Raw genomic sequence first — 230,686 nt, 5'->3', positions numbered from 1 at the left:
AGGATATCATTCTGGATCTTCATACTGTGGTTCAAATCAAAATGGATTTAAAAGAAGTCCTGAAATGGAAAGAGCAAGACTTGTTATGGATGAAAAAAGATTAGAAATCAGAAAAGAACTTGTTAAAGATAAACCAGACTGGAATAAAGTTGAAAAACTAAACACTGAGATCGCTAATGAGCAAGGAAGAATAAGAACTACAATGATGAAATCAAGAGTTGAATACAATCAAAATCTTGCAAACAAACCACAATAATTAATTAAAAATAACTTGCAATTATATAATCAAGGGATTCAAAAAATATTTTTGAATCTCTTTTTTATTTTCTTTAAGTAATTGTTCTCTTTACTTTCACTATCATAATAAGGTAAAATATAATTAAAATATTTTTAAAAAAACAATCAGATATGGAACAGGAGGAAACAAAAAATGAAATTAGTTGTATCAGATTTAGATGGAACTCTATTGGATACCAAAAGTCAGATCAGTGATTATACAAAAGCAGCTGTAAAAAAATTAGTTGATAATGGAATTGAATTTGCTATAGCTACTGGAAGAGGACGAGCTTCTGCTGTGAGACTAAAAAAAGATATAGGATTAGATATCTATCTTATTTGCAACAATGGTGCTAATATATATGATAAAAAAGAAAAAAGTATCTTTGAAAAAATTATTGATAAAAAAACATCTCAAGAAATAATAAAACTTTTAAGAGATAGAAAAGTAGCGTATAATGGATTTATAGATGATGATTTTTACAGAGATGAATATGATAAAACTGATTATAGCAGAAGAATTGATTTTATAGAACATATTCTAATAAATATTGAAGATTGTCCTGCCCTCCATAAAATAATAATAGTAGAAGATGCAGATATAATCCTTAAAATAAATAAGGAACTGCGAGAAAAATTTTCTGATGTAGTAGAGATAACTATTTCCGATCCTGAATGTATTGATATAGTTCCTAAAGAATGCAGTAAAGGAAATGCACTTAAAGTTATAGCTCAGCAATTAGGAATAGATATGAAAAGAATCATGGCTTTTGGTGATGGAGAAAATGATCTTGATATGCTTAGAAAAGTTGGCCATCCAGTGGCTATGGAAAATGCTCAGGAAATAGTAAAAAAAGAGATAAACAATACTGCACCTAAAAATATTGAAAATGGTGTAGCTCTGTATATAGAGAAATTCTTTAAACTTTAAAATAAAAAATATCAGGGGGAAAAATGCTGGGAAATATTGTAAATACAGCCACTGTCATCCTTGGAAGCCTACTTGGTATATGGCTGAAAAAAGGTATTCCTGACAGAATAAAAGATATAATAATGACTTCTATGGGGCTTTCTATATTAGCTTTAGGAATTAAGGATGGAATAAACTTCAATAATGGAATGCTTATAATATTATTTATGGTTATTGGAGGAATTATTGGAGAACTTTTAAGAATAGATGAAAGGCTTACTCTCCTCGGAATTTATTTAGAAAAGAAATTTTCTAAAAATGAAAGTAATGATATAGTTAAAGGTTTTGTTACTACAAGTATAATGTTTAATGTAGGAGCAATGGCTATTGTTGGTTCTATAAAAAGTGGTCTTTCTGGAAATAATGAAATTCTGTTTATCAAAGCGCTCTTAGATGGTGTAGCCTCTCTTATTTTTTCATCAAAATATGGAATAGGAGTACTATTTTCAGCAGTTACAGTATTCATTTATCAAGGTTCTATATTTCTCTTTGCTTTTTTTATAAAAAGCGGACTTGATGATGCTGTTATCAATCAAATATCTGTTGTTGGTGGTCTTATGATGATAGGATTAGGAATAAATCTTTTATTTAATAAAAACATAAAAATAGGAAATCTTATGCCTGCATTATTTATTCCTATTATATATAAAGTTATTGTATCATTTTTTTAGCACTATAATAAAAAAATATTGACACATATAAAAAAAAGTAGTAATATTAATACCATAAACAAAATTCAATTAAAACAAGGAGATATTTATGTTAAGCAATACTTTAAAAACAGTCATAATATATATACCTATACTACTCATATCATGATTTAAAGGATTGATTTTTTACATAAATTTTTATGTTAGTCAAGCCTGTTTTCAGTATACAAAATACAAAAGGCTTGGGATTGAAAAGAGGTTAAAGCTTAGGCCTATTCTATATTTATAGATCTAAGCTTTTTTTATTAAAATTTTTTAAGGGGGAGAACATGAAAAAAATATTTTTTATTTTTCTTGTTATGTTAGGACTCATAGGATGTTCTGATAAAGCAGAAAAAACAGCAGGAGCTGAAAAACCGAAGAAGGAACAAATTTTAAGAGTTGGATTAAATGGAAAACCAAAAGGTGTTGATCCACACATGTATTCAGAAGTAATTGGGGGAATAATGTCTCAACAGATTTTTAATAGTCTGGTAGAGATAGATGAAAATGGAAACATAGTTCCTGAATTGGCTGAAAGCTGGGAATTTAAAGATCCTACTACGCTTATATTCAAATTGCAAAAAGGGGTTAAATTTCACAATGGTGATGAATTAAAATCTTCAGATGTAGTATTCAGTGTTAACAGAATGAAAAATAAACCAGCAAGTATGGTTATGGTTGATCCTATTTCAGGAGTTGAAGCACTTGATGACTACACTGTAAAAATTACTCTGTCAAAACCTTTCTCATCAATATTATATAATCTTGCTCACCCAAGAACTTCTATATTGAATGAAAGAAGTGTAAAAAAACAAAATGATGATCTTTCTATAGCTGGTGTTGGAACTGGATCTTTCAAGCTTATTGAATGGGGAACTGGTGAACAGATTACTTTAGAATCTTTCAAAGATCATTTCCAAGGAGCACCTAAATTTGACAAGCTTGTAGTTAAAACTATAACAGAAAATACTTCTAGAGCTATGGCACTAGAGGCAAAAGATGTAGACATTGCTTATACAGTTGCACCTATTGATTTAGAAAATCTTAAAAATAATCCTGATTTAGTAATTATAAGCAAACCAGTAGTTCTTACTGAAGCAATTACATTTAACTTTGATAAAGAAAAATTCCATAACAAGGCTCTTAGAGAAGCTATTGCTATGGCTATAGATAAAAAAGGTATTATAGATGCCATCTACAATGGTCTTGCTATTGAAGCAAACTCACCAGTCAGTAATGTGGCTTTTGGATATTCAGATAAAGTAACTGGACTTCCTAGAGATATGGAAAAAGCTAAACAGATAGTTGAAGAAAATGGTTTAACTGGAAGTAAATTAAAAATAATAACTAATGATAATCCATCAAGAGTACAAGTAGCACAAATTATTCAATCAAATCTTAAAGAGATAGGGCTAGAACTTGAAATAGAAGTTGTAGCATGGGCTACTTATCTTCAAGATCTTGCTAATGCAAACTTTGAGATGAAACTTGGAGGATGGAGTGGAGGAACTGGAGATTCTGATAATATCCTTTTCCCACTATATCACAGCAGTTCAGCTGGAGCAGCTGGTAACCATGGAAGATATAAGAATCCTGAACTTGATAAATATATAGAAGCTGGAAGAGCGACTTCTGATCCAGCAGAAAGAAAACATAACTATGAAATAGCTCAGCAAATGATTCAAGATGATATTGCTTGTGTGCCACTTTATTATTCAATGGATAATATGGTTATGAGAAAAAATATCAAAAACTTTAAATTTAGATCTACATATTTCCATGTTATAAAAGACATTGAATTTTAATTAAATAAAAAACGCGATTAAGGGGGAAAATTTATGACGAACGCAGGTTACATGTTTTTATTTTTATTTTTAACGGTACTATTCTTTGCAATAGGTGATTTTTTAGGAGTTTTTACAAAAGCTAAGCTTTCATCAGTTTTTGTTGCAATGTTTTTATTCTTAGTTGGATTTATGACTAAAATGATACCAGCTGATATGATTCAAAAAGCAGGATTATCTCAATCAGCTGCTTGGAGTGCTCCTTTGCTTATTTTTCACATGGGAACTATGATTAACATTAAAGAACTTATTGATGAATGGAGAACTGTTGTTATGGCAATTATTTCCATGATAGTAGGAATAATTGCTGTCTTTGCTGTTATTCCCCTAGTTGGAAAAGAAGCAGCTGTTGTTTCTATTCCTATTATTAATGGTGGAATTATTGCTACTCAAATAATGACTGGTGCTGCTATGGAAAAAGGATTCCAAACTGTTGCTGCACTTGGTACTCTTGTGTATGCTATTCAGAAATTTGTTGGAACTCCTCCTGCTTCATACTTTGGTATGAGAGAAGGAAGAAAAGTATTAGAACAATTCAGAGCTGGAAAAATTCAAGCTGTTACTGATGATAAAAAAGCTCCAGTTAAAGAAACTAAAATAACTTTTGCTAAAAAGAATGAAAAATATTTTACATCTTTTACTTGTATGGCTATTGCTGCTGCTGCAGCTTTCATTTCAAGAATAGTTCAGGAAAAAACTGGACTTAATGCTAGTATTACAGCACTTTTACTGGGAACTATTCTTTCATATACTGGAGCTGTTCCTAATGCTATACTTGATAAAGCAAAAGTTTCTGGATTCCTTTCATTTGCAGTTTTTGCAAGTTTGATTCCATCTCTTGCTAAAATTTCTTTTGGAGATCTTACTACTTTGGGATTCCAACTGCTTATAATATTTGCTGCATTTGTAATAGGAACTTATCTTTTAATTTATCTTCTTCCTACATGGAAAATAGTTGGATCAAGAGATCTGGCAATGGGTATAGCTATGGCACAGCTTCTTGGATTCCCAGCTACATATCTTATTGCTAATGAAATAGCTACTGCTCTTACAGATGACGAAGAGGAAAAAAATGCTATACTTAAAAGAATAATTCCAGCATATGTTGTTGCAGGACTTGCTTCAGTAACCACTATCTCTATCATTATCGCAGGAATATTTGTTGAGCTTCTTTAATAAAAACATATCTTCATATAAATTTTAAATTAATCTCTAGGAGGAATAAGATGTTAAAATTTGATTCTACTATTTATCCGTATCCATCAAGAAGAAATGTGATGTATGCTAAAAATGGAATGGTAGCAACTGGATCTCCACTTGCTGCACAAGCTGGACTTGAAATACTTAAAAAAGGAGGAAATGCAATAGATGCTGCTATTGCCACTGCTGCTGCTCTTACTGTTGTAGAGCCTACTGGTAATGGAATAGGAGGAGATGGGTTTGCTATCCTCAGTGTAAATAATAAAATGTATGGACTTAATGCCAGTGGTCCCTCACCAAAGCTTCTTGAAGCTCAAGATCTTTTAAATAAAGGATTAAAGGAGATGCCTAAATATGGATTCATTCCTGTAAATGTACCAGGAATACCTAAAGCTTGGGCAGAATTAAGCAAGAAATTCGGTAAACTTCCTTTAAGTGAAGTTGTAGCTCCAGCTGTAAAATTAGCAAGAGAAGGGTATGCTGTACCTGTAAATGTTGCTAAACTTTGGAAGAAAGCTGCTGTTAACTTTGGTAAAGAAGAAGGAGAAGAATTTAAATACTGGTTTGAAACTTTTACAGAAAATGGAAAATGCCCAGAGATAGGAGATGTAGTAAGACTTCCAGATCATGCAGATACTTTGGAAATGATAGGAGATACTTATGCAGATGCTTTCTATAAAGGAGAGCTTGCAGATAAAATAGATGCATTCTCTAAAAAATATAATGGATATCTTAGAAAAGATGACTTAGAAGAGTTTGAAGCAGAATGGGTGGAACCTATTTCTGTAAAATATCATGGGTATGATGTTTATGAACTTCCACCTAATGGGCATGGAATAAGTGCTCTTATGGCGCTTAATATCTTAGATAGATTCCAGTTTGAAGCGAGAGAAACAGTAAGATCATATCATACAATGATAGAAGCAATGAAGCTTGCATTTGTAGATGTGCAAAAATATGTAGCAGACCCTAGATTTATGAAAGTAACAGTTGAACAATTACTATCTAAAGCATATGCAGAGGATAGAGCAAAACTGATAGGAAGTACAGCTATAATGCCAGAAGCAGGAGATCCATATTGTGGAGGAACTGTATATCTGGCAGCAGCAGATAATGAAGGAAATATGATATCGTATATTCAAAGTAATTATATGGGATTTGGTTCTGGAATGGTAGTGCCTGGAACAGGAATAGCTCTTCATAACAGAGGTAATAACTTTAACCTTGATCTTGAAAGTGCAAACTGTGTAGGACCAGGAAAGAAACCATATCATACAATAATACCAGGATTTTTAGGAAAAGATGGAAAAGCTGTAGGACCATTTGGAGTAATGGGAGGATTTATGCAGCCACAGGGACATGTACAGGTGGTAACTAATACAGTGGATTTCCTAATGAATCCACAGGCAGCCTTAGATGCTCCAAGATGGCAGTGGGTAGGAAAGAAAAATATAGAATTGGAATATGGAGTTCCAGAACATATAGCATATGAATTAGCAGCAATGGGTCATGATATAAAAGTTCTGTATGATCCACTAATGATGGGAAGAGGAGAGATCATCTGGAGAATGGAAAATGGAGTTCTAGTAGGTGGAACTGAACCTAGAACAGATGGACATATTGCTTTATATTAAAATAAAATTTTAATAAGAAAATGGTGACTTGTTAATTTATCTTTTTTGTCACCATTTTTTATATTATAAATATTATTACTTTAACTATTAAACTCTTTCTTGACTTTTTATATACTCTTTTTCTTCTTTAGTACGAAGTAAACCAAATTGAATTGTGATAATTACTGCTAAAATTAAGAAATAACAATAAAAATTATATTTAACTACTTCAAGAGGATTTAATGCTGCATAAAAACCAGAAAGTGTCAACATACCCCCTGCATGTGGAGCAAGTCCATGAACAGCACAGGCAAAAATATCCATTAAACTTGCATTTCTTTTAGGAGAAATATGATGTTCTTCTGCAATATCTTTTGCTATAGGTGCTGTTATCATTATAGCAATCGTATTATTAATAAGTGCAAAATCTAATAACCCTGACATAGCCCCTATGCAATATTCTGCTCCTTTACGAGTTTTAACATTTCTGCGAAGTACTTTTATAAGCCATTCAATTCCACCAAATTCCTCAATCAATCCAATAAGACCTCTTAAAAGCATTGCTACTATTGCTGTAGACATCATTCCAGACATTCCAGTTCCAATTGATTGAACAAATGTTATCATTGTCATAGTTCCAGCAAACATTCCAACAATTCCTGCAAGGAATGTTCCAGACACAAGAACTATAAATACATCTATTCCTTTTACTGCTGCTACTATTACATAAATATAAGGTAAAATAAGCAATATATTGTATGGAAGTGTTTCTGAACTGATAGTTATATGACTTCCTGTTATATAATAAAGTATTGCTGAAACTATTGCTGCTGGCAGAGCAATCTTAAAATTCATTTTAAACTTATCTTTCATTTCACAACCAGCACCTTTAGTTGCTGCTATAGTTGTGTCTGAAATAATAGATAAATTATCACCAAATAGAGCTCCACTATAGACAGCTCCAAAAAACATAGGAATACTTGTTCCTGTAGTTTCAGCTATTGCAAGAGCAATCGGAGCAATAGCTACAAGAGTTCCTGAAGAAGTACCAATAGCAGTTGCAACAAGTGAAGATATTATAAAAATTCCTGGTAATACAAAACTTGTTGGAATAAAAGAAAGTCCTAAATTTACAACACTGGCTACTCCCCCCATTTGTTTCGCTACTCCTGCAAAAGCCCCTGCGACTAAGAAAATCATACACATCATTACTACTCCATCATTTCCTGCTGCAATACAAAACTTCTTAATTTTTGTTTCAAAAGGCATCTGTCTATACATAAGACATGCCACTATGATTCCAATAAATATTGCAGCATGGCGCGGAAATAAGTTCCATGCATTACTTACACCTGTTATTGTAAAATAGCATCCACTGCCCAAATAAAGAATAAGAAAAACTAACATAGGAATAAACGCAGATCCACCTAATTTTTTTTCTTTCATAACCCCTCTCCTTTATATGTTTTTATGATACCCCCATTTTAAAAAATTGAACATAACTTATATATTTACCTCTGCACTATATATAAGCAACTTTTGTGCCATAAATATAATAACTTACAATTAAAGAATATATTAAAATTTCTATTAAAAATAATTTTATAATTTTCTATTAAAAATGCAATTATATTCCCAAAAATATCTACTATAAAAACATAAATTGGTGAAATAAGGATAAAAATAGGATAAAATAAAATTAAAACAGGATATTTAACCTATATATTAAAATAATCTTGACATCTTATTTTTTCCCTCTTATAATACAAGTGAACATAAACTTAAATATTTGCCTTATTATTTTTTTAAAAGGCGGATGATTTTAATGAAAATAGAAAATTTGAAAAAAGCTAATGTTGGTTATACTAATACTCCACTTGAATTTATGAAAATACTTTCTCAAAAACTTGGTAAAGGAAATTTATATATTAAGCGAGATGATATGTCTGGATTAGCTTTAGGTGGTAATAAAACAAGAAAACTTGAATACTTGATTCAATATGCTATTGATAATGGCTACACTGCACTTATGACATTTGGTGGTGTACAGACAAATCATGGTAGATTGACAGTTGCTGCTGCCATAAAATATGGACTGAAACCTATTCTGATTTTGAAAGGGAAAAAACCTGATTATCTATCAGGAAATCTTCTCCTTGATAGATTGATGGGAGCTGATATTTATTTTGTTGATTATTCATCAGTTAAAAATTTATCAAAATCTGAACGTCAAATTGCTGAAAAAAAATTCTTAAAAGAATGTACAGATAATATTCTAAAAAAATATGAAGCTCAGGGAGAAAAAGTATTGAGTATTCCTGTTGGAGGACAGGGAGTTATTGGTTCCGCTGGATATGCAATGTTTGTCCCTGAAATTATAAAACAAATGCAGGAACAAAATATCAATGCTAAATATCTTATATGTGGTTATGGTTCAACAGGTACATTTGCTGGTTTATGGGCTGGTGCAAAATATTTTAATGCTCCTTTTGAAATTATTGGTATTCCAATAGAACCAGATTATTGTCCTATTGAAGAAACTGTAAAATCAATAAATGAAATAAGTGAATATTTTGATATGGGATTTACATGTCAGAAAGAGGATATCCATCTTGAAATTGGTAATGAACCAATTCCTTATGGAGGTACAGATTATAATGAACCTGATTTAGAAACTCAAAAAAGTATAGAGCTAATGGCTTCTTCAGAAGCAATTATACTTGATCCCTGCTATACTGGAAAAGTTTTTAGAGGGTTTGTGGATTTAATAAAAAAAGAAATAATTCCAGCAAATGAAAATGCAATATTACTTCACTCTGGTGGTGCTCCTGGTTTATTTGGAAAAGAACATTGTGATTCTTTACAAAGTTTATTATGGTCAGATGAAGAAAATGATCATGTAACAGTTATGAAATTATAAGGAGTGGCAATATGTATATACTAATTAAAAATGGCTTGATTTATGATGGAACACTAGAAAACAAACCATTTATTGGGGATATTCTTATTAAAAATAATATTATTGAAAAGATAGATAAATGTATTACCTTTAAAGCTGCAAAAATTATAGATGCTGAAAATAAACTTGTAACTCCTGGATTCATTGATATTCATAGACATTGTGATCTTGCAGTTTTTAAAAAAAATTTCGGAGAACTTGAATTAGCTCAAGGAATTACTACTATAGGAACTGGAGTTTGTGGTTTTTCATTTGCTCCTTATACACAAAACTCAAAAAATCTATATGACTATTCTGTTCCAACACATGGTTATCCTGTAAATGATATTAAATATCCAAAATTAAGTGATTATATTGCTGATTTAAAAACTATAAATAAAGCTGTCAATATCTCAACATTGCAAGGTACTGGTTCTATCAGAGTTGCTGTAAAAGGATATAAACCTTCTGCCTTTACTGAATCAGAAATGAAAGAAGCCCAAAAATATATCAATGAAGCTATTTCTTGTGGAGTAAAAGGATTTTCATCTGGTTTAGTATATCTCCCTGAAGTATATAATACTGCAGAAGAAATGAAAAAATTATTTGCTCCATGTAAAGGAAAACAGTTGATTTATATGCCACATATGCGTGATGAAGCTTCAAGACTTGTAGAAGCAGTTAAGGAAAGTATTGAGATTGCTGAAGAAAATGAAATGTCTCTCCATATAAGTCATTTAAAAGCATTGGGTCCAGACAACTGGGGAAAAACTCTTGATAAAGCAATTAAGTTAATAGAGGAAGCCCAAGAAAAAAAAGGAATGGATATTACAGTAGATTTTTATCCTTATCATGGAACTGCTACTACTTTAGCTGCAATTCTTCCAGTTTCTTTTTTAGACAGACCTTTTACTGATATATTAAAAGAAATTACTTCTCATGAAAATATAGAAAAAATACGTTATTGCTATTATAATCCAGGGCCAAATGATGAAAATATTGATCCTGATTTTCGTTGGTCTCATTCTATGATCAACAGTCTTTCAAAAATAGAAAATAAAAAATATATAGGAAAAACCATTCACCATTGCACTGTTGAATATGGTTATAAAGATGAAATAGAATTTATTGCTCATTTACTTAAAAATGAAGATGGAAAAGTTGGAATTGTTGGTTTTAATATTTCTCCAGATGATATTATAAAAATTGCACAATTACCTTATTCAATTGTAATTTCTGATGCTCTATATGATGAAAGTGATACACCACATCCTAGAAAAATGGCTGCTTTTACACATTTTCTTAAATATTATGTCAGAGATTTAAAAATTATTTCATTACAAGAAGGAATTCATAAAATTACACAAATGCCTGCCAAAAGATTGCATTTTCAAAGACGAGGAGTTTTAAAAGAAGGATATTTTGCTGATATACTTATTTTTGATATTGATAAACTTGGAGATAACTCTACTTTTGATAACTCTAATAATCTTTCTACAGGAATGGATTATGTGCTGGTCAATGGGAAAATTGCATGGAAAAATGAAAAGTTAATTGGGAAATATGGAGAAGTTCTTCATTAAAAGCTGTTTTTAAACAGCTTTTTTTGCATATACTTATAAAAGGGGGAATACTAATGAAAAAATCAATAGGCATAATTTCTAAAGCCAGTTCTATTGCTAATTTTTATAAAGATATATTATCTCAGGTTTTCACTGATAATATTGATATTTATACTTACAGTATTGAAGAAAAAACTATAAAACTTCTTCATAACTGTGATTTATATCTTTTATCAGCTACAAGTGATGATATAAAAAAATATAAATGGGCAGAAGATTTTTTACCCCCAGAATCTAAAACTGTTAAGGCTGATATTGTTTTTTCTAAAAAAGCAATTGATATTTTAAAAAAATATCCTGTTGGCACAAAAGCATTAATAGTAAATCAAAATAAGCATATGACAATGGAGAGTTTATCTCAATTAACTCACTTAGGAATATCTAATATTGAATTCTTTTTATATTATCCAAAAATGAAAAAAGTTCCCTCAGTTGATCTTGCTTTTGCAACTGGAGAAAAAGAACTTATTCCCTCTAAAATATCTAATTGCATTGATTTAGGATGTAGAAAATTATCTGTTAATACCATTTATGAAATAGCTCTGAAACTGGATCTCACTTTTGTATTAAAAGAGAAGGAATTTGAAAATTATATTAATTCTTTAGCTGTAAAAAATTATTCTCTTCAAAAAATATCATACAATAACCTTACTACTGAATTAAAATTGGAAGCTATATTAAATTCTCTTGATTCAGGAGTTATTATTATGGATGAACAAAATAATATTACTATGATAAATGATGTAGCAAAAAATCTACTTCAATTAAAATTTAATATCCTAGGTAAATCAATAAAAGAAGTTTTCCCATGGCTTTCAATTACTCCATTGCCTATTTTTACAAATGAAAATTCAAAACTTATTAAAATAGAAAATAATGAAATCAGTGTATCAATAATGCCTCTGCTTTTAAAGAATAAATTTTTAGGTAATTTTGCTTTATTAGAAAAATTCGATTTATCTGAAAAAAAGCAAAATGCACTACGTATACAAAAAATCAAAAAAAAATCCTACGCTAAATTTACATTTGAAGATATCATAGGAACAAGTTCTGCAATTCAATCAGTAAAAGATATAGCCATACGAATGGCTGCAAATAACTGTTCTATAATTCTTGAAGGAGACAGTGGAGCAGGTAAGGAAATGTTTGCTCAAGCTATCCATAATGCTTCTCCCAGAAGAGATTCAGCTTTTGTAGCAATAAATTGTGCTGCTCTTCCTGAAACACTTCTTGAAAGTGAACTTTTTGGATATACTGAAGGTTCTTTTACTGGTGCAAAAAAAGGTGGTAAAATTGGTCTTTTTGAATTTGCAAATGGAGGAACACTTTTTTTAGATGAAATTGAATCAATGAGTCCAATGATGCAAGTAAAATTATTAAGAGTTTTACAAGAAAAAGAAATAGTTAAAATAGGAGCAACAGAACCTATTGGTATAGATGTAAGAATAATTTCATCTACAAATGAAAATATTCTTGAAAAAATTTCTCAATCTAAATTTAGAAAAGATTTATATTATAGACTAAATGTAATTCCTATTAGAATTCCTTCATTAAAAGAAAGAAAAGAAGATATCTTTTCTCTTATTAAATATTTTCAAAATGAATTAAATACAAATTTTGAATTAACTGATACAGTAAAATCAATATTTTTAAATTATCCATGGCTGGGAAATGTCCGAGAATTAAGAAATCTAATTGAATATTTTTCATGTTTGGATATATCTAAAATTGATTATATTCATTTGCCAGAACCATTTCAAAATAGTTTAATTCAAAATCATATAAAAGTAAATTTTAAAAAATCATCAGTTAACAATAGTTCACATTTAAAATTTTTACCTCAAGAAGTTGCTGTTTTACAAGTTTTAGAAAATCGTTACTCCTATGGAAAAGGATTTGGAAGAAATGGAATTATAAAAGCCTGTGAAGATATGGGCTGCCTTATAACTGAGCATGAAGTTAGAGAAATATTGAAAAAATTTCAAAAAGAAAAGTATGTTAGAGTAAATAAAGGAAGAAGTGGTACTTATTTAACTGAAAAAGGAAATAATATTATAAAAAAATTAAAAAATTTGAGTTGATTCAATTGAAAAAATGTTATTATTAATTGGTTTTTCCACAAGTATAAAATATTAGAAATTTGAAAAAATTTTTAATATTTTATACTTTTTTCTATTTTAAAAAAAGCTTTGGAGTTATTTAAAGGTGATTCTAATTATAAAAATAAAGCTGTTAACATGCTTGGTATAGGTATTGCTACATCATAGATAAATATAATATAACTCATTTATAAAATTGTGTTTATAATATTAAATATAATTTCAGTAATTATGGCAGTTCAAATTTTAAACTGTTTAATTACTGAAAATTTTTTATTTACACAATATTATTTTCTATATTTTTTTATTAATACATTTACTGCAATATATCTTCTAAATTTTTTTATTATTTAATTATAATATTTTCTGAATTAAAATTACTATAAAATCTACCACTTTCAGCAGTAAACTTTAATACACAATAATCTGGATCAGTAACTCCTTTTGAATAATACAGTTCATCTCCATCTTTCCATATCATTTTTTTACTTAAATTATCTTCAAGTATTTCTATCTTCCCCTTCAACATAATACCTCTAAAAAAACGTCTGTCACAAAAATAAATACATGCTTTAGAATTTATTTTATATTGTCTAACACGCATAGAAGAAGTGTTTGTTGTAAAGTAAAAAACTTTAATTCCTTCTTTTTTTCTTGGTGGAAGCATTGCCTTAGTATTTGGAAATCCTTCTTCATCTATTGAACTTATGTATACTACTCCTTGTTTTTCTATGAGATTTCTCAATGTTTTTTCTACATCTTTCATATCAATCCCCCCTCTTATATTTTAGTATACTATATTTTCTATCATTATGATATTAGAATTATTATTATAATTTTTTTTAAATACTTGAAATATTGTATTAAAAATCACTTTTTCTTTAGAGAATTAAATATTATTAAAAAATTTTGATTCTAGCACAGAAATTGCTTAATATATAATTAAAATAAATATATATTAAGGAGTAATTTATGCTTTTGATAAAAAATGGAAATGTTCTCATAGAAAATATTAAAGCTATACTTGAAGCTGCTGGATATACTTTTAAAGATGTAGTAAGAGCTGGTGTATTCATTAAAGATATGAATGATTTCATAGCTGTAAATGAAGTTTATGCTGAATATCTTGGAGAGGTAAAACCTGCAAGAGTATGTGTTGAAGTAGCTAGACTTCCAAAAGATGTAAAAGTTGAAATAGAAGTTATTGCTGTAAAATAGTAATATATAATTAAAAATGGGGAGAAATTCAACAGTTGAATTCCTCTCCATTTTTTTATTTTAATTATATATTTCCATCATATTTTTTATCATCTCTATCAATTTTTCTCTTACTTCTATTGGTTCCAAACACTCACATTTATTTCCAAAACTAAGAAGCTCTTCATAATCAAAATCATCATCTACAAATGGGAAATTAACAATCATTTTATCTTTTCCACAATATGTTATATTCTCTTCTTCACATCTTTCAAGTATTCTTTCTTTTAGAGAAATATCAGCAAGGAGTTTTATATTTATTATTCTTTTTTCTATCCAGTTCATTTCCAAATCTTTTATATCAAATTTCCTTAAAGAAAAAGTTTCATCAAGTACTTTTAATTGGGAAATTCTTGCCAACTTAAAAAGACGAAAGTCATTTCTTAAAGTACAATAACTATTCATATACCATTTTTCCTCTTTCCACAAAAGTTGATAAGGTTCTACCTTTCTTTTTGAACTCTTTCCACTTCCATCCAGATAATGAAATATAAGACATTTTCTTTCATTTAAAGATTCTTTTATCTTATTGAGATTACTTTGAAGTTTTTTATTTCCACTCCATGTAGTCAAATCAATTATTATCTGCCCTGATTTCAGCTTTATCTCCTGAATATGCTCTTCTGGAATAAGGCTTTGCAATTTTGTAAGAACTTTATTCAATTCACCATTGGAAACTGATGAAGATATACTTCCTAATCCTGTCATAAGAGTAGTTATATCTTCCTTAGTAAAAAATTTTTTATCTATTTTATATTTTTCTAAAATACTAATACCTCCGTTGATACCAGTATAAGTAACAATGGGTATCCCTGCTGCCTGTATTGCTTCTATATCTCTGTAAATAGTCCTCGGAGTCACTTCAAACATTTCAGCTAATTTAGACGCACTTATTTTATTCTGTTCAAGAAGGGCTATAACAATAGAAAGAAGTCTATCAATTTTCAAATTTTATCACATCCTGAATTTTTATTTTTAAACTATGACATACTGATGTCAGCTTTTTAATGTTATACTTAAGTAACAATAGATCTATTGAAACAAATATTTATGGAGGTAAAAAATGGATTTGCTTAAAGAGTTTTATGAAATAATGGAGAAACAAAGTGATATTGCTTTAGCTACAAGTGTAAATGACATACCAAATGTAAGAATAGTCAGTTTTTATTTCTGGCCAGATAAAAATATTCTATATTTTAGCAGTTTTAAAGACGAAGTCAAAACAAAAGAATTTGAAAAAAATAATAAAGTATCTTTTACAACTATTCCAAGAGAGAATATAAAATATGCACGTACAAATTCTGGAATAGTTAAAAAGAGTGATTTACCTATGTCTGACTTCAAACAGGTCGTTTGTGAAAAAGTCCCTGATTATAAAGAAATAATAGATAATTTTGAGGACAAACTTATCATATATGAAATATCTTTTAAAGAAGCTACTATTACAATAAATTATGATGAACACAAAATAACTCTATAAAATAAAAAAGAGAAGATTTAAAATATTTATTAAATTTTTTATCTTCTCTTCAATATTTTTTAAAAAGATAATTTCTATAATAAAAATTATTTATTTATCTGGCTGTCTTTTTTTAATTGTTCTATATCCACTTCTTTTATAAAAGTAACTATATCTTTCCACATTGAATGATATCCATATCCTCCATTTAACATTTCAGACAGAGCTTCTTCTCTTTCCCAATTTTGATATACCATCCGATACAAAGCAACCATCATTCCTGTTCGATCTGCTCCATGATAGCAATGTATTAATATTGGTTTTTCATTTGTAGATAAATTATCTGGATTTAAAAACTGCATAACTTTTACTGCATCTTCATATCTAGGATTCCATGCTCTCATACTTACATGTATAAGCTTTAAATCAGTATTTTCAGCTAATTCTATATCTTTCTGTTTAGAACGTAAAGATATTACTGTTCCAATCCCTAATTCTTCTGCTTTTTTCATCCCCTCTCTTGTAGGCTGAGCTGAACGAAAAAGATTTTCTGAAACTTTATGAAAATTATCCAGTCCTTCTACTTCCAAAGGGATCCCCCACTGTTGAGGTTTTTCTATTTTATTTATTTCTTGAGATGAACAGTTACTCAAAATAAATAAACTAAAAAATAATGTAACAATCAGAGAAATCCTTTTTACTTTATAAGATTTTTTTAAAATATTAATTTTCATTTATCTTTCCTTTCCATAATTAGTATATAGACATTTCTTATTTACTTTTAATATAGCAGATTTTCCTCTTTTTTCAAATCTTTATCTTTCAACTATAAAGAGGATGGAATACAAAACAGATATTAAATTCTGCTTTTCTCCATCCTCTTTTATTTTAATATTTTTTATTTATAACAGATATGTTTATTTTTTACTACCTGTTTTCCATTTTTATAAACATCTTTTACATGATTTATCTGTATCAAATATTACAAAATCAGCTTTTTTTCCTACTTCAAGACTTCCTATATTATTTTCTCTTTTCACAGCTCTTGCTCCATTTAGAGTTACTGCCTTAAATATTTCAGCTGGGGTCATTCGCAGCTGCGAAGAGCATATCTGCATTACCAACTGCATATTTTCAGTAGGACATGAACCTGGATTATAATCAGTAGATATAGCAATGTCTACTCCTTCATTTATCATTTTTCTCACAGGTGCATAAGATTTCCCAAGATTAAATGAAGTAGCTGGCAGGATATCAGCTATTACTCCATTTTCTTTTAGACTTTTAATTCCTTCATCGCTTACTGCCATAAGATGTTCTGAAGACACTGCTCCTACTTCCCCTGCAAGTTCACCACCCCCAAGAGATACTATTTCATCAGCATGTATCTTCAACATATATCCATATTTCTTAGCTTCATTTAATATTTTTCTGCTCTCTTTTACTGAAAAAACCTCATCTTCACAAAATATATCACAAAATTCTGCAAGTTTTTTTTCTTTTATTATAGGAAGCATTTTTATTATTTCTTCAATATAACCTTTTGAGTTTCCTTTAAATTCCTCTGGTATAGCATGAGCCCCCATAAATGTAGAAACTATATCAATAGGATGTTTTTCATCCAATCTCTTATTTACTTCCAGCTGTTTTATTTCATTTTCTAAATCAAGTCCATACCCACTTTTAGATTCTACTGTAGTTACTCCAAAACAAAGCATTCTATCTAATACTTCATATGCTTTATCAAAAAGCTCATATCTTGTAGCTTTTCTTGTAGCTCTTACTGTACTAAGTATTCCTCCACCATTTCTAAGTATTTCAAGATAAGGCACTCCCTTTAATTTTAAGGAAAGTTCATTTTCTCTAGAGCCATAATGCACAAGATGTGTGTGTGAATCTATAATTCCAGGAGTAACTACTTTTTTTTCCACATCCACAAACTTTGTCCATTCTGATTTTAAACTTTCAGGTATATTTCCAGTTCCAATCTGAAGTATTTTTCCATCTGCTACAGCTAGATAAGCATTTTTTAATATCTCTATATTTTCCATTCCATTATCAAAATTTACCCTATCTAATTCTTTGGAAGTTACTAATATTCCAATATTATATAATATTAAGTCTGCTGTCATCTGCTCCTCCACCATGTATAATTTTTATTTATTTTATTTTTTCAGCAACAAGTTTTTTAATCAAGTCATCATCAGCAATGTAAGGAAGTGTAATATGATCTGTTCCTTTATTATCATTATTATATTCAATAACTGTTTCTATTGAATGAGGATTTCTAGCCCATGCTCTTCTGGCTACTCCCCCCATTACATCCCAAGGCATAGCCTGCATTAGTATTTCATCAACTCTGTGGCTTCCATCAAGAACCATTCCAAATCCACCATTAATAGATTTTCCTATTCCTACCCCTCCTCCATTGTGAAGAGCTATCATAGTCATTCCTCTTGCTGCATTACCAGCAAAACATTGAGTTGCCATATCTGCCATTATGTTGCTTCCATCTTTTATATTTGAAGTTTCTCTAAATGGTGAATCTGTTCCAGATACATCATGATGATCTCTTCCAAGCATTACTGGCCCTATCTCACCATTTCTCACCATCTCATTAAATTTTAAAGCTACTCTTGTTCTGCTCATTGCATCCTGATAAAATATTCTGGCCTGTGTTCCCACTACAAGTCCATTTTTATCAGCATCTTTTATCCACATATAATTATCTCTGTCCTGATATCTTCTCTCTGGGTCAACAAGTTCAAGTGCTGCATGATCAGTTTTTAATAAATCTTCTTTTTTACCAGACAAACACACCCATCTAAAAGGTCCATATCCATAATCAAATAGTTCTGGCCCTAAAATATCCTCTACATATGAAGGAAATATAAAGCCACCTTTATCATTTCTTCCATTTTTAGATATTTCTTTAATTCCTATATCATAAATAGATTTAAGGAAACTATTTCCATAATCAAAAAAATATACTCCTTTAGATGTTAGTTTTTTTATAACTTCATAATGTCTTCTTAATGTTTCATCTATAAGTTTATTAAAAGTTTCTCTATCTTCTGCCAGCAATCTTGTTCTTTCTTCAAAAGTTATTCCTGCTGGACAGTATCCTCCATCATATACAGCATGACATGATGTCTGATCTGAAAGAAGGTCTATATGTTTATTATTTTTATCAGCATATTCTAAAAGGTCTACAATATTTCCATGAAAAGCTATTGCATATGGAACTTTAGCTTCTTGTTTCTCTTTTGCAATAGAAAATGCCTCTTCTGGAGTCCAAGCTATTTTATCTATCCATCCCTGTTCAATCCTTGTATGAATTCTTGAAATATCTACTTCTGCTACTATTCCTACCCCTTTAGCTATTACAGTAGCTTTTCCTTGAGCTCCACTCATTCCTCCTAACCCAGAAGTAACAAATATCTTTCCTGCAAGATCTCCATCTTTTGCTACTCCACAAAAAAGTCTTGCTGCATTAAGTATTGTGGAATAAGTCCCATGTACTATTCCTTGTGGTCCTATGTACATCCAGCCACCAGCTGTCATTTGCCCATAATTAGCTACTCCAATAGCTGCTGCTCTTGCCCAGTTATCATAGTCATCAAATGCTCCCACCATAAGTGCATTAGTTATTATCGCTCTTGGTGCATATGGATTTGATCTGAATAATCCTGTAGGATGTCCTGAGGCTACTACTAAAGTCTGATCTTGAGTAAGGTTTTCAAGATATTTTTTTATAAGCAGATACTGCATCCAGTTTTGACATATTTGTCCCGTTTCCCCATAAGTAACTAACTCATAAGGGTAAAGAGCTATTTCAAAATCAAGATTATTATCTATCATTACCTGCATAGCTTTAGCCTCTCCACATTTTCCTCTGTATTCATCAATAGGCTTCCCATATATTCTTCCTTCTGGTCTGAATCTATACCCATATATTCTTCCGTGCTCCATTAATTCATTTAAAAATTCTGGTGCCAGTTTTTCATGATATTCTTCTGGTATATATCTTAAAGCATTTTTTAGAGCTAATTCAATTTCATCTTTTTCCAGATACACTACCCTCTTTGGTGCCCTTCTTATTTTTGGATCCATTTCAGGCATTTTTTCTGGTATATCTTGAGCTGCCAGTTTTATTGTCATTGCATTAAATATGTCTTTGTTTATCATTTTATATCCCCCTATATTTTTAATTCTCCAATAACTTTTTCTACATTTTCAACTATACTGTTTTTTTCTATTAATGCTTCTACAGTGTTGATATCAATATTCATAACCCTGTCTTTATCATAATATGATACTACTTCTCTTACTGCTGTATATGCTTTTTCAGTTCCAAGTCCAAGATTTTTATTTATTTTTTTAAGGTCTATTCCCTGACAAGCTGACAAAATTTCCATAGCTATTACTTTTCTTGCATTTTTTAATATCTCTCCTGCTTTTCTGGCTGCTATAGTTCCCATAGATACATGATCTTCTTGATTTGCTGAAGATGGTATAGAATCTACTGAAGCAGGATGAGCTAAAACTTTATTTTCTGATACAAGAGAAGCTGCACTATATTGAACTATCATAAATCCAGAATTAACTCCTCCATTTTCAACTAAAAATGCTGGAAGCCCACAATTTAAGCTTGGATTTACAAGTCTTTCTATTCTTCTTTCAGAAACATTTGCCATTTCTGATATTGCTATTCCTAAAAAATCAAATGGAAGTGCCATAGGCTGTCCATGAAAATTTCCTCCTGAAATAACATCATCTGTATCACAGAAAATTATTGGATTATCAGTTACTGCATCCATTTCTATTTCAACTTTCTCTCTTATAAATTCAAGTGCATCCTTACTTGCTCCATGTATTTGCGGAATGCATCTCAATGTATATGGATCCTGTGTTCTCATTTCTCCCTGTCTAGTTGTACATTTACTTTCTTTAAGGATATTTCTGAAATTTTCAGCTGTTTTTATCTGACCTTGATGCCCTCTCACTTCATGAACTCTAGGATCAAATGCACAAGTTATTCCATTTAAAGCTTCCATTGTAAGAGCTCCTGCAATATCCAGATGTTTCATAAGATTAATTGCATCATATGTTACATGAGCTCCAATTGATGTCATTACTTGTGTTCCATTAATAAGTGCTAATCCTTCTTTAGAAGAAAGTTCATCAAGAATAGATACTCCAGCTTTTTTCATGGCTTCTGCCCCATTCAAAAGCTCTCCATTTACATAAGCTTTTCCCATCCCTAACATTACCAATACCATATGTGATAAAGGGGCTAAATCTCCTGAAGCTCCTAATGATCCTTTTTCTGGAATAAATGGAGTTACATCCTTATTAAGCATATCTACCAATGTATCTAAAATTATTTTTCTTACTCCTGAATGCCCTTTGGATAAATTTACTACTCTAAGAAGCATTATTCCCTTTGCCATATCTACTGGAAGCGGGTTTCCTACACCACATGAATGACTCATTATAAGATTTTTTTGAAGCAATCCTGTTTCTTCTTCTGAAATAACTGTATCTGAAAATTTTCCAAATCCTGTAGTAATTCCATAGGATACCTTTTTTTCTTTTACATATCTATCTACAAGCGCTCTGGCTTCTGCTACTCTTTTATATGCTTCTTCTGATATTACTACCTCATAACCTTTTCTTGTAACATTAATCAGATCTTCTAATGTAAGTCTTCTGTCCCCTATTCTCAATCTCATTAAAAATCGCCTCCTAAGTTATTTTATATCTATTTTTTAAAATATTAAACTTCCTATAAATCCTGCTATAAATAATGGTATACAGAAATGTATAAACGTTGCTATACAAGTATTTTTTATATGTTCATGCTGCCCATCTGCATTTAATCCTGATGTTGGTCCCAATGTTGAATCTGAAGCTGGTGATCCTGCATCGCCTATTATGGAAGCTGCTGTAATCAGAACTATCATTGCAGCTGGAGAATATCCCATTTCTATTGTAAGAGGAACATAAATAGTTGCAAGTATAGGTACAGTTCCAAAAGATGTCCCAATTCCCATTGTAATAAAAAGACCTACTATAAGCATTGCTAAAGAGGCAATTATTTTACTTCCTCCACATATTCCAACTACTCCTGTCACAAGAGTTTCTATAGCTCCTGTTTCTCTAATTACTCTTCCATATCCTGCTGCTACAAGCATAATAAATGCTATCAATCCCATTATAAGCAAGCCATCATTTAAAACATTATCTAATTCATTCCATTTTATTACTTTAAAAATTATCATTATTCCAAGGGCTGCTAAAGCTCCTAATGGAAGAGAGCCGCTATATAACTGTATCCCAAAAGCTGTTAATGCTGCAATCAATGTTATCCAGTGTTTCTTTTCCATCTTTTCACTCTCTACTTCTTCCATACCTTTTAAAGGAAGATCTTTGTATTCTCTATCTTTTCTATAAGTGATAAATATTGCTGTAAGTACTCCTATAAACATAGCCAATCCTAATATCCAAGTGGATTTCCATACTTCACTGAGTTCTATATTATAACCATTGGCTGATATTTGATCTTTTACTATTGTATGAAATATCAATCCAAATCCTACTGGTAAAACTACATATGGAGTTTTTAGTCCAAATGTCAATGAACATGCCATTGCTCTTCTATCTAGCTTTAACTTGTTCATTAACTTTAATAATGGTGGAATCAATATAGGAATAAATGCTATATGGACTGGTATAAGATTTTGTGAAAAACAAGCCAATCCTGCTATTAATAAAAGGAGAATCTGTTTTCTTCCACCTACTATTCCTGCTATTTTTTTAGATATTATACTTGCTACTCCTGTACTGTTTATAGCTACTGCTAATGTTCCAAGCAAGAGATAACTGAGTGCAGTTTCAGAGTTTCCTCCCATTCCACTTATTAAAATCTTCATAGTTCCAGGCATCCCAATCCCAGAAGTTATTCCTGCTATTAAAGCTGCAATAAGTATAGAAAAAATTACATTTAATTTGAATAAACAAAGAATTATCATAGTCAAAACTGATAATATTACTGGATTAAGCAGCATAAAAAAACCTCCTAAGTTATAAAATTTTATTTTACATGTTAGAATAATCTTGATGAAATATCAATTTTTCCTGTTATTTTATGATATCGCGACATAAAATAAAACTTAAACCTAGGTTTTTGGTAAAAATTTTTTCTCTATTGTTAAAATCATTTTAATAATAAACTAAAATAAAAAAATAATTCTTTTTTATTTTTTTTGACAATTATTAAAAACATTTTAATAATATTTTATATAACAACAGATTAGCATATTAATTTATTAAAAGTCTAATATAATAAATATATAATTTAATATACATTTTTTATAATATGTTTTATTTCTATTTTTTAATTTCTTTATTAGTACATTAAATTTTATTTTTATTCATAATAATAAAATAATTATAGAAAATATTAGTAAAAATTCTGTAATATAAATATGGATAGAGACTTATCTCTATCCATATTTCATTACTTATTTTATTATTGGATTATTCACTGGCCAACTTGGTTTTTCATTTGACAAAACTTTTATAATTTCTGAAGCTGCCTGTACTGCCATGAGTATCATACATTCTTCTGTGTTAGATGCCATATGAGGGGTTACAATTACATTATCCATTGAAAGCAATGGATTATTATTTTCAGGAGGTTCCTGTTCAAATACATCTATAAATGCTCCAGCAATTAATTTTTCATTCAATGCTAAGATAAGTTCTTTTTCATTTATTACTTCACCACGAGCACAGTTTATAAGATAAGCAGATTCCTTCATATTACTAAATTCTTTTATCCCAATACAACCTATATTTTCTTTCATAAGCGGCATGTGTAAAGATATGATATCAGCTTCTTCAAATATGTTTTCCCAATTACAAATAGTTACATAATCAGGACAATCTTCTTTTTTCAAATAAGGATCATATGTAAGAATTTCCATTTCCAATCCATAAAAAGATTTTTGGGCTACCCTTCTCCCTATACGTCCAAAACCTACTATTCCCAATTTTTTTCCAATTAAATCCATTCCTTTATGAGTATTTTTATAGAAAAAATCTCCTTCTTTGATTTTTCTATTCATTAAAAATATTCTTTTAGAAATTGCTAGAATAGCCCCCAATACAAACTCTGCCACTGTATTAGTAGTAGAATCTGGGGCATTAGTTACCCATATCCCAAATCTAGCTGCTGCTTCTAAATCAACATTATTATAACCAGCACCATGTCTTGCTACAATTTTTAATTTTTTACCAGCTTTCAGTACTGCTTCTGTACAAGGAGCTGTTCTTAATAAAATTGCATCACAATCTACCACATCTTTTATCAAATCTTCCTCTTTTGCTCCTGAGCCATTTTTTATTTCAAATCCATAACTTTTTAATAATTCAATTCCTTCTTTTGCCACTGCTTGTGGTATCAATATTTTATATGACATCTATTTCTCCCTCATTATAACTCTTTTTAGATTTTATTATTTGAAGAATATATATTGCTCCTAAACAGATAAGTCCAAATATATCCGATTTTACTCCTGGCATCATTGTAGAAATGCTCCCCAAAAGAACAATTATTGTTTTTGGCCAAGATAAATTTCCTTTAAAATATCTTTGAACTGCTGTTGCCAAACCATAAGCACCTATTAAAGCACTTATTATAGCAAGAAGAATTTCTCCATTTGTTCCTTTTCCAAGTAATGCTGGATTCATGCAAAACATAAAAGGCATTAAAAAACCAGCTAAACTGAGACGCCATGCTACAAATCCTGTTTTCATAGCGTCACCTTTAGCAATCCCTGCTGCTGTATAAGCTGCTACTGCTACTGGCGGAGTGACATTCGCCATAATACCAAAGTAAAATACAAAGAAATGAGCAGCAATTTTAGCTATTCCAAGATTTTCCAAAGCAGGTACAATCAAAGTTGCCAATAAAACATAAGCTGCTGATGTAGGCATTCCCATTCCTAATATTACAGAAGTCAACATAGTAAGAATAAGTAATAACATAACATTCCCTTGAGATAAACTTATAAGAAGAGAAGACAATTTATATCCTATTCCTGTTAGCATAAGCATTCCAACTATTATCCCTGCTGTACCTGTTGTAAGAGCAACACTAATCATTCCTTTTGATGAACTGGCAATAAGATGTAATATTTCGGATATAGATCTTTTCTTTCCTGGATACACCAGCATTATTATAATTAAAAAGATTATAGAAAAGAAAGCTGATTTCTGTGCTGAATATCTTACTCCAACTAATAAAAATACTAACAGAACTAATGGCATAAGTAAAAGCCACCCCTTTTTTAATTCTTCCATAAAATTAGGCAATTCTTCTTTTTTTTGTCCCCTCAAATCTTTTTTTAATGCTTCTAAATCAATCATTATGAATAATGCTACATAAAATAATATTGCTGGAATTATAGCAGCTGTTAATACTTCTTGATAAGAACCAATATAATCAGCCATAATAAAGGCTGCTGCTCCCATAACTGGTGGCATAAGCTGTCCTCCACTGGAAGCGGCAGTTTCTACAGCACCTGAAAATTCTGAATCAAATCCACTTTTTTTCATCAATGGAATAGTAAAAGATCCTGTCCCTACAACATTCGCTACAGCACTTCCTGAAATTGTTCCAAATAAGCTGCTGGCAACTACAGCAACTTTTGCTGGTCCACCTCTAAATCCACCAAGAAGTGCTTGAGTTAATCTTATAAATATATCTCCTGCTCCAGAAGCCTCAAGAATCCCAGCAAATATTACAAAGATAGATACATATATAGACGAAACTCCTAAAGGAGTACTAAATATTCCATTTGTTCCTTTAAATAAAACCTCTGTAATTCTCATCCATGTATATCCTCTGTGAGCAATACTTCTAGGAAGATTAGGTCCAAACAATGCATATAAAACGCATAAAATAGCTATTATAGGCATTGCTGCTCCAACTGTTTTCCATGTAAAGAAAAGTAACAGAGCTAAAAGAACTGTTGCTAAAATAATTTCTAAACTAGACATAGTTCCACTTGATTTCCACATAATATCTGCTATAGAATATGAATATAATCCTATAATTGATACTATAGTAATTATTCCAACAGAAAATATATTTTTTATTTTTTCATTCTTCATATTAAAAAAGTTATAACACAATGGTACTAACATCATACTAAGTGCTAGATGCACCACTCTATGCTGATATGATGGTAATGCTCCAAAATATGAAGTATATATATGAAATAATGCTAATGCCAACCCTATTATAAAAAATATATTTTTACTAAGTTGATTATTTTTACTTTTCCCCTCCATTTTACACTCCTTTTATCTTAATTCATAACCCCTTTTTCTTTTAAGTATCTTATAACTCCTGGATGCATTTCTATTAATCCTTCTAACCCTCTAGTAGCATTTTCAATATTCCATTCATTACATTGAGGATAAGCAGCTACTAATAAATCATTATTTTCAAAAAGAGCCTTTGCCATATTATAAATATCTTCTTCCGGCATATCTTTATAAGTTATTAAAACACTTGCACTTCCAAAAGTATATTCTACTTCTTCACTTTGCCCATTGTATACATTAGCATTTATTTTAGCAGGAATATAATATGGACATTCTGCCATTATTTTATCAAAATATTCTTTTTCTAGTCCTAACAAACGAATAGGTTTTGAGGCTGATGCTGTTGTAACTGGAGAAGCAGGTAAAGTACTCATTATACATACTGCATCTACATTTCCATCAGTTAAGGCTTCCGCTCCATCACTATGAGATAAATATTCTGGTTTCCAGTCTTTGTTTATCTCATATCCATAAACATCCATTATTGTTTTCATTGCATCTCCAGCTACACTTCCTGCAGGTCCCACAGCTACTTTTTTTCCTTTTAGATCTTTAATGCTTTTTATTTTCCCATCTCTTAATGTATATACTTGTAATGTTGTCATATGTCCACCCATTACACCTCTTAAATCATCTTTTTCTATTTTTTTACCTTCAAAACTTCCTTTTCCTTCTAATGCAAGAGCTAATACATCTGATGCAGTCATAGCCAATTCTACATTCTTATTTCTAGCCAGCAAAATATTTTCTGAAGAACCTCCAGTTATTTCTATATTCGCAGAAATATTTGGATCATTTTTATTTATAATATCAGACATTGCTGTTCCTATGATAGAAAAAGCTCCCCCTGCGCTTGAAGTTGCAATAGAAATATATTTTACTCCAGCTGCATATGTAGAAATTCCTAATAATAATAACAAGATAAAGCTACCAATAACCTTTGAAATTTTAAAGTTCTTCATAAAATACCTCCATTTTTTATTTTTGTAATATAACTGTTATAACACTTGTGATAAAACAAAAGAAAATAACTATTATATTTATTTAACAATTTTTTATAAATTTGCTATTATTAAATCTAATGAATCATTTACATGCATTCTCATTAGTTTTTCTGATTCATCAGGATTTCCTTTTGCAATAGTATCTATTAAATATCTATGCCAATATCTCGGATAAATAGCTTTGGGGGCATTTGTTCCTATTGCTTTACATAAAATCCAAAACATATTTATTTTTTTTAAAGTATTTATCAATAAACTATTTCCTGTAAATTCTGTAAGTTTTGCATGAAATAATATATGTGAATTTCTGCTGTCAAAAACTGTTTCTTCTGTATAAGGTATTGTATCTAATTCAGTAGCAATCAACATGAGTTGCTCATACTGTTCTTTAGTCATAGTTTTAGATAATATTCTTGCTGATTGGCACTCTATTGCTTCTCTCAATTGGTAATTTTCTATAATCTTTTCTTTAGTGGGGATAATTACATAAGAACCCCACTGAGGTTTTGATTCAACTAAATAATTTTCTTCTAATTTTTTTAAAGCTTCAATTACTGGTATTACACTAACTCCAGCTGTTTCAGCCATTTTTCTTCTTGATAATTTCATTCCAGGAAAAAACTCACCATCCAGAATTTTTTGCGAAATTATTCTATAAGCTATATCAGATGCGGTTTGAAAATTCTCTTCTCCCACTATTATCACTCCTTTAAATATTTTGAAATTACTGTTATAACATAATTTTTATATAATTTTATCTATAATCAGTACAAGTTTACTTATTGTAAAACGATATTAACTATTTTAGCAAATTGTACCATAATTTAAATTTTATAAATATATTCCTTATACTAAAATTATAAATTAAAATATATTATATATAACAAAAAATTTAAATCATTCCTTAATTAAATATAGCTTTATAAAAAATCAATATTTTCTTTTAAAATCAAGAAAAATATTTTTATATTTAATTCTATTTAACTATATTTCTAATTATTTTACTTTCAACAAAAAAAGAAAGAGCCTTTAGGAAAGACTCCTTCTTTTTTGCTATTTTATTTTTTTATAACTTCTTTTATTTCTTTTAATTTTTCTTTACCTTCTTCTACTTTATCTTTCACAGCATTTTTTACTTTTTCAGTTTTTTCTTTCACATCTTCTTTTATTTCTTCAGCAGTATTTTTTACATCTTCTTTGAAACGCTCACTTCCTCCTTTCACATCTTCTTTCTTTTCAGAAATTTTTTCTTTTGTTGCTTCTTTTAAATCATCTTTAGTCTCTTTTACTGAATTTTTTACTTCTTTTAAATCATCATCTACTTTTCTCATAATTCATACCTCCATGTTTTTGATTACTAATTTATTTCTAAATCCAATTCATCTTTCCTTTTTTTATATTTATTTCTTAGATATAAAAAGAGAGAACTTTATAACAATTCTAAGTTCTCTCTTTATTTAAAACTTAATTTATTCTATTTTATTTAAAAAATCTTCTGCCAATTGTGAAAAGGATTTTGTACTTATCTTTAAATATTTTTTATTTCATATCTTTTTTAAGATGTCCATCTCCCTCTTTCACATCTTTTTTAAGATGTCCGTCTCCTTCTTTCATATCTTTACCTTTTTCTTTTGTTGTTTCTTTTGTTGTTTCTTTTAAGTCATCTTTAGTCTCTTTTACTGGTTTTTTTACTTCTTTTAAATTATCTTCTGCTTTTTTCATAATTTTCACCTCCTTGTATTTGGTTATTAATATATTTCTAAATCCAACTCTTCTTCCCCTTTTTTATATTCATTTCTTAGATATAAAAAAGAGGATTTTATAATAATTCTAAGTTCTCTCTTTATTTTCAGTTTAATTTATTCTATTTTATTTAAAAAATCTGCTACTAATTGTGAAGGGATTTTAATATTTATCTTTAAATATTTTTTATTTTACACCTTTTTTAAGATGTCCGTCTCCTTCTTTCATATCTTTTTTCTTTTCAGAACCTTTTTCTTTTGTTGTTTCTTTTAAATCATCTTTAGTTTCTTTTACTGGTTTTTTTACTTCTTTTAAATTATCATCTACTTTTTTCATAATTTTCACCTCCTTGTATTTGATTATTAATATATTTCTAAATCCAACTTATCTTTCCTTTTTTTTATATTTATTTCTTAGATATAAAAAAGAGGATTTTATAATAACTCTAAGTTATCTTTTTATTTACAATTTAATATATTTTATCTTATTTAAAAAATCTGCTGTCAGTTGTGAAAGGATTTTAATATTTATCTTTAAATATTTTTATTTTACACCTTTTTTAAGATGTCCTTCTCCTTCTTTTATATCTTTACCTTTTTCTTTTGTTGTTTCTTTTAAATCATTTTTAGTTTCTTTTACTGGTTTTTTTACTTCTTTTAAATTATCATCTACTTTTTTCATAATTTTCACCTCCATTTCTTTGATTATTAGTATTTTTCTAAATCCAACCCATTTTTCCTTTTTTTATATTTATTTCTTAACTATAAAAAAAGAGAACCACACACAATTTCAGGTTCTCTTCATTTATATCTTAATTTGTTCTATTTATTCAAAAAATCTACTGCCAGTTGTGAAAGAGCTTTTGCACTTATCTTTAAATCTTTTTCATTCCATAATAATTTGGGATGATGAAGCATAGATTCAATATCTTCTTGAGTATCTCTTACTCCTACTAGAAAAAAATTAGAAGGAACTTTTTTCCCAAAATATGAAAAATCTTCTGATCCCATAAGAGGTTCTTCCATTACTATTACATTTTTTTCTCCTACAACTTTTTCTAATGTTGCTTTTGAAAATTCAAACATCTCGTGATTATTTTTTACTGCAGGATACATTCTATTTACATCAAATATATAAGAGGCTCCATAAGAGTTTGTAATACCTTTTATAATACACTCCATTCTCTCTACAATCTCATTTGTCAACTCTTCATCAAATGTCCTTATAGTTCCTTTTATAGTCAGCTTATCTGGAATTACATTATATGTTTCTCCTGCCTTTATACTGCAGCATGATAAAACAGCAGGTTTAAGTGTAGATATATTTCTGCTTATTATATTTTGAAAATTTGTTACTATCTGACTTCCTATTATAATTGGATCTACAGTTTTTTCTGGCTGCGATCCATGTCCTCCTACACCTTGTATCATTATATCAAAAGATGTTGTATGTGACATCATATCTCCATCTTTCACTAATATCTGCCCAGTTTTATATGCTGGCCATATATGGCATCCAAATGCTGCATCTACTTTTGGATTTTCAAGTATTCCAGCTTTAATCATAGGATCAGCTCCTCCTGGTCCTTCCTCTGCTGGCTGAAATACAAGTTTTATATTACCTGCTATTTCATCTTTCAACTCATTTAAAATCATTGCTGCTCCCAAAAGCCCTGCTGCATGTCCATCATGACCACAGGCATGCATATTCCCTTCTATTTCAGATTTAAATTCACATCTGCTTTCCTCATCAATAGGCAATGCATCTATATCTGCTCTCAACAGAACTGTTTTTCCCTCTTTTTTTCCTTTTATAAGACCTACTATACCTGTTACAGCTATTTCACTCTCATATGGAATCCCTATTCTGTCTAATTCCTTTTTTATTATCTCTGCTGTTTTAAACTCTTTAAATCCCAACTCTGGAAACCTATGAAGTTCTCTTCTTACTTCCATTATTCTTTCTAAATGTTTTTCTGCCAGTTGTTCAATTTTTTCTTTCATAATATTTCCTCCTGATATTTTATATTACAATCCAAATGGAAGCCCACAAGTAAAAAACACTGTAAGAAGAAGAATACTTGCTATGAGTGTTATTAGTGAATAAGGAATCATATTTGCAATTAGAGTTCCTATACCAAAATTTTTGTCATATTTTCTCGCCACTGCTAATACTAATGGAAGATATGGAAACAATGGAGAAAGCATATTTGTAGAGGCATCTCCTATTCTATATGCCATCTGTGTTAATGAAGGATCATAACCTAACAACATGAACATTGGAACAAACACTGGAGAAAGAATAGCCCATTTAGCTGATGCACTTCCTATAAATATATTTATAAAGGCAACTAAAAAAATATATGCTACTAATAATGGCATTCCTTCAAGTCCTAATCCTCTTATTCCATCAGCTCCTTTTATTGCCATAATTATTCCTAGATTACTTTTAGAAAAAAGACTTAAAAATTGAGCCGAAACAAAAACTATAAATATATATCCCCCCATTTCTCCCAAAGTCTGTGATATCATTTTTACAACATCTTTATCATTTTTAATTTTTCCAGTAATTTTTCCAAAAACAAGACCAGGTATAAAAAATGCAAGTGCCATTATAGGAATAAGTCCAGCCATCAATGGAGATTTAGTTGATACAAGAGAACCTGCATCATCTTTCAAAAAAGCTCCTTTTCCAACTGCTAAAAATATAATCAATACCATATATATTAAGAAAGAAATTCCTGCATACCTAAGTCCTTTTCTTTCAACTTCCAGCATTTCTTTCCCTTCGCTTTCTCCTGATTTTTTCTCAGGAGCAGGAAATCTTGGTTCTACAAATTTAACTGTTACCCATGCTATAACAAATATCTGAAGTACTGAATTTGTTATATTGAAATAAAGAGTCATAGCTGGACTCTTAGTAAAAGTTGATGACAAAAGTTGAGCTGCTGGTATAGTAAATGATGTAAGTAATATATCATTCAAGCTTACAAATAATCCTGAACAAAAACCTATCGCTGCCCCTGCAAATGAAAGCAACATTCCAACAATTGGATTTTTTCCAAGATTAAGAAATATTAAAGCTGCTAAAGGGGGAAGCACTATAAATCCTGCATCTCCTATTCCTGTAAATATCAGCCCCATTATTACAACTGTAAAATATATTAAATTACTTGGTACCTTTTTTACTACAACAGTAAGAAGGCATTCTAAAAATCCACTTTTATCTGCAAGCCCTATTCCTATCATTGCTACCAATACTACACCTAAAGGTGGATATGTTTGAAATACTGTTACCATACTCATAAGTATCTGTTTTAAGTTTCCTTTGCTTAGCAGATTTTCAGCAGTTATAATATTATGTGTAAGTGGGTGTTCAACTGCAATTCCAGCCTTACTGCAGACAAAAGATATTATCAATATTGCTATACACAATATTAAAAATATAGATACTGGATCTGGAAGCTTATTTCCAAGTATTTCAAAGCAATTTAAAATTTTATCCAGTGTAGTCATATTTTTTACATTAATATTCTTTCCTTTCTGTTCAATCTTCCCCATCTATTTTTCCTCCTTGATGCCCAAAATTTCAAATATTTTCCTCAGAAAATATACAATTTTATTTTTAAAAAATATTCTTTTGAAATATTTTTATCATATTTTAGAATATACTATTCAAACAAAAAAAACTCAAATATATTAAATATATAACTTTGATTTTCTATTATAAAATCCATTTTTAAAATAAAATGATAAATTTAAAAACTATTGTTTTGTTTTTACGAACAAATATTATATAATAAATTATAGTTATTTTATCGGGGGAATATAAAGGGGGAGTCGTTATGTATCAAAAAAACATTAAAGAGAACAATGAAAACAAAATCTTTGAATATGTTTTCAACTCTAATCACAATTTTGTTATCAATGAAGTTGCTGAAAAAATGGATATGAGTTTTCCTACAGTAAAAAGAATAATAACTTTTTTTCTGGAAAAAAATATCATAGTTGAAGAAGAAAAGGTAGGTAGTGGAGTAGGAAGAAAAGCCAGAGAATACTCCTTTAATGATTTTTTCTGCCATTCTGTAGGGGTGCAGATTTCAGAGGAAAAAATTAAACTTATACTTACAAATGCTAAAGGTATTGTTATTAAAAAACATTCTAAAACAATTCAAAAAGGTAGTATTTCTATTACAGATGCCTTAATGGAAGAATTAGAATTCTTTTTAAGCAGACTATCTAAATCTGTTTTTAAAAGTATTATTGGAATAGGAATATCTGTTCCTGGGATAGTAAATGAGGAAGAAAAATTTATAGAATTTAATTCTAAAAATAAAACTGATATTTCTATAATTGAAAAAATTAAGAAAAGATTTGATATTCCTGTTCTTGTAGAAAATGAATCAAATCTTTCTGCAATTGCTGAAGCTTTTTTAAGCGAAAATTCACTTTTATCAAATTTTACAGCTCTTACTATTAACAATTATGTTGGAATAAGTTCTTTTACTAGAGAAAAGAACCAAAATGATTTTCATTTTAAAGCAGGAAGAATGCATCATATGATTGTAAATTCAGAAGGAAAAGTATGTGATTGTGGTTCAAAAGGCTGCTGGGGAGAGTATGTTTCAAATCAAGCTTTAGTTGAAGAATTTCATAAAGTGTTTAAAAAAATAAAGAAATATGAAAATATTTTTCAAGATGAATATTTGAAAACTAAAGAAGGTAAAAAGATGTTAGATGAATATATAAAATACCTTGCTATTGGTATTAAAAACTTGTTGTTCTTTTCCAATCCAGAAAAACTTATAATTTCAGGTAAAATATGTCATCAACAAAAATATATTAAACAAAAACTTTTAGAAGAAATATATAATGACCATATTTTCTACCGTGGAAAAGAAACTATAATTTTCTCTTCTTTTGAAGAAAATTCTAGTCTTATAGGTGCTGCTATATTTCCAATAGTAGACTCATTATTTTAAAATATTAAAAGCTGCTTACAAGCAGCTTTTATTTTTTTAATTGATTATAAAGAACTTCCATAATTTCAAAAAGTTTTGGAGAGCCTCTTAAAAAGACTAATATATTAAGTATATTATATTTTCATTTTTCACTGCTCCTCTCATTCATTAATTTTACTTATTAAAAACTATAACTTATCCCTATATAATAATTTCTTTCAGGAGCTGGACTATAGTAAAAATCATTATAATCTAATGAATTTTGAGTTATTGAATCATAATATTTTTCATTAAATAGATTATTAATTCCTGCATATAAATTCAATCCACTATAAACTTCATATTTTAGTTTCAAGTTAGCTATTGTATATTCATTCTGTCTACCTCTGCTTACTCCTAATTTTGTTGTAGTATTTGAAGTATATATACCAGCATTATATGTAATATCTCCCATTATCAGTATTTTATCTGTAATTCTATAATCTGCTCCTATAGTAAATTTATGAGGCACTACATTAGTCATTTTTGTATCATCTAATATTAATCTGCTGTATCTCCCTTTTTTAATTTCTGCATCAACATAATTATAGCTTCCTCTTAAATCAAGTTTTCCCAAATTATGAACAGCTGAAAATTCTATTCCTTTTCTTACAGTTTCTCCAATATTATAATTATCTATATATACTCCCATTCCACCACTTGGTTTAGTATAAAAAGGCTGTGATCCTGTTATTTCATCTTTAGTTATTGTATAATAAACTACTGCACTTAAAAATGTATCCCCCACAAAATCTTTTACTCCGATTTCAAAGGTATCTGAATGCTCTGGTTTTATATTATTATAATAGTATGCTTCAGGTATTATTGTTCCACTAGAAGTTATAGATTCTTGGGTTTTATTTGTTAATGTCATAACTGGAGGAAGTAAAAATGCCCTTTCATACTTGAAATACATATTTCCTGTTTCAGAATAGAGATAATTTATACCTAATTCATAAGCAAATTCGTCTTCTGTTGGAAATATATCTGCTACTTTTTTTCCAGCTGAATATCTATTAACCTTATAATCTGCCTTTTCATATCTGATCCCAGATATGAAATCAATATTATCTTTTATTTTATAATTATTTAATGCAAATACTCCTATTGTTTTCTTACTTAAATCATATGAAGTTGAACCACTTTTATACATTTCATCTTTTGTATATTCTATTCCTAATATTAAAGAACTTCCATTTCCATATGTATATTTTCCTTTTGTTTTAATTCCAGTTTTCTTATTTTCTGATATACTATTACTGATAGTTCCCATACTTAATGTATAATTATCTGTATCCATATATTTTTTATACCCTGTAATATCAAACTCAAAGTTATTGGTTAATTTATTTTGGTAACTCAAAACATATTCTTTTGTATCTGTTTTATATAAATTTGGTGATATTGTATCTATTCCACTCTGAGTTCTATCTTCTTCTAATTGAGCTCCAGTTAAAGCATCTGGATATTTATTTTTTTCTGAAATTTTGGTATATTTAAATTCTAATTTTTGAGTATCAGAAATATCATATCTTAACTTTCCTAAAAATGAATCTGCATCTGTTTCATCATGAGCTCTATATCCCTTTCCATCTTCTTTCGAATATGTTAAATCAATATCAAATTTCCCTATTGTATGTCCTGCGTTCACACTTGTCAAATGACCTGATGCATCTCCATATTTATAGTCAACATTTCCTCTTGTTCCTGTCTGATTTTTAGTTATAACATTAATAATTCCTCCAACAGTTCCACTTCCATATAATACTGCTCCTCCACCTGGTATAACCTCTATTCTTTCAATGGTTGACATTGGTATTGAACTTATAGGTGTTCCTCCAAATTTAGTGTCTAAAGTATCACAAGATATTCCATCAATCATAATTTTTACATTATTTTCAGCTCTATAGTTACTGCTTGAATCATATCCCTGTCCTCTAAGACTTACTATTGGTTTACCCTTACTGTCATAGATTATATCTACCCCTGGAGTATCTTTTAAAACTTCATCTATTGTAGAATATTGTTTATTTTCTATCTCTTCTGAAGTTATTATCTTAGGTGTACTGGCAATATCTCTTAAATTTGTTGAAAACCCTGTAGCAGATTTTATTACAGTTCTATCAAGTTTTACTGCTGTATCTTCCCCATGTGCCAATGCTGATATTATAAAACTAAATAACAAAATTTTCCCCTTATTCATAATCATTTTCTCCTGTTCTTATTTTTATAAACTTATGAGTCTTTTACGAAAGAATTATATCAACATATTTATTTCGTGTCAATAAAAATTTGATAATCAAATATTTTTATTTATAAAGCATATAAATTATTCTATACAAACATAATATTTTTTAAAAAAAATTTATTTTACAATCAAATAATATAAAATAATTTTAAATTTTTTATTAATTAATTTTTCTTATTCTAACCTCACTTTATTACTTTAAAAAAATTTATGAAATAAAGAATTTAATATAGTAATACAAATTTTATTTATAAATCATTCTTTCTATACTTGACTTTTCTTCATTCACATGATAAAAAATTTATAGTTTAATTTAAAAATATTTCGCTTTATAAAATATTTTTAGTGAGGTATAATATTAGAGTAATCATTATTAAAAAACAAAAAGGAGTAATTGAAGATGAACAATATGAGGAAGATAGCAATATATGGAAAAGGAGGAATAGGAAAGTCTACTACAACATCTAATTTATCAGCAGCTCTTGCTATAATGGGGAAAAAAGTAATGCAGATAGGATGTGATCCAAAATCAGATTCAACTAAAAATCTTATGAAGGGAAAAAGAATTCCAACAGTTTTAGAAATGATAAAAGAAAAAGGGGAAGATTTAGAACTGGAAGATATAGTATATGAAGGATTCGGGGGAGTTCTATGTGTTGAGGCAGGAGGTCCCACTCCTGGTGTAGGTTGTGCTGGAAGAGGTATAATCTCTGCTTTTGAAAAACTGGAAGAGCTTGAAGCTTTTGAAAAATATAAACCTGATATTGTTATTTATGATGTATTGGGAGATGTTGTTTGCGGAGGTTTTGCAATGCCTATAAGAGGAGGTTATGCCAGAGAAGTTTATATAGTTAGTTCTGGTGAAATGATGTCTTTATATGCTGCTAACAACATAGCAATGGCAATCAGAGGTTTTGGAAAACGTGGCTATGCTAAATTAAATGGTCTTATATTAAACTCTAAAAATATTGAAAATGAAGTGGCTATTGTAGAGGAAGCTGTAAAGGAAATTGATACAAAAATTGTTCAATATATTCCTAGATCACCTGAAATACAAAAAGCAGAAAGTATTGGTGGTACTGTATTTGAAGCATTCTCTCAATCAGAAATGCAAAAAGTATATCAGCAATTGGCAGAATATGTATTAGCTCAAGAATATTAAAATATAGAAAATGGAGATAAGATAATGGATGGATTAAAAATGGCTGAAAGCCTAAAAAAATTAAGAGATGTAAAGAAAATTAAAGATGTAGAACCATTAAGTAATGCACTATTTCCAGGATACCACTGTCCTCTGATGGGAGCTATGCTCACAATAAAAGAAATAGAAGATGCAATAATGATGGTCATAGGACCTGATGAATGTACTTACTATACTAAAATGGCTACCAGCAGAATGCGTGGTGTTGGTATGACTGGTGCTGTAGGTGCTTCTGGTGGAGCAGAAGGAAATATAGTATCTCTTATCTTAGATGGACATGACGTTACTTTTGGATGTAAAGAAAAGTTAGAGGAAGCATTTGAAGAATTAGTAGAAGAATATCAACCTAAAACTGTTTTTTTAGTTACCACTTGTGTAGTAGAAGTCATTGGAGATGATATTGATTCTCTAGCTGAAGTTTTTGAAGAAAAATATAATTTCCCTGTAAAAGTTGTTCATGCAGAAAATTTTAAAACTGATGATCATCTTCCTGGAATACAAGATACTATGACTGTATGTATCAATCTTATGGAAAAACAAGAGTGTAATGGAAGTATCAATGTTCTTGGCCAACGTCTTGGTGATTTCAATAAATCAGAACTATATAGAATATTAAAAGAAGCTGAAGTTCCAAAAGGACTTCAGCTACCTGGCAACTGTACTTTAGAGCAGATAAAAACTGCTCCTTCTGCCAAAGTAAATATCATAGTTCATCCTATTGGAATTCCTCTTGCTAAAAAAATGAAGAAAAAATTTGGTATTCCATATATAATGTTTGAAAGAATGTCAACCCCTGAAAATATTTATAATTCCTATAAAGAATTATTTCAGTTATTAGAAAAACCTCTCCCAGAAGAAATAGAAACTCTATATAAATTATCTAAAGAAAAAGAAAAAGATATAAAAAGTTCTATTAAAAATTTAAAATATTTTAGTGGAAATACTGCTTTATCAACTTATGAATTTCATTCATATTTGATTGAATTAGGTCTTAATCCTATTTTGATTCAAACTTCTGATATTCCACCAGAAGATGATCCACATTTAAAAATTATTCTTGAAAAAGCAGACCCTTTTGTAACAAGAGCTGCCAATATAGGACCACTTAAATATCTTTATAGTGTATTGAAGCCTGATATAAGCATAGGAGCAGGTAATTCAGCTGAAATGAGAAAATATGGAGTAGTCCCAGCTATGCTGACTAATGCATATAACATATTAGGATTTGAAGTAAACACTATGGTATTGGAAACTATTTCAAAAGCTAATGAAAATTCAAAAAACTTAAAAGGGGGAAATATAAATGAGCTTATGTAGAACTTACCCTACTCCATCAAATAGAATGTCTGTAATGTGGAGTTTAATGCCTATAAAAAATTCAGTTGTTTTAGAGTATGGTCCAGCAGGAACTACCCATTTTGGTGCTGGATTTTATGGTTCCTTTGATATAGATTTAGAAAATTCATTATTTACTACTCATATAAGTGAAGATGATATAATTATGGGAGATGTTTCAAGATTAGAAAAAGCAATTATTGAAGTAGATGAAAGTTATCATCCTGAAGTTATATTTATAGTTGCATCAGCTGTAATTGCAGTAATAGGAACTGATATAAAAGGAGTCTGCACATATATGCAGGATAAGGTAAAAGCAAAGCTTATCTGCTTTGATGATGGAGGATTTGGTGGTGATTACACTGTTGGACTTGAAAATACATATACATTATTTATCAAAGAATTTGCTCTTCCTGAAAATACATTTAAAAATTCTGACAAATATAATATTCTTGGAGCCTCAGCTGCATCTTATAGAATAAGATCAGATATATGGGAAATAAAAGATCTAATGAAAAGATCTTTTAATATGGAAAATGGTGTAGTTCTTGGACTTGAAGCCAAAATAGAAGATTTAAAAAAAATGGGAGAAGCTGCCATAAATATCGTTCTTAGAAAAGAAGCTCTTCCTGCAGCAAAATTACTAAAAGAAAAATTTGGCACACCGTATCTATATCAATGTCCTTATGGATATAATGGAACACTAGAATGGGCTGATAAAATATCTAAATTATTATCTAAAAAAATTGATGCTTCATTTAAAAAACAGCTTGAGGAAAAAATAAAAGATATCAGAGATATGTCTAGAATGATGATGGCAACTCGGATGAGAATACAGCCCACAGCATCAATAATTGGTGACTATGATACTCTAAAGGGCTTTAGTGATTTTTGCAAGGAATTTGCTTTCATCATAGATAAAAAAATCTGTAATCATTCCTTAAAAAATATTGATTCAGATGATGAAAATATAATTTCTTATAAAAAAGAAAAAGATAAAATTAATTCTCTTAAAGATATCAATGGCCAGCTTGTATTCGGAGATGAAGTTTCTTTAAATATTTGCAACTATTCTAATACTAAAGTATGTATAAGTTTCCCTTATCCCAGTAAAACACAGATAGCAACACATCTCCCGTTTATGGGAGAAAGAGGTACAGATTATCTTATGGAAATAATAAGAGAATATCTTTCTAATATGAGATAAAGTATGAAGGGGTTGAAAAAGTTTAGTTTTTCAACCCCTTCTATATTTACCTGTAAATCAACTTTTATAACCCCTATAATTAACTTTTTATTTTTAATATTAATTATTCCAATTCTTTTAAACGTTTAAACTTTTTTACTATAGAAGAAGGCAGAAGAAATTGATACTTTTCCATAAACTCAAAAACATCTTTTAAAAAAATACACTCTATATCCCTATCTCCAAATTCTTGTTTTTCTTCATCAGTTGTAAATAAATATATCTTTATTTTTTTCTTCATTTTATCTATAGCTTCTAAATCCAAATCAACTAAATCATTATCAATCTTAACACTAATTCCAACTCTCTCCTCTTTTGTGTCCAGCATTTCAAGATCAATAAAAGGATAATTGTTAAACCTTCTTGTTGGTGCTATAAAAAGTCTTTTTGTCAGTTGAAGATATACTATTAATACTTTTCTTATATCATAACTTCCAAATATAGTTGCCCATCTTCCTAGAAATATTTTTTTGTTTTTATTTAATATTTCATCATTTAAAGGACTACTTACAAATTCTCTTGTAAGTGCCAATAACATTTTATTTTTATTTTTGTATATAGGGAGAACTTCTTTTATCATTTTTTCTACATATTTAAATTCTGCTGCTGTAAAACGACACCCAAGTGCTCTGTATATTCTTTCCTCTGTAACAGTTTTTTTCCTGCCCATCTTTGTTGAAGTTTTAACTTTTTCAGTTGTTTTATTCTTAGTTTTAGAATCAGTATTTATCTTTGCTGTAGCTTTCTTTCTTGGCTTTGCTTCTGTTTTTACTATTTCTTTAGCTTTATCCTTCATATATTACCATTCCTTTTATAAATTTAGATAATAACTTTCATCTTTATCATTATTTTTTATTTCTATTTTGAATAGCTACATGTTTTTCATAAAATTCAAATAGCTTTACTAAGACTTTTCCATTTGTTTTATACTTCTTTTTTAATATTTTAAAATATCTTTCAATAAAATCATAGTCTTCTTTTTTATATTTACTATCCATAAAACGATATCTTTTTATCTTTATTTTCTTTTTTTCTGCTGTTTCTATTTTTATATTTTTCTCAACTTTCATGATCCTCCTTTTTCAAGATCCTGTCTATATTAATTTTTTATTACTTATTCACTATACTGATATTGCAATAGTATTTGTTAGCCTTATTATTTTTTAATTCATATATTTCAAATAATTTTACTGATAAAATATCTTTTAATTTGAGGATTAAAAACTAATATTTCCTATATTCTTAGGATTTTATCAAATTTATTTTCTTCCTCAATTTTATCTGTATGACATAAAATACTTATTGTTTTTTATTATATCATATTTCCTAAAAAAAGACTTCTGTTTTTTAATATTTTTCCTCTTTTTAACTAATTTTTTTTCATCAAATTTTTTAATTTTTGATATTTGCTTTTATGTCTTAAATCTTAAAAAAATAAAATATGATTACAAAATAAAAAAACATTTTCTCTAATAAAAACATCTATTTTTTAAAGGAAATACAATAGTCTATTTGTAATAAGTATATATACAAAAATAAGGAGGAATTAAATATGAAAAAAATATCTATTTTTACACTAGCACTTTTAACTACTGTTCTATTAACTGGTTGTGGTGAAAAAACTATAGAGAGTGCAAAAACTGAAGCTGCTGAAAAAGTAGAGGAAGTTAAAACTGAAACTAACAAAAAGATGGATGAAGTCAAGGAAGAAGCAAATAAAAAAGTAGAGGAAATTGATCAAAAAATTGATGAAACTAAAGATGCTGCTTCTAAAAAGTTGGATGAAATCAAAACTAAAACCACTGAAAAAACTGAAGAATTAAAAAACAAGGCTAATGAGAAAATTGATGAGACTAAAGATGCTGCCTCTGAAAAATTAGATGAAATCAAAACTGAAAAATTAAAAAATAAAGTTGACCAAAAAGTAGAAGATGCTAAAACATCTGTCAAAGAAAATGCTGAAAAAGCTGATCAGAAAATTGATGAAACTAAAGATGCTGCCTCTAAAAAATTAGATGAGCTTAAAGAAAAAACTCTTCAAAAAACTGAAGAAAACCTTAACAAAACTGCTGATAGTAAAACAGCAAGTCAATCATAATTATTAAGCAATTTGTGCCCAAACAGTTATAAAAATTATAACTGTTTGGGTATTTATTAATTATCTTTATATGTATCTTTTATAAAAAAAGCATATCCTTCAAGTTCCTTATTTCTTTTTTCTACATGAGCCAAAGATTTATCAATCCATAATTCCATCCATTCAAAGAATTTCATACTTTTTCCTGTTTTTTCACTTGTCAATGGATAAACGCCAGCATCATTAGCAAAATCAAAATACCATATATTTCCATATTCCTTTCCTTTTACAACAAGTACACTGTACATTCCACATCCTTCATGAGCAAGAAATTTTATCCCTCTTAAAGATTTTCCATATATTTCATTTAAAAATCTATCTTGTTCTTCCTCATTATCATCATCTATTTCATTCATACTTTCATATACTTCAAATAAATTTAAAGGTTCTTCATAAGTATATGGAAATTCCCTAGATAAATCTATAGAATTATTGTCATTATCTTCTAATTCAAGTAAGCCATAAAAAGGTCCTGCTCCTCCATTCCCTATACTTTTTAAATATTCCCTATATTCCTCAGGCAGAACTATTTTATTTTTCTCTTCAAACTTCTGAAGTTCTTCCTCAGTAAGTTTTGAATTAAATACATATTTATGTGAATTTGAACCAAAAATAGAAAATTTTTTATCTAATTCTATTAATTTTTTTAATTTTTCTTTAATAATTTCTACTACCATATTTACCTCCTTTCATCTCAATATAATTATTTTAAGTATACCATATATAATTTTTTTATTTCTATTTTATTTTTAAAGGAAAGGATTCTTATTTCTTGTAAAATTTTTTAAATACAATAAATATTTTAAAAGGAGTCTATATTTATGTTGTTTTACACATACCAGTATTTTGAAAATCAATCTAAAATAAATAATATTTTTAAATATTTAATAGGTCTTTTTATTTTATTATTCTTTTTCTTTACAATAATAAAATATTTACAAAATAGACTTTCTTCTAAATATCGTGATCTTATTATTATTTCAATATTAAGTATCATTCTTATGTTAGGAATAGAGTATACCCATTATAACAGAAGTAAAACCGTTTCTGTTCAAACTTCACAGGCAGTTTATTTTTTAAAGGAACTGAGTAAAGAAGAAAATATTCCTATTGAAAAAATATTAGCTAACAGTACCTATTTATATAATGGAATGATTATCAAAATGGATAAAGACTACTATCGAGTAAATTTCAATAATAGTTTTCAGTTTTATTCATTGGATAAAGTTAAACTTTTAAATTTAAATATAGAAATAATTGATAAATAGGAGAAGATGAATATGATTTCTTTTTATGATGTTTTTATTAAATTAGGATTAGGAATATTGTGCCTAACTTTTCAAATAAATTTAATGGGAAAGGGGAATCTATCTCCTATCTCTGCTATGGACCAAGTACAGAACTATGTTCTTGGTGGAATTATTGGAGGAGTTATATACAATCGTTCTATTACTACTTTGGAGTTTTTTTTAGTTCTTATAATCTGGACTCTTTTAGTATTTGGACTTAAGTTTATAAAGATACACAATAGATATGTAAAAAGATTACTAGATGGACGCCCTGTAACGTTAATACTAAATGGAAATATACTTATAGATGAATGTATGAAATATGGTATTTCAGGAAATGACTTGACTTTTAAACTTCGCTCTGCTGGTATATATCATATAAGCAGTCTAAAAAGAGTCATTCTTGAACAAAATGGACAATTTACTATAGTACAAAATGATGAAAAAGATAATATTAAATACCCTCTTATAGCTGATGGACAAATAAATGAAGATATATTGGAATTAATCCAGAAAGATAAAGAATGGATATCTGAAAAACTTAAAGAATCAGGCTTTGAACTTTCTCAAGTCTATATTGGAGAATATGTTTCAAAAAAACTTATCATTTATCCATATAAAATAGAAAAAAACAAATTAAATTTTTAAAAAATTATCTCGCAATTTTAGACCTAAATCATCTCTGGACAAATAATATGATTGACTGTCCCTTATAAAACAAAGTATAATCTTATAAAGTACTGATTGGAGGGATAATTATGGGATATAGTTTTAAGTATGGATTTAGAGAAAACTTAATTCTTCAAAAAGAAGTTTTAAAATCTGAAAAAAATCTTCAAGAATATGAAATAGAAAATATATTTTATGAACTTGAAAAATTTTTTAATTTAAATTTTTTAGAGTTAGAAGAAATAAAAGATGAATATTATACAGGAGATGTAATTGAATTATTATCTAAAGTTAAATCTCAAAAAATCTATTTCTCTCAAGAATATGCACGATATAATACTCTTGAAGAAAAAAGAAAATGTCTTTTAGATAATATCAAAATATTATTAGATGTTGAAGATGCAAAAGACAATTTAATTATAGAATAAGGAGGTTCATTAATGTTAAAAAAATATTTATTCTTACTATTGATTATTGTAAGTTATACTTCTTATGGAGAAGATAATAACTCATTATATCAATTAGAAAAATTCAAATATGAAATAGAAAAAGAGCAATACAAAGGTGAATATGTTATTACAGGGAGATTAAATGATATTGTTGGAGAAGGAACAGTTAACCTCAATCCAGAATTTTTTGTAATTAGCTTTGGACTTAAAACTGAAGAAAGTTCAGTAGCCTTTGGAAATGATAAAGACAGCAAAATAAAAGCTTCAGAAGAAAATGCTAAAACTATTAAAGAATTCAAAGATTATCTCATTTCTATTGGAGTAAAACCAGAAAATATAGCAACAACAAGATACACTACTAATACAGCTTCTAAATCAATGGTTTCTCAGACAGCAAGTGTAAATCATGAAATAAAAGTAAAGTTTGATATTTCAACTGATATTGGAGGAGTTCTAAAAAAAATTGAGCCTACTGATATAAAATATATTGGTGATATAGTTTATGGAGTATCAGAAAAAACTAAAAAAGAAGCAAAGTTAAAAGCTTATGAAATAGCTATGGAAGATGCTGTTAATCAAGCTAAGATACTTACTAAAACTGGAAATAGCCAACTTGGGGATCTTAGAAATATCTATGAAAATAAAGGTGCTTCTGTAAACAGAGTTGAAAACAGAATTGCAAATCTTAATTTAAAAAGCAGAAATGCTGAGTCATCAGCTAAAAATGAAACTCCTATTCCAATTTCAATAACTCAAGATTTTAAAATATCTGTAACTTTAGTTTGTTCTTTTGATATGATAAAAAAAATAAAATAACTAAAAAATGGATAAACTAAAATGTAATATTTTTTTAGTTTATCCACTTTTGTTTTATCTTCTTACTATTCTATCTGCTACCATAGCAGCTCTTTTATTTTCAAGTACATCATGTACCCTGACTATATCTACTCCTTTTTCTATCCCTATTACAGTTGTAGCAATAGTTCCTTCTACTCTCTGGTCTACTGGAACATCATTTAGTATAGTTCCAATAAATTTTTTTCTGGAAGCTCCTAAAAGTATTCTTCCCATATCTCTTAATTCTTCCATTCTGCTTAATACTTTCAAATTAAGCTCTATATCTTTTCCAAAGCCTATTCCTGGATCAAGTATTATCTTTTCTCTGTCTATCTCATACTTATCTGCTATTTCATATGTTCTCTTAAAAAATTTTCTCATACTTAAAATTATATCTTCTTCATATATCTTATTATTTTGATTATGCATAGCTACCAATGGAACATCATATTTTTTTATTAGTTCTGCCATTTCTCCTCTGTCATATTGCAATCCCCATATATCATTGACTATATGTGCCCCTGCTTTCAATGCTACTTCTGCCACCTTATACTTATATGTATCTACAGAAATTATTATATCTAATTCTGAGTTTATCTTTTTTATTACAGGAATCACTCTCATTATTTCCTCTTCCACTGATATCTGCTCATGTCCTGGTCTTGTTGACTCGCCACCTATATCTATTATATCAGCTCCATCTTTTATCAATTTTTCAGCCCGTTTTACAGCTGTTTCTATATTTATATATTTTCCTCCATCAGAAAAAGAATCTGGTGTTACATTAAGTATTCCCATAATTAAAGTTCTTTTTCCTAGCTCAATACTTTTCTCTCTACATTTAAGAAACATTTTTCTCCTTTCTTTTATTATAAATTTTTTCAAATAAAAAAATAACTTTATATATAGATTTTAATATATGAAGAAAATAAAAACAAGAAAATACTAAAAAAATTCTTGACATAATGAGTAATTAATTATATAATCAAAATATAATAATTACAAATTGAAAGTAATTACAAAATAAAGTAATTCAAAATTAACTAAGGAGGAAGAAAATTATGTCATTAATTGGTAAAAAAGTATCAGAATTTAAAACAATGGCTTACCATATGGGAGACTTTAAAGAAATAACTAATGAATCTATGAAAGGGAAATGGGCAGCAGTAGTATTTTATCCAGCTGATTTTACATTTGTATGTCCTACTGAGCTTGAAGATTTGGCAGAACATTATGAACAATTTAAAGCTGAAGGTTGTGAGGTATATTCAGTTTCTACAGATACTCACTTTGTACACAAAGCTTGGCATGATACATCTGATAGAATAAAGAAAGTTCAATATCCTATGCTTGCTGATCCTACTGGAAAACTTGCTAGAGATTTTGAAGTTATGATAGAAGAAGAAGGTTTAGCTTTAAGAGGAAGTTTTATCATTAATCCAGAAGGAGTCATCGTTGCTTATGAAGTACATGATAACGGTATTGGAAGAGAAGCTGGAGAACTCCTTAGAAAACTTCAGGCAGCTAAATTTGTAGCTGAACATGGAGAAGTTTGTCCTGCTAAATGGAAACCTGGTAGTGATACTATAAAACCAACTATTGACCTTGTTGGAAAACTTTAAAAGTATAAAAGAGGAAGACTGAAAGAGAATCATTCAGATGTCTCCTCTTTTTTTAAATATAATCTTTTAATAATAAATAATACATAGAAAGGAAATAATATGGAAAAAATTTATGATTTAATTGTAATAGGAGGAGGTCCTTCTGGGTTATCAGCAGGTATATATGCTGGAAGAGCTATGTTGGATGTTCTTATCATAGAAAAAGATAAAGCTGGTGGACAAATTTGTCTTACTAATGAAATAGTTAATTATCCTGGAATAACTGAAATATCTGGAAGTGAATTTGGAGCTCAGTTAAAAAAACAAGCTGAGAATTTTGGAGTAGAATTTGTATCTTCTGAAGTAAAGGATATGGATTTTTCTCAAGATATAAAAGTATTAAAAACTACTTCTGGGGATTATAAAGCTCTTTCAGTAGTGATTGCTACTGGAGCTTCTCCTAGAAAACTTAATTTTCCTGGAGAAGAGGAATATACTGGAAGAGGAGTAGCATATTGTGCTACCTGCGATGGAGAATTCTTTACAGGAATGGAAGTATTTGTAGTAGGAGCAGGTTTTGCTGCTGCTGAAGAAGCAATTTTTCTTACAAAATATGCTACTAAAGTGACAATTATAGCAAGAGAACCTGAATTTACATGTGCTAAATCAATAGCTGAAAAAGTTTTAAACCATCCAAAAATAGAAGTCAAATTCAACACTGAATTACTTGAAGCTAAAGGAGATATTCAATTGAGAAGTGCTGTATTTAAAAATAATATAACTGGAGAAGTATCTGAATATAAAGCTCAAGATGGAAAATCTTTTGGAATATTTATCTTTGTTGGCTATGAACCTCAAAGTAAACTTTTCAAAGAGTATATACAGTTGGATCAATATGGCTTTATTCCTACTGATGAAGATTTATCAACTAATATTAAAGGAATATATGCAGCTGGGGATATCAGACCTAAAAAACTTAGACAGCTTGTTACTGCTGTTTCAGATGGAGCTATTGCTGCTGTAAATATTGAAAAATATGTTCATGAATTGAGAGAAAAACTTGGTATGACTAAGGAAGAAAAAGAAATCGAAAAATCTTCACAAGCTCAAATCAAAGAAGTAGAATTGCTGGACAGTAGCCTCAAAGAACAGCTTGGAGATATTGTTTCAAGATTTGAAAATAATATTGAACTTGTTGTTATCAAAGATTCTTCTATAGAAAAGTCTTCAATGATTGAATCTATGGTAAAAGAAATATCTTCTGTTTCAAGCAAGCTGAAATTCACTTCTTTTGAAAAAGGAGAAAATCCTGAACTTGAAAAGAAAATTAAAGCAGACAGATTTCCTACAATAGCTATTTTAGACAAAAATGGAGATTTCTCTGGAATAAAATTCTCATCTCTTCCTAGTGGACATGAGTTAAATTCTTTTATTCTTGCTATGTACAACATTGCAGGACCAGGTCAAAAAATATCTGAAGATACTATGAAAAATATCAAAAATATTTCTTCACCTGTAAATATAAAAATAGGTATATCACTCAGCTGTACTAAGTGTCCAGAGACTGTTCAGGCAGCACAAAAGATAGCTGTAGAAAACAAGAATGTAAATGTAGAAGTTATTGATGTATTTACATTCCCAGATTTCAAAGAAAAATATGATATTATGAGTGTACCAGCTATGATAATCAATGACAAAGATACTTTCTTTGGGCAGAAAAATATAGATGAAGTCATAGAAATATTGAAATAGGTAAGTAAAAAAGAGTAATCTTATAAGACTACTCTTTTTTAAATTCTACCTAACCAGCCATCCACCATCTACAGCTAGTATATGACCATTTACATAATCTGAAGCTTTGCTTGCCAAAAATACTATTGCTCCCATTAACTCAGATGGTTCCGCCCATTTATTTGCTGGTATTCTGCTTAATATCTCAGCATTTCTCTTTTCATCTGCTCTTATAGGTGCTGTATTTGCTGTTTTTATATACCCAGGAGCTATTGCATTAACTTGAATATTCTTACATGCCAGTTCATTTGCAAAAGCCTTAGTCAATCCAGCAACTCCATGCTTACTGGCTGTGTATGGAGGTACAAATTTTCCTCCTTGAAATGAAAGCATTGAAGCTACATTTATTATTTTTCCGCTTTCTTGAGCTGCCATTATTTTAGCTACATCTTGACTCATGTAATAAACTGCATTTAGATTGATATTCATTACAGCTTCCCAATCAAAATCTTTATATTCCAGTAAAGGAGCTCTTCTTATAGTTCCAGCATTATTTACTAATATATCTATTTTTCCATAGACCCTCATACATTCCTGTACTGCTGCAGTAACTTGGGCTCTGTCTGTTAAATCTGCCTGAAAAAAATGAATTTTTCTTCCTTCTGCTTCTACAAGTTTTCTTGTTTCTTCCCACTCTTTATCATAAGTAGTAACAAACAAATCTGCTCCTGCTCTAGCAAATGCCACAACATATGCCTGTCCTAGTCCTGTATTCCCTCCTGTTACAATTGCTATTTTTCCTTTCAAAGAGAAAAAGTCCATTGAAAATTCGTTTAACATTTTTTGCCTCCTAATAAAATATATATTTCAACTTTATCTTATATCTTTCATTGCTACATGATCCATATCTGTAAAGGTTTGATTCTCTCCAACCATTCCCCATATAAATGTATAACTTGCTGTTCCCACACCACTGTGAATTGACCAAGATGGAGATATTATTGTTTCTTTATTCATAATTTTTTAACCTCCACTTTTATTCTTAATTACGAACTAGTTCGTAATTAAGAATAAATAAAATATACTATAAACTTTTTTATAAGTCAATCATTATTTTTTATTGTCATATTACAAATTTTTAAAATTGAAATTTCAATAGCTTTTTCTTATTTTTTTTGTTAAGATATTAAATAGAATTATTTTTAAGAAAGAAGGAAAAAATGGAAACTTTATTACATAATCCTACAGAAAGAGTCACAAATATCTTACAAATTATAGCTAAAAATTCTGGAAAATTAAATTTTTCAAGTATTTCAAAATTGACTAATATGCCTAAAAGTACCTTATCTCCTATTTTAAAAACTTTAGTCGAACTTGAATTTTTAGTTTTAGATCCTATTTCTCAAACTTATTCTGTTGGTTTAGCTACTTTTCAAGTAGGACAGACTTATTTAGAAAATGTAAATGGTCTTGAAATTATAAAGTCTCATATGAGATCAATAGTTGCTCAATGTAATGAGACTTGTCAAATAGGAATAAATCATAATAATGAAGTTCTTTATTTGACAAAAGTAGAATGTTCTCTCCCTATAAAGTTAATGTCTTCTATAGGAAGAAATCTTCCTCTATATTGTACAGGACTTGGAAGAGTACTCCTTTGTAAGTATTCAGAAGATGAAATAAGAAAGTTATATTCTAATGGAATTAGTCAGTTTACAGAAAATACTATCACAGATATAGAGGAGTTACTCGAAATTATAAAAAAAGCTAAAATCAATAAATTTGCTGAAGAATTCGGAGAAGTTACCTCTGATGCATGCTGTATAGCTGTTCCCATAATGATAAATAATAAGATAAATGCTGCTATGGGAGTCAGTCTTCCAATTTTTAGAACTAATCAAAAAGGAATTATAAAAATAAGAAATCTTTTAAAGGAACATTCATTATTAATTTCAAAAGAATTAGAAAATTTAAATATAAAAAGTATTATTTAATAAAAAATAGAAATCATTTTATAGATTTTTACTAATTTTTTTAATAGAAAAAGCTGACATGAAAAAATTCAAGTCAGCTTTTTTAGTGATAGTAATTGAGCTATTCTAAGTTTATAACAGATCTCTTTTTTATTTTAACTTAATATTTCATTTTCTTTTTCGTCTGTAGCTTCATCTAAAATTCTTTTTAGATTAAAAATTGTTTTTTTCTCTAAAGGATGAATTATATTTGGAGCTATTTCACACAGTGGTTCAAGCACAAAACTTCTATCACACATCCATGGATGGGGTACAGCCAAATCATCATCTTCTATTACTTCTTTATCAAAAAGAAGCATATCTATATCAATAATTCTGGGTCCCCATTTTTTTATTCTTTTTCTTCCCATTTCTTCTTCTATTCCTAAAAGTTCTTTTAATAGTTCATGAGGATATAATAACGTTTTTATTTCTAAACAAGCATTAAGAAAATCATCCTGCTCCTTTATTCCAAAGGGCTCTGTCTCGATAATTGTGCTTGTTTTGATTACATTTGTTTGTTTTATTAAACCTATTTTTTCTATGGCTGTAAGAAGATTTTGTTTTTTATCTCCCATATTAGATCCAATAGAAAGATACACTGTATGCCTTTTTCTTGTTATCTCTACAGCTACATTTTCAAAATGCATCTGCAAAGGTGCCCAAGGTTTCTTTACTGTCACTTTTACTTCAGAAATCAAAGGATATTTACTTAATATCATCTCTGCTATATCTTCAGCACAAGTTTCAATTAAATCTATGCTTTTTCCAGTAAATATTTCTCCTATATCATTAGCCACAAGTCCATAATGTGTAGACTTTTTCAAATTACCAGTTTTTCCAGCTTCCCTTGTTGATGTTGTCATTTCTGCTGAAACTAAAAACTTCTGTCCTAGTTTTTTCTCTTCAGGAAATACTCCATGATACGCTATAAATTCAAGGTTGTTGATATATATTTTATCCATGACATTCTCCATAAAAATTTATTTTAATAATGAAAAAATTTCCATTCTTCTAACAGTATCATCTTCAAATATTCCTTTGTAAGAAGTTGTTACTATTTCACTGTTTACTCTCTTTTCTCCTCTCATAGTCATACACATATGTTTAGCTTTTATAACTACCATAACTCCCTGACAATTAAGAGTATCATATATTGTATCAACTATTTGAGATCCTAATCTTTCTTGTATTTGAGGTCTTTTAGAAAGTATATCTATTACTTTTATTATATCACCAAATCCCACTATTTTGCCATTTGGAATATATGCTATATCTATTTTACCAAATATAGGAAGAAAATGATGTTCACACATAGAATAGAAATCTATATTCTTTTCTATTATCAGGTCATTTTTTTCTACTTCAAATGTTCTTTTAAGCATATCTTCAGGATTTTGAAGCAGCCCTGAAAAAAGCTCAGTATAACTTTGTGCGATTCTCTTTGGAGTATCCTTCAATCCTTCTCTCTCTATACTTTCCCCCAAAGCATCCAGTATATCTTTAAAGGCATTTTCTATTTTATTTACATCTATTTTTTTCATTTTTCTCCTTTGAAATTACAAATCTAATTTCAAGTCTCCATCTTTTATCCAATTTTTCTTTCTCATAAAGCTAGCTATTGCAAGAGTAAGAATAGCTGGAAGAATAAAATGAAGTATAAGTATTCCTATATAAAGAGATGTCCCTCCTCTTCCTAAGCCCTCCATAGTAGAAAAAGTTCCAAATTGTCCAACTAGTCCACTTGTTCCCATTCCTGCTGCTATTGGAATATTTTGATATTTCAATATTACAGTTGATACTGGACCTAATATAGCTGAAGCCAATGTAGGAGGTATCCATATTTTCCAGTTCTTAACAATATTCCCTATTTGCAGCATTGAAGTTCCAAGCCCCTGTGCTGCAAGACCTCCCCATCCATTTTCTTTAAAGCTCATTACTGCAAATCCAACCATTTGTGCTGAACATCCTACTGTAGAAGCTCCAGCAGCAAGTCCACTCAGTCCTATCATCATACACAGTGCTGCACTGCTGATAGGAAGTGTCAAAGCTATTCCCACTACTACTGATACTATAATTCCCATATAAAATGGCTGAAGCTCTGTTGTATACATTATGAAAGCTCCAAATGCTTCCATGAATTTTGCTACCCCAGGTCCTACATAATATACTACTAATGCTCCTGTTAAGATTGTAACTGCTGGGGTCACTATTATATCTATTTTTGTTTCTTTTGATATCATTTTTCCAAATTCTGCCCCTACTACTGCTCCTATAAAGGCCCCTACTGGTCCACCATAAATAGCTCCCGCTGCTCCAGTTATTGTAGATGAAAACAATACAAGATGAGGTGCCTGAAGTCCATAAGCAACAGCTACTCCAATTGCTGATCCTGTCATATCTCTTGCTATTTTCCAGATAACATCTGTAAGAAAGGTTATTCCCAGTTTTCCTCCAATTGTATTAAGTATAGTTCCTATAAGAAGTGTTGAAAAAAGTCCTAAAGCCATATGACTGAAAGCATCTATACAATATCTCTTTACTGTTATCTCTATATTTTTCCTTTTAAAAAAACTTTTTAATGATTTCACTTTTTTCCCCTTTATACTTTTATGAGAAGAGCCTGATTTCTCAGGCTCTTTAAGTATTCTATTATCTTTCCTCTATTTGATTAAGGTCAGCCATTTTTATAAATAAATCAGCTAAAAATTTAAGTTGAGAAAGTCTGTTGTTCTTAACATCTTCATCTTTATCCATTACCATTACTTCATCAAAATATCTGTTAATAATATCTTTGCCTGAAACTATAGCTTGAAGATATTTATTGTAATCTTTGTTATTTAAAGCATCTATCACTTTTGAGTTTAGCTCTAATGAAAAATTATATAATTCAGTCTCTACTGGTTCTTTAAATAAATCTTGATTTATAATACCTTTTTCATGATCTTTAGAAATATTCCCTACTCTTTTCAACACTGGAAGTAGTGTTTTAAATACTTCTTCTTTAGTAAAAGATTCTAAAGTTTTTATTTTTTCTAAAGCTTCTACAGCATTATCACTATCAGTATTGAGAACAGCTGTAACTATATCTTTACTGTATTTCATTTCAGTAAAGATATTCATTTCTCTTTGTTTAAAGAATTCCAATACTTCTGTAAGAACAATTTCTCTATCTCTTTTTAATACTTCACACCCTTGAAGGGCATCTAATGCTTTTCCTGTTAATGCTTTTAAAGAGATATCTAATCTTGAATTAAGTATTATATTTACAATTCCAAGAGCTGCTCTTCTCAAAGCAAATGGATCTTTTGATCCACTTGGAATAACTCCTACTCCAAAGCATCCTACCAATGTATCTATTCTATCAGATATTCCAGTTACTATCCCTTCTAATTCTATAGGAAGACTATCTCCTTGAAACCTTGGATAATAGTGTTCTTTTATACCAAGAGAAACTTCCTTCCCCTCTCCTGATTTAAGTGCATAATCTGCCCCCATAAACCCTTGAAGTTTAGTAAATTCTTTTTCTCCTATCATATTAGAAACAAGATCTGCTTTAGCAAGCAATACAGTTCTTAATATACTGTCTTTTCTATCATTATATCCTAGAGTATCTATTAAATACTTAGCTATTTCTGTAGCTCTTTCTATTTTTGAATAGATAGTTCCAAGATCTTTTTGGAATACTACTGTTTTTAATTTTTCTATATTATCAGCAAGAGGTGATTTTAAATCTTCCTGATAGAAGAATCTAGCATCAGCAAGTCTTGCAGATAATACTTTTTCATTTCCTTTTCTTACTTGTTCAGAAGTTTCTATCCCATTTCTAACAACTACAAATTTAGGGAGAAGTCTTCCATTTGAATCAAGTATAGGAAAATATCTTTGATGTACTTCCATGGATATTATAAGAACTTCTTGTGGAACTTCAAGGAAATCTGAATTAAAACTTCCTACTATAGGACAAGGATATTCTATAAGATTAGTTACCTCATTTAAAAGTTCATCTTCTACAAGCACCTGTTCTCCAGAATTTGTGCAATTTTCATTAATAAGTTTTTTGATAAGAGCTTTTCTTTCTTCAATATCTATTATTACATTATTTTCTCTTATTTTTTTAAAATATTCATCTATAGTATTAACTTCAAATTCTTTACCAAAGAATCTGTGTCCCTTAGATTTATTTCCACTTTCCATTCCTTCAATTTCAAATTTTACAACTTCATTATTACAAAGTGCTAAAAACCACTGTATAGGTCTGGCAAATCTTAACTTTTTATCTGACCAAGTCATAGATTTTTGAAAATTTAATTCTAATACAAGACTTTTTAATATTTCAGGAAGAAGTTCCTTTGTTTCTTTTCCTTCCATAAATTTTCTTGCTGCTATATATTCACCCTTTGGAGTACTTATTATTTCAAGATCTTCTGCTTCTATTCCTTGAGATTTAGCAAATCCAAGTCCTGCTCTAGATATCTCTCCATTACTTCCATAAGCTACATTTTTAGCTGGTCCCATATTCACTATATTAAGATCTTCTTGCTGCTCTCCCAGTTCCCATACATCCAAAATTAATCTTCTTGGAGTTCCATAAGTTTTTATACTCTTAAAACTAATTCTTTCTTCTTTTAATTTCGCTTCTAAATTATTTTTTAAATCTTTCAATGCCTGATTTAAAAATCTTGCAGGCAGTTCTTCCATTCCAATTTCAAATAGTAATCTCAATGTTCTTCCTCCTCTTCCATTTCAAACCATTCTAATAAAATATTTTTTTAAATCAACTATTTTTTTAAAAGAGGGTACCCTAGATCCTTTCTATTTTGTACATAAACTTCAGCACATCTTCTTGCTAAGTTTCTAACCCTTAAGATATAAGCCATTCTCTCAGTTGTAGATATAGCTCCTCTTGAATCTAAAACGTTAAATGTATGAGAGCATTTTAATACATAATCGTAAGCTGGTAAAACCAATCCTGCGTCTAAAATTTTAGCTGCTTCTTTCTCATATTCATCAAACCATTTGAAATGGCTTTCTAAATCTGCTAATTCAAATGAATACTTTGAGTTTTCATATTCAAACTGAAATCTCATATCTCCATATTTTACACCAGGAGCCCATTCTAAATCATATACATTTTCTTTATTTTGAATATAAAGAGCAAGTCTTTCTAATCCATAAGTTATTTCTACAGGAATAGGATCTAATTCTAAGCCTCCTACTTGCTGAAAATACGTAAATTGAGTAACTTCCATACCATCTAACCACACTTCCCAGCCAAGTCCCCAAGCACCTAAAGTTGGAGATTCCCAGTCATCCTCAACAAAACGAATATCATGTTTTTCAGGATCTATTCCCAATACTTTTAAACTTTCAAGATAAAGTTCTTGAATATTTAAAGGAGATGGTTTCATAATAACCTGAAATTGATGATGCTGATAAACTCTGTTGGGATTTTCTCCATATCTTCCATCCTTTGGTCTTCTTGATGGTTCTACATAAGCAACATTCCATGGTTCAGGTCCCAAAGACATTAAAAATGTATTAGGATTAAATGTTCCTGCACCTTTTTCTATGTCGTAAGGATTCCCTAATACACATCCTTTAGAACTCCAGTATTTCTGAAGAGCAAAAATTATCTCTTGAAATGTCATTTTTAATCCTCCTCTATTTTTTCTTCTTTTTTTCTGCAAAAAAGTAATCTAGAAGTATCAATATAACTCCTATATTTATCCATACATCAGCTAGATTGAAAACAAAAGACCAGACACCTCTAAAATCTATCATATCAATGACAAATCCTCTCCATATTCTGTCTATCATATTTCCTATTGCTCCAGCTAAAACAAAAGTAAAACCTAACTTTTCTAATAAAAGCATTTTATTTCTGCCCTTATACAAATAATATGCAATAGCTACAATTGCTATAACTGTAGCTATACTTATTACATCAAGTTTTCCTTGAAACATCCCAAAGGCTATTCCTCTATTTTTTACATATGTAAAGTGAAAAAAATCAGTCAATACACCAATAGTATCTCCCTCAAAAAAGTTTTTATCCACAATGTATTTAGATATTTGGTCTAATAGAACCAGTATAAAGACTAAAATTATATAGATCATATTCTCTCCTAATTATTCTTTAGTACACTTGTGCATCTTGGACAAAGAGTTGGATATTCAGGATCTTTTCCAAGTTCAGTAGAATATTTCCAGCATCTTTCACATTTTTCTCCATCAGCATGAAGTACTTTAATATAAATATCTTGAGCTTCTTCTCCTCTTACAAAACTATCATCTGTATTTTCTGTAATTTCTACTTCTGAAACAATAAGAGCAAGTTCAAGTTTTTCTCTATTTTCAATTAAGAATTTCTGTATTTCTGCATCTGTTGAATGGAGTATTACTTTAGCATCTAATGAATTCCCAATTATTCTATTTTCTCCCTGTCTTGCTTTTTCAAGTATTTTATTAACTTCTTTTCTTACTTTAATTATTTCTGTCCATTTATTTTCTATCTCTGGATTTAAGTATTGATCATTTTCTTTATACCAATCAGTCAGCAGAACAGATTCACTGTCTTTTAATACTTCTGGCAGAGTTTCCCATATTTCTTCAGAAGTAAATGAAAGTATAGGAGTTATCATTTTAGTAAGAGTGACTAGAATTTCTGTCATAACAGTTTGAGCAGCCCTTCTTTCTACTGAGTTAGTTCCTTCAGTATATAATCTGTCTTTTATTATATCAAGATAAAATGCAGACATATCTATTCCAGCAAAATAATGAATATCTTGGAAAAGGTTGTAAAATTCATATCTATCATAATTTTCTGTTACTTTTCTTTTTAGTATTTCTAACTTATTTAATGCCCATTTATCTATTTCCATCAATTGTTCATATGAAACTTTATCTGTATTAGGATCAAAGTCATTACTATTTCCTAATATATATCTTGCCGTGTTTCTTACTCTCCTGTATGCCTCAGCCATTTGTTTTAAGATATTCTCTGATATTTTAACATCTTCTCTGTAATCTACAGAAGCACACCATAATCTAAGTATATCTGCTCCATATAATTTTATTACATCAGATGGAACTACTGTATTTCCAACTGATTTTGACATTTTTTTCCCTTCTCCATCATTTACAAATCCATGAGTTAATATTTTTTTAAATGGTGCATCATATGTTGATCCAATGGAAGTTAAAAGAGATGTTTGAAACCATCCTCTGTGCTGATCTGATCCTTCCAGATACATATCAGCTGGTCTGTGTAAAAGTTCTCCTCTTGTTTCAAGCACTGCTCTATGAGATACCCCTGAATCAAACCAAACATCCATAATATTTGTTTCTTTTCTAAGTTCCAATCCTTTAAGCCCATATTTTTCTATCAACTCATCACCAATAAGTTCTTCAGCTGGATATTTAAGCCATGCTGCTGTTCCTTCTTTTTTAACTATTTCAATTACTTTTCTAAGTATTTCTTTATTAAATATCTCTTTTCCATTTGCTTCATTGAAGAATACTGGAATTGGAACACCCCACACTCTTTGTCTTGAGATACACCAGTCAGGTCTTGTTTCAATCATAGATCCAATTCTACTTCTTCCCCAAGCTGGTATAAATTCTACATTATTTAGAGCTTTTAAAGCTCTTTCTCTTATATCTGAACCTTCAACATTCACAAACCATTGTTCTGTAGCTCTGAATATAACAGGAGTTTTTGATCTCCAATCATGAGGATAAGAGTGCTCTATCATTTTTAATTTCAATAGATGTCCTGATTTTTCTAAGTGAGCACATATTGCTTTATTAGCCTGTACATAAAATAATCCAGCAAATTCTCCTGCTTCTTCTGTTAATACTCCTTTGTTATTAATAGGAGAAATAATTGGAAGGCCATATCTAATTCCTACTACATAGTCATCTTGTCCATGACCAGGGGCAGTATGTACACATCCTGTACCTGCATCAGCAGTTACATGAGTACCAAGTATAATAATTCCTGTTCTATCTAAAAATGGATGCTGATATGTAGTTCTTTCTAAATCTTTACCTTGAAATTCTTTTATTAATTCAAACTGTTCAAGATCCATTTCAGTAAATGCTTTTTCTGCAAGGTCTTTTCCTAGTATCAGATTTCCTTTTTCAGTTTTATAAACACCATACTCAAAGTCTGGATTTAAACTTATAGCTACATTTGCAGGTAAAGTCCAAGGAGTAGTTGTCCATATTACCACCCATGCTTCTTCAGTAAGTCCTAATCTTTCTAAAAGATCAGCATTAGCTTTCATTCTTACATATATTGAAGGAGATGATACATTTTTATATTCTATTTCTGCTTCTGCTAAAGCTGTTTCTGTAACTGGTGACCAATATATAGGTTTTAGTCCTTTAAAAATATATCCATTTTCATAAAGTTCTCCAAATACTTCTAATTGTTTAGCCTCATACTCTGGATTCAGAGTAAGATATGGATTTTCCCAATCCCCTAATATTCCTAATCTTATAAATCCTTCTTTTTGAATTCCTACCCATTTTTTAGCATACTCAGCACACAATTCTCTGATTTTTACTGCTGACATTTCTTTAGCTTTTGATCCTAATTTTTCAGTAACTTTTAACTCTATAGGAAGTCCATGTGTATCCCATCCAGGTACATAGGGTACTTTATATCCTCTTAATCTTTTATATTTTAAGATTATATCTTTAAGAATCTTATTCAAAGCATGCCCTATATGAATTTCTCCATTTGCATATGGAGGTCCATCATGCAGAATAAAAGTTTGTGTACCTTTCTTCAAGCCTTTTGAATAAATATCTTTTTCCTGCCACATTTTAATAAACTTAGGTTCCTTATTTGGAAGATTAGCTTTCATTTGAAAGCTCGTCTTCGGAAGGTTCAATGTAGCACCATAATCTTTTTCGCTCATCGTTAAATCTCCTCCTTATATACATTTAAAGTTATTTTTACATCTGTTCCTTCATCTATTTTAGATGAAAGTTTAATTACTCCATGATGGTTTTTTATAATTCTATCAACTATTGCAAGTCCTAATCCAGGAGTATTTTCATTAAAACTTATAAATGGATCAAATATATTGGAAAGTTGTTTTTCAGTCATCCCAATTCCATTATCTATTATATTTATCCTTATTTTATCTATATTCTTATCTTTCATTACTATTAAATTAATCTTTTTACTGCTTATATTTTTATTTAAAACAGCTTGTTTAGCATTTTTTATTAACTCATGAAATACCTTTTCAAGCTGTTTTTTATCTCCCACTATCTTTCCATTATAATTGATAAACATAGAAAGTGTTATATTATTAGCTTCTAAATCAGGCTGCATTTTTTCTATTATGTCATATAAAAATTTTTCAAATTCTATTACTTCCATGTTATTTTCATAATTTTTAGAATATTCCTTTAATACAGAATTTTCATATTTTATTTTAATTACTTCATCCTTTATAGATTTTATTCCATCTTTAAGACAATCATTATTATGGTTACATTCTCCCATTTTTTTAAGAATAGAGAGCATTTTTTTTAATGAGTCTTCTCTTCTTCCAAAAAATCTATCTGCAAGTTTTCCAATTGTTGCAGTTCTTTCGTAATCAATTTTTTCCTCTTCCAACATTTTATTTCCAATTCTGATAGAAGTATTTATACATAATAATGTCATAAGCTCAGCTTCTTCTTGAGAGATTACATTGTCTTTTCCAAAATAATCAACAAGTATACATCCATAATTTCTAGACTCTGTATATACAGGAAATATCAAAAAATTATTAATTCCTAAACTTTTAAAAAGATCATTTCCAAGATTATACCTATATCCTTTATCATTGTGATAGATAATTCTCTTTTCCTTTAAGGCTTTTCCTAAAAGATTATCATATTTAAAAGGAACTTTAATTAAAGTAACTAACTTATTAAGGGTACTTATCTGGAATTCAAATCCATTACTCTCTTCTTTTTCAGCTTTCATAATATTATTTTTTACTATACTGTTTACATGAGAACATTCTCCCACAAGAGTATCTATTTCTCTACTGTATCTAAAATACATAGCTCTGCTGTACCCTAAGCCCATTTCCGAAGTAAATGCTGATTGTAGACTTCTCACAGTTAAATTTATATCATCTTCTATTTGTAAACCCATAAGAATTTTTTCAATAGCATCAATCCTATTAAGATTTTCTTGTAGTTTTATATTTTTTTCCTTCATAATTTCTTCATTATTTCTAACACTTTCAGCCATTTGCTCAAAAGATTTAGAGAGTGTTCTTATTTCTTCTACATCTTCACTTTTAAGAGTGAAATCATAATTTCCTTTACTTATTCCTTCTGCAGCATCTATAAGCTTGTTAAGAGGAGATAAAAGTTCATAAAATATACGTGCGCATATAGTTGTACTTGTTACTATAAGTCCTACTACTATTAAGAGTATTGAGAATGAAACTTTAACTTTTGTTCTAAGTATGCTGTCACCAGAAAGTGCTATTCCTATATTTCCTATATACTGTTTATTATAATTATGAATATTATACATTGAAAGATAGTAAGCTTTATTATTTATTGTTTTTTTTCCATAAAAATAATCATGTTCCCAGTTCAATCTCTTTTTAAAAAATCTTTCACCTTTTTTTAATTCCATATCTCCTAATTGATATGTATTATCAACCACTAAGAATATTTTATCTTCATCAGCTAAACCTACAAAATTTCTCAATTCATTTAAAACATTATCATTTATTGGCATAGTCATCACAATATATTTTTTTTTGCTATTATTCCCTTCTGAAGTATATGGTAAAAGTATTCTTGCATATATGTCTTTACCTACTTTTGAAAAATAATAATTACTCATTTCACTTTCACTTCTTGAAAGATTTCTTTCAAGTATATGTTTACTTCTTTCATCTATTCTGAAATAATCCTTTCCATTTCCAGATTCTCCTAGTGTAGTTCCATCAGCAGAAACTATAGTGATTAAACTTTCTGAATACATTTTAAGATTTTTTTTAGTAAGTTGGTTTCTTATAAGTTTTGCCACAGCATTATAAGTAATTGTATTATTTAAATTTTTTCCTGCAAGTACATTTATATTTCTAGATACTTGAAAAAGATCATCTTTTGCATTTATAATAGCAGCATTGTAACCTCTATTCAAAAGAATTATTTTATCTCTTCCTGAATCTACTACTTTATTTTCAAGACTTTCAAAAGAAATAAAAATCAGAAAAAGAGCAATAGTAACAGAAGTTATCATTATTGCTATATCATTATAAAATATTATTTTAATAAGAAGAGAATTCTTTTTTATTCTCATCAATTAAATCTCCTTTTTAGTTAATGCCACTCTTTCTCTCTCTTTATCTATATCTTTAATCCTAACTTTTATAATTTGTCCTACTGAAAGAACTTTGCTTGGATCATCTATGAACTTATTAGATATTTCAGAAATATGAAGTAACGCATCATTTTTTAGTCCAATATCCACAAAAGCCCCAAATTTAACAACATTTCTCACTGTTCCTTCTATTTCCATTCCTACTTGTAAATTTTCTATTTTAAGTATATCTGATTTCAATAAAGGTTTTTCAAAACTATCTCTAGGATCTCTCCTATCTCTAATAAGAGATTGATATATATCTTTTACAGTTTCTACTCCATATTCTTTTTCTTTAGCAAATGAAGTATAATCAAAAGACTTTAATTTTTCTCTTGCTCCATTTAAATCTTTTCTGTAGTTTTCTAATGTAAATCCTGCTTTTTCCAATATTTCTTTTGCTATATGATAAGATTCTGGATGAATTATTGTGTTGTCAAGAACATTTTCTCCATCAGGTATTACAAGGAATCCTGCCATTTGCTCATAAGCTTTTGCACCTACTCCTTTTACTTTAAGAAGCTGTTTCCTATTTTCAAAGTTCCCATTTTCTTTTCTATAATCAACGATGTTTTTAGCTATATTCTTTTTTATTCCTGAGATATGAGACAATAATGCCCAAGAAGCTGTATTAATATTAGCTCCCACATTGTTTACCACATAAGTTATTACAGAATCAAGAGATTCATCAAGACGCCCTTGATTGACATCATGCTGATACATCCCTACTCCTATTGATTTAGGGTCTATTTTTACAAGTTCGGCAAGAGGATCTTGTACTCTTCTACCAATAGAAATAGCTCCTCTTACAGTTACATCTAAGTCAGGAAATTCTTCTGCTGCTATTTTAGAAGCAGAATATATGGATGCTCCAGCTTCATTTGCTATAAGGTATTTTACAGAAAGATGATTTTTCTTTATTATATTTGCAACAAAACTTTCTGTCTCTCTTGAAGCTGTTCCATTACCTATAACAATTATATCTATCTCATATTTTTTTGCATAATCTACTATCCTTTTTTCAGCTTCAGCGAGTTGTTTTGGAGAATGCATCTCTTCAACAAGAAAAAACACATCTTTTTCTCTATAAAATCCATTTTTATCTATGACTGCTACTTTACATCCTGTTCTATATCCTGGATCAAGTGCCAGTACATTTTTTTCTTTTAAAGGTGCCTGCATTAAAAGGTTTTTAAGGTTTTCTTTAAATACAGCTATTGCTTCAAGTTCAGCCTTATCAGTAAGAATATTTCTTACTTCTCTTTCTATTGAAGGAAGAATAAGTCTATCTAAAGAATCTCCTATTATTTTGAGATAAGTTTCTTTTAGATTTTTATTAAGAAAATCCTTAAGTATTAAATTTTCTACTCTATTTCTGCTTATTTCATCAAGAGTCACAGAAACTGATAAAATATCTTCTTTTTCTCCTCTATTTACTGCAAGTATTCTGTGTGGAGGCATTTTAGAGACAGGCTCTTTATATTCATAATAATCTCCATATACTTTTTTGACATCTAGTTCTTTAGCCTTTTTAGTTTCCTTTGTAACTAAAATTCCAGATTTAAGCATTATTTCTCTAATCTGCTCTCTGTATACAGGAGTTTCAGATATATTTTGAGCAATTATGAGCATAGCTCCTTCTACAGCTTCTTCCACAGTAGAAACTTCTTCTGTTATAAATTCACCAGCTTTTTCCATTACTTTTTCCATTGTTGAAAGTTTCATCATTTCATCAGCAAGAGGTTCCAGTCCTCTTTCTTTAGCCACATCAGCTTTAGTTTTTCTTTTTTTTCTATATGGAAAATATATATCTTCCACTTCTTGAAGTTTTTCTGCTGCTTCAACACTTTTTTGTATTTCTTCAGTTAATTTTCCTTGTTCTTCAATTAATCTTATTACTTCTTCTTTTCTTTTTTCTAAGTTTCTAAGATAAGTTACACTTTCAAGTATTTTTCCTATTTCTATCTCATCCAAATTTTCAGTTACTTCTTTTCTATATCTTGAAATAAAAGGTACAGTCGCCCCTTCATCCAAAAGCTGCATTGTATTAGTAACTTGAGATATTTTTAGGCCTAAGTTTTTGGCTACTACATTATATATTTTTTCCATATTTCCCCTTCTTAAAATTATTATAAATTTTCACACGAATTTCTCTATATTATACCAAATCTTTTAATTGTTGTCTAACTAAAGATTAGAAAAAGAGGCTCTACACCTTGGTATAAAGCCTCCCTTTATAATATTTTCAGACTATTTTTTTTTAGTTTCTTCGAATTTTGCCCATACTCCTGCCTTAACTAAAATTGATTTTACAGTTCTAGTAGGTTGAGCTCCATTACTTAGGAATTTAATAATTTCTTCTTCTTTCAGTACTACTCTAGAATCTTCTAATGGGAAATAGTTACCTAAATAAGCAATAGCTTGCCCATCTCTTTTTGATAAAGCTTCCATAGCTACAATTCTATAAGAAGGTCTTTTTTTGTCTCCTAATCTTGTAAGTCTTAATTTTAACATTGTTTCACGTCTCCTTTTATTTCTTTGAATTTTATTTATTTCTTAAAAAGGGAATCTTCCTCCCTTTCCACCTTTCATTCCTGGGAATTGCGGCATTTTGCCACCACTAAACATCTTCATCATACCTTTCATTTGCTCAAACTGTTTTAAAAGTCTATTAACATCAGCAACTTCTGTTCCACTTCCTAAAGCTATCCTTCTTTTTCTATTAGCTTTAAGTATATCAGGTTTCTTTCTCTCTTCTTTAGTCATTGACTGAATTATGGCTTCCACTTTTTTCATTTCTTTTTCAGCAGGAGCTATATCACCAATTTGTCCCATTCCTGGTATCATTTTTAAAATACTTCCAAGAGAACCTAATTTTTTTATATTTTGAAGCTGTTTCAAAAAATCATTTAAGTCAAATTTTTGTGTTCTTATTTTCTCTTCCAAAGATTTTGCGTCATCTTCATCTATAGCACTTTGTGCTTTTTCTACCAGCGATACTACATCTCCCATTCCTAAAATTCTTGATACAAGTCTTTCAGGATGGAAAAGTTCTATATCATCTATTCTTTCTCCAACTCCTACAAATTTTATTGGTTTTCCTACAACAGATTTAATTGAAAGGGCTGCTCCCCCTCTTGTATCTCCGTCTAATTTTGTAAGTACTATTCCATCTATACTAAGTACATTATTAAAAGATTCTGCTAGATTTACAGCATCCTGCCCAATCATAGCATCTACTACCAACAAAATTTCTTGAGGTCTTACAGCTTTTTTAATATTTCTAAGTTCATCCATAAGCTTTTCATCTATATGAAGTCTTCCTGCTGTATCTATTATCATATATGTTGAGTTTAATTCTTTTGCTTTAGATAGTCCATGTTCACAGATAGCTACTGCATCTTTATTATCTTCCTCTGCATATACAGGAACATCTATTTGCTCTCCTAATACTTGAAGCTGCTTTATAGCTGCTGGCCTGTATACATCAGCTCCTACCATTAAAACAGACTCTCCCTGTTTTTTTAGATAGTTAGCTAATTTTGCAGCAAAAGTAGTTTTTCCTGCCCCTTGCAATCCAGAAAGCATCAATACAGTAGGATTTCTTACTCCCTTAGTAAGTCTTGAGTTTGTTCCTCCAAGAAGCTCAACAAGTTCATCATTTACGACTTTTATAAACTGCTGACCTGGGTTTATACCTTTCAATACATCTGTTCCTACAGATTTTTCAAGTATCTTATTTGTAAAATCCTTTACTACTTTGTAATTGACATCAGCTTCCAGTAATGACATTCTTACTTCTTTTAAAGCTTCTTTTATATTACTTTCACTTAGTTTTCCATGACCTCTTACTTTTTTAAAAATTTCCTGAAATCTAGAACCTAAATTATCTAACATATTCACCTCTACCTAAAATAGCTTTTCAATTATATTGTTTAATTTTTCTATTTTAAAATCTTTTTTTAGTTCCAAAAGTTCTTGATAAACTTGTTTCTCTCTTTCATGAAAACCTAGTTTTTCTTCATAATCTTTTAATAACTTAATCCCTCTTTTAATATTATCATAAACAGCTTGTCTACTCACATCATTATTTTTAGCAATTTCTGATAGTGAAAGATCATCTTCAAAATGATTTATAAGATATTCTCTCTGTTTATCACTAAGAAGATTTTTATAATAATCTAAAAGAGTTGAAACTTCTAAAAATTCATCTAACTCCATCATATCACCAATGTATTATATAAAATTTTATAATTTATGTCAAGTGTTTTTTCTTTACATTATTATTTTTTATAAGTTGTATAAAAAGGGAGGTTTTTACTCTCCCTTTCCACTTAAATCAAATTTTAAATTTCTCTTATATGAATATTTTGTGTTCTATCTGGTCCAACTGATACAACACTTATTGGACATCCCAAAAATTCTTCCATTCTCTTAATATATTTCTTACAATTTTCTGGAAGCTCATCATAATTTTTCATTTGAGTAATATCTTCTTTCCATCCTGGTAATTCTTCATATACAGGTACTGCTCTGCTTAAAATTTCTGTTGATGCTGGAACAGATGTATATCTTTTACCATCTATATCATATGCTACACATATTTTTACAGTATCAAGCCCGCTAAGAACATCTATTTTAGTAATAACTATATCTGTAAGTCCATTTATATCCACTGCATATTTTCCTACTACAAGATCCAGCCATCCACATCTCCTAGGTCTTCCTGTAGTTGCTCCATATTCAAATCCAATCTTTCTTAATTGTTCTCCAAGTTCATCTGTAAGTTCTGTTACAAAAGGTCCCTCTCCTACTCTTGTTGTATATGCTTTCATTACTCCTATACCCTTAGTTATTTTTCTAGGAGATACTCCTGCACCTGTAGTTACTCCTCCAGTTGTAGGTGATGATGATGTAACATATGGATATGTTCCATAATTAATATCAAGCATCATAGCTTGTGCACCTTCAAAAAGAACTAATTTATCATCATCTAAAGCCTTATTTATTTCAGGAATAGAATCTATTATTCTATGTTTAAGTCTATCTGCATATCCTTTATATTCTTCAAAAATAGTATCAAATGATAAAGGCTCAGCTTCATATATTTTAGTAAATATTAAATTTTTGGCTTCAAGACCTCTTTTCAGTTTATCAGCAAAGATATTCATATCTAATAGATCTATTGCTCTTATTCCTATTCTATTAATTTTATCAGCATAACAAGGTCCAATTCCTCTTTTAGTAGTTCCTATTTTATGTTCTCCACTGTTTTCTTCACACAGTTCATCCATTCTTACATGATAAGGCATTATTATATGAGCTCTGTCACTAATAAATAGATGATCTATCTTTGCTCCTTTTGCCTCAAGAGTATCTAATTCTTTCAATAAAACTTTAGGATCAATTACAACACCTGGTCCTATTATGCATTTTCCATTCCCATGAAGCATTCCAGATGGTAGTAAGTGTAACACAAATTTTTCTCCATTTACTACTACTGTATGCCCTGCATTATTTCCACCTTGGAATCTGACTACATAATCAGCTTTGTTTGCTAAAACATCTATTATTTTCCCTTTTCCTTCATCTCCCCATTGGGTACCAACTACTACATATCCTGCCATATAGACCTCCTATTACGGTTATTTTATTTTTTCTATTTCAATATAATTAATATTTTTATTATGTTTACATAAAAACAGCTGCTCAAATTCAGTTTTAATATTATCTGTTGCTTTTTCACTGTTGTGAAGATCTGATGTGTTGTATATTACTTTATATCCTTCCATTGAATTTACAAGATTAATAACATCTTGATAATATTTATCATGATCAGTTTTAAAAAAAAATTTCCCATTTTTTTTCAATACTATATCAAGTATTTTAAAGAAACTTTCTTGCACCACTCTATTTTTTTCATTTTCTTCCCAAGGATCAGGAAAATTCACATATATTCCTTCTATTTCATTTTCATCAACAAAAGAAAGTATCTCCTCTCCTCTTCTTCTTAAAAATAAAACATTTTTAGAGTTATCTCTTTTTACTTTTGTTGCAGAAAGTACCAATCTTTTGAATCTGAGTTCAAGTCCAATATGATTTCTTTCAGGATATCTAATTGCCATGCCTTGAGCAAAATTTCCACTTCCAGATCCTATTTCAAGATAGACAGGATTGTCATTTTTAAAAAATTTCTTCCATCTTCCTTTATATGAATCCATAATCCCTTTATCAAAAATAATATACTCTGGATAGTCAAGGAGTTTTAATATATATGGATTATAATTTTTTCTCGGATTTTTAAAAAAATGTTTCCACAACTCATCTTTTATGCTGTCATTCACTATTAATCCTCCATCTTTAAAAGTTTATCTATTCTCTGCAAAATTTTTTCAGCTGTCTTATTGTTCTCTTCAAAAAAAATTTCTATATTTTTTTTACATGTATCACTATTTTTTTCTATTTTATTTACAGCTTCTAAAAATTCATCTGCATTTTCTACTTTATATCCTATATTTTTTTTCAATATCTCTTTTGAAATATCCTTTACATTTTGCAAATATGGTCCAAATATTGGTGTCTTTCCATAAAAAAGTGGTTCTAAAAGACTATGTCCTCCTATATCTACAAGAGTTCCTCCCACAAATGCTATATCAGCAATTGAATATAATTTTCTTAATATACCAATTTTATCCACAAGTATTATATCAGTTTTTTCAAAATTGTCACTATCTATTTTGCTATATTTCTTATATGTCATACCTTCTTTTTTTATTAAAATTTCTATTTCTTGAACTCTTTCAATATGTCTTGGCACTAGTACAAGTAATGTATTTGTAAGTTTTTTGAAAACTTTAAAAATAGTTTCATATTCTCCTGTTCTTGTACTTCCAGCAGTAAATATTTTTCTTCCATATACACCTAAAGATTTTTTAAAATCATCTTTAGTTTTTTTATCAAACTTTTCAAGTTCTATATCAAATTTCAAATTTCCAAGAGTTTCCACTTTATTCTCATTTGCTCCTATTTTGATTATTTTTTCACTATCAAGTTTTGACTGCATATAGAATCTATCTACATCTTTAAAAAGATTTCTAAGATAAAAACTCAATTTTTTATATCTTCCATAGCTTCTGTCAGATATTCTTCCATTAACTATTATTACTCTTCCTTTTTTATGAGATTCATGTATAAGATTTGGCCATATCTCTGTTTCAATAAGAATAAGAATTTTCATTTGTATTTTTTCCAACATACTTCTTATAATTTTTCTATCATCTAAAGGAAAATATAAGATGTCTACTCTATTATTATCTTTATATTTATCTTTTGCTGTTTCAATCCCAGTATCTGTCATTACTGTAAGAAATATTCTTTCTTTTCTTTCAGAAAGTATTTTCTTTACTAATACCTCTGAAAGATTTACTTCTCCTACTGAAGAACAATGTACCCATATGTATTCTTCTTTCTTCAGTATATCTAAATTTTGATTCATCCTCTTATAAAAAAATTCTCTTTTTTCTTTATTTATAAGCATATACATATATATAAATGGTGTAATCAATATTCTCAAAATGTTGTATAACATCTAATTTACCTTCCTGTCTATGCACTCAGATATAGCTTGAACTACTTCTTCTATTGTCATCACACTGCTGTCTATTTCTACAGCATCATCTGCTTTCATAAGAGGACTCTCTTTTCTTGTAGAATCTATATAATCTCTCTCTTTTATAGAAGTTATTACAGATTCAAAATCAGCTTCTATCCCTTTTTCTTTATATTCATTAAGTCTTCTTCTGGCTCTTTCTTCTGGTGAAGCAATCAAAAATATCTTAACTTGTGCATTAGGAAAAACTACTGTTCCTATATCTCTACCATCTAAAATAGTTTTTTTACCTTTGCTTATTTCTCTTTGTAGTTCTACAAGTTTTACTCTGACAGCTTTTATAGCTGCTACTGGAGAAACTATTCCACTTACTTCAGGTGTTCTTATTTCTTCTGATACATCTTCTCCATTAAGAAAAAATTTATTTTCTACAATATCCAGTTTTGTATTTTCCAACATTGCTTCTACACTTTTCTCATTTTCAAGATCTATATCATTTTTTAAAGCATATAAAGCAATCATTCTATACATTGCTCCAGTATCTAAATATGTAAGTCCATATTTAGCTGCAACTATCTTAGCTATTGTACTTTTTCCACTTCCTGCTGGACCATCTACTGTTACTATGAATTCTTCCATTTTTCCCCCTGATTTCTACCTAGCTTTTATAAGCATTGCTCTCCATTCTTTATCAGACCTTATTTTCAATATTTTAAATCCTAATATTTCTATTTCTTTTTTTAAAAGTTCACATTTATCTTCAATAATCCCAGAAAAAATTATAAGACCATCCTTTTTTACTATTTGAGATATATCATTCAGTAAAATTAAAAGTACATCAGTAAGTATATTGGCAACTACTACATCAAATTTTTTATCTTCTACTACAGATATAAGATTTCCTTTAAGTACTTTAACCTTATTTTGATCAATTTTATTAAGTTCAAGATTCTCTTTTGCAGACTCTACAGCTAATTCATCTATATCAGTTCCATATATTTCAGAAGCTCCAAGTCTATCAGCAGCTATCATAAGTATCCCTGATCCTGTTCCTACATCTATTACACTGTCTCCTTCTTTAATGTTTTCTTCCATTAATTTAAGACATAGAGATGTTGTAGGATGCGATCCTGTTCCAAAAGCTCTTCCAGGGTCAAGCTCTATTATAAGTTCATCATCTTCTGCTTCATAATCTCTCCAAGTAGGTTTAACTACAAATTTTTCACTTACTTTTTCAGGAAAAAGATATTTTTTCCAGCTATTTTGATAATCTTCTTCATCATATTCATAAAAATCAACAGTATATATTATATCATCTCTTTCTGAAAATTGCTCTTGAAATCTTGCTAATATAGTATTTTTTCTCTTTTCAGAATAAGGATTTAATGGAAAATAAGCTGATATAGCATGATCTACCATTAAAAAATCTTTTTCATTTTTATAAAAATCCAATGGGTTTTTATGAGAAAGAGGTTCCTCAATTTTCAATCCTGTAACTCCAAAATCATAAAATATATCTGATATTTCTTTTGTAGCCTTTTCTATATCATCACTTTCATAAATTACTTTTATTTCTACTACTTTCATTCTCATCTCCATTAACTAAAACTTATTTCAGTAAGTGATTTATTTACTCTCTCTATACTTCTACATTCTCCAGTCTCTATATCTATTTCTACTTCTATCCCATTTAGTCTTTCATTTCCTTCAGCTATTTCAAATCTTTGAGGCAGTGCATTCAAGAACTTGGGAAGAATAGATTCAACAGACATTCCTATTACTCCATTATCTGAACCAGTCATTCCAACATCAGTGATATAACCTGTTCCTTCTGGCAGTATTTTATTATCTGCTGTTTGAATATGAGTATGAGTTCCATATATTACTGAAACATATCCATCTACATGCCAACCCATAGCTATTTTTTCTGATGTAGCCTCAGCATGAAAATCTATTATAATTATTTTAGTTTCTTTTTTTATCTCTTCTATCAACTCTTTTGCTTTTTTGAATGGGCAGTCAATAGGTGGCATAAAAACTCTTCCTTGCAGAGAAATTATCCCAATTTTATTTCCATTTCTATCCTTAACTATAGTATGCCCTGTTCCTGGTACCCCATCTGGATAGTTTGCTGGTCTTAATACCTTATCTGTCTTATCCAAATAATCATAAAATTCTTTTTTATCCCAAATATGATTACCACCAGTTATAACATCACATCCCCAGCTGAATAACTGATCTGCTAACTTTCCTGTTATTCCAAATCCTGCTGCTGAATTTTCTCCATTCACTATAACAAGATCATAATCCTTTCTTTTTCTTTCTAAATATGCTCTAAGTGTTTCTCTTCCAGGATTTCCTACTATATCACCAACTATTAAAATTTTCATATTATTCCTTCTTTCTATATCATTTTATCCAACACAAATTATATCATTTTTTCTTCAATTTTAAAACCCCACTAAAATATATGTTCAATATTTTAGTGGGGCGATTATTTTCTATTGTATTTTTTTCTTATTTAGCGTATTCTACTGCTCTAGTTTCTCTAACAATAGTAACTTTTATCTGTCCAGGATACTGCATCGTTTCCTCTATTTTTTTAGCTACATCTCTAGACATTTTAGTAGCTGCATCATCACTTATAGAATCTGGATTGATTATTATTCTAATCTCTCTTCCAGCTTGTATAGCATAAGATGATTCCACTCCATTAAATGAGTTAGCTATTTCTTCAAGATTTTCTAATCTCTTTAGATAAGCAGTAAGAGTTTCTCTTCTTGCACCTGGTCTTGATGCTGATATAGCATCTGCTGCCTGTACAAGTATAGCTTCCACTGTTTCAAATTCAACTTCATTGTGATGAGCCATAACAGCATTTATTACATCTGATTTTTCTCCAAATTTTCTTAAAAATTCTCCACCAATAATAGCATGAGAAGCTTCTATATCATTTTCAAGAACTTTTCCTACATCGTGTAAAAGTCCTGCTCTTTTTGCCAATTCTGTATCTGCACCTATCTCAGCTGCTAAATTAGCTGACAATTTTGCTACCTCTATTGAGTGAGTAAGTACATTTTGCCCATAACTTGTTCTAAATTTTAATCTTCCTAAAGTTCTTATTACTTCAGGGTGCATTGCTGGTATTCCTAATTCAATTAATGCTTCTTCTCCAGCATCTACTATTTCTTTTTCTATTTCTTTTTTAGCTTTATTTACTACTTCTTCAATTTTACCTGGATGAATTCTTCCATCAGTAATAAGTTTTTCAATTGCTATTCTTGCTATTTCTCTTTTTACTCCATCAAAACTAGAAAGTACAACTGCCTCTGGAGTATCATCTATTATAATGTCTACACCTGTTAAAGCTTCAATAGCTCTTATATTTCTTCCTTCTCTTCCAATTATTCTTCCTTTCATTTCATCATTAGGAAGATTTACAACTGAAACAGTCGCATCTACTACGTAATCAGCTGATGCTTTTCCTATAGAAGTTGAAAGTATTCTTCTAGATATTCTATCTTTTTCATCTTCAAGTTTACTTTCAAACTCTTTGATGGCTACAGCAGTTTCATGAGTAAGATCATCCCTTAATTTTGCTATAAGAATATCTCTTGCTTCTACTTTTGAAAGTCCAGATATTCTCTCCAGCTCATTCTCTTGCTGTAATCTTATTTTATCTATTTCTTCTCTTTTTAATTCAAGTTCTTCTGTAGTTCTTTCAAGTTCTTGACTTTTAACTTCTAATTTTTCTATCTTATTATCCAGAGTTTCCTCTTTCTTAGTAAGTCTTGCTTCCTTTTGAAGAAGTTCATTTTTAGAATTTTTAATCTCTTTTTCAGCTTCTTCTTTTAATTGATATACATGTTCTTTAGCTTTAAGCTCTATTTCTTTTCCTTTAGCTGATGCTTCTTTTTCAGCTAATTCTATTATCTCTTTAGCTTTTATTTTTGATTTTGTAACTTCATCCTCTAAATCATTTAACTCATTTATTTTTTTATCTATAACAGACTTTTTATACATCAGTGAAATGATGATACTAAGTCCGATTATTACTAATCCTATACTTATTCCTATATTCATATTTTATCCTTTCTCCATTTTTTTATTTTATTTAAAACTTTCCACTGCTTCATCTTCTGTTTCATATATTTCAAATATCTCATCTAATCCTATCATTTCAAATATAGTTTTAATATTTTCATTTAATTTTATAAGTTTTATATCCCCACCTATTTCTTTTACCACTCTTAATTTCCCTCTTAGAATTCCCATAGCTAAACTGTTTATGTGAACTAAATCTTCAAAATCAATTATGAATTTTATTGTGTCCATTTCAACAAGTTTTGTTATTCTTTCTTTTAATTTTGGAGCTACCAGAGCATCTAATTCTCCAACTACTTTTATAACTTTTATATCCCCAACATTTTTTTCAATTATATCAAAATTCTCTACCATTTTTTATACAGCCTCCTTAATTCTCTTTTCTATCTTAAAAAGTGTTCCATTTAACTTTTTTTCAATTTTAAAATTATCAGCTATGGTTCTCGCTATATATAGCCCCATTCCACCTTCTTCTTTACTTAATTTTTCCTCATCAAAACCTATTCCATTATCTTCTACTATCAATTGTATTATATCATTTGACTTCTGTATTTCTAGAATAATGTCTCCTGGTTTATACTTATATCCATGTTCTACCACATTTGTTGAAAGTTCATCTACAACAGACAACAATTGAAATATATCTTTCTCATTTATATGTTGAACTTCTAAATAAGTTTTTACCAAAGCTCTAATAAGAGATAAATTCTCTAAAGAAGATGGGATTGACATCCTAATGATATTTTTCACTCTCCTATCACCTTCTCTCTTTAAATTCCATTATTTTCCATTCCCCTTTTTCTAATAAAAATTTCACATCAAAGTATATAGTTCTATCTTCAAAATTAAATGCAGTTATGTTACTAGCATTTTTTTTGTAAAATTTGGGCTTAGTAACAAATATATTTGTTTGAGAAAAATCTATTTTTTCTATTTCATTTCCTAAAAAAATATTTTTCAAAGAAAAATTAAGCGTTTTTTGTAAACTTTTTGTATCTCCACTTTGTAAATCTATCTTCACTCTCTCTATTAATGTTTCTAGAGCTATTTTATCTTTTTCTCTCTCAGCTAATAATTTTTGATATTTAATAATCAATGAATTTTTACCTTGAGTCATTTTGTTCTCATTAAGTTGTTTCTTAAGATTTTCTAAATCCCAATTCTCATATAAGTATACATATTGTTTTTCATACTCATTTTCAACTTTTTTATTTATCAAATTAGAACATCCTGTCAAAAAAAAGACTGAAATTATCCAAATAAAAATCTTCCTCATAATTACATACACCTAATCCTTATTACTATTAATAATACCATATCACCATGTTTTTATCAAGAATTTAATTACACTTGATTACAGTTAATCATAACTTTAATTCAGATGTTATTTTATTTACTATTTCTTCTTCGCTCATTTTATCTAAATCATACCATGTATATGATGGATCATTTTTAAACCATGTAAACTGTCTTTTAGCATATTTCCTTGAATCTCTTTTAATATTTTCCACTGCTTCTTCAAAGGTACAGTTATTGTTAAAATAATCTATTAATTGTGTATAACCTATGACATTTATTTTTTTTAAATTTTCTCCATATTTTTCATACAATTCTCTTACTTCTTTCTCCAGACCTGTTTTTATCATTATTTCCACTCTCATGTTTATTCTTTCATAAAGAACATTCCTATCTCTTTTCAATGCTATTTTTATAAAACTGTAATTATTTCCCTTTATATTTCTTCTGGATAGAATTGAAAATTTTTCTCCTGTAAGTTTGAATACTTCAAGAGCTCGTTCTACTCTTTGTCTATTGTTTTTATGTATATCAAATGCGGCTTCTGGGTCTACAACAGTAAGTTCATTATATAGTTCATCTGTGTCTTTTTTCATAAGTTCTTCACGAAGTACCAAATCAGCTGTTGGTAAAGAAGATAACCCTTCTGTTATAGAATTTATATATAATCCAGTTCCTCCTATTACAATAATATTTTTTCCTTCTTTTTCTTTCTCCTTTAATATATCATCCACATTCTTTTGATAATCTCCTACATTATACTTTTTTATAGGCTCTGCTATATCAAGCATATAATGTTTTATCCCTTGCATTTCTTCTAAAGTGATTTTAGCTGTTCCTATATCCATTCCTTTATATATTTGGGCTGAATCTGCTGAAATTATATCTGCTTTCATTAATTTTGCTAGTTTAATAGATATATCTGTTTTTCCTACTCCTGTAGGTCCTGCTATAACTAACCCTTTTGGCATCTGTTTTCCTTTCTAAATCGCAAAAAAGCTGAATAATGTAAATTCAGCTTCCATGTTTTTATATATTCATTACTCTACATATTCAAACTCTACATCTGCTATTCTTACATTATCTCCATCTTGAATTCCAGCTTCTCTCAAAGCTTCTTCCAATCCAAGTGACCTCATCATATGAAGAAAATTAATAATAGACTCTTCCTCCATAGTAATAACATATTTAGCAAGAACTTCATCTAATATTCTTCCTTCTATTACATATGTTCCCTCTTCATCTTGAGTTATTACAAAATCCTCCATATCCCCTTTTATTTCTCTTAATACTTCATTTATGTTTACTTCATCTTCAAGTGGTTCTCTATCTATTTCCTGAAGCATTGAATAACTTCTATAGAGTACTTCTTTGATTCCTTCATTTAATATGACAGAAACTGGAAAAACTTCATGACCTTGTGCTTCTACATGAGCTTTGAATTTTTCATATTTTTCCATATCCCATAATAAATCCATTTTATTAGCAAGCACTATTTGTTTTTTAACTGAAAGTTTTTCACTGAATTTCTTTAATTCTTCATTTATTTTTTCATAATCCTCAATAGCATCTCTTCCTTCTATTTCAGCAACATCTACAAGATGATATATCATTTTACATCTTTCTATATGCCTAAGAAACTTATCCCCAAGTCCTATCCCTTCATGAGCTCCTTCTATAAGTCCTGGTATATCAGCTATTACAAAGGATTTTCCTTCTTCAAGTCTTACTACTCCAAGTTTTGGTTCAAGAGTAGTAAAATGATAACTTCCAACTTTAGAATTAGCAGCTGAAACTTTATTAATAAAGCTTGATTTTCCAACTGATGGATATCCCACAAGAGCTACATCTGCCAATAATTTCAACTCAAGCTTTACTTTTATCTCTGCTCCTTCTCTACCCTTTCCAGCTATTCTTGGGGTTTTTCTTGTAGAAGATTTAAAGTGAACATTTCCTGCTCCTCCTCTTCCACCTTTTAAGAGTATCCTAGGTTCTCCTTCTGTATTCATATCTAAAAGAAGTTTTCCTGTTTCTATATCTCTTACTTGAGTTCCAACTGGTACTTTTATAACAAGATCTGCTCCAGTTTTTCCATACATTTGCTTTTTTTGTCCATTTTCTCCATTTTCAGCTTTAAATACTTTTTTAAATTTAAAATCTATCAGAGTATTTATATTCGGATCTGCAATAAATATTACATTACCTCCATTACCTCCATCTCCACCATCTGGTCCGCCAAACTGGATATACTTCTCTCTTCTGAAAGCTGCTGATCCATCTCCACCATTACCAGCTTTGACTGTAACTATTACTTCATCTATAAACATCTTATTTTCACTCCTGATTACATACCAAATTTACTATTAATATATTTTACCTTAATTTATACATTTTTGCAAGTTTTCTTCAAGTCCTCTATTTATCAGTATTACTGACTATTAAATATTTTCAATGGGTGCTACTTGGGTACTACTAAAAGGCATAATTTATACCTTTTCTTTTAAGCTCTAATAAGCCCATATTCTCATTTTAAATATTAGTCAAAGCTTGATACCTTTTTAATAGATGAAAGGCTTTAAAATCAATTTTACAAAGGCAATATATCATTCAACATCATAGGAGTAGGAATTATGAATATAAAAAAATATTTATCACAAGTCCATGTATTAGATAAAGAAATAAAGCATGAGTTAGAAATAATCAAAGAACTAAATAACCCATCTAAATATGGAAAAACTGAGAAAACTGAGAAAGCTTTAAATTTAGAAAAGCAAATACTTGATAAAATAGAGAATATGAGACAACTCAAAGAAAAAATATGTAATGATATTACTAGAATAGAAGATATAACAGAAAAAGAGCTACTTCAAAAAAGATATATTCAAAATTTAACTTGGGAAGATATAGCTGAACAACTGGGATATTCTATCACTCAAACATATAGAATACATAAAAAAGCTTTGAGTAATTTTAAAGTTTAAGGAGTGCATCATGACAGTAAAGGACTTAGAAAATAATCTGTTAATAATGAAGATCATAAAAAAGAAAAAAGAGGAATTGCAACAACTACAAAACAATATTGAAGGATTGAGTTCTATTTCACTCAAAGAAAAGGTACAGGGTGGAAAAAGAGAAAATGAATATCTCACAGACAGACTTCACAAAATAGAAACTATTAAAAAAGAAATACTGGAACTTGAATATAAAAAGTTTGAGGTTTTATCAATGATAGATAAAATACCAGATCAACTGGAGAGAATAGTATTGACTTCTAAGTATGTTCTTGGAAAGGACTTTAAAAACACAGTCAAAGGTACAGGAGAGCCTTTTAAAACAATAGCAGCAGCTTTAAAAAATGGTAAGATATCATTTGGAGTAGCTTGTTTAGAATCAATTTTTGATGAGTCTATATAATTTATATGGACTTTTTTTATTGGAATACTGGTATTTATTTCTAGAGCTTCTATTTTCCATTTTAAAGCCTTTTTATTTATTACTTGAGTATTTATCAAGTGAAGTCTTTGAAGTGGTAAAACTAGCTCATGACAAAGCCATTTCTATGAGTAAATATGAATGTGGATAGCAAAAAGTAAACCAGAGAAATTTTTCCCTGGTTAAAAGCTAATAGAGCTTCAAAGTGTAAAACATACCAACCATATATGGAGAAAAGGAAAGCCTTAAAATTAATTTTAGAAGTATATACCCATGGGGGAGATAAAAAAAGTTTTGAGTAAGAATTCTCAATACCGCATCCCCCATATTTTCCCGAGAAAATGCCAGAAATGGAATTTCTATTATATTGTGATAGTCTTATAGATAATAACCAAATCCCTAAATTTCAGGGAATTGAATTTAAAGAAGAAATCTCACTAGGAAAAATTTCCCTTACCTCATGTCAAGATAAATAGCCGAAGGAAATATTTCCGGCGGGTCATATATTTAGCTCACCCGAACTTTCGGGGCAGTTCTATTATAGATATTTAACTCAGCGGAACTTTCCGCCCAGGTAATAACTTACTTTTAGGGAGTTCGGAAAGTTCATAATAATTAAAATTCGGAAACCTTTTTCCGAAACTTTGCTTAAATAGTCCGTTCGGAAGATTCTCTGAACGACCTTATAGACTGGCTTCGGAATATCTTCCGACCCCCTCACATATAAAATAAAGAGCCTGCTGAAAATTTAGCTAACCTACTGAACGCAAAAATGCGTTGAGCATTAAAAATAAAGAGCCTCCAAAATATATTGGAGACTCCAACAGGGCAAAACTCATTTAATTTAAGTTTGCTTTGTTATTCAGTTTTTGAGCTAGAATTCCTTTTTTAATAAATTATAAATAGCTTCTCCTAAGCTGCTATACATATAATATTTTATAATATATGTCCCTGATTTTGGTTTAAGAGTTCCATATTGATTTCTAATCAATGGATAATTTGTTTCCCCTTGAGCTCCCATTCCTCTTTCCTTAAATAGATTTATATCAAATAATTTATCCATTATTTCTTGAATAAGCTCTATTGGATAATTTAACTTTTTAATTAAATAATTTATAGTTTCTTCAGTATGATGGTCCATCAGAGAAAGTATCATTCCTTTAGATGTTGTTTTCTTTTCATAACTAGCATTATACAATTCTAAAAATATTTGCAATTCTATCCAAGTCAATTGTTTTAGAATTCTGATATATTCTCTTGTCAATAAATCTTCATTCTCTAAGCCATGGATTAATAAATCTCCTATCTTTTCAAATACATTGTCATCAAGATTACTACTATTTTTGATATAATCTTCTAATTCTATAAAGCAATCACTTAATATAGTCTCTTGCACTTCTGTTTCTAATCCATTTGGAAATTTTTCCTCAAACTTTTTCCCCCATTTATTAAAGTTAAGTAATCCTTTTAAGTCTCTTAAACTATAACCTGTGATTGTACAAAGGTTTGCTATTGCTGTAACTGGATCACTAACTATATATTGACTAAGTGTTCCTGCACCAGTTTTTACAAGTTCAAGTGCTGTACCTGGATCAATCATTTAATTCCTCCCCATTTGATGCATTATTTTTCTGTGTTTAGAATGGAAATTCGTCATCATCATCATAAAAATTTTCTTCCTTTTTTATCTCAATTTTTGATAATCTAGAATATAAATTATCTAATACTATCATTTGCTTTTTTGCTTCAAGAGTATAAAAAAAGGTATAAAAATTCTTTACAACTTCAAATTTAATAAGATTATAAGAAAAATAACTGTAAGAACTTTTTATAAAAATTCTTATCAATTCATCATTTTTCTGAATATATTCTTCTAGCATATTTCTAGTAATTAAGCTGTTTAAACTATTTAAAATGGATTGAAAATCCATATTTGTCTCATAATTATCATTGTAGTGGGCTATTACTTTCTCAAGAACACTAGCAAATTGAGAATAACATTCTCTTTCATTATCATTAAATGAAATTCCTAAAAATAACCCTGATGAAATTTCCTGTTCTATTTCTGTAAAAGTTTTGTATCTTTCCTCTGGGTATATCTTAGTCATTTTATCTAAAATAAATCTATATTTAAATTTTTCTAATTGTTCTTTTTCTTTTAAAATTGAATTAAATATTTTTCCCAAAAAGAATATTTCTGATTGAAGAGTGTATGTCTTATCTATCGCTATTTCTTTTGGTAACTCACTCACAGGCCAGTTGAGAAAAACACTGTCACTTTTTTTTTCAATTGAATTTAAAAGTTTTCCAAAACCAAAATCTATTACCTTGACCTCTTGTTCATGAGAAATCATAATATTTGCAGGCCTTATATCTCTATGAAGAATATTTTTAGATTCTAAATATCTAAAAGCTGATATTGTTTCAATAAAAATCTCATCCCACTGTTTATCAAAATCCCAAGGATCATATTGATCTATTGGTACTCCATCTATATATTCCATCTGTAAATACCCAAGATAAGACTCTTGATAAAGATAATAATTATAAATTCTCACTATGTTTGGGTGGGATATATTAAATAAAATTTTTATTTCATTCACAAATCTGTCATACAACTCTTTTACAAATTCAGTTTGAATAGGAGTATATTTTTTTATAGCAAATTTAATATCTGTAGTCTTATCTAAAAATAAATGGGTATCTCCTGTTCCACCTCTACCTAAAGCTTTTAGGTATTCAAAATTTTTAGTTCTATTAAATTTTATTACCTCTCCTGTTTTTAGTGCCATTCCCCAACTCCTTTTAGAATTTTAACTTAGGTTTTTATTATTCTATGAAATGAAACTTATTCCACAAGTTTATCACGTATTAACAATAATTCAGTATATAATTCAATATCTTTCAATATCTTGTTTTGATCTTCTGGTAGTTTCAATTCAAACCTTTTACCATTCTTTGATAAAAATAAATATCCCTCATCTCCTTCTGGATCACTTACAGTTTCTGTACTATATCCAAAATATTCTAATAGACTAATAAATAATTTAAAGTCACTATATTCCTTTTTTATTTTTTCAAGATTTATATTTTTATCTACACTTTTCCAATCTACTGGGGCTCTTTTTGGAACTTTACCATATAGCATATAAAAATCTTCATCACTATGAGGGTATGGTGTTCTTATATCTGTTTTCCCAAGTAAATAGTCTATAGAAACATTAAAATAGAAAGCTAATTTATCTAATGCTTCTAGTGACAATCTAGCTGAAGCAGACTCATATCCTTGATAAGATGACTTTGGAAAACTTAAATCTTGAGCAACTTTTAATTGTGGAATTCCTTTTTCTTCTCTTAACTCTCTCAGCCTTTGCCCCAATATGATATATTGTTTTTCTATTTTCATTTATTCTACCCTCCATTAAAGTTCTCTATTTTTAATTATTATACCATTAAAAAAATAAAAAAAATAATTTTCCGGTAATATCGGTTGACAAATTAAAAAAGTAGTGTATAATAAAAATATGTACCGGTAATATCGGCAAGAAATTTTATAAGGAGGTTTTAAAATATGAAGTTAAATGGTAGAAAAATGCAGATATGTATGGCTAGAAAGTGCCTAGATAGACCACAATTAACAGAAATTAGTGGATTAAGTGAAACAACTATCAAAAATGCTATTAAAGGTAATGACATTTTATTATCTTCTGTAGGCAAAATAGCCAAAGCTCTAGAAGTAGATGTAACTGAACTTATTGAGCAAGAGGATTAAATTCCCAATGTGTTAGGAAAGTACAAGCGAGGTTGTAACTGACAACTGCAAACAGTTAAATACGAAAGTTAAGGAGGTGGCCAAGTTGAAATTTGATAGAGAAATAACCATCAGTTCAGCTGGTAACAGGTTTGCTGTTATATGGACCAAGCAGAAAATATACTGGTCTGAGCTGATAGAAAAGTTAAAAACACCAGTAAGATCTCCTGAAACTTTGGAGGAATATTTAAAATACCCAAAGAGCAAGCAGGATAATTTAAAAGATGTAGGGGGATTTGTTGGTGGAGAACTTATAGATAATAATAGAAAAAAAGGAGCATCAGGAAGAGACATAATAGCACTAGACCTAGATAATATTGAAGCAGGACAGACACAAGAAGTATTAAAGAAGATTGGCGGGTTAGGGTGTGCTTATGCTGTGTATTCTACTAGAAAGCATAGTGATTACAAACCTAGATTAAGAATACTTATTCCAGGGAATAGAACATTAACTCCTGATGAATATGAGCCAGCAGCAAGAAAACTGGCAAGTATGATAGGGATTGCATTATGCGACCCTACTACCTTTCAAGTGACTAGGCTCATGTATTGGCCAAGCTGTAGCAGCGATAGTAGTTATGTGTATGCATATGAGGATAAAGCTTTTTTAAATGTAGATGGAATACTTGGAATGTATAAAGACTGGCAGGATGTAGCAGAGTGGCCACAAGTTCCAGGAAGTGAAAAAACAATTGCCAGTTTAAGAAAAAAACAAGAAAATCCACTGGATAAAACTGGGATAATAGGTGCATTTTGTAAGAGCTATACAATCATTGAAGCTATAGAAAAATATATTCCTGATGCATATGAGATACATGAGGATAGTGATAGATTAACCTTTACTGGAGGAAGCACATTTGGTGGAGCCATTTTATATGAAGATGGGTTATTCCTATACAGTCATCATGCAACTGATCCAGCTAGTATGAAACTTTGTAATGCTTTTGACCTTGTAAGACTTCACAAGTTTAAGGATTTAGATGATGAAGCCAAAGAAGGAACACCTGTTAATAGGCTTCCCAGTTTTAAAGCTATGAGCAAACTTATGTTGGAAGATGAAAAAGTAAAAACTTTAATGTTAAAAGAAAAAGTAAGCGCTGCAGAGGATTTTAAAGATGAGAATATAGATTGGGTTACACTTTTAAAAACAGATAGTAATGGAAATATTAAAAGTACTAGAGAAAATATAATTACTATTCTAGAAAATGATGAACAGTTAAAAGGAAGAATGGTATATGATGAGTTTTCGCATAGAACTTTGGTATTAGATGCTCTCCCTTGGAATAAGATTACTAAAGAAAGAATATGGGATAATGTTGATGATGCAGGATTTAGAACATATCTTGAATCTAGATATGGTATTGTTGGAGACAAGAAAGTTGATGATGGCTTCATAACTTATTCACATAAATATAAAGTAAATAAAATTAAAAAATATTTAGAAAGTCTACAGTGGGATGGGATTGAAAGAGTAGATACATTATTCCACGATTACCTGGGAGCAGAGGACAATCCATATACAAGAGCAACAATGAGAAAGTCTTTAGTGGCTGCTGTTGCTAGGGCAATGGGATTATATATCAAATGGGATTATATGCCTATACTTTCAGGACCACAAGGAATTGGAAAGAGTACTTTTTTAAGAATGCTTGGTGTAAACTGGTTTTCTGATAGTTTGCAAACATTTGAAGGTAAAGAAGCATATGAAAGTATTCAAGGTGTATGGATAATTGAGGTTGGAGAACTCGCCTCTATGAATAGGAGTGAGTTGAATGCAGTAAAACTCTTTTTAAGTAAAGTAGAAGATATATTCAGGGGAGCATATGAACGAAGAACTGAGAAGTTTCCTAGAAGATGCATATTCTTTGGTACTACTAATAGCAGTGAGTTTTTAAGAGATAGTACAGGAAATAGAAGATTTCTACCTATTGATTTAATGATTTACCAACCAGTTAAAAACATATTCAAAGAACTTCCTGAAGAAGTAGATCAAATATGGGCTGAGGCATTTTGTTACTGGCAGTTAGGGGAGGAATTATATTTAACTGGTGAAGCTCTTGAGATAGCTCAGAGAGAACAGGAAGACCATAAAGAAGCCAACCATCTTGAAGGGATGATTTTAGACTATTTAGAAATACCTATTCCAATAGATTGGGATAAAAAAGATATAAGCTTTAGAAAGGCTTATATTGAGGGATATTCAAATCCTGAGAGAATTACAGGGATTGATAGTACAACACTGGTAGAAAGAACAAAAGTTTGTGCTGTTGAAATATGGGTTGAATGTTTAGGTGGTGATCCCAAACTTTTAAATAGAAAAAACTCCATAGAAATAAATAACTTCTTATCCAGTTTAAAAAACTGGGAAAGAGTAAAAACACCTAGAAAACAGGAACCTTATGGGCAACAAAGAATATTTACAAAATTAAAATAAATTAACTACAAACTTCAAAATTAGAAAAAAGTTTGTAGTCAAAAAATGACTACAATGACTACGTGATGACTACATTCAATGTAGTCAACTCTAAGTCCTAAAATAAGAGGCTTTACTATATATAACTACTTATACTACAAACTTTTATATATAAATATAAAATAGGTAGATTAGGGCATATTAGGGGGAATAATACACAACCTAATACTGTCTACAGCACCTAATACATAATATTATATAGCACTTTGTTTTTTGTAGTTGACGAAATAAAAAGGAGAAAAAGTATGAATGAAAAATTTTCATTAAAATTAGAATTATTAGTTTTGCATTACATAGAAAGAGATGTGGGACTTTTAATATTTGATACAATAACATCTTACTCAAAAATAAGTCATGTTGAAATAAGAGAAAATTGCATTACTATTGATAGAGAAGACCTTTATACATTTAAAAATATTGAACACACTTGGGGGTATTATAAATCAGGTGATGAACTTATAATGATTAAAAAGATATATTTAGATGAAAAATTAATATATGAGCTAGATGAAAAAGAATTTCAGAAATTAATACAAACTGAATAATATTTAGAAAGGAGTGAAAAATAATGATTGTATTGACTGACCATGATGACCAATTAATTACACCAGAGCCTAAAGACATGCCATACCTAGAAATGACCTTAAAGAAATTAAAAACTGTAAAAAATAAAAAGAAAATAAAGAAATACTTAAAAGAGGCATACTTACACTATAGAAATATATCTGGTGCAAAAGTTGAAAAAAGTGAAACAGATCTTATTGATGAGGTTGTAAGTAAAAGTATTCCGATAGAGAAAAAACTTAAATATATCTGTGGGGCTGGAACTGTTAGGGGAGCAGTATTAAAAGATGTATTTATAGAAAGGGCTGTATCAGTAGAAGACTATATGAAGTCTAAAATACACTTTTGTAAGAGTGATTGTTAATATATCAACTGGAGGTATTTTATGCTAAATAAAATAAAAAACCGTGATACTACCAATATCACGGCTCCAAAATAAAAATTCCACACAATTTATTTTATTATAGCTGAAAAACTCCTAAATGTCAATAAAGGAGAAGTGAAAATATGAAATATAAAGATTTAAGAGAACAGAAAATAAATTGTTTTGAATACCTGGACCAGCTAATCAGAAAAGGATATATCACTGTACTGGAAGCCATGGCAGGTGAAAACTTATGACCTCATTTAATCACTTGCTTTTGAAAGTAGTAGGGGACAGTATGAAGCCACATATATTAGATGGGGAGGTTGTCCTAGTAGACTCTACATATACAGAAATTCAAGAAGGGGAAATTTATGCATTCACTTATAATGGTAAAGCTTTTATTAAAATGATAGAGGATCACAAGAAAGAAGAATTTGAAAATGTAAAAATAGAAGGTAGAGTTGTAAAAGTTATTTCAGAAAGAAATCTATAATAAAGGAGAATGACTATGATATTTGATACATCATGATTAAAAGTATTCAACACAAGTGGCAACAGTATTAAAAAATAAAGTAAAAAATATGGAGGGAATAAAATGAGCTTAACAAATAAATTAAAAGAACTAATAAAAGAAATGGAAAACACAAGAATAGCTATGCTTACAGAAATACAGCAAAAAAGAAGCAGTGGAAAATATTCAGGAGAATATATAGCAGACCTTACATTAAAAACTAATAAAGAATATTCTACTATAGTTGAAAAATTTGAAGGGAAAAGAAAGCAGCTTATTCAGGATTATATAAATGAGCAGCAAGGAAAAGTAGAAATCATTCCTAGTGTTGAACACACAGGGGCTCTCAATAGTGTCATAAACCTTTTAGGAAGTATTTCCCTAGAAGATAGTGAGCTTAATGAGTTAGCAAAGCCATTTAAAAGCAATATGCTGCTTATGGAACTATTATATAGAAGGGTAAAGACAGATGGTGGAGATATTTTAGAAAAATATAATGAAACTTTCAAAGATTTTAAAACATATACAGTTAAAAGAGAGTTTTTAAAAAAAATAAAAGAATTTGAAAATGAATATTTTAGTAAATCTATTAATGATGCAAATGGAGGACTAAGAACTTCAATATATTTAAGTACTCTTGAAAAAACAGAAAACCAATTTGTAGAAAAAACAGCAGAATAAAAGAAATTGAAAAGAAATGATAGTATTTCAGAAAAATAGGAGAGTGATTATATAATGACAGCTAAGTATAACAGGGAACAAATAGCACTTGACCTACTTTTATGTACTACCAATTTAGAAGTTTGTAAAAAAAATAACATTAGTGAAGCAACACTCTATAGACTAAAAAAAGATGAAGCATTTCAACAACTGGTAATTGAACAAAAAGAAAAAATGTTTAAAGAAACTATGAAAAAGGCTCAAGCATACAGTTTAGAAGCAATTGAAGTTCTTAGATCAATAGCACAAGATAAAGAAGCACCTCAAAGCAGTAGAGTAAGTGCCAGTAGTAAAATAATTGAGCTTGGACAATGTATGTATGACCAGGAGAAGATCACTAAGAAATTGGAAGATATAGAAAGGTGGTTAAATGAAAGCAAGAAAACTTAACTACAAAACTTTATTAAAGCATGTGGAAGCAGTTCAAAAAGAGATAAAAATTAAAGAAAAACCAGTTCTTATTTTAATTGAGAAGCTATCTAATGGCAGTTATAGTGTTGCTGAAACCTCACAAGAGCATAAAAGAAAAGACTTTATTATAAAAAATGAAAAGCAGCTTAATAAATATATAGAACTACTAAATAAAGATAACTGTATTATCATTATTGATGATATGATTGAAATGATAAGTGAAGATATGTACCAAAGAGTTATTAAAGAATGTACAACTGAAGAATTACATTTGATAATAGAAACTCTGGAAAATAAAGGTGACCAAAAGGTAATTGATAAAATATTCAAAGATAGTGCGATAAAGATGATTAGGAGATGATAATTTATGAAACTTACAGAGAAAATTAATAATATTGCAAATATTTTAGAAATAGCAAGAAATAAATATTTAAGTGCATTAGAAGAAATAAAAAAGGATATTAAATATACTTCTGAAGGAAAAGAAGAGCTAGAATCAATACTTTTAATTCAATATGCTGAAGATGTAAAAGAAGCAAATAATAAAGTTGCATCAGCTATTCAAGAATATATAGACTCAAACAATATCACTGGTAAAAGTGAAAATCTATTAAATTTAAATGATGTTTTAATTCTTTTAAAAAATTTAAATACTAAATTAACAGATGAAGAACTTCATTCTATCTCTCAAAACTTTGAAGAGGAATTTAAAACAATGAACCTTTTAAAAAGAGAAATGGAATTAAATGGATATTCATGTGACAATTACCCAAAAACTTTTAAAAAATTAAATTCAAAAACTGAAATCAATGAAACAATTAAAAAACTGGATATGTATAAAAATAACTATTTCAGTAATTACATTAATACCCCATGTATAAAATATTCATTAAGTGAACTTTCAGCACTTGAAAATGAAATTGGTCAATTGTCAGTGAAATACAAATAATAGAAGAGGTGATAATAGATGGCTTATAATGGCTTAACAAATGCAGGAGCAGCATATTTAGCTGCAAGACAGGCAAACAATCTACCAATAGAATTTTTAAAAGCAAAAGTAGGAAATGGGACAATTCCTGATGGGACAGATCCAGCAGAACTTACAGATATAATATCAGGGAAAATGGAAGTGGAAATATCTGATATACAGCAAGTGGAAAGAAAGCTGAGGATGACTGTACAAGTAAGTAATGAGAGTTTAACTACAGGTTTTTATCTTACAGAGATAGCAATATTTGTAAATGATAACGGGACATCAGTACTTTACTGGTATATAGGAAAAGACAATGGAACTTATGTACCTGATAGTTCTAAACCTATGAAATATAAAAATATTTTGAATATTGAGGTGTCATCTACACCAGTAACAACAGTAAATTATACAGGAAAAGACTTGTGGGTAGATGAGGAAAAGCTAAACATTGAACTTGATAAAAAAGAAGATCTTATAGATAAAAAAACTGGATTTAATTTAGATAAAACAAATAGCTATGAATTAGATGATATAAATAAACTTGTAACAGCAAAAGCTTTATATAATTTTAATCAAAAGACAAAAGCTGATTATGAACCTAAAATATCAGTAAAAAATACAGGATTTAATCTAAATAAGACAGATAGTTTTAATGAGAGTGATACAAATAAGCTTGTAACAGCTAAAGCTCTGAGTGATGCATATTCTCTTGTGCTAGGAAATAACTTTGGTGGATATATCCAGACAGCAGGTCTAAAGCAAAAAGGAAAGATATACATAAGCAATACAAGTGATTCACTTTTTGTATGTACAGCAGATATTGATATTAATTATGTAGATTATAATTATTTTTCAGGTAGTTCACTGATAGATATATTAAGGACTACATTTTCTCAAGCTGTAACAGTACTAACACCAACGCAAGGATTTACAGTAACATACAGACAAGTAAGGGGACAACTGGTTTCAATCATATTTCAACATTTATTAACAGCAAATCCAGCAGGAGTAGAATATTTTTTACCATTTCCAATAAATGCAATAGCAACAGCCACTGCAACATCTGCAAGTACAAATAACTATGTGAAACTAGTAGCAAGTACAGAAAATACTTTTAAGTTGTTTTGTGATACAACTGTAACAGATGTACAAGTACAGTTAATGGTTTATGCAAAAAATGCTTTAATAGACTGGTAGGAGGAAAATAAAAAAAAACAGCTCCTATTATTTAGTAGGAGCTGCAGGAGTAAATATATAACCAAGGTTACATATAAACAACCACCAATTGTATTATATCACACCTTGGTTATTTTATAAAGGAGCGTGATTATATGAAGAATCCAAATGGCTTTGGAACTGTCTATAAAGTTACTGGAAATAGACGCAAGCCTTGGAGAGCTATTAAAACAATAGGCTTTGATATCTGCAAAGGTAGACAGATTAGGAAAACAGTTGGATACTTTGAAACTAGAAAAGAAGCACTAGAAAACCTTATAACTTTTAAATTTGATCCATATAATATTGAAGTTGAAAATTTAACTATAGATGATATTTATAACAGATGGAAAGAGATGCACTTTAAAAAACTCTCAAAGCTTTCACAGAGCAATTATGAAAGCAACTATACACATTTTAAACCTTTAAAAGATAGAAAGATAGCACAACTCAAGACAATGCACCTTCAAGAGTTTATGAATAATCTTGAGTTATCAGAATCTAGTAAAAGAAACATAAAAAGGATGCTCAACCAATTATTTAAGTATGCTTTAAAATATGATATAATAGAGAAGGATTATACCCAATTTATAGAGTTAGGAAAGGTTGAAAAGATACTTGAAAGAAAAATCTTTACTGATGAGGAAATAACTAAGCTTTGGAAATATAAAGAATTAGAATGGATAGATACAATACTAATTATGATATATACTGGTATGAGAGTGGGAGAACTTTTAACTATTAAAAATCAGGATATAGACCTTGAGAATAGGACTATAAGAGGTGGAATAAAAACAGAAGCAGGAAAGAATAGGCTTATTCCTATCAACATGAAAATACTGCCATTTATCAAAGCCAGAATGTCCCTAAGTAATGAATATCTTATTATCAGTAAAAAAGAAAAAGAATTATCTTATCAAACATACTCAACATACTTTAAAAAATTGATGGATAAATTAGATATGGAACACACTATTCATGATTGTAGGCATACCTTTGCTAGTTTATTGAGTAATGCTGATGCAAACAAAGTATCAATAGCTAAAATTATTGGGCACAGTAATTATGATATGACTGAAAAGATTTATACTCACAAAGATATTGAGGAGCTTAAAAAAGCCATAGATTTAATTTAAGATTTGGGTACTATTTGGGTGCAACCTACAAAGTTTTATACGATTTTATACAACTTTATATGGTTTATCTGTTAAATGAAAGCTAGGAAATACAGTGTTTTCTAGCTTTTCAATAATCAGAAGGTAAATTACCTTAATTTATACATTTTTGCAAGTTTTCTTCATAGTATTTAAACACAAATAAAATATTTTTTATTGCTTTTTTTCAAAATTTATTGTATATAATAACTATATGCTATCCATCATTTTAACTTTCTTTTTAAGATGAGTATATTAAAATAAAAAATCTATTATAAATTTTGTAGATATTTTGTTAAGTTAATATTACTTTTTGAAGTCATTGATAAAGATATAAATTTTACTAAAATAATATTTTCCATTAAAAATGTTAAAATTTACTTATTTTATCTAGAAAAAGTCACTATGAAAATCTTATTACAATAATTTAGAAGAATATTGATTAGTTGTATTAAAAAGTAAGAATTTTTAGATATCAACTATCTTCTTTAAAGCTCTTTTAGTAAAACATACTCTGAATAAAGGAAAACTCTTTTAATTAGAATCAGAAAAATTTAAAAACAGCTGTTCTAGCTATTATCTTTATTAATTTCTTTATCTTAAACATTACTTAAAATATATTAGGAGGAACAAAATGAAAAAATTAATTATTTCTGCTTCATTAATTATATCTTCAATTGTTGTTTTTGCAGCTTCAGAAGGTATAGGATTTGGATACAAAGATGAAATCAAAGTTTCTGTTGAAAAAGATGGAGATAAAATTATTGCTATAAAAGTTTTAGAAATGAAAGATACTAAAAGAATAGCTGAGCCAGCTATTGAAAAACTAACTTCTGAAATTATAGCTAAACAATCTGTTGAAGTTGATGATGTAGCAGGTGCTACTTATACTTCTCAAGGATTTAAAGAAGCTGTGGCAGATGCTTTAAAAAAATAATAATTTTTTGTAAAAAACAGCTATCAAAACTTAATAGCTGTTTTTTATCTTCAGCCTTTTACCACCAGTTCTTTCTTTTAAAAAATAAAGTCATTCCTGCAACAACAATAAACATTAATCCCAAGATAAAATAATATCCATATTCCCAAGATAGTTCAGGCATATATTGAAAATTCATTCCATAGACTCCAGATAAAAAACTCAAAGGTATAAAAATAGTAGATATAGTTGTCAATATTCTCATTATTTCATTCATATTATTTCCTATTGATGAATGACAAAGTTGAATTAAATCACTACTTCTATTGTAAATTATTTCTATACTTTCATAGACAATAGTTCCATGATCACGAAGATCTTTTAAGTATATATTCATACTCTCATCAAAATAATCAATATTTGAAATTTTTGTTAAAATTTCCTTAATAGGCATAACATTTCTTTTAAATTTTGAAATTTCTTTTTTTAAATTTATAATATCTTCTATAATTTTTTTAGATGGATTCTTGATTATTTCCTCTTCCAAAATTTCCATTCTTTCTTCAAAATTTTCTAAAATTAAAAAATAATTATCTACAATAATATCAAGAAGTGCATAAGTTAGATAATTTTCCTTTTTCTTTCTTATTTTTCCTATTCCTTTTTCTATTCTTTCTTGTAAATTTTCAAAAATATTTTCAGATTTTTCTTGAAAAGTTATTAAATAATCTTCTCCTAAAATGAAAGATATCTGTTCATATTCAATTTCATTAGTTTTTTTATTTAAATATATCAACTTTAAAAAAATAACTATATATTTATCTCTCTCTTCAAATTTTGGACGTTGATTTATATTTAAAATATCTTCCAATATTAAATTATCTATTTCATAAAGAACTCCTATTTTTTTTATTAACTCAACATCATGTACTCCTTCAATCACTATCCAATTTACAAAACCTTTTTCATTAAAAGAAAATAACTCAGTAAGAGAATTCTTGATTACTTTTTTTACAGTTCTATCATTATACGAATAAAAGGTGATTTTAATTCTCTCATCTTTTAGTTCCCCTGTATATACAAGAGTTCCTGGTGCCAATCCAACTTTTTTATTTTTCATATAACTCTCCCTTAAAATATTTTATTTTAATTTTACTTTTTATTTTTTCTATTCCTTTAAATTTATTAACAATTATCAGTGAAATTAAATTGTTCTATTTTAATAAAAATTAACTTTAAAAAACTGCAGATATAACTGTTATCTGCAGTTTAATTTTTATATTTCCTTAAATATATTGTAGTTAGCTACAGCAAATGGAGAAAGTTCATAAATATTATCAGAAAATTCTGAGACTTTTATTTCATAATTTTGTTCATCTAATGTTACTTTTTTTATTTCATTGACAAGTGTTTTTAATAAGAAACTGCTCTTAAATATAGCACCAAAAAGAACTATTTTTTCAGGATTAATTACCGAAATTATTCCATCTATAGCATGGGCAGTAAGATAAATAGCTTCATTCATTATATTTAGAGTAAGCATATCCTTCTCTTTCACAGCTTTTATTATATCTTCCATATTTAATGTTCCTTTTTCATTGAGAATATTCTTAAGACTACTGTAATTATTTAACTTTATTTGAGAGATTATTTTTTTAATAACAGCGACATTTGACACTTCAGTCTCCAGACATCCTCTTTTTCCACATGAACATTTTTCTGAACTATTTCTTTTCACCACCATATGTCCTAGTTCCCCTGAAATAGATCCATATCCTTTATAAAGTGAATTATTAAGAAAAATACTTCCTCCAACTCCATCTCCTATACTTAATACAACAAAATTATGTTTGTCCTTACAAGAACCAAATATTTTTTCAGTAAGGGCCATACCTCTCACATCATTTTCTATAAAAACTCTTTTATTGAACTTTTTTTCTATTAATTCTTTAAGTTTTATATTTTTCCAATTATAATGTGGAGAAAAAATAGATATTCCAGTTTCACTCTCAACCATTCCATTCATTATAATAGATATTATTGATATTTCCTTATTTCTATTCAATTCTTTTTTTATAATAGTTTCAACCGTTTTAAGTATGTTATTTTCTTTCATTAATAACTTTTTCTCTAATGAATACTTTACAGTTTTTAATACTTTGCCATTTATGTCTCCAATAGATACTTGAATAAATCTTGGTGCTAGTGATATCCCCAAAATCATTCCTATATTTTCTTCATTTATTCTTAATATAAGAGGTTTTCTCCCACCAGTAGAAATTCCTTCACCATATTCTTTTATAATTCCTTTTTTTAGAAATCCATTTACTATTTTTCCGATTCCTGCTGGGGTAATATCCAGCTCTTTAGCTAACTCTATTCTTGAAATTCCATTGCTGTTTTTTATGAATTCCAAAGTTTTTATCTTTGCACTTGCTGTTTTCATATTTCTCCCCTTTCTTCTATATATTTATTATACAATATTTTTCAGAAAAATTCAAAATCTTATTTTACTAAGTTTATAAAGTTAGATCATTTTTTCATAATTTTAGTTGTTAAAAATGATTTATACTATATACTTATATTAAGATAGATTAGATTTTTAGAAAAGAATTTGTGGAGGTTGAATATAATTATGATAAAAGATTTAGTACAGGATTTTAAAACTTTATTTAATTATTCTGGAACTGTTGAAGTATTTTTTTCTCCTGGAAGAGTAAATCTCATAGGAGAACATACTGATTATAATGGTGGATTTGTATTTCCCTGTGCTTTGGATTTTGGTACTTATGCTGTTATAAAAAAAAGAGAAGATAAAGTTTTTAGAATGTACTCTAAAAATTTTAAAAAATTAGGAATAAAAGAGTTTTCATTAGATAATCTTGTAAATATTCCATCAGATAATTGGGCCAATTATCCTAAGGGAGTAATAAAAACTTTTATAGATGCAGAATATAAAATAGATAAAGGATTTGATGTTTTGTTCTTTGGAAATATTCCAAATGGTGCTGGACTTTCTTCTTCGGCTTCAATTGAACTTCTTACATCAGTTATTTTAAAGGAAATTTTTAATCTTAATATAGATATGATAGAAATGGTGAAGCTTTCTCAGAAAGCTGAAAATAATTTTATAGGAGTGAATTGTGGAATAATGGATCAATTTGCTATAGGAATGGGTAAAAAAGACAATGCTATCCTTTTGGATTGTAATACTCTTGAATATCATTATGCTTCTGTAAAATTAAATGGTGCATCAATAGTTATAGCTAATACAAATAAAAAAAGAGGTCTTGCTGATTCTAAATACAACGAAAGAAGAAACTCTTGTGAAGCTGCAGTTAAAATCTTAAATAAAAATGGAATACATATAAAAAATCTTGGAGAACTTACTGTTGATAAATTTGATGAAGTAAAGCATCTTATAACTGATGAAGAACAGTTAAAAAGAGCAACTCATGCAGTAACTGAAAATGAAAGAACTAAAACTGCTGTTGAAAAATTAAATTCTGGTGATGTAGAGGCTTTTGGAAAACTGATGAATCAATCACATATTTCTTTAAGAGATGATTATGAAGTTACAGGGTTTGAATTAGATTCTTTAGTAGAAGCCGCTTGGGAAGCCAAGGGTGTAATAGGAGCCCGTATGACTGGAGCTGGATTCGGAGGATGTACTGTAAGTATTGTTAAAGATCAATTTATAGATGAATTTATCAAATCAGTTGGAGAAAAATATAAAAACAAAACAGGGTTAACTGCTGATTTCTATGTGGCTAAAATTGGAGATGGAAGTAGAAAGTTAGGTGATTTTTAATGAATATATTTGAAGAAATAAAAATGCTTTTAACTTATGGTATAAAAAATGACCTTATAGGAAAATATGATGAAATCATCTCAAGGAATGAAATCATATCTCTTTTAAAACTTGAAGAATGGAAAGATACAGATATATCTTCAAAGATTATTCCTGAATATCCAAATAAAATATTGGAAAATATTTGTAATTGGGCTGTTGAAAAAGGAATAATAGAGGATACTGTTACTACCAGAGAGCTTTTTGATACTGAAATAATGGGAAAGATAACTCCCTCTGCTACTCATGTAATAGATAAGTTTATTAAAATATCAAGTCTTGGGGGAATAAAAAAAGCTACAGATAATTATTATGAATTTGCTCAGAAAACTAATTATATAAGAACAGATAGAATAGCCAAAAATATGCATTGGTACTCAAATACAGAATATGGAGATATGGAAATAACTGTAAATCTTTCTAAACCAGAAAAAGATCCAAGAGATATAGCAAAAGAAAGACTTCTTCCACTATCATCATATCCAAAATGCCTTTTATGCTATGAGAATGTTGGATATACAGGGAGAATAAATCATCCTGCCAGACAAAATCATAGAATACTTCCATTTTTTTTAGAAGGGGAAGAATGGTTTCTTCAATATTCACCATATGTTTATTATAATGAACATGCTATTGTTTTTTCAAAGGAACATAGACCTATGAAAATAAATAAAGATACTTTTAGCAGAATAACAGCTTTTGTTGAACAAGTTCCACATTATTTCATAGGATCAAATGCAGATCTTCCTATTGTTGGAGGTTCTATTTTAAGCCATGATCATTATCAAGGAGGGCATCACGAGTTTCCAATGGCAAAATCTCCCATAGAAAAAGCATTAATTTTTAAAGGGTTTGAAGATATTGAAGCTGGTATAGTTAAATGGCCTATGTCAGTTATAAGAATAAAAAGTCATAATAGAAAAAAATTAGTTGAACTTGCTGTAAAAATACTTGATAATTGGAGAAAATATAATGATGAATCTTTAAATATTTATGCATTTTCTGATGAAATTCCACATAACACTATTACTCCTATTGGAAGAAGAAGAGGAAAAGATTTTGAACTTGACCTTGTACTTAGAAATAATAAAACAACTGAATTATATCCTTTAGGCATATTTCATCCACACGAAGATGTACATAACATAAAAAAAGAAAATATAGGTCTTATTGAAGTTATGGGACTTGCTGTTCTTCCTGGAAGACTGAAGGAGGAGTTAGAAATACTTGAAAGATATATGACAGAATCTGATTTTAAAACTAAAATCAAAAATGATACTAAAGTTGAAAAACATCTAGAATGGGCTATTAATATTAATAAAAAATATCTGAAAATAACTTCTGAAAACATAAAAAATATTTTAAAAAATGAAATTGGTATAACTTTTTCCAGAGTTCTTGAAGATGCTGGAGTATTCAAAAGAAATATTGAGGGACAGAATGGTTTAACAAGATTCATTGAATACATTAATATTAATTAGGTTAAATTTTTTTTAAAGATGATGTATAATATAGAAAACTATTTTCTGAGGAGGATAAAATGGCAATTTTAGTTTGTGGTGGAGCTGGATATATTGGAAGTCATGTTACCAGAGCTCTTATTGATAGTGGAGAAGAGGTTATAGTTCTTGATAATCTTCAAACCGGTCATGTTGATGCAGTTCATGAAAAAGCAAAACTTGTCTTGGGTGATTTAAGAGATAATGAATTTATGGAAAAAATATTTAATGATAACAAAATAGATGGTGTAATTGATTTTGCTGCTTTTTCTTTAGTTGGTGAAAGTATTGAAGAGCCTTTAAAATATTTTGAAAATAATTTTTATGGAACTTTATGCTTATTAAAAGCTATGAAAAAATATAATGTTAACAAAATAGTTTTCTCATCAACAGCAGCCACATATGGAGAACCTGAAAATATACCAATTCTTGAAAGTGACAACACTTTTCCTACCAACCCATATGGAGAAAGTAAACTTGCAGTTGAAAAAATGTTCAAATGGTGTGATAAAGCTTATGGAATAAAATATACAGCTTTAAGATATTTCAATGTTGCTGGTGCTCATCCTACTGGTGAAATAGGAGAAGATCATAGTCCAGAAAGTCATCTTATCCCTATTATACTTCAAGTAGCTCTTGGAAAAAGAGAACATATTGGAATATATGGAGATGATTATCCCACTGCTGATGGTACCTGTATCAGAGATTACATTCATGTAATGGATCTTGCTGATGCACATATTCTCGCTCTAAAAAGATTAAATAATGGTGGTGAAAGCGAAATATTCAATTTAGGTAATGGAGAAGGATTTTCTGTCAAAGAAGTTATTGAAGTTGCTAGAAAAGTAACTAAACATCCTATTCCTGCAGTAGTCTCATCTCGAAGAGCTGGAGATCCTGCTAAACTTGTAGCAAGTTCTGAAAAAGCTATGAAAGAATTAAAATGGAACCCTAAATATAATACACTTGAAAAAATAATTGATACAGCTTGGATATGGCACAAAGATCATCCAAATGGTTATCAAGACTGATTTCAATAATAAGAAAGCTGAACTGCTATAAGTTCAGCTTTTTATTATTATCAAAAATATGCTATAATAATTTTAAAATATTTAACTTTAGCAGGAGGCTTTACATGGGGAAAAAAATCTTAATTATAGATGATGAAATACACATCTTAGAGTTATTAAAGTTAAATTTAGAAATTTACGGATACGAAGTCTTTACACTTGATACTGGAAAAGAAGCAATGTCTTTGATAGAAGAAATAAATCCTGATATTATTCTCTTAGATTTAATGCTACCTGGAATGAATGGAATTAATATTTGTAAACGAATCCGAAATAATTCCTCTTTGAACAAAATAAGAATATTAATAATCAGTGCAAAATCTGAAGAAATAGATAAAATAGTCTGCCTTGAAATTGGAGCAGATGACTATATCACAAAACCTTTTAGTCTAAGAGAAATAGTTGCACGTATAAATGCCTTTTCCAGAAGAATAGAAACTGATTTATCAACTATTTACAGTGATTCTTCTTTGGATAAAGAAAATTATATGTATTATAAAGATTTAAAAATAGATTTGATAAAAAATATAATTTATAAAAACAATATTCCATTAAACCTTACTATCAGAGAATTTAAGCTTTTTATCTTTCTTTTTAAGAACAAAGGAAAAGTTATATCTAGAGAAAAAATATTTGAATCAGTATGGAATTATGAAAATGACAATCAAACTCGTTCTTTAGATGTTCATATAAGAAAATTAAGACAAAAATTGGGAGATGAAAGTAATTCATACATAGAAACAATTCGTGGAATAGGATATAAAATTCCTGACAATATATAAATCTAGGAGTACATTATGAAAAGAAAATTTCTTCTTATATGTTTTTCATTAATATTAACCAGTACTTTAATTGTTGGACTTATCTTTAATAAAATGATTAAAGATAACTATATCCAATCTATTTTTTTAAATGGAATATCTAATAGTAAATTGATTAGTGTTTTTTTATCTGAAAATAAAAATGCTCACTTGTATCTCTATAAGCTTTCTCAATCTTTTTCAAAAAAGACTGATTTTAGAGTAACTTTCATTAATGAAAATGGTATTCCTATTGCTGATTCTAATGATAATAGTGTAATTTTTACCTCTTTTGAAAATGTTTTTGAATTCCAAAGAGCTAAAAGAGGAATTACTTCTTACAGAGTAATAAAAAATAATCCAAAAAAAATTAAAACTATTGAAATTTTTACTGGAGCAATTTTTCTTAATGATAAACCTATAATTATTATGCTGTCTAAAGATTTGATACTTTTTGATGATTTTAAAAAAGAAACTATTCTTATCATATCATTAGGAGTAACTTTTTCTGGAATATTATCTATTATTTTATCGATTTACTTTATCAATAAAGCAACTAAACCAATTGATCTTCTAATTAAAGCTGCTAAAGATACTGCAAAAGGAAACTTCAGTAATTCTATTATTATAAACTCCCATGATGAAATTGAAGAACTAGCTGAAAATTTTAACTATATGAATTTCAAAATAAATACACTATTAAAAGATATACAAAAAAAGGCAGATAACCTTCAAGCTATTATTGATAATCTACATGAAGGAATTATTGTAATTGACTATTTTGGAAAAATTATTTTAATAAATAATATTGCAATTAAAGAATTTCAACTTCAAAAAAAATATTTAAATATTTTTTCATATCCTGAATTAAATTTTTTTAATGAATATCTAAAGAAATCTCTTGCTAATAAAAAACCTTTTAAAAATAAAATCAGTAAAGATAAAAATATTTATCAGATAAAAACAAACTTTATGAAAGATGGAAGTGAACAAGTTATTATTATAATTCAAAATATTACAAAGCTTGAACTAGTAGAAGAGCTTCGCAAAGAATTTGTATCAAATGCCTCCCATGAATTAAAAACCCCAATTACTATTATAAGTGGATTTATTGAAACTATAAAACTGGGACATTTTAAAGATAGAGTGCAGTTAGAATATTTTATAGATATTATAGATAGAGAAACTCAAAGATTAAATCACTTAATAAATGATTTATTGAAACTTTCACATATAGAAAATTCTTCTAGATCTTCCAAAAATATATATACAATTTCTTTAACAAATACTTTCAATACAATTATCTCTCTTTATAAAAACATAGCTATAAAAAAGAATATAATTATAAATACAGATATTGAAAATATAAATATTGTATCCTATATTTCAGAAGAATGGCTAAGAACAGTGATTGGGAATTTAATTGACAATGCTATCAAATATAGCGATTCTTCAAAATCTATAAATATTAATGCCTTTATTAAAAATTTAAAATTAATTGTATCTATTGAGGATTTTGGATATGGAATTGAAAAAAATGAACTTAAAAAAATATTTCATAGATTCTATCGAGTTGATAAATCACGAAATAGTAAAATAGAAGGAACTGGTCTTGGTCTTTCAATTGTTAAAAATATGATTTTGAATATGAAGGGAAAAATTAAAGTTAAAAGTGAAGTTAATAAAGGTAGTACTTTTATTATAACTTTAAATATTTTTAAAACTGAATAATTTACAAAAAGAGGGTGCTAAAAACTTACTTAAGTTCAAATACACCCCTTTTTAATTTAAAATATATTTTACTTTTCTTTTTGTAATTTTGCCATTACTATTGGTGAAAATAAAGATAGTATTGTAAATATTATTAAAACTTTTGATACTGAACTTTTAAAAAGTATATTTATATTACCATGATTTAATATTATAGATCTTCTTAACCCAGCTTCTCCTATTGGTCCTAATATCAACGCCAAAACTATAGAGGCTGAATTTAATTGAAATTTATTAACAAGATATCCTATTATTCCAAATACAAACATAATTGCCACATCAGTCATCTGATTATTTATAGCATATGACCCAATTACACTTAATGAAAAAATTAGTGGAATAAGGTAATTATCAGGAACTCTTGATATTTTGGCAAATATTTTTGAACCAGTCAATCCTAATAACAACATAAATATATTAACCACTATAAAACCAGCAAAAAAAGTATAAGTTATTTTTCCGTGAATAGTAAATAAATCAGGTCCTGGTTGTAATCCTTGTATTAACAATCCTCCTAAAAGAACAGCAGTTACACTTTCACCTGGTATTCCCAATGTGAATGTTGGAATTAATGATCCTCCTGTTACAGCATTATTGGCTGCTTCTGCCCCAGCTATTCCTTCTATACTCCCATGACCAAATTCTTCTTTATGCTTTGAAAATCTTTTAGCCTCATTATATCCTAAAAATGATGCTATACTTGCTCCTGCTCCTGGAAGTATTCCTATAAGATTTCCTATTACAGTTGATCTAAGAGTTGTAGGAAATATCTGTTTTAATTCTGCCCTGCTTAAAAGAACTCTATCATCAAAATCTATCATTTTTCCAGAAGCTTTTATTTTCTTTTCAGCTAGCATCAATACTTGTGACATAGAAAATAATCCAATCAATGAAGCTGTAAATGGTACTCCTGAAAGAAGACTTGGTATTCCAAAAGTGAATCTTGGATTTCCAAGCATTGGGTCCATTCCTATTGTAGATATCATCAATCCTAGTCCACCTGAAATAAGTCCTTTTGTTATTGACTTTGTACTTGCTCCTGCTATTATTGTCAAACCAAATATTGATAACCAAAAATATTCAGCTGGGCCAAACTTTAATGCAAGAGTTGCTAATGTTGGAGCGAATAAATATAAAGAAATTGAACTTAATATTCCACCTATAAAAGAAGCTATTACAGCTGTTCCTAATGCTTTTCCTGCTTTTCCTTGCATTGTAAGTTCATATCCATCAATTGCAGTTGCTGCTGCTGCTGGCGTTCCTGGGGTGCGAATAAGTATAGCTGATATTGACCCTCCAAAAATAGCTCCACAATAAACCCCTGCCAATACTATCAATCCTGTTGAAGCAGGCATTCCAAATGTTATTGGAATAAGAAGTGCTACCCCCATTGCAGCAGATAGACCAGGAAGAGCTCCTATTGTTATTCCAATAGCTACACTTACACATGCCGCTATTAAGTTTATTGGGCTGAGTGCTGTCATAAATCCATATAATATATCTGACATAATCTCCTCCTCTAAATTAAAAATCCGCTAGGTACTGGTACTTTCAAGAAAGCTACAAATACCAAATAAATAAGAATACAAAATGCTATACTAGTAATAGCACTTAATTTAATATTTGCTTTCAGCCCTATCATTGCTACCATTAAATAAATAAATGTCGTTACAAAAAAACCTAATAATTCTATTAAAAAAATATATATGGCAGAAATTATTATAATAAATAAGAATTGCTTCAATTGAAGATCTGCAAAAAGTTTTCCTCTATACTTTTCCTTAGATGTAAAACTTCTTATTCCTAACATAATAGTCAAAACAATTAACAATATACATACAAACATTGGATACTTAGCTGCATTTTCTGGTAATCTTTTTATCAAAACAAAATAAAATGTTTCCAATATCAACAACCCTATTGTCAATATTTTATCATATTTGCCCATTAGTCCTCCTATATTCCTAATTTAGGTACAATTTCCTTTATGTATAATTCTTGTTCATCTATATAATTTGTAAGTTCTTCAGGTGACATGTATTGTAAAGGAAGATTTGAATTATTAGATTTCTCTATATTTTCTGGTGCTTCTAAAGCTGTTTTAAATGTATCATGTAATACTTTTATTATTTCATCTGGAGTTCCTTTAGGAGCTACTATAGCACGAGCTGAACCAAATAAAACATTATATCCTTTTTCCTTTAAAGTAGGTATATCAGAAAAATTCTCCAATCTCTTTTCAGTAAATGTAGCTAAAATACGTAATTCATTATTTTTAACTAAATTTCCAACTTCACTGATTTTTGCCACTGTTGCATCTACATGATTTCCACGAAGAGCTGCAATCATATCTGTACTTCCTCCAAAAGGAACATGAGTTATTTTTACTCCAGCCTCATATGCAAAATGAGCTGCCCCTATGTGATTAGATGCTCCAGTACCGTTATTTGAAACTGTTAATGTATCTGGATTAGCTTTAGCGTCCTCTATAAAATCTTCCAAAGTTTGCCACTTACTGTCTGCTTTAACTGCTAAAACTCCTGGATCAAAAACATGATTCATTATGGCTGCTGCATCTTCTTTTTTAAAGTTTGTTTTTCTTTGCAGAGGTATACTTACAAAAGTAGGGAGATTTATAAATCCAATTGTATATCCATCAGGTTTTGCTTTTAATAATTCTGTGTATCCAATTTCTCCATCTGCCCCTGGTTTATTAACTATAACAAAAGGTTGGGAAAATGATTTTTGAGCTTCTGAAATTAAAATACGTGCTCCTACATCTGTTCCTCCTCCTGCTTTATATGCAACTATAACATTTACTGACTTATTTGGATATTTTGCAGTTGCTTCTGTTTCTTTTTCTTTTCCACAAGCTCCAAATAAAATTGCTGTTGTTAATAATACTCCAAATAATTTAAAACCTTTTCTCATGATTCATCCTCCTAGATATTTTTTAACTTAAAAATCTTTTTATTTAAAAGTCTCTTATTTCAGAGATACTTTTTAAGGTTGATAGTTCAGATGTTAAATCTAAAAGTGTAAAATGTTTTGGTATGATAAGAGTGAATAATATTTTTTTTTCTTTTAATTCTTTTTTCAAATTTTTTATTTTAATATTATAATTCTTAAAAACTTCATATGTTTCCTGTAAATTAAGCCCCATGTTTCTTTCATCATTGTAAATGATTTCTATCTTCTCTATAAACTTCTTTTCAATTAATGAAACTTCCAATTTTTTTAAAGTAACAAGAACAATAATAACTGCTATTCCTGCAGGTATTGCTATATTATGAAATCCCCATCCTATGCCTAATCCTATACATCCTGTAGCCCATATTGATGCTGCTGTAGTAAGTCCACCTATTGTTTTCTTCTCTCTCATTATAGTTCCTGCACCTAAAAATCCTATTCCGCTTACTACTTGAGCTCCCATTCTTCCCAAATCTGTTTTTAAAACTTGTGTTACTATTGGAGTTTCCATAGCAAATTTTACTATATTGATTCTAAGTTGGTCCTGAGTTAAAGTAACTAATGCTGCTCCCAAGCAAACCAATATATGTGTTCTAAATCCTGCTGGTCTATTATTATATCCTCTTTCATATCCAATTACTCCTCCAATAATTACTGCCATGAAAATTCTTAAAGCTATATCTTTTATATTGAGATCTAATGTAAATTCAACCAAAGTAATCTACCTCCATTTCCATTAACATAATTAACATTTTTAACATAAATAATTATAAACCATTTAAATATAAAAATCAATAAAAATGTTTTATTTTATATCATAATATTCTTTTATTATAATTAATTTCTATTTTTAATCCTAATAAATTTCAGATTATTTTTTATATATAATCTCCATTTTTTATTTCTTAATTTTCTTTTTTTCTTAAATAAGAATCTTAGCTTTTAATTTGGAAAACTTTTTTACCTATGCTATAATATAAATACTTTACATTTATGGAGGAAGCAAAATGAAGAAACTTTTACTGCTTATTTTTTCAATAATATTGCTGAGCAGCTGTTATAAAAAGGAAAGAGAAGTAGATATCTCTAAAAAACAAGAAAGAAATGGAATAGTTTATATAATTAATGAAAGTGAGGCCTATTCTGGAAAAATTTTAAGAAAATATGACAACGGGCAAATCCTTCTTTTAATGAGTTATAAAAACGGAAAACTTGATGGAAAATATCTTCATTTCTATAGAAATGGTCAAATATATATAGATAGCGAATATAAAGATGGGAAACTTAATGGCCCATATAAAAAATATCATTACAGTGGACAAATTCTTTTAGAAGCCAGCTATATTTCTGGAGAACCTGATGGAATCTATTTAGAATATTCAAAAGAAGGTGAAAAAATTAAAGAGATAAAATATGATAAAGGACTTATTTTAGAAACTGTACAAGAATAATCTTTTATTTCCAATAATTTTATTATTATACCTTTACTACAGTATATTATATATACTATTTTCTATTTTTTCACAATATATGGACGATAACATCGATTTTAAAACTATCAGGAGTGAAATACTCCTGTTTTTTTAATTTAATATTGACAAGAAAGCCTTATAAGGATATAATTTTCAACAACTCTATTCATATTTAGAATATTTTTATCCAAAATAAAGGGGGAAATTTTATGTCTGCTAAAAGTGTAAAAAGATATTCATATATCTTTATTGCATTAATTTTAATTTTATTTGTAAAATACCTTCCACTTCCTGCTGGAATGAACTCATTAGGAATGAATGTAATTGGTATATTCTTAGGCAGTCTATTATTATGGCTTACTGTCGCTATTGACTGGCCTAGTTTGTTATGTATAACTGCAATAGGACTAATTCCTGAGATTGGATTTAAAAATGTTTTTTTAAGTTCCTTTGGAAATGAAACTTTTGCTTTTTTAATGTGTACTTTTCTTTGTACTCATGTTTTGGCAGAAACTCCATTTTTAAAAAGATGTGCTGTTTCTTTTATAACAGGTCCTATAGCTAAAAAAGGTCCTTGGCTTTTTGTTATGTCTTTTATTTCAGCTATTATATTTATAGGCTGCTTTGTATCTCCATCTGTCCTATTTGTTATTTTCCTTCCAATATTAGAAAAAATCAATGAAATATTAGGAATAAAAAAGGGGGACAAAATAGGAAAAATGCTTATGATCAGTCTTGCTTTCTGTGTATCCATTGCTGCTGGAATGACTCCTATCGCCCATGTATTCAGTATTATGGCTATGGGATTTTATACAACTGCCACTGGTCTTACTATAGGATATGCTGAATATATGGCCTTTGCTGTTCCTGTGGGAATTATTTGTACAGTTTTTTTAATTCTTATATTCAGGTTTATACTTAATCCAGATATGACAAAAATTAAAAATATAGATGTATCTGCTTTAAAAAATGAAATAAAACCTATGGAGAAAAAAGAAAAAATTGTCCTTAGTATATTTTGCATAATAGTTGCTTTATGGGTGCTTCCTAGTATATTGAAGCCTTATTTTCCAATAATATGTAAAAAGATTTCCTCTATGGGAACTGCTATGCCTCCTATGCTTGGAGTTATATGCTATTCCATAATATCTTTTGATGAAAAACCTGTTTTAAACTTTGCTGAAGGAATGAGAAAAGGAGTTCAATGGTCAAGTATTATAATGGCTGCTGGGACTCTTGCATTAGGCAGTGCTATGACAAATCAACATGTAGGACTAGCTCACTATCTTGTAGAAACTCTAAATCCCATTTTAAAAGAAATAAGTCCTATGCTTCTTGTACTTGTATTCACATTGTGGGCTTGCATTCAGACAAACTTCTCATCTAATATGGTTACTGTTACAGTTGTTACCACTGTAGCCATTCCATTAGTACAAGCTACTAATGGAACAGTATCAGCTCCAGCAATAGTTTCCATTATTGGAATGATGTCAGCTTTTGCTTTTGCTACACCTCCAGCTATGCCGCATATAGCTATAGCCATTGGATCTGAATGGGTAGAATCTTCTGATATGTTTAAATATGGATTTATTTTTATGCTTATTGCTGTTATTGTTACTATCTTCATAGGTTATCCAATAGCTTCAGCTCTCATGTAGGAGAAAAAAGGATGATACATAAGTTAATTTTAACTTTAGTATCATCCTTTATTATTTAATTATCTTAATTGATGTTACTTCCTTATTTTTAGAAAATTCAGATGTAAGGTCTAAAATACTATATTGTCTTGGAATAACAAGTGTGTATAATATTCTATTTTCATTGGGATCTTTTTTCATACTTCTTACTCTTATACTAAATTCTTTAAATATCTCATTAGTATTGGAATAATACATTCCATTATTAATTTCTGAATCATATTCTATCTCTATTTTTGAAATTGTTCTATCATCTATAAATCTTCTTTCTACTTTTTTTAGTGTTATAAGAACTAAAAGAACTGCCACTCCTGAAAGAAAAGACATGTTATAGAATCCCCATCCTACTCCAAGACCTATACATCCTGTCACCCATATAGAAGCTGCTGTTGTTAAACCGCCAATAGTTCCTTTATCTCTCATTATAGTTCCTGCTCCTAAAAATCCTATTCCGCTAACTACCTGAGCACCAATTCTTCCTAGATCAGTTTTTATAACCTGAGCTACATTTCCATTTTCCATAGCAAATTTGACTATATTTATTCTTAAATGGTCTTGTACCATAGAAACTACTGCTGCTCCTAAACATACAAGAATATGAGTCCTAAACCCAGCAGGTCTATTATTATGACCTCTCTCGTATCCTATCATTCCACCAATAACTATAGACATCCCTATTCTTAAACCTATTTCATATACACTAAGGTTCATGGTAAAATTATCCATCAAGTATCCCTCCTTTTTATATATTTAATTATTTTCTTTAAATTTTTTACTTATGAATCTATTTCTAAAATACTAAATATATATTTTTACATAATAAAACATTTTTCTATAAAAATCAATATATAAATATTTTATTTAAAACTATCTTTGATAAAAAAATAGAGAGAAATCATATTTATTGTTTAGATCTCTCTCCATTATACTATCTTTTAATTATTTTTAACTTCAAACAAATATATTTATTAGAAGTGATGTAAGTAAAAGCATAAAAGCTCCACCTATTCTTGATGAAATTTGAGAAAAAGGCATAAGTTCCATTCTGTGAGCTGCTGACATTACTGCTACATCTCCTGTTCCTCCCATATTTGCCATACATAATCCTGCAGTTATAGAGCCTTCTATTACATAAAATCCTATCAAATGCCCAACAACAGCTGTCCCTATAATAGCACCTATAACTGTTGCTGCAACTAATAAAAGATATATAGGACTAAAAGCTTCTATCACTTCTTTTAAACTTGTATAAGCTACTCCTATTCCAACCAAAAGTGCTGATGTAAAATTTTTCATTATAAAATTAAACCACTTAGCACAGCATTCTTCATAATAATCACTTACCAAACCTAGTATTTTTGCAATTGCCACTGATATTATCATCAATGCATAAGCATGAATAGGTATAAACTTACTTAAAGTATTTCCAAAAATAAAAAATGATGTAGCTATAAGAAGCCCCATTCCTAGCTCTTCATATTGAAGTGGAGTATGTTTTCTTTCTTCAGTCATTCCAGCATCTTGAGATTTCAAAAGTTTTCCATTTCCTGTAAGACTTGGAAACCTCTTTCCCAACTTATCCAATAACCCTGCTGATACTATTGCTAAAGCATTACCTAATGCTACTGCTGGAACCATAACTGCTAATAATTCTGTTGGTTGTTTATTGAGAGCTTGTCCAAAAATTTGTGATAATGGTACTGCTCCAGCTCCCATTCCTCCACCCATTATAGGAATAGCAATATAAAACACAGCATTAACAAAGCCATATCCTGAAATATATCCTATCACTCCAGTAAGAAGTATTGAAACAGCTACTCCACCAATAATAACTGGAAGATATCCCATTGCTGCTTTTATTAAAAGTTTTCTATTCATTCCCATAATACTACCTACTATTAATGCAGCAATATAAAAATCAAGAAAACTTTGTGTTGTCATAAAATCTTTAATTATTTTTATTTCATTATCTGGGATAATATTGTAATAAACTAATGCTGCTGAAGCAAATATTATAACTATTGGTCCTCCTCCAAGATAATCTTTTACTATTGGAGTTTTATTACCAATATAATCTAAAATAGCCCCTATGATTATCATAACAGGAAAAGCTCCAAGCATTCCTTTTGGAAGCTTTCCTAATGCTGTTGCTGCTATAAGTACTATAACAATTGGAATAAAATATTTCATTTCCAAGCCTGCAAGTTTAAACTTTTTTTCCATAAAAATCCCTCCCAGTATTAAAGTTTTTATAAATTTAAATCTACTTTATACTATCCTTTTTACCTCTAAAAGTCAACTATTTGAAATATTTTATTTTATAATGTTTATTATTTTATAATTATATATTTTAACAGCCTTTTATAAAAATAAAAAGCTTCCTCAATTAACTAAATAGATTTAACTTTTTATCTGCCTAATTTTTATAGGAAGCTCTATTTTGTAATTAAAATTTAACTTTAGGTACTTCTTTTGCTCCTTCATCTGCCTTAAACAGAGGTTCTTCTGTAAATTTAAATATTCCTGCAAAAATACTTGCAGGTATCATTTTTATACTTTGGTTATACAAAGTAACTGTATCATTATAAAATTGTCGAGCATATCCAATCTTATCCTCTATGTCTTTTAATTGCTTTTGTAAGTCCATAAAATTTGTATTTGCTTTAAGATCAGGATAACTTTCTGATACCATCATTAATCTGCTTAAAACTCCACTTAATTCTCCATTTGCTTTCATTTTCTCATCTATTGTAGAAGCAGTAGTGTAACGTGTTCTTGCTGAAATTACAGCATCCAGTGTTTCTTTTTCATGTGTGGCATACCCTTTTACTGTCTCCACTAAGTTAGGTATCAAGTCTACTCTTTTTTGAAGTTGAACATCTATTTGACTCCAAGAATTTTTAACTCTTTCATGAAGTTTGACAAATTTATTTTGATATGATACAGCCAAAAGAATTAATAAAACAATAACAACTATAAAAATTATCATATTTTTACTCCTTTAATATTTATATTTTATAAAATTTTATTTAGAAAGCTCCGCCTCCACCACGGCTTCCCCCTCCGCCAGAAGATCCTCTGCTAAATCCTCCTCCACTACCACTTGAAGAAGATCTTGTAGATTTTGCAACTTCTCTCATAGAACGAGATGCAGCCTTTACTGTTGAACTTTCCATTGTTCTGAAAGCTCGGCTATAAAGATATGTATTCATAAGAGATGTTCTGTTTCTTCCAACTCTTAGATTAACATCATCCTCACCTCTTAATGCAGCTATTTTTTTATACCCAGCAGCTACTTTTTCAGCTACTCCTAGAGCTATTGCATAGACAAAATAATGTTCCCATAAATGTATTGAAGCCAGTTTTGCTTCTTCCAGATTACTGTAATCAACAAGAAACTTTTTAAAAGCTTTCCATCTAGAATATGCTTCTTCTTTTTCTTTACTTGGTCTGCTTATTACTGATGCAAATATTATTAATGGCATTCCTAAAAAATTAAATAACATAAATTTAGGATCTTGGAATATAACTATAAGTACCATTCCACCAATGAATAAAATTATCCCTGTTAAAACTCCAAGCGCTACAGCCAATGTATTTCTTTTATCCTGTTTCAAACCTTTTGCAAGCATGTCTGTATATACTAATGTTTTCCATTTTTCAAAGTTAGCATTAAATTTTTTAGCATTTGTAAGATTTTTAGAAACATATTTCTCTATATCTTCCAAAACTACCTTTTCTCCATCTCCAAGTTCATTTATATACCATTTAAAAACTAGCTTCTCATAATCCTTTAATTGAGAAGTTCCTTCATTTATCTTTTTTAATATAGTTTTTTTAATAGTCTTCCCTTTTGGATTAACTTCATTTATTTCATTCATTTCTAAATAATCTTTTCTTACCAAATCCATTACTGTAGCAAAGAGATGCTCCGGAGCTGGATACATTTTTCTTGATACTAATGTTCCTGCAACTGCTGGAGTATAGTCATCTGGAAGTTCTCTAAAATATTCTCCATAAGGATTAACTACTTTATATTTTTTACCATTTTTTAAGTAAATAAATATCATTAAAAACAGCCACCAGAGTATCCCACTATAAAAAATAAATCTATTTAATATAATTCCTCTTACTGCACTATCTCTTTCTCTATTTGATTCCTCTGCTAGTCTTCCTTCCATAGCCATTATACTTTCATAGCCTTTTGTTTTTTTTATATAATTTGGATTTATTTTACTAACTACCTCTTTTGGAAAAAGAATATTGGTTTCGACAAATTCTCCTGATCTATAGTTTTTTAAAGTAAAAAATATTTCATTTCCACTTAATATTTCTATATTCCCAGTAAGAGGTCCATGTCCAAAAGCATGTATTTCACTTTTTTCTACTTCTTTAGAAAGTATCACTTTTACTGAAACATCTTTTATATTATTTTGCCATCCTCTTCCTACCATTTTCCTATTAAATTGTGCTATATCTTCATATACAGTCACTCCTTTAGGGAGAATATATCTGAATCCAAAATATCTTTTTTCATTTCTCATAGGAGAATAGAGCTTTATTTTATAAAGTTCATCACTTGTTGTCACTGTATATGAGCCTGAAGATGTTCCTTCTTGATTTATTGCTGAAGTAAATTCTCCATTCTTTTCATAAAAAACTTCTAGAGATTGTAATTTTCCATATCCTTTAGCATCAATATTATATAATACTCCATTTATTTCACTAGCATTATATAAAACTATCTCTTCAATAATTACTGATCCATCTTCTTGTATTTTAGCTGTTATATCTAAGCTATCTATCTTATATGATGGTGCTGAAAATATAACAAAAAAAACAGAAAAAAACATAGTTATAATCAAATAAATTTTTTTAAACCTTTTCAAAAACTTCCCCCTCCTATTATTTAATCAAGATTATATATTTTTGAATACTTTTCTTTTAAATATTCTATGTAGTACTTTGGTTCAAGTTCTTCTCCTGTTACCTCCTGAATAAGCTCTCCTGTTTCTCTCAATTTACCATAAATATGTATCTTATCTCTCAACCATCCTTTTATTCTATCCAATTTACCATTTTCAAGAAGTAAATCTACAGCCATGTCTTTTTTCATAGTATTATATAATTGAGCTGCATATACATTTCCTAATGCATATGATGGAAAATAACCTATGAGTCCACATGCCCAATGTACATCCTGCAATATCCCTTCTCTATCTGTTTCAGGTACTATTCCTAAATATTCTTCCATTTTTTTATTCCATACTTCAGGGAGATCATCTATTCCTATTTCTCTATTAACTATTCCTTTTTCTATTTCATATCTAATCATTATATGAAGTGAATATGTAAGTTCATCTGCTTCTGTTCTTATAAAGGAAGGTTCTACCTTGTTTATATCTCTATAGAGTTCTTCTATCTTTATTTTCTTTAAGAATGGAAATATATCTATATTTTTATCATATATTCCTTTCCAAAAACTAATACTTCTTCCTATCATATTTTCATAAAATCTTGATTGTGACTCATGAAGCCCCATAGAACCCCCAGTAGCTAAAGTAGTTCCCAGTAAATCATCTCCAATCTGTTGTTCATATATCCCATGCCCAGTTTCATGAATAGTACTAAATATTGAGGAAAAAGGAATATCTTCTGTATATTTAGTAGTAAGCCTTACATCATTTTTATCTAAGTTCAATGTAAATGGATGTTCACTTTCTGCTACTACTCCTCTATCAAAATCAAATCCCAAATATTCACTCAAAAATCTATTAAATTTTTTCTGTTCACTAATAGTTACCTTTTCATTTATATACGATTTTTCATTAATTTTCTTTTTTTCCATTATTTTTTTTAAAAGTGGAACTATTTCTGCTCTTAATCCACTAAAAAATTCATTCAATTTTTCTGTAGTCATTCCCTTTTCATATTCATCTAAAATTATATCATATATTTTTTTATCTTTTTTTCCTTGATATTCTGCAAACTTTATATTAAATTCAAATATTTTTTTCAAATTTTCTTTAAACATTTTAAAATCATTTTTAGCTTTTGCTTCTTCCCATATCCCTTGAGTTTTAGCAGTTAATTCTGAATATTCTTGATACTCATGAGGAGGTATTTTACTTATTTTTTCTATTTCTTCAGCCATATTATCTATTTCTTTTCTTTGAATATCATCTAAATCTTTTTCATTTTCTTTTAAAAAGTTAACAAGGCTCAAAAATTCTTCTGATGTAACAATATTATAGCCTTTCATACTCAAATATCCTACCATTTCAGAAAGAAGTTCTTTTCCTTTCCTTGGAGTAGTTGTTTCCAAATCCCACTGTAATATTCCTAATGATGAATCTATAAGTTTTTTTTCTTTAATTAATTCTCTAAATCTTTTTATTTCTTTTTTCACACTTTTAATCCTCTCTTTTATTTTCTAATCTAAAGCTTCTTGGGTTTTGTGGATTTTTATCTTTCCATAATCCCAATTTTTGTTCCTGAGCACTTTTAAATGCTTTTCTATACTCTTTTTCTCTTTTAGCATGGTATTCATAAAACCAAGCATTTCCTGTTTCTATCATTTCTAAATTTATATCTTTATTTTTATAAAATACTTTTCCTACTTTTCTACCATATTTATCTTCATTTATCACTTTTAAATCAATATTTCTATTTAATATCCTTTTTTCTAAATAATTTTTAGAAACTTCTCCATAATTTTGTTTTAGTTCAGGAGCATCTATTCCATACATTCTCACTTTTATTCTCTGACTTCCTGATTGAAGCAAGATAGTATCTCCATCAGATACTTTTATTACTTTTCCACTAATAGCTACAGCCATTATACTCAGAGAAAATATGAATACTGAAAGTAATATTTTTCTCATATGTATCCCTCTTTTCTATAAAATTATAAAATCACTTTGAATATATTATACTTTATTTTAAATTATTTTAATAGTAACCATAATTTATTCTTATCTATTTTTCATGATATAAAAGTTTATTTATACCTATAATACAGCACTATTATCATAGATATTACTAACATCATAATAGTTATTTTTATTCTAAACATAATTTTCTTTCTGTATACTTTCTCTATATGTATTTTTTTTATCATTTATTCTCCCCTTATGTTATAGTTTTTTATTTGAATAACTCCTTAAAAAAACCTAAAAACAATTTTCCAGAAAAAAATAAAGTTATTCCAGAAAATAATAATGCTACTACCCCTTGAAGAATTTTTCCTGTTTTTAAAAGTATTGTTGTCATATATAATATGTAACTTCCCATTAAGAATATCATTCCAAACATTAATACAAAAACAAAAACTACTCCTTTCCCTGATTTTTTTTCATTTTCTTCTTTTTCTTTTCTTTCAGCTATTTCATCTTCTGTTTCTTTATAAGGAATAGATCTTTTTAAAGAATGGATTAAAGATTCTATATACCTTTTCCATACTTCTGTCATTCCAGTTTTCTTCCATTGAATACAAAAATCTCTCTCTTTTGTCTCTATTTTTCTTTCATCATAAATATCATTAAGAATCTGTAAAAGAAACTCTTTTGTCTCCTCATCTATGACAATTTCTTTGACATCATCCATATTATATGTCCAAATTGGAAATTTTCCATATTCTTGATATTCTGTAAAAAGCTCTACCAACATAATAGCAAAAGGATCAAAATAATCCATATGTTGAGGTTCATCTACCAAAAATCCAATTTCTTTACTCATCTCTAAAAGTTCTCTCATTTTTAATTTCTCACTTTTGGAAGCTGTCATTATAATACACTCTCTAAATTGATCTCCAGCCTCTGTTTCCACTGGATGTTTTTCTAATTCTATCATCTTTCCCCTTCCTTTATCATTTTGCTCATCTTTTATAATTTTACCATATCATAATGTATTATTCTACCAACTGAGAGTTGCTTTTCTAGGTGCTTTTATTACAAATACCTTTATTTCTAAATTATATTTAAAAAAAACAGCCAAAAATGGCTGTTTAATCTTTTTATTATATTTAATTATTTACTATTTTTGCCAAAACTCCATTTATAAACTCAGAAGTCTTTTCATCTCCATATATCTTAGCAAGTTCTACTGCTTCATTTATAACTATTTCATATGGAGTATCTTCACACAAGATCTCATATACAGAAATTTTTAAAAGAGCCTTTTCTACATTTCCAATTCTTTCAAAGCTCCATCCTGTTATTTTTTCTTCTATTATTTTTAAAATCTTGTCATTATTTTCAGCTATTCCATTCATATATTTTTTTATAAAAGCTATTTCATTTTCATTTTGAAGAATCTCTTCTCTTTTTAAATAACTTTCCAATATATCTTTCGTATTTTCTTCTTTTATTTCTCCTTCAAATACCAATTTAAATAACTCTTCCCTTGCTAATCTTCTGCTCATTAACTTTCCTTTCTAATCATCTTTTATTTTCTCTGATATAAACTTTTTAATCTTTTTTATAAATGTTATATCTCCAGTTTTATAACCTACAATACTTAAAACAACTATAAAAACTGTTTTAGGAAGACCATACTCTACAAGAAGAACTCCTAAAACAAATCCTATAAAACATCCTAAATATTTTCTCCAGTTATTTACAAGGGATACCATCAATTTTTCAAGCATCTCAGCTAACATATATGATCACCTCTATTCTTCTGAAGTATTTGAAGATTTTATTGACAACTTAGAAATCTGTACTTCAACAGTATCAACGTCTAATCCCATTTTATCAGATAATCTATTCTTTATTCCATCTTGAATAGAAGCAGTCTTTTCTGCAATATTCCCATCTGTAAGCATATCAAGTTTTATTTTTACAAAGAATTTTTTCCCTCTTTTTCCTGTAAAAACTTTTATTCCTTCTACATCTTTATCTCTAGAAAGCATTTCTTTTACAAAATTAGTAACAGAAGCTGCTGATATGGTAACCTTTCCATTTTCTGTTTTTATTTCATAATCACCTGTTTTTTCAAACATAGAGAAAAATTTTAAAATACATAACAAGAAATATGCAACACATATAACAACTATAGCAACATTGGTTTTTGTTGAATCTAATGGATTAAATTTTACAATAAAATCCGGCATTACAATACATACTATTCCAGTAATTGATAGTATAAATATTCCTACCCACCCTAGAAAAAATAAAAATTTATTAGTCATAATAATACCACCTTTAATAAAAGTTTAGAGGCGCTTTGAGACGCCTCTTTATATTATAATCCTTCTTCTGTCTCTTCCTCTTCTTCAGAAGTTTCTTCTGTTCTGATTTTTACATCTTGAACATATACATTTACTTCAACAACTTTTAGTCCACTTAATTCAGATACTGCTTTTAATACAGCCTTTTGAACTTCATGAGCTACTTCTGAAATTGGATATCCAAATTCTACGATTACAAATACTTCGATGCTGCACTCTTTTTCTCCTACTTCTACTTTTACTCCATTAGTTGGTCTTTTCTTTCCTAACATTTTGCTAACTTCATCTACTACTCCACCAGCAAGTTTATAGATACCTTCTACATCTCCTGCAGCTTTTGCAGCTATTGTTTTCACTACATCATCAGCTATTCTTATATTTCCTAATTCATTCATTAAAAACACCTCCATGTACTATGTACCATTATTATATCTAATTTTGTTAAAAAAAACTATATTTAATTATTTTTTTTAGAAAAATTTTCTTCTATAAAGTTAGTTGAAGTTTTTCCTTCAAGGTATAATTCATTATTGAAAACTTCTAAATGAAATGGAATAGTTGTATCTATTCCTTCAATTATATACTCACTCAATGCTCTTTTCATTTTTGCAATGGCTTCTTCTCTATTTATTCCAAAAGCGATTAATTTACCTATCATTGAGTCATAATAAGGACTGATTTCATAGCCTTGATATGAATGTGAATCCACTCTTATCCCATTTCCTCCAGGAACAATATATTTTGTAAGCACTCCTGGTGATGGTAGAAAATCATTTTCAGAATCTTCTGCATTAATTCTGCATTCAATAGCATGTCCATATAATATAACATCATCTTGGGCTATATTTAACTTTTCTCCTGCTGCTACTTTTATTTGAAGCTTTATAATGTCAACACCTGTTACCATTTCAGTTACAGTATGTTCTACTTGTACTCTTGTATTCATTTCCATAAAAAAGAAATCATTATTTTTATCAACAAGAAATTCTAAAGTTCCTGCTGAATCATAATTTATGGCCTTAGCAAGAGTTACAGCTGCCTCTCCCATAGCTTTTCTGATACCATAAGGCAAAGAAAATGATGGAGCCTCTTCTATCAGCTTCTGATGTCTTCTTTGGATAGAACAATCTCTCTCTCCCAGATAGATAACATTTCCATGTTTATCTCCCATTATCTGGATTTCTATATGTCTAGGATCTTCTACAAACTTTTCTATATATACATCTGGATTGCCAAATGCTGATTCTGCTTCATTTTGAGCAGCTACTATATTTGCAGCTAATTCTTCATCATTTCTGGCAATTCTCATCCCTTTTCCTCCACCACCAGCAGTGGCTTTAATCATTACAGGGTATGTTATCCTCTCATTTACTTCTTTTTTAGCTTCTGCAATACTTTTAATTATTCCAGTTCCATTAGTTACTGGAACTCCATTTTCTATAGCAGTAGCTCTGGCAGTAGCCTTATCTCCCATTTTTATTATACATTCAGGTCTAGGTCCAATAAAAGCTATATTGTGCATTTCACAAATCTTTCCAAATCTCGCATTTTCGGAAAGAAATCCATAACCTGGATGAATAGCATCTGCACCTGTAATCTCTGCTGCTGCTATTATATTAGGTATCTTCAAATAAGATTCTGAGCTTGAAATTCCTCCTATACAGACAGCTTCGTCTGCAAGAATTACATGAAGACTTTCCTTATCAGCTTCTGAATATACAGCAACTGTTTTTATTCCTAATTCTTTTGCTGCCCTTATTATCCTGACTGCTATCTCTCCTCTATTAGCAATAAGTATTTTTTTAAACATATTTTCTTTCCTCCTGGTAATCTAAATCATTTCAGATTATTAAATTTTGATCTTTAATAGTGGTCTTCCATAATCTACTGGATTACCATTTTCAATATATATTTCCTCTATAATTCCAGAATAACTAGAAGTAATAGTAGTATTCACTCCAACTGTTGAAATATATCCAATTTCCTGTCCAGTCTTTATTTTCTGCCCCACTTCTATTACAGGCTCTCCATTCTTTTTCATATAAAAATATCTTCCTATATGATCAGACAGTACCTCTTTAGAATTTACTGTTTCTTTATTTTCTATAACTTTACTTTCTTTTACTATTTCTTTTTTTACTGCTGCAGTAAGGGGTCCTTTAATTGTAACCTTAAAATTAGAATCCTCATATGATATCTCTGTAAGCTTCTGCTCATGCAGAACTTTCATTAATTCTTCAACTGCCTTTATATCTCCCCTCATAAAAACCTCCTTATTTTTTTATATTTTACCACTACAAGACTTTTATTTCAATAAAAATTACATATGTTATTTTATAGTAAGCTTATCAATTCCGATCAAATCTATGATTTCATCTATAAACAATCTTGATGGAGCTATCTTATATTTAGTAGCTCTTATTTCTTTAACTGTTTTTGTTTTTATTGCAAAATTTAGCTTTGTATCTCCAGGATAAGAGAGAATTATCTTTTTCAATCTGCTGAATTTATCTTTATCTTCTTCTTTTAAAAGTATATAGGCAGTAAATTTCTTGTCTCTCACTATATCATCCAAAAATTTTATGTTTTTTACAATTAGTTTTTTAGTTTCTTCTCCTTTGAAATAATCTGTCTGTACAGTTCCTTCAATATATACAATTTTCCCTTCTATAAACATATGAGCATTTTCTGTATAATCTCTAGGAAAAATTACACAATTTATTTTATCATAATAATCCTCTAATTCAAACAAACACATAATTTGTCCAGTTTTTTTTGTAACTATTTTTTTAATCTCTCTAAGTATACCACATGTTCTGAAAATCTGTACAGATTTTTCCTCTTTCAGTTCTGATATTTTAGAAAGTCTATAAACTTCTATTAGTCTTCTATAATTATCTAATGGGTGGGCACTGAAATAGAATCCAAGATATTCCTTTTCCCTTGCTAGTAATTCTTCTAAAGAATATTCTGGCACTTGTGGAAGAGTAAAAACACCAAGGGAAGATTTAGCCTCTCCAAAAAGATTCATTTGCTGTATTTCATCTTCTTTTATCTTTCTTGCTGCATAGTCTAATATTTTATCCACTGATTCAAATTTCTGCCTTCTATTTCCTGGAAGAGCATCTAATGCCCCTGCTAGTATAAGAGATTCTAATGCTTTTTTATTTAAACCATGTTTTCTTGTACGAACTACAAAATCCTCAAAGTTTTTATATTCTCCATTTTCATTATATTCTTCTAATATTTTTCCTGATACACCTTCTCCTACATTCTTTATAGCTGCAAGAGAAAAGATTATTCCTTCTTTATCCACTATGAATTTTGGACTTGCCCTATTTATATCTGGTAAATGTAATTTTAAATTGTGAGCTCTAGCATCTTCCATATAAAAAGCTATGTCTTCCACATGACTCATTTCTGAAGTCATAAGAGAGGCATAGTAATGTTTCATATAATAAGCTTTAAAGTATGCTGTCCAATAAGCTATAAGAGCATATGCTGCCGAATGAGACTTATTAAATCCATATCCCGCAAACTTATCTATCAATTCAAACATCTCTATTGCTTTTTCTTTTGTATATCCATTTGCTATAGATCTTTCTACAAATTTTTCTCTATTTTCCTCCATTATCTGGATATTTTTTTTACCCATAGCTCTTCTTAACAAATCTGCTTCTCCCAGAGAATAATTTGCCATTATATTAGCTATTTTCATTACCTGTTCTTGATAAAGTATTACCCCATAAGTTTCTTTCAAAGTAAGTTCAAGAGAAGGATGAGGATATTTTATTTCTGATGCTCCATTCTTTCCATCTATAAAATCATCTACCATTCCTGAACCTAAAGGTCCTGGTCTGTATAAAGCCAGAAGAGCTATTATATCTTCAAACCTATCTGGTTTTAATTTTAGTAATATTTTTCTTATTCCTTGGGATTCCAACTGAAAGACTCCAGATGTATCTCCCCTAGAAAGCATTTCATATACCTTTTTAGAATTAAGAGGTATATCTGATAGTGCTATATCTTCTCCTAAATCTTCTTTTATATAATCTATTGTTCTTTGCAGATTAGTAAGATTTCTAAGTCCAAGAAAATCCATTTTCAGTAATCCAAGATCTTCCAGTTCTTTCATCTGATATTGTGTAGATACTACTTTATTTTTATTATCACTATATAATGGAACTGTATCTGTCAAAGGATCTTTTGTTATAACTATTCCAGCAGCATGAACAGAAGCGTGTCTCACTTTATTTTCCAATCTTGCAGATATATCTATTACTTTTTGTATCTCTGGGTCATTAAGATATAGATTTTTAAATTCTTCTACATTATTAAGTGTCTGTTGTATAGTTGCATTAAATGGAACTAATTTAGCAACACTGTCTATCTTAGAAAGAGGTGTATCCATAACCCTTCCCACATCTCTTATTGCTGCTCTTGCTTTCATCGTTCCAAAAGTTATAATTTGGGCTACTTTATCTTCTCCATATTTTCTGATAACATATTCTATTACTTCCTGTCTTCTTTCTTGACAAATATCTATATCTATATCTGGCATAGATATTCTTTCAGGATTTAAAAATCTTTCAAAGATAAGGTTATAATTTAATGGATCAAGTTCTGTTATTCCAAGAGCATAGGCTATAAGACTTCCAGCAGCTGATCCTCTTCCTGGTCCTATTGGAATTCTATTTCTTTTTGCATAATCTATAAAATCCCATACAACTACAAAATATGCAGCATATCCCATTTTTTCTATAACTGATAATTCATATTCTGCTCTTTCTAAAACTGATATTGTCAATCCACGAGGATACCTTTTAGAAAGACCAAAGTATACAAGCTTTTTCAAAAATTCTTCTATTGTTTTTACACAAGATGGTATTTTATAATTTGGAAATTTAAACTTTCCAAACTCTATATCTACATTACACCTTTCAGCTATTTTGGAAGTATTATTTACCGCTTCCAGATATTTTGCTCCTAATCCATCTATTATTTGTTCTCTGCTTTTAAGAAAAAGCTCATCTGTTTCTATTCTCATTCTTTTTTCATCAGATACTTTTGCTCCTGTTTGAACACATATTAGAATATCTTGAAGAGTATGTTCCCCTTCATTTACATAGTGAGTATCATTTGTTGCTGCCATTTTTAAATGGTGTTTCTGAGCTAGATCATAGAGTCTTTCATTAAGAGCTGTCTGTCCCTTTACTCCATTTGCTTGTACTTCTATATAAAAATTATCTTTTCCAAAAATATCTATGTATTCATTTACTGTTTCATCTACTTTTTCTTCACTCTCATTATCCAGAATTCTTCTTGGAATTTCTCCCTGCATACAAGCTGAAAGAGCTATTATCCCTTCACTATGAGTCTTTAAAAATTCTTTGTCAATTCTTGGTTTATAATAAAAACCTTTAATATAACTTTCTGAACTTATTTTAAGAAGATTTTGATATCCTTTATTATTTTCAGCAAGAAGTACCAGATGAAATATTCTTCCTTCTTTTTCAAGCATAGAAAATTCAGATACATATGCTTCTAGACCAATTACTGGTTTTATTCCTTTTTTTATTGCTTTTTTGTAAAATTCCAGCACTCCAAAAAGATTTCCATGATCTGTTATCCCTACTGCATGCATTCCAAGCACTTTTGCTCTATCTAAATAATCATCTATTTTTCCTACTCCATCAAGGAGGCTGTACTCAGTATGAAGATGAAGATGAACAAAGTTTTTTATCATAAAAATATCTCCTCCTTTTTTAGAGTTTATTTTTCCTTAATGATATATTATACCATAAATTTTATTAATTTTTCTTAAATTCTATTCAAAACTATATTTTATCATTAAAACAAAACTAAAGAAAGCAGTTGATATTAAAATCAACTGCTTCTCTTTTTCTTTCCCCATTTATATTACTTCTTTAAAGAAATTTTTCACTTCCAACAGACTTTCATACTTTTTATATGGCAGTCTGTTTTCCTTTTCAGTAAGCTGTACAGTATCTTCTACCACTATACATTTTATTCCTCCTGAAACAGCCGCTTTCAATCCTAATACAGAATCTTCAAGAACTATGGCATTCTCCACAGAAATATCAAATTTTTTACATGCTGCAAGAAATATTTCTGGATTTGGTTTTCCATTCTTCACTTCATCTCCAAAAACAAATTCATCAAAATATTTATATATTCCTGTGTCTTGTAATTCTCTTGTTGCAGTTTCTTTTCCTGTAGATGTTGCTACTGCTATTTTCATTTTCTTTTCCTTTAAAAAAGCCAATAATTCTAATACTCCCTTTTTTAACCTTATCCCTTCTTCTTCAATAACTCTTACCTGTATTCTGTTCTTTTCTTCAATAAGTTTTTTACATTCTTCTTCTTCTAAAAAGTCCATCAGTACACTGATTGCATTTTTAAGATTACCACCTTTTATTCTTCTCAGAATATTATAGGTAATCTCTATTCCCATATTTTTCCCAGCTTCTATCCAGGCAATATTTGAAAGTCTTTCTGTATCCAGAAGTAGTCCATCCATATCAAAGATTACTAATTTTATCTCTTTCATATTAATCTAAAAGTTCCTTAACCATTTGATACACTGCTTTTACATCTTCTATTTTTGTATTCCCGCTTTCTTTATCTATTACTGCTCCATAAATATGTGGCATTACTTTTTCTACTCCTGCATCTAGACATATTTTCGTAATTTCTTTAAAGTTACTTAAATCTACTCCACCTGATGGTTCCATCATTGGAACTCCATGTCTTGCACAAGCTTCTGCCACTGCTTTTAACTCATCTTTTGATTTTAATCCACCCATTGGAAAATATTTTATTCCTTGAGCTCTCATATCTAATACCATTGCCATTGCTATATCTACATCTATTATTGCTGGTTCCTCTTTTGAACTCAATTCTCCAGTTGAAATTTTTACTTTTCCTACTATTCCAGTTGGACTCATCAATACATTTACTGCTGTATTTTCTGCTTTCAGTGCTTTTAATGCTCCTGCTGCATATGCTGCTCCTGTAAATACCTGATTTACATGCCCTGGATCAGTTGCTGCTGCTATTAAAGCTGCTTTTTGAAATTGTGCTGGATCCCCTGCCCCAAGTCCTACTGAAACTATTGGTACATCTTTCATATAATCTTTTACGTATTCAATTCCTTCTTCTACTGTATCAAACTGCTTTGATAAAACCCCTATAGCTGTATATCCATCTATTGCATTGAATACATCTGCTCCATTTTTTTTATCTTTTGCTAGAAAATTTACTGCTACTCTATCTTTATAAAATCTGATTTTTGTCTGCATTTGTTCCTCCTGATTATTTTAAAATCTCTTTTACTCTTTTTCCTATAAATTTGATATCGCTTTCAGTAAGAGCCCTCATATCTACATTTACTATTCCAAGATTAGCATAATGTTTTCTTACATGAATTTCTGCTTCTCCTTCTCTCAGATGTTTCATAAAGTCTTTTCCTGACATATCAGTGAGCTTTTCATTAAGCTTTATTTGAACTCTATAAATTTCTCTTCCAGCTTCATCTTGTACTATGGCTGTTTCTACTTTTGGTTCATCTTTTAATTCTCTTATCAAAAGCTTTGCTAATCTCATTTGTTCATCTACTACTGCTTTTTCATCTCTTTTTGAGTATTCTTCTACAGCTTTCATCAGACCCATCATACACACTTTGCCTATTTTCATAGCTCTTCCAATACCTTTATACTGTAACTTTATTGCATCTATATACTCTTTTTTCCCTGTAACAAATCCAGAAGCTGGACCACACAAAGCTTTAGCTCCAGAATATATTACTAAATCTCCACCTAATTTAAGATATTTGTGTATATCTTCTTCAGCTGCTGCATCTATTATCAAAGGAAGATGATACTTTTTAGCTATTTCTGACATTTCTTCTATAGAAAGCATACCTTTTTGTACTGCATGGTGAGATTTCACATATAGAAGTGCTACTGTATTTTCATCTATTGCTTCTTCTACATGCTCATATTTTACTTCATTACTGCATCCCACTTCTATTGGAACTCCTCCGCCTAATCTTATCATGGTAGTAATTGGAGCTCCATAGTTTACAGCATGTCCTTTTTGAAGAACAACCTTATTTTTCAATCCAGTTGTATATGGAAGTTTTTCTATCAGAGTAAGACTTTTTCCTGTTATTAATCCAGCTACTGAAAGAGCAATGGCTGCTGAAGCACTAGATGTAACACAAGTATCTTCTCCTCCTGTAACTTCAGATATCATCTCTCCCACTCTATCCATTAAGTCATCTATGACTACAAAATTCTGTCCTGCTTCTTTCATAGTTTCAGCTACAGTATCACTTATTTTAGATACTCCTAAAGCAGTCATCTTTCCACTCCCATTGATAACTCTTTTTAACCCTATTTTCTCATATATATTCATAACTTTTTCATCTCCATATTATTTTAGAAAAGTAAAGCTAATCCTCCAATAAGCATAGCTCCAATTATTGCTCCACCTGCTATATGTCTATCAAATTTATAAAAAAGAGCTGCTCCTAAAAATGATCCTACTCCTGCTGGAATATTGTATTGAATAGCAGACAATATGATTAATGGACCAAGAAATCTTCCAGTAGCATTCCCAGCTCCCATCATTATTCCCGTACCTCCAGCTGACATACCATCTGGCATAGCTTTTCTTATAGCGATTATAATAAATCCAATAGTAATACCAATAGCCCCTCCCACTATTAAAGCCAAAGGAAAACTTTTTACAGGACTTTCTATTCCAGAAGCCAAGAATAATGCTGGTATCCCGACTCCAACTCCAGTCATTAAAGATCCCCCTATATCAAGCAATCCTACTAAAGGTCCTTCTAGTACTCTTGCAATAAGAAATCCCGCTGCAAATCCTGCTGCTGCTGCATAATCTCCACCATTAAGTCCTTGATCAAGCATTTTTACTACAAATATTTCATTAAAGGCTCCAACTTTATGTACTACATACATATGAGTTCCTGCAAATATTGCTGCACATGCCATTCCTACTAATATTGGAAATGACATATCAGCTAATAGAAAATTACTTTTTTTATTCTCCATAATTTATGCCTCCTAATCTAAATCTAACTATAGTCCTAATTTAGCGAAAAATCCTCTAAAGTAAGCAATTACAACAAACAGAATAACTACTATTGTAATCATTACTTTTACAGATTTGTTATATCCATTTTCATCAATAGTCTGTCCTATAAGGATACCTAAAACTATTCCTGGGACAGCATTTCCCATAATCATATGGGCCATTCCTCCTAAAACTGTTGCCCATACTCCAGTTATCTTTCCAGCATCTAAAGCTGCAAGCCAAAATACTATTGGCATTACTGGATTGATCATTAAAGCCGCTGCTGGAGATAATATTTCCTTAGCTATTTGAGAAAGAGATGCTGGAATAAGGAAAGCTACTGTATTTAAAAATGTAACTACAAGTGCTCCTATAAATCCTCCTGCTATCCCCATTTTCATAGGATCATGCAAAGTTTCTTCAACTTTTTTATTTTTAGATAATAATGCTGCTGCTGCAAAATTAGGAACTACTCTATGAAAAACATCCTGAGTAAGTGCTCCTGCTGCCACTACTGCTGCTGCTGCATTAAATAAAAAACCTAACCCAAATGAAAAATGTGCCATTGTATCTCCCTGACATGCATTCAGTTCCCCTAATGTACGAAAAGCTCCCATTGATTGTGAATTAGGTGTATGGAACATTCTAGCTGCTCCTGCTGCTATTGCTGTTCCTCCTATAAATCCAATTATTAATGATTTAATGACTATAAATACCATATTTTCCTCCTTCTTAGAGTTTTATATATTTGATTTCATATTCTATTTCCATTTCTATATGATATACAGTTTTTTCTCTTGGCATAAAAAGTTCTAAAAATCGTTCTGTTATCTTTTCTTCCTCTATATTTATAAGATATGTTTCAATAGGTTCAAGCTTAACTATAACTCCTATTGTTTCAGTTTGGACTTTTCTTCTGAAAGAAGCAAATATTTTTCCTAAAACTTCCTCTTTTGTTTTTCCTGAATCTTTTATTTTCATATTTTTTATTTCGCTAATTAATTTAGCCTCTCTCATTTCATGCCTCCTGAAATTTTTTTACATTTTATTTACTCTTTTGTACTCTTCTACTAATCTTCTTCCTAATTCTTCTGTATCTAAAAACCCAAACCCTACTACTTCATATCCTTGTTTAATAGCTGTAACTCCTGCTTCTACTGATCTTAAATGAGATGTTGCTTTATACCCATATTTTGTTTGAGCCATTATCGCTCCAGCTCCTCCACTTCCACAGAAAGAAATTCCAAATGTTGCATTATTTTCTTTCATTACATCTCCAAGTTTCATGTCTGCTGCCATTCCAGGTATAACTATTGCTTTTCCACCAGCTGCTTCTATACCTTTTGCTACATTTTGACCTTTTCCAAGTCTGTGTCCTATTACTACTAAAATTTCTTTTTCCATTTTTTCCTCCTAAAGTATATTATATCATTAATTAATTTTCTTTTTGCATTTCCATTGCTAATTGTAATTGAATGGCTGCAAGTATTATTTCCATCCTATTTAAATCTCTTTCATATTTTTCTGCTAATGGTACAATTATTTTTTCTGAAACTCCTATTGCCTCCTTTTCTACTTCATCTTCTGGACAATCATCCCCACAATCTAATGCTATATTTTCTTTTAATCTTTTTGCAAGGCTTACTATATGTGCATAAAATACAAGCTTAAAATCTGGAAGAAATTCTATATTTTCTTCTACTAATATTTTAGCCGTATGATCAGTATCTGGAAGATACATATTAAATTCCTCATCTGTCATTTTTAATCTTGTTTGTACATCTTTTAATAAATCTTTCACTAAATATCCTCCTTTTTTATTAATTCATCTTTTATAAATACATATTTTGTTTTTATATATTTTTTTGCTGTTACTACTTTATTTACACTGTCTTTTAATTCTAATCTCCCATTTTCTACTATATCAAATATAGTAAGATCTCCCATATAACCTACTTTAAGTTCTCCTAACTTTTTCAATTTAAATGCTTTAGCTGGTTCATATGTAACTTTTTCTATACATTTTTCCACTGACCATCCAAGATATATCATTTTATTTATTGTATTTTCTAAACTTCCCACTGGTGTTATCATATTTCTCTCATAGATATCTGTACTTATCATATCAGCTTCAAATCCTTCTTTTAATCCTTCTGCTGCTGTATCTAGAGAAAAGCTTTCTGAACCATGCCCTATATCAAAAAGAACTCCATGTTTTATTGCCTCTTTAACTTCATTAATAACTTTTCCTTCTCTTATTAATCCATTTACTTTATTATTATAGCAATGAGTAACCACATCTCCTGCTCCTAAAATATTTAATACATCCTCTACTTTTGGAGGAGCATTACCTATATGTACTACCAAAGGAACTTTTAGTTCTGAAGCTATTTTTTTCCCTTCTGCTATTGGATTTACTCCATTTTCTTTTACCACTGACCCACTTGCTCTTGCTTTTAAACCTACTATTACTTCTGGATATTTCTCTAATGATTCTTTTATTTTTTCTTTATCTATATTCTTCATATCACTAAGTTCACTAAGAGTTTTCAAACCTTCATAAGCAATATTCAAACAGGCAAATATTCTTGTTTTTGATTTTTTTATAAAGTTTTCGTAAAAGTCCTCTATTGTATCTGCTCCAGAAGTTCCAGCATCTATTACTGAAGTTACTCCCCTTTTTACTCCTATTTCATCTGGAAAAGAGCTTATTGCTGTTCCCTTTGGAAAACAATGGACATGAATATCTATAAATCCAGGAGCTACTATACTATTTTCTACATCTATTATTTTACTTCCCTCTTCTTTAATATTTTCTTCAATCTTCTTTATTCTTCCATCTTCTATCATTATATCTGCTCTTGCCATATATAATTTATTTTTGGTATCTAAAAGTCTTCCATTTTTTATAATAACCTTCACTTCTAAAAACACCTCCTAATTTTATGTATTGTTTTGAAGCAAATAATGTTTTTATCAACCTTATACTCTTGATATCAGTTATACATTTTTTATTTTACTTTGTCAAATTTTCAATTTTCGTCGTTATTTTTCATATAATCCTATATTTACCTATATTATTTATTAAATTATATATTTATTTTATTGAATTTTCATGCTATCATTTCTTTATAAACGATTGTTAACTTTAAATTTTATCGTTTATAAAATAGAAAAAATTATAAATATCATATAAAATAATTTAAAAAAGGAGGAATTTTTTTGAAGAAAAATTTTAATGATTATATCAGTTTAAGTGAAAAAGAGATAGATATCAAATTTAATAAAATTTTTTCAAAAAAAGAAAAAATTCTCTTTGACTTTTTATTAAAAGACAAAGAAGATATATTAAATAATAATATTCTTGTTCCAATACTAAAAATAAAAAAACTTCTTATGTTGGGAGAATTGGAAAATATTCTCAAAATATTTCAAAAACTTGCAGAAAAATTGATTATCTATACTATTTTTAAATTAGAATTAATTGAAAAAAAAGGTGCTTTTTCAATTATTTCCTCTTATCATATAGAAAAAAATAATATTAAAGTAATTTTTACTGAAGAATTTAAATCTATTTTTCAAAAAAATTCTTATTTTCAAAAAAACGATTTCGATATATTACTTTTTTTCCAAAATGATTATGCTATTGCTCTATACAATTTTCTTAAATTTAATATATCTATGAATAAATCTATTGAAATTTCTATATATAAATTAAAAAATCTGCTAGGATTGGAAAAATCCTATGATAGATTTTTTGATTTTGAAAAAATGATACTTAAACCTGCCTTTAAAGAAATTTCAAAAGTAACTAAAAAAAATATTGAATATACAAAAATAAAAAATAGAGACTCATCTAATTCTAAAATCATAGGATTACTTCTTGAAATAAAAGATGTAAATGAACAAGAAAAAGCAACTCTTACTAATAATATTATAGAAAAAATAGAAACAGTAATCTCAGTAGCAGACATAAAAAAAGACCTTTGGACAAAGGTCTTCAAATCTCTGGATGATAAAACTTATGATTATATAATAAAAAATGTAAACTATAGCATAGCACACTATCCTAAAAATGGTTTTAAGATTTTTTTCGAAGAAGCTCTTGATTTAAATTATGCTGAAAATAGATTTAAAAATAAAATTATTAAGTTTTCCGAAACATTTAAATGTATTGAAAATATTGAAAAAAAATATACTTCTCTTGCTCAACTTCACTCTGATTTATTTAAAATACTGGCAAATTTAAAATTTAATTACCTTACTTTAAATCCTCAGTTTTTAAAATCTCTCCAATCTCTAAAAATAAGAAAAGAGCTTGAATATTTTGACAATGATTTCATAATATTTGCTGAATATAATGATAATGAAATAAGTTATATATCATTATTTGAAAATTAAAGATAAAAGGATGGTGAAAAGTATTTTTACCATCCTTAATTATTTAAAAATTTACATAATATCCATATTCTTTAAATAAATCAACTACCTGTCCTACATCTTCACTTTTTACAAGGACATGAAAATCTTCTCCTTTTAATAAAAGAGATTTAAACCTTTCATCTTTTGTTATTGTATTGATCAGCTCTCTATCATTTTTAAGTTTTAATACTACAAATTGATGCTCTGCCCTTATAGCACTACTTTTTTCCACTAAATCATCAAAGAACCCCTGCCATAATTCATTCAGATCATCAGATATCTTTGTTTTAAATTCAACTATCCTCTCTTCAAGTTCCCGATATCCATTTATCCCTCTAAGAAAATTCTCTTTTGTAAATTTATACTTATTCATAGCTATTTTTTGAGATACTCTCTCTAAAAACATAGTTTTTACTGGAACATCTCCTATTATTGTAGCTATAAGCCTATCTTCATCCAGGATTACCTCTCCCTCATCTTTTGTACAGACAAAGTCAAAATCATCTATTCTTCCCAAACAGTATTTTCCTAAAGTTGTCATTTTTATATATTTAAGTCCATCATATTTACTTAGATAACCATTTTTTAGATATAAACAGTTATTAATAGAAGGATAATCATAATATAATTCTAACACTCCCATTGCTCCAAGTATAAATAAAACTGATTTTATAAAAGGAATAACAACATATGAAAGATATCTTTCATAATTCAATATTTTTGTTCTTTCATAATTAGCCTCATTTATATAAATATAATCATATGCATCTTTTATATCTATTATTTCGATGAATTCATCTCTATATAATATAGCTTTTATTATATTATCAACACTTACTATTTTATCATTAGGTACCTCATCAATTATTTTTTTGATAGTAATGAGTCCTCTTTTTATTTCTTCTTTAGATTTCCAAATATTTTTTACCCCTTTTAGATAATTTAAATATAAAGAAGTATAATGATAATTTTCTTCTTGTATCAATTCTCCATCAAGAAAATCCTGCACTATTTTTTTTATATTAGAAACTCTAAAATAATCTTCATTCATATATTTTTCTTTTACTAGGAAGAAAAATAATGCTATAGTTTCAGTTTTTAAAAAATCCAAGTCTTTTGAATTTTCATAATATTCATTAATATTACAGTATTTTTTCATGTTAACTTTTGATTCTTTCAATATCTTGCCGCTATTAGAAAGAATTATTCCACCTTGTCTATAGAAATCAAAATAAATCTTTAGATTTTCTGCTAATTCCTTTTCATTATTATTTACAAGACATTCTTCTATTTTAGTTAAAGGAATTATATTATATTCAGTAGGTTTTATCATAAATTGTCTTATCACCCTTATTAAGTCATAATCCATATATAGATATTCTCCTCTTTTATTATCTTTTTCTGCTTTAAAAAATAAATACTCTTCTTTCAAATCTTTATTTAAATCATAGTTATTTTCTAACTTCAGATACTTTTCCCTATCTTTAGAAGGAATAAAAAACTTTTCATTCCACATTATTTCTTCAAAGACTTTTTTTACCTCTTCATCTAATGTTGCAAACACTGAGCAAAACACTTCTTCTTTAAGATATACCTGTTCTATCAAATCCATAAAAGTTTGTTTGTTACTATTTTCACAAATTAGAGATATTTCAAAAAGTCCTAAATTACTTCCTATATATCCTTCGGCTATCCAGTTCAGAAAATATCTGTTATATAATCTAAACAAAATATCTTTAGGGTAGAACTCATTCAGTGCTTCTCTAAATCTGTCTTTACTTATTCCCATTTTATTTTCTCCCTGTAATCTATTCTCCAAGTATAAATTCAATATCTTTTTCAGTAAGTACTTTCATAGACGAACTATCTTCAGATATTAAATTATCTAATAACTTGCTTTTTGTATCTTGTAATTGCAATATTTTTTCTTCTATTGTATCTTTTAATATTAGCTTATAGGAAAATACTGTTCTATCCTGACCTAATCTATAAGCTCTATCTATTGCCTGATTTTCTACTGTTTTATTCCACCATGGATCATATATAAATATTGTGTCAGCAGCAGTAAGATTCAACCCTACTCCTCCTGTTTTCAATGTCATGATGAAAACTTTATATTTGTTATCTTTTTGAAATCTATCCACTAAAGATTGTCTGTCCTTTGTACTTCCAGTCATTGAAAGATAATTTATCTCATATTTTTTTAAATCTTCGCATATATTCTCTATAGAGTTTATATAATTTGTAAATACAAGCACTTTATGTCCATTTTCTACAGCTTCTACTATATTGTTTACCAGAACTTCTCTCTTACTTGAAGTGATTCCATTACTCTTAGCTTCTGGACAACTTGTTATTTGTCTGAGTTCATTAAGAGCTTGAAGAATAAAAAATTGTGTCTTTCCTATTCCGTTTTCTCTTATCTGATTATTTACCATTTTGTAATAGTAACTTCTTCTTTCTTCATAAAGTTTCTTTTGCTCTGCATTCATTTCTATAAACATAGTTTTTTCTATCTTATCTGGTAAATCTTTGAGTACTTCTTTTTTCACTCTTCTTAATATAAAAGGATAAATTTTCTTTTTCAATTCTTCAATTGCTTCTTGATCGTTTTCTTTTTGTATGGGCACAGCATAATAATTATTAAACTCCTCTGCTGTTCCAAACATTGCTGGATTTAAAAATCTGAATAATGAATACAGTTCTCCAAGATTATTCTCAATAGGAGTTCCACTTAATGCTATTCTATTTTTTGAATTAAGAAGCATTATTGCTTTTGTTGTTTGTGCATTGATATTTTTTATATTTTGAGATTCATCAAGAATTATTGTATCAAATTTCATTTCTTTTAAAGTTTCAATATCATTTCTAATTGTTCCATATGTAGTAAGTATCACACTGTTCTTTTTTATTATGTCTAGATTTCTAAAGTTTCCATAATAAATACCTACTTTTAGTTTAGGGCTAAACTTTTTTATTTCACCTTCCCAGTTATATATCAAACTTTTTGGCATTATAACAAGACTCTTTTTTCCTTTTTCTTCATGAAGTCTTGTCAAAACTGCTATTGCTTGAAGAGTTTTTCCAAGGCCCATATCATCAGCTAAGCAACCTCCTAAATTATTATCCATAAGATATGCCAGCCATTTAAATCCATATTCTTGGTATTCTCTAAGTTGAGCTTTTACATTAGGCGAATCTATTTCATAATTTTTTACATTATTTATTCCTTTAAAAAAATCTCTGCTTTTATTCATCTCTTGAGAAAATATTTTATCCTCTATCAATTCTTCAACTAATGGTAAATCAAAGAATGATAATTTCACTTTTTTCTTATCACTATCTTTAAAAAGCCTTTCTAATTTTTCTATATACTTTCTATTGATAAGAGCACTTGTTCCATCACTAAGCATTATATAAGAATCTTTTCTATACGATGAAAGTACATCTAATATAGAAAATTTTTCCCCTTCTATTTCCAGTTCTATTTCTCCTTCAAGAAAATCTATAGAATGGCTGAAATTTCCAACTACTTTAGGTTTTACTGCCTTTATGTTATATTTTCTTAACTTGTCTGTTCCGACTACTTTATATTTTGATGCAAGCTGCAAAAGTTCTTTCATTATAAACTCTTTAGCGAGTCGTTCCTGCATTATAACAAGATTGTCCTCATCTACATAAAATCCAGTTTTTATTTTTATATTTTTTTGCAATCTAGCTAATACTTTAGCTATCTCTTCCATAGCTTCTGGGAGCCTGCTTAAATCAACTTCACTTATAAATATCTTTCTTTCAAGATTATTTACTATTGCTGTATGTTCTATTTCATTTTTCTTTAAAAATTCATAATCCATCGTAGAAATCATAATAGTTACCTGAAGGTATAAACTATTATCTTGTGATATTTTTTCTATTATTATTTGAGGCACTGGAGTATTTTTTTCTCCTTGTACCACTTTATAATCCTTATACTCTATTTCTATATTTTTAAAGTATTTCATAGTTATAGTTATAAAATTTTCAAGTTCTTTTTTATAAATATTTCCTACCAGCTCTTTTATAGTGTGGAGTCCATTATCTTCATTCTCTAAAATATAAAAAACATTATTTCTCGCAGCTAATTCTTCATTTACTATTTCAAAATCACTAAAACTGCCATTTAAAAGAAGTTCAGTATATAATATATTCTCTTCTTCTTCTTTTTCCTTTATTATCAAAGAAAGAGTATTATTCTCTTTTATCCATTGTATCTTATCCATATTTTCATCAACAAACTTATTATTATCAATAAGTTGTGGAATAAGATTTGAATGTTCACTTAAATAAGCTTCCTGATACTCTTTTTCCCAGTCAATAAAAAAACTATCTTCCTTTATTCCTTTTATATATGAAAGAATTGATTGTGTTTTATCTGTATAATCATCTATCTCAATAAAATCTAAATTATCTAATACTGTTCCATCAGAAAAAACTGGTATTATATATTTTCCCTTTTTATCTGTTTTCAGCATAAAGTAGATACTATCTAATCTGTAATCCATTTTTTTCCAATTCATACCCGTTTTCCTTATCATAATTTTATTTAACATATATTATATCAAATAATATATGGTTTATCAATGTTTAAATTTTTTCTAAATCCTAATTAGCGCTTTTTTAAAAAGACTATACCTCTAATTTTTCTAAACATTCACTTATTATTATACCTTTAGTTCCTGTTCTTTTTAACTCATTACAAAATTCTTTTATTACATTATAACTTTTTCCAAAATGCATTGGGATAATATTTTCAGGGTGGAGTTCCTGAACAAAATATTTTCCTCCCAAAAAAGTATTCTCTTCTAAACGTGGATCAACAGGAAAGAAAGCTATATTTATTTTTTCATTATTTTTCTTTATATCTTCTATTACTTTTTGGAAAGAATTTTTCATAAATTCCTCTTCTTCTTTTGTATCATCTGGCCAATACCACCAATTAAGATCTCCTGCATGAAAGACAACTTTATTTCCCATCTTTATCCAAAAAGATACTCCAGCATCAGTAGATCCATACATTTTTATATCAAGTCCTTCTATTTTGATTTCATTCCCTTCAGAAACTATATAACATCTGTTAGGAACCGTTTTCAATTTTATATCACTGCTAAGTACATAAGATATCTGCGGATTTTTCTCCTGCCATCTCAATATTTCAGGATTAAAATGATCAGCATGTGCGTGAGAAGAAAAAACTATTACTTTTTTATCCATCTTGATAATAAAGTCTTCCATATTAATTAAGGGATTTTTCTTTCTTGGAGTCTTATAATAATCAAAAATTAAAACATACTCTAAATTTTCAATTATAAAGCAGCTGTGATAGATATAATAAATATTCATATTTCTCCTCCTTTTAAATTTCGACTATATATTATACCATCTTTCTTAAAAATCTAAAATCAAAATTTTTTAGTTTTTATTTTTAATCTAAAAAATTAAATTCATTTTAATATCCCAAACAATAAAAAATTAAGAAAAACTACTTTATTATTCATTTTTTAACTGATTTAAAAATATTAAAAAAATTTCTATTACTTTTATATAGTTCTATAGTTATTTTAATTTTTAATTTTTAATTAAGTTGATTGATATTCAAAAAAATGTTACAATAATTTATATCAATAATTTTAAAATTTCAATTAAAAAATCATTGATTTTTACAATAAAATATATTTTTATGTTTCAAATTTTTTTAAAAAAATATAAATGTCGACTTTCTACAAACAACAAAATAGTAAGATTATAATATACAAGAATGGAGAGGAATATGGGTATTTTTAAGCCAATAACTAATACAAATTTATATGTTGAAGTAATAAATTCTATTATTACAGCTATTGCTACAGGTGAACTCAAATCAGGAGAAAAAATAATTGAACAGACTATTGCTACTGAAATGAATATCAGCAGAGCTCCAATAAGAGAGGCCATACGAGAGCTTGCAGCACAAGGAATTGTTGAATATATTCCTAAAAAAGGAGCAACAGTTGCTACACTAAATAAAAAAAGTATAGAAGAAACTTATTCACTTCGTGCTCTTTTAGAAGGAATGGCAGTAAGACTTGCTATAGATAATTTTACGCCAGAAGATATAGAAGCTATGATATCTCTTTCTAAGACTATGACAGAAAGTCTAAAAAAACAAGATATAGAAAATTTTATTAATTGTGATGTAGCTTTTCACAGTCTTATCTGTCAAAGATCAAATCATACAAAACTTCAAAAATTAATAGAGAATTTTGTTCTTCAGACAAAACTTTATATGAGAATGTCAAAATATAATATGCTAATAAATTCAAGTCTTTCTATTGAATATGGAGTACATGATAATCTTATAAAATTAATTAAAGAAAAGAATAAAGAAAAAGCAGAAAAAGAAATGAAAGATCATATAATGAATTCTGGAGAAGTTCTTATTAATTATCTTTTAAAAAGTGATGAAATATAATTGTTATACTATCAGGGACTAAATCTTGTATTTTACAAAGTTTAGCCCTTTTTATATTCTTAGTTTTTATATTCTTATATTCATTTTTAAGCATAAACATACTCATATAAAACCTTTTTGTAATTTTTCAGAATAATTTTTTTATTTTCTATTGACAAATTAAGTTTTAAGAGTTATCATTCAAGTAGAAAGTTGATTGTCGACATTTAACAAAAAGTATTTTCTTTGAAAATTACAAGGGGGAAAAATGAAATCATATTATTTAAATATCCCTTCTAATGTCTATAGCGGATTAGGAAGTGTAGATTATATTGAAACTATTTTAAATAAAGAAAAAGTTTCTAATATTATAATATTTACTGATAAAGGTGTTAGAGAAAACTATTTCTTTTCTGTAATAGTAGAAAAAGTTAAAAACACTAAAGTAAATTATAATATAATAGATGATCTGGCGACTGAACCTAGCTATCATGATGTAGAAAAGGTTATGAAAGAATTAGATAAGTATAAAAGCGACTTTATTATAGCTGTAGGCGGCGGAAGTGTAATGGATATTGCAAAATTATGTTCAATTTTAAAAGATGTTCCATATGCAGTAAAAGATCTTTTAAAAGATCCATCTCAAGGAAATAAACAGATAAAATCTTTAATGATACCTACAACTTGCGGAACTGGCTCAGAAGCAACATGTAATTCAATAGTTTCTGTTCCTGAAGAAGGACTTAAAGTAGGAATTGTAAATAATAATCTTATTCCTGATTATGTAATATTAGATCCAGCAATGATAGAAAAACTTCCTAAAAAACTTATTGCTTCTACTGGAGTGGATGCTCTGGCTCATTGTGTAGAATGTCTTACTTCTAAAAAATCCAATCCTTTCAGTGATTTATATGCACTGGCTGGTGGAGAACTTATATTCAAAAATATAAGAAAGGCTTATCTCAATCCAGATGATATGGAAGCAAAAACAAACATGCTTATGGGAGCTTTTTATGGCGGTATAGCAATAACTTCATCAGGAACTACAGCAGTTCATGCTCTTTCTTATCCATTGGGAGGAAAGTATCATATTCCTCATGGAATTTCTAATGCAATAATGATGGTGCCTGTAATGGAATTTAACAAAGATGCCTGCTTAGAACAATTTTCAAGAATGTGTGACCGTTTAAGACCAGATATGAGTAAAAATACTTCTGAAGAAAAAGTTCAATACATTATAGATGAAATAAAAGATATTGTTAAGGTAACTGAAATTCCTGTTAATTTAAAAGATTTTGGAGTTACTATTAATGATCTTGATTTCTTAGTTGAAGCTGGAAGTAAAGTAACTAGACTACTTTCAAACAACTTAAAGGAACTTAGTTTAGATGATATTAAAAATATTTATTTAAAAGTTTTAAATTAGGAAGGTGAAAAAATTGAACAAACTACCTATAATTGGAATCACTATGGGAGATCCAGCAAGCATAGGTCCTGAAATATCTCTTAAAGCTTTAAATAACAAAGATATCTATGACAGATGCAGACCTGTTATCATAGGAGATGCTTCAGTAATGAAGAAAGCTATTGAATATACAGGGCTGACTAATCTAAAAATTCATTCTATCAAAAATATATCAGATGCTCTTTTCCAGCATGGAACTGTAGATGTCTATGATATGGGAATTGTAAATCCTGAAGACTTTGAAATTGGAAAAGTGTCAAAAGCAGCTGGAAATGCAGCTTTTCAATATGTAAAAAAAGTAATAGAATTAGCACAAAACAATGAAATAGATGCTACTATCACAAATGCTCTTAATAAAGAATCTATAAACCTTGCAGGACATCATTACTCAGGACATACTGAGATTTATGCTGAGTTTACAAAAACAAAAAAATATACAATGATGCTTGCACATGAAAATTTAAGAGTTGTACATGTAAGTACACATGTATCTTTAAGAGAAGCTTGTGACAGATGTAAAAAAGAAAGAGTATATGATGTTATAAAAATAGCTGATGATGCTTGTAAAAAACTTGGAATAAAAAATCCTAAAATTGGAGTGGCAGGACTTAATCCTCACTGTGGTGAAAATGGTCTTTTTGGTACAGAAGAAATAGATGAGATTATTCCTGCAATAGAAAAAGCTCAGCAGGAAGGTATCAATGTTACAGGTCCTATTCCTCCTGATACTATTTTCTCTAAAGCTCGTGGAGGATGGTATGACATTGTTGTAGCTATGTATCATGATCAAGGACATATTCCTCTGAAAGTTATAGGATTTGTATATAATCAAAAAGATCAAAAATGGGAAGCAGTTGCTGGTGTAAATATAACTTTAGGTCTTCCTATAATAAGAAGTTCAGTAGATCATGGTACTGCCTTTGATCAATCTGGAACTGGAACTGCAAATGAGTTAAGCCTTATAAATGCAATAGACTATGGAATCAAGTTAGCAGAAAACAACATAAAATAAAATATAAAATTGGGGGTAAATCATGAAAAAATTGTTATTAATGTTATGTTTATGCGGAACATTTGTAGCGTGTGGTGAAAAAAAATCTGAAGATGCAGCAACAACGGCAGCAGCTGGAAAAAAAGTACACTTAACATTTGCAACTCAAGAAGTAGGAACAGGAGCATACCAATATGCATCTGCTATATCTAATGTATTCTTAAAAGGGCTTCCTGAAGGTTCAAATATTGATCTTACTACTGAATCTCCTGGTGGAGTTGGAGCTCCAATAGTTTTGGAAAATGAACAATGTGACATTATAATGAGTAATGCAGGTCCTGCAAAATGGTCTGAAGAATCTGGAATATTAGGAAAAGAACCTACAAAATCTACAACAGCTATTGCTGGTGGATTAGGACATGACTTCTTAAACGTTTTATTTACAAAAGAATTTGTTGATAAAACTGGGATCACAACAGTAGAAGAATTAGTAGAAAAAAAATATCCAGTAAGAATAGCTATCAAAAAAATTGGTACTCTTGGAAATCTAGCTGGAGTTAAGCTTTTTGAAACTTTTGGTGTTACATTTGATGATATAAGATCTTGGGGTGGAAGTGTTGATTTACTAGGTGGAGATGCTATAAAAATTTATCTTCAAGATGGTAAAGCTGATATGACTATTGACCATGTTGCAGCTGGTCAGGCAAATACTACTGAACTTTGTATGACTAAAGCTATGTATTTCCCTCAATTAAGTCAAGATACTTTGAAGAAACTTGCAAATGCAGGATTTGATTATATTGATATTGAAGCTAATACATGGAATGGACAAACAAATATTATTAAATCTGTTGGTTCTCAACAAGTTATTTTAGTTCATAAAAATATGGATGATGATACAGCTTATATCTTAACTAAATCTCTTTGTGAAGGAAAGGATGAGCTTGCTTCTCAGCTTGCAGCTTTATCTTACTTTAATCCTGCAACAGCAGGAACTCCTGCTCAAACTGGAGTAAAATTACATCCAGGTGCAGAAAGATACTATAGAGAAAAAGGATATTTAAAATAAAATTTAACTGAATGTGATAATACTAAGGGTGATCTTTGATCACCCTTATATAAAAAGGAGATAAAATGGAAAAAAGTTCTAATAATATACGAAATTATATTCTAAATATAATTGTTGTCATCTTCATTGGATTTCAATTATATTTGGCTTTAATAAAACCATTGGACCCTATGCTTCAAAATCCATTGCACTTGATTTTAGCCCTTTTAGTAATTTTTATAGTAAATCCTGCTGACAAAAATTCAGGAAAAAAATGGATGAAACTATTAGATATTCCATTTTTTGCAGGTATTATCTTCTTACTTTATTATACAATAGTTGAATTTCCTCGTCTCAGTGTTAGAGTGCAATATGTAGATATTGTAACTAGTTTAGATAAAATGGCAACTATTATTTGTATAATAATCCTACTTGAAGCTGTTCGTAGAACTCTTGGAAAAATACTTTTCATATTTATACTTCTGTTTATAATATATGATTGGCTTGGAATGTACTGTCCAGGAATATTGTACTTCAAAGGTACAAATATGAGAAGCTTTACTGAAACTATGATGCTTGGTTCTGGAGGAATTTTTGGAACACCTCTATATACTTCTGCAACAAGTTTATTCTACTTCATTCTATTTGGAGCATTTTTCTCTCAATGTGGAGGAGGTCAGCTCCTTATAGACTTTGGTATGAAATTTTCTAATAAAAGTGCTGGTGGACCAGCAAAAGCTGCCATCATTTCTTCTGGACTTATGGGAATGATCTCTGGAAGTGCTGTTGCCAATGTATCTACTACTGGAGTTATGACTATTCCTATGATGAAGAAAGTAGGATATGCACCTCATCAGGCTGGTGCTATTGAAGCTGTTGCTTCTACAGGTGGACAGATTATGCCTCCAATCATGGGAGTAGGAGCTTTCATTATGGCAGAAATGCTTGGAGTTCCATATAAAACAGTAGCTTTTGCAGCAATTATTCCAGCTCTTGCATATTATGGATCAGTGTTTTTCCTTGTTACATTCATGGCTAAAAAAGAAGCTATTGATTCTGATAAAGAAGCTGTAACTATCGAAATAAAAGACCCTCTTCTTGAGAGAATCTATATGATAATTCCTGCAATTGTTCTAGTTGTATATATTATCTCAGGAAAATCACTGATGAGAAGTGGAATGATTGGTATATTTACAGTTTTACTTTGTAATTTATTCAGTAAATTCTACAAAGGTGGAAAATATTATCAATCTCTTGGAACAACAGCTAATACTGCTGTAGATGGTGTTAAGCAAGCTTCTAACATTGCTATACCTACTGCTGCCTGTGGAATAATCATTGGTGTTGTTATTCAATCAGGACTTGCTACAAGATTCTCTAATATAATCGCTAAAATAGGTACTTCTCATTTAAGTATAGCTCTTATAATAGCTATGTTTGGATGTATGCTTCTTGGTATGGCTCTTCCTACAGTTGCTGCTTACCTTGTATCAAATATACTTTTTGTACCTGTATTGATAAAGCTTAATGTAAATCCATTATCTGCAAATATGTTTGTATTCTATTTTGGAATAATGGCTCAAATTACTCCTCCAGTATGTCTTGCTTCTTATACAGCTGCAGGAATAGCTGGTGCAGATTCCTTAAAAACAGGATTTACAGGATTTATGTATGCATTGGTTGCTTTCTTGGTACCATTTGTATTTGTTTACAATCCAGAACTTCTGTTAATGGGAACTCCAGGAGAAATTGCTAAAGCTACAGTTATTCTGTTCTTTGGAACATATCTTCTTGCAGGATCTATTTCAGGATATATGGTAGCTCCACTCAATAAATTTAACAGAGGAATTCTCTTTATTGGTGCACTCTGTATGATAGCTCCAGAAACTATAACAGATATAATTGGATTAGTTATTGGAATATATATCATTACAACTGGACTTATTAAAAAGAAAAAAGTTCCAGTAGAAGTATAAGGAGTAATATAGATAATAATAGATAAAATATTATTTTATGAAAGAATGATAAAGAATCTTGATAGGCATAAAATAGTAAGACATACAAAGTTTTCAACAAGATATAAAAAGCTTGTTTTAAAATTACCAAAATAATAAAAAAGGGGATATAAATATGGATTATACACACCACAAAGTCGTTATTGCTGGAATGGGATTAGCCGCTCTGGCATCAGCAGCAAAAATGTATGAACTTGGTATAAAAGATATTGCAATTTATACTAAGGGTTATGGGGGAAGTCCAGTTATAGCTGCAATAAATTTTGTTTTGCCTGACAATCCTTATGGAGATACCATAGAAAAATATGCAGAGGATATGTTTAATGCAGGTTACAGAATAGCCAATAGAAAGCTTGTAAATGAAATGGCTGAAAATACAATGAATGGATATGATCTTCTTACTAGATGGGGAATAGAATTTGCTAAGAACCCTGATGGAACTACAAAACTTAGACATGTATCTGGACATACTTTTCCAAGATCCCTATGCTCTACTAAAGAGTTAATTGGAGTAGAAATTGTTGACAAGTTAATAACTTCTTTAAAAGAAAAAGGAGTTAAATTCTATGAAGGATATGAATGTGTGAAAGTTTTAAGTGAGAAAAATAAAGTCTATGGAATCACAGTTAAAGATAAAAATGGAAATTTAGAAAATGTTTATTCAGAAATCGTTATAGCTGCATGGGGTGGAGTAGGAAATCTATTTGGTTCTTCTACTTATCCAATGGATATCAAAGGAAATACTCTGTCAATAGCTAAAGAAGCTGGGGCAGATTTAATAGATGTAGAATTCTTGGAATATGAACCTATGGTTGTAGCATATCCTCCTGGAGCTGTTGGAGAACCTTGTCCTACTGCTATGCTTGGAGAAGGAGCTCATCTGCTGAATTCGAAGGGTGAAAGATTTCTTCTTAAAGTAAGACCACAGGGAGAGGCTGGTTCACCAAAAACATTATTAAATAAACAGATATGGAAAGAAGTTAATCTTGGAAATGGAACTGAACATGGAGGAGTTTATGTTGATTTAAGACATATAGACAGAGAAGTTCTGAAAGCTTATCCATGGTTCTTTGATCGTTTGATGGAAAATGGGGTAGATCTTAATGAGCAATTACTAGAGGTAAGCCCTATGGCTCATAGTTTCTCTGGTGGAATCAAAGTGGATAGTAATTATGAATCTACAGTTAAGGGACTATATGCCATTGGTGAGGCTTGCGGGGGAATCCATGGAGCTTGTCGTTGTGCTGGAAATGCAGCCAGTCAGGCAGTTCTTTCAGGATTACTTTGCGGACAGGCAGTTGCTGAAGCTATTCCAGAGAAAACAGAAGAAAAAAAAGAATTTCCTATTGAATACAATATAGACAAAGAGATATACAATAAATATGTTCCTCAAATAAAAGAAATAGCTGTTAAAGCTTTAGGAATATACAGAGATGGAAAGCTATTGGAAGATGCAAAGAAAATAATTGCTGATATCTTAGAAAAAGATGAATTATCCAAAGATACAGAAACTTTACAAATAGCAGAGTCTATTTACTTCATGCTGAAAGCTGCTTCTCAACGTAAAGAGAGCAGAGGAACTCACATGAGATTGGATTATCCAGAAGAATCTAAAGAATTTGAAAAAGAAATTACTATTTAATCGAGGGGGAAAATATAAATGAAAAATGTAGAAATAAAAGGAGTTATAGTTCCTTTATTAACTCCTATGAATGCAGATGAAACAATAAATGAGAAAGAATTAAGGAACCAAGTAAATCACCAGATTGAATCAGGAATACATGCATTATTTCCTCTTGGAACAAATGGAGAAGCTTACATATTAAGCCGTGAAGAAAAAGAACAGATTTTAAAAATAGTAGTAGATGAAGCAAAAGGAAGAGTTCCAGTTTATGGGGGAACTGGTTGTGTAAGTACAAAGGAAACAATAGAATTATCTCAAAAAGCTAAAGAGATAGGAATAGATGTTCTTTCTATTATCACTCCATCTTTTGCTGCTGCATCTCAAGATGAACTTTATGAACACTATAGAGAAGTAGCTGAAGCTGTAGATCTTCCAATAGTTCTATATAATATTCCTGCAAGAACAGGAAATGCTTTAACTCCTGCTACAGTAGAAAAATTAAGTAAAATCCCTAATATAGTTGGAGTAAAAGACAGCAGCGGAAACTTTGATAATATGCTTCAATATATAGAAAAAACAAGATACAGAAAAGATTTCGCTGTATTGTCAGGAAATGATTCTCTTATCTTATGGTGCCTTTTAGCTGGAGGAAGAGGAGGAATAGCTGGTTGTGCTAATGTTTTCCCTTCTACAATGGCTTCTATCTATGACACTTTTGTAGCTGGAGATTTAGAAAAAGCAAGAGAAATTCAAGATAGTATCCGTTCTTTCAGAGATTGTTTTAAATTTGGAAATCCAAATACAATTGTAAAAACAGCTGTATCTCTTCTTGGATATCCTGTTGGAAAATGCAGAAAACCTTTCTGTCAGGTTCCAGAAGCTGGAATAGATGCTATCAAAAAAGTTCTTGAAGCAAATGCTGCAAAAGGAATGAAATAATCAATAAGGAGTTCTTATGATGAAGCTTGTAATTATTGCTGATGATTTAACTGGTGCTTTAGATACAGGAGTTCAATTTTCTAAAAAAAATATGTCTGCTATTGTTACAACTGACTTAAATTTTAATTTTGAGGAAATCTCTAAAGAAACAGATGTAATAGTCATTGATACTGAAAGCAGACATATTCCTGCTGATGAAGCTAAGGAAAGAGTAAAATCTGTCCTTTCTAAATTTGATAAAGAAAAAATAAAATTCTTCTACAAGAAAACTGATTCCACTTTAAGAGGGAATATAGGAAGTGAAATAGAAGGTTTTATGGAAGGCTTAAATATTAATGAAGTCTCATTTATACCTGCTTTCCCATTAGGAAAGAGAACTGTAAAAGATGGAATACTTTATGTAGATAATATAAAATTAGCAGAAACTCAATTTGCTATGGATATATTAAATCCAGTAACTGAAAGTTTTATCCCTGATATAATAAACAAACAATCAGAAATAAAAGCAAAAGTTAAAGATATAAATGAAGATTTTGATCCACAAGATGAGAAAGAAAAACATATCTATATTTTTGATTCTGAAAATATGGAAGATATGAAAAATATTGGAAAAGTTTTGTATAATAAAAATAAATTGAATTATACTATTGGAAATGCTGGATTTGCAGAAGTTCTTACTCACTATATCAAGAGTGATACTAAAAAAGAGGATATTATTTTCCATGATGACAGAATTCTTTTTGTATGTGGAAGTGTAAATATTACATCTCTTAAACAATGCAAATATGCAGAAAAAATAGGTTATTGTTCAGATAGCCTGAAATTCAGCAATATAATTTCAGAGGACTATAAAAGTTCTGACAATTACATAACTGATAAAGAATATCTTAAGGAAAAGATTAATAATAATAAAAAATTCCTTTTAAGAACTTCTGACTCAGAAGATGTAATAAAAAAAGCTATTGAATACACAGAAAAAAACAGTATCTCCATGGAAGAATTAACATCTAATATAGCAAACAGTACAGGACAACTTGTTTCTGATTTGATAAGGGAACATGAGATAAAGAATCTAATAATTTTTGGTGGAGATACTCTTATGGGTATCCTAAAAAATATAGGATGTCAATATGTAATCCCTATCAGTGAAATCTTTCCAGGTGTAGTATTTACTAGAGCAGTAGGAAAAAATACTGTTATAAATGTCATTACTAAAGCTGGTGGATTTGGAGAAGAAAGCATTATAGAGAGAATCAATGAATTTTTAGAAAAACATAATATTTAAAATTATTAAGAAGATAACTTTTAAGTTGAGATATAATTTTAGAATCTTTTCAACAGAAATATTTGTTATTAAAACTAAAAATAATAAATCCACTTTATTCAGATATATTATTTTTTTATGTTTTATTTATTTCACTAATTACACAAATTTTTCTAATTTCCATACTTCTAAAATTAATCTGACTTTTCAATTATCTTCTTTTTTATTTGACAATACCGTCTGTTTAATATATTCTAAATATATACAATGTTTTTATCAGGAGGTAATATATGAACTTTACATTTAACCACTTTAATTTTAATATTTTTAATCTGCCTAGAAGTTTAAAATTCTATGAAGAAGCTCTTGGACTTAAAGAAGTAAGAAGAAAAGAAGCAGAAGATGGCAGTTTTGTTCTTGTATATTTAGGAGATGGAAAAACTGACTTCTCTTTGGAATTGACTTGGATGAGAGATAGGGAGGAACCTTATGATCTTGGAGATGAGGAATTTCATTTGGCTCTAGTTACTGATGATTATGAGGCTGCTTATAAAAAACATAAAGAGATGGGATGTATAGCTTTTGAAAACCCTGCTATGGGAATCTATTTTGTAACTGATCCTGATGGATACTGGATAGAAATAGTCCCTAAAAGATAATATAAAAGCTCCTATGGATAACCCAAGGGAGCTTTTTTTATTTCTAGTCTTTTTCTGCATTCTTTTTTTCAAAGCTGATAAGAATAGGTGACCCATCAAATCCAAATGCCTCTCTGAATTTATTCTCAATATATCTGGCATATGAGAAATGAATTAGTTCTGGATAATTACAGAATAGTACAAATTTAGGTGGTGCAGTTGAAACTTGTGTAGCATAATTGATTTTTACTACCCTACCTTTTCTAGTAGGTGGGTTATTCATCAATACAGCTTCTTTCAATACTGTATTTAGAATACCTGTAGATATTCTCTTTGTATATTCCTCATAAATTGTATCTGATATTTCAAGTATTTTTGTAGTTCTCTGCCCTGTAAGAGCTGAAACAAACTCTATAGGAGCATATGATAAAAATGGAAGTTCTGCATAAAGCTCTTCTTTCATACTTTTCATAGAAACTTTATTTTTATCTACTAAGTCCCATTTATTAACTACTACAACTATTGGTTTAAGTTCTTCAGCAGCTATTCCTGCTATCCTTTTGTCCTGCTCAGTAAGTCCCTCTTTTCCATCAAGCATAAGAATACATACATCTGCTCTTTTTATAGTCTTGATAGCTCTCAATACAGAGTAATACTCAAGACTTTCTTCAACTTTTGATTTTCTTCTGATACCAGCAGTATCAATTATCATATATTTATTATCTTTATATTGAACTATGGTATCAATAGCATCTCTTGTAGTTCCTGCTATGTCACTTACAATAGTTCTTTCTTCTCCAGACAGTCTATTTACCAATGAAGATTTTCCTGCATTTGGTTTTCCTATGATAGCAAGTTTCAAGACATCTTCTTCCTCTTCTGGCAAGTCAATTTTTTCTATCATTTCAGTTACCATATCCAGCATATCTCCAAGATTTACCTTATGTGCTCCTGAAACTGGGATGAGATGTTCAAATCCAAGTCCCCAAAAATCATAAACATCATCTTGCTGCTGAAGGAAATTATCAATTTTATTTACACATAAGATGATAGGCTTTTGTTTTTTTCTAAGAATATATGCTATCTCTTCATCAAGAGGATTAACTCCTGATTTTCCATCAACTACAAAAAGAATAACATCAGCTTCATTCATAGCAACTTCTGCCTGTTCCTTTATTTTTGTCATCATAAATTCATTATTTCTTGGTTCAAGACCTCCAGTATCTACAACAACAAATTCCACTCCATTCCATTCTGTTTCTCTATATAGTCTATCTCTTGTAACACCTGGCATGTCATCAACTATAGCTATTCTGTCTCCAACCAGATTATTAAAAAGTGTTGATTTTCCAACATTTGGTCTTCCTACGATTGCAACAATAGGCTTCATTATATACCTCCCTATTAATTAAAATTATTTATCTTCTCTTATTATTATTTTCTCTAGGAATTAAAATATCCTTTTGTTTTTGCTTCTTTCCATTATCTTTTTCTACAAAAAGTTTTTTATTTGTAAAAGGATTTATTTCTGTGTAATACATAAGTGTAGAATATGTAGATGGTGTAGGGGTAAATACTTGTACCTGTTCTGGATTTATCCTTAGTTCAGATGAGGCAAATCTTCTCAGATCAAGCATATCTTTTTCATCACACCCTGGATGAGCTGCTATTAAATAATAAGTTAAAAACTGTTTTTTTCCTAATTTATTGTTTATTTTATAAAACTTTTCTTTAAATTCTTTCAGAGGAGCTTTTCCCTGCTTTCCCATAAGAGCTAAAACTTTATCCTCTGTATGTTCAGGAGCTATTTTCATCTGTCCAGATACATGATCTTTGATTATTTCTTCAAGGTATATCTGTCCATTTCTTTTATCATCTAAAATCATATCATATCTTATTCCAGATGCAATAAATATTTTTTTGATTTTATCAATCTTTTTTAATTTATCTAAAAGTTCTATCTGACTATTATGATCTATTTTCAATGCTGGACATTTATGTGGATAAAGGCATCTCTTATCCTGACAAGCTCCCAGCTTTAATTTCTTGCTGCATTCCACATCATACATATTAGCAGTGGGACCTCCAACATCTGCTATATATCCTTTAAACTTAGGAGCAGAGGCTATCCCTTTTACTTCTTCTACAATGGAATCCTGACTTCTTGATATAACTGTTCTTCCTTGATGGATAGCTATTGCACAGAAATTACACTCTCCATAGCAACCTCTATGAGTTGTCACAGAAGTTCTTATAGTATCTAAAGCCCTCACTTCTCCCATAGCTTTGTAATAAGGGTGTACATCTCTTTTAAAATCCATAGAATAAATATCATCCAATTCCTCAGAAGTAAAGTTTTCACTTGGAGGATTCTGTATCAAATACCTATCTCCACAAAGCTGATATAATCCTTTGGCGGTAATTGGATCACAGTTGTGATAGAATATATCAAAAGCTTTTGCAAACTCCTTCTTGTCCCTTACACACTCTTCAAAAGATGGCAGCTCCAAATAGCTGTCTTTTTTTTCTTTAGCTATATAACTTAATCCTCTTATATTTCTCCACTCTCTTCCACCTTTCAGTGCCTGAGCTAAAGACAACATAGATTTTTCTCCCATACCATAAGAAAGAATATCTGCCTTTGCATCGAATATCAAAGGTCTTCTCAAATTATTACTCCAATAATCATAATGAGTTATTCTTCTCAAACTTGCTTCGATTCCTCCTAAAACTACAAGAACATTTCCATTTTTAAAAAATCTTTTTATAAGGTTAGTATATATAATTGAAGCTCTATCTGGTCTTCTTGTATTTTCTCCTCCTGGAGTAAAGTCGTCACTTTTTCTTTTCTTTTTTGTTGCTGTATAGTTGGCCACCATAGAATCTACACATCCTGCTGAAACTGCCCAATATAAATTGGGTTCTCCCAGTCTTGTGATATCTTTATCACTATTGATATCTGGCTGAGCTATTATTCCAACTTTAAATCCATGTTTGTATAACCATTTTCCTATCAATGCACTTCCATTATAGGAAGAATCTATATATGTATCACCAGATATTAATATTATATCCAGAGAATCCCATCCTAATTTTCTTACTTCTTCCATTGTTGTAGGCAAAAACATACTTATCACCTGTTAGTTAAGACTTCCCTTTATTTTATCACATTATCTAGTTTTTTTCGAATAAATTTTTAAAATTATAGATATTGTTAAAAAAAATCTTATATAAATATAAAAGTGACCCAAAAACAAATTTTTGAATCACTGTTATATTATTTATTATAGTTTTATATTTGGAATCTCTGTGTTATTATTAATTTTATCTATTATAAAACTAATTTTTACTAAATCTTCTCTCTTAGGAAAAAGTTCTGCTAATGATATTCCTATTATTCTTTGTGATATCTTTGGTAATTCTTTTTTATCATAAGCTCCATTTCTTACAAAATTCTTTATTACCATTTCAATTAACTCAATCTGGTTTCCATTAAATCTTTCTCTATCTAAAAAATTAGAAAATTCTCTGTTTAATGCTTCTTGCTCTAAACCAATAAGAGAACGTAGGAAAAGCCCTAAAGGATTTTCAATTTTATATTGTTCACTTATTTTCTTCAATTCTCCTGAATATTCTTTTTTCAAATCTATAAAACTAACTTCTTCATTTTTATATAAGAGATCTTTTAATTGAGTGAGATCAACTTTATCCAATGGTTGATTGAATCTTAATTTTTTTATTGCAAGCTTATCTTTATTCTCTTCAAGATATTGTTGAAATTTTGTTTTCAAATCATAACTTTCATATCTCATAAAATTAATATCTTTATCTGCAATGCTTATTGTACTATCTTCAAAATCTCCAAATTTTATTTTTTTAATATGTTCTGACTCTAAATACACAACAAGTGGTTTTATTTTATCTTTAATGTTTTCCAAATCTAATATATCTAAATTTTCTATATAATCTTTATCTTTAATTATTTTTAATATTTCTCCTGCATTTTCTTTTATATGGTTTATATTTCCTTTTTTTGTTAAAGCTTTTGCCATCTCTTGAATTTCTTCTTTTTCTTTTTTTATATCCTTTTCTTCTGCTAATTTTAATTGTGATTCTAATATAAGGTTCTCAAATTTTTTCTCTTTTTCATTATTACTATCAATTTCAAAAGGAAGTTTTCTTAGATGCTCTATCATTTCTTCAACTTCTTTTTCACTTAATTGTAAAATCTTTTCTTTGTCTTTATATTTTTTTACATATGGAATTTTAATTTTCACAGATATATTTTCTTCATTCAAAGAATCTATACTGTTATAAACTGATTCTACAAGTTCTTTCCAAAGATTACTATAATTATCATTCATTTGATATTCTAAATTCTGCAGCTTTTGAATTAGTCTTACCTTTTTAGAAAAAATTCTACTTGTTAAACTTTCTGAAATTTTAGGATCAGCTTTATCAAAATTATCTTCCAACTCAAAATATGAAAAGTTTCCACAAAAATCAAAAATTAGAAAATCTTTTTTATCATCTCCTAATCCAAAAATATTTGGACATTTTCTAGTTCCTCTACCAATCATCTGCCAGAACTTAGATTTTGATCTTATTTTTTTATAGAATACAAGGTTTAATATTTCAGGAATATCTATTCCTGTATCTAACATATCAACTGATACAGCTATTTGAGGCATAGATTTAGGATTAGAAAATCTATCTATTAAATCCTGAACTTTTTCTATTTTAGTAGTTATTTTTTGACAAAAATCCCCATTTTTTCTATACATTCCATTAAAAATTTCTACTATATGATCTGCATGACGATCATTTTTAGCAAAAATTATTGTCTTTCCTAGTTTATCCCCACCTTCTATTTTATATCCTTCTTCCATCAATCTATAAATAACTTCTTTTGTTGTTCCCTCATTAAAAAACCAGCTATTTATACTATCTCCATCTATCTCTTCAGCAATTGTTTCTTCTTCATCAAAAAGACTCTCATATTTTTCCTTATCTTCTTCAGATAATTTACTATATACTATTCCATTTTCAGGGTAATTAAGAATAATTTCCTTTACCTTTGGTAAAACTAAATGGCCTTTTTCTGCTGCTTCAAACAAATCATATGAATCTGTTGGTTCTTTTGTTTTTACTCCAAAAACACTAAATGTATTTCTATCTAGCTCTTCCTTTGGAGTTGCAGTCAATCCTAGAAGAAGACTGTCAAAGTATTCAAAAATATCTCCATATTTTTGGTATATACTTCTATGAGCTTCATCTACTATTATCAAATCGAAATTTCCAATTCCATATTTATTTGTTCCATCACTTCTTAATTTTTCAACTTCTGAAGCCATTGTTTGATAAGTTGAAAAAAGAACTTTTACATTCTCTCTATTTTTTTCTGCTACTAAATTACATAAAGTAAAATCTGGAAGAAATTTTTTAAAGCTATTCATTGCTTGATTAACTAAAGCCACCCTATCTGCTAAAAATAAAGTTCTATTTATCATATTCAATTTTGATAGAGCATTTACTATTGATACAGCTACTCTTGTTTTTCCTGATCCTGTAGCCATTACTAGGAGAGCTTTTCTATTTCCACTACTAAAGTTTTCTAATACTTTAGTTACTGCTCTTATCTGATAATCTCTATTTGCTATACTATGATCAATAGATTCCAGCATTATTTTTTCATTATTTTGATTTTCTCTTCTGCTTATAATTCTTATAAGTTCTTCTTTTCTATAAAAACCATAAATCCTTCTATCAACAGATTCTTTATTTTCATAGATAAAAGTTTCAAAACCATTTGTGCAAAATCTCACTGGAAAAAAACCAAAATCTTTTTCCACTGCTTCAGCATACTCTAATACCTGATGTCTTCCTACTTTTGCATCACGAATAGTCCTTTTAGCTTCTATTACTGCTAAAGGATACCCCTTATCTCCCCATAAGACATAGTCAATTTTCCCTTTTCCACTTTTATTAGTAGATATTCCATTAATTTCATATTCTTTTACATTTTTTTCTTCTAATTTCCATCCTGCTTTTCTAAGCATTACATCAATATATTTTATTCTTGTTGTAATTTCATCTGTATTTTTTCTTTGCACTGGAGTATTATGTTTTTTCTTTGGAATTTCTTTTATTTTCTCTATATTCTTTTCAATTTCATCATTTTCATAATTAAATTCATCATCATCTTCATTTTTAACAATACCTTTAAAAATTAAATCTTCATTAAATTTTATTTCATCATTTTCTAAAGAACCATAGCAATATCCAATCCAATTTGTTAGATCATACAAAATTTTTAAACATTCCAATGCTATTTCATAATCTATAACCTTACTATCATGTACTGCTGTGTTTCCAATTTTTCTTATAAAATGCAGAGAATCCAATTGCCCTTTTTCTTCAAATAATTCTCTGAATTTAAAATTATTTATTAAATCTTTTAATTGATCTCCATATGGTTTTATTATTTTTTCAAACTTAAAAATTAAGATAACACAAAATTCAAGTGCTCTTCTGGAATAAAAAACACTTGTCCTTGGTTTTACATAACTATTTTCTTCTGCCTCTCTACATTCCTCATATAAATCTTTAAAGTCATTTTTCAGAAAATCAAAATTACCCATAAAAAAATCCCTCCAATGCTTTGACCCCTTTATAATAAGCTTTAAAGATATTGGTTTAGAAGAAAGATATCAACTTATATACTTCCTATGAGAAATTTTCACATTATTTTGACTTACCATTGCATATTGTAAAGTAGTGTCTATTTTTTGATGTCCTAACAATTGTTGTACTTGTTCTATAGGCATTCCTTTATCTATTGCTTTTGTTGCTAATGTACGTCTAAATTTATGTGGATGTACCTTTGAAATATTAAGCTTTTTCCCCAATTGTCGCAGCATTATTTCAACCCCACTTATCTGTAGCCTTTTATAAGGTTTTAACAATGAGACAAAAAGAGCTGGATTCCTATCCTCTCTGCTTTTAAGATAGTTAGATAAATGAATTTTAGTTCTAGCATCAAAATATACTTTTCTTTCTTTATCTCCCTTTCCAAAAACTATACATTCTCTTCCTTCGAAATCAATATCTTCTATATTTAATTTTACAAGCTCCCCTACTCTCATCCCAGTTGATGAAAGAATATCAATAATAGCCAAATCTCTAAGAGATCTACATGAATCTCTCATTACTTCCATTGCTTCGTCAGTATATGTCTCTTTTACCACAGTTCCTGTTTTCACTTTATGTATACGTCTTACAGGACTTTTCAAAATATGATCCTCTTCTTCTAACCAAGAAAAGAAACTTGAAAATATTCTCCTTATATTATCAATTGTTACCTTGCTTGTATTTCCATCTCTTTGATATTTGTCTAAATATTCTCTCAAATCATTGGTAGTAATATGCTTTAAAGATTTATCAATCTTATTTAGCATATTTTTTATTGTTGCACTGTAATATTTTAATGATTTTTTAGAACAACCTTCTACATGCTTTGCTGATAAAAAATTTTTAAGCAATCCTTCATTTTGTTCCTCTTTTTCTTCTGTTATTCCATCTTTTTTCCTTATCTCCAGATTGTACAAATAATGTACTAATACATTATTTAAGTGTTCTAACTGCCCATTTGTCAAAACTGCTGCCATATCTTGTTTAATCTCTAGAATCAAAGTATCTACCATATTACTGCCTCCTTAAGTAAATGTAATACTCAAATTCTATCAACAAAGATTTTTTTTGTCACTAAATTTGTTTTAAAAATGTACACTCAGCTTGGAGTTTTAAGGTTTCTGACAATATAAATTTTGATTTTTCTATTAACTTTATTCTTTCTGCAAATTTATTTTGTAATTCTATTGGGGGTATTATAACCTTCAAATTTTCTTCTTGTTGCTTTGTAATTGCTTCTCGAGTGGCTCCATTACTTTGAGCAATACTCCAAAGTAAGTCTTGATATTCTTTACATGTAAAGTGATAGCATAAAAATACTGGATTCACAATATCTTTTTTACATCTTATTATAGAAACATGTTGATTTACTCTTGCAGGCAATACATTTTGTGGAACTACACAACATCTTGCAACAGAAGCTCCTGTAATATTTAACAAAACATCTTCCACTTCTACTTTAACATTATCTAAACTCTTACTTTGTTTTTCATCAATAAAGACCAATTCCTTATAATTAAATTTAATATTATGTACATTCATACTTCTTATAAAAGAAGTTCCTTCAGTTTTATAGTTTTTATTTCCTCCCTTTGGTGTAGATCCAGATCCAATTTTAGAAGTAATATTTATGCATTTTTCTTCTTTCCAATTATTAAAATTATCCATGGGACTACCAAACATCTCGAAAAATAGGCATTTACTCAAAAAATTTAAGCTAGATATTTGATTCTGCTTTTTTAACAGTATTTCTTTAATATTATCTAATATTTTAACAATCTTTTCTTGTTTTTTCAAATCTGGAACATTAATTTTTATATTTAATAGATTATTTTTGGTTAAACTAGGTATTGTTACTGTTGTATTTAATTTTTCAAAATTATAATTCAAACAAAAATAATATAAATATTTAGAATTTAAAATATCCTCTTTACTAATAAGACCAAAAGCAGTATCTACATTCCAGAAAGGTTTATCTACAAAAATAGGCTTATTTATATTCCCTTTTCTCCCTATTATTATATTATTTCCTTCACAAAGATAGCTATCTGCCCAACCTATAATTCCACCACTTCCATAAATGGGATACTTTCCACCTATTTTTTCTACTTTTTTTTGATTTTTTCCATTTTTTATTTCTAAAACCTCTGAAAATTTTAAAATCATGCTACTACTCCTAGTTCAAATTTTGATTTTTAGGAGAGTAGGTTTGAATTTGAGATAGCTATCCAAAATATTTTTCCATCAAACTATCAAATAATTTTTGTGTTTCATCTATTGATTGTTGTATCTCAAATTTTGATTTTTCTATCTTTAGAATATATTTATTAAACATTTCTTGTTTTTCATAAGATGGAACAATAAATTTCAATCCTTTGAGTATTTCCAAAGTCAAATATCTTGTATTTGTTCCTTTTGAGACTTGTTTTAAATATATTAATTTTTCTTCAAGTTGCTTTTTAAAAAATAGATAGCTCCATTTATTATTTAAAAGCTGTAATATATATGTTCTCTGATATGCATTGAATTTTCCTTTATAATACTTCACATCATAAACTCCTGCTGCATTATTTCCTGCTAAGAGTAGGGCCTCACAATCAAAAGCATATTCATTAATCCAAAAACTTTCTTTAGCACATGTGAAGAATGGATATTTACCATTTGAAACCATAGCATTTGAATCTAATTTTCCTGTTGTTGTTGAAAAAATCTCTTTCCATTCTTTTATTGGTAAATTTAACGAATTGTTATTCAAATCCCCAAACATCTTGAAAAATAGGCATTTACTTAATTTGGACAAATTTTTTACTTGCTCCTCTTTTAATTTTAATATTTCATAAATAGTTTTCAATTTTTTTACTATTTTTCTTTGACTTTCTATATTTGGAAGATCTATTTCTATATTTCGGAAATCTTTAATAGAAAAACTTGCTTGATTCACAGATTTTTTTGCTATTTTCCCTATATTTTTTCTATAATTCAAAGATTTAAAATAGAAATATAAATATTGAGAAATAACTATTTCCTTTTTTGTTCTAAAACATAATAAATTCATTCCATGAATAATTTTTTCTTTATCTCCAAAATAAATCGCACTTTTCCCTAAATGTTTTTCACTATTTATATGACTAATCAATATATCTTCATTTTCTAAGAACCAATTTTGATACTTTTCTTTTTCAAAAATTCCAGCATAACCCATTCTATTTTCATCTATTGTCCCATCTGAAATAGTCTCTATTCTAGTTATTGGATATCCACTTTTTTCTTGATTATTCTGTTTTATTGTAACTCCATTTCTAATAAAAACACTAATTTCTCCTAAAGTCATAATTCTATTCTTCATTCAGCATCACTTTTAATTCTCTCATTTTTTCATCTATTGACTTAGATAATTCCTCTATCCTAGCTATTATTACTTCTGATGCTTCATACTCAACTTTTTCATAAATAATTTCTTTATACTTATTAATTGAAAGATCATAATTATTATTCACTATTTCTTCTTTAGGAACAAAGAAAGATTTGTCAGTTCTTTTTCTTTCCTTTTCTCCTTCCAAGTTACTAAATCTCTCTACTATATCCGGAATATCATTTTCATCTATTGAATTCCTTTTATCATCTAAAGAATAACCATCTGCAGTCATATCATAGAACCACACTTTATCTGTTCCGCCATTTCCAGTTTTTGTAAAGATAAGTATTCCTGTTGAAACTCCAGCATAAGGTTTAAATACCCCACTTGGCATAGATATTATCGCTTCCAGCTGATTATTCTCTATAAGTTCTTTTCTTAAACTTTTATGAGCATTTGAAGAACCAAATAGTACTCCATCAGGTACAATTACAGCTCCCCTTCCTCCTATTTTTAACATTCTTAAAAACAGAGCAATAAATAGCAGTTCTGTTTTTTTAGTTTTTACTATTCTTGTTAAAGTATTAGAAAGAAGTTCAGCATCTATACTTCCTTTAAAAGGTGGATTTGCTAGAACTAATGAATATTTTTCCTCTTCAGTATAATCCATTGATAATGAATCTATTCTTTGTAATTTGGGATTTACTATGTCATGTAACATAAGGTTCATAGCTGATATTCCTAGCATTGTTGCGTCTGTATCATTACCATGTATCATCTCATTTGTAAAATGTTCATATGCATCAGTGTTAGTTGCTAGTTCTTCTCTATAATTTTTCTTTATATGCTCTATCGAACTAACTAGAAATCCGGAAGTTCCACATGCAGGATCACTTATTATATCAGTAATTGTAGGCTTCATTAACTCTACCATCATATTAATAATATGCTTTGGAGTTCTAAATTGTCCATTTGTGCCTGAAGTAGAAAGTTTAGACAAAAGATATTCATATAAGTCTCCTTTAGTATCCTTATCTTCTGTCATTTGTGGCATATTAAATATATCTTCTATTGTATCCATTGTATTTTGAAGTACTGCTGGTGTTGGTACTTTAAAAATAGCATTTTTCATATACTGCGAAAATAAGCTTTCTTTATTTTCATCTAAATTTTTCATAAAATCAAAAGCTTTATTTCTTACTTTTTCAAACAACTCTTTAGGAGTTCCTAATTGAATAAGATTGCTCCATCTTATATCCTGATTATCATTATCAAAAATATATTTAACTTCTGTTTCCCCAAAAAGTCCTGCTAGCTCTCTTTGTTCTTTTTCTTTTCTCATTTCCTCTTGATCTAATCTTTTCATAAAAATAAGATATGTCAATTGTTCTATTACATCTACTGGATTAGTCAATCCTCCAGTCCAAAAATATTCCCACATCTTATCTACCTTGTTTTTTATTTCTCCTGTTATCATTGTCTCACCTTTTCTAGTTTTTCATATATTATATCATTTTAATATTATTTTTTTACCTATTTTTTTATTTTATCATATTTATTTTAAAATAAAATAAATAGAGGGTGAAAAAACACCCTCATATTTTTTATTTGTTATATTGCTTTTTATATATTGCCTCTACAAATCCTCTGAATAATGGATGAGGATTATTTGGTCTTGTTTTAAATTCTGGATGGAATTGTCCTGCTATAAAGAATGGATGAACTTCTTTTGAAAGCTCTACTATTTCTGCAAGTGTTCCATCAGGAGAGTTCCCTGATATTAAAAGTCCTGCTTTCTGTATCTTATCTTTGAACTCATTGTTAAATTCAAATCTATGTCTATGTCTTTCATGTATCAGCTCTTCATTGTAAAGTTCCCTTGCAAGTGTTCCTTCTTTAAGTACACATGGATATGCACCTAATCTCATTGTTCCACCAAGATTCTCTATGTCTTTTTGATCAAGCATAATATCTATCACTGGATATTTAGTATCCTTGTCAAATTCTGTAGAATTTGCTCCAGACATTCCTATTACATTTCTGGCAAATTCAATTACTGCAAGCTGCATTCCCAGACATATTCCAAGGAAAGGAATTTTATTTTCTCTAGCAAATTTTATTGCCTCCATTTTCCCTTCAATACCTCTGTTTCCAAAACCTCCTGGTACAAGTATTCCATTGTATCCTTCAAGTTTTTTTACATCAAGATTTTCTGCCTGAATATAGTCTATGTCAGCTTTATATCCTTGAGCATATGCTGCATTTTCTATAGCTTCATTTATGCTGATATAAGCATCTTTTAATTCAACATATTTCCCCACTACTGCTAACTTTATTCTCTCTTTTGGATTTTTTATTTTATCTACAACTTCTTTCCAAGGTGTAAGATCTACTTCTCTATCTTCTATACCCAATTTTTTACAAGCTATTTTTGCTAATCCCTTTTCTTCCATTATAAGAGGAAGTTCATATATAGTTCCAGCATCTTGTGCTTCTATTACTGCATCTATATCTATATCACAAAACATAGAAAGTTTTCTTTTTATATCATCGCTGATAGGGTGCTCTGTTCTGCATACAAGAATATCTGGTCTTATTCCAAGTCCCATCAATTCTTTTACTGAATGCTGAGATGGTTTAGTTTTTAATTCTCCTGCTGCTTTTAAATATGGAAGAAGTGTCACATGAATATAGATAACATTTTCTCTTCCTACATCATATCTGAATTGTCTTATAGCTTCCAGAAATGGATTAGATTCAATATCTCCAACTGTTCCTCCTATTTCTGTTATGACTATATCTGAACCATTAGCTTTCCCTACTATCTCTATTTTTGATTTTATCTCATTTGTAATATGAGGAATTATTTGAACTGTTTTTCCTAAATATTCCCCTTTTCTCTCTTTGTTTATAACTGACTGATATATTTTTCCAGTTGTTATATTATTATATTTTGTAAGATTCTGATCAATAAATCTTTCATAGTGTCCTAAATCTAAGTCTGTTTCAGCTCCGTCATCAGTTACAAAAACCTCTCCATGTTCATATGGATTCATTGTTCCTGGATCAATATTAATATAAGGGTCAAATTTTTGAATAGTTACATTATATCCTCTTTCTCTTAACAGTCTCCCCAATGAAGAGGCTGTTATTCCTTTTCCTAATGATGATACTACTCCGCCTGTTACAAATATGTACTTAGTTTCTTTCATAAATATCCTCCATAAAGTAATTTTATTTTCAATAATCAAAAAAAGACGAAAAAAAAATCGTCTTTTATTTTAAAGAAAAATTGCACGTTTTTCTTTGGATATTTTTTTTATTTGTAAATATTTTTACTTAATGAGTATATCATATTTTTTTTTAAAGTACAATATTTTTTTTATTTTATAGAAAACCATACTTCCATACTCTTTTCATCATTATCAGGGTAAATTTCTATATCTGCAATTTCTCCATAGGTATATCCTGAATATGGGAGCCATTCAGTATAAAATCTTCTATAGATTTTCTGTAAGTTTTCTGAAAAAGGCTGCATACACTTAAATACTGCCCACATACTTTCATTTATTTTATGATTTTCCATTCCATCTATATTTTTATAATCACTTAAAACAGCAATATAATACCATATTTCATTATTTTTATATAAAGATACTCCTAATATATTTCTATCTCTTTTATTATATTCTAATATTTTTTTAATTTTTTCATTTTCTATATTTTCATTCCAAAACTTAGGAATCGATAAAAAATTTTCTTCCATATTAAATTCAATTTTTTTCCCTATTCCCAATATATCAAAAGAATTTTTTTCAGTTATATAATACTCTAATTCCTCCTCTCCTTTTATTGAAAGAGAAAATATTAATTTAGGATATGTTTTTAATATTATATTTTTATTTCTGGTAGCAGAGGGAGAAATTTTATGTATACTTTGAAATGCTCTGCTGAAAGAAGTTGGTGAATCATAACCATATTTAACTGAAAGCTCCAATATTTTTATATCACTTCTTTGAAGTTCAAAAGCAGCTTTTGTCATTTTCCTTCTTCTTATATATTCCCCCAATGTTACCCCTGCAATATATGAAAACATTCTCTGAAAATGATAGACAGAACAGCAGGCTATTTTAGAAGCTTCTGCATAATCTATTTTATCTTCAAGATTCATTTCAATATATTCAACAGCCTTATTAAGCCTTTCTATCCATTCCATAATATTTCTCCTTTCTTTTTATCATAACATTATAAAAAATATTTCACTATGTTTTTTGAGCTCCCTTTAATTTATTCAATGTTATTAAAAAAATTATACAGCACAATATAAAAAATATTCCTCCTGTAAATATCACTTCTTTCCAGCAAACATATTCATTTAGCATAATATTTCTTATACTTTCTATCATATGAGTGAAAGGATTCAAAAGTACCATTACTCTAAAATTACCTGTCATATTTTTTAATGGAAAAAGTGCTGTACTTACAAAAAATATTGGTAATACTAAAGTATTAATTACTGTAAAAAAAGCATCTTCATTTGGGAGAGAAAGACTTAGAAAATATGATATCCCTGCTGTTAAAAAAGCTGTTAAAAAAAGAAGAATTATAATTACAATTATTCCTTTTATTCCACTATTTACATAGCTAGAGAAAAAAGATGAAATAAGAACTAATATTCCAATTTCTAAAAAAGAAACAGAAATAGTTTCAAAAAGATGTCCTAAAAGAATGTCACTTCTTTTTACAGGAGAAATTAAAATTCTATAAAAACTCCCATTCTTTTTAGTTATATAATTACTTATCCCACTACTTCCTGAACTTGAAAAAATGACAAGTATTAATATTCCAGGAAGTATAAATTCAATATAATTTCCTCCTGTTTCTCCTTTCATGGTCATTTCTGCTGCTTTAGTATAAAAAAGAAGCCATAAGATAGGTTGCAGAATACTCATTATTATAGTTATTAGGTTCTGAATACGCCATTTTATATTCCTTTTAAAAATTGTTCCTATTGCCATATTTTCTCACCTTCTTCATTTTCTTCCATAATATTTATAAAAATTTTTTCCAAATCTGGTTTTAATAATCCAAAACATAAAAAATCTATTTTATTATCCAATAAAATTTTATTTAAATAGATAATCTCATTTTGATTATCTATTTTTAAATAAAGCTCATTCTTTTTTAATTTCATACTTTTATCTTTAAAAATCTTTTCTTTTGCATATTCAGCATTTTTTTCGTTTTCAAATTCTATTTTTATAATCTTTTGATTTATATATTTTCCTAAATCATCAATAGTTCCCTGTGCTGCTATATCTCCATCTTTCATTATACATATATAATCACTCAATTCCTGAGCTTCTTCAAGATAATGTGTAGTTAAAAAAATAGTTGTTTCATATTTATCTTTTACTCTTTTCAGCATTTTCCATATAGCTTTTCTTGAATGTATATCAATTCCTACAGTTGGCTCATCTAAAAATAATATTTTAGGATATGATATCATATTTACAGCAATATCTAATCTTCTTTTTATTCCTCCTGAATATGTAGAAACAGGATATCTAATATATTCCTTTAAATCAAATTCATCTATAAATTTTTCAACTCTTTTTTTCAATTCTTCTTTTGCTATTCCATATAATCTCCCTTGAAAAATTAAATTTTCTTCTAAGGAAAGATGTTCATCAATAGATATATTCTGTGCTACACAAGCAATATCTTTTCTTATTTTCTGACTTTCTTTTCTTAAATTTTTTCCTGATATTTTTATTTCTCCAGAATTATAATCAAGGTAAGTGGTTAATATATTTATCAAAGTTGATTTTCCTGCGCCATTAGGTCCTAAAAGAGAAAATATTTCTCCTTGCTTAACTGTAAGTTTTTTTATATTCAATACCTTTTTCCCATTTTTATATTTTTTTATTAGGTTCTTTATTTGAATTATCTCCATAAACTACTCCTTCATTTAATTTCTATCGATAGTAAATAAAGTTTAACATAATATAAATTATAATTCCTCTCAATCTATGCACAAAAAAGTCGTAAAAAAATACTCCAATCTATTATTTTTAATTTAATAGATGGAGTAAGTTTATTATAAAAATTTATTTGTTGTCTAATAAAAAAAATTTATTTTTAACATCTAGTTTCAGTTTATTTTTTCTATATTCCTTTGGTGTCACTCCTAACATTCTGCAAAAAACTTTTGAAAAATAGCTTGGGCTATTAAATCCTGTTTGTAAACATATCTCTGTTATTAGCTGCCCTCCATTTCTCAACATTTCAGCTGCTGTATATATACGATATTTCAACAAATATTCTATTGGAGAAGTACCAACAGTTCTTCCAAAACATCTCAATGCTTCTCGTTCACCAATAAAGGCCTCTTTTGCTATTTGAGAGAGATTTATATCCTCTGAATAATTATTATGTATGAAAGTCAGCATATATTTCATCCGTTCTCTATCTACATTATTGCTGCTGCTAGATTTTTCCAAAAGTTCTTGATTTTCCTTTATGATATTTAAAAGTATTTCACTTAATATATTTCTCACTGTTATTTCATAACCTAAACTGTTATCTGAATAGGATGAATATGCCTCTATAAGCTTTCGAGAATCATCTTTAGCCAATTCCAAAGCTGAAAGTTCTTTACAATTAATGAGAGGAACCATATATTTTTGATCTATATTACTCCCTTTTTCTCCACATACAAATATTTTATCGAATACAAAAGATATTATTATACACTCTTCTTTTGTATCCATCCTCATAAAATGCATCTCTTCCGAATTTATAAAAAGACTCTCTCCCTTTGAAAGAATAAATTTTTTATCTTCTATCTCTACATAAAGTACTCCTTGATATATAGTTATTATTTCTATTTCTTTATGCCAATGCCATGCAATTTCTCCAGCAGTATACTTAGAAACATATGAAAAATATATAGCACATGGAAATTCATAATTTCCATGTACAGCTAATTCTTCATTATTTTTATCAGTCAATATCTTTGTACATTGCATATTCTCACCTTAGTCGTTATAGTTATATTATTAGTCTAAATACTTGTTGATTATAATATTTTTTGTCTATATAATTATATTGTAGATTCGATATTTTCTTAATGTGAGGATGAAAGATATCTGTAAAAAAGCCTGATTTGTAAAAACCAGGCCCAAAATTTATTTTCTCTGTATTATGTATTAACTATTTTTTCTTAGAGTATTTGATTGCATCAAATGCCACAGCAGCTACAATTATCATACCTTTTATGATATATTGCCAGTATGGACTTACTCCTACATAAGTCAAACCATAGTTGATAACAGTAAGGATGATAACTCCTGTTATTACCCCAGATATCTTTCCAACTCCTCCATAAAATGAAACTCCACCAATAACACAGGCTGCAATGGCATCCATTTCATACATATTTCCTAGGTTGTTTGTTGCTGATCCAATACGCCCAGCCTCAAGTAGTCCACCAAAAGCATAATACATTCCTGATAAGGCATATATTTTTACAAGTGTCCAAGCTACATTTACTCCTGATACTCTTGCTGCTTCTGGATTTCCACCAACAGCAAAAACATTTTTTCCAAACTTTGTTTTATTCCATAATATCCACATTATTGCAGTGGCAATTGCAGCATATATGATAAGATAAGACATATTAAAACTTGGAGTTCCTATATACCCTTGTGCAAATGAACTGTAACTTTTACTGAATCCAGATATTGGAGAGGCACCAACATAATCATAATATAATGAGTTAATTCCATAAACAATAGTCATCATTCCTAAAGTGGCAATGAAAGGATGAACATTAAGTTTTGCAACTATAAGTCCATTTATTGATCCGATTACCATACCTACAACCATTACAATTAGAATTGCCCCTATTACTGGAAATTCACCTAAATTAGGAAATACTTTATTTACATTTGTAGTTGCCTGTAACAATGTTGCAGAAATAACTGCTGAAAATCCTACTTGTCTTCCTACTGAAAGGTCAGTACCCTGAGTTACAATTAATCCTGCAACTCCAAGAGCTATAATTGCTCTTACAGATGATTGAGTAAGAATATTTTTAAAGTTTCTTATACTCAAAAATGAAGGTTCTTTAGCTATTATTAAAATTAGCATTAAAAAAAGTACAAGATAAAGACCACTTTGTATAAATAATTTTTTAAAATCAATTTTTCCATCTTTTGTATGTATATTCATTTTTTTCTCCCTTTTTCTATAGATATTTTGCTGATAAAGCCATTATTTCTTCTTGAGTTGTTTCAGATGTCTTTACTATTCCAGCAACTCTTCCATTGCTCATAACAAGTATTCTATCTGTTACTCCTAAAAGCTCAGGCATTTCAGAAGAAATCATAATAATTCCTTTATCTTTTTTAGCAAGTTCTATCATAAGTTGATAAATTTCAAATTTTGCTAAAACATCTATTCCTCTTGTAGGCTCATCTAGCATAAGTACATCTGGTTCAGTCAATAACCATCTTCCTAATATTACTTTCTGTTGATTACCTCCAGACAGAGATCCTATACTTGTTGATTGAGAAGGTGTCTTTACCCTCATACTATCAATTACCCATTGTGTATCTTTTTTAATTCCCTTATCACTTAATAAACGAAATTTACTTAAATATCTATCTAAATTTGAAATAGTAGAATTAAAACCTACATTTAACATACTATAGATACCCGTAGCTCTACGCTCTTCTGTTACTAAGGCAAATCCATTTTCTATTGCTTCATTTGGAGTTTTATTTTTAACTTCCTTTCCATTTAAAAATATATTTCCAGATACTTTTTCTCTTATACCAAATATTGTTTCTACAATATCAGTTCTTTTTGCTCCAACTAATCCTGCTATTCCTAATATTTCTCCTTTATGAAGTTCAAACCTAATATTATTAATAGATGGCTGCTTTGCAGCTGTAAGCCCATCTATTTTTAAAATACATTCTTTTACTACATTGTCTTTTGGAGGAAAACGATTAGTTAAATCTCTTCCTACCATCATGTTTATTATTTGATCAGTTGAAAGATCAGCAACAGATTCTGTTGCTATCCATTTACCATCTCTAAGAATAGTAATATCATCTGATATAGCCTTTATCTCTTCCATTTTATGAGAGATATATACTATTCCACAACCTCTGTCTCTTAATTTATTAATTATTTTAAACAGATGTTCTACCTCTTTTTCAGTAAGTGAAGAAGTAGGTTCGTCCATCACGATTATTTTCGAATTATAAGATACTGCCTTTGCAATTTCTATCATTTGTCTTTCTGAAACAGCAAGATCAGCTACTTTTGAATGTGGATCTACATCTATTTCAAGCTCTTCAAATATTTTTTTAGTATTATCATACATTTTTTTCTCATCAATAAAAAATCCTTTTTGAGGATATCTTCCAAGCCATATATTATCAAGTACATTTCTTTGAAGTACCTGATTAAGTTCTTGGTGAACCATTGATACTCCATTATCAAGGGCTTCTTTTGCAGAAGTAAAGTTTATCTCTTTCCCTTCAAATAGTATCTTTCCACTATCTTTTTCATAAATCCCAAATAAACATTTCATCAGAGTTGATTTTCCAGCACCATTTTCACCCATAAGCGCATGAACAGAATGAGGTCTAACTTTCAAATTAGCTCCATCTAATGCTTTTACCCCCGGAAACTCTTTAGAAATATTATCCATTTCTAGTATATATTCTAAATTATTCATATTGTCTCCTCACTATAACTAACTTTTCTTTACTCTTTTTTGGAAAAAGGGAGATGTGTCTGTAAAACAATCCCCCTTCTATTTCAAAGAATACTTTATTTATATAATTTTATCTTATTTGAAGTCTGCTACATTATCTTTGTCAATTCCAATACTAGGTATTAAAATTTCTTTCTCATCTAATTTCCATTCAGTTCCTTCAGTTGGAGCTTTTCCTTCTGCTAGGTTAACTACCATATCCCAAGTAGCTCTTCCTTGTCCTTTAGCATCATTAAGAACAGTTCCAGCCATTTCTCCTGCTTCAATTTTAACAATTGCTTCTGGTAAAGCATCTACTCCAAATACTGGAAGTTTTTTTCCAACAGCTTTCATTGACTCAATAGCTCCTAAAGCCATTCCATCATTGTTACAAATAACAACTTCAATTTTATCTCCATTAGGTCCTGATAACCATGCATCCATTTTATCTTTTGCTTGTGCTGTATCCCACATTGCAGCGTCTAAATGTAATTCTTCAGTTTCTATTCCATTATCATTTAAAGTTTTGATTGAATAAATTGTTCTTGCTTCAGCATCTGGATGTCCAGGTTCACCTTTAATCATTACATATTGAATCTTTCCATCTTTGTTTAAATCTAAATCTGGATTGGCTTTCCAAGCTTTCATGATAAGTTCACCTTGAGCTATTCCTTGAGCATTAGGGTCAATTCCCACATAATAAGCTTTTTCATAAGCTTCTAAAACTTCTTTTGCAGGTTTTTTATTATAGAATACAACTGGTACATTTTCTGCTTTAATTTTTTCCATTACTGTTTGTCCAGCTGCTGGATCAACTAAATTAACTGCTAATGCATCTGTTCCCTTAGAAAGCATTACATCAATTTGATCATTTTGAGTTTGTTGACTATTTTGAGAATCAACCATTGTTAAGTCCACTTTATTTTCTATTTTCTTAGCTTCATCTAATACAACTTTTCTGTATAACGCGATAAAGTTATCATCAAACTTATAAGCTGTGAAACCTATTCTTAATTTTTTTTCTGCTTTTGGTGCTGATGCTGTATCTGCTGGAGCAGCTTCTTTTTTATCACCACATCCAGTTAAACCTGCCACTAATAATAGTGCTCCTAGTATTAAACTTGTTTTTTTCATAGCTAAAATACCTCCTAAGTTTTTACAAGGCTCTTTTGTACTGTTATAGAACCTTATAATTTATTTATGAAACTAAGATTTTAAAACTATACTTTCACTAATTAATATAATCTTTTATTCAAGCTTTGTCAATATCTTTACATAAAAATTCCAAAAACTTTATAAACTAAGAAGAAATAATTCATATTCCCAAAAATATTTTTATAAATTTATATTATTTTACGAAAAAAGTCCAACTGCTCCTTTAATTCCTGCCTCATTTCCTAATACTCCTTGAACAATCTTTAAGTCTTCTAGTGTAACTGGAAGAGCATACTTTTCTAATTTTTTTCTAAGAGGATTAAGCAATATATCTCCTGCTAAAGCAACTCCTCCTCCTAAAACTATAGTTTCTGGATTTACTATATTTAAAATATTAGCTATACCCATAGCCAAATATTCTGCTTCATAATCTACAAGATCCAAGGAAAAAATATCTCCTTCTTTTGCAGCATCAAATATATCCTTTGCCTCAAGTCCTGCTATGTTTCCTTCTATCATAGTATAAAGAAGATTCTGTTTATTCACAGTAAGTCTTGAAACTGCCTCTCTTATCAAACCAGTTGCAGACGCATATGCTTCAAAGCATCCTTTCTGTCCGCATCCACATAGTCTTCCATCTTTTACTATTTTCATATGTCCTACTTCTCCACCAGCACCTTTATATCCAGATATAAGCATACCATTTACATATATTCCTCCTCCAATACCTGTACCAAGAGCTACTGTTACACTGCTTTTACTTCCTTTAGCAGCTCCATATTTAGCTTCTCCCAAAGCTATAATATTAGCATCATTATCTAACTTTGTTTCTATTCCAGTTATTTTTTCAAGTTTTTCTTTTATATTCACATTAGTTCCCCAAGGAAAATTTGCAAAAAAAGCTACTATACTTTGATCCTCAACAGGACCAGGAATTCCCATTCCTATTCCTTTTATATTTTCTATATTTACATCTGTTTCCTTTGCAAGTTCTTGTATCACTATCCATATTCTTTCCATAGTCTTATCTACACCTTCTGATGAAAGTGTTTTTATAATAGAACTTTTTAATATATCTCCTTCTATATTTAATAATCCTATTTTAGTGTTTGTTCCTCCTAAATCTACTCCCACATAATAATCCATATTATCCCTCCAAAATTTTCTTTCTTTTTCTTGTCCATCAATTTCATTATACTACATTACTTCTTTTTTAAAAAGAGCTGGATTATTGAATTTTTTTTATATATATGGTACTATGTAGAATATATTTTAGTTTTAGGAGGAATTTCTATGAAAAGAAGTTTATCTGGTATTCAACCTAGTGGGATCCTTCATCTTGGAAACTACTTTGGTGCAATCAGCCAGTTTTTAAAAAATCAAAACAGTGGTGAATTTGAAGGATTTTATTTTATCGCTGACTATCATTCTCTTACTTCTCTTACTGACCCAAAATCTTTAAAAGAAAATACATATAATATTGTGCTTGATTATCTTGCTCTTGGATTAGATCCTGAAAAATCTACTATATTTCTTCAATCTGATATACCAGAACATGTTGAGCTTTCTTGGCTTCTTTCAAATGTCACTCCAGTAGGACTATTAGAAAGAGGTCATTCATATAAAGACAAAGTTGCTAAAGGCTTTACCCCAAATGCAGGTCTCTTGACTTATCCTGTCCTTATGGCTGCTGATATTCTTATTTACGATACTGATATTGTTCCAGTAGGAAAAGATCAAAAACAGCATCTTGAAATGACAAGGGATATAGCCATGAAGTTTAACCAACAATATGATGTTGAACTTTTTAAACTTCCTGATCCCCTTATAATGGATGATCTTGCAGTTATTCCAGGCACAGATGGGCAAAAGATGAGTAAATCTTATGGTAATACAATAAATATGTTTGCTTCTAAAAAAGAACTAAAAAAACAGGTTATGAGTATAGTCACTGACTCTACTCCTTTAGAGGAACCAAAAGACCCAAATAATAATATAGCTAAACTTTATACTCTTTTTGCTTCTATTGAAAAGCAAAATGAACTTAAAGAAAAATTCCTTGCTGGAAACTTTGGTTACGGTCATGCTAAAACTGAACTTTTAAATGCCATCCTTGAATACTTTGGAAAAGCCAGAGAAAAAAGAGAACATCTAGTAGAAAACAAGGATTATGTACAGGAAGTTCTTTATGAAGGAGCTAAAAAAGCTAAAGCTATTGCAAGAGAAAAAATAATGAGAGCAAAAGAAGCTGTAGGTCTTATAGGAGATGCTTATAAATAAAATTTGAGGTGAGTAAGAATGCTTTTTTCATTTAAGGATATTCCTTTTTCAGAAAATTGGGTAAATATATCTGAAATAAAAAAAGGATGGTCAAGTGACAAAAAATATTATATCGAAACTAATGATAATGAAAAACTTCTTCTGCGTATTTCTAATATTAAATTTTATGAAAATAAAAAAAATGAATTTCAATTTATAAAAAAAATAAACACCTTAGATTTCACAATGTCTAAGGCTTTATATTTCGGAAAAGATATTCATTATTCTTATGTGTATATGATATTAAATTGGATTGTGGGAAAACCATTAGAAGAAATCCTACCTTATTTATCTGAAAAGAAACAATATCTTTTGGGAATTGAAGCTGGTCAAATATTAAAAAAAATTCATTCTATCCAAGTAGAAAAAAAAGATATCCCTCCAAATAAAGAAAAATATCATCTCTGGAAATTAGAAAATTTTGAAAAAAGTTCCAATAGAGTTAAAAATGATTCTAAGGTTTTAAAATATGTTAGAGATAATATAGATTTGGCAACCTCCTCTGCCGCTGTTTATCTCCATGGTGATTTTCATGTTGGGAATCTCATTCTTACCCCAGATGAACATATAGGTGTTATTGACTTTAATCGTTACAGTTGCGGCAATAGATATGAAGAGTTTTTTAAATTACAAAGTTTCAGTATAGAAAATAGCATTCCTTTTTCTATTGGACAAATTCATGGTTATTTCAACAATGAACCATCTTATGAATTTTGGGAAAATTTTTCTTTTTATTGTGCTCTTTCATCTTTAATTTCAATAGTTTGGGCAGAAAATTTTGATGACAATGAAATTAATGGAATGAAAAACAGGTATTATAAAACCTATGACCATTTTGATGGATTTGACAAGATTATTCCGTCTTGGTATATAACAAAAAAAGAAATATCTTTTTAAAGGATATTTCTTTTATTTTGGTTATTTCTCTATCTGATAAAGTTTTTTAACTTCAAATCCTAAAAACTTCTCTGCTATTTTTCTGAATTGTTCCTTATTTCCACTGACAAAAAATTCAATCTTTCCTCTCTCTTTAGAGTTATTTAACAAATCATCATCTCTCAATGTATCAATAAGTTCAGCAACAGTTTCTTTTGCTGGATCAACTATTTTTCCAGAAAAATATTTTTCTATATCTTTTTTTATAATAGGATAATGAGTACACCCTAATATCAGTGTATCTGCTGAACCTGGAAATTGTGATATATGTCTATCTAAAATATCTCCTCTATTTTCAAAAGTTTCCCATCCCTCTTCTATCATAGTACAAAGTTCAGAACATCCCTCTTGATATACAGAAGCTTTTTTATCAAATTTTTTTATTTCTTTTTCATAAGCATTTGAGTTGGCAGTAAAAGGAGTTGCTAATACAGCAATATGCCCATTTTTACTTATATTTATCGCTGCTCTTGAACCTGGAGTTATCACTCCTATTACAGGTATATCATATCTTTCTTTTATTGCAGTTAAAGCAGCAGCTGTAGCTGTGTTACATGCTATAACTACAGCTTTACATCTATTTTTCAAAAAAAAATCCATTATATTAAAACATAAACTTTGTAATTCCTCTGTTGTTTTTTTTCCATATGGAGCATTCCCACTATCAGCATAATATATCATATTTTCATGGGGTAATATTTCTGCCATTATCTTTAGTACAGTTGTGCCACCAACTCCAGAGTCAAATACTCCAATACTATAATCTTTCTTCATTATTCCCCCTTCACAAAGATAATTTTATTTTAATTTTGTCAGAAGTTCTCTGTATTGTTTTACCATCATCTTTATCATACCTTTTTTAATAAACTGATACCATTTGAATTCCATACCTTCCATTCCCTTAATAGAATCAATTACCATTTTTTTAAGGAATTCATATTCTTCAAAACTAACTTTAAGTTCCATTTGGTTTTTATCTTCACACATTTTTTTTACATAATCAAAAAAATCACTGACTCCTTGTCCTTGTGCTCCTAAAGGTGAAGAAGCAAATTGTTTTTTTACTTCATCTATAAATTTTGCTAAGAATTTTTTATTATTTTTGTCCAGCATGATAGAATATTTTCTTTTTCCTTTACCTATTTTTTGAATGCTGTTCATCATTCCCATCATAGATGACATATTATTCATCTGCATAGGATTCATTGCATTTGGATTTACTCTTTGTGTTTTCATTAATTTATTTCCTCCCCATTTATTTTTCCAATAACTTTTTCTATATCTTCAATAGATATAGCTCCCACTCTAAGTATTTTAGGTTTATCACTCATATCTATTATAGTTGAGGCATTTCCTATTGGACATTTTCCTCCATCAACTAGTATCTCTACTCTTTCTTTAAAACTTTCTGAAAGTTCATCATAACTTCTTGGTGTTGTCTCACCAGATATATTTGCACTTGTAGTAGGTAACAACCCTCCTGCTTTTTCTATTATTTTTAAAGAAATATCAAGATCAGGCATTCTAATTCCTACAGTTTTTCCATCTGATACCATTATATCAGGAACATTATTTTTTTTATTTAATATAATAGTAAGTCCTCCAGGCCAAAATTCTTTCATTAACTTTTCTATTTTTTCTTTATTCTTTTCTTCAATATATGCTATTTTTTCTATTTTAGATACATCACTTACTAAAACTATAAGAGGTGATTTAAAACTTCTCTCTTTAGCTTTGTAAATTTTAGTAATAGCTTCATCTGAATCTATTATCCCCCCTACACCATATACAGTATCAGTAGGATAAATTATCAAATTTCCTTCTTTTAAGAGCTCTCCTATTTTATCATAGTCAACATTAAAAGAAGTATATTTAGTTTTGTTCATTTTATACACCTAACCTAATATATCATTATTAAAATATTCATAATTTTATCATATATACAAATAAAAAGCTAGTAAAACTACTAGCTTTTATCAGAAAAAATTATTTTTTTACCTTTATGACTGGATTATTTAACATTTCTTTTTGTTTCGGCTTTTTCGAATAATTCAGAAACTGATTGATTATTTACAATTCTGTTAATAGCTTCTGAAAAAATTTCATCAACTGAAAGAACAGTTACCTTATCTAATTTTTTTCTTTCTGGTAGAGCAATGGAATCAGTTACTATAACTTCTTTTAAAGGAGATGCAGCCAATCTTTCAATAGCAGGATCAGAAAATACTGCATGTGTACAGCAAGCATAAGCTTCTTTTGCTCCTCTGCCTATTATAGCAGCAGCACCATTTGTAATAGTACCAGCTGTATCAATCATATCATCTATAAATATAGCAGTTTTTCCTTGAACTTCTCCTATAAGATTCATAACTTCTGACATATTCGGTTTTGGTCTTCTTTTATCAATAATAGCTATTTTACAATCTAACCACTCTGCTAGTTTTCTAGCTCTCTTTACTCCACCAATATCTGGAGAAACTACTACTACATCATCTCCATAAAGTCCTTTTTTCATGAAATATTTTACCATTAATGGTAAGGCTTGCATATGATCTACTGGGATATCAAAAAATCCTTGTATTTGATCAGCATGTAGGTCCATGGCAACAATTCTGTTAGCTCCTGATTTTGTTAATAAATTTGCTACTAATTTAGAAGTAATTGGTTCTCTAGGACTAGATTTTCTATCCTGTCTTGCATATCCATAATAAGGAATAATGACATTGATACTTTTTGCAGAAGCTCTTTTAAGTGCATCAATAAAAATCAAAAGTTCCATTAAATTTTCATTAACAGGTTCAGAAGTCGATTGCACCACAAAAACATCTCTACCTCTAACAGTTTCATCAATTTTAACAAAAACTTCACCATCTTTAAATCTAACTACTTCTGCTTCTCCTAACGGCAGCCCATACCTCTCAGCAATTTTTGCAGCTAAAGTCACATTTGATGTTCCAGCAAAAATCTTAACATTTTCAGATTTAACCATTTCTTATTTCCTCCAATCATTTTTAATAATTTGTTTACTTCTTGATACAGCCAATGAGTTATCAGGAACATCTTTAGTTATTACTGACCCTGCTCCTATCAGAGCATTTTCCCCAATGATTACTGGAGCTACTAGCATAGAATCACTTCCAATAAAAGAATTCTTTCCTATAACAGTTTTAAACTTGTTTTTTCCATCATAGTTACAAGTTATAGTTCCTGCTCCAATATTTGTGTCTTCCCCAATCTGAGCATCTCCTAAATAAGTTAGATGACCAGCTTTTACTCCTTTTTCCAGAATAGATTTTTTTACCTCTACAAAATTTCCAATATGTACTTTTTCTTTTAAATGGCTCTTTGGTCTCAAATGTGCAAAAGGCCCCATAGTTACTCCATTTTCTAATATACTATCTTCTATTACTGAACTTTCCACCTTAATATCATTTCCTAAAATGCTGTCAATTATTCTGGTACTTCCTAAAATTTGACAATTTTCTCCAATTATTGTTTTTCCCTGTAAAATTACTCCTGGATAAACAACAGTATCTCTGCCTATTTCTACATCTTCTTCTATATACACAGCAACTGGATCTATAAGAATAGCTCCCTTCTCCATAAGTTCTATATTTTTTCTATCCCTTAACACTTTAGAAGCTTGTGCTAGTTCCACTTTTGAATTTACACCAAGTATTTCTATATTATCATTCAATATATAACCTTGTACTTGTTTCCCTTCTTTTACTTGTATTCCTATTACATCAGTTAAGTAATACTCACCCTTTTCATTATTATTATTTATTTTTGAAAGAGCCTCAAAAAGTTCTTTTCCTTTAAAACAATATACTCCAGCATTGACCTCTTTTATTTTTTTAACTTCATCATCTGCTTCTTTTTCTTCAACTATTGCCTTAACTAATCCATTTTCTTTTACTATTCTTCCATACCCGAATGGATTATTGTAGATAGAAGTAAGTATAGTTGTTACTGAATTAGTTTCTTTATGAAATTTATAAAGTTCTTCTAGAGTTTTTTCTCTCAATAGAGGAGTATCTCCACAAAGCACCATTATATCTCCATCATAATCTTTTAATTTATCTTTTGCCTGTAGTACTGCATGTCCTGTTCCAAGTTGTTCAATTTGTACTACATAGTCTGCATTTTCTCCTACCACCTTCAAAACTTCTTCTTTTTTATGCCCTAAAATAAGTATATTTTCTTCAGGTTTTAATACTTCTAAAACTTTAATTATTTTAGAAATCATTGGAATCCCATTTACTTTATGTATAACTTTAGGAAGTTCTGACTTCATCCTAGTACCTTTCCCAGCAGCAAGAATCAATGTTTTCAATTTCATTTTTTTCTCCTTTATTTGTTAAGAGTAAATTAATTTTTTCACTAAACTTAAATCCATATAATTATAGCATAGCTCATAAATCATTTCAAGCTAAGAAAAATCCTTTGATAATTTATCATAAGCTTCATTTATCTCTTTTATTCTGTTTTCATGGTATGCTTTATCACTTTCACTTGCATTAACAAATTTATCTGGATGATGTTGTTTCACAAGTTCTCTATATGCTTTTTTTATCTCATCTTTTGTTGCATTAGAGTTAACACCTAAAATTTTATAATACTTAGTTTTGTCTTCAGCATATCCAAATGGGTTTCCATTACTTCCCCCATAAGAATAACCTCCACTCTGTTGTCCAGCCTGACGAAAAAACTCATCAAAATCCTCTGTTCTTTCAAATTTATAATAATAAGTTTTCTTTTTGGTACTCTTAGGTTGACCTTGATTCTTGATATAATTTATCAACATCACAAGGAGTATCAACCAGAAAAAATTTATTGCAAACCATCCAAGAAATGCAACAAGTAAAAAGATGATAAATAGAACTGGAATGAACGCTACTGCTCTATTAAATCCAAATGTCATCCCTATAAATAAAAATATTATTAGTATAAATACTAATGAAACACTATATATCATTTCCTCTCCTTTAAAAATTAAATATTAAAAAGTAAAAATAGAAAGAAAAGAAACGCTTTTCCTTCTATTAGAAATTTTTAATATTTCTTAGATCCAATATCTACTTTTAATTCATTTATCCTGTTTATTATATTCTTTTCTCTGGGATCTATTTCATAAGCTATTATATACTCTTTCAAGGCTCTGTGTTTCTGTCCTATTGCTTCATATTTTTTTGCAAAATCTAAGTGTGCAGTATAAATATCTAAATCTAAAAATATGGCAAAATCGTAACTATTAATAGCTTCCTTTATTAATCCAGCTCTAGAATAAGTATTACCAAGAAGAAAATGAACAAAAGGATTATCTGGTGCTATTTCTAATGATTTATTAAAATAATCAATAGCATTTTCATAATTTTCATTTTCATAATAAAGATACCCTAAAAAAGCTGTATAATCTGCATTTTTAGAATTTGTTTTCACTATTTTTTCATATAATTTAATTGCTCCATTATAATCTCTTTTATAATATAATATTGCTGCTAGACTTTTTAAATTTTCTATGTTTTGAGAATCTTCTAAAAGTAAAAATCTTATTTCTTCTTCCTCTTTAACCAAGTCTTTATCACTATAATCCCTGAATATCTCAGTTTTTAATAATTCTGTTTTTAACAACTTGTGATCATCCTCCTATTAAAAAGATTTACTCCTAAAATATTATAACATAAATTTTCTTCATGTAAAAACAATTTCTGCTTTTACATAAATATTATAAAAAAGGAAAGAGTTTTGCTCTTTCCTTTTTTCTTTATATTAAAGAATATTGTATTTAGCTATCATAGTTTTCATTCTTTTTAATGTTCTTTCTTTTCCTATTATATAAAGAACATTAAAAAGATCAGCTCCTCTAGCTTGTCCAGTAATTACTGCTCTCAATGGCATAAATACTTTTGCTGGGCCTTCTCCAATTTCATCCATTGTATGATGTAATAAATCTTTTGCCTCTTCTACTGTAAATTCATCTTTTTCCCATTTTTCAAGTTTTTCCATAAATAATTTTATAGATTCTTTTCCAACTGAATCTTCTATGGATGAACATAATTTTTCTACACTTTTTCTTTCTTTTTTATTCATTTCTTCAGTTACTTCTGGAAGTTTAAACTCATCTTGATAGTAAGCTGCTGCTTCTACTGCAAGTTCTTTTAAAGTTTGAGCACTTTCTCTCAATATTCCAACTATTTTAACAATAGCTTCATATTCCTTTTCTGAAATATTTTCTCCTACATGCCCTTGTTGTTGGAAGAAAGGAACTGCTAATTTAGAAAGTTCATCAATATCTTTCATTCTCATGTGCTGATTATTTACCCAACCAAGTTTTACAAGATCAAATACAGGTCCTCCTAAGGATACTTTATTTATATTAAAGTTTTCTTTAAACTCTTCCAAAGTAAATATTTCTTTATTTTCTCCAAATGAATATCCCATCAATCCTAAGAAGTTTACTATACCTTCTTTTAAATATCCTTCATCTCTATACCAGTTTAAAGATACAGGATTTTTTCTTTTAGATATTTTAGTTCTATCTGCATTTCTCAATAAAGGCATATGAATAAATTCTGGTGCATCCCATCCAAAAGCTTTATATAATTGAATATGTTTAGGTGTTGAAGCTATCCATTCTTCTGCCCTTATTACATGAGTGACTTCCATTAAATGATCATCTACTACATTTGCAAGATGATAAGTTGGATATCCATCTGCTTTTAAAAGTACTTGGTCATCTATCTTATTATTTTCAAATACAATATCTCCTCTTAATCTATCTTTTATGACAGTTTCACCTTCATAAGGCATTTTTAATCTTATTACATATGGCTCTCCAGCATCTAATTTAGCTTGAATTTCTTCAGCAGTCAATGATCTGCAATGACCATCATATCCTGGTGCTTTCCCCATAGCTTTTTGTCTTTCTCTTAATTTTTCCAATCTTTCCTGTGTACAAAAACAATAGTATGCTCCACCTTTTTCCACTAATTGTTTTGCATAATCACCATAAAGTTCAAATCTTTCTGACTGTCTATATGGTCCATAAGGTCCTCCTACATCTGGTCCTTCTGCATAAGTCAGATCAAGCCACTTTAGTGCATCAAAAATCATCTGTTCTGAACCAGCAGTATATCTATTTTGATCGGTATCCTCTATTCTTAAAATAAAGTCTCCATTATTAATATGTGAAAATGCCAAGTTAAAAAGTGCTATATACGCAGTCCCTACATGAGGATCTCCAGTAGGTGATGGCGCTATTCTTGTCCTTACTCTCTTTTCCATTTTTTCCACCCCTCTTAGTTTTAATAATTTAATAAAAATTTTACCACAATTTTAATCTTTTTTAAAGGATTATTTTGTTTTGTTCCATCTCAGATATGTATTTATAAAAATATCTATATCTCCATCCATGACAGCTTTAATATTTCCAGATTCAGCTGATGTTCTGTGGTCTTTTACTAAAGTATATGGCTGGAATACATATGATCTTATTTGATTTCCCCATCCTATTTCGCTTTGTTCTCCTTGTATTTTCTTCAGTTCTTCCTCTTTTTTCTTCATTTCAAGTTCAATTAATTTAGATTTTAACATTTTCATAGCAGTTTCTCTATTATTCAATTGTGACCTTTCTCTTTGACATGTAACTACAATTCCTGTTGGAATATGTGTTATCCTTACTGCAGAATCAGTCATATTTACATGCTGACCCCCAGCGCCACTGGCCCTGTATGTATCTATTCTTAAATCTCCAGCATCTATATTAACCTCTACACTTTCATCAACTTCTGGCATAACTTCTACTGAAGCAAAAGATGTATGTCTTTTTTTATTGGCATCAAAAGGAGATATTCTTACTAATCTATGAATTCCTTTCTCACTTTTCATATATCCATAAGCATTATTTCCCTCTACAAGAAATGTTATGGATTTTATTCCCACACTATCTCCAGGCATAAAATCCATTTCACTTATTTTATACTTTTTTTCATTACACCATCTTGAATACATTCTGTAAAGCATATCTGCCCAATCACAAGCTTCCGTTCCTCCAGCACCTGAATGAATAGTTACAATAGCATTATTAGAATCAAATTCTCCATCTAAGAGAAGCCTTGTATCAAAATTATCTATATCTTTTCCAAGGATAATGTGTTTTTCTTCAAGTTCAGCTTGAAAATCAGTTTCTCCCATTTCAACGAAATCTATTAATATTTCCTCTTCCCCTACTTCTGATACCAATTTTTTAAACTCTGCTACAATTTCTTTTTCTCCATTCATTTCTTTTATAACTGTTGAGCTGATTCTTTTATCATTCCAAAAGTTTTCTTCCATAGTTGTCTTTTCAAGCTCAGATATTTTCTTCTCTCTTTTTTCTAAGTCAAAGAGACCCCCTTATATCAATTATTTTTTGCTTGTATTCAACAAATTCTCTTTTTATATCCAGTATATCCAAATTCTTCCTCCTAATTAAGTTTATATTATTTTAAACCCAGTCTAATTTTTAATTCTGACATAGTCATCATACTATATATTTCTCCATCAATGGAAATATTTGGTCCTTTGTTACACCTTCCAAAACATCTTTTTGTTGTTAAAAGCATATTCCCATCTTTTGATATTCCATCTTCATCTATCTCAAGTATTTTAGCAAGCTCTTCATAAAATTCTTTTCCATATAGCCCACAGGTCATTCCTACACATATAGAAACTTCTTTTATTTTTTTCCCACTGACTTTATTCCTAAATTTAGGATAAAAATTAATTGTATTTTCTATTGATATTTCAAGCAGACCTGTTTTGTCTGCTATAAATTTTTGTACTTCTATTGGTATAATATCCAGTTTTTCCAGTACAAAATTAAGAATTTTCACATCATTTTTTTTATCCTTTAACTCGTTGATAAATTTTTCAAGTTCAATATAAAATTCTTTATTTATTTCCATCTTCAGCACTCCTTTTTAAACATAACTGCTACTGCTGTTGCATATTTCTTAGAATGAGAAATAGAAATTTCTATTCTCACATTTACCATTCTGTCTTTTAATTGATTTTTTAATACAACATATGGCTTTCCTAGTTCATCATTCAATATTTCTATATCAGTCAGATTAAAATCTCTTACTCCTGTTCCCAATGCTTTAGATATTGCTTCTTTTGCTGAAAATCTTCCAGCATAACTAGCTGCTTTATTACCTTTTTTTTCTATGATTTCTTTCTCTTTTTTAGTATATACCCTCTTTAAAAATTTCTCATTAGATATAACTTTTTCAATTCTTTCTATTTCTACAATATCATTTCCTATCCCTAGAATCATAATTTGCTCTCCTTGAGGACTATTCTTTCTCAAAAATATCTATATTCACATCAATAGTTATTTCCAGCTTGTGTAATGCAAACAACCTGTCTATACCTTTTTTTGGACTTCTCCATTTATATGGAGTCATATCAAAAAGATTTTTTATACTTTTATTTTCTTTTATAAAAGACTTTCCTGTACAATTCACTGTTTTTATATGTTTAAATATTTTCAAATCTTCTATTGGAGAGTAAAATTCTGTTCTTACCTGCTCATATACAACTTTTTTCAATTCTAGTAAATGATTTTCTCCAGTAGAAACTATTATTAATTTTCCGCCTTTTTTTAGTGTTCTCATCTTTTCTTCTGGTATTATCTTAGCAAACATACAAGTTATGCAGTCTAATGATTCATCTTCTAGAGGAATGTTAGTAGCACTAGCTACTATCCACTTTATACTTTTATATGTTTTTGCAGCACACACTACTGCTTCTTTAGAAATATCTATACCTGTTATATTAAACTTTATTCCTTTTTCATCAAGAAATTTTTCTAATCTTCCTGTATAATACCCTTCTCCACATCCTATATCTAATATTTCTATATTGCCAGATGAGTTATTACTCAAAATCAAATCATTAACCGCTTCTGATATTATTTTATAGTAATTTTTTTCCAAAAATCCCTTTCTGCTAAGTACCATTTCTTTATCATCACCTGGAGTTTTGCTATGTTTTTGATTTGAAAGAAGAAGATTTAAATATCCTTGTTTCCCTTCATCAAAACAATGGTTATTTTCACACTTATAAATTTTTTCTTTTTTAATTAGAATTTTTTTACAAACAGGACAAATTATCATTTTTTCCCTCATTTCTATATCATATTATATGCTTTTCTTGTATTTAGATTTGTGGCTTCTGCAACTTCTTCATATGACAGTTCTTTTAATTCTGCTATTTTTTTAGCTACATATTCCACATATATAGGTTCATTTCTCTTTCCTCTAAAAGGATCAGGAGCCATATATGGACAGTCTGTTTCAAGAATTAATTTTTCCAGAGGTATATTTTTCACTACTTCTATCAGTTTTTTTGCATTTTTAAAAGTAAGTACTCCTCCTATCCCAAAATAATAGTTATCCATTACTTGAAAGGCCGTTTCCACTGATCCAGGATAGCAATGAAATATCCCTTTTACCAAAGGAAATTCTTTTAATATTCTTACAGTATCCTCTATAGCATCTCTTGAATGTATTACTACTGGTTTTCCAACTCTTTCTGCCACTTTTATCTGTCTTCTGAATATTTCCTGCTGTTTCTCTTTTGGATGAGTCATCCAGTGATAGTCCAATCCTATTTCACCTATGGCTAATACTTTTTCATTTTTTGCCAGTTCTTCTAATTCCTGTTCAAGTTTATCATCATATCCTTCTATATCATCTGGATGTATTCCTACAGCAGCATATATGAAATCATATTCTTTAGTATATTTCACACCTTGTTTACTGCTTTCAATGTCATAACCTATATTAACTATAAAATCCATTTTATCTTTTATTCTTTGAAATACCTCTGCTCTATCTGAATCAAATTGATTTGAATCCATATGAGCATGAGAATCTATAAGTTTCATCTATTTCACCTCTAAAATATCTTTAAAATCTTCCTTAGTAAATTTATATTTTTTTCCACAGAAGTGACATTCTGTTTCCAAAAATTCCTGTGTCTCAAATATTTCATTTAATTCTTTTTTACCAAGAGTAATAAGGCCCCTGTAGAATTTATCCTTATCACAATTACATTTATAACTTACTTCTTTTTCTTCAAGTATTTCATATTCTTCAATCAATTTTTCATTATTTTCACTGCTCATATCTTCATATAAAAGTTTTAATATTCTTTTAAGATCCATTCCTCCTATCATGAGTTCAGTCATAGGTCTTATTGCTTGTATTTTTTCCTCTAAGGCTCCTATAAAACACTCCTCAGCACCAGGAAGAAGCTGTATCATATATCCTCCAGCACAAGCTACAGTTTTTTCATCTTTTAAATTTACTCCTAATGCTATCACAGTTGGTGTTTGATCAGAATTAAAAAAGTAATAAGCTAAATCTTGAGCTATCTCTCCAGAATCTATTGGCGACATTCCAACATATGGTTCTTTTAATCCCATATCTTTTATTATTCTTAACATTCCTTTTCCAACTAAAGCCCCTACATTAGATCTTCCATTATCCTTTAATGCTACATCTGCTGAAGGATCAGAAACATATCCTTTTACTCCCCCATCAGAATCTGCTGTAACTACCATATTACTTAATAGACCATCTGTATCTGTCCTTAAAGTTAATACGTCTTTTCCTTTTAAGGTACTTCCCATCATTACTCCTGCTGTAAGAAGTCTTCCAAAAGCATCTATTGCAGTAGGACTGCATTTATGTATATCCAATGCTTCCTGCACTATATCTGTTGAATCTACAAGAAAAAATCTAGCATTTTTACTTATTCCTCTTATTATTTTACCCATTCATATCACCTCTAAAATTTATCATATTTAATTATTTCTTTATATTTTTCATATCTTTTTTTTGAAAGTATTTCCATTAATTGAAGATTATTATCTATTCTATTATTTTTATTAATATATTCTCTAATTTTTTTGATCTCTTTTTTCTCAAAACCAAAATATTTTAAAAGTTCATCATTAACCTCATTTATATAGAGAGGTTTTTTTTCAATTTCACTCTCTATTTTAAATTTTTTAGAAAGTTTTTCATAAGTTGCTTCTCCAATCCCCTTTATCCTTTTCATCTCTTCTAACTTTTCAAAACCACCTGTTTTTTCTCTATAGTTTAAAATCTTGTTAACATATCCTATTCCTATTCCCTGTGACACCATTTCTTCTTTAGAAACAATGTTTACATCCATAAGGTTATCTGTTTTTTCAAGCATATTTTCACTCATTATTAATTTAAATGGTTTTGAACTTTCCTCTTCTCCAAAACTAAAATTGCTGATAATTATAACTATAGCAGCAATAAGTAATCCTTTACAGATTTTCATCTATATTTCTCCTTTTTTAAATAATTTATACTTACTCTCCATTCTTTCTTTCATTTCTTTTATATATAATGCTGGATCTTTTGGATTAATTATTCTTTCAATATAATCTCTGAACTCTGTTTCTTCTATTACTATTTTTGTGATAGCTCCTCCTCCTAATCCCATAGTTGACTGATTTTCCTCTATCATCTCTATATTAAATACAGATTCCTTTCCTTCTTTTGCATAACCAACATTTTCTCCCCATTCCATAATATTTTTCTGCCTATACATGTAATATGGTTTCATCTGTTTTTTCTTAGTAAGCTCTTTTATTCTGTTTTCTATTATATCTCTGTTCAGTTCTTTTCTACTTTTATCCTCTTTAAAAAGTTTAGATGCTCTTTTAAATGCCAGAGAATGTATAGTTAGATTTTCTATATCATATTTTTCTATTTCACCTAAAGTATAAACTACATCTTCTGTTGTTTCATCTGGAAGCCCTATTATCAAATCCATATTTATTATAAAACCCATATTTTTAGCAATTTTAAAATATTTATCAAAATTTTCTCTATTAAACCTTCTATTTACTTTTTTTAAGGTTTCTTCATTAAACGTTTGAGGATTCAAACTTATTCTATCAACACCATATTTCTTTACAAGTTCTAATTTTTTTTCAGTAAGGGAATCTTCCCTTCCAGCTTCAAAAGTAAATTCTTTCAAATGAGTCATATCTATATTTTCATTTATTTTCCTTAAAACTTTTTCTAAATCACTTTCTGTAAGTGTACTTGGAGTTCCTCCACCTATATAGATAGATTCTATCTTATATCCTTCATCTCTCAAAAATCTTCCAGCCATTTCTATCTCTTCTAATAAAGTTTCAACAAATTCTTTGTAATATCTTCCTACTCCTCCATTTATCTCATAAGAAGCAAATGAACAATATTTACATTTAGTTGGGCAAAAAGGTATTCCCACATATAAATTTATATATTTTCTATTCAAAAATTCCATTTCTTTCTTTACAGTATCCATAAGAAGCTCTATTTTTTCATCACTTACAATATAAAAATTTCTTAACATCTCTTCTGCTTCCTCATATGAATATCCTAAAGATAACAGCCTTCTCAATACTTTTGTAGGTCTTACTCCCATGAGTCCACCCCAAGAATATCCCTTGTTATATACTTTTAATAGAAGGATTTTTACCATAGTCTGTTTCTGCTCATCTATTTTATCTTCTTGATTTGCATATGAAAAATTTCCTTTTTTTCCATCTATGTTCATATTTATTTCTATAGTATCAAAAGTTTCTTTTATAGAAAGATTCATAGTTTTATCAAGTGCTTCTGGTACCATCACTCTTGCAAATTCTTCTATACTTCTGGTATTTATTTCAAAATCTGAATTAATTAACACTTTTCCTCCAAATTGAATTTTTCCATCATCTTATCTTTTTCCTCAATCTCTCTTAATACTCTGCACGGATTTCCTGCTGCTATAACATTTTCAGGAATGTCTTTTACAACTACACTCCCTGAACCAATTACACTATTTCTTCCAATAGTTACCCCATCATTTATTGTAACTGCTCCACCTATCCATACACCATCTTCTATTGTTATATGAGTCCCATACTCATATCCTGTTTCTCTTTCAGTTGAAAACAGAGGATGATTTACTGCTAAAAAAGATACTCTAGGACCTATTAACACATTATTTCCTATTTTTATTTTACCAATATCAAGAAATATGCAGTCATGGTTTATAAAGGTATTATCTCCAATTGAAATATTATATCCATAATCACATATAATAGGACTCATAACAACAGCATTCTCTCCTACTTCTTTGAAAAGTTCTTTTATGTTTTTCAATATTTCATCAGACTTTTCAAAAGAAAGAGAATTTATTTTAAAGCATTTTTTCTTTGCTTCTATTCTTTCAGCAATCATTTCTTCTGTGTTTCCTTGATAAAGTTTTCCTAACAGCATTCTTTCTTTTTCTTTATTCATTATTGACCTCTTTTTCTGTCATATTCTTCTTTATTTATAACTCCACTTTTATACATATTAGAAAGATATTCCTTCATAGATATCATTCCATACTTTTGTCCTGTTTCCATAGCAGTAGATATCTGATTTATTTTTCCAGTTGCTATATAGTTAGATACAGCAGTATTCACAAAAAGTATTTCAAAAGCTGGAATAATTTCATCTTTTTTATCTAATAATAATTGCTGACTCACAATACCCCTTAATACTGAACTAAGCTGTATTTTTATCTGTTCCTGTTTTTCTTCTGAAAAAATATCTATGAGACGATTAATTGTTTCTGCTGCTCCATTAGTATGAAGAGTTCCAAATACAAGATGTCCTGTTTCAGCTGATATAAGAGCTGCTTCTATACTCTCTGTATCTCTTAATTCTCCTACCATTATTATATCTGGATCCTGCCTAAGTACACTTTTTAAAGCATTTGCAAAAGATAAAGTATCTCTTCCCACTTCTCTTTGTCTTATAAAACTTTTTTTATTTTCAAAGATATATTCAATAGGATCTTCAAGAGTTATTATACTCAAAGCTTCTCTTTGGTTTATTTCTTCTATCATAGCTGCCAAAGTTGTGCTCTTTCCACTTCCTGTAGCTCCTGTCACAAGTACCAGTCCATTTTTATATTTTATCATACTTTTCAATATTTCTGGAAGATTCAGCTTTTCAAAGCTCTGTACTTTTCTTGTTAAAACTCTTATGGAAAATGCTGGTGAATCTTTTTCATTATATAAATTTATCCTATATCTTCTTTTTTTTACGTCTTCAAAAGCTATATCTATCTCCTTAACTTTTTCAAATATTTCTTTTTGTTTTTCTGTTAATATCTCTTTTATACAATCTATTAAAAAGTTCTTTGAAACTTCTTTATTTTTTTCATCTCTCATCAGTTCTCCATTTATTCTATAGATTACTTTTTCTCCATTTACAAGATGAATGTCTGATGCTCTTTTTTCTTGACCTTTTTCTAAAATATCTAATAAAACCATTATCCCTTCCCTTAAATAAATTTTACTTTATATTATAGCATATTTTATATCATTTGTCTTCTTTGACCTTTTTTAAAACTCTTTTTTCTAGGTAATTATATCATGATTTTTCACTCAGGTCTAACTATTGAAAATGATACAATATATTTTTATTTTCCTCCACACACATATAGATTTTTCTTGATAATTTTTTTAAAATATCGTATACTTAGTTGTTCATCGGAGGGTATATAAAAAATTTATATGCTGGATAAGATGGTTGGATGAAACCAACTGTTTTATCCAGCATTTTTTAATTTACAGGAGGATTTTTTATTTATGAAACAAAAAAATTTACTAATTGAAGGAAGTGTTTTTAAAGGATTGATGAAGTTCTCATTTCCTTTTCTTCTGGCAAGTCTTCTCCAAGCATTTTATGGAGCTGCTGATCTTTTTGTAGTTGGACAATATGCAAATTCTGCTGCTGTATCTGCTGTGGCTATTGGAAGCCAAGTAATGCAGACAATCACTGGTGTTATTTTAGGAATAACAACTGGAGGAACTATCCTTATTGGACAGTATCTTGGAGCAAAAAGAGAAAAAGATATGGCAAAAACTATTGGAACTATTATATGTATTTTTGAAATTATTTCTATAGTTCTTACTATTTTGATGATATTATCTACTAATTATATTACCAAGATAATGCATACTCCTACTGAAGCAATAATATATACTCAGCAGTATATCCTTATATGTTCATGTGGTATTCCATTTATTATAGGTTATAATGCTGTAAGTGGTATTCTGAGAGGAATGGGTGATTCAAAAACTCCTTTATATTTCATAACTATTGCTTGTTTTATAAATATAACTGCTGATATTATACTGGTTGATTTTTTCAAAATGGGAGCTACTGGTGCTGCTATTGCCACTATAGGTGCACAAGGGGTCAGCTTTTTACTTGCTGTCTTATTTTTATGGAAAAAAGGATTCTCTTTTGAATTTGGTAAAAAATATATCTGGTTATTTCCTAAAAAAGCTAAAATTATATTTCATCTTGGACTTCCAATTGCATTACAGGATGGACTTATAAATATATCTTTTTTGCTTATTACAACTATCATAAATACTATGGGTCTTACTGCTTCAGCTGCTGTAGGAGTGGTTGAAAAAGTTATTGTATTTGCTATGCTTCCACCAACAGCTTTTGCTTCTGCCATAGCTGTAATGACTGCACAAAATATGGGAGCTGGAAAAATGGACAGAGCTCAGAAATCTCTTTATTCTGGAATAGGATGCTCTTTAATTTTAGGTATTGCTTTTTATATATATTCACAAATTTTTCCTGAAAAAATTACATCTCTTTTCTCTAATGATAAAGAAGTTATATATACAGCTGCAATGTATTTAAGATCATATAGTATAGATTGTATACTTGTTTGCTTTATATTTTGTATGAATTCCTTTTTTAGTGGGTGTGGGCATCCTATATTTCCAATGATACATAGCCTTATAGCTACATTTTTAATAAGAATTCCTGTTTCTTTTGTTCTAAGCAGAATAGAAGGAATAACTCTTTATGAAATAGGTTTTGGAGCTCCTTTAGCTACATTTATATCTTTAATAATGTGTATAATTTATATGAAATATGGAAGTTGGAAAAAAAATACTATGCTGAAAAGCAGATAATTCAATATAGAAAAATAGTTTTTTACTACTTTCAATCTGCAGACTAATGACTGAATAAGCTTATTTGTTTATTCAGTCGTTTTTATTTTTAAAAATATTTTTAAGTAATTTCTGGTGATTATTTCTCTTATTTTCTCATTTTTATTTTTCATCTCTAAAGATTATATATCTAATCTTTATACAGTTCCAACTTGGATTATAAAAAGTATTTTACCAGTCTTTCTTATAAATATCATTTTTTTATTGCCAAATATATTTTTAGAAATATGCAAATATGTTTTAAGTGGATTAAATTAAAGAAAAATTTGTTATAAAAAATTTATTTATTCAAAAAACTCTTATATTGATAACAATATTTTTATTTAAACCACAAAATTTAAAAGAATTAATTCTTATAGTTGGATATTTTCAACTAACTTTGGCTTTAATATATATTTTTATTTATTACAAAAATATATATTTATTAAAAAATTTAAAAGAAGTATCGAGCTTAGAGGCATCTACTAGAGTATAGTAAGTTTTTTAGTGATATCATTATAAATTTCAATAGAAAAAATTAGCCTATCTTTTAAATACTTGTCACTTCGTATTTATGACAAGTATTTTTAAATTAGATAGATTGAAACTAAACTGAACAAAAAAATAAATTAGTATAAAATAATTTGAATAATTAAAAAATAATAAAATATTTGAGGAAAAACAGAAGATCAAGAAAGGATTAAAATGATAAAAATACTATTATATTTTATAATAACTTATTCTTTATTTCCAAATGTTCGGATTTATGAAGGAAAAATACATACTTCAGAAATTGAATTTCAAATAGAATATAATTTTGATGGAACTATAAAAAATGCAATATATGCATATAGTGATAGAGGAATTCCTATAATTTTTAGAAAAAATAGCTAATAATATATTTTATGAATATGATAACTTTGGAAAACATAAACGATTACTCACTAAGGTAGCTTAGGCTGTAGACAATTAAATTTTAAAATAAGAATTGATAAGAAATACTTATGTTGAAAAAACAAGGTCTGCTTATTAATATTTAATTAGAATAATATTAACAAATTACAATATAGGTTTTTTCCTAAAAAATTTCTATTTAGTAAGAAGAACCTCTTTGTCCATAGGTTCTTTTTTTATTATTTAAAAAAGGAATTCTCAATTTAATTAGAATATTTCAATATAACATATTTTTTTCTCTCCTACAATATGTTTAATATGTCCAAAAGAGTGAGTTCACCTCCAAGAACTCCTTTTTTATTTTAATTTTCTACATTTAGTTTTGAAAATAAATTTTCAAAATTATTTCCAAAATAAGAAATGGGACAAGATTTAATTACAAATTCTAACATTTATTTAAAGAAAAAATTATAAGGAAATATATAGAAAATATTTGATATCCAATAACCTAATTTTATCATATATTACAAACTTCTTTGATTAATTAATTAGTTGATAAGTCTGATTAGTTGTATCAAAAGAGTTTGATCTTAATAGACTTTGGATTATACCACACTATTTTACTAAGAATACTTCCTTATTTTTTAAGATTTTGTTATAATACATCTAAAGTTTAAAAGGAGATACTATATTGAAAAAAATTACTATTATGTTCTTAATGTTATCAACTTTATCTTTCACAAGTTCTTTTAATAAAAAAGATATTCTCTTTTTAAATAATTTATATGAAATTTCATCTATTAAAAAAAGCTCTTTTGCGCCTACCAGTAAAAATGAAGATTCCAAGCTTCATTATGGTAAAATTTTCTTTTTTTCTAACAAAGAATATGCTTATGATTTTTTCTTTACATCTATTCTTTTTTCAAAATCATTTCTTAATGATTATTTAAAAATAACTACCAACAATATTGAATTAATAGCTGATGATTTATTAAAAAAAGATGAAAATCTTATAAATATTACTATTTTGCGTGTAGATAATAATACCATCTTGCAAATTTATTTAAAAGAAAATAGAAAAAAAGAAAATTTTTATATTGTTGGAATTTCTATTTTTGATTTTTAAGTCTTGTGTCTTAAGACTTTTGTATCTTTAAATAGAAGCAATTAGGAAAAAGAATATTATTAAAATAACCTTCATTTTAGATATGAAAAATCCTTTAATTTAAAGATGTATTTAACTATATTATATACCTTAAACTATGAATAAATATTTGCTGTTCCTCTTTAACAAATAGTAAAATGAAATGGGATAAAATATATAAAAAATTCTCTATTGCATGAGACTATTGCTTTCTTTATGAAAGAAAATAATTATACTTAGATACAAAATTATTAATTTTTTAGCAACAGAAATAACAGTATTTAGCAAATTTGTAATAAAGTAAAAATCAAGCAAAAAATAAAACTTTTCTATTTAAAATTTATGTAGCATTGAAAAAATTAAAAGATAAAAGATCTTTTTCAGGCTCAAGAAACATATAGTTTAAAAAAATAATAAAAATATTAGTATCACATTAAATTTTTCAGATTTATATGATATTAAATATTTTGAAGATAGAAAATTATTAAAAGAGCATAATGATATCTATTTTGATTGATTACAAGAGATTTTATATAAATAAAAAACAAATGGATAGTACTTCATATATTACCCTTACAGGAGATTTTTAAATGAAACATATCCAAGAATCAAAACCAAAAATAAAATTGAATATGATGGAAAAATTATAGAATTAGTTGATAACCTTTATAAACTAAAAAATAAGACAAGTATTAACTTAATATTTTATGTTGCTGATAACTACAGTAAATTGGAGTTAATATATTCAGTAATTATATCAAGAAGCTTTTAACCTGTCTGTTTGTACAGAACAAGATCTTATAGTTATAGATTATTTCAAGAAAAAATAAGAGAGTAATATTTTATAATATTACTCTCACAAAATAAATTATTGAAGGAAAAATATGAAGGATGAAAAATAATGTTAATAAGTAATGAATTAGGAAAAATTTCTAAAGATTTTTTAAATGGTTATAAAAGAATTAATTTTGAACTTAATTTTAAAGAAACAAATGGAGTTTTTACAGGCTTATATATAAATGATGAAATAAAAAAGAGCTTATAAAAAATATCCTGATATTTATTTTTATTAATTCTTGTTTCTTTTATTAATTTAGAAACAGATATTTTCTTCTCTTTTCTTTTTAATTTCAGTAACTCAAACGTTATAAACTATCACTTAATAATAAAATTGTCTCAAACTTCAAAAAAGATTTCTAATAAGAATTAATATAATTTCAAAACTTAAAGATAATTTTTTCTTAAATAAAAAAATCAAGAAAGTTTTTATTCCTGACTTTTTTATTTATATACTTTCTTATAATCTCTTCTTCTTCTTCATTAAATCTTATTAATATAACAGCCATTTTTTCAACTCCTTTGGTAAAGCTACTTTTATATACCGTATTACATTGTAAACAAAAAGTCAATATTATTTAATATAAAATGCTTAAATAGGTTATATTTCTAGTTTAAAATGTAAAAACTAATGAAATATATCTTTTAGAAAAGACTATAAAAAATGATTTTAAATTTTTTAAATATTAAAAATAAAATCTAGGAATCCATAAATATGGAATATCGACCACTTAACTTAGTGTTTTCAAATATTCACTTTATAGAATACCCTTTTTAGACATTTTTGCAAGATACTTTATTCATAATTCATTTTTATATGTAGTAACTGAATAGAAATATTTTACCTATTTCTCTTATGCTATGTGTAGCTATTAATCCAATCCTTTCTATGGTATAATTTTCTCAAAGAACACTTCACAAAGGAACTTTAAATATTGCTCTCCTGATGAAAGCCTTTAATCATTCAGTAGTTGAACAAACTTTAAAATATATTGGTATTGAAAAAGAAAATATTTTTGATATATCCCCAAAATTTGTAATATAAAGAATTAAAAATATTAATAAAGTCAAAAAAGGAGAATTTCCATGAAATCTAAAAAAAAATATTTATATTTATTTATTGTTTGGGGAATTTTTATAAGTCTGGAAATAATTTTCATAATTACTTTTTATTTAGAAATAATTATGTCTCCTATAGAAATTGTTGGAGTAGAAGAAAAGCAAAATGTTTTTTATGGTATTCTTTCTATTTCACTGATTATTTTAGCTATTTGCCTTGTTTGGTTTTTTATATGGAAAATTAAATGTAAAAATCAAGATACTTACTACTCTTTTCTAACAGAAGAAGAAAAAAAGGTTTTCTTCCCTTTACTGCTTCATGAGAATATCCTTGCTATCAATAGAGGTTTTTCTCTTGAAGGAATAAACACTAATTCAATATTATGGATACACACTTACATTGCAAATACTAGATATAATAAAAATTCATTAATAATATATTTCTATAAAACTAATGGAAAAAATAGTAAAATTACATTAGCACCTCATAAAGTTAAACTATTTTTCAATTTTTTAGATAGAATAACTTTAAATAACCCAAAAATAAAAATAACTAATGGTTTTCTTTCAAAAGAATACAAGAATCAAAAAAAATGGTACAAAGATTGGTTTAAAAGCCATTTTAAATTCAGTAAATTTTTCTTATTTTGATATTTTATCAAACTTTATTTTTGCATCTAAAAATATTTGTGGTAGTGGGTTTCATTTCTTAATTATTTTAGAATATACCTAACTTTTGAAGAACTTAAGAAAAAAATTTTAATAAGAATTATCACACTTTCAGAACTTAAAGACAAATTCATTCTTAAATAGAAAAAATCCAACAATAAAACCTTTCTGAATTTTCTATTTATATACTTTCCCTCCATACTCAAAATCTAAAACTATATTAAAATTTATCCTCTTTGCTTAAATTTATTTTTACATATTTCATTAAAGCTTCATATTTCTCTTTTTCTAAATAAATTTTTTCTGAGTTATAGCAATATATTGTGTGTGTTTAATAATTGTAATCATCATAATTTAATTCAAAAAACAAAAGAATTATTAATAGTTCAAATAAGTACAACAACTTCTTTTTTATTTGACTTTCTTCTTGTTTTTCCCTTATAATTCTTATGTAATTAAATTTTAACTACATAACAACAGGAGGTCATTGTGACTAAAAAAGAATTTATTGATTTATATTTTTCAAAAGGAGAATTTGAAACTAAAGCAGATGCTGAAAGAAAGGCTGCAGCTTTCTTAACAGTTATTGAAGAAAGATTACTAAAAGGAGAAGATGTTACTTTTCTTGGATTTGGAAAATTTGAAGTAGTGGATAGAGCAGCTAGAACTTGTAGAAATCCACAAACTGGAAAAGAAATGAAAGTAGAAGCTAAAAAAGCTGTTAAATTTAAAGCCAGTAAAACTCTTTCAGAAAAAATTAAATAAATATTTAATAAAATAAGGAGGTAATATGATAACTGGCTTATTCTACGGTTTATCATATAAGAATGAATGAAAAAATTATTATTTGTACTAATACTACTAATTTTTATAATCCCAATAATATTTTTAGCAAATAAAAATTTTGATGGAATTAAAACCCCAAGATTAAAAAATGATATTTCTAGGGTAGATGTTTCAGGAACATATAAAATAACATTTGATGAATTAGTGGAGTTACTTAAAGAAATTGATCCTACAGCAAGTATCAAAGTTGATAATAGAGTAAAAAAATTTACTGAACAAAATGGTGACATAAGAGATCACTATAAAAGTGTAATATTTTCTTCTCATGAAATAAGAGGTTATTTTAATGAAGAAAAAGAACACTTAACTGCTGTTGCAGTATATTCTAAATTTGGAATAAGTAAAGCAGGTAAAAATACTTCAGAGTTTAATACAACTGTTGAATTTGATAAAGGAACAATCAATAATTTTAAATCTAAAGTCTTAATTGTAAATAATATTTTAAATTCAAGTAATTCTCAAAAAGAAATGACAAAGTTTCTAAAAAATACAATAAAAAAAGAAATAAAAAGTAATCAAAAAGGAGAGGTTGGCGATTCAACAATATATTTATATAAAGATATTAACTCAATTGTTATTGAATTTATACCTAAATAGATATAATAAATCAGAAAACTCTTTTAGAAAAAATTAAATAAATATTTTAAAATGTAAGTTGTTATATATAAAAGGAGAACAAATGGAATTTATCACTAAAAGAACAAAAAGAATACTAGCCGCATTTGAAGTAACTTTAGGACTTATAATTTTTATTACTTTTGTAAGTTTTGCTATCATAACAAGTAAAATGGGAAATATCCATATACCACATGAAGAAATAATTTCTATAGTTGGAGAAGAACCAACATTAGCTGATTTTGGTGGTGGAGAGAAACTTATTCAAGCAAAGGAAGAATATTCTAAAAAATATAAAATAGAAAAAAATAAAAAGTTAGAGGTATTACAAGCAGAAAGAAAAAAAATATTAAATCAGAAATTGATAAAATTAGGTATTGCTGAAACTATTATTGCTATAATAATTTTTTTCCTTTATTTACGAACAATAGTAAAGTCTTTTAAAATTGAAGACAACACTATTACGTTTACTTATGTAAATAATAAACAAAAACAAATAAATATTGTTGAAAATAATGTAAAATTCCAAAGAGTAAGATTATTTTCTATTCGATATATGTATATTCCTAGAATATATTATATATTTCATTACACTTATAAAGCTCAAAAAGAAGATCAGGAGACTGTTTATATTTCTGAAAAAGAAGGAATAAAAATTGCTGAATATTTTGATGGTATAAAATAAGACTTGTAGAAAAAATCAAATAATTACTATTAAGGAAAATATAAATGATTGATGAAGAACATTTCAACTCTACTACCATTAAAATAAGAAAGCAAGAAAAAGTTTTAAGTGTAAAAGATTTAGTTGAAAGTAATTATAATTTCCATAATTCCTATTGTAAATATAATAATGTGGATTGTTTGGCTAGTTTCAGAAAAAACAAATTTAAACTTAAAAAATTATATTAAAGCATGTTTTATCCTTATAGCAATACTTATATTACTATGGTTTATTATATTTTTAGTAACTCTTATGAGGTCTTAATTTAGATAGAGATTCAAAAAATAAAAAAGAATAGGGAAATTCCCTATTCTACAGTTATTTTTATTTCTTACTTTATATTAAAATAGTCAACTATTTCTTATATTAATTTTTCTTTTTTATTTAAAAAAATAGAGAATTCCATTAAATAGTGATTTCTAGCCATTCATCCGTTTCTTTAAAACCAAACTTTTTATAAACTGGTCTTCCTAATTTTGAGGCACCAAGCCAAACTTTCTCAATTCCTGCTTGTTGTATATCTTTTACCAGTCTGTTTAATAAAGATGTAGCAATCCCTTTCCCACGATATTCAGGTGATGTATACATATTTGTTATATATGCTTTTTTACCACTTATATTAGTATATGTGGGTGGAAAATCGTAAAATATAACAGCAGCACTAGCAATGACAATACTGTTACTCTCAACAAGCCATTCTATCATTGTGTTATTACCCAAAAAGTTTCTAAAGAATCCATCCAATTCATAATCAATGTTTTGAGTAATTCGAATTCCTTCATCTATAAGTTGCTTTTTTCTTAGGTCAATCAAAAGTTCAATGTCTTCTAAAGTTGCTCTTCTAAATTCCATACAATGCCTCCACTAATATAAATACTCTGTATAATACTGTTTCAACAGCTGTTCTTCTAACAGTTTTAAAACTAAATGGTTTATGCCTGTTATTGTTCTAATGTTATTTATACCCATACTGCACACAAATTACTCCTTAAAATATAACAAAGAGTAACCATATGAAAAAGACTGTCAGCACAATTTTTAAAAAAAATTCTTTATAATACTTTTGTATGACATTATAGATATTATACTATACATTGAGTGATATCTCCACAATAAAATACGATTTTTCCCCAGTACTTTGATCTTTATTGACATTCCTTTGATATAAGTTTAGGAAATCTTAATTAGATAGAGATTGAAAAAATAAAAAAGGCAGTTTGGTAGCTGCTTTAACTTTTTTCTTTTATTTTTTTATTTATATATCTTACTTCTATATTCAAAATCTGATGCTATTATTATGAGTCTATAGGTTTCCCTATAAAAGAAGGTTATATATTTAAGAACCTTTCACATTATAATATCAAACACAAGATTGATAGACCTGTTAGTGTTAATAGAGTAAGTCAAGAATTTCATAAGTTGCGTGATATGCTTAGTATTGAATATTTTATTGAGTCACATTCTCTTAGAAAAACATGGGGATATTATGTATATAAAGGTACTTTAAAGTATATTGATATTGAAGAAGAAAATATTACTAAAATTTGTCCTCAATTTGAGATATAAATAAAGGAGTAAAAATATGGATATGGATGCACTTTTTGATGTCATTACATTTATAATTAAAATTATTACTTTTGTAGGACTTATATATTAGTATTGATATGAACGAAAACTATGATTATGATTGGTTGGATTACAAAAATAGAAAACATTTCTTATTTGATTATTTAGCAGATAAATTCTTTAAATAAATATACAAAGATAAAATACTGGCAAAATAAACCAGTGTTTTTTATTTTATAACATACTAAAAAAATTATTTAGTTCGAGAATTTTATTAATGAAAAATAAAAACGCTTTAAAATCAATTTTACAAATTTATATAAATTTTTCCTTAAATTAATAAAGAGAACTATTTCTAGTCCTCATCATCAATAATTTCTATTTCTTTTATATTGAGTTCCTAATTATGGTTAATAATAATATAAAAAAGGAAAAGTATTTATTCAAAGTATAATATTGTGAAAGCATCTAAAATTTTTCTTTAAAGTTAATGAGAGGTATTTTTTAATTAATATTATAGAGGAGGGATATAAATGACAAGAGATGATTTTAAAATAATTGAAGAAAAAATTCATTTAAAACATGCTTATATTTCTGATGGAACACATAAATTAAAAATTGAAAAGATTAATATTCAAGTTATAGATAATAACCCTTCTGTTTTACTAGAAACAGAAAGTATTTTTACTGATAAACATTGGGAGGAATTTGATAAGGATGTTTATAAAAAATTTGCTGAAGATATAGCAAAAGATGTTAGAGATGCTTTAAATAGTAATTCTAAAGTAAAAATTACTTTATTTCTTAACAAAATGCTTGGAAAAGATAAGGTTCTTCTAGAATCTTCTTATTAACATAATTTTTTTAGATGCTTGATTATTGAAAATATAGATAAATATATTGAATTGTAGAGAGAACAAAAAATTAGAAAAGTATTGAAAAAAATAGACCTCAAAAAGTCTAAATAAAATTTTATTATTTTCTGTTGAAAAAGCTATTGCCTTTATAATTTATTTTTACAGTACTCTAATATTCATTTATAATAATTTTTTTAAAATTCCATTTTTCTGCCAAAGCTTTTCCTGATTTAAATTTAATTGCTTTTTTTAGTGTAACTTTCTCCTAAAAATTGAAATGAATTATAATCTGGCTCTTTCCACATTTTCCCGCATAAAATATACTGTTCTTATCTTTATTTTGGTAAGTATTTTATATTTGTTCTTCTATATTAAGCATAATTAATTTCGTATAAAACTTAAATTAATATTGTATATAAAATATGCAAAAGAAATTAAAAATAAGAATAAAGAATTAGAAAATGAGAGATAAAAAGAAGACTACTATTTCTAGTAGTCTTAGGTTATAGATAATTGAATTTATCTAGAGTCTTTTTTATCTTGTTATTTAATTCATTTCTTGGCTATAGACTTTAAATAATTCCATTAAAATTTTACTGTTTGTTTGATATTTCCTTCTTAACTTATTCAAACTCTTATTTATAAATGTATACTCTTCTCTAGTAAATCTGCAGCCTAAAATTCTATATTTTTTTACACCACTTCCTAGTGGTCTCCCTCTTGTTGGTTTAGCTTTTTCTTTTTCTTCCCTCATAAATCTTTCCCCTCTCCCCTATTTAATCATTTCAAATAAATTAATTATTTCTTCCTGTTTCTTCATCTCTTCTTCTAGTACTTTCTTAGCATCAGAATATTTTTTAGCAAGCTGACTATATTGATCCTTATAATATCTATTTCCTTTCACATCAGCTATACGCTTTTCCTGTGTAACTATTTGTTGATACATCTCTCTCTGCTGAATAAGAGTTCTTTGAGCTTCCTCAGCTTCTGATTTTCTTTGCTCATACATAGCTTTTTCTTCAGCTTCAAGCTGTTGAAAATTAAGTTCCAGCTGCTCTAATGTAGATAAAACATTAGACTCAGCAAATGTTGTTATTGATGCTACAAACAGAAAACATCCTAATAGTGTTTTTTTCATTTTTCCCCCTTATGTTTTTTAGTAAAACTTATCAAACTTTTGATTAATAAAATCTTTTTTGTTTATCCAAATTATATTTCTTATTATTTTCTATAATTCAGTAATATTTCGTTATTTTCCAATGAATAAGTGTTCTATTTTTTTTATCAAAAGTTTCATTTTAATTATATTATATCATATTTTTATTTTTAAAAAACATAAAATTCTTTTTTCTAACTTTATTACTTCTTAAAATCAAATATTTAAGCATATATTTTTTATGAAATTTATAACAACTAATTATCTCATTAATTTCTTAATTTCATTAGTTTTATTTTATTTTCTTATTCTATATTTTAAAATGCTTTTAAAATACATTCTTTTTATTCAATATATACTGTTAAATATAAAATTATAAAGTTGAAAAGGATTTTTGAATTAATTTAGAAGAGTATATTTATCTTAGTCTTTATTTAAAAAGGAGGAGAGATGAATAAAAAAATTATTTTGATATTTGTAGTATCAACCTTTTTAGGTTGTTCACCAATACCTAAAATTACTAAAAATGAAATTATTATCCCTAATAGTATCTCTACTGATTTTATTGAAAATGAAAAGCTTATCTTTTCAAGCGTAAATTGGTGGAAAATATATAATGATCCTGTTCTTAGCCAATTAATCAATTTTGCTTTAAAAGAAAACAGTGATTTAAAAATAGCTAAACTTAATATCAAAAAAGCTGATGAAGCAATAAACCTTGCAAAATCTGAGTCAGGAATTACAATAAATTTAACAGGAGATTTAAAAAGAGAAAAACTTGGAAAAAATGGAACTACTCCCCCACCATTTGGAGGAAAAATAATTAATATTGGAAGCATTGGCCTTCAAGCTGATTATAATATTGACTTGTTCAATAAAATCAATTCATTAACAGCAGAGCAAAAATATAAATCTGAAGCAATAAAATTAAATTCAAAATGGATAGAACTTGATATTTCTAATAGAGTAGCTAAGCTTTATATTTACTGGAAATATTTATATCAAGAAAATACTATCCTAGCTGATCAAAAAAATATTCTTACTGAAATAGAAAAATTGCAAACTCAAAATTTAAAAATAGGAAATGGTATAGAAGATGAAGTATGGACAGTTCAAAAAGAAATTAGAGTAATTAATATACTCCTTAAAGAAAATGAATTAAATAAACAGCTTACAATAAATAACTTAAATATTCTCGCTGGTAATAAATACAGCAATGAAATATCCTCTCTCTTAGAGAAAAATTTCAAAGACTTAAAAAGCTCATTTAAAGAAAAAGTTAATATTCCTCCATCTGTATCTTCTGATATAATTGTAAACAGACCTGATGTAGAGTATTATCTTATGTTAATAAAAGGGCAGGAAAAACATCTGAATGCTGCTAAAGCAGATTTTTATCCACAATTTTCTATTACAGGTCAATATGGATTTGAAGGTATCAATTTCAATAAAATATTGAGAAGGGATTCTCTCTTAGGTTTTATAGGTCCAAGTATTTATCTTCCCATATTTCATTCTGGAGCTATTAAAAGTACATATAAAATAGCTGGTACTGATATGAATATATTTATAGAAGAATATAACAAGGCTGTTATTAATGCGTATAATGATATAGATAGTGAACTTTATAAAACCAAAACTCTATGGAGTACTTTAAATAGTTCTGAAGAAAATTTTAAAGTAGAAACAGATTTACTTTCTAGAGATAAAAAAAGATTACAGATAGGAACTATCTCAAAATATGATTATCTTTCTAAAAAATATAATTGGTATAATAGTAAATTAGATAATGAACAGCATCATTTCAATTTATATACTCAACAATTACAACTTATAAACTCTCTTGGTGGAGTGTATAAGATTGATAAATAATATGGAGGACAATATGGAAAATAAAACATTAACTAAAGAAAATATTGAAGAAACAGAAAAAAATAAAAATGATAACTCTTCCAAAGTTACAGAAAATAATCTTAATGATCAAAACATAAAAAAAGAAAAAGCAAAGAAAAAAATTTTTATATTCCTTATTGTACTTTTAATAATAGGAATAATTTATGGAATTTACTGGATTTTATATGGAAGAAATTTTGTTGAAACTGATGATGCTTATGTAAATGGAAATCAAAATATAATAACTTCTCAAGTGGGAGGAACTATCACAGAAATATATATCGAAGATACTCAATTTGTTGAAAAAGGCCAGCTTCTTGCAGTCCTAGATAATATTGACTATAAAATAGCTTTAGAAAATGCTGCTGCCAGTCTTGGAAAGTCTGTACGTACTTATTCAAATCTTTCATCAGATGTTGAGCAATCAGAAGATAATGTGAAAGTCAGAGAAAGTCAATTAAAAAAAGCTGAAACTGACTTTGCCATGGATAGAGCTTCGTATAATGCTGGATTAATAAGCAAACATCAATATGAAACAAGTAAGAACAATTTAAACATTGCTATTTCTTCCTTGAACCAAAGTAAAAAAGCCTTAGAAAATGCAAGGATACAAGCAGAAAGCAGTTCTATCCACAATCATCCAGATATACAACAGGCAATAACTGCATATAAAAATGCTTATGTTAACCTTATGAGAACAAAAATCTTTGCTCCTGAATCTGGAAACATAGCCAAAAAAGCTGTTTTTCTAGGACAAAAAATATCTGCTTCTCAAGAACTTATGACTATTATTGATTTGGATAATGTTTGGGTAGATGCCAACTTAAAAGAAACACAAATGAAAGATGTCAAACCAGGTGACGAAGTTCAACTTATAAGTGATATTAATGGTAAAAAATATATTGGTTATGTACAAGGCTTATCAGCAGGTACGGGAAGTTCACTTTCTCTCCTTCCAGCACAAAATGCAACTGGTAACTGGATAAAAATTGTACAAAGAATTCCAGTTCGTATAATTATTGATAAGGATAGTCTTCAAAAAAATGGAATGATTCCTATTGGAAGTTCAATGAAGGCCATTGTAAATATAAAAAAAGAAACTAAAAATATACTTCCTTATACAAAAAAATCATCTACTCTTTATTCAATAGATGAAGATGTGATGAATAAAGAAATTGAACAAATAATAAAAATAAATTTAGGTAAAAATTAGGGAGGCATATTATGGGAATATCATTTGAACTTATATTAGCCACCTTAGCCTTGGCAATAGGTTCATTTATGAATGTATTGGATAGTACAATTGTAAATGTATCTCTTACACATATAGCAGGTGATTTTGCTGTAGCTCCAACTCAGGGAACATGGATAATCACATCTTATGCTGTTTCAGAAGCAATTTTTCTTCCATTGATAGGATGGTTGACTAAAAGATTTGGAATTGTCAGACAATATACAGTTGCTACTCTTTTATTTACAGCTGCAAGTATGCTTTGTGGTATAAGCTTTTCATTTGGTTTTTTATTATTTGCAAGAGTTCTTCAGGGAATAGTAGGAGCTAGCATGATACCTCTTTCTCAAACTTTGATGTTAAGCTTTTATCCAAAAGAAAAGAAAGCTATGGCTTTAGGAATATGGTCTATGACTGTTGTCCTTGCTCCAGTATTAGGGCCAGTAATTGGTGGTTGGATAACTGATTCATTCTCTTGGAGATGGTGTTTTTATATAAATCTTCCTTTTGGTATAATATCTACACTTATAGTTCATTCTATCTTTAAAAAGAAAGGTTATAAGGATAAAACAGAAAAAGTTCCTGTGGATAAATGGGGACTCATTTTTCTTGCATTAGGAATATCTTCTCTACAAATAATGTTGGATAAAGGAAATGATTTAGACTGGTTTTCAAGTCCTTTTATAATATTTCTTGCTCTTCTAGCATTTATTTTTCTTACTATGCTTATCATTTGGGAATGGCATCAAGAGAATCCTGTAGTCAATGTAAGATTATTTCTTAACAGAAATTTTGCTATAGGATCTATAAGTCTTACAATTTCATCAGTTGCATTTTTCTCTTCTGTAGTAGTAATTCCTCTGTGGCTCCAAAATTATATGGGATATACTGCTCTCCAAAGTGGTATGACCACATCTACTCTTGGGCTCTCCATATTATTTATTGCACCAATATTAGGAAGCGTATTAAATAAACTTGATGCAAGAAAAGTTGTGGCTGCTGGATTTATTCTTTTTTCAATAACAGCTGTGCTCACAGGAAATTATACTCCAGATGTAACCTCAACTTATATTTCAATTTCCAGATTTTTAACTGGTATTGGCCTTGGACTGTTTTTTATTCCTTTAAATACTATTACTTTATCCAATATTCAGCCTGAAGAAATGGCTGGAGCTTCAGGATTATATAATTTTACTAGAAATATTGGAAATAGTTTTGGAACTTCCCTTGCTATAAATTTCTGGGATCATAGAATTTCAATGCATCATCAAAATTTAGTTTCTGTAATCAATAATGGAAATCCAAATTTTTTAAACTACATTCATCAAACAGAAGGACCTATAAAGATGAAGCTTGCCCTTATCAATCAAATGATAACAGAGCAATCTGCTCTCATGGGAGTAAATGATATAATTATAGGAAGCGGTTTAATGATACTTTTTCTTATCCCGTTGGTTTTCATGGCTAGAAAATCTATTGTAAAATAATCTCTATATTGCTATAATTATAAGAAAACTTTTTATGGAGGATTATTGTGAATTATAAAATGATAGTTACAGACTTGGATGATACACTTCTGAATTCTGAGAAAAAAATATCTCCTATTGATAAAGAAGCTATAATGAAAGCTCAAAAAGCTGGTATAAAATTTGTTCTTGCCTCTGGAAGGCCTACTTTTGCTATGAAAGAACTTGCTGAAGAACTAAAACTTGCTGATTATGGAAGTTATATATTATCTTTTAATGGTTCTGTTATTACAGACTGTAGCACAGGAAAAAATATATTAGAGGAGTCACTAACTAAAAATGATATTTATTTAATGTATGATTTTAGTCAAAAATATAAAACTCATATCCTTACATACATAGATGATGAAATAATTTCTGAAACTGACAGTGAGTATATAGATGTAGAAATAGATCTTACCAAGATGAACCATAGAAAAGTAAAAAATTTTAAGGAAGCTGTAAATAAGGATGCAGTTAAATGTATGCTTTTAGAAGAACCTTCATATCTTAAAAAAGTTGAGATAGAACTAAAAAAAGAATATGGAGATAAATATAGTATAGCAATATCAAAACCTTTTTTTCTTGAAGTAACAAAACTAGGTATAGACAAAGGAACTGGTATAAAAAAATTAGCTGATTTATTAAATATAAAAACAGAAGAAATAATTGTAGCTGGAGATTCTTTCAATGATATATCTATGTTAAAAACTGCTGGAACATCTGTTGCTGTAGCAAATGCTCAACCTGAAATAAAAGAAATTGCAGATTATATTGTTTCATCTAATGATAAAGGTGGTATGGCTGAGCTTATAAATAAATTTATTTTTACTAAAATTTAACTTTATTATGAGATACTTCTCCATATAAATATTTTCATTTAGGAGGAAGTATGAAAAAGCAGTCTTATAAGAAACAATACATACTCATTATTTTTATTTATCTTATCATTTTTACTCCTTTAGTATTTTTTAGATATCCAGATGCCAGAAATGAGCTAAAATATTTTATAATAACTAATGATATGATAAATGCAAAAAATTATCTTATTTTAAAATATTTTTCAGAGCTTTATCCTGATAAACCACCATTATATTTTTTTATATTAATATTTTTTAAGACACATTTTAAGACTTTATTTTTTCCTTTATCTCTTTTATTTGGAAGTTTACTTCCATCTTTTGGTATATCAATTTTATCTTTTAAACTTTTTACAAAACTAAAAGATGAAAAAACAGGATTTTTTATTGCTATGATATTAATATCCATTCCATATTTTTTAGGAGTATCTCTATTTTTAAGAATGGATATACTTATGAGTTTTTTTATACTGTTGTCTATGTATCTATTTTTTACAATGTACCAGAAAAAAAATGAGATAACCATTACAAAACTTATATTTCTTTATTTAAGCATCAGTATCGCAGTTCTTATAAAAGGAGGAGCAGGATTTGCTGTTCCTGTTCTAATAATATTAACATTCCTTATTCTTGAAAGAAATTTATCTTTTCTTAAAAAAATATATTTTTTCCAAGGACTATTACTGATTATAATAATAATTGGAATATGGCTCTATGGAATATATCTTCAGCCACAAGGTAATGAATATATTTCTCTTCTTTTAGGACAAGAAACATTTGGAAGAATAATAAAAGCCAAAACACATTCAAGACCATTTTACTTTTATCTTACAAGGCTGCCACTTATACTTTATCCATATGGAATTATCTATTTAGGAGCCATAGTATATTACATAAAAAATATAAGAAAATATTTTTCTTGGACATTATTAGAAAAAATAGGATTTTCATGGAGTATAGTACCATTGATATTCTTTTCTTTTATCAGTGGTAAATTAGAAATATATCTCCTTCCAATATATACAGGTTTTATTATTTTAAGTTTAACTTTTATTGAAAGAATAAAATTTAAAAATTCTGGAAATATTTTTATAAAAATCACAGAAGGACTTTTAATAGTTCCTTTACTTATTGATATTTTTTTCAATAAAGAAAAAAATAAAGATAAAAGTATAAAATTTATTTTTAGCAGTACTATTATTTTATATCTAATTTTTCCATTTTTACTTATGAAATATAATGAAGAGTTTAGTTTGAAATCTATAGCCTCTATTCTAAAAAAAAGTAATAATGATATAATTGCCTATAGATTTCCTGATCTTTTAAATCTTTCCTATGAAATAAATAAAGATATCAAAGAAATAGAAAATAAAGAAAATCTCTCTAATGTTAAAAATCAAAAAGTATTTTTAGTAAGTAGAGAAAAATATAAAGATGAAATTGATGAAAATAAAAATTTTAAACTTATCTATAATAATAAGAGTTATTATCTATATAGCAACTAGATATTATTAAAAAATGACTCAAAATATGAGTCATTTTTTAATTTAGTCTATCAAATTATTTGTATTATAAATTTTTTGAATAGTTATTAGTTTTTTATTGAATTTTACTTTAAACTAAAAAAATGATAATATTTTCATTATTGAAATCAAATATTTTGAAAGGAGAAATATAAATGAGAAAATCAGCACTTTTTCTAGGCTCTTTACTTGCAGCTGCATCCCTATCTGCAAAAGAAGTTGTCCCAACACCAGTTATAGTTGAGGAAGCTCCCATACAAATAATTGAAAAAGAGGTTATTGTATACAGGGATAGAGAAGAAAAATTCAGACCTAATGGAGTATTAAATTTAGAAACTAGATTTTATGGAAAGGCAGAAGAGTTAAATTACAGAAATAATGAAGTTGCTAACAATTATACTGAACTTAATCTTTCAGGAGATATTCAAATGACTGAAAATCAATCTTTTGCATTTGAAGTTAAATCTTTTTCTGATTGGAATCATGGTTCAGATAATCCAAAGCAAAAAGGTGAGGATGGAGATGAAATAAAATTAGATTATTTCTATAATCATGGAACTATTGGAAATTCTAAAGCAGAATTCATATCTAGAATAGAATATGAAAACGTAAGTGCTGATGAAACTCAAAGAATAGAATACTGGGCTGGATTTAATTTGGCTGAATATATGCTTAATAACAATTATATAAAAACTACTAATTTTACTATTGGGCCAAAATATGAATATGAATGGGCAGATTCAAATGATGGCTATTATGCTAATAAAGTTGGGATAAATCTAGAATCAATGACTGAATTACCTCTAAACTTTGCTTTTGAATTAAATATTTTTGCCCAGCAAAATTTTTTAGGAAAAAAATATGGCTTTGATAGTGGAAAAAAAGATAAAGATAAAGATTTCACTATTGATGTAGAAGCATATTTATACAATGTTACAAATCTTTATACTAACAGTAATGAAAAATTTATGTTGGATTTTGTCTTTGAAGGTGGATATGATCAATATAATTGGAGCCAGTATAAGCTCTACGGACATGAAAATGAAGACAGTCAGAAAGCTTCTTATTCTTTATATGCTTATCCTGGAATTCAAGGTACATACCAAGTCACTCCTGATTTCAGTATATATGCTATAGCTGGAGCAGAGTACAGAAACTGGGAAATAGAGTCTGAAAAATCAGCAAGTCATTGGAGATGGCAACCTACAGTCACTTTAGGAATGACTACTGTATTTTAACTTTATGAATAAATAAAAAGGACACTTTATGCAAAGTGCCCTTTTTATTATAATTTATATTTTTTTATTATTTTATTCTTATAAATTTCTGCCTGAGTTCCATATATTATTTGAATTCCTTTTCCTGATCTTATTACTCCTTGGGATTTTAAGCTTTTCCAAGTATTGTCATTAACAACTCTTGTTTCATCTTTTACTGTTATTCTTAATCTTGTAATACAGGCATCTATTCCCTCAATATTATCCACCCCACCTAAAGCTTTTACTATTTCATCTATAAAATCATCACTATCTGCTTTACCTTGATAATCTTTTCTTGTATAAAGTTTATTTTCTCCTTCTTTTCTTCCAGGAGTCATATAATTAAACTTTTCTATCATAAATTTAAAAATGAAATAATATACTATTGAATATATTGGTCCTAATATTAATATCCATTGATATGAAGTTTTGGCCATTCCTTGAAGTAATCCAAAGAAAGTAAAATCTATTATTCCTCTTGAAAAAGTTATTCCTACTGCAACATTAAGAAAATGCATGAGACCATAAGATATTCCTTCTAATAATGCGTGTATAACATATAAAGGAGGAGCAACAAATAAAAATGTAAATTCTATTGGTTCTGTTATCCCTGTAAGAAATGATGTCAAGGCCGCTGAAACAAGTATTCCTTTTATTTTTGCTTTATTGTCTGCATCTGCACATCTGTACATTGCAAGTGCAGCAGCTGGAAGTCCAAACATCATTGGTAGAAATCCTCCTGTCATGGTTCTTGTAGCATCAGCTGAATAATGAATAGTAGATGGATCTGCCAATTGAGCAAAAAATATTTTTTGTCCTCCTGCTACCATTTGTCCTGCTATTTCCATAGTTCCACCAAGCTCAGTATACCAGAACAATGGATAAACTGCATGATGAAGGCCAAATACATTTAAAAGCCTTCCTGTCATTCCATAAAGAAAAGTTCCTATTGGCCCCATAGCAGTGAAAGTTTCCCCTGCCTTTACTACTGCGCCAAATATTGTAGGCCAGATAAATGGAACTACTACTCCTAATGGGATAAAAAATATCATTGTTAATACTGGTACAAGTCTATTGCCGCTAAAAAATGCAAGATAATCAGGTAAAGTTCTGTTTGAAAATCTGTTTGTTATAAAAGCTGAAAAGCATCCACAAATTATTCCACCTAAAACTCCAGTCTGAAGTGTAAATATTCCTAATTCTTTTGTATACAAAGATGATTTTCCGATTGCATCTCCATAAGTCATTCCTTTTTCCATAAGTACCTGAACTGTTGTGGTATCTGGCGTCTGTCCCATAAACCCCAAAACTGTTCCTATTACTGTATGAAAAAGAAGAAATCCTAAAAGTGCTGAAAGTGCAGCTGTTTCTTTATTTTGATGTGCAAGACCTATTGCTACTCCTACAGCAAATATAACTGAAAGATTGGCAAAAATAAAAGAACCTGCATTTAAAAACAATATCAAAATATGATTAAGCAATGTCCCAGGAGCCAAAAAAGTTAAATTATATGTATCAACTATAGCACTGCTTGTAAAAGCACCTCCTACTCCCAACAGTATTCCTGCCATAGGGAGAACCGCAATGGGCAGCATAAATGCCCTTCCTACTCTTTGTAAAAGAGAAAATCCTTTTTTCATAATTATACTCCCTCCTAAAAATTAAAAATAATTTCAAGATATTTTATTATTTTCAGTATACTTTACAGTTAAAATCGTGTCAATATACAGTTCTTGAATTTATTTTCTTTATTCAGAACTGATTTTTTTTGTTTCATAAGAAACATTTCCATTTTCAATCAGCCTAATTTTTTTCTTTAGTTTCCTTGTAAAATAAGGTTTTAAATTGTATAATGTTTCCAAAGAAACTATCTTTTTTCGAAAAGGGTGATTAAAATATCTAATAAAGTTGTAAAAAAATTTTTTAATTTAATAGAGGACAGCCGAGAATTTTATAAAGATTTTCTTTCAAGGGAACCTAAAAATAAACTCATTCCAGAAATATATTTAAGTATGAAGGAATTTCAATATCTGGCTGAAAAAGAAGATGAATCTTTAGATGTAAATACAGTACTTGATCTCAGTGTAGCTGACTATAATTTTATTTACTATATTGGTTCTAGTGAAAAAATAAATATTACACAGTTATCAAAAAAAATGAAAATTAGTAAAGGATATGCCAGTAAAGCTATAAAAAAACTACATTCTTATGAACTCATAGAAATTTTTCAAATCCCTCCTAATAAAAAAGAATTATTTCTTTCATTAACAAAATCAGGAACAAAAATATATCTGAATATATATAAAGAGTTTCTAAAAAAAGAAAATGAAATAGAAATATTTCTTGAAGATAATTTTAATGATAGTGAGCTCAAAACTATTTTTGATTTTTTTATAAAAATAAATAAATTTAAAAATGAAAAACTTTTAAAAAACAAATAAAAAGGACTATCTAAATTTTTTAGATAATCCTTTTTTATGTTATTCTCCATCTTTTTTTATCATTAGTGGTATATTGGCTATCAGAGTTGTCCTTCTTTTATTTTCAGGACTTTGAGCCACTTCTATATTTAGACTGTCTTTATCAATATCTACATATTTAGATATTACAGCTATTATATCATCTTTCATATCTTCAAGTACTCCAGAAGGAAGCATTGCTCTATCATGAATCAGAACTAATTTAAGTCTGTCTTTGGCAATATTCTTAGATTGAGTATCATTCTTTTTAAAAAAATCAAAAATTCCCATAACACACCTACTTTCCAAAAACCATTTTTAGTTTATCAAAAAAACCATATTTAACATCTAAATTAAGGAAAGGTACATCTTTTCCTGTCATTCTTAATACAACATTTCTATATGCCTCCGCTGCTAAAGACTCTCCTTTATATACTAAAGGTTCTCCCTTGTTTGTTGATATAACTATATTTTCATCATCAGGAATAACACCAAGCAAGGGTATTGCAAGAATATCCAAAATATCTTCTACTCCAAGCATATTTCCAGCTTTAACCATATCCATTTTTATACGATTTATTATAAGCTTTGGACTTCTTATATCATTAGCTTCTAATAAACCAATTATTCTATCTGCATCTCTTGTAGCAGATATCTCAGGAGTTGTAACTACAATAGCTTCATCTGCTGCTGCTATTGCATTTTTAAATCCCTGTTCAATTCCAGCAGGGCAATCTATTATTATATAATCAAAATCTTTTCTTAAAGCTTCTATCAGAGTTTTCATCTGATCACCATTTATATCATTTTTATCCCTGATTTGTGCAGCTGGCAGAAGACATAAATTAGAACATCTTTTATCTTTGATAAGAGCCTGTGCTATTCTGCATCTACCTTCTATTACATCAACTAGATCATAAACTATTCTATTTTCAAGTCCTATTACAACATCAAGATTTCTTAATCCAATATCAGTATCTATTAAGAGTACTTTATTACCCTTGAGAGCTAACCCAGCTCCAAGGTTAGCAGTAGTAGTTGTTTTTCCTACTCCTCCCTTTCCTGATGTAACTACAAACACCTTTGCCATCTTTAATCCACTCCCAACATAAATTTTTGGTTATTCACAAAATGAACGTGTACTGAAATCTTCAATAAATATTTCACTGTTTTTGATATAAGCTATTTTGAATCCGCCTTTTCTATCTATCTTATTGGTATCAAGAATCTCTTTTTGCATAGGCTTTGCAGTAACTGCACCAATTACCATTTGAATAGGATTCATATAGTTAGCCCCTATAAAAGCATCTGAATCTTCATCTAGACCAGCATAAACAGTACCATTCAAATATCCAAGAACTATTACATTCCCTCTGGCTCTAACTAATGCTCCTGGATTTACATCTCCTAAAATTACTATGTTTCCATCATATTCCAGTTTACTCCCAGATCTTAAGGTACCTTTAAAAAATTTTGTAGGTCCTTCTTCTGTTACAGCTTTAAAAAATTTTATTTTATCTTTTTTTTCAGATCCACTTTCAGAAAATACATAAGTGATATTAATATCACTATTTAATTTTATTAGATCAATTAGTACATTTTCCTCTAATTCTGATAATATTCTATTGCTAAATTCAATAGCCAACTGAACATTCCCAATAAAATTCCTAGCTTCTCTTACTTTTTCGACTAAGCTGTCTCTAAGAGTCAAAAAATCTACTTCTGAATTTAAATGTATTACTAATCTGTCTTTTTTTCCTTTTAAAATAACATAATTATTCATAAGTTTCACCTTTTTCACTCAACTTTATAATCTTAGTATATCATATGGTTTTTTTATAAGCAACACAATCCTTATTTTATTATTTGTAGCAATTGAGAAAAAATGTTATAATTTTCTAAAAATGAAACAAATAAAGAAAGGATATACTATGAAAAAAAACCTATTTAAGGGCAGCGTTATACTTAATCCTGTTCCTGTAGTTCTTATCACAAGCAGAAATTCAGAAGGTAAAGAAAATGTTTTCACAGTGGCATGGACCGGAACTGTTTGCACAAAACCTCCAATGTTATCAATATCTATTAGGCCTGAAAGACTTTCATATGAATATATAAAAGAAACTATGGAATTTACTGTAAATCTTCCTACCAGAAAACTTACTAGAGAAACAGATTATTGTGGAGTTCGTTCTGGAAGAACTAATGATAAAATAGAAGAAATGAAATTTACTATGGTAGAAGGCACAGAAGTAAAGAGTTCATATATTAATGAATGTCCTGTAAATATTGAATGCAGAGTAAAAAATATAATTCCATTAGGTACACATGATCTCTTTCTTGCAGAAGTACTTTGTTCTCATATAGATTCAAAACTTCTTGATGAAAATGAAAAGATTCATTTTGAATGGGCAAATCTTATAAGTTATTCTCATGGAGAATACTTTCCAATGCCTAAAGAAGCTATTGGAAGTTTTGGATACTCTGTAGCTAAAAAGAAAACTATTGAAAAAAAAGCTGCTGTAAAAAAATCTGCTACTTCATCAATAAAAAATAAAAGAACAGGAAAAAAGAAGGTGAAAAAATAAATGTTAGATAGAATAAATGCACTTGGGCAGTTTCTTGTTAATCAAACAGGAAAAACTTTCAATTTTAAACAAATAAAAAATGATCATATGTATCCTGGAATACTCTTTTCTTATTCTGGCGAAGATTATCTTGTAACTCCTGATAAAGCTGAACTTGAAGTCACTATTACACTTATGGGATCTAGAACTTTTGAAGACTACCCACCGAAACATGCCAGAAAGTATACCCATAGAAAATTTGAAAAAATAAATAAAAAAACTCAAGAAAGTGTTACTTACAAAGGTAAAAAATATGTTATTATTAAATTATAAAGGATAAGTATAATTTTTTTTGTATATCTCTTATTAAGAAGTATGACTTATTTCATTACAAATAAGGAGGGATAAAAATGAAAAAAACTTTTTTGATAGCCACTGTATTTGCCATTGTATTTGCAGGATGTACCCGTACTGAAAAACATATAGGTGCTGGTACGGCAGTTGGTGCTGTAGCAGGACACATAATTGGTGGTAGTACTGGTACTATAGTTGGTGCAGGTGTTGGTGCTGCATCTGGAGCTATTATATCTGAAAAAACTAAATAAAACATTTAAGGCTGGTCAAAAACCAGCCTTACTTTTTTTGAATAAAATAATATTTTCAACTTTTAATTCTTAATATAATCCACAAGCTTTATTAACTTCCTGAACAAAAATAACTCCTCTTCCAGGTTCATCTATATTGATATCTTTCCTTATTGAAGAAACAATTTTTTCAGTTAAAGAACTTTGAGAAATAATCATGACAATCTCTTTTTCTGGTTCTATAGCCATAGCAAAAAGTTTACTTGTCTCATGAATACCTGAACCTCTTCCATTAACAATGGTAGCCCCTCTTGAACCTGCTTTATTTGCAGCTTCAACAACATGTTCCCCATTACCTTTTTCAACAACAACAATTATCAGATTATACATAGATTTTTCTACACCTCTACTTTCTTCAGGATTATAATTAATTTCTTTCAGCCCTCTAGCACCTATAGCTTCTTTTATTGGAACAGTAAATGCAACACCTTTATTTGGTTTGTCAAAAGAAAACTTTTTATTTAATTCTTCCATTGTAGAATAAATTATCCTTCTTTCCCCCACCATCAATATAATTTCCTTTCTAGATTCATTAATTGCAAGAAACTCTAAAAAGGAATTCTTTATTGTTCCTTTCCCCAAACAAACTGTACTTCCTGTAATTCCAAACTTTTTTGCATATTTTATTATCTTGCTTCCCAATCCATAATCCACTATTATATACATCAATTCAAGTTGTAGCTCCATAAAATCACTCTTCACCTTTTAACTCTCCTTTCTTTTTAAGTTTCATTCCAAAAATAAATCCTAGTATTTGAAGTGTTATAATTGGTGTCATAGCCACTGTAGCAATCATTCCAAATCCATCTGTCAATATATTTGCTCCTTCCACTGCTTCAGCTGCTCCTTGAGTAAATGCTAGAATAAAGGTTGTAGTCATAGGTCCTGTAGCTACTCCTCCAGCATCAAATGCAATTCCAACAAATAATTTAGGAATAAAATAACTCATAAGTATACTTATAATATATCCAGGAAGCAGATAATGCCATAGCTGAAGTCCTGGTACAATAATTCTTATCATTGATAATGCAACAGCAATTCCAACTCCAATTGCAAGAGCAACTAAAATAGCTCTTCTTCGTACATATCCACTTGTCACATTTTCAATTTGATGAGTAAGTACATAAACTGCAGGTTCTGCTAAAATAGTTACAAATCCAAGAATAAAAGCTATAATAATAACATATATATTATTATCATAGGAAGCTAAAGTATACCCAATAATAGCTCCTATGTCCATAAATCCTGTATTAACTCCAACTAAAAACAAAAATAATCCAACAAAGGCATAGATAAATCCTTTTATCATTTTTGCCATATTTTTTTTATTCATTCTAAAGTAAAATTTTTGAAAAAATAAAAAAATAATAACCAAAGGTAAAATAGTTAAAAATCCTTCTTTAAATAAAATTGGAATATTTTTTATAAATGGATCAATTATAGATTCAGACTTTGTAATATTAAATTCAAGTTTTGCTGAAAAATCTCTTGCTCCAGAAAAAATGCTTAGTATCATAACTGATATTATTGCTCCTACTGATGCTATAGCTACTAATCCAAAACTATCCTTTTCAGATGCTTTACTGTCTTTTTTCATTGAAGATATTCCAACTGCCAAAGCTAGAATAAAAGGTACAGCTAAAATTCCAGTAGTTGCTCCTGAAGCATCAAATGCAATTGTCAAAAATTCTACTGGAGTAAATAAAGCAAGTATAAAAACAAATCCATAGAAAATTGTCAGCATTTTATATAAAGGTATATTAAATACAATTCTAACAAATCCTACAGCCAACATAATTGCCAGACCAATAGATACAATTCCAAGAATACTTATACTTGATATCTGTCCAGAGGTGACTATTCCAACTTGATCAACCAAAATAATTAAACCTGGTTCAGCAATTGAAATAAAAAACCCTACAATTAATCCCCCAACAGTAACAATCCATATTTTATTTGACTTTGCAAAAGCAGATCCCACCTGGCTTCCTAAAGGAGTTATAGCTATATCTACCCCTACTAAAAATATAGACAATCCAATTATTATTAAAAAAGCTCCTATTATGAATCTTATAATTAATGGTATTTCAAGAGGTGTTAATGTAAAATTAAGTATTAGCACAATCACTGTAATTGGAAATATAGAAAATAAAACTTCTTTAAATTTTTGTGTATAAATATTCATAGCTATCTTCTTCCTTCCTTTTTAAATAATTTTATTAATTAATAATTTAATCAAATATTTTTTAACTATTCTAATTACCTCTATCATATTTAATAGCTTTATTTTAACATATTTTTATAATTCACCCTAAGAAAATAAAAGAATTATTCTACCCATATAAAATCATATATTTCTAGTCTAATAAAATAGTTAAAAGATTTGGTCTTTATTCTAGAAATTTCAATGTTAAAAAACCCATTAATTTTGGAATTTTTATTCCTAAAATTACATGGGCTCAAAATTTTTTTAAGATTTATAGTATTAATCCTTTAATATGTGATAAATGCAATTTAACTTTTACCTTAGTTGAAATTTTTCATTGCACTTATGGGATCACTCTCTTCCCAAAAAGTTCATCTCCATAAATCAAAAATTTTTATTATCTCAATGTTTTTATATTATATTTTTCCCTTATAAATCTCATAAAATTATCTATTGTTGGATGATATCCCATATTTTTAGAAGATATCAAATATATTGATCTCTCAAATTCTGGAGTGAGAGGAATACTCTTTAAATTCAGATGTTTGTATATCCCTTCTGTCAATTGTTTTCCAGCAGTGACCTCACTGCAAAATGTAATACCAAAATTTCTGGCTACAAGAGCAAAAGTCGTTTCCAATTGTGTACATCTGCATGATATTTTATATGGTATCTGATGAAGCTTTAAGTAATCTATAACTATATTTGGAAATTGAAAATTATCACTGGAAAATATTAATTTTTCTCCTTCCATATCTTTCATTTCTACTTTCTTCAATTTAGCCAATCTATGATCTTGACCTACTACTACAACTATTTTATCTTTTCTCAATCTCACTATATTCAAATCAGATTTTAATTTTTCCAACATAGGTTCTGTGAGAATTGTAAATGCCACATCTACTTCTTTTTTCAAAATAGAAGAAACAAGAACTGAGCTTCCTGCCTCTTTTAGTATCATTTCTATATTTGGAAATTTCTTTTGAAATTCATATAAATAATCTGGTATTTTTAATGAAGTTATCACAGGTAAAAGACCTATATTTATACTCCCTTTATTCATTGAAGCATACTCTCCCATAAGCTTTTCCAGTTTTTTAAAACTATTCAAAATCACTTCTGCTGACTCTGTAAAAGCTCTTCCTGCTTCTGTTAATTCTACTCTATGCTTTTTCCTCTCAAAAAGCTTTATATCCAGTTCATTTTCCAGTTTTATTATTTGGTTTGATAGAGAAGGCTGTGATATACATAATTCTTCAGCTGCTCTGGTTATGCTGTTATGTTTTGCAGTTGCTGTCACATAAAGTAATTGATTCTTTTCTATAGTCCCTTCCCTCCTTTCAAAAATAAAATATTTTATACAATATTATTACATTTTAATTGTTTATTGTCAATTTAAATATAGTTTTAAACTATTAATTTTATAGTTTTTTTGATTTTTACAAATAATATTTCTACTGATATAATCCAACTATAAAATAAATAACATATCAAAAAGGAGTTATATATGAAAAGAAATTTAAAGTATGATGTTGTTGTTGTTGGGGGTGGATCTGCTGGTATAGCTGCAGCTATTGGGGCAAAAAAAAGTGGAAAATCTGTTATTTTAATTGAACGCAGCAGCTTTTTAGGGGGACAAGCTACTAATGCAAATGTTGCTTCTTATTGTGGTTTTTTTACTCATGGAAAAGAACCACAACAAATTATAGGAGGAGTAGGTCAAATGCTTCTTGAAAAACTTGCTGCTCTAGGAAAATATAATGGATATAAAATTTCTACTATGGGAAATGCTATCATTCCATTGGAATCTGAATCTTTAAAATTTGCTTTAGATGAACTTATAACAGAAAACGAAGTAGATGTTCTTTTATATTGTACTCTCATCAAAGCATACACTAAAGAGAATAAAATAATCTCCATAGAATGTATTGATGATGAGGGAAATCTTTTTATTGAAGGAAGCTCCTTTGTTGATGCAAGTGGAGATGGAAATCTTGCCTATCTTGCTGGAGCTGAAATAGTATTTGGAAATCCTGGAGGAACAATACAAATGGCAACTTCTGTTATGAGAATAGGAAATTTTGATATGAATCTTGATTTATCTCCAGAAGTTATAAAAAAAGCTGTTACAAGTGCTAAAAGAGATGGTTTTAAAAATATAAGCAAAGATTCTGGAATAATTTTTAAAACTGAATCAGATGGTTTTGCTATTCTTCCAAGTGTTAAGGTAGATTCATTAGATTGTAAAACTCTCACTGCTTGTGAAATCAACACAAGAAAGCAGGCTCATAAATATATGGAGATTTTTCAAAAATATATTCCTGGAATGGAAAATTGTACTTTAATAACTACTGGTCCTAAACTAGGTATAAGAGAAACAAGACATATTATTGGAAAATATACTCTTACAGGAAATGAAGTATTAAATGCTGTAAAAAATAAAAATAGTATAGCAAGGGGGGCCTGGCCTTGTGAAAATCATAAAAAAGCTGAAAAAATGGCTGAATATATGTGGGTAAAAGATGATGATTACTATGATATTCCAATAGATATTCTTATTTCAAAAAATATTTCTAATCTTTGGAGTGCAGGGAGAACTGTCAGTTCTGATCCTATTGCTTTTGCTTCTGTCCGTGTAATGGGAATAAGTTTTGGAACTGGCCATGCTGCTGGAGTTGGTGCTGCCTATATGGCTGAACACAATGATATAAATGTACAAGATATCAGAGAGGAATTAAAAAAACAAGGAGCTTTTATATAAGGAGGAAAGATTTATATGACTCAAACTTTGAAAAGAAATATATACATAGCAATAGCATTTGTCTTTATAATATTTGGTAGATTTATGCCATTACCTGTAGGAATGAAGCCTGAAGGAATGACTGTTCTTGGTATATTTTTAGGCAGTTTATTACTATGGCTTACAGTTGCTATAGACTGGCCAAGTTTAATGTGTATAGCTGCAATAGGTATGATTCCAAGCATAGGCTTTAAAAATGTTTTCCTCAGTTCATTTGGAAATGAAACTTTTGCCTTTTTAATGTGTACATTTATGTGTACTTATGTTTTATCAGAAACACCTTTTTTAAAAAGATGTGCTTTATACTTTATTACAAGTCCAATGTCTAAAAAAGGTCCTTGGATGTTTATAATATCTTTTCTTGCAGCAGTTATAACTATTGGTTGTTTTGTTTCTCCTACCGTTTTATTTGTCGTTTTTCTTCCTATATTGGAAAAAATACATGAAATATTAGGATTAAAAAAAGGTGATAAAATAGGTAATATGCTGATGATAGGTCTTACATTCTGTGTTTCAATCTCTGCTGGAATGACTCCGATAGCTCATGTATTCAGTATTATGGCTATGGGATTCTACACTACTGCCACTGGGCTTACTATTGGTTATGCTCAATATATGGCATTTGCCATACCAGTAGGACTTGTATGTACATTTTTTCTTCTGCTGATATTCAGATTTATTATAAATCCTGATCTATCACAAATTAAAAATATTGATGTTTCTTTTTTAAAAATGAATTAAAACCTATGGATAAAAAAGAGGTTTCTATTCTTACCATCTTTTGCTTGATAGTTGCTCTTTGGGTACTTCCAAGTCTTTTAAAAGACTTTTTTCCAGAAATAATAAAAATAAGTCGTATGGGTACTGCTATGCCGCCAATACTTGGAATAATACTTTATTCTATTATTTCTTTTGATGGAAAACCATTACTGAATTTTGCTGAAGGAATGAAAAAAGGTGTACAATGGCCAAGTGTAATAATGGGAGCTGGAACTCTTGCTGCTGGAAGTGCTATGACTAATTCTAATGTAGGTCTTACTCAATACCTCATAGATGTCCTTAGTCCTGCTCTTCAAGGAATATCACCAATACTGTTGATACTTGCTTTTACTGCATGGGCATGTCTGCAAACTAATTTTTCTTCTAATATGGTTACAGTGACTGTTGTAACTACAGTTGCCATTCCCCTTATTCAAGCTACAAATGGTGCCATATCTTGTCCAGCAATAGTTGCTATAATCGGAATGATGTCTGCTTATGCTTTTGCTACTCCGCCTGCTATGCCACATGTAGCTATGGCAATAGGATCTGGTTGGTCAGATACTAGCAGTATATTAAAATATGGATTTCTTTTTATGGCTATTGCAACACTTATAACAGTTGTCATTGGTTATCCTATTGCTGCTTTTTTGATGTAAAATAACTAAAGGGCTGTTACAAATTAGTGACTTGTAGTGAACTAATTTGTACAGCCTCTTTTATTTTATAAATTTCTGCTAATATATACTTTTTCTTTTATTTTTAAGCATCAAAAAAAGCAGATTATTTTTTATTTATTTAAATTACTTTCCATATAAAATCATATATTTCTCATTTTTTTATACAAACATAGGTATTATATAAAGTCCAATTGTTGTAATTAATAGCCAAAATATCCAGATGAAAGCCATAAATCCCCATACATCTTTAAGTTTCATTCCTACAACTGACAATGCTGGAATAACATATAGAGGCTGCAGTAAATTTGTTGCTTCATCTCCATATACAAAAGCATTTATTACATACAGTATATTTGCATCTACCTGTTTAGCTGCATCTACCAGTAATGGTCCTTGAACTATCCATTGACCACCTTGAGAAGGAATAAACAGATTCGTTACAGATGCAGATATATACGCCCATACTGGCATAGTAGAAGCATTTGCAACATTTATAATTGCTCCAACTACAACAGCTCCAAATCCTGAATCCATCATCATTCCTGCTATTCCCCCATAAAACGGGAATTGAATTATTATCTCAGTAGTTAAAAACATATTTTCTTTATATGCTTCAACAAATTTTCTTGGAGTATTGTATAGAAAACAATTTAGTGTAATAAATAAAAATATAATAAAATTCACGCTTAAAGCTCCTAAAAATCCTTTTGTTATAAATGTATTTCCCAAAACTAAAATTCCAGAAATTCCTATAAGATACATTATTATTCTGCTTCCATTTAATTTATCAGCAACTGTTTCATTTTCTTCTATTTCTTCATTAATCTCTTCCTCATCTAAAGCAGTTTTAAATTCTACAATTTCCTCTTTTGGTGGAACTGTAAAAATACTTAGTAATACAGTAAATACTGCCATGATTACAAATAAAATTACATTTACATTGTTATATACAGTATCTGCTTGTGTCAATATTCCTATTTCTTTCTCAAGAAAATGTCCTTTTGTTGCAACAAGAGCATAAACAGATGCACTTGGTCCTAAGCATTGCCCCAAAATCATAGTTGAGTATCCTGCTGCAATCATCATTGGAAAATGTAATCCTTTTATCTGTTTTGAAAGCTGCATAGCTAGAATGGGAGTAACTACTGTGCAAAAAGCCCAGTTGACAAAGCTAGAAATATACCCAAACCCCATCAAAAGTATCATAGCTCCCATTGGTGTTTTTGGTATACTTGCAATTTTTCTCAATACTTTTTTTATTTGCCTTGATTTTGCACATACAGCACATGTAACTACCATAAATGCCATCTGGAATGCAAAAGTCATTTGAGTCCACAATCCATTATACCAGTGTATAACCATTTTTACAGGACCAGTCTTTGTAAAAATTATCCCTAAAACAAAAACTATAAAAGTAAGTATCAAGCAAAATACAAATGAGTCAGGAATTAATTTATCTGCTGCAAATTGAAATTTTTTACTCAATCTCCACAAAAACGTTCCTTTATTTGTTGATTTAGAATTTTCCATATCTTATCCCCCTAATTTTATTCTTCATAGTTTTTTGATGTTTTCAGCTGTATAATCAATTTTTTATTGAATTTATTTTTAATATCATTTATTTTTTCTTTAGGATACTTGAAAAAACCTTCTCCTGATTTCATTCCCAATTTATTTTCAAGCACCTTTTTTCTCAACAATGGATTTGCTTCTTTTCTATTATCCATAACACTCAATAAATTATCTCCTACAGTACACCAAATATCTAACCCTCCTATATCAGCTATTTCTAATTGACCAGATGTTGCATATCTGAATGCTGGTCCAAATTTTAATGCCTTATCTATATCTTCAGGTTCTGCCACTCCCATTTCTATCAATGAAAATACTTCTCTGGCTATTGCCTGTTGTATACGGTTAGCAACTAACCCAGGTACATCCTTTAGAATCTTTACAGTCTGTTTTCCAGAATTAGAATAAAGTTTTTCCACTTCTTTATATATTTCTTTAGGCATATTTCCAAAAAATGACAGCTCTGCAATAGGCATTAAGTGAGCTGGATTATACCAGTGACATACCATTATTCTTTTCTTTCTGTCCTCACTTATATCTCTGCTCATTTCATCTAATTTCAAACTTGATGTATTACTTGCAAAGATTCCTTCTTTTTTACAATATTCATCTAACTGTTTAAATAATTCTTGTTTTAATTCAATCCTTTCTGGAACTGCTTCTATTACATAATCAGCATCTTTTACTGCCTCTTTTAAATCAGAAAACATCTCTATATTTTCTATTGTTTTTTGAATATCATCTTTTTTTATAAAATCATTTTCCAGTAAAAATAAAAGCTCCTCTTCTATTACTTTCTTTGCATTTTCTCTTATTTCTGCATTAGTTTCGTATAAACTTACATTATATCCATGCAGAGCGAAAACTTCTGCTATTCCATGCCCCATTGTTCCAGCACCTATAACTGAAATATTCTTTATCATAATTACTCATCTCCATTTTTCAAACCTAAAATCTCTCTGGCTTCAGCTGGAGTTGCTACTTCATTCATAGAATTTTCAATCAGTCTAGCTGCTCTTTCTACAAGCTGAGCATTTGAAACAGCCAGTTCTCCTAGTCCATAATATACATTATCTTCCATTCCTACACGCACATGTCCTCCCATGGCAATAGCTGTCATTAGAATAGGTATATGTCCTCTTCCAATTCCCAATGCTGACCAAGTACTTCCCTCTGGTATTAAACTTTTTAAATAAACCAGATTTTCAACAGTTGCAGCTGTTCCCCCTGCAGCTCCTAATACAAATTGATAATGTACTGGTTCTTTTAAAACTCCTTTCTTTATATAATACAATGAGTTGTATATCATTCCAGCATCAAAAATTTCAATTTCTGGTTTAACATTATTTTCCTGCATTGTATATCCCAATTCTTCCAAAAATTTTGGATGGTTAATGAATAAACTATTATGCATCCAGTTCATAGAACCACAGTCATAAGAAGCAAGATCAGGTTTTATTGATTTTAAATGTGCCTGCCTAGTTTCATCAGTAGCATTTAAATCTCCTGAAGTTGTTAGATTAATAACTATATCACATTTTTCTTTTATAAGTTTAACTGTTTCTTCAAATTTCTTAGTATCCATAGTTCCTTTCCCCATATCATCTCTCATATGAAGGTGTGCTACAGAAGCTCCTGCTTTATAACATTCATACACATCATTTGCAATTTCTTCAGGCGTTAAAGGTATATTAGGATTATCTTTTTTAGATGGCCAGGCTCCTGTTGGAGCTACTGTTATTATTATTTTACTCATATTAATTCACCCTCCATTTATATTTTATTGTTAGTATAAATTAATAAAGCAAATGCTATGCCATCTTTTATCAAATTATAAAATTTACATTTATTCATAGTTTATGATTAAGTATATTTTTCATTATAGATGATTATTTTCATCGTTTTATTTTAAAAATGTGAATTTTTACACTTTTAACTCTAAAATAAAGAAAAACAGGTCAGATGAAAAAATTCATCTGACCTATTCCAAATTTCATCGCTCATACTCTTTCAGTTTAAGAATATCTATTTCTAAACTTTTACATTTTTTAACTACTGTTGATTGATCAATCCCTAAATGCTTAGCTGCTTTTCTTGTTGACCCAAAGTTTTTTAAAGCTTTGCTTATCATTCTTTTCTCCAGATAAGATACTGCTTTTTTCAAATCATAATCACTTACTTCCATAAAGAAATCATCACTATCTATCATTGGAGCTATTTCTCTTAATGTAATTGTTCCAGTTGTATTTATTACTACTATTCTTTCAAGAAAATTTTCTAATTCTCTAATATTCCCAGGCCATTGATATCTCTCAAGAATTTCTACAGCTTCTTTTTCTATATTAATATTTTTATTATATTTTTTATTAAAGATACTTAAAAATTCAAATATTAATTCTGGAATATCTTCTATTCTCTTTCTTAAAGGTTCTATATCTATTGGAACTACATTCAATCTATAAAACAGGTCTTCCCTAAATTTTCCATTTTTTATCTGCTCTTTTAAATTTTGATTGGTAGAAGCTATAATCCTTATATTTAATTTTATAGGCTGTGTTCCTCCCAACTTCATAATCTCTTTCTGCTGAAGCACTCTTAAAAGCTTAGTCTGTAATTTTATAGGCATATCTCCTATTTCATCCAATAGAATAGTTCCCTCATTTGCCAATTCAAACATACCTATTTTCCCATTTTTTTTAGAATCTGTGAATGCTCCCCCTTCATATCCAAATAATTCTGCTTCTAATAATTCATTTGGTATAGCAGCACAATTCACTTTAATAAAAGGTTTCTCTTTTCTGAAACTTTTATAAAAAATCTCATCAGCTATTAATTCTTTTCCTGTTCCTGATTCTCCAGTTATTAAAACTGTCACATCTGTTGGAGCTATTGTATTTATCAAGGTAAATATAGAGTTCATTTTTTCACTTTTATATACAAGTTTTCTATTAGACATCTGCTTGCTTCTTAAAAATTTTATCTCCTCATCTACTTTCAAAGAGGTTTTTTTCAATTTTTCAATTTTATTTTCTAATTCTTTTAATTCACTGATATCCCGATTATTTATAACAACAAGCTCAACCCTTCCATTTTTATCAAATATCGGACTCCCAGTTACCAACACATCTTTATCCAGTTTGACTATTTTCCCAATATTATTTATTCTCTTTTTTTCCTTTATTACATCTAAAGTTACTGCCCCTTTATAAATATCTCCCTTTGCCAATATATCTCTTACATTTTTTCCAATTATCTCTTCTTTAGTTATTCCTGTTATTCTTGTATAGGCCTCGTTTATAAATAGAGTTTTTCCCTCTCCATCAGATATATAAATACCATCAAAAAGATTATCCGCTATCTCTTTAAAATCAAAGTAATTACTAAGAAATTTCTGATATTCTCTGCAGATAAAATCATATTTTTCTTTTACTGTTTCATCTTTTTCCATAGCTTTTAAAAATACTTTTTCAATGTCTTTCCATATTTTTTCTAAACTATCTCTCTCCCTCATATCAGTTTTCCCCCAATTTATTCATATTTTCTCTAATTTTACTTGATTTATCCCCCGATTTTATTCTCTTAACCTTATTAATTATGATACCATATTTATTTCTTTTTTTTGTATTTTTTATTTTAAAATTTTCTAAAAAAGCCATAATTTTATGTTATAATTTTCATAGATGATTATATAAAAATTTAAGGAGGGTATTCCCTTGAAACTGAATAAAGTTCCCAGACTTCTGTACACCATTATCTGTATTATTTTCTTAACTGGGTGCTCTTCTGTCACAGAAAAAATGTTTGTCTTTCATGTTGAGAGATCTCTTAACCCTGTGATAATTCCATACAGGTCTACTGAAAAAGAAATGAGAGAATTCTTTGGAAAACCTGATTTTGTTATTGCTAAAAAAAATAGATTTTATGGTATAACTTATTACAATGGAAGCTACTACTTAAACAATACTGAAGAACACAAAGAAATATTAAAAAAACTGCTCCCTGAGAAAATATTAAAAAATGAAGAGTCTCTCAAAGAAACTATTCTTACAATATATTTTGATCCTATTGACAGAGTTGTATCAAAATATGATATAAGAAAATATATGGCTCCTCCAAAGTATGATCCTAATGCTCTTACTCCAGAAGAAAAAGAGGAAATGGAAGCAAAAGAAAAAAAGCTGAGAGATGAGTTTCGTGATCTGTCACCTTTAGAAGTTTTAAATAAAATAATACTGGATATGTAGGTATGAATGCAAAAAGATAGGTGGAAATTCCACCTATCTTTTTTCTTTTTACCATTCAGCAAATGATCCATCCTTATGTCTCCATATAGGATTTTTCCAGTTATGAGGAACTTTTGAAAGTTCTCTTACAAGTTCTTCATTGACATCTACTCCTAATCCTGCTTTTGAGCAAATATCTACATATCCATCTGTAAATTTAAAATCTTCTTTATTTTTTACATAATCTAAAACATCTTTGCCTTTATTATAATGTATCCCCATACTTTGTTCCTGAATTACAGCATTATATGTTGTTGCATCTAAATGAAGACATGCAGCTAGTGCTATTGGTCCTAAAGGACAATGTGGAGCTACTGCTATATCATATGCCTCTGCCATTGATGCGATCTTTTTAACTTCTGTAATTCCTCCAGCATGTGATAAATCTGGCTGTATTATATCTACATATCCGCTGGACAATATATCTTTAAAATCCCATCTTGAAAATAGTCTTTCTCCTGTTGCTATCGGAATAGAAGTAGCATTGGCAATATCTCTGAAAGATTCCTTATTCTCACATAAAACTGGTTCTTCAATAAACATTAAATCATATTCTTCCAATTTCTTAGCCAGTATTTTAGCCATTGGTTTATGAACTCTTCCATGAAAATCCACAGCAATACCAAAATATTTTCCAGTTGCTTTTCTTATAGCAGCTACTCTTTCTAATACAGCATCTACTTTTTCATATGAATCAATAAACTGTAATTCTTCTGCAGCATTCATTTTTATTGCTGTAAATCCTTGCTCCTGCTTTTCTTTAGCTGCTGCTGCTACATCATTGGGTCTATCTCCACCTATCCAAGAATAAACCTTCATTTTATCTCTGCATTTTCCACCCATTAATTCATACACTGGCTGATTTAAATATTTTCCTTTTATATCCCAAAGTGCTTGATCTATTCCAGCAAGAGCACTCATCATAATAGCTCCTCCTCTATAGAATCCCCCTCTGTATAATACATTCCAATGATCTTCTATTGCCAGTGGATTTTTTCCAATCATATAGTTATCCATCAATTCTTTTACTGCACCTTTTACAGTACTTGCTCTTCCCTCTACTACTGGTTCTCCCCATCCAGCTAATCCTGTATCAGTTTCTATCTTTAAGAACAGCCATCTTGGTGGAATTTCAAATAATTCATACTTTGTTATTTTCATCTTCTATTTCATCTCCTTAAAAAAATAGTCTAGGCAAACACATTACAATATCTGGGAATATCAACAGTACCATTTGTGCAAAAGTCATTGCAGCCAAGAATGGCAGTATCCTCTTAGAAAGCTCTACTATTGAACAGTTCGATATTCCTTGTGCAACAAATAGATTTACTCCAACTGGTGGTGTTAAGAATCCTATCTGTGCTGAAATTATAAAGATTATTCCAAAATGTATTGGATCTACTCCTAAGTTTTTCAAGATAGGAAGGAACATTGGTGTGAAAATTAAAATCTGTGCTTCTATTGCCATAAAAGTTCCAGCCACAAATGCTAAAGCTATAAACATCAGATATATTACATATACATTATTTGTTAATCTCAATATTTCTTTAGCAAACTCCTGTGGAATTTGTGCCATTGTTAAATATCTTGCAAATGCAATTGCAAACCCTAAAATTATTACTACAGTTGATGTTGTCAAAGCTGCCTGTGCTACTATAGCAGGCACTTGTGAGAATTTTAATTCCTTATGAACAAATATACTTATTACTAAAGCATAAACAACTGCTACAATTGCAGATTCAGTTGCTGTGAATATTCCACTGTAGATTCCTCCAAGAATTATAAATGGAATCAGCATTGACCACTTAGCATCCCAAACTGCTTTAAGAAAATCTTTACCTGACAATCTTTCAACTTTTTTACTTCTGTAATTATTCTTTTTAGCTATTATATATACTGTAACTATCAGACACACTGTCAAAAGTGCTCCAGGTACAAATCCTGCAAGGAATAATTCCCCTATTGACACCTCTGCTGTAATTGCATATATTATCATTGTAACTGATGGAGGAACTAATACTCCCATAGAACCAGAAGCTGCTGTTAACGCTCCTGCAAAGGCTGTATCGTATCCTTCTTCCTTCATAGCTGGAATCATCATTGCTCCAATAGCTGCAACTGTTGCTGGAGAAGATCCTGAAATAGCTGCAAAGAAGAAACAAGCTATAACTGTTATTATTCCCAATCCTCCATAAACATTTCCTACTAATGAAGTGGCAAGCTTTATCAGCCTATTGGATATTCCACCTTTTTCCATTATCAGTCCTGCAAGGATAAACATTGGTATAGCTAGAAATGTATAACTATCCAATCCAGTAAAAACTGTTTTGGCTACAAACTCTACACTTATTCCACTAATAAATAATCCTACCAGCCCAGAAATACCTATACAGTATGCAATGGGAATTCCTATAAATATGGCAATTATAAATACTATCATCATTATCATAAATATCTGCATTGTTATTCTTTCCCTCCTTTGATTTCAGCAATCAAAACTTGGAAAGCTCTGCAAGCTCCAAATAAGAAAGTCAGCGGAATTATTCCATAAACTAAATACATAGGCAGCCCCAAAGCAGGAGATAACTGCTCCATTTCATATGTTGTCATAGAAATTTTCAATCCTGCATATCCTACTAACAATAACAACCAAATCATCACTATATCATTAAATATAAAAATATATCTTTTTATCTTGCTCTTTACATAAATATCTATCAATTCCACTCTAACATGTTTTTTTCTTTTCAGAGCCAATGAAGCTCCAGTATAGACCATTAAGATAAATAAATATCTGCTTAATTCCTCTGTCCATGATAAAGAAAAATTGAGAACAAATCTGAATAATATTTGCAGCACTCCCATAAGTACAAGCAACAACATTGCTCCAGTTATTACATAGTACTCAAATTCTTTTCTTTCGCCCATCTTTATCTCCTATTCATCAAAAATTTATTTTGTTGCTTCTTTAAGTTTTTTATACATATCTTTATTGATTTTATCTCCTTCTTTTTCTAATATTGGAGCTACTATCTCTTTTATTTTTGTTTTAAACTCTTCAGAAGGTTCTACAAATACTAACCCTGTTTTTGCCATTTCTTCTCTTGCTGTTTCATCATCTTTTGCCACTGATTCTGCCATATAAGCTATAGCTATATCAGCAGATTCCTGCATTATAGTTTGTTGTTCTGGTGTCAATGAATCATAGAAATTTTTTCCCACCACTAATACAACCCAGCTGTAAACATGCCCTGTCATTGTTCCATATTTTTGAACTTCAGAAATTTTTTGAGAATAAATATTCATCATTGGATTTTCTTGTCCATCAACAACCCCTTGTTGAAGAGCAGAGAATAATTCACTGAAAGGCATTGGTGTAGGATTTGCTCCTAAAGCTCTGAATACTCTTAAGTGTAAAGGATTTTGCATTGTTCTGATTTTCAAACCTTTAAAATCTTCAATAGACTTTATCTCTCTTGCATTATTTGTTACATGTCTAAAACCAAATGGTCCAAATCCAAGTCCTACATATCCTGCTTTTTCTAATTTCTTTAATAATTCCTGTCCCCATTCGCCATTACATACTTCCATGGCTTTTTCCTGACTATCAAATATAAAAGGGAAAGATAAAAACTGAAATTCTTTTACAAATGTTCCTAATACTGCTGGATCAGGCAGATTCATATGCGCTGCTCCAAATTTTATTTGTTCAAGAACTTCCTGATCAACCCCTATTTGATTCGATGGATAAAGTTCTACTCTTATCTCTTTGTTTGTTTTTTCTTCAAGATTTTTCTTAAAAAGCTCCATTCCTTTATATTCAAAATGTGATTCTGGAACCCCCAGCCCTACTCTCATAACTTTTTCAGCATACCCCAATGTTGACAAAACAATAAACATACATACCATTAAAAATCTTTTCATCTTCACTCCTCCTAATTTTTTAATTTAAAATTTCTGATATCTTCTCTGCTGTGTCTTTTATTTTCTTCCCTCTTTTTTTTGTTTCCTCTTCATCTATTGTCGTGTATAACCCTGCTAAACTTATTGCTCCAAATATTTTTCCATCCTGATATATTGGAGCTGCTACACAGGAAACTTCCACATCTCCTTCTCTGTAGTCTATTGAATATCCTCTTCTTTTAGCCTCCAGAATATCTTCCTTCAATTTTTCAGAATCAACTATTGTATAGTTAGTTTTTGGTTCTAATTTAGTTCTTGCAATATATTCATCTAAATCTTTTTCAGAATAAGTTGATAAGATAGCCTTTCCAAGTCCTGTATAGTACAATGATTTTCTGCTTCCCAATACTGCTGTAGTCCTTACAGTCTTTGAGCTTTCCATTTTTGAAAGATACAATACATCATCTTCATCTTTTAATCCAAAGAATAATGTATCATTAAATTCATCAACTAATTCCTTTAAAAATGGTGTTACTATATCCAAAACCTCTCTTTTTCCTCTCATTTTTAATGAAAGTTCAAATATTTTATTTCCAAGCTGGTATAGCTTCAAACTTTCATCAGAACAATAAAGATATTTTTTTGAGACTAAAGCTTTTACTATATCATCTACAGAACTTCTTGGAATTTCCAGTTCTTTTGAAAGCTGTGTTATTGTCATTCCATTTTTTGAATTAGAAATTTTTTCAAGTATTTCCATTGTTTTCAAAGTCGACTTATTCAACATAATATCCCACCTTACTTTTTACTTTCTTCCCAGATTTTTAATGCTCCCCTCGTTGCCAGTTCGCTAGATATAATTACCTGAATATCATTATCTAAATTCATATCTGAAAGAAGTTCAAACAATCCCTTGGCAATTATATTTCCACCTGCTATTATTATTTTCTTATATTTTGTTAAATATCCATTTTTTTCTAAAGAGGCTATATCCTCGCTTAAAACCAATCCTAAAAGATAATTTGACTTCTCATTTATTGTAAGTTTTTGCGATAAATCAAGTCCTCTCAGCATAAACGAACCTTGATTTATTCCATATTTTCTACCTGCTTTGTTCCCCAAAGACAAATATTTTTTTTCTATTTTATCAGCAAATTTTTCATCTACAGAAGTCTTTAATATAGTATATTTTGTCATTACATCATAGATTTCACCACTCATAGTTGTAAGAAGGTCAACTATATTTCCATCAGATACTTCTATAAATTTATTATGCGAACCTGGGAGAATTACAAGTACTGGCTCTTCTACTTTTATTTCTTCAAGTATTCCAAATACTTCTACCTCTTCTCCCCTTATTACATCTATACTTTTCAGATGTTCATCTTTAAAATATTCTTTTTCTACTTTTATTCCTGTTATCAGATATATTTCAAATTCAAAGAACTTAACTTTTTTTATATTCTTAGAAAATTTCTCTAAAGATACAGGAACAATTAAATGTTCAATTTCCATTAATCCTAAAGATGATGTTATCATTCCAGAAGCAATTACACATTCAATTTCTTCTTTTTCTATTTTATTCTCTCTTATACATTCTTTTAGAAGCTTGTACAGTTCATTTTCAAATTTTTCTTTTCCAATTTTCACTCCATAATTTTCTTTTCTTTCAAAAATTATATTTTTTCCTTCTACAATTCTGATTCTTAAATTAGAAGTTCCTGCATCAATTGTTACTATTTTTTTCATTCTCACCATTTCCTTGCTAAAAACTTTCAGCAGCTTTTTTTATAGCAATTATATTTTCTCTTAATTCATGAAATTTTCCTGCTTTTATAAGTTTATTATCTACTAGAGAACTTCCTATACCAAGACAGCTGAAACCTGCTTTTAAAAATTCTGAAACATTATTTCTGTTAACTCCTCCCACTGCCATACATTCAAGATCGTTGATTGGTCCTCTCAAAGATTTTAAATAAGAGAATGGTATTTCTCCTGCTGGGAATAATTTTAAAATTTTACAGCAGCTGTATTTTTTAGCTTTCATAGCTTCTGAAGCTGTGAAAAAACCACATACACAAAACATTCCAATTCTTTCTGCTTCCTTCAGTATTTCTTCATCTAGATTAGGTGTAAGTATAAACTTAACTCCATTTTTTGCTGCAAAATCTAATCCCTTTAATGTTACTACTGTTCCTGCTCCTATTATAAAATCACTAGAATATTTTCTGTTCACTATTTCAAATTGTTTTTCTACATCTTTACTGTTCAATGTTATTTCAAGTATTTTTATTCCCTCTTCTTTTAAAATATCCAATGTATCTTCAAATTTTTCTAAAGGAACATCTCTTAATATTGCTACTATTTTTTCTTCCCTTAATGTTTTCAATAATTCTTCATACATTTTTATTACACCTCCTTTTTGTACCGTAAATACGTTTAATTGATGTATATACATTATCTTCTTGGTATAAATATATAACATTTTTTATTACGTGTCAATAAAAAATACAAAAAATTCTAAAAAAGTTTCTTTTGTATATTTTTAAACGTATTTACGTTATAAAAACCGAAATACTGTCATCAGACAGAACTTTTTTACATAAAAAAAGCTGAGTAACATTTAAAAAAAATGTTTTACTCAGCTCTCTTTTTTGTATAATATAGTTACCACCCTAATTATACAAAGGAGACATACA

215 protein-coding genes and 3 pseudogenes (1 of these 218 cut by a window edge) are annotated in these 230,686 nt (G+C 28.8%); 79 read left to right on the top strand and 139 right to left on the bottom strand.

Translation table 11 applies throughout. The annotated features are described in order from the left end of the window. From E6771_RS01090 to ggt, 6 genes are all read left to right on the top strand, one after another. A protein-coding gene (locus tag E6771_RS01090; protein ID WP_316089000.1) for a hypothetical protein crosses the window boundary here: on the top strand, window positions 1–256 show its 3' portion. 98 nt of this gene lie to the left of the window's left edge; only the last 256 of its 354 coding nucleotides appear in the window; its start codon lies off the left edge, out of view; the stop codon is at window positions 254–256. A gap of 174 nt (window positions 257–430) precedes the next feature. Further along, window positions 431–1,207 (top strand): Cof-type HAD-IIB family hydrolase, encoded by a 777-nt coding sequence (locus E6771_RS01085; RefSeq protein ID WP_316088998.1) that lies wholly within the window; start codon window positions 431–433, stop codon window positions 1,205–1,207. Between the two features lie 23 nt (window positions 1,208–1,230). Continuing rightward, window positions 1,231–1,917 carry a DUF554 domain-containing protein gene (locus E6771_RS01080; RefSeq protein ID WP_316088996.1) on the top strand — a complete coding sequence of 229 codons (687 nt, stop codon included), beginning with the start codon at window positions 1,231–1,233 and terminating at the stop codon, window positions 1,915–1,917. 308 nt (window positions 1,918–2,225) lie between these two features. Then, complete coding sequence (locus E6771_RS01075) at window positions 2,226–3,743, top strand: ABC transporter substrate-binding protein (protein WP_316088995.1); 1,518 nt, start codon at window positions 2,226–2,228, stop codon at window positions 3,741–3,743. A 33-nt stretch (window positions 3,744–3,776) separates the two neighbouring features. After that, entirely contained in the window at window positions 3,777–4,958 is a 1,182-nt protein-coding gene (locus E6771_RS01070) for a hypothetical protein (RefSeq protein ID WP_316088993.1), read from the top strand. 50 nt (window positions 4,959–5,008) lie between these two features. Next, window positions 5,009–6,616, top strand: a complete 1,608-nt coding sequence (gene ggt, locus E6771_RS01065) for a gamma-glutamyltransferase (protein ID WP_316088991.1) — start codon at window positions 5,009–5,011, stop codon at window positions 6,614–6,616. A gap of 87 nt (window positions 6,617–6,703) precedes the next feature. Here ggt and E6771_RS01060 read toward each other — a convergent pair whose 3' ends face one another. Then, a complete protein-coding gene (locus tag E6771_RS01060; protein ID WP_316088990.1) occupies window positions 6,704–8,041 on the bottom strand; it encodes a Na+/H+ antiporter NhaC family protein in 1,338 nt (445 codons plus the stop codon). 379 nt (window positions 8,042–8,420) lie between these two features. Between E6771_RS01060 and E6771_RS01055 the strand changes: the two genes are divergently transcribed. The 3 genes from E6771_RS01055 to E6771_RS01045 are packed head-to-tail and all read left to right on the top strand — an operon-like array spanning window position 8,421 to window position 13,236. After that, on the top strand, window positions 8,421–9,515 hold the full coding sequence (locus E6771_RS01055; RefSeq protein ID WP_316088988.1) for a 1-aminocyclopropane-1-carboxylate deaminase/D-cysteine desulfhydrase: 1,095 nt from the start codon (window positions 8,421–8,423) through the stop codon (window positions 9,513–9,515). Between the two features lie 11 nt (window positions 9,516–9,526). Continuing rightward, entirely contained in the window at window positions 9,527–11,116 is a 1,590-nt protein-coding gene (locus E6771_RS01050; protein WP_316088987.1) for an N-acyl-D-amino-acid deacylase family protein, read from the top strand. A 53-nt stretch (window positions 11,117–11,169) separates the two neighbouring features. Next, window positions 11,170–13,236, top strand: coding sequence for a sigma-54 interaction domain-containing protein (locus E6771_RS01045; protein ID WP_316088986.1), 2,067 nt, complete (start codon window positions 11,170–11,172; stop codon window positions 13,234–13,236). A gap of 364 nt (window positions 13,237–13,600) precedes the next feature. Here E6771_RS01045 and E6771_RS01040 read toward each other — a convergent pair whose 3' ends face one another. Continuing rightward, complete coding sequence (locus tag E6771_RS01040; protein WP_316088984.1) at window positions 13,601–14,020, bottom strand: pyridoxamine 5'-phosphate oxidase family protein; 420 nt, start codon at window positions 14,018–14,020, stop codon at window positions 13,601–13,603. 236 nt (window positions 14,021–14,256) lie between these two features. Here E6771_RS01040 and E6771_RS01035 point away from each other — a divergent pair. Further along, a pseudogene (locus E6771_RS01035) lies at window positions 14,257–14,472 on the top strand (Rid family hydrolase); the annotation flags it as partial. 60 nt (window positions 14,473–14,532) lie between these two features. On the opposite strand, the gene E6771_RS01030 reads toward E6771_RS01035, so the two are convergent. After that, window positions 14,533–15,459: a YafY family protein gene (locus E6771_RS01030; RefSeq protein WP_316088983.1), complete on the bottom strand. Its 927-nt coding sequence runs from the start codon at window positions 15,457–15,459 to the stop codon at window positions 14,533–14,535. Between the two features lie 115 nt (window positions 15,460–15,574). Between E6771_RS01030 and E6771_RS01025 the strand changes: the two genes are divergently transcribed. Continuing rightward, window positions 15,575–15,991 carry a pyridoxamine 5'-phosphate oxidase family protein gene (locus tag E6771_RS01025; RefSeq protein WP_316088981.1) on the top strand — a complete coding sequence of 139 codons (417 nt, stop codon included), beginning with the start codon at window positions 15,575–15,577 and terminating at the stop codon, window positions 15,989–15,991. Window positions 15,992–16,077: 86 nt separating this feature from the next. Here the strand turns inward: E6771_RS01025 and E6771_RS01020 are convergent, their stop codons facing one another. The 15 genes and pseudogenes from E6771_RS01020 to E6771_RS00950 form a co-directional block, all read right to left on the bottom strand. After that, complete coding sequence (locus tag E6771_RS01020) at window positions 16,078–16,560, bottom strand: dual specificity protein phosphatase family protein (RefSeq protein WP_316088978.1); 483 nt, start codon at window positions 16,558–16,560, stop codon at window positions 16,078–16,080. 308 nt (window positions 16,561–16,868) lie between these two features. Then, window positions 16,869–18,102 (bottom strand): annotated as a pseudogene (gene hutI, locus E6771_RS01015) (imidazolonepropionase). Between the two features lie 28 nt (window positions 18,103–18,130). Beyond that, the gene (locus E6771_RS01010) at window positions 18,131–20,158 is read right to left on the bottom strand and encodes a urocanate hydratase (protein WP_316088976.1); all 2,028 of its coding nucleotides are present in this window, start codon (window positions 20,156–20,158) and stop codon (window positions 18,131–18,133) included. 11 nt (window positions 20,159–20,169) lie between these two features. After that, window positions 20,170–21,705: a histidine ammonia-lyase gene (gene hutH, locus E6771_RS01005; protein WP_316088975.1), complete on the bottom strand. Its 1,536-nt coding sequence runs from the start codon at window positions 21,703–21,705 to the stop codon at window positions 20,170–20,172. Between the two features lie 36 nt (window positions 21,706–21,741). Continuing rightward, the gene (locus E6771_RS01000) at window positions 21,742–23,040 is read right to left on the bottom strand and encodes a Na+/H+ antiporter family protein (protein ID WP_316088973.1); all 1,299 of its coding nucleotides are present in this window, start codon (window positions 23,038–23,040) and stop codon (window positions 21,742–21,744) included. A 456-nt stretch (window positions 23,041–23,496) separates the two neighbouring features. Beyond that, window positions 23,497–24,456, bottom strand: a complete 960-nt coding sequence (locus E6771_RS00995; protein WP_316088971.1) for a hydroxyacid dehydrogenase — start codon at window positions 24,454–24,456, stop codon at window positions 23,497–23,499. Then, window positions 24,446–26,332, bottom strand: a complete 1,887-nt coding sequence (locus tag E6771_RS00990) for a TRAP transporter fused permease subunit (RefSeq protein ID WP_316088969.1) — start codon at window positions 26,330–26,332, stop codon at window positions 24,446–24,448. Before E6771_RS00990 ends, E6771_RS00995 begins: the two co-directional genes overlap by 11 nt. 17 nt (window positions 26,333–26,349) lie before the next feature. Beyond that, window positions 26,350–27,330 (bottom strand): TAXI family TRAP transporter solute-binding subunit, encoded by a 981-nt coding sequence (locus E6771_RS00985; protein WP_316088967.1) that lies wholly within the window; start codon window positions 27,328–27,330, stop codon window positions 26,350–26,352. A 93-nt stretch (window positions 27,331–27,423) separates the two neighbouring features. Continuing rightward, complete coding sequence (locus E6771_RS00980; protein WP_316088965.1) at window positions 27,424–28,068, bottom strand: GntR family transcriptional regulator; 645 nt, start codon at window positions 28,066–28,068, stop codon at window positions 27,424–27,426. 362 nt (window positions 28,069–28,430) lie between these two features. Continuing rightward, window positions 28,431–28,703 (bottom strand): YtxH domain-containing protein, encoded by a 273-nt coding sequence (locus tag E6771_RS00975; RefSeq protein WP_316088964.1) that lies wholly within the window; start codon window positions 28,701–28,703, stop codon window positions 28,431–28,433. 208 nt (window positions 28,704–28,911) lie between these two features. Beyond that, window positions 28,912–29,094 carry a hypothetical protein gene (locus E6771_RS00970; RefSeq protein ID WP_316088962.1) on the bottom strand — a complete coding sequence of 61 codons (183 nt, stop codon included), beginning with the start codon at window positions 29,092–29,094 and terminating at the stop codon, window positions 28,912–28,914. A gap of 207 nt (window positions 29,095–29,301) precedes the next feature. Continuing rightward, window positions 29,302–29,451 (bottom strand): hypothetical protein, encoded by a 150-nt coding sequence (locus E6771_RS00965; protein WP_316088960.1) that lies wholly within the window; start codon window positions 29,449–29,451, stop codon window positions 29,302–29,304. A gap of 207 nt (window positions 29,452–29,658) precedes the next feature. After that, a complete protein-coding gene (locus E6771_RS00960) occupies window positions 29,659–29,796 on the bottom strand; it encodes a hypothetical protein (protein ID WP_316088958.1) in 138 nt (45 codons plus the stop codon). Between the two features lie 140 nt (window positions 29,797–29,936). After that, complete coding sequence (locus E6771_RS00955; RefSeq protein ID WP_316088956.1) at window positions 29,937–31,118, bottom strand: M20 family metallopeptidase; 1,182 nt, start codon at window positions 31,116–31,118, stop codon at window positions 29,937–29,939. A gap of 24 nt (window positions 31,119–31,142) precedes the next feature. Next, on the bottom strand, window positions 31,143–32,675 hold the full coding sequence (locus E6771_RS00950; protein ID WP_316088954.1) for an AbgT family transporter: 1,533 nt from the start codon (window positions 32,673–32,675) through the stop codon (window positions 31,143–31,145). 284 nt (window positions 32,676–32,959) lie between these two features. Between E6771_RS00950 and E6771_RS00945 the strand changes: the two genes are divergently transcribed. Further along, window positions 32,960–34,096, top strand: coding sequence for an ROK family protein (locus E6771_RS00945; RefSeq protein WP_316088953.1), 1,137 nt, complete (start codon window positions 32,960–32,962; stop codon window positions 34,094–34,096). 160 nt (window positions 34,097–34,256) lie between these two features. On the opposite strand, the gene E6771_RS00940 is transcribed toward E6771_RS00945, so the two are convergent. After that, window positions 34,257–36,299, bottom strand: coding sequence for a TonB-dependent receptor (locus tag E6771_RS00940; protein ID WP_316088952.1), 2,043 nt, complete (start codon window positions 36,297–36,299; stop codon window positions 34,257–34,259). Window positions 36,300–36,762: 463 nt separating this feature from the next. Here E6771_RS00940 and E6771_RS00935 point away from each other — a divergent pair, with 463 nt between their 5' ends. Genes E6771_RS00935 through E6771_RS00925 form a run of 3 tightly spaced genes read left to right on the top strand, consistent with a single transcriptional unit; the run spans window position 36,763 to window position 40,105 of the window. Next, entirely contained in the window at window positions 36,763–37,524 is a 762-nt protein-coding gene (locus tag E6771_RS00935) for a nitrogenase iron protein NifH (protein WP_316088950.1), read from the top strand. Between the two features lie 24 nt (window positions 37,525–37,548). Then, complete coding sequence (locus E6771_RS00930; RefSeq protein WP_316088947.1) at window positions 37,549–38,880, top strand: nitrogenase component 1; 1,332 nt, start codon at window positions 37,549–37,551, stop codon at window positions 38,878–38,880. Further along, complete coding sequence (locus tag E6771_RS00925; protein WP_316088946.1) at window positions 38,867–40,105, top strand: nitrogenase component 1; 1,239 nt, start codon at window positions 38,867–38,869, stop codon at window positions 40,103–40,105. The genes E6771_RS00930 and E6771_RS00925 overlap by 14 nt, the downstream gene beginning before the upstream one ends. Window positions 40,106–40,208: 103 nt before the next feature. On the opposite strand, the gene E6771_RS00920 is transcribed toward E6771_RS00925, so the two are convergent. Beyond that, the gene (locus E6771_RS00920; RefSeq protein WP_316088944.1) at window positions 40,209–40,940 is read right to left on the bottom strand and encodes a hypothetical protein; all 732 of its coding nucleotides are present in this window, start codon (window positions 40,938–40,940) and stop codon (window positions 40,209–40,211) included. A gap of 49 nt (window positions 40,941–40,989) precedes the next feature. After that, entirely contained in the window at window positions 40,990–41,214 is a 225-nt protein-coding gene (locus E6771_RS00915) for a hypothetical protein (RefSeq protein WP_316088942.1), read from the bottom strand. Between the two features lie 482 nt (window positions 41,215–41,696). Between E6771_RS00915 and E6771_RS00910 the strand changes: the two genes are divergently transcribed. Beyond that, window positions 41,697–42,242 (top strand): hypothetical protein, encoded by a 546-nt coding sequence (locus tag E6771_RS00910; protein ID WP_316088941.1) that lies wholly within the window; start codon window positions 41,697–41,699, stop codon window positions 42,240–42,242. Between the two features lie 56 nt (window positions 42,243–42,298). Here the strand turns inward: E6771_RS00910 and E6771_RS00905 are convergent, their stop codons facing one another. Beyond that, entirely contained in the window at window positions 42,299–42,958 is a 660-nt protein-coding gene (locus tag E6771_RS00905) for an SMI1/KNR4 family protein (RefSeq protein ID WP_316088939.1), read from the bottom strand. A 144-nt stretch (window positions 42,959–43,102) separates the two neighbouring features. On the opposite strand from E6771_RS00905, the gene E6771_RS00900 reads away from it, so the two are divergent. The 4 genes from E6771_RS00900 (at window position 43,103) to E6771_RS00885 (ending at window position 45,504) form a co-directional block, all read left to right on the top strand. After that, on the top strand, window positions 43,103–43,549 hold the full coding sequence (locus E6771_RS00900) for a DUF3290 family protein (protein ID WP_316088937.1): 447 nt from the start codon (window positions 43,103–43,105) through the stop codon (window positions 43,547–43,549). 12 nt (window positions 43,550–43,561) lie between these two features. Continuing rightward, window positions 43,562–44,218: a DUF421 domain-containing protein gene (locus E6771_RS00895; protein WP_316088935.1), complete on the top strand. Its 657-nt coding sequence runs from the start codon at window positions 43,562–43,564 to the stop codon at window positions 44,216–44,218. A gap of 110 nt (window positions 44,219–44,328) precedes the next feature. Beyond that, on the top strand, window positions 44,329–44,667 hold the full coding sequence (locus tag E6771_RS00890) for a hypothetical protein (protein ID WP_316088934.1): 339 nt from the start codon (window positions 44,329–44,331) through the stop codon (window positions 44,665–44,667). Window positions 44,668–44,679: 12 nt separating this feature from the next. Continuing rightward, window positions 44,680–45,504 carry an SIMPL domain-containing protein gene (locus E6771_RS00885; RefSeq protein WP_316088932.1) on the top strand — a complete coding sequence of 275 codons (825 nt, stop codon included), beginning with the start codon at window positions 44,680–44,682 and terminating at the stop codon, window positions 45,502–45,504. Between the two features lie 54 nt (window positions 45,505–45,558). Here E6771_RS00885 and folP read toward each other — a convergent pair whose 3' ends face one another. Continuing rightward, window positions 45,559–46,377, bottom strand: coding sequence for a dihydropteroate synthase (folP, locus tag E6771_RS00880; protein ID WP_316088931.1), 819 nt, complete (start codon window positions 46,375–46,377; stop codon window positions 45,559–45,561). 209 nt (window positions 46,378–46,586) lie between these two features. Between folP and ahpC the strand changes: the two genes are divergently transcribed. Beyond that, window positions 46,587–47,147, top strand: coding sequence for an alkyl hydroperoxide reductase subunit C (gene ahpC / locus E6771_RS00875; protein WP_005949472.1), 561 nt, complete (start codon window positions 46,587–46,589; stop codon window positions 47,145–47,147). A 99-nt stretch (window positions 47,148–47,246) separates the two neighbouring features. Next, window positions 47,247–48,878: an FAD-dependent oxidoreductase gene (locus E6771_RS00870; protein WP_316088930.1), complete on the top strand. Its 1,632-nt coding sequence runs from the start codon at window positions 47,247–47,249 to the stop codon at window positions 48,876–48,878. A 45-nt stretch (window positions 48,879–48,923) separates the two neighbouring features. Here the strand turns inward: E6771_RS00870 and kduD are convergent, their stop codons facing one another. Together kduD and E6771_RS00860 are read right to left on the bottom strand one after the other, a co-directional pair. Then, the gene (gene kduD, locus E6771_RS00865; RefSeq protein WP_316088929.1) at window positions 48,924–49,697 is read right to left on the bottom strand and encodes a 2-dehydro-3-deoxy-D-gluconate 5-dehydrogenase KduD; all 774 of its coding nucleotides are present in this window, start codon (window positions 49,695–49,697) and stop codon (window positions 48,924–48,926) included. Between the two features lie 33 nt (window positions 49,698–49,730). Then, window positions 49,731–49,871: pseudogene (locus E6771_RS00860) on the bottom strand (5-dehydro-4-deoxy-D-glucuronate isomerase); the annotation flags it as partial. A gap of 206 nt (window positions 49,872–50,077) precedes the next feature. Between E6771_RS00860 and E6771_RS00855 the strand changes: the two are divergent. After that, a complete protein-coding gene (locus E6771_RS00855) occupies window positions 50,078–50,851 on the top strand; it encodes an IclR family transcriptional regulator (RefSeq protein WP_316088928.1) in 774 nt (257 codons plus the stop codon). 134 nt (window positions 50,852–50,985) lie between these two features. Here E6771_RS00855 and folK read toward each other — a convergent pair whose 3' ends face one another. The 24 genes from folK to obgE form a co-directional block, all read right to left on the bottom strand. Then, complete coding sequence (gene folK / locus E6771_RS00850; protein WP_316088927.1) at window positions 50,986–51,834, bottom strand: 2-amino-4-hydroxy-6-hydroxymethyldihydropteridine diphosphokinase; 849 nt, start codon at window positions 51,832–51,834, stop codon at window positions 50,986–50,988. 18 nt (window positions 51,835–51,852) lie between these two features. Then, entirely contained in the window at window positions 51,853–52,404 is a 552-nt protein-coding gene (gene folE, locus E6771_RS00845; RefSeq protein WP_316089039.1) for a GTP cyclohydrolase I FolE, read from the bottom strand. Window positions 52,405–52,428: 24 nt separating this feature from the next. Continuing rightward, window positions 52,429–53,460, bottom strand: coding sequence for a PTS sugar transporter subunit IIC (locus E6771_RS00840; protein ID WP_316088926.1), 1,032 nt, complete (start codon window positions 53,458–53,460; stop codon window positions 52,429–52,431). A 61-nt stretch (window positions 53,461–53,521) separates the two neighbouring features. Then, window positions 53,522–55,594: a glycine--tRNA ligase subunit beta gene (glyS, locus tag E6771_RS00835; RefSeq protein WP_316088925.1), complete on the bottom strand. Its 2,073-nt coding sequence runs from the start codon at window positions 55,592–55,594 to the stop codon at window positions 53,522–53,524. Window positions 55,595–55,650: 56 nt separating this feature from the next. Continuing rightward, complete coding sequence (gene glyQ, locus E6771_RS00830) at window positions 55,651–56,520, bottom strand: glycine--tRNA ligase subunit alpha (RefSeq protein WP_005949433.1); 870 nt, start codon at window positions 56,518–56,520, stop codon at window positions 55,651–55,653. 13 nt (window positions 56,521–56,533) lie between these two features. After that, window positions 56,534–56,989: a signal peptidase II gene (lspA, locus tag E6771_RS00825; protein ID WP_316088923.1), complete on the bottom strand. Its 456-nt coding sequence runs from the start codon at window positions 56,987–56,989 to the stop codon at window positions 56,534–56,536. Between the two features lie 8 nt (window positions 56,990–56,997). Further along, window positions 56,998–59,799, bottom strand: coding sequence for an isoleucine--tRNA ligase (ileS, locus tag E6771_RS00820; protein ID WP_316088922.1), 2,802 nt, complete (start codon window positions 59,797–59,799; stop codon window positions 56,998–57,000). A 2-nt stretch (window positions 59,800–59,801) separates the two neighbouring features. Continuing rightward, window positions 59,802–62,207: an ATP-binding protein gene (locus tag E6771_RS00815; RefSeq protein WP_316088921.1), complete on the bottom strand. Its 2,406-nt coding sequence runs from the start codon at window positions 62,205–62,207 to the stop codon at window positions 59,802–59,804. 3 nt (window positions 62,208–62,210) lie between these two features. Beyond that, complete coding sequence (locus tag E6771_RS00810) at window positions 62,211–64,376, bottom strand: Tex family protein (RefSeq protein ID WP_316088920.1); 2,166 nt, start codon at window positions 64,374–64,376, stop codon at window positions 62,211–62,213. Window positions 64,377–64,517: 141 nt separating this feature from the next. Then, entirely contained in the window at window positions 64,518–64,781 is a 264-nt protein-coding gene (rpsP, locus tag E6771_RS00805) for a 30S ribosomal protein S16 (RefSeq protein WP_316088918.1), read from the bottom strand. Window positions 64,782–64,823: 42 nt separating this feature from the next. Continuing rightward, the gene (ffh, locus tag E6771_RS00800) at window positions 64,824–66,164 is read right to left on the bottom strand and encodes a signal recognition particle protein (RefSeq protein WP_316088917.1); all 1,341 of its coding nucleotides are present in this window, start codon (window positions 66,162–66,164) and stop codon (window positions 64,824–64,826) included. 12 nt (window positions 66,165–66,176) lie between these two features. Continuing rightward, window positions 66,177–66,488, bottom strand: a complete 312-nt coding sequence (gene ylxM, locus E6771_RS00795; RefSeq protein ID WP_316088916.1) for a YlxM family DNA-binding protein — start codon at window positions 66,486–66,488, stop codon at window positions 66,177–66,179. A 125-nt stretch (window positions 66,489–66,613) separates the two neighbouring features. After that, entirely contained in the window at window positions 66,614–67,894 is a 1,281-nt protein-coding gene (locus E6771_RS00790; RefSeq protein ID WP_316088915.1) for an adenylosuccinate synthase, read from the bottom strand. An 18-nt stretch (window positions 67,895–67,912) separates the two neighbouring features. Beyond that, complete coding sequence (gene trmB, locus E6771_RS00785) at window positions 67,913–68,611, bottom strand: tRNA (guanosine(46)-N7)-methyltransferase TrmB (protein ID WP_316088914.1); 699 nt, start codon at window positions 68,609–68,611, stop codon at window positions 67,913–67,915. A gap of 2 nt (window positions 68,612–68,613) precedes the next feature. After that, window positions 68,614–69,855 (bottom strand): 3-deoxy-D-manno-octulosonic acid transferase, encoded by a 1,242-nt coding sequence (locus tag E6771_RS00780; RefSeq protein WP_316088912.1) that lies wholly within the window; start codon window positions 69,853–69,855, stop codon window positions 68,614–68,616. After that, window positions 69,856–70,515: a (d)CMP kinase gene (gene cmk / locus E6771_RS00775; protein ID WP_316088911.1), complete on the bottom strand. Its 660-nt coding sequence runs from the start codon at window positions 70,513–70,515 to the stop codon at window positions 69,856–69,858. Between the two features lie 15 nt (window positions 70,516–70,530). Continuing rightward, window positions 70,531–71,463 (bottom strand): 50S ribosomal protein L11 methyltransferase, encoded by a 933-nt coding sequence (prmA, locus tag E6771_RS00770; protein WP_316088910.1) that lies wholly within the window; start codon window positions 71,461–71,463, stop codon window positions 70,531–70,533. A gap of 11 nt (window positions 71,464–71,474) precedes the next feature. After that, entirely contained in the window at window positions 71,475–72,266 is a 792-nt protein-coding gene (locus tag E6771_RS00765; protein ID WP_316088907.1) for a TIGR00282 family metallophosphoesterase, read from the bottom strand. A gap of 127 nt (window positions 72,267–72,393) precedes the next feature. Beyond that, a complete protein-coding gene (gene rny / locus E6771_RS00760) occupies window positions 72,394–73,959 on the bottom strand; it encodes a ribonuclease Y (RefSeq protein WP_316088906.1) in 1,566 nt (521 codons plus the stop codon). A 27-nt stretch (window positions 73,960–73,986) separates the two neighbouring features. After that, entirely contained in the window at window positions 73,987–74,334 is a 348-nt protein-coding gene (locus E6771_RS00755) for an STAS domain-containing protein (RefSeq protein ID WP_316088904.1), read from the bottom strand. Window positions 74,335–74,337: 3 nt separating this feature from the next. Beyond that, on the bottom strand, window positions 74,338–74,730 hold the full coding sequence (locus E6771_RS00750; protein ID WP_316088902.1) for an ATP-binding protein: 393 nt from the start codon (window positions 74,728–74,730) through the stop codon (window positions 74,338–74,340). 7 nt (window positions 74,731–74,737) lie between these two features. Continuing rightward, window positions 74,738–75,199, bottom strand: a complete 462-nt coding sequence (locus E6771_RS00745) for a hypothetical protein (protein ID WP_316088901.1) — start codon at window positions 75,197–75,199, stop codon at window positions 74,738–74,740. A gap of 145 nt (window positions 75,200–75,344) precedes the next feature. Continuing rightward, on the bottom strand, window positions 75,345–76,247 hold the full coding sequence (miaA, locus tag E6771_RS00740; protein ID WP_316088899.1) for a tRNA (adenosine(37)-N6)-dimethylallyltransferase MiaA: 903 nt from the start codon (window positions 76,245–76,247) through the stop codon (window positions 75,345–75,347). A 69-nt stretch (window positions 76,248–76,316) separates the two neighbouring features. Beyond that, complete coding sequence (gene obgE, locus E6771_RS00735; protein WP_316088897.1) at window positions 76,317–77,603, bottom strand: GTPase ObgE; 1,287 nt, start codon at window positions 77,601–77,603, stop codon at window positions 76,317–76,319. 303 nt (window positions 77,604–77,906) lie between these two features. Between obgE and E6771_RS00730 the strand changes: the two genes are divergently transcribed. Then, entirely contained in the window at window positions 77,907–78,257 is a 351-nt protein-coding gene (locus E6771_RS00730; RefSeq protein ID WP_316088896.1) for a sigma factor-like helix-turn-helix DNA-binding protein, read from the top strand. 10 nt (window positions 78,258–78,267) lie between these two features. Continuing rightward, entirely contained in the window at window positions 78,268–78,690 is a 423-nt protein-coding gene (locus E6771_RS00725) for a hypothetical protein (protein ID WP_316088894.1), read from the top strand. An 892-nt stretch (window positions 78,691–79,582) separates the two neighbouring features. Here the strand turns inward: E6771_RS00725 and E6771_RS00720 are convergent. Genes E6771_RS00720 through E6771_RS00710 form a run of 3 tightly spaced genes read right to left on the bottom strand, consistent with a single transcriptional unit; the run spans window position 79,583 to window position 82,114 of the window. Next, window positions 79,583–80,308, bottom strand: a complete 726-nt coding sequence (locus tag E6771_RS00720) for a hypothetical protein (protein WP_316088893.1) — start codon at window positions 80,306–80,308, stop codon at window positions 79,583–79,585. Between the two features lie 37 nt (window positions 80,309–80,345). Then, on the bottom strand, window positions 80,346–81,500 hold the full coding sequence (locus E6771_RS00715; RefSeq protein WP_316088892.1) for a protein kinase family protein: 1,155 nt from the start codon (window positions 81,498–81,500) through the stop codon (window positions 80,346–80,348). A 56-nt stretch (window positions 81,501–81,556) separates the two neighbouring features. Beyond that, window positions 81,557–82,114 carry a helix-turn-helix transcriptional regulator gene (locus E6771_RS00710; protein ID WP_316088891.1) on the bottom strand — a complete coding sequence of 186 codons (558 nt, stop codon included), beginning with the start codon at window positions 82,112–82,114 and terminating at the stop codon, window positions 81,557–81,559. A gap of 165 nt (window positions 82,115–82,279) precedes the next feature. Between E6771_RS00710 and E6771_RS00705 the strand changes: the two genes are divergently transcribed. From E6771_RS00705 to E6771_RS00650, 12 genes are all read left to right on the top strand, one after another. Beyond that, window positions 82,280–82,480, top strand: a complete 201-nt coding sequence (locus E6771_RS00705) for a helix-turn-helix domain-containing protein (protein ID WP_005949384.1) — start codon at window positions 82,280–82,282, stop codon at window positions 82,478–82,480. Between the two features lie 85 nt (window positions 82,481–82,565). Continuing rightward, complete coding sequence (locus tag E6771_RS00700; RefSeq protein ID WP_316088890.1) at window positions 82,566–84,953, top strand: virulence-associated E family protein; 2,388 nt, start codon at window positions 82,566–82,568, stop codon at window positions 84,951–84,953. 284 nt (window positions 84,954–85,237) lie between these two features. Next, window positions 85,238–85,537 (top strand): hypothetical protein, encoded by a 300-nt coding sequence (locus E6771_RS00695; RefSeq protein WP_270851257.1) that lies wholly within the window; start codon window positions 85,238–85,240, stop codon window positions 85,535–85,537. Between the two features lie 23 nt (window positions 85,538–85,560). After that, window positions 85,561–85,920 carry a hypothetical protein gene (locus E6771_RS00690; protein WP_316088889.1) on the top strand — a complete coding sequence of 120 codons (360 nt, stop codon included), beginning with the start codon at window positions 85,561–85,563 and terminating at the stop codon, window positions 85,918–85,920. Between the two features lie 253 nt (window positions 85,921–86,173). After that, window positions 86,174–86,416 carry a S24 family peptidase gene (locus E6771_RS00685; RefSeq protein ID WP_316088888.1) on the top strand — a complete coding sequence of 81 codons (243 nt, stop codon included), beginning with the start codon at window positions 86,174–86,176 and terminating at the stop codon, window positions 86,414–86,416. A gap of 102 nt (window positions 86,417–86,518) precedes the next feature. Beyond that, window positions 86,519–87,115 (top strand): hypothetical protein, encoded by a 597-nt coding sequence (locus tag E6771_RS00680; RefSeq protein WP_316088887.1) that lies wholly within the window; start codon window positions 86,519–86,521, stop codon window positions 87,113–87,115. Window positions 87,116–87,169: 54 nt separating this feature from the next. After that, the gene (locus tag E6771_RS00675; RefSeq protein ID WP_316088886.1) at window positions 87,170–87,544 is read left to right on the top strand and encodes a hypothetical protein; all 375 of its coding nucleotides are present in this window, start codon (window positions 87,170–87,172) and stop codon (window positions 87,542–87,544) included. Next, a complete protein-coding gene (locus E6771_RS00670) occupies window positions 87,525–87,926 on the top strand; it encodes a hypothetical protein (protein WP_316088885.1) in 402 nt (133 codons plus the stop codon). The genes E6771_RS00675 and E6771_RS00670 overlap by 20 nt, the downstream gene beginning before the upstream one ends. A gap of 6 nt (window positions 87,927–87,932) precedes the next feature. Next, window positions 87,933–88,514 carry a hypothetical protein gene (locus E6771_RS00665; protein ID WP_316088884.1) on the top strand — a complete coding sequence of 194 codons (582 nt, stop codon included), beginning with the start codon at window positions 87,933–87,935 and terminating at the stop codon, window positions 88,512–88,514. A gap of 18 nt (window positions 88,515–88,532) precedes the next feature. After that, window positions 88,533–89,735 carry a hypothetical protein gene (locus tag E6771_RS00660; protein WP_316088883.1) on the top strand — a complete coding sequence of 401 codons (1,203 nt, stop codon included), beginning with the start codon at window positions 88,533–88,535 and terminating at the stop codon, window positions 89,733–89,735. A 134-nt stretch (window positions 89,736–89,869) separates the two neighbouring features. After that, complete coding sequence (locus E6771_RS00655; RefSeq protein WP_316088882.1) at window positions 89,870–90,889, top strand: site-specific integrase; 1,020 nt, start codon at window positions 89,870–89,872, stop codon at window positions 90,887–90,889. 652 nt (window positions 90,890–91,541) lie between these two features. Further along, window positions 91,542–91,844: an FMN-binding protein gene (locus E6771_RS00650; RefSeq protein ID WP_316088881.1), complete on the top strand. Its 303-nt coding sequence runs from the start codon at window positions 91,542–91,544 to the stop codon at window positions 91,842–91,844. A 58-nt stretch (window positions 91,845–91,902) separates the two neighbouring features. Here the strand turns inward: E6771_RS00650 and corA are convergent, their stop codons facing one another. Then, a complete protein-coding gene (corA, locus tag E6771_RS00645; RefSeq protein ID WP_316088879.1) occupies window positions 91,903–92,943 on the bottom strand; it encodes a magnesium/cobalt transporter CorA in 1,041 nt (346 codons plus the stop codon). Between the two features lie 156 nt (window positions 92,944–93,099). After that, complete coding sequence (locus E6771_RS00640; protein WP_316088878.1) at window positions 93,100–94,269, bottom strand: ROK family transcriptional regulator; 1,170 nt, start codon at window positions 94,267–94,269, stop codon at window positions 93,100–93,102. A 189-nt stretch (window positions 94,270–94,458) separates the two neighbouring features. On the opposite strand from E6771_RS00640, the gene E6771_RS00635 reads away from it, so the two are divergent. From E6771_RS00635 to E6771_RS00615, 5 genes are all read left to right on the top strand, one after another. Next, window positions 94,459–95,634, top strand: coding sequence for a galactokinase (locus tag E6771_RS00635; RefSeq protein WP_316088877.1), 1,176 nt, complete (start codon window positions 94,459–94,461; stop codon window positions 95,632–95,634). Further along, the gene (gene galT / locus E6771_RS00630; protein ID WP_316088876.1) at window positions 95,634–97,154 is read left to right on the top strand and encodes a UDP-glucose--hexose-1-phosphate uridylyltransferase; all 1,521 of its coding nucleotides are present in this window, start codon (window positions 95,634–95,636) and stop codon (window positions 97,152–97,154) included. The genes E6771_RS00635 and galT overlap by 1 nt, the downstream gene beginning before the upstream one ends. 59 nt (window positions 97,155–97,213) lie before the next feature. Further along, window positions 97,214–98,203, top strand: coding sequence for a UDP-glucose 4-epimerase GalE (galE, locus tag E6771_RS00625; protein ID WP_316088874.1), 990 nt, complete (start codon window positions 97,214–97,216; stop codon window positions 98,201–98,203). A gap of 104 nt (window positions 98,204–98,307) precedes the next feature. Continuing rightward, on the top strand, window positions 98,308–99,024 hold the full coding sequence (locus E6771_RS00620; protein WP_316088872.1) for a response regulator transcription factor: 717 nt from the start codon (window positions 98,308–98,310) through the stop codon (window positions 99,022–99,024). Window positions 99,025–99,039: 15 nt separating this feature from the next. Next, entirely contained in the window at window positions 99,040–100,773 is a 1,734-nt protein-coding gene (locus tag E6771_RS00615) for an ATP-binding protein (RefSeq protein ID WP_316088871.1), read from the top strand. Between the two features lie 68 nt (window positions 100,774–100,841). On the opposite strand, the gene E6771_RS00610 is transcribed toward E6771_RS00615, so the two are convergent. From E6771_RS00610 to E6771_RS00595, 4 genes are read right to left on the bottom strand one after another with little or no spacing between them, the layout of a single operon-like run. Then, entirely contained in the window at window positions 100,842–102,320 is a 1,479-nt protein-coding gene (locus E6771_RS00610) for a tripartite tricarboxylate transporter permease (RefSeq protein WP_316088869.1), read from the bottom strand. 11 nt (window positions 102,321–102,331) lie between these two features. After that, window positions 102,332–102,760 (bottom strand): tripartite tricarboxylate transporter TctB family protein, encoded by a 429-nt coding sequence (locus E6771_RS00605; RefSeq protein WP_316088868.1) that lies wholly within the window; start codon window positions 102,758–102,760, stop codon window positions 102,332–102,334. An 8-nt stretch (window positions 102,761–102,768) separates the two neighbouring features. After that, entirely contained in the window at window positions 102,769–103,743 is a 975-nt protein-coding gene (locus tag E6771_RS00600) for a tripartite tricarboxylate transporter substrate binding protein (RefSeq protein ID WP_316088867.1), read from the bottom strand. A 43-nt stretch (window positions 103,744–103,786) separates the two neighbouring features. Beyond that, entirely contained in the window at window positions 103,787–104,497 is a 711-nt protein-coding gene (locus tag E6771_RS00595; protein ID WP_316088866.1) for an MgtC/SapB family protein, read from the bottom strand. A gap of 292 nt (window positions 104,498–104,789) precedes the next feature. Here E6771_RS00595 and E6771_RS00590 point away from each other — a divergent pair, with 292 nt between their 5' ends. Further along, window positions 104,790–105,233 (top strand): hypothetical protein, encoded by a 444-nt coding sequence (locus tag E6771_RS00590; protein WP_316088864.1) that lies wholly within the window; start codon window positions 104,790–104,792, stop codon window positions 105,231–105,233. A 230-nt stretch (window positions 105,234–105,463) separates the two neighbouring features. Beyond that, complete coding sequence (locus tag E6771_RS00585; protein WP_316088863.1) at window positions 105,464–106,912, top strand: SLC13 family permease; 1,449 nt, start codon at window positions 105,464–105,466, stop codon at window positions 106,910–106,912. A 51-nt stretch (window positions 106,913–106,963) separates the two neighbouring features. Here E6771_RS00585 and E6771_RS00580 read toward each other — a convergent pair whose 3' ends face one another. From E6771_RS00580 to E6771_RS00470, 23 genes are all read right to left on the bottom strand, one after another. Then, window positions 106,964–107,677 carry an MgtC/SapB family protein gene (locus E6771_RS00580; RefSeq protein ID WP_316088862.1) on the bottom strand — a complete coding sequence of 238 codons (714 nt, stop codon included), beginning with the start codon at window positions 107,675–107,677 and terminating at the stop codon, window positions 106,964–106,966. A gap of 225 nt (window positions 107,678–107,902) precedes the next feature. Next, window positions 107,903–109,174: a 2-hydroxycarboxylate transporter family protein gene (locus E6771_RS00575; protein ID WP_316088860.1), complete on the bottom strand. Its 1,272-nt coding sequence runs from the start codon at window positions 109,172–109,174 to the stop codon at window positions 107,903–107,905. Between the two features lie 223 nt (window positions 109,175–109,397). Beyond that, complete coding sequence (locus tag E6771_RS00570; RefSeq protein WP_316088858.1) at window positions 109,398–109,940, bottom strand: LemA family protein; 543 nt, start codon at window positions 109,938–109,940, stop codon at window positions 109,398–109,400. Window positions 109,941–109,980: 40 nt separating this feature from the next. Then, window positions 109,981–111,840: a DUF2207 domain-containing protein gene (locus E6771_RS00565; protein WP_316088856.1), complete on the bottom strand. Its 1,860-nt coding sequence runs from the start codon at window positions 111,838–111,840 to the stop codon at window positions 109,981–109,983. Window positions 111,841–111,860: 20 nt separating this feature from the next. Continuing rightward, window positions 111,861–113,360: a carboxypeptidase M32 gene (locus E6771_RS00560; protein WP_316088854.1), complete on the bottom strand. Its 1,500-nt coding sequence runs from the start codon at window positions 113,358–113,360 to the stop codon at window positions 111,861–111,863. Between the two features lie 4 nt (window positions 113,361–113,364). Next, complete coding sequence (locus tag E6771_RS00555; RefSeq protein ID WP_316088853.1) at window positions 113,365–113,835, bottom strand: thermonuclease family protein; 471 nt, start codon at window positions 113,833–113,835, stop codon at window positions 113,365–113,367. A 262-nt stretch (window positions 113,836–114,097) separates the two neighbouring features. Further along, the gene (locus E6771_RS00550) at window positions 114,098–114,802 is read right to left on the bottom strand and encodes a hypothetical protein (protein WP_316088851.1); all 705 of its coding nucleotides are present in this window, start codon (window positions 114,800–114,802) and stop codon (window positions 114,098–114,100) included. Window positions 114,803–114,974: 172 nt separating this feature from the next. Next, on the bottom strand, window positions 114,975–115,373 hold the full coding sequence (nusB, locus tag E6771_RS00545) for a transcription antitermination factor NusB (protein ID WP_316088849.1): 399 nt from the start codon (window positions 115,371–115,373) through the stop codon (window positions 114,975–114,977). 12 nt (window positions 115,374–115,385) lie between these two features. Then, window positions 115,386–115,610 carry a DUF2273 domain-containing protein gene (locus E6771_RS00540; RefSeq protein ID WP_316088847.1) on the bottom strand — a complete coding sequence of 75 codons (225 nt, stop codon included), beginning with the start codon at window positions 115,608–115,610 and terminating at the stop codon, window positions 115,386–115,388. A 12-nt stretch (window positions 115,611–115,622) separates the two neighbouring features. Beyond that, window positions 115,623–116,141 carry an alkaline shock response membrane anchor protein AmaP gene (gene amaP, locus E6771_RS00535; protein ID WP_316088846.1) on the bottom strand — a complete coding sequence of 173 codons (519 nt, stop codon included), beginning with the start codon at window positions 116,139–116,141 and terminating at the stop codon, window positions 115,623–115,625. 53 nt (window positions 116,142–116,194) lie between these two features. Continuing rightward, the gene (locus E6771_RS00530) at window positions 116,195–116,575 is read right to left on the bottom strand and encodes an Asp23/Gls24 family envelope stress response protein (protein ID WP_316088844.1); all 381 of its coding nucleotides are present in this window, start codon (window positions 116,573–116,575) and stop codon (window positions 116,195–116,197) included. Between the two features lie 62 nt (window positions 116,576–116,637). Further along, window positions 116,638–117,990, bottom strand: coding sequence for an acetyl-CoA carboxylase biotin carboxylase subunit (accC, locus tag E6771_RS00525; RefSeq protein WP_316088841.1), 1,353 nt, complete (start codon window positions 117,988–117,990; stop codon window positions 116,638–116,640). 39 nt (window positions 117,991–118,029) lie between these two features. Further along, window positions 118,030–118,443, bottom strand: coding sequence for an acetyl-CoA carboxylase biotin carboxyl carrier protein (locus tag E6771_RS00520; RefSeq protein ID WP_316088838.1), 414 nt, complete (start codon window positions 118,441–118,443; stop codon window positions 118,030–118,032). Between the two features lie 66 nt (window positions 118,444–118,509). Continuing rightward, window positions 118,510–121,926, bottom strand: coding sequence for a DNA polymerase III subunit alpha (locus tag E6771_RS00515; RefSeq protein WP_316088835.1), 3,417 nt, complete (start codon window positions 121,924–121,926; stop codon window positions 118,510–118,512). Window positions 121,927–122,094: 168 nt separating this feature from the next. After that, the gene (locus E6771_RS00510; RefSeq protein WP_316088833.1) at window positions 122,095–122,751 is read right to left on the bottom strand and encodes an HAD family phosphatase; all 657 of its coding nucleotides are present in this window, start codon (window positions 122,749–122,751) and stop codon (window positions 122,095–122,097) included. A gap of 1 nt (window position 122,752) precedes the next feature. Continuing rightward, a complete protein-coding gene (gene dagF, locus E6771_RS00505; protein WP_316088832.1) occupies window positions 122,753–123,502 on the bottom strand; it encodes a 2-dehydro-3-deoxy-phosphogluconate aldolase in 750 nt (249 codons plus the stop codon). 13 nt (window positions 123,503–123,515) lie between these two features. Next, on the bottom strand, window positions 123,516–124,619 hold the full coding sequence (locus tag E6771_RS00500; RefSeq protein ID WP_316088830.1) for a DgaE family pyridoxal phosphate-dependent ammonia lyase: 1,104 nt from the start codon (window positions 124,617–124,619) through the stop codon (window positions 123,516–123,518). A 23-nt stretch (window positions 124,620–124,642) separates the two neighbouring features. Further along, window positions 124,643–125,281, bottom strand: a complete 639-nt coding sequence (locus E6771_RS00495; protein WP_316088828.1) for a DUF4310 family protein — start codon at window positions 125,279–125,281, stop codon at window positions 124,643–124,645. Between the two features lie 27 nt (window positions 125,282–125,308). Then, complete coding sequence (locus tag E6771_RS00490) at window positions 125,309–126,022, bottom strand: DUF4311 domain-containing protein (protein WP_316088826.1); 714 nt, start codon at window positions 126,020–126,022, stop codon at window positions 125,309–125,311. A gap of 13 nt (window positions 126,023–126,035) precedes the next feature. Then, window positions 126,036–126,320: a DUF4312 family protein gene (locus E6771_RS00485; protein ID WP_316088825.1), complete on the bottom strand. Its 285-nt coding sequence runs from the start codon at window positions 126,318–126,320 to the stop codon at window positions 126,036–126,038. A 21-nt stretch (window positions 126,321–126,341) separates the two neighbouring features. Then, complete coding sequence (locus E6771_RS00480; protein ID WP_316088824.1) at window positions 126,342–126,707, bottom strand: SFCGS family glycine-rich protein; 366 nt, start codon at window positions 126,705–126,707, stop codon at window positions 126,342–126,344. Window positions 126,708–126,738: 31 nt separating this feature from the next. Next, a complete protein-coding gene (locus E6771_RS00475) occupies window positions 126,739–127,104 on the bottom strand; it encodes a hypothetical protein (RefSeq protein ID WP_316088823.1) in 366 nt (121 codons plus the stop codon). Beyond that, window positions 127,104–128,225: an amidohydrolase/deacetylase family metallohydrolase gene (locus E6771_RS00470; protein WP_316088822.1), complete on the bottom strand. Its 1,122-nt coding sequence runs from the start codon at window positions 128,223–128,225 to the stop codon at window positions 127,104–127,106. The genes E6771_RS00475 and E6771_RS00470 overlap by 1 nt, the downstream gene beginning before the upstream one ends. Window positions 128,226–128,525: 300 nt before the next feature. Here E6771_RS00470 and E6771_RS00465 point away from each other — a divergent pair, with 300 nt between their 5' ends. Next, a complete protein-coding gene (locus E6771_RS00465) occupies window positions 128,526–129,704 on the top strand; it encodes a replication initiation protein (protein WP_316088821.1) in 1,179 nt (392 codons plus the stop codon). A gap of 43 nt (window positions 129,705–129,747) precedes the next feature. Here the strand turns inward: E6771_RS00465 and E6771_RS00460 are convergent, their stop codons facing one another. The 3 genes from E6771_RS00460 to E6771_RS00450 all read right to left on the bottom strand — a co-directional run bounded on the left by E6771_RS00460 (window position 129,748) and on the right by E6771_RS00450 (window position 135,104). Beyond that, the gene (locus E6771_RS00460; RefSeq protein ID WP_316088820.1) at window positions 129,748–131,514 is read right to left on the bottom strand and encodes a hypothetical protein; all 1,767 of its coding nucleotides are present in this window, start codon (window positions 131,512–131,514) and stop codon (window positions 129,748–129,750) included. Window positions 131,515–131,533: 19 nt separating this feature from the next. Continuing rightward, on the bottom strand, window positions 131,534–134,281 hold the full coding sequence (locus E6771_RS00455; RefSeq protein WP_316088819.1) for a DEAD/DEAH box helicase: 2,748 nt from the start codon (window positions 134,279–134,281) through the stop codon (window positions 131,534–131,536). A 109-nt stretch (window positions 134,282–134,390) separates the two neighbouring features. Next, a complete protein-coding gene (locus E6771_RS00450) occupies window positions 134,391–135,104 on the bottom strand; it encodes an MBL fold metallo-hydrolase (protein ID WP_316088818.1) in 714 nt (237 codons plus the stop codon). A gap of 427 nt (window positions 135,105–135,531) precedes the next feature. On the opposite strand from E6771_RS00450, the gene E6771_RS00445 reads away from it, so the two are divergent. From E6771_RS00445 to E6771_RS00405, 9 genes are all read left to right on the top strand, one after another. Continuing rightward, window positions 135,532–136,212, top strand: coding sequence for a GntR family transcriptional regulator (locus E6771_RS00445; RefSeq protein WP_316088816.1), 681 nt, complete (start codon window positions 135,532–135,534; stop codon window positions 136,210–136,212). 247 nt (window positions 136,213–136,459) lie between these two features. Then, window positions 136,460–137,617 (top strand): iron-containing alcohol dehydrogenase, encoded by a 1,158-nt coding sequence (locus tag E6771_RS00440; protein WP_316088815.1) that lies wholly within the window; start codon window positions 136,460–136,462, stop codon window positions 137,615–137,617. A 13-nt stretch (window positions 137,618–137,630) separates the two neighbouring features. Next, window positions 137,631–138,668: a 4-hydroxythreonine-4-phosphate dehydrogenase PdxA gene (gene pdxA / locus E6771_RS00435; RefSeq protein WP_316088814.1), complete on the top strand. Its 1,038-nt coding sequence runs from the start codon at window positions 137,631–137,633 to the stop codon at window positions 138,666–138,668. 22 nt (window positions 138,669–138,690) lie between these two features. Next, a complete protein-coding gene (locus E6771_RS00430) occupies window positions 138,691–139,716 on the top strand; it encodes a TAXI family TRAP transporter solute-binding subunit (protein ID WP_316088813.1) in 1,026 nt (341 codons plus the stop codon). A 65-nt stretch (window positions 139,717–139,781) separates the two neighbouring features. Continuing rightward, window positions 139,782–141,671 (top strand): TRAP transporter fused permease subunit, encoded by a 1,890-nt coding sequence (locus tag E6771_RS00425; protein ID WP_316088812.1) that lies wholly within the window; start codon window positions 139,782–139,784, stop codon window positions 141,669–141,671. Between the two features lie 154 nt (window positions 141,672–141,825). Further along, window positions 141,826–143,352, top strand: a complete 1,527-nt coding sequence (locus E6771_RS00420; protein WP_316088811.1) for an FAD-binding protein — start codon at window positions 141,826–141,828, stop codon at window positions 143,350–143,352. Window positions 143,353–143,370: 18 nt separating this feature from the next. Further along, the gene (gene dapA, locus E6771_RS00415; RefSeq protein WP_316088810.1) at window positions 143,371–144,273 is read left to right on the top strand and encodes a 4-hydroxy-tetrahydrodipicolinate synthase; all 903 of its coding nucleotides are present in this window, start codon (window positions 143,371–143,373) and stop codon (window positions 144,271–144,273) included. A 19-nt stretch (window positions 144,274–144,292) separates the two neighbouring features. Then, window positions 144,293–145,558 (top strand): four-carbon acid sugar kinase family protein, encoded by a 1,266-nt coding sequence (locus tag E6771_RS00410; protein WP_316088809.1) that lies wholly within the window; start codon window positions 144,293–144,295, stop codon window positions 145,556–145,558. 269 nt (window positions 145,559–145,827) lie between these two features. Then, window positions 145,828–146,196, top strand: coding sequence for a VOC family protein (locus E6771_RS00405; protein ID WP_316088807.1), 369 nt, complete (start codon window positions 145,828–145,830; stop codon window positions 146,194–146,196). A 43-nt stretch (window positions 146,197–146,239) separates the two neighbouring features. Here E6771_RS00405 and der read toward each other — a convergent pair whose 3' ends face one another. From der to E6771_RS00325, 16 genes are all read right to left on the bottom strand, one after another. Beyond that, window positions 146,240–147,565, bottom strand: a complete 1,326-nt coding sequence (gene der / locus E6771_RS00400) for a ribosome biogenesis GTPase Der (RefSeq protein WP_308008024.1) — start codon at window positions 147,563–147,565, stop codon at window positions 146,240–146,242. Between the two features lie 28 nt (window positions 147,566–147,593). After that, complete coding sequence (locus tag E6771_RS00395) at window positions 147,594–149,303, bottom strand: YgiQ family radical SAM protein (RefSeq protein ID WP_316088803.1); 1,710 nt, start codon at window positions 149,301–149,303, stop codon at window positions 147,594–147,596. A gap of 156 nt (window positions 149,304–149,459) precedes the next feature. Further along, complete coding sequence (locus E6771_RS00390; RefSeq protein ID WP_316088802.1) at window positions 149,460–152,816, bottom strand: DEAD/DEAH box helicase family protein; 3,357 nt, start codon at window positions 152,814–152,816, stop codon at window positions 149,460–149,462. Between the two features lie 69 nt (window positions 152,817–152,885). Next, the gene (gene xerA, locus E6771_RS00385) at window positions 152,886–153,878 is read right to left on the bottom strand and encodes a site-specific tyrosine recombinase/integron integrase (RefSeq protein ID WP_316088801.1); all 993 of its coding nucleotides are present in this window, start codon (window positions 153,876–153,878) and stop codon (window positions 152,886–152,888) included. A 61-nt stretch (window positions 153,879–153,939) separates the two neighbouring features. Further along, window positions 153,940–155,031, bottom strand: a complete 1,092-nt coding sequence (locus E6771_RS00380; protein ID WP_316088800.1) for a restriction endonuclease subunit S — start codon at window positions 155,029–155,031, stop codon at window positions 153,940–153,942. Between the two features lie 58 nt (window positions 155,032–155,089). Then, window positions 155,090–156,211: a restriction endonuclease subunit S gene (locus E6771_RS00375; protein ID WP_316088799.1), complete on the bottom strand. Its 1,122-nt coding sequence runs from the start codon at window positions 156,209–156,211 to the stop codon at window positions 155,090–155,092. Next, window positions 156,201–157,697 carry a class I SAM-dependent DNA methyltransferase gene (locus E6771_RS00370; protein ID WP_316088798.1) on the bottom strand — a complete coding sequence of 499 codons (1,497 nt, stop codon included), beginning with the start codon at window positions 157,695–157,697 and terminating at the stop codon, window positions 156,201–156,203. The genes E6771_RS00375 and E6771_RS00370 overlap by 11 nt, the downstream gene beginning before the upstream one ends. A 127-nt stretch (window positions 157,698–157,824) precedes the next feature. Then, window positions 157,825–159,432, bottom strand: a complete 1,608-nt coding sequence (locus tag E6771_RS00365) for a CTP synthase (protein WP_316088797.1) — start codon at window positions 159,430–159,432, stop codon at window positions 157,825–157,827. Between the two features lie 170 nt (window positions 159,433–159,602). After that, a complete protein-coding gene (locus E6771_RS00360; RefSeq protein WP_316088796.1) occupies window positions 159,603–160,436 on the bottom strand; it encodes an effector binding domain-containing protein in 834 nt (277 codons plus the stop codon). Between the two features lie 46 nt (window positions 160,437–160,482). After that, window positions 160,483–161,238, bottom strand: coding sequence for an ABC transporter permease (locus tag E6771_RS00355; protein WP_316088794.1), 756 nt, complete (start codon window positions 161,236–161,238; stop codon window positions 160,483–160,485). Further along, window positions 161,229–162,176: an ABC transporter ATP-binding protein gene (locus E6771_RS00350; protein WP_316088792.1), complete on the bottom strand. Its 948-nt coding sequence runs from the start codon at window positions 162,174–162,176 to the stop codon at window positions 161,229–161,231. The genes E6771_RS00355 and E6771_RS00350 overlap by 10 nt, the downstream gene beginning before the upstream one ends. Before the next feature lie 154 nt (window positions 162,177–162,330). Continuing rightward, window positions 162,331–163,251: an AraC family transcriptional regulator gene (locus E6771_RS00345; RefSeq protein WP_316088791.1), complete on the bottom strand. Its 921-nt coding sequence runs from the start codon at window positions 163,249–163,251 to the stop codon at window positions 162,331–162,333. 184 nt (window positions 163,252–163,435) lie between these two features. Then, window positions 163,436–164,455, bottom strand: a complete 1,020-nt coding sequence (gene mglC / locus E6771_RS00340) for a galactose/methyl galactoside ABC transporter permease MglC (protein ID WP_316088790.1) — start codon at window positions 164,453–164,455, stop codon at window positions 163,436–163,438. Window positions 164,456–164,471: 16 nt separating this feature from the next. Next, entirely contained in the window at window positions 164,472–165,974 is a 1,503-nt protein-coding gene (gene mglA, locus E6771_RS00335) for a galactose/methyl galactoside ABC transporter ATP-binding protein MglA (RefSeq protein WP_316088788.1), read from the bottom strand. A 114-nt stretch (window positions 165,975–166,088) separates the two neighbouring features. Further along, a complete protein-coding gene (gene mglB, locus E6771_RS00330) occupies window positions 166,089–167,126 on the bottom strand; it encodes a galactose/glucose ABC transporter substrate-binding protein MglB (RefSeq protein ID WP_316088787.1) in 1,038 nt (345 codons plus the stop codon). 219 nt (window positions 167,127–167,345) lie between these two features. Next, window positions 167,346–168,293, bottom strand: coding sequence for an ROK family protein (locus E6771_RS00325; RefSeq protein ID WP_316088785.1), 948 nt, complete (start codon window positions 168,291–168,293; stop codon window positions 167,346–167,348). 147 nt (window positions 168,294–168,440) lie between these two features. Here E6771_RS00325 and trpS point away from each other — a divergent pair, with 147 nt between their 5' ends. Next, entirely contained in the window at window positions 168,441–169,427 is a 987-nt protein-coding gene (gene trpS, locus E6771_RS00320; RefSeq protein ID WP_316088784.1) for a tryptophan--tRNA ligase, read from the top strand. Window positions 169,428–169,445: 18 nt separating this feature from the next. Beyond that, window positions 169,446–170,363 carry an aminoglycoside phosphotransferase family protein gene (locus E6771_RS00315; protein WP_316088783.1) on the top strand — a complete coding sequence of 306 codons (918 nt, stop codon included), beginning with the start codon at window positions 169,446–169,448 and terminating at the stop codon, window positions 170,361–170,363. A gap of 21 nt (window positions 170,364–170,384) precedes the next feature. Here E6771_RS00315 and murI read toward each other — a convergent pair whose 3' ends face one another. From murI to E6771_RS00225, 18 genes are all read right to left on the bottom strand, one after another. After that, window positions 170,385–171,176 carry a glutamate racemase gene (murI, locus tag E6771_RS00310; RefSeq protein WP_316088782.1) on the bottom strand — a complete coding sequence of 264 codons (792 nt, stop codon included), beginning with the start codon at window positions 171,174–171,176 and terminating at the stop codon, window positions 170,385–170,387. A gap of 24 nt (window positions 171,177–171,200) precedes the next feature. Further along, window positions 171,201–171,638: a hypothetical protein gene (locus tag E6771_RS00305; protein ID WP_316088781.1), complete on the bottom strand. Its 438-nt coding sequence runs from the start codon at window positions 171,636–171,638 to the stop codon at window positions 171,201–171,203. Next, window positions 171,638–172,288: an L-threonylcarbamoyladenylate synthase gene (locus E6771_RS00300; RefSeq protein ID WP_316088780.1), complete on the bottom strand. Its 651-nt coding sequence runs from the start codon at window positions 172,286–172,288 to the stop codon at window positions 171,638–171,640. Before E6771_RS00300 ends, E6771_RS00305 begins: the two co-directional genes overlap by 1 nt. 125 nt (window positions 172,289–172,413) lie before the next feature. After that, window positions 172,414–173,391: a ribose-phosphate pyrophosphokinase gene (locus tag E6771_RS00295; RefSeq protein ID WP_316088779.1), complete on the bottom strand. Its 978-nt coding sequence runs from the start codon at window positions 173,389–173,391 to the stop codon at window positions 172,414–172,416. A gap of 3 nt (window positions 173,392–173,394) precedes the next feature. Next, window positions 173,395–174,744, bottom strand: a complete 1,350-nt coding sequence (glmU, locus tag E6771_RS00290; protein WP_316088778.1) for a bifunctional UDP-N-acetylglucosamine diphosphorylase/glucosamine-1-phosphate N-acetyltransferase GlmU — start codon at window positions 174,742–174,744, stop codon at window positions 173,395–173,397. A gap of 90 nt (window positions 174,745–174,834) precedes the next feature. Further along, on the bottom strand, window positions 174,835–175,380 hold the full coding sequence (locus E6771_RS00285) for a J domain-containing protein (protein WP_316088777.1): 546 nt from the start codon (window positions 175,378–175,380) through the stop codon (window positions 174,835–174,837). Window positions 175,381–175,457: 77 nt separating this feature from the next. Next, window positions 175,458–176,036: a tetratricopeptide repeat protein gene (locus tag E6771_RS00280; RefSeq protein WP_316088776.1), complete on the bottom strand. Its 579-nt coding sequence runs from the start codon at window positions 176,034–176,036 to the stop codon at window positions 175,458–175,460. Between the two features lie 138 nt (window positions 176,037–176,174). Then, window positions 176,175–177,689, bottom strand: coding sequence for a glutamate--tRNA ligase (gltX, locus tag E6771_RS00275; RefSeq protein WP_316088775.1), 1,515 nt, complete (start codon window positions 177,687–177,689; stop codon window positions 176,175–176,177). Between the two features lie 69 nt (window positions 177,690–177,758). Then, a protein-coding gene (gene prfB / locus E6771_RS00270; protein WP_316088774.1) for a peptide chain release factor 2 occupies window positions 177,759–178,860 on the bottom strand; the annotation gives its coding sequence in 2 pieces (ribosomal slippage) (window positions 177,759–178,787 and window positions 178,789–178,860; 1,101 coding nt in all). A gap of 25 nt (window positions 178,861–178,885) precedes the next feature. Continuing rightward, the gene (locus E6771_RS00265; protein WP_316088773.1) at window positions 178,886–179,350 is read right to left on the bottom strand and encodes an NAD(P)H-dependent oxidoreductase subunit E; all 465 of its coding nucleotides are present in this window, start codon (window positions 179,348–179,350) and stop codon (window positions 178,886–178,888) included. A gap of 2 nt (window positions 179,351–179,352) precedes the next feature. Further along, entirely contained in the window at window positions 179,353–179,721 is a 369-nt protein-coding gene (gene acpS / locus E6771_RS00260) for a holo-ACP synthase (RefSeq protein ID WP_316088772.1), read from the bottom strand. Between the two features lie 19 nt (window positions 179,722–179,740). After that, on the bottom strand, window positions 179,741–180,562 hold the full coding sequence (locus E6771_RS00255) for a putative RNA methyltransferase (RefSeq protein ID WP_316088771.1): 822 nt from the start codon (window positions 180,560–180,562) through the stop codon (window positions 179,741–179,743). Between the two features lie 14 nt (window positions 180,563–180,576). After that, entirely contained in the window at window positions 180,577–181,335 is a 759-nt protein-coding gene (locus E6771_RS00250) for a TatD family hydrolase (RefSeq protein ID WP_316088770.1), read from the bottom strand. Beyond that, window positions 181,336–182,229 (bottom strand): Hsp33 family molecular chaperone HslO, encoded by an 894-nt coding sequence (hslO, locus tag E6771_RS00245; protein WP_316088769.1) that lies wholly within the window; start codon window positions 182,227–182,229, stop codon window positions 181,336–181,338. 11 nt (window positions 182,230–182,240) lie between these two features. Then, entirely contained in the window at window positions 182,241–182,765 is a 525-nt protein-coding gene (locus tag E6771_RS00240; RefSeq protein WP_316088768.1) for a helix-hairpin-helix domain-containing protein, read from the bottom strand. Beyond that, the gene (locus E6771_RS00235; RefSeq protein ID WP_316088767.1) at window positions 182,766–184,169 is read right to left on the bottom strand and encodes a coproporphyrinogen III oxidase; all 1,404 of its coding nucleotides are present in this window, start codon (window positions 184,167–184,169) and stop codon (window positions 182,766–182,768) included. Beyond that, window positions 184,163–184,765, bottom strand: a complete 603-nt coding sequence (locus tag E6771_RS00230; protein WP_316088766.1) for a sugar O-acetyltransferase — start codon at window positions 184,763–184,765, stop codon at window positions 184,163–184,165. The genes E6771_RS00235 and E6771_RS00230 overlap by 7 nt, the downstream gene beginning before the upstream one ends. After that, on the bottom strand, window positions 184,765–185,790 hold the full coding sequence (locus E6771_RS00225; protein ID WP_316088765.1) for a PilT/PilU family type 4a pilus ATPase: 1,026 nt from the start codon (window positions 185,788–185,790) through the stop codon (window positions 184,765–184,767). Before E6771_RS00225 ends, E6771_RS00230 begins: the two co-directional genes overlap by 1 nt. 318 nt (window positions 185,791–186,108) lie before the next feature. Here E6771_RS00225 and E6771_RS00220 point away from each other — a divergent pair, with 318 nt between their 5' ends. From E6771_RS00220 to E6771_RS00185, 8 genes are all read left to right on the top strand, one after another. Continuing rightward, window positions 186,109–187,461 (top strand): MATE family efflux transporter, encoded by a 1,353-nt coding sequence (locus E6771_RS00220; protein WP_316088764.1) that lies wholly within the window; start codon window positions 186,109–186,111, stop codon window positions 187,459–187,461. A 723-nt stretch (window positions 187,462–188,184) separates the two neighbouring features. Next, entirely contained in the window at window positions 188,185–188,373 is a 189-nt protein-coding gene (locus E6771_RS00215; RefSeq protein WP_316088762.1) for a hypothetical protein, read from the top strand. Between the two features lie 691 nt (window positions 188,374–189,064). After that, complete coding sequence (locus E6771_RS00210; RefSeq protein ID WP_316088761.1) at window positions 189,065–189,499, top strand: hypothetical protein; 435 nt, start codon at window positions 189,065–189,067, stop codon at window positions 189,497–189,499. 919 nt (window positions 189,500–190,418) lie between these two features. Beyond that, complete coding sequence (locus tag E6771_RS00205; protein ID WP_316088760.1) at window positions 190,419–190,562, top strand: hypothetical protein; 144 nt, start codon at window positions 190,419–190,421, stop codon at window positions 190,560–190,562. An 878-nt stretch (window positions 190,563–191,440) separates the two neighbouring features. Then, window positions 191,441–192,064 (top strand): hypothetical protein, encoded by a 624-nt coding sequence (locus E6771_RS00200; RefSeq protein WP_316088759.1) that lies wholly within the window; start codon window positions 191,441–191,443, stop codon window positions 192,062–192,064. 507 nt (window positions 192,065–192,571) lie between these two features. Beyond that, window positions 192,572–192,847 (top strand): HU family DNA-binding protein, encoded by a 276-nt coding sequence (locus E6771_RS00195; protein WP_316088758.1) that lies wholly within the window; start codon window positions 192,572–192,574, stop codon window positions 192,845–192,847. Between the two features lie 66 nt (window positions 192,848–192,913). Continuing rightward, window positions 192,914–193,525 carry a hypothetical protein gene (locus E6771_RS00190; protein ID WP_316088757.1) on the top strand — a complete coding sequence of 204 codons (612 nt, stop codon included), beginning with the start codon at window positions 192,914–192,916 and terminating at the stop codon, window positions 193,523–193,525. A gap of 82 nt (window positions 193,526–193,607) precedes the next feature. Then, entirely contained in the window at window positions 193,608–194,228 is a 621-nt protein-coding gene (locus E6771_RS00185; RefSeq protein ID WP_316088756.1) for a hypothetical protein, read from the top strand. Window positions 194,229–194,672: 444 nt separating this feature from the next. Here the strand turns inward: E6771_RS00185 and E6771_RS00180 are convergent, their stop codons facing one another. Beyond that, the gene (locus E6771_RS00180; RefSeq protein ID WP_316088755.1) at window positions 194,673–195,119 is read right to left on the bottom strand and encodes a GNAT family N-acetyltransferase; all 447 of its coding nucleotides are present in this window, start codon (window positions 195,117–195,119) and stop codon (window positions 194,673–194,675) included. A gap of 1,247 nt (window positions 195,120–196,366) precedes the next feature. Between E6771_RS00180 and E6771_RS00175 the strand changes: the two genes are divergently transcribed. Further along, window positions 196,367–196,687, top strand: a complete 321-nt coding sequence (locus E6771_RS00175) for a hypothetical protein (RefSeq protein ID WP_316088754.1) — start codon at window positions 196,367–196,369, stop codon at window positions 196,685–196,687. A gap of 550 nt (window positions 196,688–197,237) precedes the next feature. Here E6771_RS00175 and E6771_RS00170 read toward each other — a convergent pair. Both E6771_RS00170 and E6771_RS00165 read right to left on the bottom strand, forming a co-directional pair. Then, window positions 197,238–197,444: a hypothetical protein gene (locus tag E6771_RS00170; RefSeq protein ID WP_316088753.1), complete on the bottom strand. Its 207-nt coding sequence runs from the start codon at window positions 197,442–197,444 to the stop codon at window positions 197,238–197,240. A gap of 18 nt (window positions 197,445–197,462) precedes the next feature. Continuing rightward, window positions 197,463–197,828, bottom strand: a complete 366-nt coding sequence (locus E6771_RS00165; RefSeq protein ID WP_316088752.1) for an adhesion protein FadA — start codon at window positions 197,826–197,828, stop codon at window positions 197,463–197,465. Between the two features lie 468 nt (window positions 197,829–198,296). On the opposite strand from E6771_RS00165, the gene E6771_RS00160 reads away from it, so the two are divergent. From E6771_RS00160 to E6771_RS00135, 6 genes are all read left to right on the top strand, one after another. Further along, window positions 198,297–199,718 (top strand): TolC family protein, encoded by a 1,422-nt coding sequence (locus E6771_RS00160; protein WP_316088751.1) that lies wholly within the window; start codon window positions 198,297–198,299, stop codon window positions 199,716–199,718. 13 nt (window positions 199,719–199,731) lie between these two features. After that, on the top strand, window positions 199,732–200,952 hold the full coding sequence (locus E6771_RS00155; protein ID WP_316088750.1) for an HlyD family secretion protein: 1,221 nt from the start codon (window positions 199,732–199,734) through the stop codon (window positions 200,950–200,952). A gap of 11 nt (window positions 200,953–200,963) precedes the next feature. Continuing rightward, a complete protein-coding gene (locus E6771_RS00150) occupies window positions 200,964–202,457 on the top strand; it encodes a DHA2 family efflux MFS transporter permease subunit (RefSeq protein ID WP_316088749.1) in 1,494 nt (497 codons plus the stop codon). A 47-nt stretch (window positions 202,458–202,504) separates the two neighbouring features. After that, window positions 202,505–203,317, top strand: coding sequence for a Cof-type HAD-IIB family hydrolase (locus tag E6771_RS00145; RefSeq protein ID WP_316088748.1), 813 nt, complete (start codon window positions 202,505–202,507; stop codon window positions 203,315–203,317). Between the two features lie 50 nt (window positions 203,318–203,367). Continuing rightward, on the top strand, window positions 203,368–204,840 hold the full coding sequence (locus E6771_RS00140; RefSeq protein WP_316088747.1) for an ArnT family glycosyltransferase: 1,473 nt from the start codon (window positions 203,368–203,370) through the stop codon (window positions 204,838–204,840). A 173-nt stretch (window positions 204,841–205,013) separates the two neighbouring features. Continuing rightward, window positions 205,014–206,096 carry a hypothetical protein gene (locus E6771_RS00135; RefSeq protein WP_316088746.1) on the top strand — a complete coding sequence of 361 codons (1,083 nt, stop codon included), beginning with the start codon at window positions 205,014–205,016 and terminating at the stop codon, window positions 206,094–206,096. A gap of 47 nt (window positions 206,097–206,143) precedes the next feature. On the opposite strand, the gene E6771_RS00130 is transcribed toward E6771_RS00135, so the two are convergent. Beyond that, window positions 206,144–207,757, bottom strand: a complete 1,614-nt coding sequence (locus E6771_RS00130) for a PTS transporter subunit EIIC (protein WP_316088745.1) — start codon at window positions 207,755–207,757, stop codon at window positions 206,144–206,146. A 246-nt stretch (window positions 207,758–208,003) separates the two neighbouring features. Between E6771_RS00130 and E6771_RS00125 the strand changes: the two genes are divergently transcribed. Beyond that, complete coding sequence (locus tag E6771_RS00125; RefSeq protein ID WP_316088743.1) at window positions 208,004–208,558, top strand: MarR family transcriptional regulator; 555 nt, start codon at window positions 208,004–208,006, stop codon at window positions 208,556–208,558. Window positions 208,559–208,597: 39 nt separating this feature from the next. Here the strand turns inward: E6771_RS00125 and minE are convergent, their stop codons facing one another. From minE to E6771_RS00110, 3 genes are read right to left on the bottom strand one after another with little or no spacing between them, the layout of a single operon-like run. Then, on the bottom strand, window positions 208,598–208,867 hold the full coding sequence (gene minE / locus E6771_RS00120; protein WP_316088742.1) for a cell division topological specificity factor MinE: 270 nt from the start codon (window positions 208,865–208,867) through the stop codon (window positions 208,598–208,600). 7 nt (window positions 208,868–208,874) lie between these two features. Further along, window positions 208,875–209,666, bottom strand: a complete 792-nt coding sequence (gene minD, locus E6771_RS00115) for a septum site-determining protein MinD (RefSeq protein ID WP_316088741.1) — start codon at window positions 209,664–209,666, stop codon at window positions 208,875–208,877. Between the two features lie 30 nt (window positions 209,667–209,696). Further along, window positions 209,697–210,359 (bottom strand): septum site-determining protein MinC, encoded by a 663-nt coding sequence (locus tag E6771_RS00110; protein WP_316088740.1) that lies wholly within the window; start codon window positions 210,357–210,359, stop codon window positions 209,697–209,699. A gap of 148 nt (window positions 210,360–210,507) precedes the next feature. On the opposite strand from E6771_RS00110, the gene E6771_RS00105 reads away from it, so the two are divergent. From E6771_RS00105 to E6771_RS00095, 3 genes are all read left to right on the top strand, one after another. Continuing rightward, window positions 210,508–211,161, top strand: coding sequence for a flavin reductase family protein (locus tag E6771_RS00105; protein ID WP_316089038.1), 654 nt, complete (start codon window positions 210,508–210,510; stop codon window positions 211,159–211,161). Next, entirely contained in the window at window positions 211,162–211,473 is a 312-nt protein-coding gene (locus E6771_RS00100; RefSeq protein WP_316088739.1) for a hypothetical protein, read from the top strand. A 77-nt stretch (window positions 211,474–211,550) separates the two neighbouring features. Next, window positions 211,551–211,745, top strand: coding sequence for a YMGG-like glycine zipper-containing protein (locus tag E6771_RS00095; protein ID WP_316088738.1), 195 nt, complete (start codon window positions 211,551–211,553; stop codon window positions 211,743–211,745). 69 nt (window positions 211,746–211,814) lie between these two features. Here the strand turns inward: E6771_RS00095 and E6771_RS00090 are convergent, their stop codons facing one another. From E6771_RS00090 to E6771_RS00080, 3 genes are all read right to left on the bottom strand, one after another. Further along, a complete protein-coding gene (locus E6771_RS00090; RefSeq protein WP_316088736.1) occupies window positions 211,815–212,486 on the bottom strand; it encodes a P-II family nitrogen regulator in 672 nt (223 codons plus the stop codon). After that, complete coding sequence (locus E6771_RS00085; RefSeq protein ID WP_316088735.1) at window positions 212,476–213,969, bottom strand: DUF1538 domain-containing protein; 1,494 nt, start codon at window positions 213,967–213,969, stop codon at window positions 212,476–212,478. The genes E6771_RS00090 and E6771_RS00085 overlap by 11 nt, the downstream gene beginning before the upstream one ends. 418 nt (window positions 213,970–214,387) lie before the next feature. Beyond that, on the bottom strand, window positions 214,388–215,314 hold the full coding sequence (locus tag E6771_RS00080) for a LysR family transcriptional regulator (RefSeq protein WP_316089036.1): 927 nt from the start codon (window positions 215,312–215,314) through the stop codon (window positions 214,388–214,390). Window positions 215,315–215,497: 183 nt separating this feature from the next. Between E6771_RS00080 and E6771_RS00075 the strand changes: the two genes are divergently transcribed. From E6771_RS00075 to E6771_RS00065, 3 genes are read left to right on the top strand one after another with little or no spacing between them, the layout of a single operon-like run. Continuing rightward, a complete protein-coding gene (locus E6771_RS00075; protein WP_316088734.1) occupies window positions 215,498–216,751 on the top strand; it encodes an FAD-dependent oxidoreductase in 1,254 nt (417 codons plus the stop codon). Between the two features lie 15 nt (window positions 216,752–216,766). Further along, a complete protein-coding gene (locus E6771_RS00070; protein ID WP_316088733.1) occupies window positions 216,767–217,531 on the top strand; it encodes an SLC13 family permease in 765 nt (254 codons plus the stop codon). 5 nt (window positions 217,532–217,536) lie between these two features. Next, on the top strand, window positions 217,537–218,208 hold the full coding sequence (locus E6771_RS00065) for an anion permease (protein WP_316088732.1): 672 nt from the start codon (window positions 217,537–217,539) through the stop codon (window positions 218,206–218,208). Window positions 218,209–218,388: 180 nt separating this feature from the next. Here the strand turns inward: E6771_RS00065 and E6771_RS00060 are convergent, their stop codons facing one another. From E6771_RS00060 to E6771_RS00045, 4 genes are all read right to left on the bottom strand, one after another. After that, the gene (locus E6771_RS00060) at window positions 218,389–219,759 is read right to left on the bottom strand and encodes a short-chain fatty acid transporter (protein ID WP_316088730.1); all 1,371 of its coding nucleotides are present in this window, start codon (window positions 219,757–219,759) and stop codon (window positions 218,389–218,391) included. Between the two features lie 17 nt (window positions 219,760–219,776). Next, window positions 219,777–220,724, bottom strand: a complete 948-nt coding sequence (locus E6771_RS00055) for a 3-hydroxyacyl-CoA dehydrogenase family protein (RefSeq protein WP_316088728.1) — start codon at window positions 220,722–220,724, stop codon at window positions 219,777–219,779. A 2-nt stretch (window positions 220,725–220,726) separates the two neighbouring features. Beyond that, the gene (locus E6771_RS00050) at window positions 220,727–221,557 is read right to left on the bottom strand and encodes a 3-keto-5-aminohexanoate cleavage protein (protein ID WP_316088727.1); all 831 of its coding nucleotides are present in this window, start codon (window positions 221,555–221,557) and stop codon (window positions 220,727–220,729) included. A gap of 237 nt (window positions 221,558–221,794) precedes the next feature. Beyond that, a complete protein-coding gene (locus E6771_RS00045) occupies window positions 221,795–223,312 on the bottom strand; it encodes a sigma-54 interaction domain-containing protein (protein ID WP_316088726.1) in 1,518 nt (505 codons plus the stop codon). Window positions 223,313–223,514: 202 nt separating this feature from the next. Between E6771_RS00045 and E6771_RS00040 the strand changes: the two genes are divergently transcribed. Then, complete coding sequence (locus tag E6771_RS00040; protein WP_316088725.1) at window positions 223,515–224,045, top strand: hypothetical protein; 531 nt, start codon at window positions 223,515–223,517, stop codon at window positions 224,043–224,045. 48 nt (window positions 224,046–224,093) lie between these two features. On the opposite strand, the gene dgoD is transcribed toward E6771_RS00040, so the two are convergent. From dgoD to E6771_RS00005, 7 genes are read right to left on the bottom strand one after another with little or no spacing between them, the layout of a single operon-like run. Continuing rightward, window positions 224,094–225,245, bottom strand: a complete 1,152-nt coding sequence (gene dgoD / locus E6771_RS00035; protein ID WP_316088724.1) for a galactonate dehydratase — start codon at window positions 225,243–225,245, stop codon at window positions 224,094–224,096. Between the two features lie 16 nt (window positions 225,246–225,261). Next, on the bottom strand, window positions 225,262–226,545 hold the full coding sequence (locus tag E6771_RS00030; protein WP_316088723.1) for a TRAP transporter large permease: 1,284 nt from the start codon (window positions 226,543–226,545) through the stop codon (window positions 225,262–225,264). Window positions 226,546–226,547: 2 nt separating this feature from the next. Next, complete coding sequence (locus tag E6771_RS00025; protein ID WP_316088722.1) at window positions 226,548–227,012, bottom strand: TRAP transporter small permease; 465 nt, start codon at window positions 227,010–227,012, stop codon at window positions 226,548–226,550. A gap of 24 nt (window positions 227,013–227,036) precedes the next feature. Next, window positions 227,037–228,008, bottom strand: a complete 972-nt coding sequence (locus E6771_RS00020) for a TRAP transporter substrate-binding protein (protein WP_316088721.1) — start codon at window positions 228,006–228,008, stop codon at window positions 227,037–227,039. A 19-nt stretch (window positions 228,009–228,027) separates the two neighbouring features. After that, complete coding sequence (locus E6771_RS00015) at window positions 228,028–228,774, bottom strand: IclR family transcriptional regulator (protein WP_316088719.1); 747 nt, start codon at window positions 228,772–228,774, stop codon at window positions 228,028–228,030. A gap of 11 nt (window positions 228,775–228,785) precedes the next feature. Continuing rightward, window positions 228,786–229,736 (bottom strand): 2-dehydro-3-deoxygalactonokinase, encoded by a 951-nt coding sequence (locus E6771_RS00010; RefSeq protein WP_316088717.1) that lies wholly within the window; start codon window positions 229,734–229,736, stop codon window positions 228,786–228,788. Window positions 229,737–229,752: 16 nt separating this feature from the next. Then, the gene (locus E6771_RS00005; protein ID WP_316088716.1) at window positions 229,753–230,391 is read right to left on the bottom strand and encodes a bifunctional 4-hydroxy-2-oxoglutarate aldolase/2-dehydro-3-deoxy-phosphogluconate aldolase; all 639 of its coding nucleotides are present in this window, start codon (window positions 230,389–230,391) and stop codon (window positions 229,753–229,755) included. Window positions 230,392–230,686 lie beyond the last annotated feature (295 nt).

Origin of the sequence: Fusobacterium sp., assembly GCF_032477075.1 — a bacterium.
GTDB lineage: Bacteria > Fusobacteriota > Fusobacteriia > Fusobacteriales > Fusobacteriaceae > Fusobacterium_A.
This window is presented reverse-complemented; position numbering and strand designations above follow the sequence as displayed.

Excerpts from the sequence above, each read along its gene's own strand:
- E6771_RS00390 (WP_316088802.1), bottom strand. The coding sequence starts at position 152,816 with ATGGGTAATTTTGATTTTCTGAAAAATGACTTTAAAGATTTATATGAG.
- E6771_RS00660 (WP_316088883.1), top strand. The coding sequence starts at position 88,533 with ATGGCTTATAATGGCTTAACAAATGCAGGAGCAGCATATTTAGCTGCA.
- E6771_RS00215 (WP_316088762.1), top strand. The coding sequence starts at position 188,185 with ATGATAAAAATACTATTATATTTTATAATAACTTATTCTTTATTTCCA.
- E6771_RS00705 (WP_005949384.1), top strand. The coding sequence starts at position 82,280 with ATGAAGTTAAATGGTAGAAAAATGCAGATATGTATGGCTAGAAAGTGC.
- E6771_RS00155 (WP_316088750.1), top strand. The coding sequence starts at position 199,732 with ATGGAAAATAAAACATTAACTAAAGAAAATATTGAAGAAACAGAAAAA.
- E6771_RS00160 (WP_316088751.1), top strand. The coding sequence starts at position 198,297 with ATGAATAAAAAAATTATTTTGATATTTGTAGTATCAACCTTTTTAGGT.
- E6771_RS00945 (WP_316088953.1), top strand. The coding sequence starts at position 32,960 with ATGTATCAAAAAAACATTAAAGAGAACAATGAAAACAAAATCTTTGAA.
- obgE (WP_316088897.1), bottom strand. The coding sequence starts at position 77,603 with ATGTTTATAGATGAAGTAATAGTTACAGTCAAAGCTGGTAATGGTGGA.
- E6771_RS00580 (WP_316088862.1), bottom strand. The coding sequence starts at position 107,677 with ATGGATAATTTTACCATGAACCTTAGTGTATATGAAATAGGTTTAAGA.
- E6771_RS00605 (WP_316088868.1), bottom strand. The coding sequence starts at position 102,760 with ATGGGCAAATATGATAAAATATTGACAATAGGGTTGTTGATATTGGAA.
- E6771_RS00550 (WP_316088851.1), bottom strand. The coding sequence starts at position 114,802 with ATGATAGAATTAGAAAAACATCCAGTGGAAACAGAGGCTGGAGATCAA.
- E6771_RS00730 (WP_316088896.1), top strand. The coding sequence starts at position 77,907 with ATGAATATAAAAAAATATTTATCACAAGTCCATGTATTAGATAAAGAA.
- E6771_RS00575 (WP_316088860.1), bottom strand. The coding sequence starts at position 109,174 with ATGGAAAAAAAGTTTAAACTTGCAGGCTTGGAAATGAAATATTTTATT.
- E6771_RS00680 (WP_316088887.1), top strand. The coding sequence starts at position 86,519 with ATGAGCTTAACAAATAAATTAAAAGAACTAATAAAAGAAATGGAAAAC.
- der (WP_308008024.1), bottom strand. The coding sequence starts at position 147,565 with ATGAAGCCTATTGTTGCAATCGTAGGAAGACCAAATGTTGGAAAATCA.
- E6771_RS00225 (WP_316088765.1), bottom strand. The coding sequence starts at position 185,790 with ATGGTTTTATTAGATATTTTAGAAAAAGGTCAAGAAAAAAGAGCATCA.
- E6771_RS00755 (WP_316088904.1), bottom strand. The coding sequence starts at position 74,334 with ATGGTAGAGAATTTTGATATAATTGAAAAAAATGTTGGGGATATAAAA.
- nusB (WP_316088849.1), bottom strand. The coding sequence starts at position 115,373 with ATGAGCAGAAGATTAGCAAGGGAAGAGTTATTTAAATTGGTATTTGAA.
- E6771_RS00460 (WP_316088820.1), bottom strand. The coding sequence starts at position 131,514 with ATGGGAATAAGTAAAGACAGATTTAGAGAAGCACTGAATGAGTTCTAC.
- E6771_RS00870 (WP_316088930.1), top strand. The coding sequence starts at position 47,247 with ATGGAAAAAATTTATGATTTAATTGTAATAGGAGGAGGTCCTTCTGGG.
- E6771_RS00440 (WP_316088815.1), top strand. The coding sequence starts at position 136,460 with ATGAAATCATATTATTTAAATATCCCTTCTAATGTCTATAGCGGATTA.
- E6771_RS00620 (WP_316088872.1), top strand. The coding sequence starts at position 98,308 with ATGGGGAAAAAAATCTTAATTATAGATGATGAAATACACATCTTAGAG.
- E6771_RS00395 (WP_316088803.1), bottom strand. The coding sequence starts at position 149,303 with ATGTTTTTGCCTACAACAATGGAAGAAGTAAGAAAATTAGGATGGGAT.
- E6771_RS00370 (WP_316088798.1), bottom strand. The coding sequence starts at position 157,697 with ATGATAACAGGAGAAATAAAAAACAAGGTAGATAAGATGTGGGAATAT.
- E6771_RS00425 (WP_316088812.1), top strand. The coding sequence starts at position 139,782 with ATGGAAAAAAGTTCTAATAATATACGAAATTATATTCTAAATATAATT.
- E6771_RS00105 (WP_316089038.1), top strand. The coding sequence starts at position 210,508 with ATGAAAAAAAACCTATTTAAGGGCAGCGTTATACTTAATCCTGTTCCT.
- E6771_RS00995 (WP_316088971.1), bottom strand. The coding sequence starts at position 24,456 with ATGTCATATAAAATATTGATACCACAAGCAGTGGCAAAAGAAGGAATT.
- E6771_RS00885 (WP_316088932.1), top strand. The coding sequence starts at position 44,680 with ATGTTAAAAAAATATTTATTCTTACTATTGATTATTGTAAGTTATACT.
- E6771_RS00790 (WP_316088915.1), bottom strand. The coding sequence starts at position 67,894 with ATGGCAGGATATGTAGTAGTTGGTACCCAATGGGGAGATGAAGGAAAA.
- E6771_RS00005 (WP_316088716.1), bottom strand. The coding sequence starts at position 230,391 with ATGTATGAAGAATTATTGAAAACATTAAGGGAAGAAAAAATAGTAGCA.
- galT (WP_316088876.1), top strand. The coding sequence starts at position 95,634 with ATGAATATATTTGAAGAAATAAAAATGCTTTTAACTTATGGTATAAAA.
- E6771_RS00905 (WP_316088939.1), bottom strand. The coding sequence starts at position 42,958 with ATGGTAGTAGAAATTATTAAAGAAAAATTAAAAAAATTAATAGAATTA.
- E6771_RS00015 (WP_316088719.1), bottom strand. The coding sequence starts at position 228,774 with ATGTTGAATAAGTCGACTTTGAAAACAATGGAAATACTTGAAAAAATT.
- E6771_RS00520 (WP_316088838.1), bottom strand. The coding sequence starts at position 118,443 with ATGAGGGGAGATATAAAGGCAGTTGAAGAATTAATGAAAGTTCTGCAT.
- rpsP (WP_316088918.1), bottom strand. The coding sequence starts at position 64,781 with ATGTTAAAATTAAGACTTACAAGATTAGGAGACAAAAAAAGACCTTCT.
- ylxM (WP_316088916.1), bottom strand. The coding sequence starts at position 66,488 with ATGGAGTTAGATGAATTTTTAGAAGTTTCAACTCTTTTAGATTATTAT.
- E6771_RS00655 (WP_316088882.1), top strand. The coding sequence starts at position 89,870 with ATGAAGAATCCAAATGGCTTTGGAACTGTCTATAAAGTTACTGGAAAT.
- E6771_RS01080 (WP_316088996.1), top strand. The coding sequence starts at position 1,231 with ATGCTGGGAAATATTGTAAATACAGCCACTGTCATCCTTGGAAGCCTA.
- E6771_RS00515 (WP_316088835.1), bottom strand. The coding sequence starts at position 121,926 with ATGATAAAAAACTTTGTTCATCTTCATCTTCATACTGAGTACAGCCTC.
- E6771_RS00165 (WP_316088752.1), bottom strand. The coding sequence starts at position 197,828 with ATGAAAAAAACACTATTAGGATGTTTTCTGTTTGTAGCATCAATAACA.
- E6771_RS00180 (WP_316088755.1), bottom strand. The coding sequence starts at position 195,119 with ATGGAATTTAGAAGAGCAACTTTAGAAGACATTGAACTTTTGATTGAC.
- xerA (WP_316088801.1), bottom strand. The coding sequence starts at position 153,878 with ATGGTAGATACTTTGATTCTAGAGATTAAACAAGATATGGCAGCAGTT.
- mglA (WP_316088788.1), bottom strand. The coding sequence starts at position 165,974 with ATGAATAATTTAGAATATATACTAGAAATGGATAATATTTCTAAAGAG.
- galE (WP_316088874.1), top strand. The coding sequence starts at position 97,214 with ATGGCAATTTTAGTTTGTGGTGGAGCTGGATATATTGGAAGTCATGTT.
- E6771_RS00900 (WP_316088937.1), top strand. The coding sequence starts at position 43,103 with ATGTTGTTTTACACATACCAGTATTTTGAAAATCAATCTAAAATAAAT.
- E6771_RS00250 (WP_316088770.1), bottom strand. The coding sequence starts at position 181,335 with ATGAAACTTATAGATTCTCATGCTCATATGGATTCAAATCAATTTGAT.
- E6771_RS01000 (WP_316088973.1), bottom strand. The coding sequence starts at position 23,040 with ATGCTGCTTAATCCAGTAATATTATCAGTTTTGACTATGATAATTCTT.
- E6771_RS00410 (WP_316088809.1), top strand. The coding sequence starts at position 144,293 with ATGAAGCTTGTAATTATTGCTGATGATTTAACTGGTGCTTTAGATACA.
- E6771_RS00045 (WP_316088726.1), bottom strand. The coding sequence starts at position 223,312 with ATGAGGGAGAGAGATAGTTTAGAAAAAATATGGAAAGACATTGAAAAA.
- E6771_RS01025 (WP_316088981.1), top strand. The coding sequence starts at position 15,575 with ATGGATTTGCTTAAAGAGTTTTATGAAATAATGGAGAAACAAAGTGAT.
- E6771_RS00300 (WP_316088780.1), bottom strand. The coding sequence starts at position 172,288 with ATGAACAAAACTAAATATACTTCTTTTAATGTTGACTATGATAAAATA.
- E6771_RS00690 (WP_316088889.1), top strand. The coding sequence starts at position 85,561 with ATGATTGTATTGACTGACCATGATGACCAATTAATTACACCAGAGCCT.
- E6771_RS01040 (WP_316088984.1), bottom strand. The coding sequence starts at position 14,020 with ATGAAAGATGTAGAAAAAACATTGAGAAATCTCATAGAAAAACAAGGA.
- E6771_RS00445 (WP_316088816.1), top strand. The coding sequence starts at position 135,532 with ATGGGTATTTTTAAGCCAATAACTAATACAAATTTATATGTTGAAGTA.
- E6771_RS00495 (WP_316088828.1), bottom strand. The coding sequence starts at position 125,281 with ATGGAGAATAAAAAAAGTAATTTTCTATTAGCTGATATGTCATTTCCA.
- E6771_RS00720 (WP_316088893.1), bottom strand. The coding sequence starts at position 80,308 with ATGATTGATCCAGGTACAGCACTTGAACTTGTAAAAACTGGTGCAGGA.
- E6771_RS00485 (WP_316088825.1), bottom strand. The coding sequence starts at position 126,320 with ATGAGAGAGGCTAAATTAATTAGCGAAATAAAAAATATGAAAATAAAA.
- E6771_RS00130 (WP_316088745.1), bottom strand. The coding sequence starts at position 207,757 with ATGAAAAAAGGATTTTCTCTTTTACAAAGAGTAGGAAGGGCATTTATG.
- E6771_RS00810 (WP_316088920.1), bottom strand. The coding sequence starts at position 64,376 with ATGGAAAAAATATATAATGTAGTAGCCAAAAACTTAGGCCTAAAAATA.
- ggt (WP_316088991.1), top strand. The coding sequence starts at position 5,009 with ATGTTAAAATTTGATTCTACTATTTATCCGTATCCATCAAGAAGAAAT.
- E6771_RS00590 (WP_316088864.1), top strand. The coding sequence starts at position 104,790 with ATGAAGAAACTTTTACTGCTTATTTTTTCAATAATATTGCTGAGCAGC.
- E6771_RS00240 (WP_316088768.1), bottom strand. The coding sequence starts at position 182,765 with ATGAAAATCTGTAAAGGATTACTTATTGCTGCTATAGTTATAATTATC.
- E6771_RS00420 (WP_316088811.1), top strand. The coding sequence starts at position 141,826 with ATGGATTATACACACCACAAAGTCGTTATTGCTGGAATGGGATTAGCC.
- acpS (WP_316088772.1), bottom strand. The coding sequence starts at position 179,721 with ATGATTCTAGGGATAGGAAATGATATTGTAGAAATAGAAAGAATTGAA.
- glmU (WP_316088778.1), bottom strand. The coding sequence starts at position 174,744 with ATGAAATTGAAAACATTGATTCTTGCTGCTGGGAAAGGTACTAGGATG.
- E6771_RS00110 (WP_316088740.1), bottom strand. The coding sequence starts at position 210,359 with ATGAATAATTATGTTATTTTAAAAGGAAAAAAAGACAGATTAGTAATA.
- dapA (WP_316088810.1), top strand. The coding sequence starts at position 143,371 with ATGAAAAATGTAGAAATAAAAGGAGTTATAGTTCCTTTATTAACTCCT.
- E6771_RS00455 (WP_316088819.1), bottom strand. The coding sequence starts at position 134,281 with ATGAATTGGAAAAAAATGGATTACAGATTAGATAGTATCTACTTTATG.
- E6771_RS00960 (WP_316088958.1), bottom strand. The coding sequence starts at position 29,796 with ATGAAAAAAGTAGATGATAATTTAAAAGAAGTAAAAAAACCAGTAAAA.
- E6771_RS00100 (WP_316088739.1), top strand. The coding sequence starts at position 211,162 with ATGTTAGATAGAATAAATGCACTTGGGCAGTTTCTTGTTAATCAAACA.
- E6771_RS00500 (WP_316088830.1), bottom strand. The coding sequence starts at position 124,619 with ATGAATATATATGAGAAAATAGGGTTAAAAAGAGTTATCAATGGGAGT.
- E6771_RS00975 (WP_316088964.1), bottom strand. The coding sequence starts at position 28,703 with ATGAGAAAAGTAGATGATGATTTAAAAGAAGTAAAAAATTCAGTAAAA.
- E6771_RS00095 (WP_316088738.1), top strand. The coding sequence starts at position 211,551 with ATGAAAAAAACTTTTTTGATAGCCACTGTATTTGCCATTGTATTTGCA.
- folP (WP_316088931.1), bottom strand. The coding sequence starts at position 46,377 with ATGTTTCTTAAATGTAGAGAGAAAAGTATTGAGCTAGGAAAAAGAACT.
- E6771_RS00910 (WP_316088941.1), top strand. The coding sequence starts at position 41,697 with ATGAAAAAAATATCTATTTTTACACTAGCACTTTTAACTACTGTTCTA.
- E6771_RS00305 (WP_316088781.1), bottom strand. The coding sequence starts at position 171,638 with ATGAAAACACAAAGAGTAAATCCAAATGCAATGAATCCTATGCAGATG.
- E6771_RS01045 (WP_316088986.1), top strand. The coding sequence starts at position 11,170 with ATGAAAAAATCAATAGGCATAATTTCTAAAGCCAGTTCTATTGCTAAT.
- E6771_RS00665 (WP_316088884.1), top strand. The coding sequence starts at position 87,933 with ATGAAACTTACAGAGAAAATTAATAATATTGCAAATATTTTAGAAATA.
- ffh (WP_316088917.1), bottom strand. The coding sequence starts at position 66,164 with ATGTTAGATAATTTAGGTTCTAGATTTCAGGAAATTTTTAAAAAAGTA.
- E6771_RS00360 (WP_316088796.1), bottom strand. The coding sequence starts at position 160,436 with ATGGAATGGATAGAAAGGCTTAATAAGGCTGTTGAATATATTGAAATG.
- E6771_RS00890 (WP_316088934.1), top strand. The coding sequence starts at position 44,329 with ATGGGATATAGTTTTAAGTATGGATTTAGAGAAAACTTAATTCTTCAA.
- E6771_RS01070 (WP_316088993.1), top strand. The coding sequence starts at position 3,777 with ATGACGAACGCAGGTTACATGTTTTTATTTTTATTTTTAACGGTACTA.
- E6771_RS00355 (WP_316088794.1), bottom strand. The coding sequence starts at position 161,238 with ATGGCAATAGGAACAATTTTTAAAAGGAATATAAAATGGCGTATTCAG.
- E6771_RS00285 (WP_316088777.1), bottom strand. The coding sequence starts at position 175,380 with ATGATATATAGTGTTTCATTAGTATTTATACTAATAATATTTTTATTT.
- accC (WP_316088841.1), bottom strand. The coding sequence starts at position 117,990 with ATGTTTAAAAAAATACTTATTGCTAATAGAGGAGAGATAGCAGTCAGG.
- E6771_RS00555 (WP_316088853.1), bottom strand. The coding sequence starts at position 113,835 with ATGAGAAAAATATTACTTTCAGTATTCATATTTTCTCTGAGTATAATG.
- E6771_RS00205 (WP_316088760.1), top strand. The coding sequence starts at position 190,419 with ATGTTAATAAGTAATGAATTAGGAAAAATTTCTAAAGATTTTTTAAAT.
- murI (WP_316088782.1), bottom strand. The coding sequence starts at position 171,176 with ATGAAGAAAGATTATAGTATTGGAGTATTTGACTCTGGAGTTGGTGGC.
- E6771_RS00350 (WP_316088792.1), bottom strand. The coding sequence starts at position 162,176 with ATGGAGATAATTCAAATAAAGAACCTAATAAAAAAATATAAAAATGGG.
- E6771_RS00050 (WP_316088727.1), bottom strand. The coding sequence starts at position 221,557 with ATGAGTAAAATAATAATAACAGTAGCTCCAACAGGAGCCTGGCCATCT.
- E6771_RS00675 (WP_316088886.1), top strand. The coding sequence starts at position 87,170 with ATGACAGCTAAGTATAACAGGGAACAAATAGCACTTGACCTACTTTTA.
- E6771_RS01085 (WP_316088998.1), top strand. The coding sequence starts at position 431 with ATGAAATTAGTTGTATCAGATTTAGATGGAACTCTATTGGATACCAAA.
- dgoD (WP_316088724.1), bottom strand. The coding sequence starts at position 225,245 with ATGAAAATAACAAAGTATGAATTATTTGAAATTCCACCAAGATGGCTG.
- E6771_RS00150 (WP_316088749.1), top strand. The coding sequence starts at position 200,964 with ATGGGAATATCATTTGAACTTATATTAGCCACCTTAGCCTTGGCAATA.
- E6771_RS00985 (WP_316088967.1), bottom strand. The coding sequence starts at position 27,330 with ATGAAGAACTTTAAAATTTCAAAGGTTATTGGTAGCTTTATCTTGTTA.
- E6771_RS00765 (WP_316088907.1), bottom strand. The coding sequence starts at position 72,266 with ATGAAAATTTTAATAGTTGGTGATATAGTAGGAAATCCTGGAAGAGAA.
- amaP (WP_316088846.1), bottom strand. The coding sequence starts at position 116,141 with ATGACTAATAAATTTTTATTTTTTCTAGGGTGGGTAGGAATATTTATA.
- E6771_RS00020 (WP_316088721.1), bottom strand. The coding sequence starts at position 228,008 with ATGAAAAGATTTTTAATGGTATGTATGTTTATTGTTTTGTCAACATTG.
- E6771_RS00530 (WP_316088844.1), bottom strand. The coding sequence starts at position 116,575 with ATGAATGAATTAGGAAATATAAGAATAGCTGATGATGTAGTGAAAACA.
- prmA (WP_316088910.1), bottom strand. The coding sequence starts at position 71,463 with ATGAAAGTAGTAGAAATAAAAGTAATTTATGAAAGTGATGATATAGAA.
- E6771_RS00200 (WP_316088759.1), top strand. The coding sequence starts at position 191,441 with ATGAAATCTAAAAAAAAATATTTATATTTATTTATTGTTTGGGGAATT.
- E6771_RS00175 (WP_316088754.1), top strand. The coding sequence starts at position 196,367 with ATGACAAGAGATGATTTTAAAATAATTGAAGAAAAAATTCATTTAAAA.
- cmk (WP_316088911.1), bottom strand. The coding sequence starts at position 70,515 with ATGGAAGAATTCATAGTAACAGTAGATGGTCCAGCAGGAAGTGGAAAA.
- E6771_RS00650 (WP_316088881.1), top strand. The coding sequence starts at position 91,542 with ATGAAAAAATTAATTATTTCTGCTTCATTAATTATATCTTCAATTGTT.
- E6771_RS00255 (WP_316088771.1), bottom strand. The coding sequence starts at position 180,562 with ATGATAATTTGTCCTGTTTGTAAAAAAATTCTAATTAAAAAAGAAAAA.
- kduD (WP_316088929.1), bottom strand. The coding sequence starts at position 49,697 with ATGTTAAACGAATTTTCAATGGACTTTTTCTCTTTGAAAGGAAAAATA.
- E6771_RS00065 (WP_316088732.1), top strand. The coding sequence starts at position 217,537 with ATGGATAAAAAAGAGGTTTCTATTCTTACCATCTTTTGCTTGATAGTT.
- E6771_RS00450 (WP_316088818.1), bottom strand. The coding sequence starts at position 135,104 with ATGAATATTTATTATATCTATCACAGCTGCTTTATAATTGAAAATTTA.
- E6771_RS00380 (WP_316088800.1), bottom strand. The coding sequence starts at position 155,031 with ATGATTTTAAAATTTTCAGAGGTTTTAGAAATAAAAAATGGAAAAAAT.
- E6771_RS00915 (WP_316088942.1), bottom strand. The coding sequence starts at position 41,214 with ATGAAAGTTGAGAAAAATATAAAAATAGAAACAGCAGAAAAAAAGAAA.
- E6771_RS01075 (WP_316088995.1), top strand. The coding sequence starts at position 2,226 with ATGAAAAAAATATTTTTTATTTTTCTTGTTATGTTAGGACTCATAGGA.
- E6771_RS00965 (WP_316088960.1), bottom strand. The coding sequence starts at position 29,451 with ATGAAAAAAGTAGATGATAATTTAAAAGAAGTAAAAAAACCAGTAAAA.
- E6771_RS00085 (WP_316088735.1), bottom strand. The coding sequence starts at position 213,969 with ATGAATATTTATACACAAAAATTTAAAGAAGTTTTATTTTCTATATTT.
- E6771_RS00895 (WP_316088935.1), top strand. The coding sequence starts at position 43,562 with ATGATTTCTTTTTATGATGTTTTTATTAAATTAGGATTAGGAATATTG.
- rny (WP_316088906.1), bottom strand. The coding sequence starts at position 73,959 with ATGAATATAGGAATAAGTATAGGATTAGTAATAATCGGACTTAGTATC.
- E6771_RS00190 (WP_316088757.1), top strand. The coding sequence starts at position 192,914 with ATGAAAAAATTATTATTTGTACTAATACTACTAATTTTTATAATCCCA.
- E6771_RS00230 (WP_316088766.1), bottom strand. The coding sequence starts at position 184,765 with ATGAATAAAGAAAAAGAAAGAATGCTGTTAGGAAAACTTTATCAAGGA.
- E6771_RS00345 (WP_316088791.1), bottom strand. The coding sequence starts at position 163,251 with ATGCAATGTACAAAGATATTGACTGATAAAAATAATGAAGAATTAGCT.
- E6771_RS00030 (WP_316088723.1), bottom strand. The coding sequence starts at position 226,545 with ATGCAGATATTTATGATAATGATGATAGTATTTATAATTGCCATATTT.
- ahpC (WP_005949472.1), top strand. The coding sequence starts at position 46,587 with ATGTCATTAATTGGTAAAAAAGTATCAGAATTTAAAACAATGGCTTAC.
- E6771_RS00010 (WP_316088717.1), bottom strand. The coding sequence starts at position 229,736 with ATGAAAAAAATAGTAACAATTGATGCAGGAACTTCTAATTTAAGAATC.
- E6771_RS00715 (WP_316088892.1), bottom strand. The coding sequence starts at position 81,500 with ATGGCACTAAAAACAGGAGAGGTAATAAAATTTAATAGAACTAAAAAT.
- E6771_RS00725 (WP_316088894.1), top strand. The coding sequence starts at position 78,268 with ATGACAGTAAAGGACTTAGAAAATAATCTGTTAATAATGAAGATCATA.
- E6771_RS00780 (WP_316088912.1), bottom strand. The coding sequence starts at position 69,855 with ATGTTATACAACATTTTGAGAATATTGATTACACCATTTATATATATG.
- E6771_RS00510 (WP_316088833.1), bottom strand. The coding sequence starts at position 122,751 with ATGAAAGAGATAAAATTAGTAATCTTTGATATGGATGGACTACTTCTG.
- lspA (WP_316088923.1), bottom strand. The coding sequence starts at position 56,989 with ATGATCTATATAATTTTAGTCTTTATACTGGTTCTATTAGACCAAATA.
- E6771_RS00375 (WP_316088799.1), bottom strand. The coding sequence starts at position 156,211 with ATGAAGAATAGAATTATGACTTTAGGAGAAATTAGTGTTTTTATTAGA.
- E6771_RS00185 (WP_316088756.1), top strand. The coding sequence starts at position 193,608 with ATGGAATTTATCACTAAAAGAACAAAAAGAATACTAGCCGCATTTGAA.
- E6771_RS00325 (WP_316088785.1), bottom strand. The coding sequence starts at position 168,293 with ATGGATTATTATGTGGGAGTAGATTTAGGAGGAACAAACACTAAAATA.
- E6771_RS00695 (WP_270851257.1), top strand. The coding sequence starts at position 85,238 with ATGAATGAAAAATTTTCATTAAAATTAGAATTATTAGTTTTGCATTAC.
- E6771_RS00925 (WP_316088946.1), top strand. The coding sequence starts at position 38,867 with ATGAGCTTATGTAGAACTTACCCTACTCCATCAAATAGAATGTCTGTA.
- E6771_RS00640 (WP_316088878.1), bottom strand. The coding sequence starts at position 94,269 with ATGAAAACAGCAAGTGCAAAGATAAAAACTTTGGAATTCATAAAAAAC.
- ileS (WP_316088922.1), bottom strand. The coding sequence starts at position 59,799 with ATGAGCGAAAAAGATTATGGTGCTACATTGAACCTTCCGAAGACGAGC.
- E6771_RS00430 (WP_316088813.1), top strand. The coding sequence starts at position 138,691 with ATGAAAAAATTGTTATTAATGTTATGTTTATGCGGAACATTTGTAGCG.
- E6771_RS00955 (WP_316088956.1), bottom strand. The coding sequence starts at position 31,118 with ATGAAAGAAAAAATTGAACAACTGGCAGAAAAACATTTAGAAAGAATA.
- E6771_RS00710 (WP_316088891.1), bottom strand. The coding sequence starts at position 82,114 with ATGAAAATAGAAAAACAATATATCATATTGGGGCAAAGGCTGAGAGAG.
- E6771_RS00140 (WP_316088747.1), top strand. The coding sequence starts at position 203,368 with ATGAAAAAGCAGTCTTATAAGAAACAATACATACTCATTATTTTTATT.
- E6771_RS00365 (WP_316088797.1), bottom strand. The coding sequence starts at position 159,432 with ATGAAAGAAACTAAGTACATATTTGTAACAGGCGGAGTAGTATCATCA.
- E6771_RS00025 (WP_316088722.1), bottom strand. The coding sequence starts at position 227,012 with ATGGGCGAAAGAAAAGAATTTGAGTACTATGTAATAACTGGAGCAATG.
- E6771_RS00930 (WP_316088947.1), top strand. The coding sequence starts at position 37,549 with ATGGATGGATTAAAAATGGCTGAAAGCCTAAAAAAATTAAGAGATGTA.
- E6771_RS00060 (WP_316088730.1), bottom strand. The coding sequence starts at position 219,759 with ATGGAAAATTCTAAATCAACAAATAAAGGAACGTTTTTGTGGAGATTG.
- E6771_RS00990 (WP_316088969.1), bottom strand. The coding sequence starts at position 26,332 with ATGGAGGGGAAAAGTAAAAATAATCAACTTAGTAAAAATATATTTTTT.
- corA (WP_316088879.1), bottom strand. The coding sequence starts at position 92,943 with ATGAAAAATAAAAAAGTTGGATTGGCACCAGGAACTCTTGTATATACA.
- E6771_RS00855 (WP_316088928.1), top strand. The coding sequence starts at position 50,078 with ATGGAAACTTTATTACATAATCCTACAGAAAGAGTCACAAATATCTTA.
- E6771_RS00615 (WP_316088871.1), top strand. The coding sequence starts at position 99,040 with ATGAAAAGAAAATTTCTTCTTATATGTTTTTCATTAATATTAACCAGT.
- E6771_RS00220 (WP_316088764.1), top strand. The coding sequence starts at position 186,109 with ATGAAACAAAAAAATTTACTAATTGAAGGAAGTGTTTTTAAAGGATTG.
- E6771_RS00670 (WP_316088885.1), top strand. The coding sequence starts at position 87,525 with ATGAAAGCAAGAAAACTTAACTACAAAACTTTATTAAAGCATGTGGAA.
- E6771_RS00685 (WP_316088888.1), top strand. The coding sequence starts at position 86,174 with ATGACCTCATTTAATCACTTGCTTTTGAAAGTAGTAGGGGACAGTATG.
- E6771_RS00950 (WP_316088954.1), bottom strand. The coding sequence starts at position 32,675 with ATGGGGAAGATTGAACAGAAAGGAAAGAATATTAATGTAAAAAATATG.
- E6771_RS00610 (WP_316088869.1), bottom strand. The coding sequence starts at position 102,320 with ATGTCAGATATATTATATGGATTTATGACAGCACTCAGCCCAATAAAC.
- E6771_RS00265 (WP_316088773.1), bottom strand. The coding sequence starts at position 179,350 with ATGGAAATAAATAAAGAATTTTATATTGAACTTGAAAAATTTATCAAC.
- E6771_RS00075 (WP_316088734.1), top strand. The coding sequence starts at position 215,498 with ATGAAAAGAAATTTAAAGTATGATGTTGTTGTTGTTGGGGGTGGATCT.
- trpS (WP_316088784.1), top strand. The coding sequence starts at position 168,441 with ATGAAAAGAAGTTTATCTGGTATTCAACCTAGTGGGATCCTTCATCTT.
- hslO (WP_316088769.1), bottom strand. The coding sequence starts at position 182,229 with ATGGGTAAAATAATAAGAGGAATAAGTAAAAATGCTAGATTTTTTCTT.
- E6771_RS00570 (WP_316088858.1), bottom strand. The coding sequence starts at position 109,940 with ATGATAATTTTTATAGTTGTTATTGTTTTATTAATTCTTTTGGCTGTA.
- minE (WP_316088742.1), bottom strand. The coding sequence starts at position 208,867 with ATGGGAATTTTTGATTTTTTTAAAAAGAATGATACTCAATCTAAGAAT.
- E6771_RS01060 (WP_316088990.1), bottom strand. The coding sequence starts at position 8,041 with ATGAAAGAAAAAAAATTAGGTGGATCTGCGTTTATTCCTATGTTAGTT.
- E6771_RS00480 (WP_316088824.1), bottom strand. The coding sequence starts at position 126,707 with ATGGAAAAAGAAATTTTAGTAGTAATAGGACACAGACTTGGAAAAGGT.
- E6771_RS00815 (WP_316088921.1), bottom strand. The coding sequence starts at position 62,207 with ATGAGAATAAAAAAGAATTCTCTTCTTATTAAAATAATATTTTATAAT.
- E6771_RS00540 (WP_316088847.1), bottom strand. The coding sequence starts at position 115,610 with ATGTTAGCTGAGATGCTTGAAAAATTGATGGTATCCCTTGTAAATAAC.
- E6771_RS00600 (WP_316088867.1), bottom strand. The coding sequence starts at position 103,743 with ATGAGAAAAGGTTTTAAATTATTTGGAGTATTATTAACAACAGCAATT.
- E6771_RS00055 (WP_316088728.1), bottom strand. The coding sequence starts at position 220,724 with ATGATAAAGAATATTTCAGTTATAGGTGCTGGAACAATGGGGCATGGA.
- minD (WP_316088741.1), bottom strand. The coding sequence starts at position 209,666 with ATGGCAAAGGTGTTTGTAGTTACATCAGGAAAGGGAGGAGTAGGAAAA.
- hutH (WP_316088975.1), bottom strand. The coding sequence starts at position 21,705 with ATGAGATTGAGAATAGGGGACAGAAGACTTACATTAGAAGATCTGATT.
- E6771_RS01050 (WP_316088987.1), top strand. The coding sequence starts at position 9,527 with ATGTATATACTAATTAAAAATGGCTTGATTTATGATGGAACACTAGAA.
- E6771_RS00935 (WP_316088950.1), top strand. The coding sequence starts at position 36,763 with ATGAACAATATGAGGAAGATAGCAATATATGGAAAAGGAGGAATAGGA.
- E6771_RS00135 (WP_316088746.1), top strand. The coding sequence starts at position 205,014 with ATGAGAAAATCAGCACTTTTTCTAGGCTCTTTACTTGCAGCTGCATCC.
- E6771_RS00970 (WP_316088962.1), bottom strand. The coding sequence starts at position 29,094 with ATGAAAAAAGCAGAAGATAATTTAAAAGAAGTAAAAAAACCAGTAAAA.
- miaA (WP_316088899.1), bottom strand. The coding sequence starts at position 76,247 with ATGCCAAAAGGGTTAGTTATAGCAGGACCTACAGGAGTAGGAAAAACA.
- E6771_RS00635 (WP_316088877.1), top strand. The coding sequence starts at position 94,459 with ATGATAAAAGATTTAGTACAGGATTTTAAAACTTTATTTAATTATTCT.
- gltX (WP_316088775.1), bottom strand. The coding sequence starts at position 177,689 with ATGGAAAAGAGAGTAAGGACAAGAATAGCGCCATCACCTACTGGAGAT.
- glyQ (WP_005949433.1), bottom strand. The coding sequence starts at position 56,520 with ATGACATTTCAAGAGATAATTTTTGCTCTTCAGAAATACTGGAGTTCT.
- mglC (WP_316088790.1), bottom strand. The coding sequence starts at position 164,455 with ATGAATATACATACAAAAGATGGAAAAATTGATTTTAAAAAATTATTT.
- mglB (WP_316088787.1), bottom strand. The coding sequence starts at position 167,126 with ATGAAAAAAACAAGTTTAATACTAGGAGCACTATTATTAGTGGCAGGT.
- E6771_RS01055 (WP_316088988.1), top strand. The coding sequence starts at position 8,421 with ATGAAAATAGAAAATTTGAAAAAAGCTAATGTTGGTTATACTAATACT.
- dagF (WP_316088832.1), bottom strand. The coding sequence starts at position 123,502 with ATGCAGACAAAAATCAGATTTTATAAAGATAGAGTAGCAGTAAATTTT.
- E6771_RS00070 (WP_316088733.1), top strand. The coding sequence starts at position 216,767 with ATGACTCAAACTTTGAAAAGAAATATATACATAGCAATAGCATTTGTC.
- E6771_RS00490 (WP_316088826.1), bottom strand. The coding sequence starts at position 126,022 with ATGGTATTTATAGTCATTAAATCATTAATAATTGGATTTATAGGAGGA.
- E6771_RS00315 (WP_316088783.1), top strand. The coding sequence starts at position 169,446 with ATGCTTTTTTCATTTAAGGATATTCCTTTTTCAGAAAATTGGGTAAAT.
- E6771_RS00170 (WP_316088753.1), bottom strand. The coding sequence starts at position 197,444 with ATGAGGGAAGAAAAAGAAAAAGCTAAACCAACAAGAGGGAGACCACTA.
- E6771_RS00585 (WP_316088863.1), top strand. The coding sequence starts at position 105,464 with ATGTCTGCTAAAAGTGTAAAAAGATATTCATATATCTTTATTGCATTA.
- E6771_RS01010 (WP_316088976.1), bottom strand. The coding sequence starts at position 20,158 with ATGATAAACAAAGACATATTTAATGCAATGACAATAAAACTGGCAGCT.
- E6771_RS00405 (WP_316088807.1), top strand. The coding sequence starts at position 145,828 with ATGAACTTTACATTTAACCACTTTAATTTTAATATTTTTAATCTGCCT.
- E6771_RS00920 (WP_316088944.1), bottom strand. The coding sequence starts at position 40,940 with ATGAAGGATAAAGCTAAAGAAATAGTAAAAACAGAAGCAAAGCCAAGA.
- E6771_RS00295 (WP_316088779.1), bottom strand. The coding sequence starts at position 173,391 with ATGGTTAAATCTGAAAATGTTAAGATTTTTGCTGGAACATCAAATGTG.
- folK (WP_316088927.1), bottom strand. The coding sequence starts at position 51,834 with ATGGATAAAATATATATCAACAACCTTGAATTTATAGCGTATCATGGA.